Here is a 230,686-nt window from a genome sequence, read left to right as displayed (position 1 = left end):
GTTGCCCCTCGGCCGCCAAACCGCCCACCACCACCAACATCGGTGCAGCCGGCAGCGGCAAACCCGCTCGCGCCGCCAGCGTCACCAGGAAAACCAGAAACACGCCATGAGCGATCAGCAACTCGATCAGTTCACGCATCGGAGGCCTTCAAGCGCGCCCATGACCCGCTCAATGCTGCCATCACGACTGGATTTGCACGCCCTTCCAGAAAGCGTAGTGGCCCTTGATCTCAGCGGCGGCCTCGGTCGGCTCGGGGTAGAACCAGACCGCGTCCGGGTTCATCTCGCCGTTGACAAAAAGGCTCAGGTAATGCGCCTGACCCTTCCACGCGCAGCCGCTGCGGTGGTTGCTGAACGTCGTGTGCTCACGCTTCAGCGACTCGGGCGGGAAGTAATGGTTGCCTTCGATGACCACGGTCTTGTCGCTCTCGGCCACGACCACGCCATTCCACACTGCTTTCATATTGCATCTCCGTCTGAATACGAGCGGGACTATAGGCCAGGCGACAATAGGCGGGTGAAACGCTACCACTCCCACCTCGACCGCGACATTTTTGTCACCTCCGGCTCCGCCAAAGACCTCGCGCCCGGCTCCTTCGGCATCTGCGCCATCGACGGCGGCGCACAAGGCTGGTCCGTCGTGCATATCGGCCCGGACGGCGATGCCGCCGACCTTGGCGGCGAGTATTACTTCGCGACGCCGGAAGAGGCGCTGGCCTTTTTGAAGGAGCTGATCGAGATGCTCGCGACCCAGGCTTAGCCGGCCAACAGCGCCGCGCCCAAGGCCTCGGCCACTTCGATGCCGTCCACGCCGGCCGACATGATGCCGCCGGCATAACCCGCACCTTCACCGGCCGGGTACAGCCCCTTGACGTTAAGGCTTTGGTAGTCGCGGCCGCGCGTGATGCGCAGCGGCGAGGAGGTGCGCGTCTCGACACCGGTCAAAACCGCGTCGGCCATCGAGAAGCCCTTGATCTGGCGCTCAAACGCCGGCAAGGCCTCGCGGATCGCGTCGAGCGCGTAGTCGGGCAGGCTGCCACGACCCTTTTGTTGCAGATCGGTCAGCGTCACGCCGGGCTTGTAGGACGGCTCGACATTGCCAAGCGTCTTGCTGCGCTGGCGCTTGATGAAGTCGCCCACCAAGGCGCCGGGCGCCTTGTAGCCGCCCTCGCCCAACTCGTAGGCGCGGCTCTCCCAGATGCGCTGGAAGGCCATGCCGTCGAGCGGATTGACCGGACCGTCTAACTTGCCATCCTGGCGGTAATCTTGTGGGCTGATGCCGACGACGATACCGGCATTGGCGTTGCGCTCATTGCGCGAATACTGGCTCATGCCGTTGGTGACGACCCGCAGCGGCTCACTGGTCGCGGCCACCACCGTGCCGCCCGGGCACATGCAAAAGCTGTAGACCGAGCGGCCATTCTTGGCGTGATGGACCAGCTTGTAGTCGGCCGCGCCCAGAATCGGGTGACCGGCGCTGGCGCCAAAACGGGCCGCGTCGATGATGCTTTGCGGATGCTCGATGCGGTAGCCGATCGAGAAGGGCTTGGCTTCCATGAAGACACCGCGCTGATGCAGCATCGTGAAGGTGTCGCGCGCGCTATGGCCCAAGGCCAGCACCACATGGTTGCTGGCGATTTGCTCACCCGAGGCCAGCGTGACGCCGCGGATATGACCATCCTCGATCAGCACGTCCGAGACCTTTTGCTCGAAGCGGATCTCGCCGCCCAGCGCCTCGATCTCGGCGCGCATCTTGATCACCATCGACACCAAACGGAACGTACCGATATGGGGCTTGTTGACGTAGAGAATCTCTTCCGGCGCGCCGGCCTTGACGAACTCGGTCAAGACCTTGCGGGTCAGAAAGCGCGGGTCGGAGATCTGGCTCCAGAGCTTGCCGTCCGAAAACGTGCCGGCCCCGCCCTCACCGAATTGAACGTTAGATTCAGGATCCAGCTCGCCCTGACGCCACAGGCCCCAGGTGTCCTTGGTGCGCTGGCGCACCTCTTTGCCACGCTCCAGCACGATGGGCCGCAGCCCCATTTGCGCCAGAATCAGCGCGGCGAAAATGCCGCAGGGGCCGAATCCGATGACGAGCGGCCGCGGCGGCGCGCTGGCCTCGCCATAAAAACCGGCCGGCGCCTGGGCGACGAAGTGATAGTCGGTGTCCGGTGTCGCCTTGATATGGTTGTCGGCAGCAAAGCGCTGCAGCAAGTCGGCTTCAAGCGAGGCCGAGCTCAGTTCGCAATCGACCGTGTAGGTCAGGACGATGGCCGACTTCTTGCGCGCGTCGTAACTGCGTTTGAAGACGGTGAAGGCGCGCAGATCCGCATCACCCAGGCCGAGGCGCTGAACGATGGCGGGCCGCAAGGCGTCCTCGGCATGATTCAGGGGCAGGCGGAGTTCGGTAATGCGAAGCATGGTGGTCGTTCTATTGCTGGCCTAAAGAAAGCAAATCTTATAAAAAGCCGCTGCTGAAATGACAATAGGCCCGGGTAAGGGCCTATTGTCATTGCAAGATGCAACTCGCTGCGGGGCGTCGAATCCAAGCGGATGCAACGCCACCGAGCCGGGGCAATCAGCCGCCCTTGCTTGGACGCTTGCCGGGGTTCTTCTTGCTGCGGGTGTGCACACCGCGCTCAAGGCTGCACTTCTGGCCATGGCCGGCGGTGAAGGTCACGCCAACAGGGGCTGCAGGACGGGGAGTAGCACGACGAGCGGCTTCGGTGATGATTTTGTTGCCCATGAGTGGCTCCAGTACAAAGGATTGATTGAGTGCGAAAAGCAAAGCCGAACTAATGGCAAAACTCTTAGCAAAAGTTCACCAACCCCGTTTTCCACTTAGCGCCTTCTTGCAGAGGCCTTAAGTAGAGCCGTAGTCCCGATCGAGCTGCAAATTGCGACCCATCTCGACACGACTGAGTTGGAAATAATCCGGCATTTTACTTTGGAAATTAGGTCCGGCCGAGCCATGGCCACATTTTTGTGCATTTGGCGCCAAGGGGCGCTCGGAAAAAGCTACCTCAAGTGGCTTGCGGCGGCACTTCAGCGGCTGCGCTTGCCGCATTCGAGTCGCTGACCAACACTGCTGGCCTTAGTCGCCAAACGCAGTCTCAAATTGAAAACCTATCTATGGCCAGCCTTGCTGGCGCTGGCCTTGAGTGCCTGCGCCGCGTCCCCCGCTGAGCTGAAAGCGGCCCAAATGCAGCGCGAAAAGATCGCCAATGGCTTTGACTTGACCGCCGACGGCTGGCAAAACCTGGGCGTCAACGAAGAACAACAGCTGCATTACCGAAAATTGGCGGATGAGGCCAGAAAGGGCAATGCGGGCAAGGAATTGGCGCCGGACAGCTTGCTGAATCGACTGCTCAAGGCCGTGCTGGGCGAGCCGCCGGGTACGGCCAGAATGCCGGCCCCTGACTAGTTCAACTCAAAACCGCCGCGCCCAGGCCTGCAACATCAACTCGGCGCCGGCCAGATTGGTCGCGCAGGGCACATCATGCACATCGCAGGCGCGCACCAAAGCATTGATGTCGGGCTCATGCGGCTGCGGCGTCATCGGGTCGCGCAAGAAGATCACGCCGTCAACCTCGCCCACAGCCAGCCGCGCACCGATCTGCAGGTCACCGCCCAGCGGGCCGCTGAGCAAACAATCAACCTCCAGGCCCAACTCCGAGACCAAGCGGCGCCCGGTGGTGCCGGTGGCCATCAGGCTGCAGTTTTGCAGCAGCGGTAGATAGCGGGCGGCCAGGGCCACCATATCGTTCTTCTTGCCGTCGTGGGCGATCAATGCGAGCTTCATGCGCCTATCTTAAAGACCGGCAGTTACAGCCCGGCATCAAGTTGATCTCAAGCGCTGCGCACAAAGCCCGCCGAGGCACGCATCAAGTCCCGCGTGTAGTCGGCGCTGACCTGTTGGCGCACCAGATCGGCTGCGGCCAGCGTCTCGACCTCGCGCCCCAGCCGCATCACCATCAGCCGCTCGCACAGATGGGTGACGACGGCCAGGTCATGGCTGACCATCAAAAACGTCAGCCCGCGCTCGGCGCGCAAGCGCTCCAGCAGATTCAAGACCTCGGCCTGCACCGAGGCATCGAGCGCCGAGGTCGGCTCGTCCAAGAGCAAGACCTTGGGCTCCAGAATCAAGGCCCGCGCAATCGCCACCCGTTGGCGCTGACCGCCGGAGAGTTGATGCGGGTAGCGAAAGCGAAAACCATGGCCCAAACCGACCGCGTCCAGCACCGCTTCAATGCGCCGTTCGGCCTCGCCGATGGCGTGAATGGCCAAGGCCTCGGCCAACATGCTGTCGACGGTTTGGCGCGGATGCAGCGAGCCGTAAGGGTCTTGAAACACCATCTGCACCGCACGCCGAAAGGCCTTGCTGCCGGGCTCGGGCAGCTCGCCGGCACCGGTCAACTTGACCGCGCCGGCCGCCAGCGGCGCCAAGCCACAGATGGCGCGCAAGACCGTGGATTTACCCGAGCCGGATTCGCCAACCAGGCCAAAACTTTCTCCCGGCGCGATCCTGAGGTTCAACTCATGCACGGCGGTGAAAGCGCCAAAGCGGACCTGCAGGCCGCTGATTTCAAGCCCTATGCTCATGCGGAATTCCAGCTCTCTTGGCGCTGCAGCGTCGGCAGCGGATGGCGCGCGCCACCGAGCTGCGGCAAGCAGTTCAGCAGGCCTTGGGTGTAGGGATGCTTGGCAGCAGCCAAGTCACGGGCGGCAATCTCCTCGACCACGCGGCCCGCATACATGACCAGAATGCGGTCACAAAAACTGGCCACCAGGCGCAGGTCATGCGAGATGAAGATCAGCCCCATGCCGCGCCGGGCGGCGCCGGGCCGTCCCAAGCCGCCCGACTCCGCTTGGGGGACAACCTCCGCATCGCGGAGGCCCAGGGGCCGATCAGCCCTGACCAGCTTGTCGAGAATGCCCAGCACCTGCAGTTGCACCGTGACGTCGAGCGCCGAGGTCGGCTCGTCCGCGATCAGCAGCTCGGGTTCGGCGATCAACATCATCGCCATCATCACGCGCTGCCCCATGCCGCCCGACACCTCGTGCGGGTAAAGCCGTGCGACGCGCTCGGGGTCGTCGATCGCGACATCGAGCAAGGCCTGCATCACCCGCTTGTGTGCCTCGGCTGCGGCCATAGCCCGATGCGCGAGCAGGGTCTCGGCGATCTGCGCGCCTATGCGCATCACCGGGTTGAGCGAATATTTCGGGTCCTGCAAGACCATCGCAATGCGCCGGCCACGCAGGCTGCGGCGCTCGGCGGCGCTGCAGCGCAAAAGATCGATACCGTCAAAGGCTAGCCTGTCCGCACTGATCCTGGCCTCGGGCGCCGACAGACCCAAGATGGCGCGGCCGGTTTGCGACTTGCCCGAGCCCGACTCGCCGACGATGCCGAGCCGCTCGCGGCCGAGCTTGAAGGAGACACCGCGCACCGCCTCGCTGAGACTGCCGTCGCGATTCGGAAAAGCCACCCGCAGGTTTTCAACTTCCAACATATGGGCACTCATGCTCATTCACCCGTCTTTGGATCAAGTGCATCACGCAAGCCATCGCCGAGCAAATTGAAGGCCAGGCTGACGATGAAGATGGCAAGACCTGGCCCCGCTGCGACCCACCATTGGTCCAGCACATATTGCCGGCCGGCGGCAATCATCGCGCCCCACTCGGGGCTTGGCGGCTGCGCGCCCAGGCCTAAAAAGCCCAGGCCGGCGGCGGTCAGGATGATGCCGGCCATGTCCAGGGTGACGCGCACGATCACCGAGGGCAGGCACAGCGGCATGATGTGGCGCCACACAATCCGCCAGCGCGAGGCGCCCAGCAGCTGCACGGCGGCGATGTAGTCGGCATTGCGAATGGTCAGCGTCTCGGCGCGCGCGATACGGGCATAGGGCGGCCAGGAGGTGATCGCAATAGCCAGCACCGCGTTCTCGATGCCGGGGCCTAAAGCGGCGACAAAAGCCAGCGCCAGGATCAGGCGCGGAAAGGCCAGAAAGATGTCGGTCACGCGCATCAGCGCGGCGTCCACATAGCCGCCAAAATAGCCGGCCACCGTGCCTACAGCCAAGCCAATCGGCGCGGCCAGAATCGCCACCAAGGTCACCACAAACAAGGTGATGCGCGAGCCATGCAGGATGCGCGAGAGGATGTCGCGCCCCTGATCGTCGGTGCCCAGCCAATGGGCGGCGGACGGCGGCAGCAGGCGCTGCGTCAGCAGGTCGCCGACATCCGGCGCATAGGGTGCAAGCCAAGGTGCGAGAGCGGCCACCAGCACCAGAAGCAGCACAAGGCCCAAGCCCAACAAAGCCAGCCGGTTGCGGGCAAAGGCGCACCAGCCGGCGTAAAAGCGGCCAAACGCAGCCTGCCTGCGCGAGGCCGGGCGCTCGCTCATCAGATATTGATTCAGTTCGGCAAACTTGCTCATCGCGTGCGCGGGTCCAGCAGTCGGTACATCAGATCGGAGAACAAGTTCAAGGCAATAAAGATCGAACCCACCACCAGCGTGCCGCCCAGGACCGCGTTCATATCGGCGTTCTGCAGCGAGTTGGTGATGTAAAGACCCAGGCCCGGCCAGGCGAACACCGTCTCGGTCAAGACCGAGCCCTCCAGCAAACCGGCATAGGACAGCGCGATCACCGTCACCAGCGGCACGGCCGCATTGCGCAAGGCATGGCGCCAGATGATGGTCGCCTCGCTCAAGCCCTTGGCACGCGCCGCCACGATGTACTCCTGGCTCAGCTCCTTGAGCATGAAGCTGCGCGTCATGCGGCTGATGTAGGCAAGCGAGAAGTAACCCAGCAGCCCAGCGGGCAGGGCCAGATGGGAGATTGCGCTCCTGAAGGCCTGCCACTCGCCCGCCAAGGCGCTATCCACCAACACCAGGCCGGTCACGGTCGGTACGCTGTAAGCGAAGGCAATGCCGATACGCCCCGGGCCGCTGACCCAGTCGAGCTTGGCGTAGAACAAGACCAGGCCCATCAGCCCGAGCCAGAAGATCGGCACCGAGTAACCAATCAGCCCCATCACCCGCACCAGTTGATCGGCAAACTTGCCACGCCGCACCGCCGCCCACACGCCCAGCGGCACACCGACGCCGACGCCGATGATGATGCCCATGGTGGCCAACTCCAGCGTGGCCGGAAAGACCCGGATGATGTCATCCAGCACCGGCCGCGCGGTCAAGACCGAGGTACCGAAATCGCCCTGCGCGACCTTGCTCACATAACTGGCAAACTGTGCCCACAGCGGCTTGTTGAGGCCCATCGCCTCGCGCATCTGCGCCATCTGGTCCTCGGTCGCACGGTCACCCAGCACCGCCAAGACCGGGTCCACCGGCACCACGCGGCCGATGAAAAAGGTGACGGCCAAGAGACCCAGATAGGTCAGCGCCATCACCGGCAGAAATCGCAGCAAGGCCTTGAAGAATTTACTCACAGCTTGCTCACCGGGGCCATGAAGGTGGTGTCCGAAGTTGGGCCAATCCTGAAACCCTGCACCTCTTTGCGCAGCGCTGCCACCTGCGTCTGCTGGAACAGCATCACAAAGGGGCTGCTTTGGCGAAACTCGGCCTGCAGCGCCTCGTACATCTGCACACGCCGGGCGGCATCATGTTCCAGCACGGCGGCATCGGTTTTGCGCGTTAGCTCGGGGATGTCCCAGCTATTGCGCCAGCTCAGCGGCTTGAGTTTGGCGCCGTCACTGTTGTCGGGGTTACGCGTAAAAGTATCGGCATTGCTGTGCGGGTCCCAATAGTCGGTGCCCCAATCGCCGATGAAGATGTCGTGGCGGCGCTGCCGGTACTTGGTCAGCACCTGCTTGCCGTCGCCGGGAATGATCTCGATGCGGATGCCGGCGCGTCCGGCTGTCTGCTGCACCGCCTCGGCAATGCCCATCACCGGCTGAATCGTGCGGACATCCATGGTGATCTTGAAACCATCGGCCAAGCCCGCCTTGGCCAGCAGCGCGCGCGCCTTGGCCACATCGAGCTTGTAAGGCCGCTCGCCGCTGGCACCCAAGAGGCCCTGCGGCAAAAAGTTCTGATGCGGCACGCCTATGCCCTTGATCAGAGTGGCGCCTATGGCCTCGTAGTCAACCAGCCATTTGAAGGCCTCACGCACCTCCGGCTTGGCCAACAAGGGATTGCGCTGATTCAGGCCGAGGTAATAGAGCACGCCCTTGGCTTGCTGGGTCAGCTTGATGTCCTGGCGTGCCGCCAGCGGCGCCAGATCCTGCGGTGCCAGGTTGCGGGCGATGTCCACATCGCCTTTTTCCAGCAGCAGGCGCTGGGTGGCGGCCTCCTTCACATGGCGGTAGATCACCCGCGCCAGCGCGGGCCTGGGGCCGTGAAATAACTCATTACGTTCAATCACCAGGATCTCGTTGGCGCGCCAATCGCGCAGCTTCCAGGGGCCGGAGCCGGCATGGTTGAGCTTGAGCCAGGCCGCACCGAGATCGTCGTCTTTCGCTTTGGACAAGAGCAACTGCTTATCCACCACCGAGGCCACCGTGGCGGTCAGGCAGTTCAAGACAAAGCTCGGCGCAAAGGGCTTGCCAATCTTCAAACTCAGCGTAAGCGGGCCGGTCTGAACCACGCGCTCGGCCACATTGCTCTTGCTCAGACCCAACTGCGTCAGGATGAAGGCCGGCGTCTTGTCCATGCGCACCGCGCGCTGCAGGGAGAACACCACATCCTCGGCGCCCAGCGGATTGCCGGAGGCGAAACGCAAACCGGGTTTCAGCTCAAAGCCGAACTCCAGCCCATCGGGCGAGACCTGCCAAGACCGCGCCAGCATGCCGACGATGCGGCTCGGCTCGTCCAGATCAAAGCCGACCAAGCGCTCATAGGTGTTGCCCAGGATCTCGACGCCGGATATCTCGAAGGACGTGGCCGGGTCCATGCTGATGATGTCATCGAAGGCAAAGGCCTGCACCAGCGTGTCCTTGGGCGTGCCGACATGGCCGCAGCCGGCCCAGGCGCCCGTGCTCAGCAACAGGGCTTGGGTGAGCAGTCGGCGGCGATCAGGATTTGGAAAATTCATGCGGGAGAGGCTGCAGCGAAGGCACGCATTGTGCTGCAAAGAAAGCTCATGCCGCCGACCACAAAAGCAGCAGACTCACACCGACTCCTGCAGCACATTCAGCTTGGAGCCGATCAGCTCGCTCAAGGGCATGGGCTCATGCTGCAAAAAGCCCTGCGCGTAGTTGACCCCGATCTCGCGCAGGCGCTGCAAAACCGCCGGGCTGTCGACAAACTCGGCCACCGTCTGCATGCCCACCACCTGCGCCACATCGACAAAGCAGCGCACGGCGGCCTCGTCCAAGGCATCGCTGACGAGGTCGCGCACAAACTGGCCATCGATCTTCAAATAGTCCACCGGCAGATTCTTCAAATAACCGAAGGACGAAGCGCCGGAGCCAAAATCATCGAGCGCACCGCGCACGCCCAAGGCCCGCACCTGCTCGATGAACAACGCCGCATCGGTCAGGCTGGTGATCGCGGCCGTCTCGGTGATCTCGATGCATAGGCGGCGGCACACTTGCGGCCCCGCGCCGGTCAAGGCATCGACGGCCCAGCGATGAAAGGCGCGGTCGCCGATGGACTGGCCCGACAGGTTGACGCTGAGCATTTCGATCGCCGCCAGATTCGGCTCGGCCTTCATCCAGGCGATCACATGTCGCAAGACCCAGCGATCGATACGGGTCGCCAAATTGAAACGCTCGGCCGCTGGAAGAAAGGCCCCCGGCAGCACCAACGCGCCCCCCGGTTCGGTCATGCGCAACAAGACCTCGGCATGCAGGCCGGGCTTGGCCGCGGCAATTCGGCTCGCATTCTTCGCACTCGAGTCCACCGACAGATGCAAAGCCTCGATGCGCTGCGCGTAAAGCACAAACCGGTCTTCATCCAGCGCCTGCTCGATGCGCCCGGTCCACTGCATTTCGCCGTGCCGGGCGCGCATCGCCTGATCGGTATCAAACCAGGTGTGCACGCGATTTCGCCCTTGCTCCTTGGCGGCATAACAGGAAGTGTCGGCGGCCTGAAGAATCGCCGCCGCCGAGGGCCAGCGCCCGGTGATGGGCACCAGGCCAATACTGGCGCCGATCCGAAAACGCCGCTCATCATGCAGGAATCTGAACTCTTCCATGCGATCGCAAATCTGCTGCGCCACCCGATCCGCCTGCACCGGCGAGCAATGCTCGAGCAGGGCCGCAAATTCATCGCCGCCGAGCCGCGCCAAGGTGTCGCGCGTGCGCACCGCCGTTCCCAAGATGCCGGCCACTTGCTTCAGCAATTGGTCACCGACCGCATGACCGCAGGCATCATTGACCAGCTTGAACTGATCAAGGTCGATATAGAGCAGCGCATGCTGGCTGCGGTCGGACTGCGCCTGCTCGAGCACACGGCGCAGCCTGGCCTCGAATTCAGCGCGGTTGATCAAGCCCGTCAGTGAATCATGGGTGGCACGATAAGTCATCTCGCCACTCAGCCGGCGCTGCTCGGTGACATCGTGGAAAACCAGCACGACGCCAAAAATCTCGCCCTTGTCATTGCGGATCGGGGCGACCGAGTCTTGTACACCGAACTCCTGGCCGGTACGGGAGATCAGCAAGGTCTGGCCGGACTGGGCGATCTTCTTGCCCTCTTTCACGCAGGCCCGCACCGGATTCTCTGCCACGGCTCGCGTTTGCTCATCGATGATATGAAAGACCTGCTCCAGCGGTCGGCCACGCGCCTCATCGGCCGCCCAACCGGTCAGCAGCTCGGCGGCCGGGTTCAGCCATTGGACCCGGCCCGCCGCGTCGGCGGTGATGACCGCGTCTCCGATGGAGCGCAGCGTGACCAAAAGCAACTCATGCTGCTCGGCCAAGACGGCGCTCATGCGTGCGGCGATCTCCTCGGCCATTTGGCGTATCTGGGTCAAATCCCAATTCGCTCCGACCATGCGCAAAGCGCGCCCTTGCTCATCAAACGTCAGCCGCGCCGAACCACGCAGATGGTGAACGCTGGCGTCGGGCCAGATCACCCGGAATTCGGTGTCAAAAGGCTTGAGCCCTTTGATCGCCTCTTGCACTTCGCGCTCGGCACGCTCGAGGTCATCTGGATGCAGGCAAGCCGCCCAAGCCGCGTAGCTCATCGCCGCGCTGCTTGGCTGCAAGCCGTAGAGACGGTGCATCCAGGCATCCCAAACCAGCGTGCCATTGCGCAGGTCGAGCTCCCAGATGCCGATGCGCCCGCTGTCCAAGGCCATGCTCAAGCGCCCCTCGCTGGCCGCCAGTTCAGCCTGCGTGTGGATGCGCGCGCTGATGTCTTCAACCGCGCCCACATGCCCGATGAATTCACCGTTCAAGCCCAGCACCGGCCGGCTGCGGGCATGCACTTGGCGCAAGCCGGCACCCGGCGCATGCACACGGAACTCCATCTCGAAATCGCGCTGTGAGCGAGCGCAGCTCAGCCAATGCTCAAACACCCGCGCCTGGTCTTGCGGGTGGATGGTTTGGGACCAGCCCTGGCCCAGACTTTGCGCCTGGCTGAGTCCGAAAATCTCTTGCCAGCGCGGGTTGGTATAGCTGCAAGCGCCGCTGGTATTGGTATGAAAGATGCCGATCGGCGCCGCGTCGTTAAGGGTGCGGAACCAGGCATCACGCTCGGCCAGCTGCGTCGCCGCCAGCAACTCGGCTTGCACGCTGCGCCGCAGCTCCAAGGCATGCACGACCGCCTTGGCCAGCTGGGTCAACAGCTCTCGTTGAGCCTGACTCAGACGACGCGGCTGCACATCCATCACGCACAGCGTGCCGACCACCTGCCCGCCGCTCAGGCACAGGTTCGCCGCGGCGTAAAAGCGCAAACCCACCGAGCCTGCGACAGCAGGGAAATCACGAAAACGCGCGTCCAGGCTGGCGTCTTCAAGCTCGAACAGCCCTACCCCCAGAATGCTGTGCGAGCAAAACGCTTCGTCACGGGGCAACTCATCCAAGCCCTCCAAGCCCACCCCGGCCTTGAACCAGGCGCGCCGCTCATCGACCAGCGCTATGCGAGCAATCGGCGCGGCGCAAGCCAAGGCTGCCGCCTGCACCAGGGCATCGAACTCGGGTTCGGGTGGGCTGTCAAGCACTTGCAAGGCCTGCAAAGCGCTCAGTCTGTCCAACTCCTGATGGACGTGAGGGATAGTTGCTGCCGGCATGATGGATCAAGTCCCTGGGCTACATAGCGTTGACTTTCTACGGCAGATTGTGGCCGATCGTGAGGTTTTCCACACCCGTATTCGCCCCTAGGAGGCGGCTGCCGCGATGGCCCTGCCCGCCGCTGCCGGCAGCTGTTGCGCCAAGCCCTGCCCACTGAGCCAAGCGCCCTCCACCTTGCCGGCGCCCAGCCAGTCGCCACATAAACCGAGGCCCAGCGCCTGATCCCAGATGGAGCGGGCAGCCGGGCCGCCATGCGGCGCTGCCATATCGGCATAGAGCCAGCGATGCGCGCTCCACCGCTCGGCGGGCGGCGCGCCCAGGGCGGCAAAGGCCGCTTGCAGCGCCGCCGCCACCGGCTCGGCCGGCAAATGCAGCCGCGCTTCGCTCCATTCGGCCTGCGCATGCAGCAGCCAACTCTCCGCACCGCTGCGGCCCGGCTTGCTGCTGTTGCGCGCCACCCAGCGCAGCGGCCCTTGGTTGACAAAGGCGGCATCAAAACCCAGCTCCAGCGGCGCGCAATAATTCAGCATCAAGGCCCAGCTCGGGCGCATCGGCACCGCAGCCGCCTGCTGCGCCAAGGCCGGCGCGCAGTCTTGCAGCAAGGCGGCCGCCTGCGGGGCCGGCAGCGCCAGCAGCACCGCGTCAAAGTCATCGTCTAGCAGGGCGGCGCCCACCTGCAGCCGCCACGCCGACCCGACTCGCTGCAAGCGCTCAATCGGCATGCCGGTCTTGAGCGGTGTCGACAGCGCGCTGGCCAGCCAATGCGCCGGCGCGGTCATCTGCGGCATGCCGACATAGCGCTGCAGCGCCGCGTCGGCCCGGTGCAGCGTGGCGTCGCCCAACACCGCCAAGCGCGGCGCCCAGACCTTCGCCACGCCGGCATCCACCCAACGCGCCAACTCGGCGCTGAAAGCGCCGCTGCGAGCGGTGAAATATTGGGCGCCGTGATCACATTGCCAACCCTCGCCACGGCGCGTGCTCATTCGGCCGGCCGGGCCCAGGCTTTTCTCGAACACCGTGACCCGGTAGCCGGCCGCCTGCAAAGCCGTCGCGCAAGACAAGCCGGCCAGGCCGGCACCAATCACCGCGACATTTAGAAAACAGCTCATGGGATATCCGCCAGATGATTTCGGTCAGCGCGCATTGTTGCCTGCGCGGTGATAGGCATGGCCCGGCCAGCGCTATCACCCATCGCCGGGCCAAGACATCTCTCGAGGCGGCGCCGCGGCACCAGGATTTCGGCTAGTCTCGCTGCCATGAACCCGATACATCCCAAGAAGCTGCACTTAAGCAAATGGACCGCCGTGCGGCCTCAAGCCAAAGAAAAGCATTTCCTGGTGACCCGCGTCATCCATGCCGAAGCCCTGCCGGGGAGCGTTCAATCGACGCCGGCGGTGGAAGCGGTCGAGCTGGAGGCGGTGATGTCCAAGCGCAGCCAGCGCATTGATTGGCGCGAACTGCAAGACTCGGCGCAGTGGCGCCAAGGCTGGCTATGAGCGGGCCGCTGCTCGGCTCGATGCCCGAGGGCTACCGGGCGCTGGTGGTCGCCGCCGGCGGCGGGATCGGGGCGGCGTTTATTCAAAAACTGCAAAGCGACCCGCGCTGCGCACAGGTGCTGGGCTTGGGACGCAAGACGGTGCCGGCGATTGATTTCGAGCAAGAAGCCAGCATCGCCGCAGCCGCCGCCGAGCTGGCGCCGCTGGGGCCGTTTCAGCTCATCATCAACGCCGCCGGCATTCTGCACAGCCCGGAGTTCATGCCCGAAAAGCAACTCGCACATTTGAGCTACACCCAACTGCTGAGCACTTTCACCATCAACACCCTCGGGCCCGCCCTGCTGCTGCGTTACTTCAGCCCCTTGCTGGATCGCCAGCGCGGCGTGATGGCGATGCTGTCGGCCAAGGTCGGCAGCATCGAGGACAACCGGCTGGGCGGCTGGTACAGCTACCGCGCGTCCAAGGCGGCGCTGAATATGCTGATCAAGACGGCCGCCATCGAGCTGCGCCGCAGCCAGCCGCAAACGGTGCTCGTCGCGCTGCATCCGGGCACGGTCAGCTCGGCCTTGTCAGCGCCGTTCCGCGGCGCCGAGATCGGCCGGCCTGCCGCTGTGGCGGCGGCCGAGATGTTGGCGGTGCTGGATGGCCTGACGCCAGCGGACAGCGGGCATTTCCTCAGTTACTCGGGCGAGCGGCTGCCTTGGTAGGCCGCGCAAGCCTGAATACTGCTAACGCGGTTTCTTGCCAGCGCTCGGCTTTTTTGCTGCGGGCTTGGTCTTGACTGCCGGTGCTGAATCGGGTCGCGCAGCGGACGGCATATCGCCGATCAAACCCTTGGCCGGGCAGAGCTTGAAGATCGGGCATTTGCGGCATCCCACGGCGATGGCGATTGGGCAGAGGGTCATGAGGCAGTCCTAACGATTGACTTCGCGACCCGCGCGACCGGTGGCCGAGCATAGCGGCTTCACCACCAGCGCCAGCTATTTCTCACTGCGCCATCGTGACGGCGGCCATCAACAGCCAGGCCGTGTGGGGCAACCATTGTTCGTTCCAGCGCCATTGGTTGTCGGTGGGGCCGCTGGCAAAGGCGATGCCTGTGCCGGCATCGCTGTCGGGCGCGCCGGTGATGCCGTTGGAGACCCCGCCACGCAACATCACGCCGGCAGCACTTGGCGCAGCCGGCGGGTTGAGCGCACCAAAGCCGTACAACATCGAGATGCCGTAGGGGTTGCGGCCCAGCGTCCAGTCGAGCTGCGCTTGCGCGCTGCGTGCCTGTGCCGCAGTCACGCCAAAGCCGCCGGAATGACTGCCTTGTTCTAGCGGCGCGAGCGCCCTTCCGCCCAGCACCATGGCCGTGCTCAGCGAGGCCAGGCGCGCGCTTTCGCCCTGCCACCAATAACCGGTTTCGTTGCGATGAGGAATGAAGAAACCAGTCTCGACCGGTCCGGCCTCGGCGCCCGGGGCTGACTGCCGGAAGCGTTGGCGAGCATAGGCATAGGGATTGGGCACCGCTTGGTCGAGGCGCTGCTGCGCCGCCAGGGCCTTGGCTATCGCCGCGCTCGCGCCGGCTCGCTGTGCGGGGTCGGTCTCGATCGCCAGATAGTGGCTCAGGCCTATGACCGGCAAGCCGGCTTCGACCGCATGGTAGTAAGGGCGCTGCCCGACCGCGTCGCTGTAGAAATGCCCATCACCGTCCTGGCGCTTGAGCATCTGCGCGACCCGCTCGCGGGCGGCCTGCAAATATTCCGGCTCAGCGGTGGCGCGCTGCAACTCCACGGCCGCGAGCAAGGCGGTGTAGTCATCGATCAGGTTTTCTTGCCCATCGGCGGTGTAGTTGCGGCTGTCGGTTTGCAGATGCGCAAAGGCGCGGCGGGCATCGTCCAGATAGGTCTGCGCCGAGTACTCGCCCTGACGGCCGGAACTGCGGGCGAGCATGGCCGCACGCGCCAGCGCGGCAATCGCCATGCCGCCGCCGGCCCGGTAGGCGCTGCGATAGCCGCTGGTGTAGACACCCTCCTCGCCCTCGTATCCGACCACCATGCGCTCGGCACCCTCGGCACCCCATTTGTCAAAGACGGTGGTGTAGAAATAACCGGCCGGGTCCAGCACCCGGTGCAGATAGTCGGCACCCCAGAAGGCTTCATCCTGCGCTTGGCGCAGCAGGCCGGCGCGGGCATAAAGCCCGGCCGATTGATGCGCGCTGTGCGCCAGCACCCAGGCGGCCAGCGGCGCTTGCTGCGGGTTGAAATGGTTGGCATAACCGAGGTGGGACAGGTACTTGCCGGTGTCGCCGCCCGCATCATTCCAGCCGCCCCAGACATCGACAAAGCGGTCGGTTTCAAACACGCGGCGGTGGCGGTCGCCCGGATCGGTATGGCGCGACTGTTTGAAGTAGTCCAGCAAGGCGGCGGCGGTGCGCCGGAAAAGCGCCTGGTCTTCGACATGAACCGGCGCCGAGCGGGCATGGCGCCCACCGACCCAGACATCGACCTGGTAGCGCCCGGCTTGCGTCAGCTGCGAGAAGTCGACCTCGAAATGTTTTCGCCCCGGCGTCCAGGCCTCGAAGGCCGGCAGCGCCGTGAGCGGCCCCTCGGCCTGCACCTGGCCATCGCGCAGCACCCGGTAGCGGCCCGACACTGCGGGGCCCTTGGCGCTGACCATGGCCACCTTGGGCCCCAGGCGCTCCAGCGCGACTTGATTGATATGGACTTGCAAGGCTGCGCTCGGCAGGCTCACCAGACCCTCGACCTTTTCCTTCGCGATGGCCGTGTGACCCAGCAAGGCGCAAGGCAGTGCGAGCAGCACAGCGCGTCGGATTTGAAATGAGCCGGGGCTGAAAGGCAGCAACATGGAGAGGTCTCGCTGGGCAGAAATGGAAAGCGCAAGGAAGGTCCGAGAATCGGCAGGCAAGGCGACCATAGCAAGCAAATTGCATATCGTCAATACGTACAACCATTAGAAGTATTAAAATGCCTATCGACGAGTACTCGATCGCATCCCGGCCGCCGCAGACGGCGCTGGCTTATCATTTCAAGACCAAGACGAGGATCAGACCCCATGCGAACCATTGGCCGCGGCGCCACCCAGCAATCCAGCGCACCCTATAACCGACGGGTCGTGCTGGACTTTATCCGCCAACAAGGTGCGGCCTCGCGCAAAGACATCACCGATATGGTCTCGCTCAGCCCGCAGACCGTCGTCAACATCACCAATGACCTGGAGTCAATCGGCCTGATCGTTTCGCGCCGGCAAAAGGGCGAGAAGCTGCGCGGCCAGCCGCCCATGGCCTTCGAGTTGAACCCGGAAGGTGGGCACACGATTGGCATCAGCCTGGAGCCGGGTCGCGTCCTGGCGGCACGGGTCAACCTGGTTGGCGATGTGCTTGAGCGCACCGAAACCGCCGTCGACACCAGCCATCGGCAGCAATTGCTGGCCGTGATGCTGGCGCAGGTGCAACAGCTGCGCAAAGGCGCCCGAGAGCGGCTTTGGGGCATTGGCGTCTCCCTCCCCGGGCCGCTGGGCGCGACCGACATCAGCTTTCTCGGCCCCACGGCGATGGAGGGCTGGGCCGACCTGTCCATCTTGGACGAACTGCGCGAGGCGGTCCGCCTGCCCTTGTTCTACAGCGTAGACAGCGTGGCCGGCGCCTTGGGAGAAACGCTGTTCGGGGTGGCCAAGTCTTTGGACAATTTTTTCTACCTCCACCTGGGCTTGGGGCTGGGCGGCGCCCTCGTCGTCAACCGGACCGCCTACCGCGGCGCCAATGGCAATGCGACCGAAGTCGGCCATGTGCCGGTGGTGCCGGGGGGCCTATCTTGCTACTGCGGCAACTCCGGCTGCCTGGAGCGTTACGTATCCATGCACGCATTGGCCGAGGCACTGGGCATTGAAGATCCGCAGCTGCACTCGCCCGCCTTACTGGCCCGCCTGGAAGACGCTCAGGACGAGACCGTCAACGCCTGGTGTCGTCAGGCCGGCGAACGCCTGCGCGACGCGATCTGCATGATAGAAAACATGCTCGACCCACGCGCCATCATCATCGGCGGTGGCGCTCCCAAGGCGCTGGTCGAACGCCTGCTGGCCGCCGCGCAGCCGCTGCGCCGCTCGGTGCGCGGCGGCATCGCCGATCCGGCCCTGCGCCTCTTGCTATCGGAGCATCAGGCCGACAGCGCCATCCTCGGCGCTGCCGTGCTGCCAATCTACGAAATGCTGTCGCCGCGCCTTGAGACGGTGCAACAAGACAGGCGGCCCGAGGCCGATGTGGCCGAGCTGCTGGGGCACCGGGGCGGCGGCCGCTGGGGCGGATAGGGGCCCAAATAAATAAACACATCCAGTAGTTTTATTTATTGACAGGGCGATAAATGGCGACCTATAGTCGCCCCCATGGAACGCACCCCACCCTTTATTTGTGCCATCGGCGATATCGGCGTCGATCTCGTCATGGGCATGCTCGAACAATGGCCGCAGATCGGCACCGAGTTGATCCTGCCGCGCAGCGAGTTGCGCGCCGGCGGCTCGGCCGGCAATGCGGTGCTGGCCTTGCGCCACGCGGGTGTGCCGGCCCGGCTGGTGTCTGCGGTCGGCAATGACGACTTCGGCCGCTGGCTGCGCGCGCAGTTTGACGGCGTGGACGCCCGGCTCAGCGTGTGCCCCTGCGCCACGACGGTGTCGGTCGGCCTGATGCACAGCTGCAGCGAGCGCAATTTTTTCACCACCGAAGGCCATCTGGCGGCATTCACGCTGGAGCAGGCGCTGAGTCAGCTGCCCGAGGCCGTGCCCGGCAGCCTGGCGCTGCTGACCGGGGTGTTCTTGCTGCCAGGCCTGCGCGCCCACTACCTGACGCTGATGACCGAGCTGCGCGCGCGCGGCTACCAGGTGGCGCTGGACACCGGCTGGCCCAGCGAGGGCTGGACGGACGCCGTCCGCAGCGAGCTTCGGGGCTGGCTGGCCCACTGCGATCACCTCTTGCTCAACGAGTTGGAGGTCTGCAAGTTGGCCGGCGTGGACGCGGTTCCGCAGGCCATGGCCCTCGTGCAAAGCTGGCTGCGCCCCGAGGCAACCTTGGTCGTCAAGGCCGGTGCGCGCGGCGCAATGGCATGCAAGGGCGCGCAGCAGCTGAGTCAGGCCACGCAGGCCGCCGATGTGTTTGACACCATCGGCGCGGGCGACAGTTTCAATGCCGGCTATCTGGCGGCGCTGCTGCAAGGCGCCTCGCTGCAGCAAGCGCTGGCCAGTGCTTGCAGGGTCGCCACGGCCGTGCTGTCGCGCTTTCCGCGCCAGACCATCAAGCCGGGCGAATTCAGTGATCTGCTGGCGCAGCCGGCTTGAAGTTGAGCAAGAAGGTGAGCGACAAGATGAGCAATATGGCGAAACGTTACGGCATCGTGATCTACATCCTGGTCATCTGGTTCGCGATCTCCTTCGTGACCAACCTGATCGGGCCGCTGATGCCCATCCTGATTGAGGACTTCAAGCTCAGCCTGGGGATGGCCGGCTTCCTGCCCTTCTCCTTCTTTTTGGCCTATGGCCTGGTGTCCATTCCCGGCGGCATCCTGGTCGAACGCCGCGGCGCGCGCTTCACGCTGATGCTGGCCTTTGCGCTGAACCTGCTCGGCGCGTTGGCGATTGCGCTGCAGCCGGTATTCGCTGTGGTGATCGCCGGCCTCTTCGTGATCGGTCTGGGGATGGCGCTGCTACAGGTTGTCATCAACCCGCTGATGCGCACCGCCGGCGGCGAAGCCAATTTCGCCTTCTTTTCGGTGATGGGGCAGTTGGTCTTCGGCCTGGCGTCCTTCGTCAGCCCTTGGGTGTTCCAGCGCATGATGGCGCGCCCGGTGACGCAGCCGGGCACGCTGGTGTGGGTCGATTTCTATTGGGCCTTTGTGCTGGGCTTTGTGGCGTTGCTGGCGCTCAACCACCGCCTGGCCCTGCCGACCGTGGACCTGAGAGAAGACGAGCGCATGGGTGGCCTCCAGGCCTACCGCGAGCTCCTGTCGCGCGTCGATGTCTGGCTCTACTTCCTCGCCATCGTCGCCTATGTGGGCACCGAGCAGACGCTGGCCAACTGGATGTCCCAATTCCTCAATAGCCAGCATGGCCTGTCCGCCACGGCCGAAGGCGCCGATGCGGTCGGGCAGTTCTGGGGCCTGATGTCGCTGGGCTGTCTGCTGGGCCTGTTGCTGCTCAAGCTGATGGACTCACGCCGGGTGTTGATGCTGTTCGTGCTGGGGGCCATCGCCTGCGTCGCAGCGGCGCTTTATGGCAGCGCGGCCACCGCCTTGTGGGCCTTCCCGGCGGCGGGATTCTGCTTGTCGGTGATGTTCTCGGTGCTGTTCTCGCTGGCCTTGAACTCGGTGCCCCTGCACCACGGCGCTTTCTCCGGCATCTTGTGCACCGGCATCTTGGGCGGCGCGGTGCTGCCGATGCTGGTCGGGCAACTGGCCGAAGGGCTAGGCCTGCGCATGGCCATGAGCAGCGTCTTCATCTCGCTCGCCTACATCCTGAGCGTGGCTTTCTGGGCCTGCCCGCTGGTGCCTAACAAGACCGTCCGACTGACTGAATTGCTAAGCCCCCGGCGCCCCGACGCGACATCACCGGTCCAGCACTAGCGCCGAATCCCGTTTTCCCCATCGCATGCCGGGCATGGCATGCCTGATCTCGCCTATCCGACACCCCCCCAACCTTTTCTGGAGACAAAATGAAGATAAAACAACCCTCCCGTCTCGCCCTGACGGCATTGGCTGCAGCCGCCCTGAGCTGCATCGCCCAACACGCGGCCGCGGAAAACAGCAACGAGTTGCCCACCGTGATGGTGACGGCCACCCGCGTCAGCTCCGGCCTCTTGCAAACCCCGGTCGCGGTCACCGCGGTCACCCAAGAAAAGCTAACCCGCGAGGGCATCACCGATGTGCGTGGCTTGTCGGGTTCGGTGCCGAATATGCAAATCTCCACCGGGGCCGACTCCGGCGTGCAAATCAGCATTCGCGGCGTCAGCTCCAACAACTTCACCGAGATCGGCGACCCCGCCGTCGGCCTGCATGTGGGCGGCCTGTACTCACCACGCCCGCAGGGTGCGATGGCCTTGATGTTCGACCTGGAGCAGGTCGAAGTCCTGCGTGGCCCGCAAGGCACTTTGTTCGGTCGCAACTCGACCGCCGGCAGCATCAACATCATCCCCGCCAAGCCCGAGTTTGGCGAGACCTATGGCAATGCCGAGGTCGATTTCGGCAACTACAACAAGCGCCAGTTCAATCTGGTGCAAAACATCGGCATCAGCGACAAGTTCGCAATCCGCGCCACCTTGAGCAAGATCACCCGTGACGGCTGGATCAACCAAAGCCAGGATTTCACCGATGTCTACGACCCTGTGCATGGCCTGCAGCCCGACGGCATCCCCGATGTTGATCAGCGCCGCAACAGCAAGGTCGGCAAGAAGGACTACTACTACAACAAGAACGAATGGGCGGGCCGCATCACCGCACGCGCCAAGTTCAGCAATGACATCGAAGGCTCGCTGTCCTACGAGAAGTTCCAGAACTCCGGCGCCGGTGAGTTGGCGATGAAGGACTGCGACCAAGCGGCCGGCACCGCCTATGCGTGCACGGGCGGCAAGTGGGATGCCAAGGTCAATGTACCCGGCAAGATCGACATGTCGATCGACACCGTGCGCGGCGGTTTGACCTGGAACCTTAACAAAAGCTCGACGCTGGAATACAACTTCGCTTATGCGGACCAACGCCGCTCGCAGCAGACCGATGATGATGCCGGTTATCACCCGCTGGCCAGCCAGATCAACGTGCATCTGCCCGTCTCTTCGGCCGATGAGCAGTGGGGCATGTGGCCAATCGCCGACAACTCGTCGAACACGGTCGACTCGAAGTACATCTCGACCGTGCATGAGCTGCAGTTCAAACAAAAAACCGACACCTTGCAATATGTGCTGGGTGCGTTCTGGATGCATGAGAAGAACCAGATCAACTATGCGCAAGATATGTTGATGACCGCCCCTTACGGCCTGCCTGCCAGTGCTTACTACGCGCAGGCCAACCGGCCGGTCGACTCCAAGGCCTTGTTTGCGCAAGCCGACTGGAAGTTCGCCCCGACCTGGACCGCGACGCTCGGTGGGCGCTATAGCTGGGACAAGAAGACCGACATTGGCGGCCGCAACTACGGCACCTACAACACCTATGACGGCGCCTACTACAACGGACACTATGACCCAGGGCATCCGGGTGAAGCGGGCTTCCGCCCCCACAGCAGCAAAGACTTGACCAAGGACATGGGCGCATTTGCCGGTGTCGGCGCCTACGCCGGCTATGGCGAACCCGCGCATAACGACCATACCGAATCCTGGAAGAAGTTCACCTACCGACTCGGTTTGATGAAGCAGCTCACGCCCAAGGACATGGTCTACACCTCGCTGGCCACGGGCTACAAGGCGGGCGGTTTTGGCGACAAGGATGCCTTCTGCACCGAGCACAGTTGCGAAGGGCAATATGCGAACAAGACCACCTTCCTGCCCTACAAGCCAGAAACCGTCACCAACCTTGAGTTGGGCTACAAGGGCTTGATGCTGGAGAACCGCTTGAGCTTGTCGGCGACCGCGTTTTACAGCAAATACAAAGACATGCAGGTCACCGGCGAAGCCTTCATGACCAAGTTCAAACCCGATGCCCCCTGCCCGAGCGAGAACCCTGGTTGCGATATTCACAAGACTTGGCAAACCGTCAATGTTGGCGTGGTCGACATTGCAGGCCTGGAGTTGGAGGTGGATTACAAGCCTTGGGCCGGCGCCCGCCTGGGTGGCTTCTTCTCCTACCTGAGCACCAAAATGAAGGACTACCCAAGCTACAGCGACAACTGGTTGTGCGACTACCGCGGCGAGATGGGGGCGCCGGCCTGCCCGCCCACTTACTCGGGCAGCGACCCGACCTTGGACGGCCGCAATGTCTATGACATCACCGGCAACCAACTGCCTTTGGCGCCCAAGTTCAGCTTCGGTGTCAGCTTCTCGCAGGACTTCAACTTCGGCGGCGGCTACAAGCTGACGCCATGGGTGAACGTGAAGTGGCAAGACAAGATGTACTTCACGCTGCGCAACTTGGACAACGCACATATCTCGGATGCGCAAGCGGCCTTCACCAAGATCGATGCGTCGATCAAGTTGGTTTCACCCAAGCAATGGCATATCGAGGCCTATGTGCTGAATCTCGGCAACAAGGTCACCAAGAACTCCCTGATGGCCGGAGACGGTTGGGTCAAGGCCACTTGGAATGATCCGCGTATGTTCGGGGTCAGGGTCGGCGTCGAGTATTGATTGATGCCTGACTGGGAAGTGATGGCCTCAGTCATCGCTTCCCTATGCCTGCGTATTGGACACGGCGGGCTCAAGGCGCCAAATCCACCCGCAGCTGCAGCTCACGGGTGCTCTGCGTTTCGGCGCTGCGGCTGCTGGTGACGCCGCGCTCCTGGCGCTGCATCGCCGCTCCGCTGCGCGCCACGGTCAGCCATTGGCCGAGCCCCACCGAGACGGTGCTGAAAACTTGCACCTGGCTTTGGGCCTGAACGTCATTAGAAGGATTGCCGCCGCCTTGCGCCCGTAACTCCACCCGCACCGGTTGTTGGCCACCCGGCCAATGTGGCGTGACGGTGAAGCCTTGCGTCTGCTCGGTCACGCCCTGGCGCGGCACCGCCCAGCCCTTGTTGGAACTTGCGCTATTGCCCGCCGGCAGCGGCGTCGCCCCACCAGGCCCACCGGCATCAAACTGCACGCCAAAGTCCAGCCATTGCACCGGCCTTGTTTCGGTCAAATTCACCGAGGCCTGATGTCCATTGAGCACCAAGAGGCGCTGCACCTGCTGCTCATCACGGCGCTGCGTGTTGAACCCGACGCTGCCACGCGCCGACACCGAGCCGGCCGTGCCGACCACGACCGAACCATCTCGCACCGCCGACAAAGCCGCGCCGCTGATTGCGCTGTCGACCCAGCGCAGTTCGACCCAAAGGTTTTGACCCGCGACCCGCGCGTCTGCCGCACCGACGGCGCATGCCGTTAGCGTCAGAGACAAGGCGACAGCGAAGCGATAGGGATGCGTCTTCATGCCAGCAGCATAAGCGCCACAGGGCGCCGACAAGCCGAGAATTTATAGCATTAGCCGGCCATTTCAGCCCGTCAATCGACCGGCGACCCGGCCCGCATGCAGTCATCCATCAAGTAGACCGCCTCTTTGGCCGCGCAGGCCGCCGCCAAGCGCTCGGCCGCCAAAACCGGCGCGCCAATGCAGGCATAGGTCGCACGACTGCTGGTGGCTGCCGAACAAACAACGACTTGGCCGCGCGCCAGACCGCAGCCGGCACTGACCGGGCTCAAGCCGAGGATCAGGCGCTCCTCATTCAGCGCCAGCATCAACTCGCCCATATCCTGTGCCGTTTGCTGAGCCGCTTGCGCTGCCCCCTGCGGCTCGCCGAACAAGGCCAAGAGGCTATCGCCGGTGAACTGCGCGACCTCCCCTCCGTGCCCCTCTATGGCGTCAAACATCAGCGTGCTCCAGTCGCTCAGCAGCGCCTGGGTTTGCTGCGGCGAATGTGGCAGTATTTCGAGCCCGTAGAGCCGCGCCACCAGCACCACCGCATCGGCCAGGCCTTGCGCCGCGTCGGGACCGGCGGGCATCATCCGGCGCAAGGCGTCACGCTGCTCGTCACGCAGGCGTTTGGCACCCAGACTGGCGTCGACCCGCGCCTTCAGCAAACTAGGGTCAACCGGCTTATGCAGAAAATCCTCGACCCCCAACTCGATGCAGCGCGCCACCGGCGCCACGCCGCCAATCGCACTGGTCACGATGACCGCCACTTCGCGCAGCGCGGCGTCGTCGGCACGGATTTGCAGCAAGCCAAAGCCGTCGAGTTCGGGCATCGCCAGGTCCAGCAGCAAGAGGTCGAAGCGCTGTGCCTTGAGCAGTTCGAGCGCTTCACGGCCATGGCTCGCGCTGCTCACCTCATGCCCCATCAGCTCCAGCGAGCGGCACAGCAGCAGTCGATTGACCTTGTTGTCATCGGCCACCAGCACCCGAGCACCATGGCCGACGGCCCTGGCTGGCGCTTGCCACAAGGCCGCAGGCGGTTCGGCAAGGGTCGGCTCGATGCTCCCGAGCGCGAGCGTGAACCGGTAGCCGAATCCGGGCACCGTCACAATAGCAGCCGCTCCCAGCACGCGGCGCAGGCCCGAAATCTGCACCTGCAGATTGTTCTCCTCCACCACCAGGCCCGGCCACACCTCATCCAGCAACTCGTCCTTGCTGACGACGCGTTCGCGCTTGTTGACCAGGGCCTTGAGTAAATCGAAGCCGCGACTGCCCAGCCCGACGGTTTGCCCATCGACCAGCAAGCGGCGTTCGTCCAAACGCAACTCGATATGGCCGAAGCACAGGCCGGCGTTGGCGCTCGTATTCATGTTCTTGCTCATTGCCGCGCCACCGCCCGCAAGATCGGCACAATGGCGGCGACCTCGCCCACCAATTCAGCGATCGCCACCTCGATCGCGGCGGAGTCTGCCGCCAGCCCTTGCCATTCCAGCCGGGCGGCCATTTCGGTCAGGCGCAGCGCACCAAAGGTCACGCCGTTGCTTTTCAGGCTATGCGCGATCGTTTCAAACTGCGTCGCATCTCCCGTCTCGGCGGCGGCACGCAGTTGCTGCGTCAGCCGCGGCGCCTCTTCGGCAAAGGCCTCGACCAGTTGAAGCACGAAGTCGGCGCCCGCATTGGCCTGCAACGCTTCGAAAACGAGTGGAGCAATAGTTGGATTATTCATGGCTTTGCCTGCATTACACATTGCTTCGACGGGTTGTGGCGATCAGCTCGGCGACCAAGTTTTCGACGCGCAGCGGCTTGGCAAGATGCTCGTCCATGCCCGCCGCCAGGCATTGTGGGCGGTCGCCATTGAGGGCATTGGCGGTCATCGCGACGATGCGCGGGCGGCGCCCGGCCGGCCAGCGCCGGGCGATTTCGCGGGTCGCTTGCAAGCCGTCCATCTCGGGCATGCGCACATCCATCAGCACGAGGTCATAACTTTGACGCGCCACGCATTCGAGCGCCTCGCGCCCATTGCCGGCCAGATCGGCCCGGTAGCCCATTTGCTCAAGCAGGCGCAGTGCCAACTTCTGGTTCACGCCGTTGTCCTCGGCCAAGAGAATGCGCAGCGGGTGGCGGCTGGCCAGACCGGGATCCAGCAGGGTCGGTGCTGCGGGCCCGCGCTGAGGCAGCAGCGCAGGGTCAGCGGCTGCCGCCTGAATCGTGAAGAAAAACCGGCTGCCCTGGCCGGGCCCCGCACTCGCGACGTCCATGCTGCCGCCCATCAACTCCGCCAATTGCTTGCTGATGGCCAGCCCCAGGCCGGTGCCGCCGTAGCGGCTGGCAATGCTGCTGTCGGCCTGGCTGAAGCGCTGAAACAGCCGGGCACGGCCCTCGGCGCTGAGGCCGATGCCGGTATCGCGGACCTCAAATGCAAGCCGCCCCGCCTCGGGCGCCGCCACCGCCAACACCACCTCGCCCACATCGGAGAACTTGACCGCGTTGCTGAGCAAGTTCAGCAAAATCTGGCGCAGATGAGCGGCGTCGCCGACCACCGCCGCGGGCACTCCGTCCTCAAAGTGGCAACTCAAGCGCAAGCCTTTTTGGCCGGCCCGCAAGCTGACCAGATCGAGCGCCAGGCGCACGCATTCGCGCAGATCAAAAGGCTGCGCCTCCAGCTCCATCCGGCCGGCCTCTATCTTGGAAAAATCGAGCACGTCGTTGATGATGGTCAGCAGCGCCTCGGCCGAGTCGCGAATGGTTTGCGCGTTGTCGCGCTGCTCCTCCGTCAAAGGCGAGTTGAGCAACAGCCCGCTCATGCCGATCACGCCGTTCATTGGCGTGCGAATCTCATGGCTGACGGTGGCCAGAAAAGCGCTCTTGGCCGCATTGGCCGATTGCGCGGCCTCGCGCGCTTGCAGCTCGGCGGCCAGCTTTTGCTCCAGCAACTGCGCCTGGGCGCGCCCGGCGTCGGCCTGCAAATCCTCTTGCATCATCTCGGTGGCGCGGGCCAGCGCGCGCACCTCGTCGGGGCGATAGGGGGCCGCATCTGAGCGCGTGTTCAGCAGCATAAATCCGCTCAGAACTTCGCGATGCTTGATCGGCACCGCCAGGCCATCCACACCGACCAGCGCGGCCAAGGCAGCCGGCAAACGATGGGCGAGGATGCTGCGCAGGTCGGCTGCGTCCAAGCTCAGCACGCCGGGCGTCTTGCCTGCCGTCGAGGCCAAGCAGTCGATTTGATCGGCGCCGACGCGATACAGGGCCGCATGCGCACCGTCCGCAAAACCGCTGATCGCCGCCAGGTAATGCTGCATCAACTCCGCCTGCCCTTGCAGTGATGCGGCCGCCCGCGCGGCCATCCACAGCTGCTCCTCGCGATGGCGCCAATTGCTGAAGAACAGCTGTTGCACGAGGGCATCCGACCATACACGCAAGCGCGGCACGGCGCCTGCAAACAGCAGCGCCAGCGGCACTGTCACGCCGGCCGCCACACGGGGGTCGGCCAGCAGCGGCCAGCGTGCCCCCAACATGCGCAGCAGGGCCACACCGGCCAGCAGGACCGCCAACACCAGACCCCAAACCAAGGCGCGGTTGAGCGCGAAGCCGAAACCAAAAACACGATGGCGCAGCACGGCGTAGGCCAAGCCCAGCATGGATAACATGGCCAGTGCAATGCACACAAAGTCTGTGATCAACTCGCGCTGCAAGGTTCGGCCGGGCAGGGAGCCCAGGATGATGAAAATGATGGAATTCCCTAGCATCAAGGCCACGCATACCCCTATCCAGGCGGCGCGGTACTTGGCAACCCCAGTGGCCCGCCGCCAAGCCACCCACAAGAAAACGAGCGCAGCAACACTGGCCAAGTTGCTGAAACTCTTAGAAATGCGCTCGAAGATGAATTTCCACTCCTGCGGCTCAAAAGGCGTGAGCCGAAAGTGAAAGGCGATTTCATAGGCATTGACCGGCAGGGCCAAGCACAAGAGCAGAACGAAGGACCTGCGCACCCAGGGCCGGGAGAAGCGGCTTTGTTCATCGGGGTAGGCAATGGCAAAAAAGAGGTAGCACGCGGTGATGGTGAAGAGCATGACGGTTGAGCTGGCCAGCATCATCAGCGCCTGCACCGTACCGGCCGGCAAACGCCCGCCCACATCGGCAATGCTGTAGATCGCCAAGGCCAGAGCCAAGGCACGCATGGGAGGGCTGTCCGAGCGGCGCCAACTCAACACCGCCGCAATCGTCAAGGCCAGCCAGCTCTCGACCAGCCCGGTGAACTCGCGGGCCACCCCGACCGCGTTGACACGTTCAGGCTCCGGAAAGGTGCGCACCGTCAATTGGCGAAATTCCCCCTCGGATTCGATCGTGACCGGGATCAGCTCATCCACGCCCTTGGTGCGCCAACGATCGCCAATGCGGTCATAAGTCAATCTGTCTGCGACCTTGACCCCTTGCCGGGCCAGATCGGAGTCGGGGTTGATGCTGACCACCCGGGTCAACCAATGCGGCCCGTTGAGCGGCCCCTTCATCACAACACCCATGCCACCCGCTGCTTCGGGCACGACCGAACGATCCAGATAAGTCATCGCCCACAGCCGCATGCCGGCGCAAATCAGACAAATGAGGAGCAAGACCACCTTCCAGCGCAGCGCCTCGTTAGGGCCGGCAGGCGCTGGCGCCAAAGCTGTGGCCGGCGCGGCTGGCACATCGGGACTGGCAGAGTCCATTGGCATGGCGGGCTACTCCTCAAGAGTCACATGGGGCTGAGTCGCTGTCGCCAAGACTAACTCTCGGACCCAGCGCCGCCGATCATAGGGATTCAAAGCCCGGCATCTGAACCCTGGCCGCAAACCTTAAGAATTTTTAAGCGCCGTTTCAGGTGCTTTAAGGACGGCGCGCCCGCCAAGTAGGACATTGGCGGCACGGCAAACCGAGGCCGTGCACTGGGTGGGCTTGCAGCCTGCCGTTCATCGTCAACCCCTGGGAGATACGCCATGTCAACAAACCTGACCCGTCACGCCACCGCAGCCATTGCGCGGCAGTTGGCCCCGCTCGCCGCAGCCGCCCTGCTCGCCATCTCAGCCGCGCCATTGCAAGCACAGCAGCTGATTGACCCCAACGCCATGGTGGGCGGCTATAGCCAGAGCTTTCTGTCGGCTCAAATGATGCAGTGGGAGTTTTCCATCCCGGAGGCGACCAACCCCATATTGGACATGACCGGCGCACATACCGCGCAGGGCGACCAGGGCAGCTACTTCTTTCTCGCCTCCACGTTCTCGCAGGCACCCGTCGTGCGCAACGTGACGGTGCGCACCGACCAGACGCTGGTGTTCAGCCCGGTTTCCGTCCTGTTCTGGGCCGATGCTGCGGTCAACACCGAGGCGGATATGCGCACACACGCGGCTTGGGCGTTGGGCGATGTCAGCAATCTAACGGTCACGGTTGACGACGCGCCGGCCCTGCTACCCAATGGTGTCAACTCGCTGGACTCGTTTTTGCAGTCCGGCCCGCTGTTCCCGCTGAGCCTGCCGGCCAACGGCATTATCAGTACCATCTGGGGCTACCCTCCCGGCATTTTTCCGGCTGTTACCTTGGGCTATACCTTTGCCTTGGAAGGCTTGTCGGCCGGCCAGCACCAACTGCGCTTCACCTCCACCTACCTCTCCACCGGCCCCTACGCCGGCGGCGCACCGGTTTCCTACGACGTCACCTACAACATCACCGCCGTGCCTGAGCCAGGCACTTGGGCCTTGATGGGCTTGGGCCTGCTGGCCATCGGCGTGCGGGCGCTGCGCCGCCAAGCCGTCTCAACATCCTCCACCTAAGAAATCATCATGATCAAGTCTCTAACCCTGCGGCGCTGCGGCATCGCACTGTGCTTGCTGACCAGCGCCTTGAGCTGCGGCGCGCAATCCGCAACCAGCGCCGCGCCCGGCACGACAAGCTACAGCTCGGCCCAGAAGCCCCTCATAGCTCGGCTGGCTGCCGCAAAGAAGGCTTGCGAGGCAACAGGGAGCTCGCGCAACAAATCACGTTGCCAGACCCGACTCAACACCAAGGGCGGCGCCGACCAACCCGTCAAGGCGCCCTGGTATTTCTTCTCTGACGCGCGACTCAAAACGGACATCACCCAGCTTGAGAGCTCGCCCAGTGGCCTGGGCCTCTACGCCTACCGCTATGCGTGGAGCGACACCGTCTATGTCGGCGTGATGGCGCAAGAGGTCGCGGGCCTGGTGCCTGAGGCCGTGGCCGAAACCGAGGACGGCTATCTGATGGTGGACTACCGCCGGCTCGGGCTTGAGCTGCTGACGCTGGAGCAATGGGTGACGGCCCAGCGGCGCTAGGCCGTCAGCGACCCCAAGGCCGCCACGCCGACCGGCGGGGTGGCCGACCACGGCAAGACATAGACCCGCTCGGCCAAGCCGGACCGAATGCGCTGCACCTGGCGCTGCTCACCGACCAGCCGGGCCTGCAGCAGCGTATCGCGCGCGCCGGCCGCCAGCAGGCTGCGGTTGATGACCCAGGCATAAGGCGTGATACCGGCACGCTTGAGGTCATCTTGCAAGGCCGCCGCCTGCGACACCGGCGTCTGCTCGGCCAAGGTGGCGATGATGATGCGGGTGTGCTGCGGGTCTTGCAGACGCATCAAGGGCGTCAACACCCGGCCCGCCGCATTGCGGCCCTCGAACTCGCGCATCATCTGCCGGTGGTAGGCGCCGGTGGCATCCATCAGCAGCAACGAATGGCCGGTCGGCGCCGTATCCATCACGACAAAGGCGCTGCGCGCCTCGCTGACCACGCGCGAGAACGCATGGAACACCGCCACCTCCTCGGTGCAGGGCGACTGCAAATCCTCCAGCATCAGCGCCCGGCCGGCGTCGTCCAGCAGGCGCCCGCGCGCCGCCATGATCTTGGCGATGTACAGCTCGGTTTCGCGCTTGGGGTCTATGCAATCGATGCGCAGGCCGACCAAGTCGCCTTGCACGGTCGGCAGCACATGGGCGGCCGGGTCGGTGGTGGTCAGGTGAACCGCATGGCCGCGCTGCACCAGGCCGATGGCCAGCGCCGCCGCGATCGTGGTCTTGCCCACCCCGCCCTTGCCCATCACCATGACCAGGCCATGGCCGGCGGCGGCCAAGTCGTCGCAAAGCGCGCCCAGGCCGGCGGCGTCGAGTTGAGTGGGCCGCGACACAGCGGCCGCTGCCGCGTCTCCAGCGGGCGAATCACGCAACAAGCGACGCAGCGCCGGCAAACCGACGGTGTCAAAAGCGCGCAGCGGCACTTGATCGCGAGGCAGATCGAGCAAGGCGGCCGGCATCGCCGCGAGCGCCGCCTCACCTTGCGCCTCCAGCGCCAGCGCGACCAGGTCGCTCAAGTCGCTGGCCTTGAAGACGCCGTTGACCAGCAAGCGCTGGCGATTCAAGCCCAGTTCGCGCAACTCCGCCGACGTTCGGCCGGCCTCGGCCAAGGCGGCCACCTCGGCCCGCGTCACCAGCACCACCTCGGTCAAGGCCGGGTCGGTCAGGGCGGCCAAGGCCGCTTGAAAACGCTGCTCCTGCATCTTCAGCCCCGAATGCGGGCCCAGGCAGGATGCACCGCGGTCGTTGTCGGCCAGAAAGCCGCTCCAGGCCTTGGGCAGGCTCAGCAAGCGCAGCGTATGGCCGGTCGGGGCGGTGTCAAAAATGATGTGATCAAAGTCCGCCGGCGGCTCGGACAGCAGCGTTGCGAACTCATCGAAGGCGGCGATTTCGGTCGTGCAGGCGCCCGACAACTGCTCGCGTACCTTGCCGCGGTCGGTCTCGCTAACGTCAACGGCCAGCTGAGCCAGGACCCGCAAGCGGTAATCCTCGGCAGCCTGATTCGGGTCGATATTCAAGACCGACAGGCCCAAAGCGCCGGGCACCGCGACCGGCTGATTGCGCAGCGGCACGCCCAGCATCTCGTCGAGATTGGACGCCGCGTCGGTGCTGACCAGCAGCACCCGCAGCCCGCGGTCCGCCAGGGCCAGCGCCACCGCGGTGGAGCAAGAGGTCTTGCCCACACCGCCCTTGCCGGTAAAGAACAGATAGCGGGGCGGCTGTTTGAGCAGCAAGATGGGATATGAGGAGTTCATCGGCTCATCCTAATCTCCAGTCCGCCGGCCAAGCCCCAGGCATTGAGCGTCAGCTGTTCCAGATCAATGTCCGGCGCGGACCCGCCAAGGCCGCAGCGGCCACAGCAGGTTGAGCGCCAGCCCGCTGAGCACCAGAGCCGCTGCGATCAGCTTCCAGGGCGGCAGGCTCTCGCCCAGCACCAGCGCGGCCGTGCTCATGCCGAACACCGGCACCAACAAGGCCATCGGCACGACGGTGGCCGGCGCATGGCGAGCCAAGAGCCAGCCCCAGGCGGCGTAGCCAAACAAGGTATTGCCGACGGCCTGCCAGAGCACCGCGGCCCAGGTCGTCGCGTCGGCGCGGGCCAGGCCGGCCGCCATCGCCGAGGGCCCCTCAACGAGCAAGGACAGCGCCAGCAAGGGCGGCACGGCAAAGACGCTGGTCCAGACCATATAGGCCAGCATATTGACCCGGCCGGCCTGCTTGCCGACCATATTCGCGCAGGCCCAGCTGAAGGCGGCGGCGAGGATCATCACCAAGCCCAGCGGCGTGGCGCTGCCGTCGGTGTGGCTGGCAATCAGCGCAATGCCGCTGGCCGCCAGCAACAACGCTAACCATTGATAGCCCTGCACCCCTTCCTTGTTCAGCCGCATCGACAGCATCAAGGTGAAAAAGACCTGCGTCTGAATCACCAAGGAGGCCAGGCCGGGCGAGATATTGCCGCGCATGGCCAGGAACAGCAGGCCGAACTGGCCAACACCGATCAAAAGCCCATAGCTCATGAGATTGCGCCAGGGCAGATCGGGCTTCTTCAGAAAGAAAATCGCCGGCAAGACCGCAAAGGAAAAGCGCAGCGTCGCGAACAACAGCGGCGGCAAAGCGTCCAGCCCCATCCGTATGACGACGAAGTTACTGCCCCAGATCGCCACCACGGCCAAGGCGAGCAGGAAATGTTTGAACGGAAGACGTGCGCCCTGACTCATGCTGGCTCCTGATTGGCTGTCGCCGATGGTAGCGGCAGGTGCTTAATTGGCCGGCGCGCCTCTGCCCGCCACGCCAACTACCGTCCTTGCGCGGCCAGATCCGCGTCCACCGCCTTCAAGAAATTGGCCGTCGACCAGACCGGCTCTTTCAGGTAAATCGCGGGCAGATAGCCTTGGCCGTTGGCGCGCGGTCGTTTGACATAGACCTTGTTGGGGATGATCACCGTGGCCAAGCCCGAAGCCAGCGCCTGGGTGCGCACCTCCATATAGGTCGAGTCGGCGGAACTGGGTGCGCCGATCAAGCGGGTATTGGGAAAGCGCGTGAAGACATCCAGCGCGTCAAGGCAGGCGCTGGCACATTGCCCCGGCACGATCACATAAACCGGCTTGGTGAAGGCGGGCGGGTCAGAGGGCAGGTCGGCCGCCGGGTCCGAAGCAATCTGCGCCGCAGAGGCGGCCGAGCTCGCCGGCTGGCTGGCCACCTCGCTCTCGCTGGCTTCGATGAAGAACTTGTCGCCACGCGCCAAGGCCGCCTGCATGCCGGTACCGATGGTCTTGACCCAGGCGGCCGTTTCCACCTGACCCTCTTTGCTCAAGCGCTCAGCAAGTTCGCCCAGATAGGCGGTGTTGTCTTTGGACGCCCGCCACCAAATCGCCAAATCACCTTGGTAGGCCGTCATGCGACGATCGACCCGCTCTGCGCCCCATAGCGCGCCGGCAAAGTCCCGACTCCAGGTGGACGAGCCGCCCTGGTTGTGGCGCAGATCGATCACCACCGCCTCGGCATCGAGAAAGCCTTGGCGCTGCTCGCCGACCTGCTTGTTGAGCGTCAGATAGGCCGCTCGCTGGGCTTCGTCGGGATCGAAGCTCGGCATCGCGACCCAGAACAAACCCGGCCTCGGCTGGGTCAAACCGACCGCCAGCGCGTCGCCGTTGTAGCTCTCCTTGATCCACTGGCGGCTTTGTTCATTGGCGGCTTGCCAGACCAGCGTCCGGGCAAAGGGCTTGCTGCCGGGGCCGCTGTCGAACCGGCAGCGCTTGGGCAAGCGGATGAAGGGGTTGCCCTCGTCCACAAAGACCCGCCTGGCCCTGACCCACCAATGGCCGGCCTCGTCGATGCGCCCGCTGAAGGCAAACACATTGCGGGTGATCAGATCCTTGATCGCGCTGCCATCACAAGACAGCACCCGCGCACCCACGGCCGGTCCGCCCGGCTGCGCGGCGTAGACATAAAGCGCGTCGCCGCGCCAGACGCTCACAAAACCGGGCCAGCGCTCGGGCGGCGCCACGCTCTTCTCATCCAGCGTCGTGAAGACGCCGGCATGGCCGTCGTGGATGCCGACATTGAAGCGCTGCATGGCCGCGACATAGCCGGCACTATTGCCGACCTTGGCGGCCAGCGCCAAACCTTGCCGGCGAGCCTGCTCGAGGTTTTTCTGGAAGCCCGGATTGGCGGCGTCATGCGTGCCCGGGTGGTTGTCCAGCGTGATGCGGTAGGCGGCATTGATGTCCTGAATCGCGGCGCGCTGCCAGGCGGCGCCGTCTTTGGGCAGGCTGGGCTTGGCCGCTTCGACCGCGCCGGCCTGCCCGGCCAGCGACAGCGCCAAGCCGGCCAGGATCAGGGCGCGAAGAAGGGTCGAGAAACTTGGGCTTGCTGTCATTTTTGGCATGGCTTGGTGGGGATAAAAGGCTGAGGCGGGCAAGCTCGGGAATGTACGGTAGGCCGATGCCGGTCACTGAGTCCGTCAGGGCTGCTGCAGATGCGCCAGCGGCACGCCGCCGCTGGCCTTCACCTCGCCGAGCGAAAAGCTGGTGTGTACATCCTTGACGTTAGGCAGATTTAACAAAATATCGATGGTAAAGCGGCTGAAGGCATCGAGGTCGGTCGCCAGGACCTGCAGCTCGAAAGTGCCGGCGCCCGAGATGTAGTGGCAGGAGATCACCTCGGGCAGCTGCCTGATGGCATCTTCCAGCGGCTTGGTCGAGGCGCCGGTGTTGCGGTCGGCGTCCAGGCGCACAAAGGCCAACACGCCGAGGCCGATCTTGCGCCGGTCGATCTCGGCCCGGTAGCCGGTGATGAAGCCCTGCTCCTCCAGCCAGCGCACGCGCCGCCAGGTCGGCGCAGTGGACAGGCCAATGCGGGCCGACAACTCGGCGTTCGACAGCCGTGCATCGCGCTGCAACTCGGCCAGGATGGCGATGTGATAACGATCCAGCGTGTCGCCGCCCAGCACTTCGGCCTCACTGACCCCGCCCGGCGGCGCAACGCTTGCATTGGTTTTAGCGAGACCTTTTAGGCTAACTTGCCCCGAGCCAGGCTTTTGAGATGCCAATCTGCACTCCATTCAACATATTCAGCATGATTATTGCGCAAGACACCAAAATGCAACAGCAAAAAGCAAGCACCTGACGCCGCGCTTTCCCTACACTGCCCTACCCGGTAATACTGCCAATACCCGAAGGGGGCGAAGCCGCCACAAGCGGCCTGCGTCGGCCCTGCCCCAAACCAAGAGACAAGCGACCACACCATGAATGCACCCTTGCCCGATCACATCCTGCGCGCGCTAGAAAAAGTCACGCTGGACGACAAATACGCGCTCGACTCGGGTCGCGCGTTCATGAGCGGGGTGCAGGCCCTGGTACGCCTGCCGATGCTGCAGCGCACGCGCGACGCGATGGCCGGCCTCAACACCGCCGGCTTTGTATCCGGCTACCGGGGCTCGCCGCTGGGCGGCTATGACCAGGCGCTGCAGGCGGCCAAGAAGCATCTGGCCAAGCAGCACATCGTGTTCCAGCCCGGCGTCAACGAGGAACTCGGCGCCACCGCCGTCTGGGGCACACAGCAGTTGGACCTGTTCCCCGAGAAGGCCAAGTTCGACGGCGTGTTCGGCATCTGGTACGGCAAGGGCCCGGGCGTGGACCGCAGCATCGACGTCTTCAAGCATGCCAATATGGCCGGCACCTCCAAGCATGGCGGCGTGATCGCGATCGCCGCCGATGACCATATCGCCAAGAGTTCCACCGCCGCGCACCAGAGCGACCATGTGTTCAAGGCCGCAGGCTTCCCGGTCTTCTTCCCGACCAGCGTGCAGGACATCCTGGACATGGGCTTGCATGCGTTTGCGATGAGCCGCTTCTCGGGCCTGTGGTCGGGCATGAAGACGATTCAAGAAATCGTCGAATCGGCCGCCTCGGTCAGCGTTGACCCGGACCGCGTCAAGATCATCATGCCGGAGGACTTCCCGATGCCGGCCGGTGGCCTGCATATCCGCTGGCCCGACGCGCCGCTGGAGCAAGAAGCCCGCATGATGGATCACAAGTGGTACGCCGCTCTGGCCTATGTGCGCGCCAACAAGCTCAACTACAACGTGATCGCTACCCAGCAGGATCGCTTCGGCCTGATCGCCTCCGGCAAGGCCTATAACGACACCCGTCAGGCGCTGCACGACCTGGGCCTGGACGACGACACCTGCCGCCGCCTCGGTATCCGCGTCCACAAGGTCAATGTGGTTTGGCCATTAGAGGCAACGATCACGCGCGACTTTGCCGACGGCCTGCAAGAGATCCTGGTGGTGGAAGAAAAGCGCCAGGTCATCGAGTATCAGATCAAGGAACAGCTCTACAACTGGCGCCCCGATGTGCGCCCGCATGTGCTGGGCAAGTTCGATGACGACGCCGATTCTGGTGCCCTGGGCGGCGAATGGGGCATGGCCAGCCCGAGCAAGAACTGGCTCTTGCGCCCGCAGGCCGACCTGACTCCGGCCATCATCGCCCGCGCCATCGCCAAGCGCCTCAAAAAGCTCGGCGTAGACGCCGATGTGGTGGCGCGTTTGGACGCCCGCGTCGCCATCATCGACGCCAAAGAGAATGCGCTGAAGGCCGAGGAAAAAACCGCCGCCGGCGCCGACCGCACGCCCTGGTTCTGCAGCGGCTGCCCGCACAACACCTCGACCCGCGTACCCGAAGGTTCGCGCGCGGTGGGCGGCATCGGCTGCCACTATATGGTCACCTGGATGCCCGGCCGCAACACCGCCACCTTCACCCAAATGGGCGGCGAAGGCGTGCCATGGGTGGGGCAGTCGGCCTTCACCGACGAGAAGCACATCTTCTCCAATCTCGGCGATGGCACCTACTTCCACAGCGGCATCCTGGCGATCCGCCAGAGCATTGCTGCCGGCGTCAACATCACCTACAAGATCCTCTACAACGATGCGGTCGCGATGACCGGCGGCCAGCAAGTGGGCGAGCGCGCCGAAGGTCACAGCGTCTTGCAAATCATGCAGAGCGTGATCTCGGAAGGCGTAGCCAAACTCTGCATCGTGACGGATGAGCCCGCGAAGTACGACGGCGTGGCGCTGCTGCCCGGCGTGACCGTGCATCACCGCGATGAGCTGGATGCGATACAGCGCGAGTTCCGCGAGATCGTCGGCACCTCGGCCATCATCTATGACCAAACCTGCGCGACCGAAAAGCGCCGCCGCCGCAAGCGGGGCAAGTTGGTCGACCCGGCCAAGCGCGTCGTCATCAACGACCTCGTCTGCGAAGGCTGCGGCGATTGCAGCATTCAATCCAACTGCTTGAGCATCGAGCCGCTGGACACCGACTTTGGCCGCAAGCGCCAGATCAACCAGAACAGCTGCAACAAGGACTATTCCTGCGTCAAGGGCTTCTGCCCGAGCTTCGTCACCGTCGAAGGCGGGCAACTGAAGAAACCCAAGAAGGACAAGCGCCTGAGCCCGTTCGATGCGTCATTGGGCGTGCTGCCGATGCCGCTGATCCCTAACCCCGAGAAAGCCTGGGGCATCGTCGTCGCCGGCGTTGGCGGTACCGGCGTCATCACCATCGGCCAGTTGCTCGGCATGGCCGCCCACTTAGAGGGCAAGGGCGTGATCACGCAAGACGCGGCCGGTTTGGCGCAAAAGGGCGGCAGCACCTGGAGCCATATCCAGATTGCCAATAGCGAAGCCGCGATCCACTGCACCAAGGTCGGCACCGCCGAGGCCGATCTGGTGATTGCCTGCGACTCCATCGTGGCGGCCAACAAGGCCACGCTGGCGGTGATGCGCGAAGGCCGCACCTATGTCGCGCTGAACACCCATGGCTCGCCGACCGCCGCCTTGGTCAATGACGCTAACTGGTCATTCCCAGGGGCTGCCTGCGAGAGCGCCGTGGCTGCGGCCGTAGGCGCCGCCGGGATCGGCATGTTTGACGCCGAGGAAGTGGCCGTCAAACTGGTCGGCGACTCGCTCTACACCAACCCGCTGATGCTGGGTTACGCCTGGCAGCAGGGCCGTGTGCCCTTGAGCTTTGCGGCGCTGATGCGGGCGATCGAGCTGAACAATGTGCAGATCGAGAACAACAAGATCGCGTTTGAATGGGGCCGTCGCTGCGCGCAGGATCTGGCCGCCGTGCGGGCGCTGTTCGAGGCGCGCCAGGTGATCAATATCGTCAAGCGCCCCGGCCTGGACGAGATGTTCTCCAAGCGCATCGACTTCCTGGTCGACTACCAGGACCCGGCCTATGCCGAGAGCTACAAAGCCTTCGTCGACAAGGTGCGCGCGGCCGAAGACAAGCTGGGCGGCCCGAGCCACAAACTGACCGAGGCGGTGGCCCGTTATCTGTTCAAGCTGATGGCCTACAAGGACGAGTACGAAGTCGCGCGTCTGCACACCGACCCCAAGTTCCTGGCCCAGGTGGCCTTGCAGTTCGAAGGCGACTACAAGCTGGTCCACCATTTGGCGCCGCCGCTCTTGGCCAAGAAGAACGCCAAGGGCGAGCTGATCAAGCAGCAGATGGGCGGCTGGATTAGGCCTGCCTTTGGTCTGCTGGCCAAGTTCAAGGGCCTGCGCGGCGGTGCGTTCGACATCTTCGGCTACACGGCCGAGCGCAGACAAGAACGCGCCTTGATTGGCGAGTACCGCGCCAGCATCGAGGCGATCCTGGCCAAGGGCTTGACACCCGAGCGCCTGGCGCTAGCCACCGAGATCGCGCGCATCCCCGAGGAGATTCGCGGTTACGGCCATGTCAAGGAACGCCATGTGCATGCCGCGCGCGCCAAGTGGGATGGACTGATGGCGCAGTGGAAGGCCGCTGCTTGAACTGAGCCCGTCTGAATAGAAAAACCCGCAGCGCGCAAGCCCTGCGGGTTTTCTTTGGGGTGATGGTTTAGCGCCTCACTGGCTGCGTCGCCTCACGCCTCAAACGCAGCGGCGTCGACCCGCGAAAGCACCCAACAGCGCCAAGCCCGCCAAGGCCCAGGACGAAGGCTCAGGCACATTGTTGTTGTTCGCCGGAATGCGATTCAGCGTCACGTCGAAGCCAGGGCCGCCGTTGTCCCAGAAGGCCGAGTCGGAGACACCCAGATAAAGGCGGCCGCTGCTCGCTGCGGTGAATTGCATGTTGCTGCCTAAGGCGAACAGCGAACTCTCGGCGATGCCGTTTGAGACATCGAGCCTGTCATAGGCCTCGAAGCTGCCGCTGTCGTCGCCGACGATGCTGCCGACCAAGGCGCCGAACAGATTGTTCAGGCCGGTGTAATGGGCTGTGCCGAAACCATAGCCCAAAAGGGTCTGGCCGTCAGCGCCGTTGCCAGCACAAGAACCGCTCAAGCAGATCGAGCCCGTGGCCATGACTTGAACGATGTCGCCGGCCTGAACCTGCAAGCCGCTGTTGACGAAGGCCTGGGTTGAGGTTGCAGTGTTTGGCGAGCCATATGCACCACCAAACCCGCCGCCGTTCATGACGCCAACGTGGATCGGGCCGGCTTGAACCAAGCCGGCAGCGACCATACCGAGCGCCGCAATGGCCGTCACCAGAGGAAACTTTTTCATGATTTTTACTCTATTTGAAAAATATGGCCGCCAAGTCAGCCTTGGCGGTGGGGCCAACAATTGGGGCGCAGACAGGTGGAGCAAATCACATGCCACTGCATGGAAGCAACAGCTTGCCAGCGAGCCTGGCGCCTGCCGGCAGGCTGACAAAAAGCTAGGGATTGCTTTATCCAAGACTTTAGCTGCGAATTTATGTGAGAAAAATCACGAATACTCGCCCCCCCATTCCAGAGGAGGCAGTCGATTCGCCAGCGTTGGGTACGTCAGTGACGGCCAAAAATCGGGGGGGGGGGTGTAAAGAATTTCGACATGCACGAGCGCCGTCTGAATCCTCTTTTTTCCCTCCATCCAGGCTCATTGGTTTGACGCCCATGAAGCATCTGGGAATTTAACAAAGCCAAGGTCGATGTGTGGCGACTGGACAGGCTAGAAGATTCCTTCGAGCCTGGATGAAGAGGATCAAAACTCAGGGCCGCGCCATCCAAGCCGTGAGATCCCGCAGCCCATGCAAGACCCGCCAGACATCGACCGCGTCGTCACGCTCGCAGTAAAACATTCGGCACCATCTTTTTGCTTGGTTCTCTCCCAGCACGCGAAACAAGTTCGCTCGCTCGAATCAAGCAAAACTCAACCAGCTCTTGGCCATTGAAGAATCGGCCCCAAGGCGTCAAGCGTGTTCTTCAAGAGCAGCCCATATTCGGTGTCACCCTCCAGCACCAGCGCACGCTCGAAGAACAGGCGGTCGGGGTCCTCCTGGCCTTTCAGCAAACGCAGATAGCCGCTGCTGCTGGCCCGTACCCGCACACGCGGCGTTTGGCCCGCCGGCGCCACCGCAAAGCCCTTGCCTTCGACCAACCAGACGCGGCATTGCAGGCCGAGGTCTTCGACCTCGATGGCGACAACCGCCCCGGCCAGCTCGCGGCGCTGCGATTCGCGCAGCTTCGGCCACATCAGCCGCTGCAAGCTCAGCGCCAGCAGCAGGCTGGGCGGCTGCCAGGGCAGACGCCTGACCAAGCCGCGCAGAGGTCCGGGCAAAGGCGGCAAGCTAAAGCCGGACTGCTGGCCCCGGCCTTGCTGAGTATGGGCTGTCGTCATCATGTTGCCTCTTTTTTCAATCCTGCCAGGCCATACCGGCCTGCTTCAGCGCATAGCCATTGACCAGGGCGCCCGGCAGCGGCAACTCGCGCAGTGATTGCAGACCCGCCTCGCCGGCCAGGCCCTGGTTGAACACCTGCTCGTACTGCGTTACCACCTCGGTAAAGCCGCTTGAACAAGGCGATAGGCGCAGGCGCCGCAGGCCGGCAGCGCGCAGCTGCTGTGCCTGTGCCAGCACGCAATGCAGGCCCGCGGACTGGGTCTGGATGCCGTTCAGCACCAGAAAGTCCTGCCCCTCGGTCGAGCGCACCAGCAGGCCGTCGGGGTCATCCAGGCAGCGGAACTGGCATTCGTCCTTGCTCAGATGATGGTGGCGGGCGGTGAAGCAGCGCGCCGAAAATGCCAGCGGCATGCGGCCAAAGGCGAACAGCTCGGTCTCAAGCGCCTCGCCCATCGGATTGCGAACCGGCGCCTCCGCCGGGTTGATGCGAGCCAGCGCCGCCAGGTCCAGCTCCAGCGGCGGCACCCAGCGCAGCGCGCCCAGCAAGGCATGCTGCTCCAGCGCCGGGCGGCTGTAGATATTGATGTGCGGCCCCAGCACAAAGGGCTTGCCCTGCAGCAGGCGCAGCGCCGAGGCGTCGCCGGCCTCGAGCAGAAACTCATGCTGCTCGGCTTGACGGCGCAGCAAGCGCAGATCGGACTCCGACTCGATCAGCGCCTGCGCCGCCAACACCACCTCCTTGCCGGCCTGACTCAGCTCGCGCGCCAGACCCAGCCAATCGTCCAGCTTCAGCTCGCGTCGGCGCGCGCACACCACCTCGCCCAGCACCACGGTGTCGGCCGGGCCGTCGGCCAGATCGGCATAGAACTGCGTGACCGTGTTGCGTGGCCACAGATAGAGCAAGGGGCCTACGCTCAGTTTGATACGTTCTGTTTGCATCACTGTATTCAATCCATTCAACGCCATGGGCGGCTATAGGCGCCGAGCGTGACCTGCTGGCCCTCGGCATGTTCGGCCAGCGTGGCGGCCCAAGCCGGCTGCACGCTGAAACGTGAGCCCCCGTCAATACCGGTACTGCCCGCCGGCCCCGCTAGATAGCAGGCATCGATGGCCTGACGCCAGACGCCGGTGACCTGCTCGACATAGGCGGCGCTGCGCTGCCGCCCCTCGATCTTGATCGCCGCGATGCCCATCGCCATCAGCTCCGGCAGCAAGGCCATGCTGTTGAGGCTTGACGGATCTTCCAGCGCATAGTCGCGCCGGCCGCCGACGCTGAAGCGACCCTTGCACAGGGTCGGATAACCGCGCGGCTCAGCGGGGCCGAATTGATCGATCAACACCTCACCGAGGCGCGCCTGCACACCATCGGCCTTGTCGATCCAGCGCACGGCGGAAGGCGGCGAGCAAACGCCGGCATTGTTCGGTGATTGCCCGGTCACATAGGACGACAAGGCACAGCGCCCCTCCACCATCACGCACAGGCTGCCGAAGCCGAACACCTCGATTTCCACCTTGCTATTGCGCAGCACATGGCCAATATGAGAGAGCATCAACACGCGCGGCAACACCGCCCGCTGAATGCCGTAGTGCTCGCGGTAGAACTCGATCGCCTCGTAGCTGGTGGCCGAGGCCTGCACGCTGAGGTGCAAACGCATCTGCGGATGCGCGCGGCAGGCATAGGCCATCACCGCCGTGTCGGCGCAGATCAAGGCATCGGCGCCCATTTCAGCGGCGGTGTCGACGGCCCGGTACCAGCGCTCGGGCTCATCGGCACGGGCAAAGGTGTTCAGCGCCATCAGCACCTGCGCGCCCTTGGCATGCGCGTGCGCGACGCCCTCTTGCGCCTGCTCCAAGTCAAAATTCAGGCCGGCGAAGTTGCGCGCATTGGTCGCATCCTTCAAGCCCATATAGACCGCATCGGCGCCGGCATTGACGGCCAGCTGCAGCGCGCGCAGTGAGCCGGCCGGGCACACCAGATGGGGCTTGCGTGCATATGAATTCGACATATCGGCCAATCCCGGCAGCGGGGCCGGATCATCTTGTTGAACTGGGGCGCAGTCTGCACAGATGCCGGCAACGTGGATTTGCGCTACATCATGGGCAAGCGTCAGGGGCCGGAGTTTGCACGCAGGGCCGGCCTGAAGGCATCGGTAAAGCACAGGCCCTCGCTCAAGCCCCGCTCGATGAAGGCCGGCGCGGCCACATCGACCATCTTGACCGAACCGCAGAGATAGACCTCGAAGCCCCGCAGATCCGGAAAGTCATCCAGCATCGCCTGATGGACCAGGCCGGTGCGGCCCGACCAGGGAATGGCCGCATCCGGCTCGGACAAGACCGGCACGAAATGAAAGTTAGGCCGCTCGGCTTGCCACTGCCGCGCCAAGTCCAGCGCATAGAGATCGGCCTGCCGGCGCACGCCCCAGTACAGCCACATCGGCCGCGTCAGGCCGCGCGCAAAGGCATCTTCGACGATGCTTTTGATCGGCGCAAAGCCGGTCGCTCCGGCGACGAACAGAAACGGCAACTCGCCCTCGCGCAGGCTGAAGTCGCCCAGTGGGCCCTCGAAGCGCAGTTCATCGCCGACCTGCATTTGCGTGAACACCTGACCGGTGAAACGCCCACCCGGAATACGCCGCACATGCAGTTCGATGTGATCGTTATGCTGCGGCGCGTTGGCGAAGGAGAAGGCGCGGCGCTGGCCATCGGCCAACAAGATGTTGATGTACTGGCCGCCCTTGAAGGCTATCGTCGCCTGGTCCAGCAAGCCCAAGCGCAGGCGCACCAGATCCGCCGACAGATGCTCCAGCCGTTCGACGCGCGCCCGCTGGATTTGAGGACGGAGAGCCGCCGCTGAATCTGCCGCCGCGTCCAGCTCTATCTCCAGATCACCCAGCGGCTTGGCACAACACATCAAGACCTGACCCTTGGCACGCATCGCCTCGCTCAGCACCTGCGGTTGATACGGCCCCTGCTCGACGCGGCCCTGCAGCACCGTGCAGACACAAACACCACAAGCACCATTGCGGCACTCGAAAGGCAAGGCCAGCCCGGCGCGCAGCCCGGCCTCGAGAATCGTCTCGCCGCCCTGCACCGTCAGCCGCTGCTCAGCCGGATGCAGCAAGATCTGGTGTGCGGCCGGCTTACTGCCGCGCCGCTTCATTGGCAACCAGGGCAATAGCAGCAACAGCAGGCTGCCCGCCACGGCCAAGGCCCAGACCAACTTCAAGGGCCAGCTGTAAAACAAGGGCAGCATGGCCAGATAGAACCAGTCCAGCGCCAAGCTGCCCGCCGCCAGACTCAGATCGGCCGCGCCGCCCTGGCTGAGCACCGGCTGCCACAGCGACAAGGCCAAGAGCGTCAGCCCCAGGCTGGCCGCAATGCTGCGCGGCGGCAGGGTCTTGGCCTTGGGGACCCGCTGAATGTGCACGAACAGCAGCAGCAAAAGCAGCAAGGGCACGCCGATATGCATGAAGGCTAACAGCGAAAACAAACGGTCATTGACGCTGCTGGCGTAGATGAAGTTGCGCATCAGGGCGCCGCCAAAACCGGGCAAGGCGTCGAGCCATTCGAACACCGCGACGACGACGAACTGCGCCAGCCGGTCCCAGGGCAATATATAACCATTGATGCCGGACAGATAGACCAGCCAGATCAGCGCGACGCCCGAGACCCAGGAGAACCAGCGGAAGCCGCGCAGGCGATCGAAGGCGAAATTTCGCAGCATATGCAAGCACATCACCAGCACCAAGGCGTCCGAGGCATAGCGGTGCAGGCTGCGCAGGATGCCGCCGGCCCACCATTGGCCATGCGTCAAGGCCTCAACCGAGGCATGGGCGCCGGCCACGCCGGTCTCGAAGAAAGCGTAAAGATAAAGCCCGCTGCCGGCGACGATCCAGAACAGCAAGAAGCCGATCGAACCCAGGTGATAGAGCGGATTGAGGCGGTCTCCAAAGGCCCGGTTGAACAAGGCCTCGACCCGCATGAAGCAGGCTTGTAGCAGCGCTTGCAGACGCTGAATCATGGCAGCGGCCCCGCTGCGGCCTGCTGACGCAAGGCCTGAATCACCACGACGACAAACAAGAAGCCGCCGACGATCGCGACCGCGCCGCCCAAGCCCATCAGGGCCATGCCGCCGACCTCGCCCGGGCTGCGCAGCACCTGCTCGGCCCCCGCCACCTTGCGCTGCACGCCGTAGCCCCCCGACCAAACCAGGCCGATGATGTGCATCAGCTGCCCCAGCCCATAGGTCCAGGGTTGCCAGTGCGCCATCCGGCCCTGCGCGGTGCCGTAGCCCAAGCGCGGCAGAAGCAGATAAACCAGCCCCATCAAGGCCAGCGTTACGCCAACGATGCAGCCGTGGTAATGGGCGGGAATGCGCACATTGCTGCCCGAGATAAAAAGGCCAATCAGGCCACCGGCCGCGAACAAGAGCAAGGAGCTTAGCAAGGCAGCGCGCAGCGGGGCAGTGACCGGGCTGCCGGCGCGCATGGGCTTGCTGCAGAGCCCATGCCCCACCGCCAGCCCGATCGGTGCCAGCCCCAAGGCGCCGCCCAGCCGCATCGCCCAGGTCAATAAATTCCGATGTTCGACCGAGGCAATCGGATGGGCCAGATAGGCATAGGGCGTGATGAAGACCGCCAGCAGCGCCAGCGCCAACAGCAGCACCGCAATCCTTGGGCTCAGGCGCAACTCGGCGCCACAGGCGCTGGCCAGCCACAACCAGGCGACCAACATCAACAGCGTCCAGCTGAACTGCAAGGCATGGCCGCCGCCCCAGAACAAAATCTCGTAATAGGCCTTGCCGCTCAAGCCCAGCGGTACGCCGGCCCAAGAGGCCGCGAAAGCGCCGAGCGCCACTGCCGACGCGATCGCCGCTGCGTTCAGCCCGAATCGCAGGGCGCCCTCGCCGCCGAAACCCGCGCCCAGCTTGGGCGCGGTCAACAGGCTGCGCAAGACCAGCAGCACCGCCCCGGCGCCAAACAGCAAGAGGCCGGCCAAAAACAAGGGCCCATCAAGGACCGGAATGTAGTTGGCCATGATGGGCTCGGCCCGCGACAAAAACGGTGCCAGCGCCATCAACAAGGTGCCCGCGCCACACAGCGCTTGCGCGGCCCAGCCCCAGGCGAGGCCGCGCGCCGAGCCGTTCAAGCTCCACAGCAGGCCGGCCAGCGCCACGAACCAGACCAGCACCGACAGATCCACATGCACGACCAAGGCGACGCGAAAGAAGTCGCTGACCGGGAACCATTGATTCAGCCCCGGCGTGCGCGACAACACCAGCAAGACCGAGAACAGCCCCGAGCCCAGCAAGGCCAGCAGGCCCAGCCACAACCAGCCACGCGCCAAGGCCAGCTGGGCGCCCTGCGGCAGCGTCAATAGATAACTGGACGCCAGAGCGGGTGCGGGCGCTGAGTTGCCGACGGCAGGCGGAGCGAAGGCATCGGAGACCCTATTCATTGCAGCACAATGCCGCCCTTCTCGACGTCGAAGTCAATCACCAGAATGCGGCCGGGCGCCAGCGTCACGCGCGCTTCGCGCTGATAGTCGAAGTCGGTTTTTCCGGGGCCAGCCGGGCTGTCCTTCAAGCGCACCTTGAGCAGATGCTCGCCGGCCGCCACCTGAATGCGGTGATAGGCCGAGGAGGCGCCGTCCTTGGACAGGCCCGCCGGCGGGGCGATATGGCGCAGCACCGTCTTGCCGTCGAGTTCCAGTTCCACCGTCACCGGCACGCGCTCGCGCGGGCAGACCTTGGGTGTGCGCATATTCGGCGGCAGCTTGGCCAGCTCGGCGGCGCTCAAAAGCCTGCAGGGCGCGACCGGCTGGCCATGGTGCGAGAAGCTGAGTTTGATCAAGGACTGGTCCGCCGCCAAATGCCGATAAGGCGGCCAGCGAGAGAACAAACCGATCAGCAAGGCGAACAAGCCATACAGCAGCGCCTGGCCAGCCCAGTTCAGCGCCTGCTTCGAGCTCGGGCGGGTGATCATGCGGGCGACTCCTCAAAAGTGCCGGCGGCGGGCCGACCGGCGGCCGCGCTGCGCAGGCGCTGCAAGGCCGCCGACACCGCGCGCGGCTGCGCCGGGCTGGGCCAAGCCAGCAAGACCTGTTCGCGCGGCACGCTGGCGCGCAGCCTGGGTTCACGCTGCCCGCTCAGGCGCTGTTCGGTCCAGCGCTGGCCGAAGCGGAACGCGCAATCGCCCTCAAGGCAGCCGCTGATGACCACGCCGGCCGCCCCGCCGCGCAAGGCATATTCGATGAAGGACGGAGGCAACATGCCGGTGCAAATCAAATTGAGCGTCAGCACATCGGCGGCAGCTTCATGCTCGCCCCGCGGGCCGCGCTCGCAGCCGATAACGACGAATTTATGCGGGCCGGCCAAGGCGGCCAGGCCCGCCTCCAGCCGGCGGCGCAGACCGTCCAGCGGTTGCTGCGGCATGTCGATGCCGGTCAGCAAATCGACGCCGCTGCGAAACGGCGTGGCCGAGGGGCAGGCGCCGACGCAGATGCCGCAACTCGCGCACAGATCGGCGTCGACCTGCGCGAGTTGCCGGATCGGCCGGCCCGGCGTCTGCCAATCGGGGTGCGGCACCATCGTCACCGCGGCATAGGGGCAGTCGACCACGCAGCGCCGGCAACCATTGCAGTTGGCCGGGTCGACCTCGGCCGTGTGGCGCGCCGGCAAGGGGCCGCCGCGGCCCGCCAAAAAGGGCAAGGCGAACAAGCTCAGCATGACGCCGAGCAACAAGGCCCAGACCGGCGCGGCGCCGATGGCATCGGTGAGCGGGTGCAAAAAGAGCAGGAACCAGTCGAAATTCAAGGCGCCGCCCAGCTGCGTCAGATCGGCCTGCCCCTGGCTGCGCACCGGCGCCATGCCCGCCAGCATCAGCAGCCCCAGGCTGGCCCGCAAGGCCAGACCGCGCGGCGGCAACACCGCCGCCAGCGTCAGGCGCTGGATGTGGAACCAGAGCCCGAACAAGAGCAGCAGCGGCAGGCCCAAATGAATGAAGATGAAGAGCGAGAACAGCCGGTCACCGACCGCCGCCACATTGAGGAAGTTGCGCGCCAAGGGCGTGGCGAAGATCGGCAAGGCGTCCAGCCACTCGGCCGTGGCGACGGCCGAATACTGGCCGAGGCGGTCCCAGTTGAGCCAGAAACCAACGACGCCGCTGATGAACACGAACAGCAGCAGCGGCACGCCGGTCAGCCAGGAATAACGCCGAAAGCCCTGGTAGCGGCCGAGCAGCCATTCGCGCAGCAGATGCAAGAGCATCACCAGCACAAAGGCGTCCGCCGCGTAACGATGGACCCCGCGCAACCAGCCGCCCGCAGACCAGGGCAAGCGCTCCAGGCGCGCGATCGACGCGTAGGCCGCGGTGGCCGAGCTGTCCAGCATGGCGAAGAGATAGATGCCGCTCAGCAAGAGCCAGGCAAAAAACAAAAAACCCAGGCCGCCGAGCTGCCGCAAGGGGTTGGCGTTAGCCCCGAAGACTTGGTCAAAGCCACGCTCCAGGCGCTGCCAAGCCGGCAGCAGCCGCTTGCGCAAGGGTCCGGCCGCATGAATAGCGTGAGCAGCCATTCAGACCCGCGATCGGCGGCGCTGGCCGCGCCATTCATTGAAGAAGTACAAAAGAATCGCCAGCACAAAGCTCAGGCCGCCGGCAACTTCGATGGCCAGGCTGTAGTCGACCCGGTAGCGGCCGGTCTTGGGGTCGTAGACTGTGCACAGAATGCGCACCCGGTTGATCAGATCATCAAGCCCGGACTGCTGCGGCAGCGGCGCGCCGAGCAGCAATTGCTTGAGCGGCTCACCGAGTGCATCGGCCGGCACTTCGTCGCCATAGACCTGGCGTGCGATGCGGCCTTGTGCGTCGACCAGCGTCACCTGCAGCACATGGTCGAAACCGGCCGGCGTGGCCGCGTAGCTGAAGCCGAAGTCGCGCGTCAGCGCGTCAACCGAGGCGGCCGGCGCGCTCAGAAAATTCCACTGCGGCCTATCGATGCCATGCTGCAGCGCAAAAGCCTTCATCGCCTGCGGTGAGTCGGCCGGCTGGTTGAAGCCGATGCTGATCACATTGAAGCCATCAAGACCAAAGCGAGCCTCCAGCGCCTGCACCGCCTGCAGCAGCGAGCGGGAGTTGGCGGGGCAAACCTGGAAACAGCCGGTGTAGATGAAGCTGACCAGCAGCGGCTTGCCGCGCAGGCTGGACAGGCGCAGCGGCCGGCCCTCGCGGTCCAGCAGCGCATGCTCGCCCAATGTCTTGCCAAGCACCGCCTGGCTGGCCTGCAGCGCCGCCCATCCATCGAGAACAGGCGTTTGGGCCCGGGCCGGCAGCAACAAGGTCGCCAGCGACAAGAAGCAAAGAAAGCGTCTAACGGAGCAAACCATCAATACTCGCCGCCGCGAGCAGCGCACCGAGTTGCAGCAAAGAAGCGAAAAATGAGGCCATCGCCGTCGCCCGGCTTGGGGCCAGCGCCAGCGCCCTGGCCTTCAGCACAAAGTAGCCGCCGCCGCCCAGGGCACCAAGCAGATAGATCCAGCCGGCGCCAAAGAACATCGGCAGCAAGGCGGCCAAGCCCAGCGCCACCGCGCTGGCATAGACGATGCGGGCGGCCCGCGCATTGCCGACCACCACCGGCAACATCGGCACGCCGGCCGCCGTGTAATCGGCCGCGCCGGCAATCGCCAGACTCCAGAAATGCGGCGGCGTCCACAAGAACAGCGCCAGCGCCAGCAGCCAGCCATGCACCCCGACGCCAGGGTCCACCGCAGCCGCACCGGCCAGCGCCGCGAAACTGCCGGACAGGCCGCCGACGACGATATTGAGCCAGCTGCGTCGCTTCAGCCACAGCGTGTAGACCACGCCGTAGAAGAAGGCACCCAGAAAAATATAGAACGCCACCATCGCGTTCAAGACCCAGGCGGCCGAGCCGACCGCCAGCGCCAGCATCAGCGCCATCAACAGCAACCAGGCCGGCCGGCGCGGAATGGCGCCGGTGGCGAAGGGCCGCTTGCGGGTGCGCGCCATCAGGCGGTCGCCTTCTGCTTCGGCGTATTGATTGAATGCGCCGGCGCTGGCCGAGGCCAGCAAGACCGACAACGCCAGCACCGTGACTTGAATGAGGGTCAAGTCTTGCCCCTTGCCGCTCACCGCAAAACCGACCAGGGCGGTGATCGAGATGAAGCCGCCGATGCGCAGCTTGAACAGGCTCAATACTTCACGAACACGTTGCAGTGACGCGGCGGCGGGGGCTAGGGTGGTGTCCATCGCGCATCGCCTTGTTCAGCTGAGACCCCAGACCTGGGACAGATACTTCCAGTTGATGAAGTAATACAGCACGAAGGCGGTCAGGAAGACCATCGCCAGCACAAAGGTACCCGGTGCGGCGAACCCGGCCGAGCCGTAGTTCTGCACCGCCACGCCGACCGGTGTGGGCGGGATGGGCGTGAACTTGGCGCTGACCGCACCGCTGTCGAGCTTTTTGCCCCACAGCAGCGAACCCACGGTGATGTAGATATAGAGCGCGCCGCCGACCATCGCCGCCACGCCGGCGATGCCGACCAGACCCATCATCAGATAGGCCGCACCCGGCCATTCATAGGCCAGCGCCGCGCCGTTGAAGGCCATGTCCCAGTGGCGCCGCGAGACGCCCAGCGTGCCGGCCCCCATCATCACCAGGCAGAAGAAGTACATCGAGAAGCCGAACAGATAGGGCTGCAGCTTGGCCAGCCCCGGATTGATCATCTCGCGCCGGAACAGCACCGGGATCAGGAAATAGGTCAGCGCCATGAAGGACAACGTCGTGCCGACCACCACGGTGGCGTGGAAGTGACCGGGTACGTAGATGGTGTTGTGGATGATCATATTGAGCTGCTCGGTGCCCATCATCACGCCCGAGATGCCGCCCAGGAAGCCGAAGCCGATCAGCGAAATGAACATGCCCGAGAACACCGGGTTGCCCCAAGGCGCCTTGCGCAACCACTCGAACAGGCCGTTGGTGTAGCCCTTCTGCCGCTGCGCCACCTCGATCGCGCCGGGAATGGTGAGGCCGTGGATCATCGAGGCCAACACCGCAAAATACATGAAGTAGCTGGTGTTGACGACCTTCCAGGCGGTGCTGACGCCGGGGTCGGCAAGCAGGTGGTGCGCACTGGCCAGTTGCAGGAACAGGATGTAGAGCAAGAAGGCACCGCGGCTAACCCGCTCGCTCATCGGCTTGGCGCCGAAGGCAATCGCCGCCACCGCGTACCAGATCGAGATATGCGCGGCCACATTGATTTGCTGCGAGCTGTGACCAAAAGCCCACCAGATCGTCCGATAGACCAGCGGATCCACCGCCTTGACGATGCCGACCGAGAGCAAAAAGGTCGGGATCAGGATGATGGCGCCGGAGGCAATCGTGAACACCGCGATGATGGCCGCCGTGATGGCGCCGAAGGTGACCAAGGGCACCGAGCCTTGATAGGTTTTGTCACGCTTGGCGATCACCAGGGTGCCGAAGAAAATGAAGCAGGCGATCAGCGCGCCGACGGCGAACAGGATCAGGCCGAGGTAGAAATGCGGCGCCGCCATCATCGGCACATAACTCGTCATCATGACGCTGGAGCCGCCCTGCAGCACGGCGATATTGTTGGTGATGGCGCCCACCAGCATCAGTGCAAAGGCCAACCAGGCGACCTTGGGCGTCGCGATTCGACAGCGCAAGAGCGTCGATGAACAGAAGTACAGCACCGCCACCTCGAAGAAGATGATCCAGAAGATCAGCATGTCGATGCCATGCGCGGTCAGCACTTGGTAAAACGTATCGGCGGCCAGCCAATGCACGGCCGGCCAGCGCGTCAAGACGACGCCAAGGGCCAAGATGCCGCCGATCAGCAAGAACACCACCGCCACCACGGCGTTGGCAATCATCAGCTTTTCGGCCTGGCCCTCGAACTGCAAGCCCGAGCGTGGGCAGGTCCGGTAGGTCACATTGCTGGACATGGCGCCCTCCTCACTTGACGTAGATGCGACCAACCATCGTGTGATGGTTGATGCCGCAATATTCGTTGCACACCACGGAGAACTGCCCCGACTGGTTCGGCGTGACCTTCACCACATGCTCATAGCCCGGCACCACCTGGATATTGATATTGGTGGGCTGCAGCGAGAAGCCGTGGTTGTAGTCCATCGAGGTCAGGTGCAAGCGGTAGGTCTTGTCCTTCTCCAGCTCGATGATGGGCCACCAACTCCAGAGCCGCGCGATCAGGTAGACATCGCTGCCTTCGGGCGGATGGACGACGGGAATCTTCTCGTCGGTCTCGGTACGCACCGTGTATTTATCGACCATCGCCTGCGTCTTAGCCGAGAACATCTCGGGCGTGGTGCGGTAGGTCTCGGTCGACAGATTCTGTTTGCCGTAGACATGCCAGCCGACCATCATCACAAACATCACCATGCACCAGACGAAGGCGATGACGATCCAGGTGCCTTCGACCCGGTCAAGCGGATGCTTCCACCAAAGTCGTTCTGCGGGAGGGAGTATGGCGCTCATGGATGGATCCTCGGAGCAACAACAAGGCGGCGCACCGCCGGGATGGGGTGGCCGCGTCGACCCCTGGTCGGCGGCCTGGCCGGGCCAGTCCTTATTTGGCCAAGGGCACCGTCAGGATGTCGATCACACCCCACAAGGTGTAGACCAGCATCGGCACCAGCACGCCGAGAAAGAGCAGCAAGAAAGGGTTGTCGAGCAACTGCTGCATCATCGGAACGGCTTCTTGTTCCGCATCGGTATTCTTCATGGCGATTCCTCGTTGGAGTCAATGCAATCGGAAGTGGCCGGGCCATTCTGATCACGCCCTCTTGCGTATAAATTGAACCAGTTCAAGGAATTGCACGGTTATGCGCCAAACCAGGGCAGACCCCTAGTTGTGAGGGCGCCGGCGGGCGGGTGGCCCGACTTACCATTTGATTGATGCGCGACCTTGCACAGGTCCCCAAAACCCTGCCCCTGCTTATGCGGAGTCTCCAGCGTGAATTCAGTCGATCACCGCCTCAAAGCCCTGCGCCGCCTTGCCCTGCTGTGCATGATCATGGTGCTGGCCGTGACGGGCCTGAGTGCCTACATCCGCCTGAGCAAGGTCGGCCTCGGCTGTACCGATTGGCCACAGTGTTATGGGCAAAGCCTGCGGCAAGCACAACAAGGCCAGGCGCCCACGACCCAGGAGCAGACCAGCACGGCCATGGCCCGCTTGGCCCACCGCGCCACCGCCGTGACCGCCCTGCTACTGGTGATCATGATGGTGATGAGTTGCTACGGCGCGGGGGCCGGGCCGGCGCTGCGCCAGCATGGCCCAACGGCGCTCGCGCTGCTGGGGCTGACGCTGTTCCTGGCGGTGCTGGGGGTATGGAGCAGCGGCGCCCGTGTGCCGGCCGTGACGATAGGCAATCTGCTCGGCGGCTTCGGCTTGCTGGCGCTGTGCGGGCGCTTGAGCGCGGCCGGTCTGCTGGAATCCGCAGGCGGCTTTCGATATTGCTTGATCCCTGCCCTGCTGCTGTTGCTGCTGCAAGTGGTACTGGGCGGTCTGGTCAGCGCCTCCTATGCGGGCATGAGTTGCAGCGGCTGGGGAGAATGCTTGGCAAGCGCAGGCGCGATCGACTGGGCCGCGCTGAACCCCTGGCGCGAACCCTTGCTGGCGCAGTTGCAGCCCCAGGGGCCGGCCGTCAACCCGAACGGCGCCTTGGCGCAGTCGCTGCACCGCCTGCTGGCGCTGGGCTTGGCTCTGCTATTGCCGGCACTGGCGATACAGGCCTGGCGCCTTGGCCGGCCACGCCGCGCCTGCTTGCTGCTGCTCCTGCTGCTGGCTCAAACAGCGCTCGGCTTTGCCATGCTGCAAGGCTCGCTGCCCTTGAGCCTGGCCATGCTGCACAACTTGCTGGCAGCCGGCCTGCTGAGCGCGCTGCTCTTGCTTTTTTAACCGCTGCGCTAACGACTTAGACACTGGCCTGCAGCATCGCGGCCAAGTTCGGCCGGCTCAATTGCTCACGCAGACCGACCACACTGCCGATCACGATCAGCGCCGGGGCCTTGACCGCATGCAGCAGCGCCAAGGTCGGCAGGCTCTGCAAGTTGCCGCTGACGCAGCGCTGCTCGGGCAGGCTGGCTTTTTCGATCAGCGCCGCAGGCATCTCCGGCGCCATGCCATGCGCGATCAGCTGCTCGCAGATGATGGGCAAGGCCGCCAAACCCATATAGATCACCACGGTCTGGCGCGGGCGCGCCAGCATCGGCCAGTCGAGATCGACGCTGCGCTCTTCACCCTGGCCACCCTCGCCGCCCTTCAAATGCCCGGTCGCGAAGACCAGCGAGCGGGCGTGATCTCGGTGAGTCAGTGGAATGCCGGCGTAAGCCCCCGCCCCTTGCGCGGCGCTGATGCCGGGAATGGTCTCGAAGGGCACGCCGGCAGCGGCCAGCGCCTGCACCTCTTCGCCACCACGGCCGAAGATATAGGGGTCGCCGCCCTTCAGGCGCAGGACCGGCCGCCCGCTCTTGGCCAGCCGCACCATCAGCTCGATGATGCCCTCCTGGGGCAAGGCATGGTGACCGCTCTGCTTGCCGACATAGATCAACTCGGCGCCCTCCGGCAAGAGCTGCAACACCTCCTTGGAGACCAGATGGTCATACAAAACCAGACTGGCCTGGCCCAGGGCACGCGCCGCCTTGACGGTCAATAAATCAGGGTCACCGGGCCCGGCCCCGACCAGCGTGACCAAGGCCGGCTGTGCCTCACCTTGCTTGGCTGGCGAGGCTCGCCTGAGCCGGATCGGCTGCCCAAAATGCAGTGGTTCGTCCAAGATGCTCATGCGCTGCCACTCCTTAAAAGCGTCGACTTCCGATAAGAGTGATTTGAAAAGCTGCGGCCCGCCGCGTCCTTGAACCAGGTCAAGGACTTCCGAGGAGCCGAGCGAGAGGATGGCAACGCTCGCCACAGGAACCGCAGCCCCTCGCGAGCCCATGACATTGAATTCACATGGATGCAGTGCTGCTCGGACGTTGCCATTGCAGCGTCCTACCGACGGAGTGGAGCAATGAGAAAGACACCGCAACTGTCCCGGCTTGCCGTGATCACCTTAGCTGCCCTGGCCTGGGGCAATGCCGCCCTGGCCGAGGACAAGAAAAATGTGACACCGGCCGAAATGAATTACCAGGCCGGCACCTCACCGCTGGGTGATGTGCCGATGTACCAGAGCGCCAACCCGAAAGCGCCCGCGATGACGCAGGCGGAATTCGATCTGGGTCGCAAGACCTACTTCGAGCGCTGCGCCGGCTGCCACGGCGTGCTGCGCAAGGGTGCGACCGGCAAGCCGCTGACCCCCGACATCACCATCGGCAAGGGCACCGATTACCTGAAGATCTTCATTGCCTACGGCTCGGCCGCCGGCATGCCGAACTGGCTGACCTCGGGCGAAATGGATGAGAAGACCGTCGACGTGATGGCCCGCTACATCCAGCAAGACGCACCGGTGCCGCCCGAGTTCGGCATGGCGCAGATGAAGTCGACCTGGAAGGTCATCATTCCGCCGGCACAGCGCCCGACCAAGAAGATGAACGCCTTCAATATCGAGAACATCTTCTCGACCACGCTGCGTGACACCGGCGAGGTGGCGCTGATCGACGGCGACACCAAGAAGATCATCAACATCGTCAAGACCGGCTATGCGGTGCACATCTCGCGCACCTCGGCTTCCGGGCGCTATCTGTTCGTGATCGGCCGCGATGCCAAGATCAATATGATCGACCTGTGGATGCCTATCCCCGATAACGTCGCGGAAGTACGGATTGGCCTGGAAGCCCGCTCGGTGGACACCAGCAAGTACAAGGGCAAGGAAGGCGACTTCACCGACAAGCTGGCGATCGCCGGCGCCTACTGGCCGCCGCAGTACGTGATCATGAAGGGCGACACGCTGGAGCCGATGAAAATCGTCAGCACCCGCGGCATGGTGGTCGGCACGCAGGAATATCACCCCGAGCCGCGCGTGGCCTCCATCGTGGCCTCGCACTTCAAGCCCGAGTTTGTCGTCAACGTGAAGGAGACCGGCAAGACGCTGATGGTGGACTACTCCAATATCGACGCCTTGAAGGTCACCGAGATCGGCTCGGCACCGTTCTTGCACGATGGCGGCTGGGACTCCAGCAAGCGCTACTTCATGGTGGCGGCCAACCAGAGCAACAAGATCTCGGTCATCGACGCCAAGGACGGCAAGCTGGCCGCGCTGGTCGACGTGGGCAAGATCCCGCACCCGGGTCGTGGCGCCAACTTCATCCACCCCAAGTTCGGCCCGGTCTGGTCGACCGGCCATTTGGGCGATGACACGATCTCGCTGATCGGCACCGACCCCAAGGGCCACAAGGATTCGGCCTTCAAGAAGGTGGCCGAGTTGAAGGGCCAAGGCGGCGGGGCCCTGTTCATCAAGAGCCACCCGAAGAGCAATCATCTGTACTCGGACTCGCCACTGAATCCGGATCCGAAGATTTCGCAATCGGTGGTGGTCTATGACATCAAGGACCTCGACAAGGGCTACACCGTGTTGCCGATCGCCGAATGGGCAGGCATCACCGACGACGGCGCCAAACGCGTTGTTCAACCGGAGTTCAACAAGGCCGGTGATGAGGTGTGGTTCTCGGTCTGGTCGGCCAAGAACAAGCAAAGCGCGATGGTCATCGTCGATGACAAGACGCTCAAGCTGAAGGCCGTGATCAAGGACCCACGCTTGATCACACCGACCGGGCACTTCAATGTGCATAACACCCAGCACGACGTTTATTAAGCCAGCCCAAGGCCGCCCGGCTTGCAGCCGGTGCGGCCCGTCCCAACAAGGAGTTAGTGATGAAACAGTTGTTGATAGCCCTGGCCGCGCTGCTTAGCTTCGGCGCCCAGGCCGCCGAACTTGATGATGCGATGAACAAGGCCGGCTGCATGGCCTGCCACTCGAAAGACAAGAAGATCGTCGGCCCCTCCTTCAAGGACATTGCCGCCAAATACAAGGGCCAGGATGTGGTGGCCAAGCTGAGCGAGAAGGTCCGCAAGGGGGGTGCCGGCTCCTTCGGTCCGGTGCCGATGGCACCCACCGGGGCGGACAAGATCAGCGACGCCGACTTGAAGGCGGCGGTGGAGTCCATCCTCAAGAGCTGATGTGATGCGGCTTCTTCTTGCTGTGGGTCTGCTGCTGGTGGCGCTTGGCGCTCAAGCGGCCGAGAGTCCAACGCTCGGTCGCCAGTCCGAACTGGTGCGCATGGTCAGGCAGGACTGCGGCAGCTGCCACGGCATGAAGCTGACCGGCGGCCTGGGGCCCGCGCTGACGCGCGAGGCCTTGGCCGACACCCCCTTGCTAACGCTCAAAGCCACCATCTATCACGGCCGGCCGGGCACGCCTATGCCGCCCTGGCGCAGCATGATTTCCGAAAGTGAAGCCGAGTGGATCGCATCAAAACTGCTGCAGGGTTTCCCCAGCGACACCCCGAACAAGGCCGGGCCATGAAGCAAGCTTTGCTGTGCGCACTGCTGGCCACCGCCGCCCTGCTTGGCTGCGCCACACCAACGCCCACTGTCGTCGCCACGCCCCCTACAGGCAGCGGCGACCTCGGCGTGGTGGTCGAACGGGCCCAAGGCTCGCTGCAAGTCATCAACACCACGAGCCGGCAAATCCTCGGCGGCATTGCTGGGCTCGGCGACCTCTCCCACGCCTCGGTCGTCTACGGCCGCGATGGTGCGACAGCCTATGTCTTCGGCCGCGACGGTGCGCTGAGCAAGGTCAACTTGCTAACGCACAAGACCGACGCTCGCGTGCAGCAAAGCGGCAACTCGATCGGCGGCGCAATTTCGCAAGACGGCAGCCTGGTGGCGGCGCAGAACTACCAGCCCGGCGGCATCAAGGTCTTCGATGCCAAGACATTGGCCCTGGTCGCCGACATCCCGGCCGAATATGCACCGGGCAAGCTTTCGCGCGTGGTCGGCCTAGCCGATCTGCCGGGCAAGCGCTTTATCTACTCGCTGTTTGATGCGGGCGAGATCTGGATTGCCGACTTGAGCGGCCCAGGCCTTCCCAAGATCACCAAATTCAAGGACGTCGGCCGCCAGCCCTATGACGCCTTGCTGACACCCAATGGCCGCCACTACATCGCCGGCCTGTTCGGCGAAGATGGTCTGGCGATGATCGACCTCTGGGCGCCTGAACCCAAAGTAACGCGAATTTTGGGCGGCTATGGGCGCGGCCAAGAGCCGCTGCCGGTCTTCAAGATGCCGCATCTGCGCGGCTGGGCGGTCGCCGGCCGGCTCGCCTACCTGCCCGCCATCGGCCGCCATGAGGTCCTGGTGGTCGATACCGAAAACTGGGCCGAGGTCGGCCGCATCAAGGTCGCGGGCCAACCGGTCTTCGTGATCGCCAGGCCCGATGGCCGCCAGGTCTGGGTCAACTTCGCCGTGCCCGACTACAACCGCGTGCAGGTGATAGACACGCAGACCCGCCAGGTCATCAAGACGCTGGAGCCGGGCAAGGCGGTGCTGCATATGGAGTTCACACCGCGCGGCGAGGCGGTCTGGATTTCCTCGCGCGACGACAACCGCGTCTCGGTGATCGCCACCGACAGCTTCGAGACACAAACCGTCTTGAGCGCAGATGCCCCCAGCGGCATCTTCTTCAGCAGCCGCGCCAATCGGATGGGATTCTAGAAATGAGCGTCGCCGAACAACTGATCAACGACTGGCAGCAGCGCTTTCCGCTCTGCAGCGAGCCCTTCACTGAACTGGGCGCGCAGTGCGGCGTCGGTACAGACCGGGTACTGGCCGAGTTCAAGCGCATGCAAGAGAGTGGCAGCCTGGGCCGCATCGGCGGCATCTGGGGCAGCGGCGCCGGCGGTGCGGCGCTGCTCTGCGCTTTCGCGGTGCCGCCGCAACGCTTGGAGGCCGTCGCGGCCTTGGTCAGCGCGCACGCGGGCGTCAACCATAACTACGAACGTGAGCATGCTTACAACCTCTGGTTCGTGATCACCGGCGCCGACCGGGAGCAGGTGGCGGCCGGCGTGAGCAGCCTGGAGGCCGCTTGCGGTTTGCAGGCCTTGCGCCTGCCGATGCAGCGGGCCTACCGCATCAATCTGGGTTTCGATTTGCAGCGCCCTCACGCGGCCGGGTGCGCTGCTCGCTCTGCCGGCCAGGAGCAGCTGCGCGACCACAGGCATGCGGTCCAAAATGAAGACCGCGCCCTGGCCGCCTTGGTGGAAGACGGCCTGCCGCTGATCGCGCGCCCCTATGCCGCCTGGGCTCAGGCGCTGGGCTGCAGCGAGGCCCATATCTTCGCCAAGTTGCAACAATGGCTGAGCCAAGGAACCTTGCGCCGCTTTGGCGTGGTGGTGCGCCATCATGAGCTCGGCTTTGCCGCCAACGCGATGTGCGTGTTTGATGTGGCGGACGCCGACGTCGACGCTCACGCCGCCATCCTGAGCCAGCAGCCCGGCGTGACGCTGTGCTATCGCCGCGCCCGCGCTACGGGCTGGCCTTACAACCTCTATTGCATGTTGCACGGGCGCGAGCGCGGCGAGGTGCTGGCATGGTTGGAGGCGGCGCGCAAGGCGGCCGGGCTGGAGCAGGTGCCGCAAACGGTCTTGTTCAGCCGGCGGCGTTTCAAGCAATGCGGCGCGCGCTACTTTCGCAACTTCGCCGAGCTGAGCAGCAAGTCCCAGACAAGGGAGGCCATCGATGCATGAATCCAATGGCGCGAACAAACGTCTCGCCCAGATTGACCCGCTGGACGCGGCCTTGATCAACCGCTTGCAAGACGACTTGCCGCTGCTGCCGCGCCCCTTTGCCGCCATTGCCGCCGAACTGGGCTGCAGCGAGGATGTGGTCATTGACCGCCTGCAGCGCCTGCTCGCGCAAGGGACCTTGACCCGCTTTGGGCCGCTGTTCCAGATCGAGCGCGCCGGTGGCCTGTTTGTGCTGGCCGCCATGCAGGTGCCGGAACAGCGCTTCGATGCGGTGGCCATGCTGGTCAACGCGCTGCCCGAGGTCGCGCACAACTACCGGCGTGAACATGCGCTGAATATGTGGTTCGTGATCGCCGTCGAAACGCCGGAGCAGGCCGACAGCGTTTGCCAGCGGATCGAGGCGCTGACCGATTGCGTCGTGCTCGCCTTCCCCAAGGAGCGCGAATTCTTTGTCGGTCTGCGTTTGCCGGCCCAAGCCAACCTAGTCAGCGGAGCCGCCCATGGCCTTGAGTCCCATTGAGCGGCAACTGATCGCCGCCACCCAAGCCGGCCTGCCACTGCTGAAAAACCCCTTCGAGGCGCTGGGCGCGGTGTTGGGCATCAGCGAGGCCGAGGTGCTGACCGAGTTGGCGCAGATGCAGGCCAAGGGCTTGATCCGCCGCATCGGCGCCGTGCCCAACCATTACCGGCTCGGCTATCTGGCCAACGGCATGACGGTTTGGGATGTCGACGACGCGCTGGTCGACGAACTGGGCGAACGCATTGGCTCGCTCAGCTGCGTCAGCCATTGCTACCGTCGGCCGCGCCGGCTGCCCGCCTGGCGCTACAACCTGTTTGCGATGGTGCATGGCCACGCGCGCGACGAGGTCGAGCAGCATGCAGCGGAAATCCGCAGCCTGCTCGGCTCCGCCTGCCGCGCCGACGAGATTCTGTACAGCAGCGCGATACTCAAAAAGACCGGCCTGCGCCTGAAGGACTGAGAAAGAAAACCATGTTGAGAATCAGCCAATACTTGCGTGAAGTGGCCGCAGCGGAACGTAGCGGCACTTACCCAAAAGCCAAACGCCGAGTTCAAGCGCAGGGTCAAAGCCAGACCAGCACCGAGCCGAAACCAAGCGGGCCGGTCGTGATCTGGAACCTGACGCGCCGCTGCAACCTGACCTGCAAGCATTGCTATGCCTTGTCGGCCGACCATGACTATCCGGGTGAGCTGAGCTTTGCCGAGGTCTGCAGCGCGATGGACGACCTCAAGACCTACGGTGTGCCGGTGTTGATTTTGTCCGGCGGCGAGCCCCTGTTACGCCCCGATCTGTTCGAGATCGCCGCGCGCGCCCAGGCCCAAGGCTTCTACACCGCGCTCTCCACCAACGGCACCCTGATCGACGCGCCATTGGCCGAGCGCATCGCCGCACAGAAGTTTGATTATGTCGGCATCAGCATCGACGGCACCCGCGCAACGCATGACAAGTTCAGGCGCCTGGACGGTGCTTACGACGCGTCCTTGAATGCGATCCGCCTGCTGCATGCCCAGGGCGTCAAGACCGGCCTGCGCTACACCTTCACCGACCTGAATGACCAGGACTTCCCGGCGCTGCTGCAGCTGATGAAGGACGAGCAGGTCGACAAGTTCTATTTCTCCCACCTCAATTACGCCGGCCGCGGCAATATCCACCGTGGCCGCGACGCCCGTTTCGATGCCACCAGGGCGGCCTTGGACCTGCTGTTCGAGACCGCCTGGCAAGACGCTGTTGCCGGCAGCGAACGGGATTATGTGACCGGCAATAACGACGCCGATGCCGCCTACTTGCTGCGCTGGGTGCAGCGCCGCTATCCGCAATGGGCGCCCGCCTTGCGCGAGCGCCTGGTCGCCTGGGGCGGCAATGCCTCGGGTGTCGGCGTGGCCAATATCGACAATCTGGGCGAGGTGCACCCGGACACCATGTGGTGGCATTACCCGCTTGGAAACTTGCGCCAGCGCCCCTTCTCGGCGATCTGGAGCGACCGCAGTGATCCGCTGATGGACGGGCTCAAAACCAAGCCCCGCCCGGTCAAGGGACGCTGCGCGGAATGCGAGCATTTCGCGCTCTGCGGCGGCAATACGCGCGTGCGCGCCCAGCAGGTCACCGGTGACCTTTGGGCCGAAGACCCGGGCTGCTATCTCGACGATGCCGAGATCGGCCTGTCGGCCGAGGCCTCGGCCCGCCTGAGCAGGGTGGAAACCACCGCCTTCAACTATTCGACCAAGCTAACACCCAAAACAATTGCCATCCACGCCGCATGAAGCTCAAAAACTTGTCGGACCTGGCCCCAATATTGCTGGCACTGGGCCTGTTCTGGATGGCCGCAGATCAGGCGCGCGCCGAACCAACAGCCGACGCCAAGCCCGATGCACAGGCCTTGTTCTCCCAGCATTGCGCCGCCTGCCATGGCGCACAGCGCCTCGGCGGCATGGGCCCTGCCCTGTTGCCCGAAAGCCTGGCTCGACTGCGCAAGCAAGATGCCTTGAAGGTGATCCAAAAAGGCCGGCCGGCGACCCAGATGCCGGGCTTCGGCGATCAATTGAAGGCCGAAGAGATCGAAGCCTTGGGCGCCTTGATCTACCAGCCGCTCAGCCCGGCTCCGCAATGGAGCGCGGCCGAAATCCTGGCCTCGCGCAGCTTCGATGCCGCCAGCAAGACCTGGCCCTCGGCCCCGCAGTGGAAGGCCGACCCGATGAATTTGTTTGTCGTCGTCGAGGGCGGCGACCACCATATCAGCCTGCTCGACGGGGACCGCTTTGAAGTCATCCATCGCTTCAGCTCCCGCTTCGCCTTGCACGGCGGGCCCAAGTTCACGCCCGACGGCCGTTACGTCTACTTCGGTTCGCGCGACGGTTGGATCACCAAGTACGACCTCTGGAATTTGAAGATCGTGGCCGAGGTGCGCGCCGGCCTGAATATGCGCAATATCGCCGTCAGCGGCGACGGCAAGATGGTGATGGCGGCCAACTATCTGCCGCACACGCTGGCCTTGTTCGATGCCGACCTGAACCCCCTCAAACAATTTGCAGCGACCACGCTGGATGGCGCGCAAAGCTCGCGCGTTTCGGCCGTCTATGACGCCGAGCCGCGCTGCAGCTTTGTGGTCGCGCTCAAGGACATTGCAGAGATTTGGGAGATCTCCTACGACCCCAAGGCCGAGGCCATCTATGACGGCCTGGTGCATGACTACCGGTCCAGCGAAGCCATTGCCAAGCCCGGCTATCTGAATATTCGCCGGACCAAACTGGCGCAGCCGCTGGATGACTTCTTCTTCGACCCGAGCTATGCATATGTGCTGGGCGCCGGGCGGCCGGCCGAAGACGGACAAGCCAAGGCCGATCTCGGCCAGGTCGTCAACCTCGATATCCGCCGCAGCATCGCGACCCTGCCCATCCCCGGCATGCCGCATCTGGGCTCGGGCATCACATTCGACTGGCAAGGCCGGCGGGTATTGGCAAGTCCTAACCTGAAGGATGGACTGGTCACGGTGATCGATCTGCAGAGCTGGAAGAAGCTCAAGGACATCGCCACGCCCGGCCCCGGCTTCTTCATGCGCAGCCATGCCAAAAGCCGCTATGCCTGGGTCGACTCGATGATGAGTGCCAGCGCCAAGGACACCTTGACCATCATTGACAAACAAAGCCTGGAGACCGTTGCCCAAGTCAAGGAGCCGGGCAAAACCCTGGCACATATCGAATTCACCAAGGACGGCCGCTATGCATTGGCGAGCGTCTGGGAAATGGACGGCGCGATCATCGTCCTGGATGCCTCCAGCTTCAAGGAAATCAAACGGTTACCGATGAGCAAGCCGGTGGGCAAATACAACGTCTGGAACAAGATCAATCGCGAAGAAGGCACCTCGCATTGAATGCTCACAAGGCGCTCGTCGTCGGAATCCATGTCCTGAGCACCGCCGGGCGAACCATGCTGCATTTGCTGCCAGGCTAGGCGCCGGCAAGCCCTGGCCATCCGCGCTGCATCGGAATTGCAGATGGCTCTTGCATGGGTTTGCCACCCAGGGCGCAAGCAAGCAAAGATGAAATGTCGGGTCGAGCCGCCGCACAAGAAGCCCGATGCGGCCATGATCGGGGCTTCTTGACCGGCTGGGCCTTGGGTTCGGACCGGAGCGGAGCGGAGCTTGGCGGATTTGGCCGGCAGCGAGCAAACCCAAACGACCAAGGCGTGGTTTGGAGCAAGGCACAATAGTCGACAGGCCATCGGGTCTTGCCATCAGATGAGTGACCTGACCCCCATGACATGCATTGAATCGACTCAAATGAAGCTGAATAGCAGAGGCTGGCCGCGGGCCAGAAGCACCGGCCCATGACTTGCACCAGGGCTCTCGAACTATTTCTACTGCGCTTGCATTTCTTGTCGATGGAAGTCGCATCTTGAACTGGGGGTTCAACTTGAAACCGAACTCCGACGTTCCTCGGAGTTCGGCACCCGGCATTGCGCGCGGGCGCAGGCGGGTGAGCACGGCGCTGCTGCTTTCTTTGCTGATTCATACGCTGCTGTTGAGCCTCAGCTTCGGAGGTCAGGGGCTGGGGCTTCCGGGCTTGGATTTGCCCTGGCGACAAAGGCGAGCGGCGGTCGAGGATTTGCGCGTGGTGCTTGTGCCGGCACGGTCCACAGCGGCGCCCGCGCCGGCCGCGATCGAAGCACCACCAGAGTTCCAGCCGATGGCCTTGACCGAGCCAACAGCCCGGCCCGCGACCGACGGATTCGCGGCGAACGCGCCGACGACTATTGTTCTGCCGCCAGAGAAGAGCACCGCGACGCTGCACGCGCCGCCCCCCGAGTCGGCGGCCGCGCCGGTCTTGATGGCTTTGCCTCAGTCGAAGGCGGCCGCTTGGGTCGTGCCCACAGCCCCCTTGCTGCCGACAGCCCTGGTCACGGCGGGGCCCAGCGCGTCGAGCCCGGAGGCCATGCCGGCGACGCCCCAAGAAACGGTGGTTGCGGCGCCGAAGCCGATCGACCCGGAGTCGCAGGAGCGAGCCAAGCTCGATCGTGCGGAGCAGCAGGCACAAAGGCAAGCGGAGCAGTTGGCCCAAATGGCGAAGCTGACCCAGATGGAGGAAGCGCGACAAGCGGCCGCTCGTCAGGAAGCCGAACGCCAGCAGGCAATGCGGCAAGCCGCAGCACGGGACGAGGCGGCACGACAGGCTGCTGCTGCAAAACAGGAGTCTGAGCGGATTCAGGCCGCGCGTCTGGAAGCCGAGCGCCAAGAGGCGGCGCGCTTGGAGGCCGCCCGCCAGGCCTCCGCCCGCCAGCAGGCCGAGCGCCAGGAGGCTCAACGCCAAGCGGCAATGCAGCAGGAGGCGGCGGCCAGGCAGCTCGCCCAGCGTCAGGAGGTCGAGCGAGTCGAGGCCGCTCGAGTGGAGTCCGAACGGCGGGAACTGGCGAAGCAAGAAGCGGCGCAGCAAGAGACGGCGAGGCAGGCAAGGTTGCAGCAAGAGAAGGCGATGCAAGAACAGGCTCTACAAGAGCGGGCCCAGCAAGAGCGGGCACAGCAAGCGAAGGCCTTGCATGAGCGGGCGGTGCAAGAACGCGCCTTGCAAGAACGGGCCTTACAAGAGGCCGCGCGAGCGGAACAGGATGCAAAACGTGAGGCCGCTCGCCGAGCGATGGGGCGACAACTGGACGAGGAGGCTGCCAAACGCGATGCGGCCGCTCTTGCCGCACGCCAGCCGCCATCGCTGCTTCCCGCGGCGAGTAGCTTGCGCCGGGGCAGGCTCTTCGGGCGCAGCGACCCTAACGCCGAATTACTGCTGTACGCGGAAGCCTGGAGCCGAAAGATCCAGCTGAATATGACCTTCGACATGATCCGCGAAGTGGCGAAGCAGCCTCACGCGCATCCGCTGGTGACGGTGGCCGTTCGAAGCGATGGTTCCGTCGAATCGGTGACCTTCGTCCTCTCCAGCGGCGTGCCGGCGATCGACGAAGCAATACGGCGTATCGTCCAAAGCCAGGCGCCCTATCCGCCATTTCAGCCCGGCCTGGCGCGCGAATTCGATGTGATAGAAATCCGGCGCAGCTGGAACTTCGACACCGCCATTCGGCTGTACTGAGGAGAAATCCGCGCGATCCAGCCCTGTTGCAAACAATTTCGAACGGGCTCATCGGCGACCCGGGTCCGACGCTTTGGAGTTGCGGGCTAGGCGAGGCGCATGCAACTATTGCTTGAGCAGCCGCCACTCCTGAGCCTGAGCCCGGGCGGCGTCGCGTTGCTCAGTGGCTAGTGTGGGCTCAATGACTTCAAGGCTGTTGGTGGCTCGGGATTCACCGGCCGCACTGGCCAGCAGCCACCAGAAGTAGGCTTGCTGACCGTTTTTCGGCACACCCTGTCCTTGGCCATACATTTGGCCCAAATCGAACTGCGCATCGCTATCGCCTTGCTCGGCTGCTTTGGAACGCCAAAGAAATGCCTGCCGCTCATCCTTCTGTAGACCTCGACCTTTGACATACATGAAGCCCAAGTTGTTCTGAGCGCTTGCATTGCCTTGCTCTGCCGACTTGAGGTACCAGGCTACGGCGACCTTGTCATCCTGCGGCACGCCGTCGCCTTGGGCATAACTGAGCCCGAGCCTGAACTGCGACTCGGCATCGCCTTGCTCTGCAGCCTTGCGATACCAGACAGCAGCCTCTTGGCTGTCTTTGGGAACACCTATGCCGAATGAATAGCAGTCGCCCAACATGAACTGGGATTTTGCTACACCTCGCTCGGCTGCTTTACGGTACCAAACGGCAGCCAGCGCCTTGTCCTTGGCTGTGCCGAGGCCCAGCCCATGCATATAGGCCAGCAAATCCATGGCCTCTGCATCACCTTGCTCAGCCGCTTTGCAAGTCCATTCAAAGGCTAGCCTATCGTCCTGCGGCACGCCCAATCCTTGCCGATAGAGCGAGCCAAGAATTAACTGCCCATAGGAATCGCCTCGTTCCGCCGACTTGCGTAACCAAAATTCAGCCTGTTCGCCGTCCTTTGGCATCTCGCGACCGCTTGCATACAGGACGCCAAGGGTGGACTGATCAGCGACCTTGCCTTGCTCGGCCGATTTGCGAAGCCAGAAGAGGGCTTGCTGAAGATCTTTTTCAACCCCACGCCCCTGTAAATACATATTGCCAAGATAGGACTGCGATTTGGCGAAGCCTTGCTCTGCGGCTTTGTGATGCCAAATCGTGGCTAGCTGCTCATCCTTTCTTACGCCGATGCCGTCGAGGTACATCTGGGCGAGATTATGTTGAGCCGTGCTGCGGCCCTGCTCAGCCGCTTTGCGAATCCACATGAAACCCTCTTCGTGGTTGGCGGCTACACCATGACCACTGAGGCACATCAGCCCCAGGTTGTTTTGAGCCAGAACATGGCCTTGCTCAGCCGCTTTGCGATACCAAGCAGCCGCCTGATGTTCGTCTTTTGGCACGCCACGGCCATCCTCGTACATCAAACCAATGTTGTATTGCCCACCGCTGTGGCCTTGCTCGGCAGCTTTGCGATACCACGTGGCCGCTTGCTGATCGTCCTTTGTGACCCCTATGCCGTCTTCATAGGCCAAGGCCAGTTCAACTTGAGCACGGGCATGGCCTTGTTCGGCGGCCTTACGGAACCAAAGCAGAGCTTGACCTTCGTCCCTGGGCATTCCAAGGCCTTCGAGGTACATCAACGCCAAGTAGTGCTGAGCCTCTGGTAGGCCGTGAGCTGCCAATGCCGAGAACCCATTGATTGCCGTCGCGTAGTCTTGACTTCCGTGGGCCTGCACTGCGTCAGTATATGGATCGGCGTGCACCGCATTGGTTGCGAAAAACAACAAGCCAATTGCTATTGCCTTTAAATCCTGCATTCTATTTTTTCCCTTGTCTGACGGCGGAAAGGTAAGCCTGCCGCCACGTCTTCATTCTGACCCAACAGTCGCAGTGAATCGGCCGATTGAGGCCCGCAGCGAGATGGATTTGCGGGCTTGATTTCGCGACGCCTATTTGAGGCGACTTACGCTGCAACATATTCACTGACTAGATTCACCCGCCCTTGGGTTCACCAGTTGCACTACCGGCGGCAACTCAGACGCACCGTCCAGAACTACATGCTGTTGGGGCAATTCACTTCCTGCCGCAGGCTCCGAATATATTGCTCCATCATGTTGGCAAGCATGTCCTGACCTCGCCGCAGCGACAGGCCTTCATCAACGCAAGTTGGCGCCTCGCTGGAATGCCATGAACTGCATTTGCTCGACCATAGATAATGGCCGCTCGACGCTTTACCGATTCACCGCTTGATCACCAACCCTGCCGCCTCGGATGCGCCTTGATCTCACATTAGCAAACCATGTGGCCGCGTTTCACCCGGGCCTCGGCGCTTGCTCCAGCTGGCGGCTTGCGGCTCGTTCGCCGCTGCTGATGGGCCTGCTGGAACTGCTCAAACGCTTGGCGCCGCTGGGTCGCCTTGCGCTGCTTGTGGTGGTTTGCGCTTGCCCCGCCGATGGCATGGCGGCCGCAGGCAATGTCAAGGAGCTGCGCGTCATCGTGCCTTCATTGCCCACCAGTGCGGCGGCCTATGCGAACTATTTCCCTCAACTGCTGCGCTTGGCGCTCGAGAAGACCAAAGCCAGCGACGGGCCCTACAGGATCGAGTTCTTCAAAGGGCTGCTGAGTAGCCCGCGGCAGGTCTTGGAGTTGAAAAACAACAGTGGTCTGATTGATCTGATCTGGGACGGCAGCGACACGCAGCGCGAAGCCGACTTGCTGCCGATCAGGATTTCGCTGTTGCGCCAGTTGAACGACTACCGGGTGTTCTTGATTCGAGCCGAGGATCAAGAGAAGTTTCAAAACCTGCGTGGCTTGGATGAGCTGCGCCAATTCAGCGCCGGCTCCGGCGTGAACTGGCCATCGACTGCGGTGTTGCGAGCCAACGGCCTGCATGGCGAGACCAGCACCGTCTACGAAAATTTGTTTGCAATGCTGGCGGCCAAGAGATTCGATTACTTTCCGCGCGGGCTTCACGAGGCCTGGTCCGAGCAACAAGCTCATGCAGACAAGGGCCTGGCGGTCGAGTCATCGATCTTCCTGCACTATAGGGTGCCGGTCTATTTCTTTGTCAGTCGCGACCGGCCTGAGTTGGCCGATCGTATCGAGCGAGGCCTGAACATCGCGCTCAAAGACGGCAGCTTAGAGGCCTTGTTCCTGAGCATCCCCAGCTTCAGACATGGCTTGGCCGAGATCAAGGCCAATCAGCGCCGAATTTTCGAACTGAAGCTGCAATAGCACCGTTGTTGCTTCAGTGGTTCGTCGCAGCGGACTCCCGGCAATGTGGTCGGTTCGCAATCAGGTGAGACTGGCCTTGCTGGCAGATTCGACGGAATTGAAGTCGGCACAGACATCACAGTTCCCTTGCGTCAGGAGGAGTTGCGAGGGCCGAACTTTGCCCCGCTGCCTTGGGTCGGCCCAGGGTGCTGCGATGAAATGCAAAGCCAAAGCGCAAATTGCAGCGAGCAATTGCAACAGGCAACAGGCAACGGGCAGCGGGGCCTCAGCTGGGTCTTGGCAAGCTGGCACAGTCGGCCACGCCAAAACGGTCGACCCGCAGGCGATAGCGGGCGCCGAGTTTATGCGCCTGCCATTCGGCCAGCGGCAAACGGCAGGTCCAGCTTTGACCGGCCTCGTTCTGCAACTGCAATTCGTAAAAGGCTTCGGGCTTGCCGGTTCGCTCGGCGCCCAATTGGTCGGCGGGCAGTCCATTGAGTCTGGCTTCGGGCCAATGCGGAGGAGTCGGCGCCGCGCCCTCGGCCCTGGCCATCCGCATGGTGCGCCATTGTGGCCGGCTGAAGCGGCAATGCTCGGTCGGCTCGGGCCTTGCCCCGCTGGGGTCAACCAGCAAGCGGCGGCTGATATTGCGCGCCTCGGCGGGCAGTTCGTCACACCAACTCGACTCGCCTTCTTCCAGCAGCTTCTCGATCTCGATGTCCAGCCGCCAGGTCTTGCCGACCAGCACTACCCCCATGCCGGTGGGTTTGAGCAGCAGCCACCAAAGCAGCGGGCCCAAGGTCAGCAATATACAAAGGCCGGCGCCATACAGACGGCTGCGTTTAGGCTTGCTGAAGAGGCTGGTTTGGGCTGCTGGCATCGCGCACAGTTCAAGCACGGCGCATTGATTGGCCAATGAAATTGGTCCCTCCGGCGGGAATCGAACCCACATTTGCCGCTTAGGAGGCGGCCGTTCTATCCATTGAACTACGGAGAGATGCCCCGAAGTCGGGGCGGGCCGCATTCTCTCACGACTGGCGCGCACTCATTCCCAACGCCATTGCCAAATCAGGTCGAGCGAGTTTTCATCCCCCGATTGGGCTCGCAAGGTGAAGCGTTGCGCCAGGCGATAGATGGCTTGCCAGCTGCCACGTGTCGCGTTGAGGCCGCGTTCATAGCCCACAGACCAGCGATTGGAGATCTGCTTGCCCAAGCGCACCACGGTGCCCTGCGCTTGATCGCCGCTGTCGCTGAAGGACAAATCATCCAGACCCACCGACTTGATCAGCTTGGACGTGGTGCTCTCGCCGGTGCCACTCAGCAAGGCCATCGCGGCGCTGCTCAGCAGCGCGTTGTCGCGGCTGTTGAGTTCATCCGGCTCGCGGCCCAGCAGCAGCCAAGACAGCATGCTGCGCTCGTCCAATGCAGGCTCGGAGAACAGCTTCACGCGCGGGTTGCGCGCGGTGCCGGTGATGGTGACGCCGATGCGTTGTTCCTCTTGCGTCGGGCGAATTGCCAACACATCCAGACGCGGGTTGTCGACCACGCCGGCAAAGGTGATCAGGCCGCGCTCGATGGCGAGTTTTTGGCCGTAGGCCGCAAAAGTGCCGCTTTCGGCATGGATGCGGCCATGCAAGGCCGGTCCGTTGGCGGCTTGCGTGAGTTGCAGATTGCCGGCCAGCAAGGTGTCCAGGCCGAAGCCGCTGACACGCAATTTTTTACCCAGATCGATATCGATTTTTACTTTCACTTTGGCGTTGCGCCGACCTGTCCCCCCGTGTGTATGCGCAGCATCGGCGACGGCGGCCTTTTCGGCCGTTTCCGGCCGGCGCACTTCCACATCGCTGTCCAGTGACGGCGCATTGCCGCGCGAGAAGTCAAAGAAACCTTCGTGCACGCTCAGTTGGCCCGCTATGTCCAATGCGTCCGCATCCAGTTTCAGTTCGAGCTTGCCATTGACGGCCAGACGCTGGTCGACCCGGCGCAGCAAGGCAAATTTGTCGGCCCGTATTTGCAGATCGGCGCGCGGACTGTCGCCGAACAACACATCACCTTGCGCCGTCAATTCGCCGTCGCCGGCATGGGCCTTGAATTGCTCCAACCGGGCGCGCCCACCGTCGAGGCTGAGCGCAAACTCGCCTCGCTGCAGATCCACCCCCAGCAAGGGGTTGCGCAAGACCAAGCCCGAGCCGCCCGCACGGCCCTTGATCTCGGGAGCGCGCAGACGGCCACCGAAGCCGGCACTGGCAAACAGACTGCCGCCCATGCGCCAACCGGCGGGCACCCATGCTCCCCAGGTGCCAAGATTGGCGACGCGCGCCTCCAATACCCCCTCCAGCCTGGAGTCGGCCCGCGGCCAAGTCGCGGCGGGGTCGTCATTGCGAGCGGTCAAGGCGGCGCCGAGCACGCCAATATTGCTACCGGCCAGGGCTTCGGTCAGATGCCAGACACCGGGGCTGCCAATCAAGCCCAGGCGCAATTCACTGAGATCGAGCTTTTGCACGCCGCTGTCGTCGGTCACCACCAAATCACCGCCACTGCGTTGCAAGGCAATATCGACGTTGAACTTGGGGCTGGACTTGATGCGCGCGTAGCCGACCAATTGCAGATCGCCGCTCCAGCCAAAATCCGGTTGCCAACGCGCCAATAGCGGAGCCACCGACACCGGCTCGAGGTTCAAGTCGATATCGACGCTTGCTGCGCCCGGCGCTTTTGCATCGACAGCAAGGGCGCCCGGCGCCCATTTCATGCTTTGCCAACGCAGGCCTGCGCCCAGTATCTCCAATCGGCCAGGCTCCAGCTGCAGCTTCTTGAGCGCCCCTTGCGGAGCGAATTCCATTGCCAGTCTGAGGTCTTGAGCGTTCAGCCAAGGCGGCTTGTTGGCGCCACCTTTGAGCGGAGCCGATGCCTGCGGCTTGGGCGCCGGCAAATCCTGAGCCTGCGCCTGCAGCCTGATCTCGCTGGCCTGCCACTGCGCGCCATCGCGCCAAGCCAGGTTGGGCGCTGTGCTGAGACCCGCCAACAGGCTCAGGCTGAAGGGGCCGCGCAAGCTCTGCTCTGGCGCTTGACCGGGAGGTATCAAGGCCGGCGGCATCTTCCCCTCGGCCAATGCCTGCAAACTCAGTCGGTGCTTGGCCCAGGAGCCTTGCACGCTCGCGCTCGCGCTCGGCACCTTCCAGCCGCTGCCGCCGAGTTGCTCCAGCCTCGCCTTGATGTCGAGCGGCGCATCTTTGGCGCTGTCCAGCTCCCAGTCCAGGTTGGCGCTGGCCAAACTCAAGGCCGCTTGTCCGGCCATGCCGCTGAGTTGTAGCGTTCGGGCTTGCAACTCGGCATGGCTGTGCCAGGTCCAGCCCTCGGCCGATGCTGGGTTATTGGCCGGGCTCGCTTGCAGCTTGAGCTTGCCGGTCAAACTGCCTTCCAGGCGGATCGGTTTCTTTGGTTTAGCCAGGGGCTCGCCAAAGGCTGCCAGCAAAGGCTGCAAGCCGGCCAATTGCTCGAAGCGCAAGTCGAATGCGCCCAGCATCTGGCCTGCTTCGGTCAAGCCGGCTTGCAGTTGCATCTGGTTGCTGGCGCCGGCCTGCAGCGCCGCGTCGAGGCTTGGCGGCTTGCCGCCGTCGGCGTATTGATAGTGCAGATCGGCACTGAGCGGCACCCCGCCGATATTGGTCGGCAGCACTTGCAGCCGCGCCGAACCGAACGGAGCCAGTTGCTTCAAGTTGCCGGTCTTGTTGGCTTGCCTGTTTGGCAACGGCCCGGCCCGCAAATCAGCCTCGAACAGGGCTTGGATTGATTGCGGGCTCTGTTGCCAGCTGCTGCCCTCGTTGCCGCGCCAAAACCGCCGCAGGTCGGCCAATTGAGCGCTGGCCTTGGCCCGCGCTTGCCATCCCTGCGTCAGGCTACCGGCCTGCTGCAGCTTGACTTGCCCACTGGCTTGCAGCTCCGAGCCATCGGACTGCAGCCTGAAGGACTGCAGGTTCAGCTCGCTGCGCGAGGCTTGCGCCTGCGCTTGCAGGCTCAGCGCCAAGCCGGGGGCGGCGCCTGCACCGGCCGCGGCCGCGGGCAGCGCACCGCCGCTGGCCAAGCGTCCGTCGAGCTTGGCGTCTATCTTCAGCAATAACGGCGGCGGCCCATCCGCTTGGAGTTGATTGACGGCACGGCCGGTGCTGAGTTCGATCTGGCCCGCCAACTGCAGGGCCGCGACACGCGAGTCCAGGCCCGCGCTGCTCAGGCCGTCAACCGCGATCACCAATTGACTGCCGCTTTGTTTGGAACTTGCGCCGCGAGCATGGACGCGGCCGGCCGGTTGTTGCGCGCTGCCCAGCAAGAGTTCCAGGCGCTTGATGCCGAGCGTGGCGGGATCGCCGGGTTCGAAATTGAGATCCAGATCCAAGGCGCGCACCGGCAGGCGCTGTGTGTCCCAAAGGCCGGCCAACGAGTTCCTCAACTCGCTCTTGATGTTCAATGTGGCCATGGCCGCTGGCTTCGCCGGCTCAAGCAAAAGCAGCTCTGCATGACCGCTCAAACCCGTATGCGGTAGGCCGGAGGCGAGCGCGGACAGATCCAGATTGCGAGTATTCAGTTTCGCCCGTGGCAAGGGCCAGGCGGCAAAGGGCTGCATCTGTGCTTGCAGTTGCAGCTGTTGCGCGAGAGCTTGCAAGTCTGCCCTTAGCTCGAGTTTTTGCAATGGACCCTGCAGCTTGGCTTGGGCGCTCCAGGCCGGCAAATCTTGAGCGCCATTGGCCTTGGAGCGCAGATCCAGATCGGCCTGCAGATGCATATCCCCGGTGGTCTTGATGCTGGCCGCCGCGCTGAGCTGCAGCAAGTCCCAGCGCAGGTTTTCGATCTTGATTTGGTGCTGCGCGCCGCCGTCCGCACTCACGGCCAAGCTCGCTCGCAGCTCGGCCAAAGGCTTGTCACTGAGCGAGGGAACTGCCAGTTCATCGACCCCTAACGCATCAATCCGCAAGCCCAGCGGCAGGCGCAAATCGGTCGGCGCCTTGCTGACCTCGCCGCTCGGTGTCAGCTGCACATGCACCCGCTTGGCTTGCAGGTTTTGAATCCGCAGGTCGGCCCAGAGGCCGGGCGAGGCATTCCAAGCCAAGCTCAGACCTTGCCAGCGCAAGTCATCAATTTCCAATCGATCACCCGAGCCGGCCAAGGTGTAGCGCAGCTTCTTGACCGACAAGTCACCGATCAAACTGCCCTCCAGCGCTTCGATCTGCAGGCCGGGCACATGGCTCAACAGCCACGCACTGCCGGACTGCGTTGCCAGCCCCCACCAGAGCACACAGCCGGCCGTGCCCAGCAAAACCGGCAGTGCCAGCGCACTCGGCAGCAAGCCGGTGCCGCGCCGCCATAGCGCCTTCTTTTTGGGGCCGGGTGCTGTGGCTGCAGGCAATTCGCTCATGGGCTCCAACTTGTCATTCACAGTGCTATGCCGACACTGAAGTGCAGGCGCCAGACCTGCGGTTCGATCGCCCGCGCATAGTCCAGCCGCAAGGTGCCCAGCGGGCTGCGGTAGCGCAGGCCCAGGCCCGCGCTGGTGACAGGCTTGAGCTCGCTCCAGCGGGCGGCGGCTTGCCCGGCGTCAACAAAGACGGCGCCGAGCAGGTCCGGCACGCTGTCCATCAGGCCGTGGGCCAACTCAAGGCTGCCGTTCCACAGCACCCGCCCGCCCGTCGGGTTGCCAAAGACGTCAACCGGCCCGAGATCATCGATGCCATAGCCGCGCACCGACTCATCGCCGCCGGTGCGAAAGCGCAGCTTCTCGGGCAAGCCGACCCGGTCGGAGGCAAAAATCTGGCCCAGCTCGGTGCGAGCCGAGCCATAGAAACCAGCCGGCAGCGGGTAGTAGCCATAGAGCTTGAGATGCCCGAGCCCGAACCCGCCGTTTTCCCGCGTGCTGTCGGCGTAGCCGCCGCCGATTTGCAGCTGTCCGGTATAGCCCTTGGTCGGACGCAAGGTGCTGTCGACCCGCCGCCGCGTCCATTGAATATTGCCCGAGACCGTGCCTGCGTTGGTGATGGCCTGCGGCGTCTGATCGCGTGCGTGCAAAATTTCCAAAAAGTAGGTGCGATCTTGCCGAGGGGTTTCGCGATTACGACCTATGCGTGCGCGCAGATTGCTGTTGACGGTGTCATCCTTGCTCAAACGCTCAACGAAAAGTGCCATCACATTGCGTTGCATATCGGTCAAGGGGTAGGAGCTCAGCTCAATATCGGCCGAACTTCCTTGGCTACCAAGCTTGAGCTTGGTTCGTGAGCGCAGGTCCAGACCAAAGGGCTGGCGATGGGTGTAATCGGCGCCTATGCGTGGGCCGGCCGAGGTGTCATAACCCGCGCTCAGGGTGACTTGCTGGCGCGGCGCTTCCTTGACCAGCACGTAGACCGGGCTGGCAGTGGCCGGGCTGGCAGTGGCCGGGCTGGCGGTAGCCGGGCTGGCGGAGACCGGCGCGCCCGCATCCTCGGTCGCTTCAACGGCATCGTCCCTTGCGCCCGTCGACTCGGTGCTTGCGGCTTCGGGCCGGATGTCCACGCTGGCACTGTCGAACAAGGTGGTGCGAAGCAAGCGTTCCTGAAAGTCCAGCATCGTGCGCTCTGAATAGGGCTCGCCCGGTTCGAAACCAGCCAGTCGCTCCACCACGGTGGCGGGCAGATGCTTGAGACCGACGATCTGGATCTCGCCGAGCCGGAACAATGGCCCGCTATTCAGCTCCAGACTCAGTTCCACGCGATTGCTTTCGGTATCAACCAGGGCGGCCGAGTTGGCCCAGCGCGCCAGCGGATAGCCTTGTGCGCGAGCACGGCCCAACATGGCGGACTTGGCGCTGCCCCAGTCTGCTTGTCTGAAGGGCTCGTCGACCCCTAACTCCCAGTCTTGGCGCATGCGATCACGCTGCCGGCTTGTTTGGCGCAGCAGCGCCTCGCTTGGTGCGCTGGCCCCCGGCTCGGCCGGGATCGGTTCCAGCAGTTCGCCGCTGAAATTGATCTCCACTGCGCTGACCTTTGCCTGCGGGCCGGGCTCGACCTTGACCGTGATGGTGGGGTGCGTGTAGTTGGCACTCGCCGTTTCGGCACCGCTGCTTTCGACCTCGACCTGCGCGTTGAAAAAACCCTCGGTTTCGAGCAAGGCACGAGCCTGCTGAGGTGCCGCAGCACTTAGGCGGCGCAGCTCCTGCGGGTTCAGGCGCTGGTCTTCTGGCGCGGTCCGAAAGCGCGCCAGGTCCAGATGCGTCTCGAGCAAATCACGCAGCTTGCTCGGAGCCATCACGACCAGCTGGTACTCCGCCACCAGACGCCCGGAGCTCTGCGCAGCCTTGGCCTGGCGTTCGGCTGCGGCTGCGGGGTTAAGGCTGTCTCGTAACTCCCGCAGGGCGCTGCAGCCGCCCAGACTCAGCAGCCCAGTCGCCGCCAGGCTCAAAGCAATGAAACGGCGCGAAATGCGCGTCAATCGACCGTTAGCCCTCATTTGCTGAGCAAACGCATCGCGCCTTCGAGCCCGCTCAGCGAGAGCGGGAACATGCGCTGATGCATCAGCTGTTGAATCAAGGCGACGCTCTGCCGATATTGCCAAACGCCTTGCGGCTCGGGGTTGATCCATGCGTAATTGGGGAAGCCCTGGGTCAGCCTTTGCAGCCATTCGGCGCCGGCTTCTTCGTTGTTGTACTCGACGCTGCCGCCGGGCTGCAAGATCTCATAAGGACTCATCGTCGCGTCGCCGACAAAGATCAGTTTGTAGTCCTTGTTGTACTTGCGGATGATGTCCCAGGTGGCGGTCTTCTCGGCAAAGCGGCGCTGGTTGTTCTTCCACACAAAGTCATAGACGCAGTTGTGGAAGTAGAAGAACTCCAGATGTTTGAACTGCGTCTTGGCGGCCGAAAATAACTCCTCGACCCGGTGCACATGCTCGTCCATGGTGCCGCCCACATCCATCAGCAGCAGCACCTTGACCTTGTTGTGGCGCTCCGGCTGCATGCGGATGTCCAGAAAGCCGGCGTTGGCGGCGGTCTGGTGGATGGTGTCATCGAGATTGAGCTCCAGCTCCGCGCCTTCACGCGCGAATTTTCTCAAGCGCCGCAGCGCGACCTGGATATTGCGGGTGCCGAGTTCGAGCTGATCGTCATAGTCTTTGTAGGCGCGCTGCTCCCAAACCTTGACCGCACTCTTGTTCTTGCCGGCTCCGCCTATGCGTATGCCTTGGGGGTTATACCCACCGTTGCCAAAAGGGCTGGTACCGCCGGTGCCAATCCATTTATTGCCGCCCTCGTGGCGCCCTTGCTGTTCTTCGAAACGCTTTTTGAGCGTCGCCATCAACTCGTCCCAGCCCATTTTCTCGACCGCCGCCTTTTGCTCCGGCGTCAGCTCAAGCTGCAGATGCTGGCGCAGCCAGTCCAGTGGCACCTCCTTGCTGAAGTCGGTCAGCAGCTCCACGCCCTTGAAATAGGCGCCGAACGCACGGTCGAACTTGTCGAACAGCGCCTCGTTCTTGACCAGGGTGGTGCGGGCCAAATAGTAGAAATCATCGATCGAGGCGGCGCCCTCGGCGCCGATCACACCGGCCTTGAGCCCCTCCAGCAGCGACAGAAATTCCCGCACCGAGACCGGCAACTTGGCGGCTCTGAGGGTGTAGAAGAATTTGATCAGCATGAGGGGGTCAACAGCGATTCGGGCGGGGCCGGCAATTATCCATGCCGGCCGTTTTGTGCCTCGGGCTCAGCCCTTTCGGCCACGCGCAGGCTTGCCCGAGTGGCGCTTCAGCCAATCAAAGAACTCGCCGTACCAGAGCTTGCTGTTCTGTGGCTTCAGCACCCAATGGTTTTCGTCCGGAAACCACAGCAGGCGCGCGTCGACACCGCGCGCCTTGAGCGTGTTGTAGTAGGCCAGGCCCTGGGCGTCGGGCACGCGGTAGTCGAGCGCGCCGTGGATCACCAGCGTGGGCGTGTGCATATGCTGGGCAAAGTTGACCGGGCTTTGCGAGGCAATTTTTGCCGGGTCGACCCAGTAATTGGCGCCCAGCTCCTTGACATGCCAGGTGTAGCAATCGTCGGCATACATGGCCTGCCAGTCGAAGCAGCCGGCATGGCAGATATAGGCTTGATAACGCCCTGGTTCAACGTGGCCGTTCATCCACGCGACCATGAAGCCGCCGTAGCTGCCGCCGGTAGCAAAGACCCGGCTCTTGTCGGCCCAGGGTTTTTTCAGGATCCAATCGGTGCCGGCCTCGATGTCTTGCAGCTCCAGCTCGCCCCAGCGGTGCGTGATCGAGTCGAGAAAGGCATGACCGAAGCTGGATGACCCATGGTAGTTGACGGCGGCAACCACATAACCCTCGGCGGCAAAGAGCTGGTGGTTCCAGCGCCAATGCCAGCTGTCGCCCATGGCGGTGTGCGGGCCGCCGTGGATCAGATGCATGACCGGATACTTCTTCTTGGCGTCGAAGCCGGGCGGGTAAGCCAGCCACATCTGCACCTGCTCGCCTTGCGCGCCGGCGTAGAAGACTTCCTCGATCTTGGAAAATTTGTACTTGCCAAGCAAGTCTGTGTTGAAGGACTCGATGCGCTGGGCCGCTTTGTGTTCATCCAGCACCGACAAGCGCGGCGGGAAGTGAATGCTGTCGTGGTTGACGACCAGCACGCCCGACGCCGTCGCGAAGCTCGTCGCATGGCCACCTTCGAATTCGATCGCGGCCGTGGCGGCGGGCAGATCAAAACGCCAGATATGGCGCCGGCCGGCCTGCTCGGCGCAGAACAACAGCGACAAATCATCCTCGGCCCAAGCCAGCGGCGCGGCAACTTCGCGGTCCCAGTCGGCCGACACCACCGCCCATTGGCCATGGGTGTCCAGCACCGCCAGTTGCGCCGGCATCGTGTGCTTGAGGCCTTGGTGGCTGGCCAAAAATGCCAGATGTTGGCCGCCATGGCTGTAGCGCGGTGCGCCGAAATCCCAGGCCGCATCCTGCAAGAGTGTCCGGAACTCACTCGATTTGAGTGTTAGCTCGGCCAGCGCGAAGCAGTTGCCGACCTTCTTCTCGACCGCCGGGTCGAAGGCGAAGACGATGCGGCGGCCGTCGGGCGAGATGTCAAAGCATTCACTGCCCGCATCGGCGCGACTGAGCTCGAAGTCGCTGCCTTCAAACAAGTCTTGGCTCTTGCCTGTCTTGACGTCAATGACATGCAAATGCGCGACCCGGCCCATCGGAATGCTGTGGTCCCAGTAGCGGTAAAACGCTTCGCTGGTGACATAGCCGGTCTGCTTGCGCGCCTTGAAGTCCTTGTGGGCCTTGGCCTGCGCCTTGGCGCCTTTGAGTTCGGGCCAGACCCAGGAGATGAAGGCAATGCGGCGGCCATCGGGGAACCACTTGAAGGCCTCGACGCCGGTAGCGATTTGACCCAAGCGGCGCGCTTCGCCGCCATCGGGGGCGATCAGATAGAGCTGCGGCTCCTCGTCCTTGGTCCCGCCCTGCTCGCGCTTGGCGACGAAGGCGATCTGTTCGCCGCTCGGGCTCCACTGCGGTGCGCCGTCCTTGTCGCCGGCGCTGGTCAAACGGCGTGGTTCACCGCCCAAGGTGGACAGCAGATAGAGGCTGGAGCGACTCTTGTTCTCGGCCATGTCGAATTGCGACAGGCTGGCCACTGCTTGCGCGCCATCGGGCGACAGGCTGGGCGCACCGACGCGCTCGATTTGCCAGAGGGCATCAACATCAAATTTGGAAGTTTTGCTCATGGGGCATCTGAGGGAAAGAATTGACCAAGCAGGCGGCGAAACAGCAGGCGCCCGGCACCGCAGCCGAGCACGATGAAGAGCAGGCCGGTGACTTGTGGCAATCCCCAGCCGGGCGTGTTGACGAAGTCGTAACCGAAAGCCTTGCCGAGCTGCCAGCCGGCAAGTGCGCCGAGCACGAAGCCGGCCGCGTCGGCCAGGCCTTCAAGGGCGGCTCGTTTGATGGGTGTGGTCATGGTCAACGATCAGCTTGTTTCAGCGGTTATGACGCTGCATCTGCAGCAGCTTTTCGAACAGGGTCAGGTCTTGCTCGTTCTTCAGCAAGGCGCCGACCAGCGGCGGGATGCTGATTTTTTCGTCCTGACTTTGCAATGCCGAAGTCGGGATGTCTTCGGCCACCAGCAGCCTGAGCCAGTCGAGCAGCTCCGAGGTCGACGGCTTCTTCTTCAGGCCCGGCAGATTGCGCACGTCGAAGAAGGTCTTCAGCGCGGCCGCCAGCAGCTCCTTCTTGAGACCAGGGAAATGCACATCCACGATCGCTTGCATCGTGGCCGGGTCGGGGAACTTGATGTAGTGAAAGAAGCAGCGGCGCAAGAAGGCGTCGGGCAACTCCTTCTCGTTGTTCGAGGTGATGAAGACCAGCGGGCGATGCTTGGCCTTGATCAGTTGGCGAGTCTCATAGACATAGAACTCCATCCGGTCGATTTCGCGCAGCAAGTCGTTGGGAAATTCGATGTCGGCCTTGTCGATCTCGTCGATCAAGAGTGCCACCGGCTGGTCGGCCTCGAAGGCCTGCCAGAGCACGCCCTTGACGATGTAGTTCTCGATGTTCTTGACCTTCTCGGTCCCCTCGATGCCGGAGAGTTGGCTGTCGCGCAGGCGGCTGACGGCGTCGTACTCGTACAGGCCTTGCTGGGCTTTGGTGGTCGACTTGATATGCCATTGCAGCAGCGGGAGCCCCAAGGCTGCGGCCACTTCCTCGGCCAGCATGGTCTTGCCGGTGCCGGGCTCGCCCTTGACGAGCAGTGGGCGCTGCAAGGTGGCGCTGGCATTGACGGCCAGCATCAAGTCGGCGGTTGCAACGTATTGGTCCGAACCTGCAAATTTCATGGCGTAGATCAAACAAAAGATTGAGTCGAATCAGTATAGAGGCGGCCTCTATAATGCCGATCGGATTCAGAACAAGACCCCCGGGACTATGAAAAAACTGCTGCAGATCTCGCTCGCCTTGGCCGCTTCGTTTTGCGCCAGCGCCTCCGCTAATGCCCAGGCCCAGGCCGCAGGCCAGACCTCGGTACAGACCAAGGTTGCCATGTGCATTGGTTGCCACGGCATTCCCGGCTACCAGGCCAGCTTTCCCGAAGTGCACAAGGTGCCGATGATTGCTGGCCAAAATGCCAAGTACATCATCTCGGCCCTGAATGCCTATAGCAAGGGCGAGCGCAAACACCCGACGATGCGCGGCATCGCTCAGCACTTGAGCGAGCAAGACATCGCCGATGTGGCGGCCTATTACGAAAACCAAGCCGTCGTACAGGCCGTGCCCGATGCGGTAGCGCCGCCTAGCGCACAAGTCGCCGAGTTGCTGACCAAAGGTGCCTGCGCTTCCTGCCATGGCGCCAATTTCAGCAAGCCAATCGATGGCGCCTACCCAAAGTTGGCCGGCCAACATGCCGACTATTTGTATGTCGCGCTAAAGTCCTACCAGTCCGAGGGCAACCCGGTATTCGGCCGAGGCAATGCGATCATGGCCGGCCAGGTCAAGCAGTTCAGCCACAGCGAGTTGAAGGCAATGGCCAAGTATCTGGCCTCTTTGCCGGGCGAATTGCGCACCGTGCCGCAGAGCAAGTTCCGCTGAATCGGCACGTCGAAACGGCTTGCCAGCCTGATCAAGTATGCAAAGAAGTCGCCTAAATGGCGGCTTTTTTTATGCACTTCGGTAATTACTATTTGCCCAACAGGGCACATACTTGCTCGGTGACTTTTCAATGAGGCGTATGGGCTAGCGATGCTGAAAAAGATACCCACCCAGCAAGTCCAGTTGGGCATGTTCCTTCAGTCGATGGAGGGCTCTTGGCTGTCGCACCCCTTTTGGAAGACCAAGTTTGTGCTGCGGGATCAGGCCGATCTGGACGCTTTGTTGAGGAGTGGTGTGCCGGCGGTTTGGATTGATGTCAGCAAGGGCTCGGACTCAAGCTCGGATGAGCCGAGCGCGCCTGGTTCAACAAACACAGATATTGCGGAGGCCTTGCCGGTCGAAGCGCCCGAGATCCGGGTCGAGGAACCCGTTGCCGCTTTGCCGCCACCGAGCATCACCCCGGCGCGTGCCGCCCGTGTCAGCCTGGGCTCCGAGATGGAGCAGGCGACGCTGGTGATGAACCGCTCGCGCGAGCAGGTCACGGCGCTGTTCGGCGAAGCCCGCATGGGCAACGCAATCAACAGCGAACAATGCCAACCGCTGGTCGAGGAGATCGCCAATTCGGTTGCCCGCAATCCTTCGGCGCTGATCAGCTTGGCGAGACTAAAGACCAAGGATGACTACACCTATATGCACTCGGTCGCCGTCTGCGCACTGATGGTGTCCTTGAGCCGGCAACTCGGTTTGGATGAACAGACCACACGCGACGCAGGGATGGCGGGGCTCTTGCACGATATTGGCAAGATGGCCATGCCGATCGAGTTATTGAACAAGGCCGGCCAATTGACCGATGCCGAATTCACCGTGATTCGCTCGCACCCGGTGCGGGGCTATCAGTTGCTGAAGGAAAGCGAAGGCGTGCCCGCCACCGCGCTCGATGTTTGTCTGCATCATCACGAGAAGATGGACGGCACCGGCTACCCGCAAAAACTCAAGGGGGAGCAAATCAGTCTATTGGCACGTATGGGCGCGGTTTGCGATGTCTATGACGCGGTCACCTCGACTCGGCCTTACAAAGCGGCCTGGGATCCGGCCGGATCGATCCAGCGCATGGCGCAGTGGACGGGGCAGTTTGATCCGCTGGTGTTCAAGGCCTTCGTGATGTGCGTTGGCATTTACCCGGTGGGTAGCCTGGTCAAGTTGGACTCGGGGCGGCTGGCGGTCGTGGTTGATTTGAATCCCTTGCAGCTGGCGGCACCGGTGGTGAGGGTGTTCTATTCAACCCGCTCAAAGCTGCCGATTTCGGTGCAGACGCTGGATCTGGCGGACCCTGCTTCAGGTGACCGTGTCGTCGGAAGGGAGTCGCCACAGGATTGGGGCTTTACGCACCTGGACGAGATTTGGAGAAAAGGCTGAATTAGCCCTCGGCAGTATTGGTTTACCCCGAGATTGAGAGCAGCGTCGCCTGCCTAAACTCGGCTCCACACAATCAAGTCGGAGTCAGAGGATGATGAAGCGCTTTCTCGCTATTGCTTTGCTGACGCTGGCTCAAGCAGGCGGAGTCAATGCGCAAACGCTGCGCTGGGCCAGCCAGGGCGACCCGCAGACCATGGATCCGCATTCGCAGAACGAGAGCATGACCAATATGGTCAACGGCCAGGTCTACGAGCGTCTGACGCGGCGCGATCGCAAGCTGGGCATAGTGCCAGGTCTTGCCACCGAATGGACCCAGGTATCACCACTGCTCTGGCGCTTCAAGCTGCGCCCCGGCGTCAAATTTCATGATGGCCGCCCGTTCACAGCCGATGATGTGGTTTTTTCGGTGCAACGCGCGGCCGCACCGACCTCGCAAATTTCGGTCTATGCCAATGCGGTGGGTACGCCGCGCAAGATTGATGAACTGACGGTCGAATTTCAGCTCGCAAGCTATAACCCGATCTTTCTGCAGCATCTGGACCTGCTCTGGATCATGAGCAAGTCATGGGCCGAGGCCAACCGGGCGGTGCGGCCGCTGGACTTCAAAAACAAGGAAGAAAGCTTTACCAGCATGAATGCCAATGGCACCGGACCCTATGTGCTGCTAACGCGCCAACCCGGCGTCAAAACGCTCTTCAAGCGCAACCCGGCGTGGTGGGGCAAGAACGAAGGCAATGTGCAGGAAGTAGTGTTCACGCCGATCAGCAACGACGCCACAAGGCTGGCAGCCCTGGTGTCGGGCGAGATCGATTTTGTGCTTGACCCGGCGCCGCGTGATGTGCCGCGTCTGCGCAACACCAGCGGCGTCAAGGTGATAGACGGGCCAGAGAATCGCATCATCTTCATCGGCATGGATCAGGCTCGTGACAAGTTGCTTTACGCCAACGTGGCCGGCGACAAGAACCCCTTCAAGGACATTCGCGTGCGTCGTGCGCTCTATCAGGCGGTCGATGTGGAAGCGATGCGCATCAAGCTGATGAATGGACTGAGTCAGCCGACCGGCAGCCCGACGCCATCGGCTGCGGCAAGTTTCAATGATGCCGCGCTGGAGGCGCGTTATCCCTTTGACATTGGCGCCGCCCGCAAGTTGATGGCCGAGGCGGGCTATGCCGATGGCTTTGAGGTCACACTCGACTGCCCGAATAATCGCTATATCAATGACGAGGAAATCTGCCAGGCCTTGGCGGCAATGTGGGCGCAGTTGAAGGTCAAGGTACGGGTCTCGGCGATGCCACGGGTCACCTTTTTCCCCAAGCTGGAGAAACTCGACACTAGCCTATTCCTTTATGGCTGGGGCGGCGCCATCAACGATGCCGAATCCATCATGACGCCGGTGTTTCGCAATCGTGGCGACAAGGGTGTCGGGGCCTATAACTACGGCCATGTACGTAACGACAAATTCGATGCATTGGCGGCCCAGTCCTCGGTCGAGCCCGACACAACCAAGCGCGAGCAGTTGATCAAGGCCGCGCTGACCGAATACAAAGAGCAATTCCACGTGCTGCCGCTACACCGGCAAATGATCCCATGGGCGGCACGCAGCAATGTCAACGCAGTGCACCGGGCCGACAACTGGCTGGAGCTGGCGTGGGTGACGATTGGGAATTGATCGGGTGGTGGCCCCAATCAAACCATTGGGGCCGATTGCTGACCAAGGGCACTCGCCGGCCCCCCATGACGATGACAGTGGCGTAGTAGAAGCTGAGTCCGTCATTGCGCACCCAGCATTCAGCCATTGATGGAAGTGGGGCGACTAGCGCCTGACCCTCGGGCGCGACCAAGAAAAGACACCGAGAAACCAACGCGACTCTTTGAGTTTCAAAGCCGAAAAGCAAAAAGCCCGACAGATCTGTGATCTACCGGGCGAGGCTCAAGCAAGAAAGAACGGGATGGGCGTCGCATTTCTGGCTAGGTAAATTCCTCAAAAGCCAGCGACAGCGCTCTTCTGTAGAAGCCAAGTGCGGCCAGTGAAGCGGCCACCGGTGTGCACGCGTCTAAAGACTGGCCTTCGAACGATTTTGGTGGATTAAATTTTTGCTTATGCCTTTTGTTTTCAATTATTGGCAGCTCAGCTGCACCGGGATCGAACACCACTGTCGCTTCAGGAATTGAATGGTGCAGCGGAGATGCGTCGAATTCAAAGGTTCCATCTGCAAAGAATTTGAGTCCGCGGATGTGGCCACTGAAATTTGGCGCGATTTGCAATCTTGGCTCAGTCCAGCTAATCGCGATTCTTCCATGCTGGCTTTGATGACGCGCTTGACATAAGTAGCCGAGCAAATCATCGCTTTTGCGCCGAGCATCTAGTGCCCCAGCCCAAGGCTGGAAATTTGAAAAAGTTGACTTGCCCTCATCGAAAAATCGGGCCCAGAACTCCTCAATCGAATCAACAAACCTGGACCAACCAGCCTCGAACTGAATTCGATCGTGCGCCTGTTGCATTTGCTCGATAGCAACCCCTGCCTCATGCAACTTTTCCTGAGCACTTGACCAGAGTGAACGGGGTGCAGGTGCGATTGCCCCCGCTAAAAACTGGATCTGTTTTCGAGCCACGGTTTCATTTTCTCTAAATGTCTACCGGCACTAATTGGCCAGCGTTGTTGGTTGGACCAACTATGTGTCAATGCGGTTGCTCCGCAAAGCCACGACGAACCCAAGCGGCAAGATGACCAACTGCAAGCAGCAGGATAGACGGGAGCACCCAATATGCGGAAGCAAGAGCGACAAAGGCTAATCGTTTGTTGCTGAGTACCGCCTCATTCCCAGCCAAGTACTCGGCGGTGTAAGACTTCTCGAAAGCTAAATCACTCATCGCAGGGATCGAGATCTTGATGCCATCAACGAGCATCGGGCGCCACACACTGCCATCTGGCTGCGCCAACTTCTCCAAAATGCCGTCGGAAATGTATGGAAGCACTTCTTCAAGCGAAACGTCATTTTTCGTGGGTTGCATCATGTACGCAGCACCGAGAACGACCATAAGGTAGATAAATACCATTGAGCCCCAAAGCCTAGTCCATCCGTTTAATGTGTTCATGAGGGTATTTTCCCACCTACTCACAAGTCCTCATTAGTTCATGCTGCTATCGCCGGGCAAATACCCGCGAAACGAGCGCCACGGCGGACCTACGGGGCGACTAAGGCCTGTTTTCAGCCGCACCTTCGAATTCGCACTGCCAGCTAGTACTGCCATTTTCTGCGCCTTAGCAGCGGCGGCGGCAGGGTGCACGGAGCAATAGTTCGCTGGAGCAAAATGCTATCACCGGAATAAAAACAGGTTTCAAATTCAAGGCATCATCCCAGCCTTCTACCTTCGAGCGCCGGCGAGTGCGCTCGGGCCCTTTAACTATTGGGGGGGGCAATGACTATTCATCCTCTTCTTGGTCAGAACTTCGTCGACGAAGGCCTCTAAATACAAGCATAAGTACATGCACGATTCTTAGGCGCCATGATGCCTCCACAACAAGGGCTCCAAAAGATGTTCTTTCCGCTTCCACCCAAAAATCAAAGCTCTCGAACGACGCGATAATTGCCGGACTCCCTAGCGCGGGATTGGTCCAAACTAGTCTTTCGCACCGCGTCCACACGTCATGCGGATTAACTGCAAGGTGACTCCCCCTCTGACTAGTACGCGACATGTGGGCGAATGCTCCACGAGTTGAACAAAACGCGTCCAAGTCGTTCAGCCAAGTGTTGTCGACATTGGTCGGATCGAGACCTAACGGTATCGCCATAGCAGCGATATTCTTTTCGCGGACCCCATTGTTTCCATCCAAAGTTTTCACCAAAGCACTGTGGGCTTCACCAAACCTTGTTGCTAGTCGGCGAGGCGCTTTCCTTTTCCCTGAACTCAACACTGCCCCTCCCGTGAGGCCTTGCATCCCATTGAATGCAAGAAGCGCTATTGATGTCCGACCAAAAGTTCCAGTTGCCGCACTGCTGAGCGCAGCGTTGGCCAAATCACGCAAAGCCTCTTCGACGTAATACTCCAGTTCAGAATGGACCAGCGTGACAAAGGCCCGAGCAAGCTCTTGATGATCATAGGTTGGGCTGGGAGTACCTAGTGCATCATTTAAGTAGATTCTCTTTAATTCCTGAATAGATTCCACCAAGTTATTGAAAGACGCGCTAGGCATTTGGCAACACTGGCATTTGAATAGAAGCACCTACGGCTTTTTCGAGAGCACGCTGCCAACTTTGGTACCTACATCGAATTGCTGTGATCGACTTTGTCGTCACGGAGATGGCCTGACCAAAATCTAAGTCAGATTCTGAAAGGTCAATATATGCTGCTCTCAGGTCGAGAGCGCCGCTGGCAACGGCTCTTCGGACATTAGGGTCAAAAGCTGAAGCAATTTGCACATCAAGAACTGCTCTGTTTATCGGACCATCAAACCGCTTATCGTCCCACCGCCGACCAACTTCTCTAGGCGATCCAAAACACTTGATCAAAAACTCCAAGCCATCTTCAATGCGATCGACAAGCGCAACAACATTGTTTTGTTCATCACTCCAGCTAGCATTTAAATGTCTTTGCGTGTCGTCGAGAAAAGGTTTCAAATTCCCCTTGTAGCGAGGAAGTCTAGTCTGAAATGCGATGAGTCGTAATAGGAGGTCCACATCTCGCATTCGAAAGTCAGGGGCGGTTAATCCGAGTATCTTCTGCAAAACCGAGCTATCCCCCGACCTAACGCTCAGGAATTCGGTGAATGGGCCTGGTTTCATTGCCTGTCTCAACTCTTGGGGCGACAGACGAGCGCTACCTGTGTTCAATCTAATGAAGACTTCGTAAAGATAGTCTTCATCCGGCCAATTCCTGATCAGAGCGCTTCGGATTGTGTGGTTATCGAACTGAGTCCTGAATTGCCCTAACTCAGCACGGTCTACGACATCTTGATATGTTTTACCATTAAGGTCAGGCAGGACTTTCAAGCCTGAGAGGCGAAGTGGTCCGACTTTGGCCGATTCTGACCAAAGAGAATGATCGTTAGAAAAGCCCCCAGCGAACTGAGCAAGCGTAAGCAGACGCTGCTTACCGTCCAGGACGATGTAAGTGCCACGCTGCTCCTTTCTTTCAGCCAGCACGATCTGGGGAATGGGCAGTTGGAGCGCAACGGACTCAATGAATCGGGCTTTGTTACGTGAACTCCACGCGTCCCGTCGTTGAAAATTTGGCGAGAGATCGATGTTGCCTTGTTCGATCTGCTGAAGTAGCGTTCTAACTGTCCAGTCTGTTCCGTACAGGACTGCATCACGAAACCGATCCGGGTTTGGCGCTATATCTAGATCGTCATCTTGGTCGTCGGCGAAGTTGACCAAGGAGTCATCGTCATGAGATGTTTCCATATTTGCCTTGTAATTCACTAATGCTGATCATATGTTGCTCAGCGGTACGGCCGTGCTTAGGTCTTCAGTCTGTCGGCTGTATTTACTCCACCCACGGTATTTATCCTTCATCGAACTTCTGCTTGAGGCACCTTACAGTAGCGCGTCAACGGAACTGATACTTGGCGAAGGCGCACTGATTGCGCCCGTTTCAAAAGTTCCCAACCCTGAAAATTTTCCAGAGCCCACCAGGCATTTCCCCGACTGCGACAGCGACGCAGGAAGTGACCCCGTCAGTGGGCAGGAGACGAAGTGCTTGCCCTGCCTCTGCGGCCGACAGTGCCAGCGTCAGGGCTTTGCGGGGCGGCATGACCCCACGACAACGACACCGTCAATGGCCCCTGCCAATGCCCATGGCGCGATTGAAGAACATGGGCAGCGGCGACCACACGTTTGCGCGCTGGATCAATGCTTGACAGTTGATCCACAGGTGATTCAATATGCATTCGCTGCGGAGCTACACACACCCAGCGACAACCCACCGATGGAAGTGGGGGCGGCTAACGCCTGACCCTCGGGCGCTACCAAGGAAAGACGCATAGAAGCCAACGCAAGTCGTTGAATGCAAAGCAAAAAGCCCGACAGATCAATGATCTACCGGGCTTTTTATTTCAACGTTACTTGAAGGTAACGCCTACCGTATTTGGTAGGCGCGATTGGACTCGAACCAACGACCCCCACCATGTCAAGGTGGGAAAACGGTACTTTCTGGGACATCCTGGAATTGAGTTTTCATAGGAGAAATGGTCTTTTCTTGTTCCGCGAGCCCCCTTAGAATTCACCCCAGTTTTTGGTACTTTTTTGGTACTTTCATTTCTGAGGTCTTCATGGCAACTCGCATCGACACGGTCGCTTCACGCGAAAAGCTCAAGCCGAGACGTGGCCCGTATTGGCACCGCCTGAGCAAGGGCTGCTACATCGGCTTTCGCAAAATGACTTCGGGCGGCACGGGCGTTTGGCAAGCGCGGGCAAGAGACGAGAACGCGACCGTGCAGCAGCGCTACCAGCCGCTGGGGGAATTTCTTGAGCTCGCTGACCACCTTCGCTTCGACGCCGCCGCGAAGGCCGCTAACGCTTGGTTTGAGCATCTGGGACGTGGGGGCACGGCCCAAGCGGCCACCGTGTCCGACGCATGCTCGCGCTACGTGATTCATCTGAAGGCCACAAAAGCAGATCACGCCGCCACCGATGCTGAGGCCCGCTTCAACAACTATGTTCTGAACCATAAAAAGCTGGCGGCAACCGAGCTGTCCAAACTCACACCGGCACAACTGGAAGCATGGCGAAAGTCGCTTAGAGAGCTGCCGACTCGCAGCGGCGGGAACAGAGGCGGACTCCGATCAACCAGCACTTTGAACCGGGACATGACCTGCTTCCGTGCTGCCCTGAACCTTGCCTATCTTGACGGGCAGGTCACGACCGACTTTGCTTGGCGGAGCAAGCTGCGCCCGATCAAGGACGCGGATCAGCGGCGAGAGCTATACCTTGACCGGGCGCAGCGCCTCAAGTTCATCGAAACGGCCCCGGCCGATCTCGGCGCGTTTTTGCGCGGGCTGTGCCAACTGCCCCTGCGGCCCGGGGCGCTTGCCAAACTCACAGCAGGGGACTTTGATCGACGCCTCAAGGTACTCAGGATCGGCCATGACAAGGGCGGCAAGGATCGCCGAATCAAGTTGCCGGACGTGACGGCCGCATTCTTCGACACTGCGGCCAAGGACAAGCTGCCGGCGGCTCCACTGCTCGCTCGTGCCGACGGCAAGGCATGGAATAAGGATTCGTGGAAATGGCCGATCAAGACCACCGCTGCAATGGCCCAGCTGCCGGACGGCACCACGGCCTACACCTTGCGCCACAGCGTCATCAGCGACCTCGTGCATGACGGTCTCGACCTGCTCACCGTGGCACAGATCTCGGGCACCAGCGTCGCCATGATCGAACGGCATTACGGCCATTTGCGCAGCGACGTCGCAGCCGGCGCGCTATCGCGGCTGGCCCTGTGATTCCAACAAATCACAGCTGACAAGGTCACAAGCACATCGCACATCCTCCTTTGGACAAAATATGACCGGCCTCATCCCGCCCAAAAGCAACGAGAACCCAGACTATCAAGGCATACGCGGAGACATCGTCGCCCTGCTGGAAGCGGCCCGGCATGCCGCTGCGCGCAGCGTCAATGCGCTGATGACGGCCAGCTACTGGGAAGTCGGCCGACGCATCGTCGAGTTCGAGCAGGGCGGACAAGATCGCGCCGCCTATGGTCAGGCCCTGCTCAAGCGCTTGTCGGTCGATTTGACGACGCGTTTTGGGCGCGGATTTTCTGAACGCAACCTGGAACAGATGCGCCTTTTCTATCTGGCCTGGCCGCCAGAACAGATTTCGCAGACACCGTCTGCGAAATTGATCGCCCCTACGATTTCGCAGACGGCGTCTGGCGAATCGACCTTCTCTTCGATTTCCGCAATTTCCGTGACAGCGTCTCGGAATTCCGATGCACCGAAGGCTCTGTCTCCGCCCTTCCCGCTGCCTTGGTCGGCCTATGTGCGCCTGCTGTCCGTCAAAGACCCGTCTGCGCGCAGCTTCTACGAAACCGAGGCCCTGCGCTGTGGCTGGAGCGTGCGCCAGCTTGACCGACAGATCAGCAGCCAGTTCTACGAACGTATCGCCCTGTCCAGCAACAAGACCGCCATGCTGCAAAAAGCTGCGCTGGCCGAAACCGATGATGCGATCACCCCCGAGCAGGCACTCAAAGACCCCTTCGTGCTGGAGTTCCTCCAACTCAAGGATGAGTACTCCGAATCAGACCTGGAAGACGCGCTGATCCAGCATCTGGCTGACTTTTTGCTCGAACTGGGCGACGACTTCGCCTTTGTCGGACGCCAGCGCCGCTTGCGCTTAGACGACAGCTGGTTTCGCGTCGATCTGCTGTTTTTCCATCGCAGGCTGAAGTGCCTATTGATCATCGACCTCAAAATCGGCAAATTCAGCCACGCTGACGCGGGCCAGATGCATATGTACCTGAACTACGCCCGCGAGCACTGGATGAAGCCCGGTGAAAACCCGCCGGTGGGCTTGGTACTCTGCACCAGCAAAGGCAGCAACGAAGCCCACTATGCATTGGAAGGCCTGCCCAACAAGGTGATGGCCGCCGAGTACCAGACCGTGCTGCCAGATGCCAAGCTGCTGGAGGCGGAATTGGACAAGACACGGCGAGAGTTGGAGGCGAGACGGATCAATGGCTCAGCTTGATTTGATCGCGGCGCTGCAGGCGGAGAACGCTCGCCTGGTCGCGCTGCTGGAATCGCACGGGGTCGAATGGCAGTCGCCAGCGTTGCAGGTAGCGGCGGCCGAACAGCCCAAACCCGAGCCATCGCCCTCAAGCCTGTCCACCGCCGACAAAGTGGCACTGTTCCGGCGGCTATTCCGGGGACGCACCGATGTCTACCCGGCTCGCTGGGAGGGCAAGACCTCGGGCAAATCGGGCTACGCACCGGCCTGTGCCAACGAGTGGCGGGCCGTCGTCTGCGAGAAGCCGCGCATCAAGTGCGGCGATTGCGATCACCGCCTGCTGATTCCGCTGTCGGATGCCGTTATCTACGACCATTTGGCTGGTGGGCACACGGTGGGCACACGGTGGGCGTCTACCCGCTGCTGGAGGATGACAGCTGCTACTTCCTGGCCGTCGATTTTGACGAGGCCGAATGGAAAGAGGATGCCCGCGGGTTCATGCAGTCCTGCACCAAGCTGGGCGTGCCCGCAGCGCTGGAGATTTCGCGCTCGGGCCGGGGCGCGCATGCCTGGGTGTTCTTCGCCGGGCGAGTGTCAGCGCGGGACGCCCGGCGCCTGGGGACGGCCCTCATCAGCCACACCTGCGCACGCACGCGGCAGCTCAAGCTGGCGTCCTATGACCGCTTGTTCCCCAACCAGGACACGATTCCCAAAGGTGGTTTCGGCAACCTGATCGCCCTGCCGCCGCAAAAGCACCCGCGCGAGAACGGCTTCAGCGTCTTTGTTGACGCCGATCTGCGCCCGCACCCCGACCAATGGGTCTTTCTCGCGTCCGTCCAGCCCATGGCGCCGCTCGACATCGAGCCGACGCTCCTGCGCGCCACCGGCAACACCCATCCTCTGGATGTGACTTTCATCGACGATGAGGACTTGGCGACACCGTGGAAGCGCGAGGTCAGCACATCCACGAAACTGCCGGGCGTTATGCCGCAGGCCTTGACCCTGACGTTGGCCAACCTGATCTATTTTGAAAAGAGCGCGCTGCCGCAGGCGCTGGCCAATCGGCTGATCAGGCTGGCGGCTTTCCAAAACCCCGAGTTCTACAAAGCGCAGGCCATGCGGATGTCGGCGCGGGACAAGCCGCGCGTGATCGGCAATGCCGAAAACTTCCCGCAACACATCGCCTTACCGCGCGGCTGCCTCGACGCCGCCCGGGCCTTGTTGGAGGACAACGGCATCCACTGCGAGTTAAAGGACGAACGATTTGGCGGTGAGCCCATCGCTGTCAGCTTCGTCGGCAACTTGCGGCCCGATCAAGATCTGGCCGTCGCCGCCATGCTGCGTCACGACACCGGTGTGCTGTGTGCGCCCACCGCCTTTGGCAAGACAGTGACCGCCGCCGCCCTTATCGCCAGGCGCGGGGTGAACACCCTGGTGCTGGTGCATCGCACCGAGCTGCTGACGCAATGGCAGGCCCGTCTGCAAGTCTTTCTCGGCACCGACGGCGGCACAAGCAAAGCCCTGATCGGCACCATCGGCGGCGGTAAGTCCAAACCCACCGGCAGGATCGACATCGCCGTGATGCAGTCGCTGTCCCGCCAGGGCGAGGTCAATGCGCTGGTCGGGAACTACGGCCAGGTCATCGTTGACGAATGCCATCACGTGGGCGCCGCGTCGTTCGACGCCATCCTCAAGCGGACCAAAGCGAAGTTCGTGCTGGGCCTGACCGCCACACCGATTCGCCGCGACGGCCAGCAGCCCATCATCTTCATGCAATGCGGGCCGATCCGACACACGTCGGCCCGGCCGGCCAGTGCACCGCACGACTTGGAGGTGTTGCCGCACTCACGGTTTGCCCGCATTGACCTGCCGCCCACCGCAGGTATTCAAGACGTGTTCTGGCATCTCGCCCATGACCTGGCCCGGACGCAATCCATCGCCGCCGAAGTCACGGCGGCCTTCGAACAAGGCCGCAAGGTGCTGGTGCTGACCGAGCGCACGGAACACCTTGACGCCATCCTCTTGGCCTTGACTGGGCTCACACCACAGCCCTTCGTGCTGCACGGGCGGATGTCAAAGAAGCAGCGGGCCACCCTCATCGCCGAGCTTGACGCCTTGGCACCCGAGGCGCCGCGCATTCTGCTGGCCAGCGGGAAGCTCGTGGGCGAAGGCTTCGATCACCCGCCACTGGACACCCTGGTGCTGGCCATGCCGGTTTCGTGGCAGGGCACGCTGCAACAGTACGCAGGCCGCCTGCACCGGGAACACGCCAGCAAGACCGATGTGCGGATCATCGACATCGTTGACACCGGCCATCCGGCACTGCTGCGGATGTGGGACAAGCGACAGCGCGGCTATCGGGCGATGGGGTATCGAATGGGCAGTGACGCGGGCGGCGCCGGTGTTGCTATGCCGGACGACCTCGGAACATCCGCCATGTCGATTTGAGCGCAAATCAGCAAGTTGCAAATCCCGGGCTTGGTGTGCGCAGATGCTAGACGCGGGCTGCTTGGGTTTGTGCGCCATCTTTCCCCAAGGTTTCTGGAACAATTTTTAGCTCCATAGACTGTCAGAAAATATTGAAAAATTCTGACACTTCTTAATCAAGACCATGCCAACCCTCGCCCATCAAATTCTTGAGTACGCAGCCAAGTTGCCAGAAGGAACACCTTTGGTCGCCAAGGCGCTGTTGCACCTGGGTGAACGCGCGGCGGTGGATCAAGCACTGTAGAGGTTGGTCAAGCGAGCGGCTTTGCTGCGTGCTGGTCGTGATGTTTACGCCCTGCCCGTGGTGAACCGTTTTGGCACGCGGGCGCCCTCTGCCGCCAAGATGGTTGAGGGATGGCGCTTCAGCGCGGCGAGGCCATCGTGTCGCATGGCGCCGGCGCCGCCAATGCATTGGGGTTGACGACACAGGTGCCAATGCGGGCGATCTATCTCACTTCGGGACGCTGCCGCAGTCTGAAGTTGGTCTGGGTTGTCCTGTGTATGGCGACAGAGTTTTCCGCACATCTTTATGTGGGGCTGTGAGATCACACTAGCTGGATGCTGCCGTCATGTCGGAAAACACTTGTTTTACGACACCATCACACCGAATGTCCCGCATTTGTAATTTTACCTGAACAGATATAAACTGCCACCATGCCCGACAAAGAAAAACCGCTCGAATGGATCGCGAGCAGCTACAAGGATCTGTTGGCGTTGCCGCCCGACGTGCGCCGCCGTTTCGGTTACGCGTTGTCTCTGGCGCAGATGGGCGACCAGGACGACGCGGCAAAAGTGCTCAAGGGCTTCGGCGGTGCCGGCGTGCTGGAAGTCGTCGAAGACGATGCGGGTGGCACGTATCGGGCGGTCTACACGGTGAAGTTTGCGGAAGCGGTGTTCGTTCTGCACTGCTTCCAGAAGAAGAGCAAAAGCGGAATCGCCACGCCGAAACCCGACATGGACATCATCCGCGCTCGGCTAAAAGTGGCCGAGGCATTGGCACAGGAGTTACGAAATGCAAAAACGAATCATTGATGACGTCGAAGTTCAGCGCAGTTCGAGCAACGTCTTCGCGGACCTGGGACTGCCCGACGCCGAGAAGCTGAAGATCAAGACCGGACTAGTGGTCGAAATCAGGAAGGCCATGCGCGCCCTTGGCTTGACGCAACAAGCGGCTGCCAAACGCATGGGAATTCCTCAACCGAAGGTGTCGGGCATGATGCACGGCGACTTCACCAATCTGTCCGAGCGCAAGCTGATGGACTGTCTGAATCGCCTCGGTTACGACATCGAAATCAAGGTGCGGCCGGCGGCCAAGCCAGTTGGGCAGCTGACGCTCGCCACCGCCTGACAGGGGGCACCAATCACCGACGACGAATGGGACAAGCTTTTCCCGGCGAATTTCGAGACGAATTCGTTGCTGCGCGCGGTAGATGCCGTGGACGAGTTGCGCAACGAACTTAACGATGGCGAAAACGCCACGCCGCCCCAGCTTTGCACCGACCTGCTGAAGCAGCAGCTACACGCCTTTTGTGCCCAGGGCGAATTTCGGGGAGGTGAGCGCGTCGCTCGCCACTAGCGAACTCGTCAAATACCACGCAGCGGTTTCCGGCGGCATTCAACTCGTGCCCGGGGCAGAGGCGCTGTCGAAGTTGGGATCAGACTACCGATTGATGGTTGATGACGGCCTACTACTCGATGACACAGAGTCATTCGAGGTCTTAATGGCTCGCTGCAGAACTTTGCAACATAAGATCAACTCAAACCGACCCGGCCCTTGAAACGCCCTGCCCCAATAGACTCTGGCGGCCGACTGCGAGATTTTGGCCAAAATCCAGCGCTAGCCATTTGCTGGCTGCCGCCTAAAGTTGAAGAACATGCAAGCAATGGAGGTCAGTCATGCAAACTTCAACGCCGGAGCCCAGCGCCGCTTCAATCGACACCCTCGCACCGCAGTTTTTGCGCATGCATTCCGTCATCCGACTGACGGGTTTGGGTCGATCAACCATCTACCGCTTAATCGCCGACCAGCAATTCCCCTGCCCGGTTCGTCTCGGTCTGCGCGCCGTGGCTTGGCGACGGGCTGACTTGGATCGATGGAGCGAAGCTCGGCCATCGGCCAAACACTGAATGCCGGCGAGTTGGCGCACATGTAACTTGAGTTTCGAGTTGCATCGCCGTCTCGCCCTCATTTTCAGTGCGCCGACCACAGCATGGCGGCCTTCAGAATCCAACCCGTCAACATCAGCAGACCAAGAAATTTCGCCACAGCCCAAGTCGTGAACCGATATCGATGATTGAGCCATAACGCCCGGTGTAAACGATTCAAGCCCAACAAGATTGCCACGGTGCTGAAGAACGGGCCGACGAGGCCCAAAGGCACCGGCAAATGCGCCAGCACATAGACCCACGCCACAGGCCATGCAATCGCATCCAAGGCCGCCAATACCTCGCGGCCGGGCCAATATTCACTGTCAGGGCGAGGTTCCCTTGCAATTGCTACCCACATCGCTAACTTTCAAATAGAACAGATATCACCAAGGATTTAGTGCTCCATCGGCGCCCCATTCATTTATAGGCAGTGGCTGACGCAATTGCCAGCCGCGCAGCTGTTTGCCACGGAATTTAACGCGCTAACCTCGTTACACATTGACACCAAACTGCGATGGACTGCCTTGTTTTTGCGGCATCCAATCAGACATCGCAGTGGCCGCCGCCACTGACCGATGCTCAGCCGCCATTTCGAGCGGTCCAAAGGCTTTCAAGGCCCAGGGAGCAGATATGAGTCGACATAAAGACGAGAACTCCGAAGCTACCGATGCAGACGAGGAGTCTTGCCCGACGCTCGGTCCGAAGGCGGCCGAACTGCACGCCAGGCGACTCCGTTTGACGATGGCGCAGTCAGCACGGGCATCGAATATGGCCGTGCCAGGCGGCCAATTTGCCTTGACCAGCGAAGACGGCAGCATTCGCTTCTTGCTGCAAGCCTCGGCCGCAGGGCTGTACCTTGAGCGCCACCAGCAAGTCTCGCCGACCGAGCAATACGCGCTGTGCATGATCTTTGAGACCAGCGAATTGTTTGCCCGGTGGTGCGACAGCGAACCGATCCGCTTCGAGCACCCGGTCTTGTACAGCCAACTCAGGCGACAAGGCGAGGACATGTTTCATGCCATCCATTGACCACCCCAGTCTGCTGACCCTGACCCAGTCGCCGGACTATGCCGACAAGGTCTGTGAGGTGATGGCGCTGATTGAGACCGCGACGGATTCCGCTGAATGCCTCGCCCTGCTCAAACAGGCCGTCAGTCGCCTGGGAGCTGATGCGGCGGTGTTCATCAGCTTCATTCGCAACGATGCGATGTTTGCGTCCTACCGCGTGTTGCAGGCCTGTGACCCCACCTGGGGCCAGGCCTGCGCAGAAGACACCTGGTTCTCGGACGACCCCTGGCTGCTGCACGCCATGCATTGTTCGGATCCGATTCGGGCCAGCGAATTGACACAGCAAACGCCATGTCAACGCGACTGGACGCTGGCCGCGTCGGCGCATGGTTTCAAATCAGCGGTGATCGTGCCGGCGCCGTCAGCGGCGGGTCGGTCACGCGTTGCGGTGCTGTCCATCGGCTCCTTCGTGGACGGCTACTTTGAAGGGGGTGGTTACACCGTCTTCAAACTATTGGCCAGGCCCTTGGCCATGGAGTTGAGCCAATGGTGGCAACATCAGATCAAGCGCGAATTGCTCGCCAAGTCCCACCTCACGCCTGACGATCTGGCGCTGTTACGCCATGAGGAAGCCGGCCACTGCAGCAAAGTAATCGCCGCCGCCCTGAACACCGAAGCCAAAACCATCGACTGCCGGTTTCAGCGACTCAACAACAAGCTCGGCGCCCCCAATCGCCGTTTAGCACTTCGAATTGCCAAGCTGCACAACTTGATTTGATGGATGGGCTTTCGCGTTACGCCCGGTGCCCAGGAGATTACCCGAACGGGGCAATTTCATCCAGCCATGAGGTGGAACAGCACCAATTTCCCGATCAGGAAATTTGCTCCTGTTGGCTCTGCCTAAACCACCCGAACCCGCGGACACGATACTTGCCCGAGCGCCGCTGCCTCGATGCGGCGTAGCAGGCGTTCGTCTGGCTCCCAGGAGCCGCCTCTGGCGACAAAGCGCCTGGCCGCATCGATGACGGGGCTCTCCTGGCCCTGAGACAATTTTGCAGGTTCAAGCAGGTCGGCCACACGGGCGAATTGCTGGGCGCTCAGGCGCTCGACATCCAGAAAACCGTCAACGTCGATGTCGAGAATGCAGAAGGTCCAGTGAACCATGCGCAACGGCGAGCCATTCACCATGTCCACGACGATGCTGGCCTGGCGGACGCGCTGTCCAGCGAAGCCGGGAACACGGGCGACCTCTTCCCGCCGGAGCATTCGCATGAAGGCCGTGTTGGCCAGCGCGTGCGATGTGTCGCCAGTGGAAAGCAGAAACAACCTCGATGACAGGCCCATCGCGTTCGCTTTCTGAGTCAACTCAACCGGGGGTCGCAGGGCGGCTGCGCAGATCCCAGAGGCTCCCCTGCCAGTTCGAAATGCGCCCCTCCGTACGGCATATCGGGCAAACCCATAGGATGGCGTCGTCGTGGGCGCGGACAGCCTCGACCGCACCCTTCTTGCATTTGAAGCACCTCGGCGCGGGCAGGACGTTTGATGTGCCGTCGGAGGCATGAGCGACCACATCGACATGGAACTGCGCCATGGCGCGCGCGGGACCTTTGACCGGCCCAATCGCGCCGGACTTGTCGAGGAAGTGGGTGAGGTCGGTGATGTACATCGGGCGCAGGTCAGCTGTTTTTCTACTCGGCATCGGGCGATACGTCGATCGTCTTCGCGTACGCAGCAAGCAGAACCGCAGCATATCTGACCGGCACTCTGGATCGGTCACAGCTGCCTCGCACCAGGAGACCGGATGACGTCGCGTTGGCGGTGGCCGGGCAGAACCGACAATCGACGCCATGCGTAGCAAGACTTCCCCTGAAAACTTGGCGCCGTTCATTCGGCAGCTTGACGCCGGAACCCTGAGCTCGATTCTCATCGAACTGGCAGCGGATCACGCCGCCGTGCGCGAGCGACTCGTGCGGCTGCAACTGTCAAACCAGCCCAAGGCGCAAGCGACGTTTTTTCGCAAGAAGCTGGTGGCGTGGAAGCGGTCGACCAAATACTTCAACTATTCGGAGGTGGGCGAGTTCGGTCGCGACCTCCAGGCATGGCTCGAACAGCTTGAGCAAGAGCTGATGCCGCAGGATCCGGCCGAGACCTTGGCTCTTGTCGAGACGTTCATCCAAGCCGACGAGGTGTTCTTCAACCGTGCCGACGATTCCAGTGGCGTCATCGGTGACGCAGTGCGCGCGGCTTGCGTGCTGTGGCTGAAGGCCGCCTCGCGTAGCGAATGTCCCGCGAGCATCTGGCCCGACCGAATCATGACCCTGTTCGCCGCCGACCAATACGGCGCACGCGAAGACTTGCTACGCCGCGCCGACATGCTGCTGAGCGAGGGGGCGCTCCGTGGTTTGGTGTCATCCTGCGAAGCGCAGCTCGACGATGCGTTAGAGCGCCCGATTGCGGCGCCAGGGTGTGTGAGCTGGCCGGCGTCACGGGCGTCAACAGCACTGTCGCTGCTGTCCGAGGCACAGCGCGACCCGGATTTACTTGTGCGGGTGATGCTCAGGCACAGTCCGTCGCCGAACCCGATGCAGAGGTCGACGCTCGCTGAGGCATTCCTGAAATACGGCCGACCGGAAGGTGCTTTGGCGTGGCTCGAAGGTTCTTGGGCGCACCTGGAAAGCACCCGTCGGCGTCTGTACGCCCAGGCGCTGGCGGCGCTCGGGCGCACGGGCGAGGCGGCGGTGGAGCGTCAGAAAATCTTTGAGGCGAGCTTGGCGGTCTGGGACCTGCATGCCTGGCTCGACTTGCTGTCGCCGCACGAGCAGACATCAGCCATCGAGCGTGCGCGCAAGCAGGCTGCGGTGCATGCCGATCCAATCATGGTTGCGCTTTTGCTCATGGATATCGGCGACGACACGGCGGCCGAGGCGGCGCTCACGAATGATCCCGCCGCCATTCGGGGAACCGACTACGGAACATTGCTTCCCTTGGTCGAGGCCCTGGAGCGCAAGGGGCTGTGGACAGGCGCCACAGCGGTCTACCGGGCTTTGTTGGTCGCAATTCTTGACCGCGCCTACGCGCCTGCATATCGCCATGCTGCGAGGTACTGGGCTCGGCTGGCCGCATTGACGCCGCACTATTCCGGGCCGAGACTTCTTGAGTCGCCCGAAGAGTTCGAAGCCAGGATTCGGGCGCAGCACAAGCGCAAGTCAAGCTTTTGGGCACACGTCAGCGGTTTAAGGCAGGCGGACGCCGACCTTGCAGAAGACGCCGACGAGTAAGTCGACGGGTCGGGCGGTCAGCGTCGAGAGGAGGAAGAGGGGGCAAATGATTGTCAATTGAAAGGACAGCCATTGCCACTTTGCGCCATACGGGTCTGCAATGGCAGCTCGACGTGAATGTGTGCGGCTTGTTGGCCCTAAACTCAAATCTTGGATCTACCTTTCTGGATGCAGAAGGCAGTGTTCATGGCGTGAGCTTGGATAGTTCGCGCAAGGTTTTCGCCAAGGGCCTTGCGCGTTGTTGGCTGAATGCGTCGCCCGGCAAATGCCCCGATAGCGCCTGCTCGAATTCGGGGTCAGTGAAAAGGGCTGTGAACTCTGCTGCGAGATAGGCCCGCAGTTCCGGTGCTGCCACACGGCATTCATTCAACAGTTCCGGCCGTCGGTCGGCAACGGTGATGATGTCTTCCAGGTCGTGGCTACCCAGGTAGTCCGGTCGGCCATTGGCATCTTTGCCGCGGTCTTTGAAGGCCTCAAGCTTGGTTCCAACAAAAACCGGCGCGGCTATCAGCTTGATGGTGAAGCCACCGGGCAGTACGACGGGCTGCGCAGTTTGCAGCGCTAGCGGATAGCAGCGGTTGGCAAAACCCAGAATGTCTTTGACCGTGGGCATCAAATCCAGGGTGACGCTCTTGTATACCCAACGGCAAATCGGCGCGTCAGGGCGCATGTCGTTGCTGAAGCCTTGGGCGCGGACCTGGTCTTCTATGGCGTGATAGTCGTGCACGGTCAAGGCTTGAGCCACGATGTCCACGTCTTCGGTGATGCGGATGCGGTCAGGCCGCTCTTGCGTCAACAACAGCCCCGTCGCGCAGCCACCAACAAAAATCACGCTATCGCATACAGGGCCCAAGGCCTAGGCCACCAGTTCCAGAATGGCAAGATTGGGGTTGTTGAAGGCGGCCATCAGCTGAGCCTTTCTTCCAGCAGGGTGCGGGCCATCTCGCGTTCGCGCGCCTGACCTATGCGCAAAGCGTCAAAAAGCGCCAGTAGCTCATACAAAGCCGGGTCTTTGGCGGCCGCCAAAGGCAGTTTGGGATACAGCGGCAGCAGCGCGCTGCCACGCACCGGGCCCTCGGCATGTGGCCATACGGGCGGCATCTCATCACCAAACAGCACCTTAGACTTGAGTGGCTCCACGCCATAGGCCGTAGGGAAACCCATGGAAATTTCTCCACGTACGGCCGGGAAGAAAAAAGCAGCCCCATGCAGCACCATGGGCCGGAAAGCTGCCATGACCAGCGCCGGAGCGTCGTTCACCTCGGTCAGCAGGCGCGCGCCACTCAAACGCGCCATGCAAGCGTGGGCCTCAAACTGTGACATGTGCATGGCCTGCGCCAGCGCAACATAGGGTAGCCTTTGCCCGGCCAAACACACCAGCTTGAATGCCATGGCCAAGTCTTGTGGCTTAAGTGACCATTGCGCCTGTGCCAGTCGCGCCTTGATTCCTGTTGAACTCATTTTTGCTCTGATATATGCTATATGCAGTTTGCATAATTATTGCACAAAAACCAAAGAAAGTGACCATCTGCAATTTGCATGCTGCAGATGAAGGGCGCAAACCCACCCGCACCCAGCGAGGTGCGGCGTGGCATCCGAGCCGGCGTTAGCCTCATCGCGGGAGTGATGTTGGGCCTTTTTCAATAGATAGCCAGTACCGGTCCTTCAGTCGTGCAGAGCGAGCGACAACTTCGTGCCCTGAGCTGACGTTGGCCGGCAGACAGTTGGAGCATCATAGGGTTGGAAGCTTCAGATTCAATATGTGACCCCGGCCTTCGCTGCAGACTGAAATCTGGCATGGAGTGACGTGTCGCTGAGAAACAGGTCGAGCCGTGCGCTAGTTTTCGTTACTCAAGACGGCAACAAATAAAACGACGAATGAGGTTAACCAAACCCATACTGCCGGGAACCTATATAGGTCTTCAGTCAAAAACCCCCCGCTGAATACACCTAAAACATTTACCACTACAGCTACCCCAACAACAATTGCATTTGGTTGCCGATGCAAGCCTCGTTGCTTGGGAGCCATGCGGCTGACCTGAGCAATGAAGGCGAAGTTTGTCCAGGTCGCCAAATATGCCAAGGGAGCAAAGAACAGCAGTACCGGGTTGGCAAACTGAAACGCGAGTTCGACTCCGTAAATCAAGGTGTCCTTGGCGCTCATTGCTGGCAAAACAGCACTTAGGATCCAGAGCACTAGGGCTAAGCGAGCTGCCCGCAAAGTGAACAAACTGGGCTTCTGCTTTGGAGGCTTTCTCGGTCTACAAAGCGCAGCGATTGCGACTGATGACGCCCTGTAGTTTGGATCTTGCATCGGAACGGTATCTTCGAATTTCATAATCCAGTTGAAAGCTCACGTAGGGTCCTGCAAACCGAAGCGCCGAATATTGTCAGAACCCACGCATTAACAGTTAAATTTATCGACAAAAGTTGCTCTTGTTGCAAGGCAGCCGACCTCAAAAATTCTGCTCAACATCCCCAATGCCTGTGAATGGTGGCACATTTTGGGCTGTTTGGTTCGACATTTAGCCGAACAATGGGGCTACCCCAGGATCCGTGTTGGCGCCGAAGGCGAACGAGCGAACGGCTCTTATGGGCACCGTGCCGGCGCCCACTCTGCGCATCCGAATGACACGAGCTGGCCAGGGCCGTGAGGCCGCATCGTCGCCTGTAAGCCGCCGTTGACCAAAACGGTCGGCGAATCGAACGTCAGCTATGCGGCGCTTGTTCTAGCTTTCAGCTTGGCGAAGGTCCAGACATTTCGAGGGCATTGACTGCTTGGCAAGTCAGTGCCCGAAGCTGCTTGACTGAAAATTTGCTCACAGCCCCGCTGCACGAGAACCTCAGCCATCGTATTTATCCTGTCCATCCCCTCCATCCTGGCGCAGATTTGCGTCGTGGCTGAAAGCGAGCCCATGGCCAGCGCCATGGCGCGTGGCTTGGAGACTGGCTTGGACACGGTGGCCTAGCGCGTGGAGCGCGTTGTTGGCAGCGGTGGTTCGGCGCGCTTGGTGTGGAGTGAGACCACGGCCGAGGGCACGCGACAGCTGCAGGACGAGCCCGAGGTCAGCGCCTGGCGCAAGTTCGGCGTTTGGTTTTTTAGGGCTGCTGCCGATCGAATCGCAGCTGTAGCGCCCACGTTCCGTGGGCCGCAGACCCGTAGGGTGGGTCGTGCAGCGGCTCGGGCTCGGATGCCCCTTGCGACCCGACTAGACCGCTTTCTCGGGCAGCCTAAGTTCCATGAACATGCTGTGCGGGTCTTCCTTGTAGTTGGCAAAAGGCCCCGACTCTTGGAAGCCTGCACTCTTGTACAAGCGATGCGCTGGCGAAAACTCGGGATGCGTGCCGGTTTCGAGGCTGAGCAAGTCGTATCCGCGTTGTCTGGCAATCTCGATGATTTGATGGAGTACAGCACGACCAGCGCCGCGGCCGCGCAGACTTGCGGGCGTGCGCATGGACTTGATTTCGCCATGTCTGGCGCCAAGCGCCTTCAAGGCGCCACAGCCAAGCAAGAGCTCGTCGTCCCAGACCGTCAAGAAGGTGATGTCGGGCGACTGCAACTTGGAGAGGTCCAGGGCGAACACTTGCTCGGGCGGACTCAACTGGTTCATGTGAGCCAGATGCTCATTCAAGAGCGCATGAATAGCCGGGCGGGTGAGGTCGTCGATTTCGATTCGCATGATGTAGCTGAGGCTTACTGCCGTCTAAGTTCGTGATTAGGAGCGCGGCGAGATGAGCAGGCTATGGAAATCTGCAGCGCTGGCGGTGCGCTTAGAGAATGAGTGAACCGGCTTCAGTTGGAGTAGGCCGCGTTGACCTCGGCGTAGGGCGCGGCGCCGTCGAGCAAAGCGCCCGCCTCGCCACTGGCCAAGAAAGCGCTGACCAGGCGACGCGTGGTTTGCCAAAGTTGCTGCGGCAGCCATGAACCGGCCGACACGCGGCGCACGCCAAGGCGGCGCAATTCGGCGGCCGACGGCAGGCCCTGCCACGCAATCACATTGAGCAGCAGGCCACAGTCGGCAGCAATGTGAGCAATATCGTCCGGGTTCACCAGACCGAGCACGAACAGGCCGTCGGCGCCGGCCGCGCGGTACAAGGCGGCCCGCCGCAACACTTCGGCGGGCTGCCGCGCTGGCGCCACCAGGCCGCGTGCCAGCACGTCGGTGCGGGCATTGATGTACAGCCGCACACCCAGGCGCTGTGCCGCGGCGCGCGCACCGGCAATCTTTTCGCACAAGACTTCGGGCGCGGTGCTGCCATCTTCCATATTGATGCCGACGGCGCCGGCGTCGATCATCCGGGCCACCACGTCGCCCACTTCCAAGCCGTTGCTGCCATAGCCGCCCTCAATGTCGACGCTGAGGGGTAGATCGATGACACGCGCTATGCGCCGAACCGCGGCCAGATGTTCGTCCAACGGCAGTTTGTTGCCGTCTTGGTAGCCAAGCGACCAGGCGATGCCGGCGCTGGTGGTGGCAATGGCTTGCGCTCCGGATTGCGCGATCAGGCGGGCGCTGCCTGCGTCCCAGGCATTGGCTAGGTACAGCGGCTGATCCAGGCGATGCAGGGCCTGGAAGGCGGCGTCTCTTGGTGGTGTTGGCTGCATGGGCTGCTCCGTGGCGGGTGAGGTCAGAGGTGTTGACAAAAATAGCGGGTATTGCACAGGGCGCCGACGATCATGGATTTCTCCTAGGGCTGGTCGAGCTTTCCGTGCTCAGCGCAACCAGGTAACGAGCGCTGCTGCTGCCGGGGTTGTGGAACACCATCTGCGGCGCCACTTCCATGCTCAGGCAGTCGCCGGCGTCGAGGCGCCAATGCTGCTCGCCGACCGTGATTTCCATCGTGCCTTCGATGATCCAGATTTGCTGGTGGATCTCGCTCCCACGCGCGCTGCTGTCGAGCACGGTGCGCTGTCCGGCCGGGAAGACGGCTTCGACCAAATGGATCGGCGATGGTGCCGCCGACGACAAGTTCCGCCGGGTATAGCCTGAGGCGGGATCGGTCCAGGCCGTTTGTTGGCTGGCGCGGGATAGCGGGGATGGGGGGCTCCCGCCATCCTCTTGTTCCGCAAAAAGAGACGCCAGCGACACCCCCAGCGCGGCGGCCAGCTTGTCGAGCAAGGCGGCGGTCGGGCTGCTCTCGCCGCGTTCGATCAGCGAAATATTCGAGCGACTGACGTTACTGAGCTTGGCCAATGCTTCGAGCGACAAGCCTCGCTCTGTGCGCAGCGCCCGCACGCGGCTGGCAATTAAGGTGTGAATGTCCATTGAAATCCATTATGCAGGAATTTTTTCCTGAATAATGGAGGTTGTGTGCGATCGATGTTTTAGTCCAACAGTTCAGCAGCATGGTGCTGACGGATAACGGATGCTATGGATGCCTCCCTCCTCAATTGCTGAAAAGTGTGGCGCTGCGATACAGCAGCCGTCAATCAGGAAGAAACCACCCTACAAGGGTTTGCTGCAGCCATTCGCCCCCCCCGAAACGCTCAATGGCCGGTTTCGGCAGCAGCGGCCGCCGGTTTGCCAAAAGTGAACGGCAGCAGTCAGCCTTCCAGCGTCGGGAGATCACGCGCGAAGGGCGACAGCAATGGGCACCGAGTTGCCGCGGAGTCAATGCCCCCGAAATGTCCCGGCCTGCGCTAGGCCGACAGTTGAAACAAGCGCCGCATAGCTGACATTCAGTTCGCCGGCCGATTTGGCCAACAGCGGCTTACTAGCGATTTGCGGCCTCACGTAGTGGCCAACTACGGCCGTTGGCTTTCCACGAGTCGGCTCGCGCCGCGCTAGTGACAGCTTCACCATTCGAGGGCAATCACCGACGCGAACGTTAGCAGGTCGCCGCCCCAGTCTGGCTCGCGACACTTGACTTTAATTTCGGTAATTGCCAAAATACCGAACATGGACAAAGTCTTCAAGGCCATGGCCGACCCGACCCGGCGCCGCATTCTCGAGTTGTTGCGCGAACGCGAGATGACGGCCGGCGAGTTGGCCGAGCAATTCAAGCTTTCCAAACCCACGCTGTCCGGCCATTTCGCGGTGCTGCGTGAGGCCGATCTGGTGACGTCCGAAAAGAGCGGCACCACCATCACATACCGGCTCAATATTTCGGTGCTGGAGCAGGCGCTGCTGGGCTTCAGCAATGCGCTGGGCCTCGGCCTGGCTCGCGACGGCAGCAAATCTCCCCGGAGGAACAAACATGTTTGAACAACACCGTCTTCGCCTGCTGATCGCGCTGGCCCTGCCGGCGCTGATGGCAGGTGCCGGCCTATGGGCGCTGCTTCAGCTGCCCGCCGGCGCCCAGGTGCCCATTCACTTCGACGCCGCCGGCCAAGCCAATGGCTGGGTCAGCGCCCACTGGGGTCTCTTCCTGCTGCCGCTGCTGGCCGCCGGCACCTTGGGGCTGATCTTGCTGCTGCCCCGGATAGACCCGCGGGCAGACAAGCTGAGTCAGTCGCAGCGCGCCCAGCTGAATATCGCGCTGGCGGTGCAGCTGCTGCTGGCTACCGTGCAGGCGTTGATCATTGCCATCGCCCTGGGCCAGCAGCCCGATTTCGGCCGTTGGCTGCTGCTGATGGTGGGCCTCTTGTTCGCGGTGATCGGCAATATGGCCGGCAAGCTGCGCTGGAATTACACCGTGGGCATACGCACGCCCTGGACGCTGGCCAATGAACGGGTCTGGGACAAGACCCACCGCTTCGGCGGCCTGGTCTTTTTCATCGCCGGCCTGGCCTTGATGGGCGCCGCGCTGCTGGCCGTGCCTAGCTCGCTGGGCGTGCCGCTGATCGTCGCCGCCAGCCTGATCAGCACGGTGCTGTGCGTGGGCAAGTCCTGGCTGCTGTGGCGCCAGGTGGTTCAGCATGGCTGAGTCGAAGACGGTGCTGCCACGCCGCGGCGGCTGGCTGCTGTTCGCCGCCGGTCTGCCCGGTGTGGCTGCGGTCACGCTGCTGGTGCTGCCGCTGCTGCTGCAGGGCCGCCTCTTGGCACAGCCGCTCTGGTTGATCGAGTTGGCCGTCGGAGCGCAAAGCGCGCTGCTGCTCGCGTTGGCGGTATTCATCGGCTGCCGTTGCGCGCCCCGTGTTGGTCTGGGTGCCCCGCTGGTCGGCGCTCTGCTGGGGGGGCGGGATTGGCGCCCGGTCTGGCGGCGGCAATGGTTGCCCGGGCTGGTCGGTGGTGCGCTCGGCGCCGGCTTGCTGCTCGGCCTGCCTGCGCTGGCGCCGGCCTCGCTGCTGGCCCAGGCGGGTCCGCCTGACATGCCAGGCCTGGCCCGCCTGCTCTATGGCGGCATCACCGAGGAACTGCTGCTGCGCTGGGGCTTGATGAGCCTGATTGCCTGGAGCCTGTGGCGGGTGTTGCAGCGAGATCGCGGCGAGCCGCATCCCGGCTTGTTCTGGAGCGCCATCGTGCTGAGCGCGCTGCTGTTTGGCCTGGGCCATCTGCCAGCGGCCAAAGCCATACTGGGGCCGCTGACGCCTGAGGTGATCGCCTACCTGCTGCTCGGCAACGGCGTCTTCGGGCTGCTGGCCGGATGGCTGTTCTGGCGCCGCGGCCTGGAGGCTGCGATGCTTGCCCACATCCTCGCTCACGGGCTGGCCATGCTGGCTGGTACCGGGCAATGAGACTTTGAACGTAGCCAAGTTCTGTTGAGCGTCGACAGCGGCAACGAAAACGTCTTTCTTGGGCGCCGATTTGGCGGGGGGTACCGACCGGACGGCAGCTATGTGGTGGAGTCCCAAGCTACAGTCGCTGCCTTCTTTTAAACGCGCCGAGACGCATACACCGAGTCGAGTTCATGCCCTATGAACAGCTACACGTAAGGCCAATTGGCTGCCACGCAGTCAGTGCCCTTGAATTGTCCCGGCCTGCGCTAGGCCTACCTCAGCAAGCGCGAAAGCCGCACCGCGTGAAGCTAGCATCTTGGGCAGTCTCGCGCCCTACTCAGGTGTCGCCGGGTCGTTGTCGGCACCGCCATGGGCCAGTGCCTGGCGCGCCAGCTCTTCTTCGCTGAGCTGGGGTGCGTCCTGAAGCGCCGCCATTTCTTCAAGCATTTCGGGCGTAACCTCGGTATGGCCCAGCAGCAGGTCTTCGATGTTGGCGTGGGCGGCCTTCAGCTCTTCGTGATCGACAGGTGACGGATGCACCGGTGTCAGCGCAGGCAGATTGACCGCGGCTAGTTCCAGTTGTTCATCAATCAGTTTGTTGAAGCTGCCCTCTGTCGGCATGTCCTGGTGCGTCATTGCAGTCTCCTTTGGATGCCCCATGTTCCGCCATTTGGAGCTCACCTGCCAGTGCGTGTCTGTTGCGGGCCGCACGGTCGACGAGCAAACAAGGTCAATTGGGCGGTGGTGGAATGGCTCACCAACTTGCTCGGTCTGTATGGCAGTTTTCAGGTGCGGGCGAGAAATGGTAATCCCGGCCAGATACTGTCATTCGGGTGCGCATTGGGCGCGGCGGCAGGGTGCCCAAAACGGACATCGGCTGTCTCGATCTCTACGCCATCATGCTGCTTGGCAGACCTACTCCTCTCGCTCTGCTTGGCACAGCCGGGAGAAGGTCGACCAAACTCGACCTCCGGCGGCTAGAACGCTTGCCGCGGCCTGTCGGCAAAGCTGGCCAGACGCGCCTCGTCCTGGGCACGCAGGTAGTCGGTGAAGCCGCTGCGCAGGTGCGTGGCCGTCAGCGCTGCCAGCTCGATCACGGCCAGCAGGCTGGTACCGACAAGCAGCTAACTCTATGGGTGGACCAGACGCAGTCGCATACGGCAGTATTTTGCGGACGGCAGGCTCGGCAACTGTGGAGGTGGCCTTCACATTCGCTCCATCGTAAATCCTTGGTCGATCGCGAGGATGGCGACTCCATCAACCGCACCAGGAGTGCTCCATGTACCGCATACCCTTTGTCCTCATCCTGAGTTTGACCCTCGGCCTGGCTCAGGCCCAAGCCGCCCCCGACGCACCGGGTCATCGCCCCAAAGGCCCGCCGCCTGTGCCCACTGCGATCGAGTTGCAGCGCGACTTGGGCCTGGATGCCAGCCTTGCCGGTCAAGTTCATGCCTTGATGCAAGCGCATGCCCAGGCGCGGCGCCAGATGAACGAAGGCCATCGCGCCGAGCTCAAGGCGCTGCTCACCCCCGGGCAGTTCGAGCGCCTGAAGCCCCTCGGCCACGGCCCCGCAACTCACGGTGCAGGCCCCGCGCGCGCCGCCCAGCAATGAACCCGAGGAGTCGATCATGAACGTCCGATTAGTCCCGCCCCTGCTCTCTTTGGTGTCGGTTCTGACCGCCTGTGGCGGCGGAGGAATCGCTGCGCCGGAGCCCGTCAGCAGCCCACCTGTGGCATCGGTGAACACCGCGCCCAGCATCACCGCTTTGGCCAATGCCTCGGTCCAGGAGGGCATGCCGCTGAGCACCAGCTTCACCGTGGCCGACAAAGAAACGGCGCTAGCCCAACTCAAGGTGAGCGCGACCTCGTCCAACCCGGCGCTGCTCGACTCCAACACCATCGCTCTGTCCGGGTCTGGCGCGAACCTCACGCTCAAGCTGACACCCCGCGCGGGCGCGACCGGAACAAGCACCATCACGATCACCATCGTTGACGACCAGGGCGCCAGCGCCAACACGAGTTTTGTCCTGACGGTCCAGGCTGCCCCCAGCGCTGCCCCCAGCGTCAAGATCGCGAGTGGGCCTGAGGCGCCCACCACAGACCCCTACGCACGCTTCGAGTTCTCGGCCACCAATGCCACGGGGTATGAGTGCGCCTTGGATGACGGCGCCTTCGCGGCCTGCGCGAGCCCCATGCAACTGCCGCACTTGAATGCGGCTGGGCTCTACGAGCGCTTGGCGATTGGAAACCGCCAGTTCAAGGTTCGCGCCCGCAACGCGGCCGGCCAAACGGGCGCTGTGGCCACTTGGTCGTGGACCGTGACCAGCATCCTGGCCGCGAACTCGCCCGATTTCGCCGCTCAGCGGCTGATCGACAAGCAAGTGTTTCCCGTTGCGGCGGGCAAGGACGGCTGGAAGGGCATCTTCCGCATCAATTGCGAGTTCGATCACGCGGCCTACGACGACCCCATCGTGTTTCCAGGCATGAATGGGCACGCCCACTTGCACATGTTCTACGGCGCGAAGAACGTCGACGCCGACACCACGTTTGACAGCCTGTTCCGCAGCCCCGAGGCCGGCTGCTCCGGTGGGGTTTTGAACCGCTCGTCCTACTGGTTGCCTGCGCTGCTGGCCCCCACGTACGGCAGCGACGGCACGCAGGCCAAAGACGCTGCGGGCGAACTCCTTTGGCAGGTGGTGCCAGCCAAAGTGGGCGAGGGCGAACGCAGCGCCGCAGCCGCCCACGAAGTGATTTACTACTCTGCCGCGGTCAGTGACTTGAACAGCATCGAAGCGCCGCCGATCGGGCTGCGCATCGTGGCCGGTAGCGCGGCCACTTCCCCCAGCAGCCTGGCTCAGAGCCACGCCGTGGCCCGCTGGCATTGCCTGAGCTGGGGCTCGACCGATGCCAAGGGCGGCCCCTGGAGCAGCACGATTCCCGAGTGCTACGCCGACGTCAATACGCCCGAGATGATCCGGCTGGACCTCTTCTTCCCGAGCTGCTGGAACGGTGTGGATCTTGATTCCAAGAACCACCAAGACCACATGGCCTACCCGATCACGCAAGGTGGCAAGCAGGTCTGTCCGGCCACGCATCCCAAGCCGGTTGCCCGCGTGAGTTACCACTACGCATTCCCCATCTTCGCCAGCATGCTCGATCCGAAAACGCGCACGGCCAAGAACTTCCGCCTGGCTTCTGACAACTACACCGTGGGCAACAGCAACGGCGGCCTGTCACTTCACGGGGATTGGTTCAACGCCTGGCACCCCGAGGCCTTGGACTTGGTGGTGAAGGGCTGCATCAAGGGCGCACGCGATTGCCACGACGGCAACTTCGCGCTGCAAAGCAGCGACGGAAGCTGGACGGGCAGCGTCAGCCTTGGCACCCTGCTGAACGCCAAAGGCAGCGGCGTGATCCCCGCCGTCATCAAGGGCGGCATGGGGAATGGTCACGGCCATTGAACCCTTCGGCCAGGTTCAGGCAGGGTGCCCAGCGGGGCGGGGAGGCGGTCGTACCGCCACTCCCGGCTGTGTGCCCTACGCGACCCCAGATCCGCTCAGACCTTGTCAATCGTGCTGGTGTGAACTGAACGTCCGTACCGTTGGCTCGGTGATGGGCTGGACCTATCGCTGCGCTGATGGGGTGCCGGCCTTCGATGAGTTAGATCCTCAACCCGAACGGCCGCTCCCGGCCGGGACCGTGAGGCCGCAACATCGCCCGTAAGCCGACGTTGACCAAAACGGTCGGCGAACCGAACTTCAGCTTTGCGGCGCCTGTTTGAACTGTCGGCTTGGAGCAGGCCCGGACATTTCGAGGTCACTGCCCGCGTCGCAACTCGGTGCCCATAGCGGAAGTTCGCTAGCTGACCAAAATGGCATCGCAGCAATTAACTAGCCCCTCAGATTCAAGACCTTAGCCTCAAGGCCTCTGGAGCCAACGGTGACCGGCACCGTGTTGAGGGGGCATCATGCCCGTTTTGGTGTGGTGAAGATGGCTCTGCGGGCGGGCACGCGTTCGAGACGCTGGCTCGTCGATTCGTGCCGGTTTCAAACCGCTGATCGCATGCCGGCCCGTCCAAAACGGCCTCACCCCTAAACTGCCGCGCATGAATCCACTCAGCAATGCGTGGCGGCGCGGGGTCAGCACCGCCTTTGACGATCTCTGGCACATCGGCGCACCACGTCGCCTGCCTTGGTACGCCCATTGGCCGCTGATTGCGCTCACCGGCGCCGGCGTGGGCGCGGCAATTGTCTTTCTGGTCGCCCTGTTCAGTGGACATCTGCTGCGCATGGCGTGGTGGTCGCAGAACCTGGCGTGGTCGATACTGACAGGCGTCATCATCTTGCTGCTCTTGCAGACCAGCTTCATTGCGCTGAGCTGGGTGACGCCTTCAGAGCGACTGGTGCAGTGGCGTGAAGGCCAAGGGCGCTCGCGCTGGCTGGCCTACATCGGCGTGCCTGCGCTGTGCAGCGTGCTGAGCCTGATCCTGCTCGATGTCCTGATGCGCTCTGCGGCCATGGGCAGCCTGGCTCGGCCTCGACTGCCCGACTACGGGCTGCTGATCACCTTCTTGGGCTGCGGCACCCTGCTGGCCGGCCTGAGTTGGTGGCGACTGCGCGCCCAGTTGCAGGCCCACAAGGTTCGTCAGCAGATGACCGAGGCGCAGTTGCGCCTTCTGCAGGCGCAGATCGAGCCGCATTTTCTTTTCAACACCTTGGCCAATGTGCAGGGGCTGATCGACTATGAACCGGCCCTGGCCAAGCGCATGCTGGATGCCTTCACCGACTACTTGCGCGCCAGCCTGCTGCAGATGCGTGCCCAGGACGTGAGCCTGGGCGAGGAGTTCGACCTGGTGCAAAGCTATCTGACCGTGATGCAATGCCGCATGGGCGAGCGCCTGCGTTGGCGGCTGGACATCCCGGCTGAGCTGCGCGCCGCCCGCATCCCACCGCTGCTCTTGCAGCCCTTGATCGAAAACGCCATCCACCACGGCTTGGAACCGCAAATTGGAGGGGGCCAGCTCGTCCTGCGCGCTCGCTTTGAAGGCCAGGGGCTGTGCATCGAGATCGATGACGACGGCATCGGCCTGGCCGCCGCGCAGCTGCGCCCCCGCCGCGGCAACGGCGTGGCGCTGCAGAACATCCGCGAGCGGCTGCGGGCCGCCTATGGCCCTGAGGCCAGCCTGCAATTGAAGGCGGGGGCGAACGATAAAGGCACCCGCGTGTGCCTGACCTTGTCGCGTCTGCACCAACAAACGACGCCCGCCATTTGACGACACCCGAGATCGAACTGAAGCCGATGAGCACCAAGCCCATACCCCGCCCCCGTGCCTTGCTGGCCGACGACGAACCCCACCTGCTGCGCGTGCTGCAAGACCGCCTGCACGAACTCTGGCCTGAACTGGAGATCGTCGCCACGGCCGAGCATGGCCTCGCAGCGGCCCAGCAGATCGGACGACTGCAGCCGGACATCGCCTTCTTGGACATCCAGATGCCCGGGCTGACGGGCCTTGAGGTGGCCCAAGGCATTGAAGGTGCGACCCGCGTTGTTTTCGTGACGGCCTATGACGAGCATGCGTTGAGTGCCTTTGAGCACGAGGCCGTGGACTATGTGCTCAAGCCGGTGCGGCCGGAGCGACTGCAGCTGACGGTGGACCGATTGCGCCGCGCCCTGGCGATCCGCCCGGACGCGCCCATGCTTGCAGACGAGGCCCGTGGCGCGCCCGCCCCCTCTTTGCCAGAGGGGGCAGAGCTGGCCAAGTTGCTGGCTCAATTGATGCCCCGCGCCACAAGCGCACAAACGATGCTGCGCCACCTGCGTGCCAGCCATGGCAGCACCACGCACATGATCCCGGTCGAGGACATCCTCTATTTGCAGTCCGACGAAAAATACACCCTGGTTCGGACGACAGAACACGAGTACCTGATCCGCAGCTCCATCCTGGAGCTAGCCAGTCAGTTGGACCCGCAGCGTTTCTGGCAGGTGCATCGCGGCATCCTGATCAATGTGGACCACCTGCTGTCCACCCGCCGTGATGACAATGCGCGGCTCTTGCTAAGGATGCGCGGCCATGAGCGAGAGCTGCCCGTCAGCCGCGCCTATGTGCATTTGTTCAAGGCGATGTGAGCGCAGTCCGGGCAAGCGGCGAATGTCAGCCAGTGCCGCCGCCGTTGACGGCCCAGGCTTGCCATGCGGCAGCAGGCCTTTCCGTTCATCGCAGGTGCTATTGAGTTTCAATGGGAAATAGAAACCCAGTCGATTCTCTGCGCTGCCTGCAGATCGCAAGATACCCTGACGGAACTATTTAAATAAATCTCTAGCGCCAGCCACGCTTCGGCTATGTACCATTTAAATTTGTGGCAGCCCTGCGCTCATTTTGCGTCAGGCATCAAGGAAGACATATGAGCAAAAAAATCTCATGGATTTTAATGACACTATCTGCAATTCTTGTGGCCCTGTACGCTTTAGGATTACTTGCGGCGCCAAGCATAAGGCCGCCATTTATTAAAAACCTGTTTACGCACTTCCCAGCCGTCACATCAATTCATTTCATTGGCGGCGCTATTGCAATCGTCGTTGGAGCCTTTCAATTCAGTGCTTCAATCAGAGCTAAACATCTAGCGCTACATCGTCTACTCGGCCGATTTTACGTCGGAGCCATAATTTTTGGAGGTGTAGCCGGTTTTGTTTTAGCCATAAACTCTGTAGGCGGGTTTTATGTGCAAACAGGATTCGGATTAATGGCCATCTTTTGGCTGGCAACAACATTCAAGGCTTATCGAAAAATTCGCAATGGCGATGTGAAATCCCATGAAAGCTGGATGATTCGAAGTTATGCCGTCACCTTGGCCGGCGTTACCTTAAGATTTTATCTTGGTATCAGTGTGGTCTTGGGTTTTAAATTCTTTGATGCATACCCGATATTGGCTTGGATTTGCTGGGTTCCAAACTTGCTAATCGCGGAATTCTTCATAAAGCAAAAAGCCAAGAAATCCAAAGCAAGCGGCAAGTCAAGCCGGTTGGATTGTTTCAAGAAAGCCGAGGGTCAAGTCGTTAATCATTAATTTCCGGTAAACGCAGAGGTCCCAAGAAAATGGGCCTGAATTGACCAGTGGGGCAGTGTCTTGGACTTTGAGTGTGATGTCTTGAATCTGAAGGCCTTAGCTATTCCTTTGCACGCACTTTGTGGGCATCGAACTACCGCTATGGGCACACTGCTGCCGCAGATGGCGAAGGAACGAGCGGCTCCTATAGGGTTGATCGCACCTATTCGACGGGGCAAGCAGCAGCCATTCGGCTCCGGTTGACCGACGATTTCGTGAACTGCTCATCTGCTTGGCCACAGCATTTTCGAAGCGCCGAAGTCATAAGCGGTTGAGCGCCTCACACAGCACGGGAGGCAAGATCAGATTGTTCGGCGGGCAGCAGCCCTTCAGCCGCAAAGATTTCCCGCTCGGGATCAAGATGGCGGATCGCGCCGCAGTCATAAGCGATTGAGCGCCTCACGCAGCGCCACAGGCAAGATCAGATTGCTCGGCAGAGGAACTTCAGCCGTAAAGACTTCCCGCTCGGGGTCAAGACGGCGCAGAGCCTCCAGCAACTCTGACTCAAATCGGGCCTGAGTCATCGGGGCGCAGGGCAAGACGGCCAACGCTGACGTGTCCGGCAAGTTCTGACTGTGGGCCAGCGCAGCGATATCCAAGGTTTGATGACCATTGACTTCGAGCTCGGCTAGGACACGAAATTCGTCCGCAGCCGGCACCCGCAGCCGCCGCCAGCGCATGCTGCGTGGCAGCAATTCAAGCCCGGCATCGACCCAGCGCCGATAACTGGGCCATCCTCCGGCGAGCACATCGACCGACCAACCATCACGGCGCAATCGCTCGGCCCAGACCTGGCTATCCAGTCCGCGTCGGTCGCAATAGACGAGCAAGGCATCTGCCCTTGCCAAACCCGCGAGCAGTGCCAACAACTCGTTCGGCAGGCCTTGATCCCTTTTTGACTCCGGTTGAGTGGCGGCCAAAGCTGCCGGCAAACTGACCGCACCCGGAATGTGATCGGCCTCGAATTCGGCCGCACTACGCGCATCGATCACCAAACCGTAGGACGCAAAGTCCTGCACCTCCAATTGATGCGGGTGCACGAGTGCCTCGAAAGCAACAGCGGTTTCAGTCATAGCGGTTTGGACCTTCTCGACTTGCTAGAAATTGCCTCGAATCCAGCATCAGGGCTTGGCGTTTGAGGCACTAGATTTACTTCATGACGCCGCAAGAGGCGCCAAGCAAGCGCATCAGCGCTGCCGAGTCACCGCGAGGCCATGTCATGCTTCATCATCATCGTTATGCATTCACTTTAGAGCCATCGCTAGGCCTTGCCAAGCGCAGCGGCGCGGACCGTGAAGCCCCGAGATTCCTGCCCAGCGTCTTGCTGGTAATGACGCTGGCAACAGGCGCCGCGTTGATGCCGCAGCCCGCTTTCGCCGTCGATGGCTGTACTGTGCTGCTGTGCCTCGCCGCGCCCAGCTGGCGCGCGATTCCGCAATGCGTGCCGCCGATCCGGCAGCTGTTCAAGGACCTGGCCCGAGGCCGGGTGTTTCCCAGCTGCGGCATGGCGGGCCCCGGCAATGGCTCAAGCCATGCGTGGGCGCAGGCCCCGACCTTTTGCCCGCCGCAGTACACGCGTGAATTTGAAGGCCCGCGAGGCCCCATTTATCGCTGCGACTACGACGGCGCAGTCGAGGTCAAGGTCGAAGGCCAATCTTGGGCGCGCACCTGGTGGAGCATGGGCGGCGACTCCGTCACCGAGTACATGCCTGCCGCCAAAGCCAAGCTGGGCAACTGGGACAGCAAGTTCGAAGACGACTACGCGGCTTGGCTCGCCAACCCGCCTCCACCACCCTGCCCTTTCTGCTGAGGCCACCATGGACGAAATCAATTTTTCGGAACTGGCAGCCCACTGTGCACCGCGGGTACATCCAAGCACGGTGCGCGCCTTGGTGGAAGTTGAGAGCGGCTTCAACCCGCATTCGATCGGCGTGGTCGGCGGCGTGCTGGTGCGCCAACCCAGGAACTTGCGCGAAGCGCGCGTCACGGCGGCAGCATTGCAAGAACAGGGCTGGAACTTCAGCGTTGGGCTGGCGCAGATCAACCTGCGCAACTTTGAACGCTTGGGGCTAACCGTCGCCTCGGCATTCGATGCTTGCGCCAATTTGAGGGCCATGCAAGCGGTGCTGAGCGAATGCTTTGAGCGTGCCGGTCGCGGGGCGAACCAAACACCATCACAGCAGGCCTTGCGCCAGGCGCTGTCTTGCTACTACAGCGGCAATTTCGTCACCGGCTTCAGACAAGGTTATGTCCAGCGGGTGGTGACTGCGGCAAGTCGCCGCCCGCCAGCGCTGGCTCAGCCGCCGTGAATGGACGGAACACCTTTTCCCAGCCCGTCACCTTTCATTGAGGAGTACCCATCATGCAATCCATCGTCTCAACCCGGGCCGCTTCCAAGTTCGCCCCGCTGCTGATCGCCTTGCTGGCGATGTCTGAAGCCGCTTCAGCCCAAGGCTTCGACAAGATCAACACCACGGTCACCAATGTCAACACCATCTTGGTCACGATATCGATCGCCGTGGTCACGATTGCCATCATGTGGGCCGGCTTCAAGATGATTTTTCAGGGGGCGCGGCTGGCGGATGTGGCCAATGTGCTGATCGGTGGCACCCTGGTAGGCGGGGCCGCCGCCTTCGCCGCTTTTATCGTCGCGTGAGCGAGCACCGTCATGCAAGCCGAAGCGATCTACAAGGGCGCCACCCGGCCGGCGATGAAGCTGGGCATCCCGCTGGTGCCTTTGGTTATCTTGTTCGGCAGCGGCATGCTGATCATTCTGTGGGGCGGCCTGCTGCTGAGTTGGTGGATCGCACTCATCGTGGTGACGGCCCTGGGGCCCCTGCTGGGCTGGATGCGCTTCGTGACGCGGCGGGACGACCAACGTTTCAGGCAGATGTTCATTGCCGCCAAGCTCGGCTTCAAGAACCACAACCGCCGCTTCTGGCACTGCCGCAGCTATTCGCCCTACCTCTACCGGGGGACTTCCGATGTTTGGCATCACTAACCCAACAGGACAGTGGCATGCCGGCGCATCTAGCTGGCCTTGGTCAAGAACCACCGCGAGACCCCAGCATTGGGCTCGTGCGCAAGCCGAAAATCCGCTGTCGCGCTTTGTGCCGTTTTCCTCTTTGCTATCAGATCATGACGTGATGACCCGAGGCGGTGACTATCTGCGGGTCTGGCGCCTGGAAGGCATTCCCTTCGAATGCGCGGACGAACAACTGATCGCCGAGCGCCATGAAGCCAAATGCAGCCTGCTGCGCAATCTGGCCGGCGGCCAGTTCGCGATCTGGGAGCATCGACTGCACCGCTTGGTGGAAGACCAAATGTCTGAGCCAGTCGAGCCGGGCTTCGCTCGCGACTTGGCGCAGGCCTATGCCGCCTCGCTGCGCGGTCAGCGGATGATGAGCAATGAGCTGTACCTGAGCCTCGTCTATCGATCCAGAGCCTCGCGGGTCGGCCGAGCCTTCCAATCGGTGCGACGTAGCCGAGAGGACATTGCCAAGGCGCAGGCCGAGGCCTTGACCGTGATGGCAGAGAAGTCCGCGCTGGTCGCGCGCTTGCTGCGGGCCTTTCAGCCGACACTTTTGGGCGTGCACAGCCGCAAAGACCAGGCCTATTCCGAACTGGCCGAGTTCCTCTCCTTCTTGATCAACGGCGTTTGGCACCCGGTGCCCGTGCATGCGGGGCCGCTGTATCGCACGCTGCCCACCACCCGCCTGTCCTTTGGGGCCGACAAGCTGGAGCTGCGCCACGCCGACGGTTCTCACCGTTACGCGGCCTTCGTCGACATCCACGAGTACGCCGATGCGGTCGAGCCGGGTGTGTTGAACCCGCTGCTGTATGAGGCCAGCGAGTTCATCGAAACGCAGAGCTTTTCCATCCTGCCCAGGCGCGAGGCGCTGCACTCGCTGACCTTGCAGCGCGATCAACTGATCGCCAGCGACGATGTGGTCGCCAGCCAAGTCGCCGAGATGGACCTGGCGCTGAACGAGTTGGGCGACGGTCAATTCTGCATGGGCGAGTACCACTACAGCTTGCTGATCTTCGGCGACAGCGCGGCCGATGCGGGCCGGCGCGCCGCGCAAGCCATCGGCGCGGTGGGCGAAGCCTGCAGCTTGCAAATGCGGCCGGTGGATCTGGTGGCCGACGCCGCCTGGTTCGCGCAACTGCCGGCCAACTGGGCCTGGCGGCCGCGCGAGGCCAAGCTCTCGTCGCGGGCCTTTGCGGCGCTCACCAGCGGCCACAACTTTGCACGCGGCAAGCGCGACGGCAACCCCTGGGGCGAAGCGTTAGCCCTGCTGCGTACTCCTAGCGGCCAGCCTTTCTACCTCAATCTGCACGCCAGCCCCGACGGCGAAGACTCCGAAGACAAGAAGCTGCCCGGCAACGCACTGATCATCGGGTCCACCGGGGTCGGCAAGACAACGCTGGTGATGCTCTTGCTAGCCCTGACGCGCAAATGGCAGCCGGCGCCCCGCATCGTGCTGTTTGACCTTGACCGGGGCAGCGAGATCGCCCTGCGTGCCTTGGGCGGCCGCTACTTCACGCTGGAGGCCGGCAAGCCCACCGGTTGCAACCCGCTGCAACGCGAGCCCACCCCTGCACGCATACAGTTCTGGGAGCAGCTGATTCGCACCTGCATCGCGAGCCCTTCCCTGCCCTTGCTGCCGTTCGACGAGCACGCGATTGCCGAGGCCGTGCACTCAGTCGCGCGCATGCCCAAGGCGCTGAGAAGGTTTTCGACCGTACGTCAGAACCTGCCGAAGTCGGGCGATAACAGCCTTTTTGAGCGGCTTGGTCGCTGGTGCCAGGGCGGCGCACTCGGCTGGGTCTTTGACGAGGCGGATGACCGCTTGACCGATCTGCATCTGGCCACGGCAATCGGCTTCGACACCACCGATTTTCTCGACCTGCCCGAAGTGCGTACGCCGTTGATGCTCTATCTGCTCGATGTAATGGCCGAGTTGGTCAATGGCGAGCGGCTGATCTATGTGATCTCGGAGTTCTGGAAGGCGCTGGACAACGACATCTTCAGCGACTTCGCCAAGCAAAAGCAGAAAACCATCCGCAAGCAAAACGGGCTCGGCATCTTCGACACGCAAAGCCCGTCCGACGTGCTGCGCCACCCGATCGGCCGCACCATGGTCGAGCAAAGTGTCACAAAGATCTTTCTGGCTAACCCCGAAGCCTTGCGGGAAGAATATGTCGACGGCTTCGGGCTCAGCGACGCCGAATTCGACATCGTCAAGAGCCTGGGATCCAGAGGCGGGCGCAGCTTCCTGGTCAAGCAAGGCCGCAGCAACAGCGCCCTCTGCGAACTCGACCTCGCAGGCTTGGAAGATTTTGTTGCGGTCCTGTCGGGAACGACGGATAACGTGAACTTGCTCGATGGCATCCGTGCCGAAGTGGGCGACGACCCGCAGTACTGGCTGCCGCTGCTGCTGGCTGCCATCCACGAGCGCAAAGCCCGTTTGGAAAGGAGATCGTCATGAAGTTTCTCGAATACAAGCTCAGCGCCATCCTCTTGGCATCGCAATGCTTGATCAGCACGCCGGCCGAGGCGCAGTTCGTCAAGGGCAATGAGGCCATCAAAGTGACGGCGGCCGGAAAGAAGGTAGAGACGCCGCCGGTACCGGCGTCGGCTTCGGTGGACAAGGTGTGCGAAGCAGCCGGCACATGTCATGCCTCAACTTGGCGCATGGTCGAAACCGAAGCGGGTTTGGTCGAATGCACCGAGGCCTACGCACGCCCTGGCAGCTGCAGAACGTCAACCTATGGAACTCAGAAGCTGTATCGCCTATGGGTCGTAAAGCGAGGAAAAGAATGGGTGCAATGCCAGTACCCCGACCTTCAAAGCAAGTGCACGCCCATGTTCGTGCGCCCGCCGGCAAACCTGCCGTATGACGCCCTTCAATAATCAAGCGACACATTATGTTTACCTGGCTTGGCGTAAAACTTACAGCCGTCATGAGCGTCTATGTGCTGGGCGTTGTCTCAAGCTTGATGACTGCCTTGGCACCCATCGCCTTGACGGCCATGACGCTTTGGGTGCTTTTGTATGGCTGGGCAGTGCTGCGCAACGAGGTGTCGGAAACCGTTCCAAATTTTCTTTGGAAAGTCACCAAGATCGGTTTGATCCTCGCCTTTGCGCTGCAGTCCGGCTTCTACATCACCAATGTGGCCGACACCGCCAATTCTCTGGCCACCGGCGTAGCAACAACCTTTCTACCTTCGATTGCGCCCGTCGGAACGATCACATCGCCATACAGCCTGCTTGACACCTTCAACGATAAAGCGAGCAATCAAGTCGCCGACATCATGAAGGAGGCGAGCATCACCCGACTGGATCTGCTGGTCGCCGCCGCGGTGTTCTCCATCGGCTCAGTCGCCTTTCTCTGCATCACCGTCTTTGTTGTGACGCTGGCAACGGTGTTCCTGAACTTTGTCATTGCCGTCGGCCCCTTGTTCATCTTTTGCCTCGCATGGAAGCCCACGCAACGATTCTTCGACAGTTGGCTTTCCATGGCTCTAAACGCAATCGTCCTGACCTGGTTCGCATTTTTTGCGCTGGGTCTCAGCACATACATTGGGCAAGAGATGTTCAAGGCGATCAACGACGGCGGAGGCTTCCTTGGCGGTGCCTTCAACGTCCTCGGCGAAGCCACTCGCTACTGCGTGCTGATGCTCGTCATGGCCATTATCTGCTTCCAGGCACCCAGCCTGGCCTCGGCGCTGACCGGCGGCGCGGCCATACAGCAAGGCATTCAGATGATCCAGAGCGCCATGATGGTGTCGGGTCTGCGCTCAAGTGCTGGCCGGTCCGGCGCAGCGGGTTCGGGCGGAGGAACCATGCGCAGTGGCGCCGGCATTCCACACGCCGCCGGCTATGCCGTAGGCGCCGCCGGTGGATTGGCACGCCAAGGCTACGGCCAAGCGCGTGTCGCAGCCTACAAACTTGCGGCCCTGCGCGGCCGTTCCTGAGGAGTCATCATGACCAACTCTCGCACCCCCATCGCCCTTGCCGCTTTGCTGCTCACCGTCACTTCGACCGGCAGCCACGCCCAAGGTATCCCCGTCATTGACGTTGCCAATCTGGTGCAAACCGTCCAGCAAGTCGTCAACGACATCACTGCGATCCAGAACCAGATTCAGCAGATCACCCAGCTGCAAGCGCAGATCGCCAGCATGAACGGCAAGCGTCTGCTCGGTACTGTGGCCAACAATCCGCTGCTGCGCAACTATGTGCCGGCCAACGCGTATACCGCCGTCAATGCCGTCGGCAGCTCGGGTTACGGCGGACTCAACCTCACGGCCAAGGGATTGCGGGATACCGGCATGGTTTACAACTGCCTAGACCTGGTCGGCCAAGCACGCACCAACTGCCAGGCCGCGCTGGCCCAGCCCTACCAGCACAAGGGCTTGCTGCAGGATGCGATGAAGTCCGCCTCGGGCCGTCTGTCGCAGATCAATGCCTTGATGGGGCAGATAGATGCCACCGCCGACCAAAAAGCTGTGCAGGAGATTCAGGCCCGCATCGGCGCCGAGAACGCCTTGCTGGCGCATGAAATGTCGCAAGTGCAAATGCTGCAAGGCATGGCCGACAGCGAGGAGCGCATTGCCCGCTCGCGCGACCGCGAACGACAGTACGAGATGCTGAACCGGACCGGCAAGATCTCTGATTTCTTGCCTTGAGTCACGAATGCGATCCAGCGAGAGATGCGAGGTGAGTCATGGACAGCGCCATTTTGGAAAGCACAGGCTTCTCGGCTTCGGCCGAGTCAAGCCGTATCGCAACGGCCGCCAATCGGGCCTGGGAGATTGACCGCACACTGATGCTGGAGAAGTCCGAGCGACGCGGCTGGCTGGTCGGCGGCGCTGGCCTGCTGCTGGCCATGCTGGGCGTATTGGCCGCACTGGCGCAAGGGCCCTTGCGCCAAGTGGTCGGCATTCCCATCGTGGTGGACAAGACCACCGGCGAGACCACGATACAGCAGCGACTGAGCGAAGAAACCATTCCACCGCAAGAAGCCTTGGATAAACACAATCTGGCGGTGTTTGTGCGGGCCCGCGAAGGCTATAGCTGGTGGTGGCTGCAGCGTGATTTCGAACAGGTGGCCAGGATGGCGGTGCCGACGGTCTTCAGCGACTACAACCGCTTGTTCGAAGGCGAAGCCGCGCTACAGAAGAAGCTCGCCAGCAGCGAAGAATGGCGCATCAACATCATTGGCGTGCGCCTCTCTGCGGCCGGGCGGCGCGGCAATCGGGGCGAGGCCACGGTCACCTATGACAAGCTGAGCCGCCAGCCCGAGCGCAATCTGCCGGACGTGACCACGCGTCATGTGGCCAGCGTCATCTTCGAGTACCAACCCAAGGTGCTGGCCAAGGAGAAAGACCGGCTGGAGAACCCGTTCGGCTTCGTCGTCACCGCCTACCGGTCCGACCCCGAGATCAATACGCCGCCGGCCACGCTGGGTTCCGTTCCCATAAACACCGCGCAGGTCAGCACAACAAAGCCGTGAGGTTGTCATGCCTAACAAAACCAAAGGCCCGTTCGCCGCCGCATGGCTGATCGTCGGCTTGGCGGCCGCCAACAGTGCCGCGACTGCGCAGAACACCGGTGCCGACCCCCGCTTGAAAGAGCTTTGGTACGACCCGCAGGCGGTGATCACCGTGCCGGTCAAACGTGGCATCGTCACGCATCTGATGCTGGACGCGGGCGAAGCCATCACCGATGTGGGTTCGGGCCTGGGTGCCGACTGCAGCAAGCCCGAGGCCAGCTGGTGCATTGCCGCCCAAGTGGGTGGCCGCAATATCTTCGTCAAGCCCAAGACGCTGGCCAGCGGACCCAACAACCTGGCCGTGGTGACCGACAAACGCAGCCACGCATTCAGATTCGTGCTCTTGGCCGATGGCGATGTGAGACAGCCGATCTACCGACTGCTGGTCAAGGCGCCGGCCGCGCGGGACGCGAGTGTTGCGAATCGCCCGAACGCCATGTTGGTCTCACCGACACAGATCGGTATGGCGCCGCTCGAGCCGATGACCGAGCGGACAGCGGAGCGAACCACGGCGCCGCCGGACTTGGTCAACGTCAACTACGCCATCGCCGAAGGTCGCGACTCGCAAGACATCGTGCCCACGCTCGTATTCGATGATGGCCGATTCACCTATTTCCGTTTTCCCGGCAATGCCGAGCTGCCGGCGGTGTTCCACGTTCAAGGCGACGGCACAGAGTCTCTCGTCAACGCGCGCATGGCCGGCGAACTGCTGGTCGCGGACCGGGTCAGCCGGCGCTTGATGTTACGGGCAGGCTCGGCGGTGGTCGGTGTCTGGAACGAAGCCTTCGATCTGGACGGGCGCCCTCCCATCGGCGGCAGCACCGTAGCCGGGTTGCGGCGAACACTCAAAGTTGATGAGCGCGCCGATGAAGCCAGGAGCTTGCCATGAACGCCACCAGCGCCAACGCAAGCATCAACACCGTCGAGCCGATGGGCGATGAACCCAGCGACAAGAATCCACGCATACCAGACATCGCGCAAGACGCCCGCGAGAGCAGGCTGTCGTGGAAAGCCATTCTGGCGGTCGCGTTGATGCTGCTGTCCCTGATCGCGGCAACGACCTTCGCCGTCAACCGCGCTCTCTCCAGCGGCAAAAAGGATGCTGACGCAGAAGCCAAGCGGCTGACCGATAGGCCCAGTGCGGCCGCAGCCGAGCCACGCAAGCTCGACATGACTACTCCCACCAAAGTGCAGCCCAACGCGCCGGCCTCGGCATCGAGCGATCGAATGATTCCAGCCATCATCGCCAGCGCAGACGATGAATCACCGGAGCCGATCGGGGTGCGCCGCACCGGCGAGCCTACAAGTTCAGGTCCGCAGCGCATTTCACCGCAGGACGCGCCCGTAACGCTTGTTTCGAGCAGGCCTAGCGGAGGTACGGCAGCTACGGCGGCCGGTCGGACCACAGCGGTCGATAACCCCGATGACCCGCTCGCCGGTACCAAGCGCAACCTGGAAGGCTATCAACGGCAACTGCAAGGCTTGCTGGATACGCTGACAAAGAGTTCCGAGTTGGCGCTGGGCGCGCAAGAGATCCCAGCGCCGCCGACTCACCTCGGCCAAACAGCGCCGGGCCATTCCACAGCCACACCCAACACCGGCCTGTTCGGCGGCCAACTGCAAGCCTCGGCAACTCCCCGCGTGGCAGCCGCCATGCTCGCCAGCACGCCAACCCAGCGCAGCCTGACCTTGCCCAAAGGCACGGCTTTCACCTGCGCCCTCAAAACCCGCATCATCAGCGCCGCCTCGGGCCTGGTCAGCTGCCAGGTGCAGCGCAATGTCTATGGCGACGACGGCCGGGTGCTGCTGATCGAGCGCGGCTCGCACATGGACGGCGAATACCGTATCGGCGCCGTGCGGCCCGGCATGGTGCGCATCCCTGTCCTGTGGACACGCGTTCGCACACCGCTTGGCGTCACGGTCGATATCGAATCCCCCGCCACCGGACCGCTGGGCGAGTCTGGCATAGACGGCTTTGCCGACAACCGTTGGGGCGAACGCCTGGGCGCGGCGATGCTGCTGTCGCTGATCGATGACTCGGTCAAGCTGGTGATGCAAAACCATTCGAACAGCAACAGCAACCAGGGCGACACCATTCTGCTGCCCGCCACCACCGCCAACACCAGCAAGCTGGCCGAGAAGGTACTGGACAGCACGATCAACATCCCGCCCCTGATCTATCAGAACCAGGGCGCCATCGTCGCCATCTACGTCGCCCGCGATGTGGACTTCTCCTCGGTCTACGCTTTGACGGAGGTGTCCAAGTGAGTAGCCTATTACTCGACCGGGCAGGCGCCCCAGACTGCTGGTGCGGCGACGCCACCTCGGTGATCGAGTTCCTGCGCCCGCTGCGCGAGCAGCTGGACGCGCCCGGCGTGCTGGAGGTCTGTGTCAATCGGCCGGGCGAGTTGCTGGTCGAAACGTTTGAGGGCTGGCAGACAGTCGCGGTGCCGGAGCTGACGCTGGAGCGCTGCCTGTCGCTGGCCACGGCAATCGCCACCTTCTCCGACCAGCAAATCAGCCAAGAGCACCCGCTGCTATCGGCAACCCTGCCCAGCGGCGAGCGGATCCAGATCGTCATCCCGCCAGCGGTCTCGCGCGGCACCGTCTCGATCACGGTGCGCAAACCGTCGCACATGATCAAGCGCCTGGATGATTTCGAGCGTGACGGCCTGTTTGAGCGGGTCGATGCCAATCACGCAACGGTCACCCGCACGGCCGGCTGTGAGCTGCTGCCGTTTGAGCGCGAGCTCGTCGCGTTCAAGCAAGCCGGTCGCTATGCCGACTTTTTACGCCTGGCGGTGCGCAAGCACCAGACCATCGTCGTCAGCGGCAAGACCGGCTCCGGCAAGACCACCTTCATGAAGGGTCTGGTCGAAGAAGTGGCCCGGCATGAGCGCCTGATCACCATCCAGGACACCGCCGAGCTGACCCTGCCCAACCATCCCAACGTCGTTCATCTCTTCTACAGCAAGGACGCACAAGGCACGGCACGGGTCACGGCCAAGTCACTGCTGGAAGCCTGCTTGCGCATGAAGCCAGACAGGATCTTCCTGGCCGAGCTGCGCGGGGACGAGTGCTTTTACTTCGTGCGGCTTGCCGCCTCGGGCCACCCCGGCAGCATCACCAGCGTGCATGCGGGCAGTTGCGCGCTGGCGTTTGAGCAGATGTCGCTGATGATCCGCGAGAGTGGGGCCGGTGGCGGCCTGCGCATGAACGAGATCAAGTGGCTGCTGGGCGTGGTGATTGACGTGGTGGTGCAGTTCGACCGCGATGAGCGCGGGCGCTTCATCTCGGAGATCTTTTACGAGCCCCGCCGGCAACGGCTGGGGCGCTGGGACGAATCGGTGCTGGTGGCCGGCGCCTCTGGCCAGTCGAGTGAGGCCGCATCGTGAACAGCAGCGCGGCCCTGCCTACAGCGGTATCGATGTCAAGTTGGCCGGCTGAGCGCAAGCTGGCGGCCACCTTGTTTGCGCTGCTTGGCTTCGCGGCGCTGGCCTGCGCGGCGCTGTATCTGTCGGCGGTGATCTTCTTGCTGCTGAACAAGGCGAACCCGAGCCAGGCGCGCTTGCTGAGCATCACGCACTACTGGGCGCTGTATGCCGACGAGGAGTTGCTGCGCAAGAAACTCATTGCATCCATAGTGGTCTCTGGGGTGGGCGTGCTGCTGGTCTTGCCGGCAGCCTTGCTTTCGGCCACGCGCCCGCAGCGACGTCTGCATGGCGACGCCCGTTTCGCCAATCCCGGCGAGGTCGCGCGTGCCGGGCTGCTGAATCGGCAAGCCACACCTTCGCCGAGCATCCTGATTGGCCGATACCGGGGCAGCTTCCTAACCCTGCCCGGCCAGCTCTCCGTGATGCTGTCCGCGCCCACGCGCAGCGGCAAGGGTGTGGGCGTGGTCATCCCCAATCTGCTGCACTGGCCCGATTCGGCCGTCGTGTTGGACATCAAAGGCGAGAACTACGACATCACCGCCGGCTTTCGCGCCGCGCATGGCCAAGACGTGTATGCGTTCTCGCCTTTCGACGACGCGGCCCGCAGCCATCGCTGGAACCCGCTGAGCGCCGTGCGCAGCAGCCCTTTGCACCGAGTCGGCGACTTGCTGACCATCGGCCAGGTCTTCTTCCCGAACGACGGCAGCGGTACCTCGTCCGAGGCCTTCTTCAACGATCAGGCCAGAAACCTGTTTCTCGGCCTGGGCCTGTTCTTGCTGGAATCGCCCACGCTGCCGCGAACCATCGGCGAGCTTTTGCGCCAATCCTCGGGCAAGGGTCAATCGCTCAAAGGCCATTTAACGGCGCTGATCGAACAGCGCCGCAGTGACGCGGCGCCCTACTCGGATGAATGCGTGGACGCCTTGCAGCGCCTGCTGGCTAACTCCGAGAACACGCTCACCAGCATCGTCGCCACCTTCAATGCGCCGTTAACCATCTTTGCCGACGCCGTGGTGGACGCCGCCACCAGCGCCGACGACTTCCGGCTGGATGAGTTGCGGCGCCGGCGCATGAGCATCTATGTGCGCATCCCGCCGAATCGCCTGCAGAACGCCAGGCCCTTGCTGAATCTGTTCTTCTCGCAACTCGTCAGCCTGAACACCCAGCACCTGCCCGAGCAAGACCCGACCCTCACCGTCCAATGCCTGCTGGTTAACGATGAATTCACCGCGATGGGCCGGGTCGGCATCATCTCGTCGGCGGCCGCCTTCCTGGCCGGCTACAACCTGCGCTTGTTGACCGTTGTGCAGGCGATGTCCCAGCTCGATGCGGTCTACGGCGAGAAGGAAGCCCGCACCTTCGCCACCAACCACGGCTTGCAAATTCTCTATGCACCGCGCGAGCAACGCGACGCCGACGAGTACAGCGCGATGCTGGGCCACTTCACCGAGCGAGCCACCTCACGCGGGCGCAGCCGCTCTTTCAGCGAGCATGGCCACAGCAGCGTCAGCCAGAACGAAAGCGATCAGCGTCGCGCTCTGCTGCTGCCGCAAGAGTTCAAGGAGCTGGGCAGCGAGCGGCTCGTCGTGATCTTCGAGAACTGCAAGCCCATCCTGGCGGAAAAGATCCGCTACCACCGCGACGAGCTGTTCAAAACCCGCCTGCTCCCGCCGCCGAAAGTACCCCAGATTGATATGGACCTGCACTTCGCCCGCGTCCAGCAACGCTGGAGTTATGCCGAGGACGAGGTCCCGGCGGACAAAGGCTTTGACATCAATCGGCTGGCGCAAGACTTCAGCGATCTGATGCTGCCAGGCGAATCGGCCAGCGCGGCCGACATCACGGCCTGCGTCGATGACTTCTTCGCCAGGACCGTCGTGTCCATGCCGGAGCAAGCCATGGGCGGTGTGATTGAAGAAGTCGCTGAATCAGCCCAAGCCGAGCTTGCCAATCAATCCTGATCTTTGAGTCGCCAAGGAGCCCACCATGCGTACCGCCCTGCCCTTGCTCTCTTCCGTGTTGGCCGCCGTTCTTGCCGCTGTTCTTGCGCCACTGCTGCTCGGCTCCTGCAGTTCGCCACCCAAGCCACCCAGCGTTGACGAGTCCTTGAAGCGTCCGGCCAACACGGCCACGGCGATCGATTTGCAGGCCTGCAAGGGCGAGCTGCACAGCAAACGCCTGGCCTTGGATGACAAAACCCGCCTCGCCGAACTCTCGAAACAACAAGCCAACGACTTGGCGCTGAGCCTGGCCTTGTTGCAAAAGGCGGTGATGCCAAAGCCCGCGTCAACCGACCTGGCTAATGTCGTATTCACCGTGCACTTCGCGTTCGGCAGCACCGCACTGAAGATGGCCGCACCCGAAGCCGCACAGCTGATAGAGCAAGCGCGCGGCGCCGCCCTGGTCATGCTGCGGGGGCGCACCGACGGTACGGCAGATCGACCCGCCGAGAGTCGCATCGCAAGGGATCGCACGGCAGCGGTGCGCGACTACCTCGTCCAATCCGGCGTCGAAGCCACGCGCATTCGCAGCACCTGGCAGCCGACGGGTGACCACGCGGCCGACAACGACAGCAACCATGGCCAGAGCCTGAACCGCCGCGTAGAGATTGAGCTGTATCGCTGGGTGCCTCAGATGGCGGCCCTGTCCGGTCAAGTGCAACGCTGAAAGGACTTCCCATGAACACTGAAACTGGACGAGCCGCCCACAAACCCGGCGGCAGCGTTGAGCCCATCAAACGTGCCAACGCCGCCACACCGCCGATTCAGCAAGCGCCTACCGAGACGGCCGGGCAACGCTATGAACTCTACGATCCTTTTGCGGAAGTGACCTATCGGATCAAGGGCCTTGAAGCGATGAGCGCCAAGGCCGATCAACTCGGGGCCAGTCGCTTTCATGCGGTGGACGAGGACGGCAAGCGCACGCCTGTCGAAAAGGTCAATGGGCAATGGCAGAAGCAACAGCAACAGCGGCCGATTGAACAAACGGCACCGCCCAAATCGCCAAGTTCATCAAACATCGATCTGACCGCAGACCGTGCAGCACGCGCCGAGCAACTGACCGAAACACTGCAGGAGCGCTACCTGATCAAACGCCCGCCCATGAAACTGGGCGAGATCGGCATCGGCCACACCGAATACCGCTACCGAGGTGACAGCAACCGGGTCGCCTTCACCGAGTCCGCCTTCAAGCTCAGTACCGACAACAACAACCCCTCGGTCGCCCGCTCCATGGTCGACGTGGCCGAGTCCCGTAACTGGAAGTCCTTGCGGGTATCCGGCAACGAAGACTTCAAGCGCCTGATCTGGCTGGAAGCCTCGCTGCGCGGCATCAAGGCGCATGGCTACGAGCCACAGCGAGCCGACCAGGAGCTGCTGAGTCGCGAACGCGATGCCCGCATGCTCAATCGCATCGAACATCAGCCTGCCGCCAGCGGCGCGAATGCCATGAGCGTCGGCAAGGCAACAGCAAACCCAGCCAAGCAATCCGCACGCGGCGGCGGTGGCCGCAAGGCGGTGCTGGCCGCCTTAGAGGCCGTGCTGGTCGCCAAGCATGTGCCCGAAAAACAGCGACTGGCCGTGATGAGTGCCGCTGCGGACAACCTGGCGCAAAGGTTGCAGGCGGGGCAAACGCTGAAGGTCAAGGTCTTCGACAAGGCCGCGCCATCGCAGCGGCCAGTGGCCGTACCCACGCTTGTACCTGAAGCACAGCGCAGCCATGAACGGGCGGTTCCCGGCCGTTGATGGGCTGCGCGTATTGGCTGGTTGTGTATTCCGGGCCAAAAATGCCGCCCATTCCGCTTCAACTCAACCACCAATTCCGATTGAACGTGGCCACTCGTTCCGGTTCAAATTAGCCGCGGGCTCCGACTCGTACTGGACCGCCGAAGCGAGTTAAGTCAGCACAAATTAGGTGGAGTCACAGCGGCTGCGATGTGCCCAAAGCGGTCAATTGCCGTCACTGCGTGCGCACACGAAATCGTCTGACAGCCGCCATCGACAAACTTGTAGGTTGGCGGAGAACACTGCAACCCCCCGTATCGGGCGCATCCTTGAGTACGCTTGGTGTCGCTTAGCTATGTTGGAGTTCGCAGGCAAACTCCAAGCGAGCGGGCTTGACAGGGGGGGGCTTACGCGACCTCAGCTACCGCGCAGGGTCGCGTCTTCATCGTGCCTGGCACCGAACTTCTACCCAATTGGCCGACATGCCTTGGTTATAGCGCTTGGCATCGGCCTTGCAGACATCTTTGTTGGCAGCTTCCGCAGCTGCCTCCCTTGCCTTGTCGAGGCTAGGAGCACTGACGGATACCGTGAAGGTGCTCCCGTTCTTCATCCAGGATCCGGTGCACTTTCCTGTGCAGACAAAAGCCCCGCCGCCGGAGGCCTGTGACGTTGAATTTGCCGATGCGCTATCTGGCGCTTTGCCAAAAAGGCTTTTCAACAACTTCCCAGAAAACGAACTTTCGAATGCAAGATTATCTCTCTGAATCTGTTGGCTCGCCTGAACTTGAACTTTGTGTGCGGTCAACTTCTCTGAAACAAGCTTCTCCCAATTGCCCGAGCTATCGTGCCCTTTGACCAAGAAAAGTGGCAATTTCTCGGTGCCGTAAGCACTCGCCGAGAGTGCGCAGAAATTCTCATTGAGTACGAGATTGACTGAGCGAAATGACCTATCCCACCCATCTCTCCTTGAATTTGCTGCGTATACAAAACTGTCATTCCTATGTGGGCCATTGGGAAATATTCTGGCGTTGGTCGAGGCAGCATATGAGCATGAATCTCGATTGAGCGTAGTAAGCCAATATGGAATTCTATTCATTCTAGCACTCCGTCCAACAAGATACATAATTTCTGTTGGCGTCGGCAATCGCCAGTCTCGATAGTCCTTTTGAATCTTATGCAAGGCTTCATCGATAGAGAACAGCGAAGTATCGAAGGCTTTGCAAAGCTCAACGCCATTCTCAATGGCAACCTTCGCTCCAACTGGGCACCTCAGCCATGCCAAGGAGGTCGCTGGATCGACAAATTCATTTGCCCCAAACTCTGGCTTCGGGATGCTTTTCGATGCAAAACGCACAAAAATCCAACCGGCACCGCTTAAATCATACCCTTGCCTTCTGAGGCAATAGTTTCCATCGCAAATCAGATGCTTCTTTATTTTCAACGGATCGCCGTAACCGTAACTATCAAGATCGTCATAGCTCATGCCATTAGTTCGATACGGCGCAGTGAAAAATCGAGGATCCTTTGCCTCGGTATCGCTCATAGAGTATAAGAATGGCGGTACGAATGCACCTGAATTCTTTTGGCATTCAATTGGCTCATCCTCATGAAATGAAATCGACATTTCAGCCCCGGTGGGAAGCCGCCATTCCGTGGATCCTGCGAACTGGACATCACTTAAGTGTGATTGCAATTCTTTCAAATCTATCCCGATGTCTTCGGTGATTGCATTGCCTGTACAAGTTGAGCCATTCCAGCTTTGTCCAAGCATGCATCGCGTCCATTCAAGGCCTGTTCTTGGATCAATTGCTGTTCCATATTCCGTATATATGTACTTTGAAAATGGCTTGCAACTGTTACGGGAAGAATTAATATATGATTTTGCCGGTTTGCCTGAGCTTGCCGTTGAAACAAGCGGGGGGATAACTGGCTGCAGCTCGTTTTCTGTATTCACCTCTTTATCTTGATCAGATCTTTCAAGTTTTACGACAGAAACAAAGTTAGGGAATTTTTTGGCCAACATGGCATACTCATTATCCCCTTTTCTATCTCCGTTCTTAATTAGGTAGACCAATCTGATATTGTTTCTTGATATATTATCTAAAACCTCACCGGTTTTTCCGTTTACTACACAAGCAAAGGCATCGTTTTTTTGACATGTTGAGAGTGTCCAAAATTCAACAGGAAATCCGTTCTGACCTATTTTCTGGATGAATTTTTCTGAAATTGCTTGAATACTATTGTCGTAACGCGCAATGGTTGCTCGGCCCACGATTTTATCGGTGCCATTTTCTTTGCACCCCTTTTCATATACTCCAACTATTGAGTTGGCTTCGCGTAATGTCGGGATGCGCCAGGATGAGTCTTCAATTTTTTTGGTTTGATTGACCGCTTCATACCAAGTTTTATATGCCGGATCTCCGGCACACTTTTTTTCCGCCAAGTTCCATGTTTGCCCAACTGGGCACAAGTTCCAGATATAGCCATTCCGTGGGTCGGTCACCGTACCGTCGCCGTTGTCGGCAAAACCATCGAAAAATTTGCAGCTGGGGTTGTCACGGCTAGTGCTGTATTTGTTTGGGTCGCCAACGGTTTGAGCCAAAATTGACAAGCTCAAACTGATCGTCATTGCACCTAGTATCAAACGCTTCATCACAAATTTCTTTCAAATACAACATTGTTCGCCACGCAAGTAGTCGGCCAGGGCAGCCTCGACACCCGCTGGCAGCGCCAGAAGATCGACACTTTGTGCTGAGACTCTGATGGGAATGGAACCCTCGGTCCAATCAAGGGCTTCGAAGCTCAACCAGACGACTTCGCTGGCGCGCAGTCAGAGAAGTGAAATCACGAGCACCTTTAGACAACAGATAAAGACGGAACGGATAACGACGGTTAGGAAATCAACCGCCTCAGCAAGTATGGAGTCCCTGGGACGGTGGAGGCATCCGGAATTCCCCTTGCGAGGTCAGCTTCGCTCGACTGAGGCGGCTAGCGCGCCGCTCGCATAAACTCTAGAAGCTCATTCGGGGAGATTCTTGCGGGGATTGGCCAGTAACAGGTCACCCATTCTCCGGGTGGCCCATAGCGAACACGATGGACTACGCTCCGACCAGCCGGAAGTTACCAAGAAGTACGCTGATTCGGCTGGCTAACGGGGTGGTTTCGAATACCCGCAATGGGCACTGACCTGCCTCGCGGTCAGTGCCACCGAAGTGAATTGATCTGCGCGAGGCCGAGAAGCGCGAAAGAAATCCGCATAGCTCGCCAGGTGTTGTGCAAAGCGTCCCAAAGGGGTCAGGGCAAATCAATTTCTGATCAATTCGGCGTGAAATTGCTTGCGGCTTAATGAACCCGCAGCACCTCAAACTGCTGTCGGACTGCAGCGACCTGTATCGCCACCTCATCACCCTCACATTTACCCAGCATGGCTCGGCCCAACGGGGCTTCGGTGCTGATGACCTGAACGCGCTGAGCGCCGCTGACCAACTTCATGCTGCCTCCATCCGGGCCGAGAAAGAGCTGTTGCTGCTTGTCGTCGGCATCAACCAGGCAGACCAGGGCGCCGAGCTGTATACCTTTGCTGGCGTCGTAGGGGCGCGGGCGAAATTGGCGCCAACTGGCTATCGCCTGGCGGATGGCTTCGGCGCGACGAGCTTGGCCGGTGGCCAGGTAGGCGGCTTCGAGACCCAAGGTGTCGTATTTGTTTTCGGCGATGTTTTCTTCGTGAGTCGCCGTTTCATGGGCCGCCCGCGCTGCCTGTTCGGCTTGCAGCAGGTCTTCGGCAAGCCGTTCCAGCACCTGCTGCTGCAGCAAAAATTTATCCATGATGAAAGCTAAGCATCTCAGAAAGCAACTCGACCAGCGACTCGTGCGGCAGATGCCGCACCCGAATCTTTGCCCCCGGATGAGGCCACATCCGCTTGCGCGATCCACCTTGCCTGGGAGGGCAGGTTGGCGCGGGCGTCGACCCATCTCAAGATGCGCGTTGCACTGTAACTGCCGAGCAGTGCATGCTGTCCAAGATGGCAATCAATACAAGGCGGCCGCCTCTGCCAACTGCCTCGCCACCTCGGCCACCAAGCTCGCCGGCGCCACTGCCTTGACCTGATTGCCATGCCGCAAGATGTCCATCACGATCTCGGTCTCGTGAACGAAGGGGACCTTGAGCTCATAGCTGCCGTCTTCCAACCATGCGCCCTGCTGCTCCGGATGCCACTCCTCGCGGCTGACCCATTGGGCAGCCTTCTCCTGAAACACCAATGTTGCCCATTGCCGTTTCTCGCCGGCAAAGATGCCAAAGCCGCCGTCCATCTCGGCCTGAATCTGCTTGAGCGGAATTTCCTTGGCCTTGACATCCAGCGTCGTAGCCTCTTCGATCGCGTCCAGGGCGAAGCGCAAGACCTGGTTGCGCGAGTGGCACCAAGCATCCAGATACCAGGTGTTTCGGTAATGCACCAATCGCTGCGGTGACACATCGCGCTCGCTGACCGTAGCCCGGCCGCGCGTCAGATAGCGCAGATGCAGACGGTGCCGCTTCAGTAGCGCCTCCCCGACCATCTCGAAAAACTGCGTCGGCACCGGGCGCTTGGCCGGGCTGATGATCTTGATGCGTTTGAGCAGCCCCTTGGCATCGGCCTCGCCGGGTGCAAGCAGCACATGAATGCGCTCCAGCAAGGGCGCCAAGTGGCGGCTGATGACGCCGTCGGAGCCCAACTCGCTCAGCATTTGGTGTGCCATCAGCAGCGAATACAGCTCACGCTCGCTGAACCACAGACCCGGCAGCTCATGCTTTTCTTGGCCTCGGTAGCCGGCGCCAAAGCCGTAGCCACCGTCAAGGCGGCTGTACTCAATCGGCGCGCCGAGTTGGTCGCGCAAGTACTCGAGGTCGCGCTTGAGCGTGGCGTCCGACACTTCCAACTCGTCCTTCATTTCCTGAAAACTCACATGACCGCGATTGCGGATCAGCATTTCGATCTTGTAGACGCGTGCAGTTTTTGACATGGCGGATTTGAACAAAACCGATTGAGACGCTCAGGACTTGAGCCACTCGGACTGTAGCCGGCAAACATGACCGAGCTACGCACCCAAGCGTCCAACTCCATGGACTAGCTCGGTATTTGAGCTTCTGGATATTCATCATTGCTACCAAGAAGGCTGCGATGAGACTCGCCAATCGATCTCCGCCGCCATTTTTTTGTGCAGCTTTGGTATGCCTCAGGGAGAACAGACAAATGATGACGATGACAAGCTCAGATCTCGCGGCCGCCTTGGTGCAAAGCCGCAGAGACAAAGCCACCGGCGGCGGCCGCCCGAACGGGGGCCGCCCCTTCGAATTCAAGCCGCCAGCGCCGCCTGCCAGTTTGACGCAGCTGTGCCTAGCCGTCGCCGAGCACCTGGAACATGGCGGTCAGGTCTACGGACTGGCTTCTCACTGCCAAGCGCTGTGCGTGCACCCGGACGTCAGCCAGGCCTTCTGGCGCCTGAGCCAGTTGGTCAAGAGCCCCGGCGTGATGTGGCTGCTGCTGGCCGACTGGATTGACCGGCGCAGTCCGCCGCCTGAAAACAAGTGCAGCAATCAAGAAGTCTCGGCCGTCTTGCTGCCTCACCTTCAATGCCTGGATCCGGCGCTGATCGACGACGCGGGCCGGCTGTTCGATCGTTTGCTGGGCGCCTATGGCAATGACGCCTGGACGCCGGTGCGGCTGCAGCGCCTGCTGCGCTCGATTCGCCCCCGCTGACACGGCGTTAGCGCAGGGCAGAGATGGCCTCGTGGCAGCAGCTTCGAACCCGTTGCGCAATGTCGGTAAACGAGGCCAGCCACTGGGCCAGAATGCCGGAAAACCAAGCAAAAAAATCCATAAAGAAACACCCGCCGGAAATGCGATTGACCGCAACAAGCCAAGGCACAAGCATGGGCATTCACACCGCACTGGAACAAGCCGCCGAACTGATCGAGCAGGCCGACGCGCTGATCATCGCGGCGGGTGCCGGCATCGGCATCGACTCAGGCCTGCCCGACTTTCGAGGCAAAGACGGCTTCTGGCGCGCTTACCCAGCGCTGCGCCAAGCCGGGCTCGACTTCCAAAGCATCGCCTCCCCGGCAAGCTTCAGGACCGAACCCGAACTGGCCTGGGGCTTCTACGGCCACCGCTTGGCGCTCTACCGCCGCACCATCCCGCACGCAGGCTTCGCCTTGCTGAAGTCCTGGGGCGAGCAGATGCTGCAGGGCTATACCGTCTTCACCAGCAATGTCGACGGGCAGTTCCAGAAGGCAGGCTTCGCGCCGGAGTCCGTGCACGAATGTCATGGCTCCATCCACCATCTGCAATGCTTACAACCCTGTTGCGCGCAAATCTGGGCGGCCGATGACTTCCACCCGGAAGTGGACGAGGCCAGATGCCGGCTGCTGAGCGAACCACCTACCTGCCCGAAGTGTGGCGGCCTGGCGCGGCCGAACATCCTGATGTTTGGCGACTGGGGCTGGCTGGAGCAGCGCACGACGGATCAAGCCGCCAGGCAAGACACCTGGTTGGCCGGTCTTGGCTCGGCATCGCGTCCGCTGGTGATTGAGCTTGGCGCAGGCACCGCCATCCCCTCGGTGCGCCACTTCAGTCACCAGGTCATTCACGACATGGGCGGGCGGCTGATTCGTATCAACCCGGCCGAAGCGGCGGTGCCGACCGGCTTGGACGTTAGTTTGCCTTCGGGGGCGCTGGCGGGGCTGGAGGGGATTGCAGAGTTGTTGGGTACGCCATGATGCGAATTGACACGCGGCGATGGTCGTGGCCGCATGGCTGTGCTGTCCGCCTTGGAAGCCGTGCTGGTCGCCAAGCATGTGCCCGAAAAACAGCGCCTGGCCGTGATGAGCGCCGCTGCGGACAACCTGGCATAAAGGCTGCAGGCGGGGCAAACGCTGAAGGTCAGGGTCTTCGACAAGGCCGCGCCATCACAGCGGCCGGTTGGCGTACCCGCGTGAGCGCCGCAAGCGCAGCGCAGCCAGGAACGGGCGGTACCCGGCCGTTGAGGGGCAGCGTGTATTGGAAGCTTGTATATACCGGGCCAAAAGCGCCGCCCATTCCGATCCAATTTAGCCACCTATTCCGATTGAACGTGGCCACTCGTTCCGGCTCAAATTGGCCGCGGGCTCCGACTCGTACTGGGCAGCCGAAGCGAGTTCAGGCAGCACAAATTGGGTGGAGTCCCAGCGGCGCAATGTGCCCGGAGCTGTCACTTGATGCTCGGGATAGGCCCACAATTGGCGACGCAAAGCAGACACCGCAGCCGCAAGATTGCCCACCACAAAGCTGACATAGGGAGCAACTACAGCTTCAGCATCTACCGTTCGAGGTGAGGTGGGGGCATTGCCGTTGGGCCTCGCCTCTCCCGAAGGGTTAGGCCGCACTGCTGAGATGAGCATGGAGCGCATGACCAGTTGCCAGGACTGCCTTGTTCGTTTGCTCGTAGACCGGCGGCAAGAACTCTGACATGAAAACCTGAGGGTACGTTCCAGTTCTGGACCTGAAGGCAGGGATGACAAGCAGGTGTTGCTGCTCTCGTTCTCCCGTGAGGTCGGTGTTCAAAGCGGGGAACACGATGCTGTAGTGCTTTGACTGATTGGACAGGGCTGCGAGGTGCTTATAGCTTGTACTCATGGTCATCTGGGTGAGCGAGGCGCGGACGGCTTGAGCGCCCTTGAGACTTGCAAGCGCCTTCACCACAAACGCATGATTCACATAGCCACCGTCGCGTGGCGTATAGGTTCGATTGAGCGCCAGCGAGTAATAGACGGCGCTCGCGAGTATGTCTGGCAGAGCGTGGATGCTTTGGACGCAAGCAGTGACGTCAGCAGCAAGCTTGCGGATGACCACATTGAACCGTTGCCATCCCTCGTCATCCTGACCGAATAGAGTGGGCATGGGGTCCTCTGGGTCAAGAGTCTTGATGTACCGAGCTAGAGTCGCACGTGCCCTGCCGAAGTGAAAGCGAGCGTAGAACTGGCGGTCAGCAAGGGAGCGGAGGCAGGGGGCGGCCAAGTCCAACTGCGCTTTACCGTGCAGGCGTTGCACAGCTTGTCTTGTGGCTTCCATGTCCCAAGGGGGCATTTGTGCGGCCAAACGAAGCTGAGCCGAGAGCGGCGGCTTGCCGGCGCGAGTCCGCTCTAGCAATAGGTTGGGACTCAACTCGCCGCTCACTTGGTGCGCCTCATGTCGCCGAGTTCAAAGCGTGCAGTGTCGCCGCCAACTAGGGTGTAGCGCATTGCGGTGCCCTTCATCAAACCCGACTCGTAGGTAACGATCACGTCGTTGCTTTTCGATTCGTATGAGACCTTGTCAATATTGCCCAATGCCTCGACTTCGCCCTGGCGGAATTGGACTTTCATCTTCACCGGGCCAGTCATCAGCCAGGCCCCGCCCAAGCGGCTTGGATCTCCTGAAGAGCACCCCGCAAGGATGTAGGCGATGGCCAGCAGCAGTATTTGGAGGACGTTACGTATGGGCAATTTCGCGACCTTGAGTTCTAGCGTCGAAGTTGAGCCGCGAGCGACGGCTGGGGACGGAAGGCCCAAAATGAAATGGGGCCTGGAGTGACCAGCCGTTGCGAGGCGGCTCGAACGCCCGGTTAGGCCGCATCTCGCGAGCGCTCACTAGCCACGCCTTGGCGCAAACGTTCCTGTCTTCTCGTCGAAGTCGAGGCAGCGCTCAGCGCCAAAGCCCTGCCACAAATTGTCTAGAAGAGGACGCATAGCTTCATCAATGCTGATCGAGTCAATGTCTTCTATCCAGAGCTCTGCCGGGATCAGGTGCGGTCTGTCAGCGGTTGCTCGGCTAAACCTGTGGAACATCTCGCCGATGCCCAATTCAAAGCCCTTCACGTTTAGGATTGCGACGCTCAAAACTGCTGGTCCAGCGAAACCCCACGCCTTCATTGCGTTCAAGTACTGTTTTACCGTGAAGTAGAAGAACATGGACATGTCTAGCGACCAGACGACTGGCTTCTCCACGCCTGGAGAAACTACGCAAGTCGCGCCGCCCAACTGCGCACCTTCAAGTGCGCCAGTTCGAAAGATGTGGTTGTAGGCGTAGAAACCATGGTCTTGCTTCCCGCCCGGATGGATAAGGAGACCATCGAAGTTGTACGTTCGGCTGCCACCACCCCAGTCAGTACCCAGGAATTCAGTGAAAGTCTTGGAGTAGATGCTTCGCAGGTCAACTGTCCTCCGCCCGGCCAATCCTGCTACGGGAACCAAGTGAACAATCCATTGCGGGCCCTCCATCAGCGGTGCTGTTGTCTTGCGCGTAGCGATTTGCTGAAGGCGATCGGCAATGAAGTGACGTGCGCGCTCAGCAAGTGTGGCCGTTCGATCAAAAGCGCCGCGCAATTGGTCGAAGGACATGTCTGTGGTGCTTGTTCCGTTTCTCATGACGAATCGCCTGCTGCTGTTTGTTCGGATGCAGTGAGGGCCATCGAATGACGCTGGCACTCTGAGTACTATCGCGTAGCCACCAGTGGCATCAACGTGGCGCATCTTGATTCCTTGAATCCGGGGTTCGATTCCGGCATCCAGGACTTGAGCGATCCTGCGCATTGCAGCGTCCGCTGGTTCGGTGGTGATTGGTTGGATCGCACCTGCCGCTCCGGCGTGCTCTTCAATTCCGTAAACCAGGTCGCCGCCGTCGGTGTTCGCCAAGGCGGCGACGTCTTTACAGATCTCATGCTTGTCCTTTTCAGCACTCCCCGGAATCTCGCGCTTGAATTCCAAAGTTTGCGATTCAGGGCACCTGTCATCACAGAGCTTCTGGAGAAGTTGCTCATTGAGCTGCTCTAGGGGTTGGAGTAGCAATCTGGGTGCTCCTACGGGGGTTGTTGAACGCTGCGAGTGGCGCGGTCGGTGTTTGATGCGGCCTAACTGTTGTACGCCGCTCCCGAGAGCGCAACAACATCGGACTGTCGGATAAACCAGCCTGCAAGTGATGGATTTAAAAAGACAAACGGCAAATATCTGATTTGAGTTTTGCCGCTCTTGTTACTAGTTACCCCGATGCAAGTCGCCGAGCTTGAGTTGAGTGTATAGCTTAAGGTTCTCCCACTTCTTGTGTACGGTGACGAACGGGCCATCAGGGTGCCGCCGAATACCCGCTTCGGGCACTGAGCCGATCTACACCAGCACGCTCACCCTACAAAACAGTGGGAACGTCTGCCATGTCACGGCCGCAGAGAACAGCCACCGGACCTCGACACATAGACCAGAAATGACGGCTGCAGCACAATGCCCATATGGCAGAGCCCGGCCGTGCAGCATGTGTCACCGCCGTTGGAGCGCATGCGCTGCTGAACCTTGACGCTGACAGTACCGTCCGGCCCCTGGAATTCCCAGTTATCTCCGGTGGTGAGCAACGTGTAGATATTGACCGACTGACGGGTGCCCTGGGACGCCATAGCGCCGCAGGTTTTCCGGTGAAGCACACAAAACCATGCGCGTCGCGGAGAGTTGGCGAGCTTCGTCAACACCTTCAAGCTCGACTGCATTAGCCGCATGGGTCTGCGCAAAGCGCCGATGGTGCTCGTGCAACTACCCGCAGCGTTCGAGCACTTCAACGAAATCCTTCCTCACTCAAGCATGAAGTTTATGTCGCCCCTGGAGTTCCGAAGGCTGCAGAATCACCCCGCCCACCAGGTCTAATGTAGAGACTGAGCGGGTTTAGGAGCTGCGGGGGCCCGATCGCCTACCGCAACCTGTTCTATCCTGCCGACCGGTGGCAGTTCTCAGGGATTCGACTGGCCGCTGACGTTTAGGGCGCAGGCGAGAACCAAAATTGATTGATAGGCAAGGATAGGACGTGAGCAACAAGAAAGCCAAAGCGCCGATCAAGAAGAAGGCCGGCTCCGGCAGTCATTCGATGGCCGGCTACGAGTATCAGATCGACGTCTCCGTCTGGTTGGCGCTCGACCTAGTGCTGTCAAGCGAGTTCGCAAAGGAAGTTGTCCTCGAGCCGGCCACTGAGGAGGACATCGAAGCAGATCTTGCAGAAACCGAGCCTGGGCGCGTGGTGACGACCGCGAAGGTCGAACAGTACCGCTTGATTGTTCAGGCAAAGCTCCGCAGCGGCGACGCTTGGTCTGTTGCTGGGGTGAAAAGGCTGCTCGAGCACGGAACAAACCGTCCTTCTGCGGCGAGCCGGTTGGCGGATCCTCAGAATCGATACCTCCTGGTGACATCCTCCGGTGTTAATGGAGGGGCCCGAGGCCTGCAGGTTCGCAGTGCAGGGCTCTGGCCGAAGGCCGCCGATATGGTTACCTCCATCGAGGATGCGATGCCTGCTGGTTCAGCGGGACGGGTGGCGATAGTCGGAAACCAGGACTTAGAGCGGCTCGAGCGGGACATCAAAGCCTTGCTCTCGGAGAAACTGCGCGTACCGAACGCGAGGTTGGAAGAGTGCCGCCGAAAGCTGCGGGACGAAGCCCGCGCCCGCATGTGCGGTGCCGGTGGAGGCCGCTGGACGCGTGCCGAGCTCGAGGAGGTCATCCGCACTCACGACGGCTACATCGCGAGCTCCCCTGAGCTGGAGCACTACGTGAAGCCAACCAACTGGGCAGAAATCAAAGCAGCAATGATCGAGAACAACGCGGCGCTGCTCATCGGTCAGTCGGGCACAGGAAAAACGATGGCCACGCTGAAGCTCTTCGACGAGCTGCGCAAGGCAATTCCTGGTCTCACCCGGGTTCCCATCAAGTTCGGACCTGACCAGATCAGAGACGACCGGACGCCGCCGCCGGTTCTGTATGACATCGAGGACCCGTGGGGGCGCTACGACTTCGATCCCAGAAGTCGCCCGTGGAACGATCAGCTAGCTCAGCACTTCGTGCATGCCCGGCCCGACCGGCTGGTCGTTGCCACTTCGCGTTTGGACGTCGCTAGAAGCTCCGGTGCGCTCCATACGGTCAAGCGCTGGGAAGTGAGCCTTGAGGCTGAGCATTACGGGGTCCGCGAGCGGCAGCGCCTATACCAGACCCGCATCGGTGATTTGCCCCGCAACGTCCAGACGCTGGCTAAGGAGAACCAGTCGGTCGTGCTGGCTGAACTTGCAACGCCGCTCGAGATTCAGAAGTTCTTCGACGCACTGGCCACGCCGGCAGACACCAAGAAGCGCTCTGACTTCCAGCTGATCAGCGACGCGATTCAGCGTGCTCATCAGGACTCCATCGAACGTACGGTTGTGGACCAGGTTGAAGGGCGCAACGATGTCCGCGCTGCCGCTGTGCTGTGGGGTCTGCTGAAGGCGAATGACAAGCTGTCGCTTCAGCTGCTACGCCAGATCGACGGTGCGCTTGCCGACGCGAACGACGCCTTCGGAAAGGGGGCGATGCCACTGGTCAACTTCTTCGTCGCCGCGCGGAACCTTCGCCAGTCCGAGGGCACGGTGAGTTACTACCATCCGCGGGTCGAGGCAGGCATTGAACAGGCGCTTAAGCGCGCTGAGACCATGACGGTCAAGTCGCTTCGGCTTCTCATCGAGACGCTTTCCTCCCCGGGTGGGCCAGACGAGGCGTGGGGCGTTGCCGCCTCTGTCAGGTTGCTCTATGCACTGGATCGGACGCCAGAGCTGCGGCCCAAGCTCTCGGCCGAGGTGCAGGCAAAGGTTGACGCATGGTTGATCGACGCGGTCCGCAAGGGTGGCAAAGAGTTCGAACGGAACCTCAGGCTTGCTGAGTCGGTCGGATCCAGCGCCAGCAATGTTGCGGAGGTGGCGCGCTTCCTTCTACACCAGTCTGACCGGAGTTTTGGGGGGTTCATGGTTTGGGGCGAACCAGCGCACCCTGAGGCCTGGTACGAACGTATGCGGGCGGACGGGTCGGTCAGGGTGGTGGTTGAGACTTTCATCCGGGACGTTCTGCCGCATGGCCGTCATGACCTCCGCGCAAACTTCGTGACGGCCGTTGAACGACTGGCGCCGAACTTAACGCCAGCATTCCTCGACGCGGCGTCCACTGCGGTGCACTTCGGATACATCAGCTCCGCGGACGCCATTTCTACGGGCGCGCTGAGGGACCTGCAGGGGTTCGAGGCAATCGTCGATTTGGCCGTTGCGGAGCTCACCCCAAGCGAGGCGGAGCAGCTGCGGGCGGCGGAGTTCACGCTCGGTCGCAAGAACAAGGAGTTCAACGACGACTTCGCCCAGCACTACGCCGAGGATGACAGTGGCTGGACCGCTGGTGAGTTTTTGGCGGGCTATATCGACAAGGTCCGCGCAACGCTGGGTTGGCAACATCTGCTTGAGCATCGTCACCGTGACCAACTGCTTCCAAGCTGGCTGAATCGGCTTGTCGGAGATGCCCCGCCCTCGGTTGACGAGCTGAAGGGCATCTACGGAGTAATGCGACACAGGGCTGGCGAGGACGCGCTTTGGTTCGTCTTGACCAAGCACTGGGTGCCGAAGTTTGAGCAAGACCTGGTGGACCTGGTGTTGGGAGGTCATCAAGACCCCGGTGTCCGTATCGGTGCATTGACGTGCCTGGTCGAAAACGCGGTCGATCGCTTTGCTGGGGTGATTGAACAGCTCGTTCAAGCGGGCAATGAAGCGCGCTTGGTCGAAATTTGTTTGGAGCTTGGCGACTTGCGCGGCCGGCGTGATGTCTTCGCAAAACATCGCGAGGAGGGCGCAGAACCCTGGACTGCTCCATCGCTTCCGAGCCCGTTCGACGAGATCAGCGATGCTGCCTATGCGTTCGAGAAGAAGCTGGCGCCAATTCTCTCTAGCGAAGCACAGTCTTTGGTCAGTCGCATCACCACGTCCAGCGAGGAAGTGCGCGTTTTCCGGACTAAGCTGGATTCGTACGTGCCCGTCGGCTCCGCAGAAGACGCTCGGTGGCTCCTGGCTCATTCTGATGATGAGACGGCTGCAGAGCTCGCGATTGACTTCGCCATTCGGCGCGGCCTGGCTGAGGACGTTCAGGCGGGCCTGACGCACCGTTTTGCAGATGTTGTCGCCCCGGCATTGACCGCCCTGGCGACGCCACTGCCGGCTCCGCTGCCTCCAACAATTCTGGCGCTCGCCGAGAACAAGGGCAGTCGCGTCTGTCGAACCCTCGTCGATCTGCTCGACGCGAAGCCTCATCCTGACCATCGCGCTGCGCTGTTGCAGCTGTCCAAGAACGAGTGGTCCACTTCGTCGGCCTACGACGGCGAAGATGAGAACCTCCCGATCGCGCAGGCTGCTGTCAAAGTGCTCGGAATGCTCGGTACGTTGGACGCAGCTGCTGCCGATGAGTTGTACAGCCTGGCCATCGACACCCGCGACTCGGATCTGCGGTACGCCATCTTCGTGTTGCTGGTGAATGAGGCGGAGGAGCGCTTCCAAGAGGCGCTGATGGACATTGCCCTGAATCCCGGCGACAAGTGGATTCGGCAGCTTGCGGCGCATGCGTTGACGGTCGGGAGCGAGCGCATCGTGCCTTTGGTCCTGCAGCGCATCACACCGAAGGTTCTGACGGGCAAGATTCCGCTTGTGGCGTCGAGGCTGCTGGTGCTGCTGGCTTGCGCTGGCGACGCCGATGCAGTTCTCGCAGCAGCCGAAACGCTTTCGACTAGTTCTACCCGGCGCGTGCTATTGCTTCTCGCCATCTGGGTGCTCCGGGAGCATGACCAAGAGTTCGCAGAACGAATCGGACGGATGCTGCCTCCCGGCAGCGTGGGCGTGTCCTGGGCACTTGCCGGGGGCGAGGGAAAACTGCGCGACACCGCGCTGGATGACCTGGGCGACCCGGCCTGCGTTGATCAGGTGCTGCAATTTATGCAGCCGAAGAACAAGGAAAAAAGACCGAGCGCCTCAGGGTGAATCGCCTCTAGTTCAGTAGACACCTTAGAGTCCCACAGCGAGGGCCGAGAGGAAATGCGATGGTTCGAGCCGATATTGAGTGGACATCAGTGCAGCGCTGACTGCCTTTGTGCTCAATTTCTGATCAATTCGGCGTGAACTTGCTTGCGACTCAATTAACCCACAGCACCTCAAACCGCTGTCGGATTGCCGAGGCCTGTATAGCCACCTCTTCACCCTCGCATTTACCCAGCATGGCCCTGCCCAACGGGGCTTCGCTGCTGATGACCTGAACGAGCTGAGCGCCGCTGACCAACTTCATGCTGCCGCCATCCGGGCCGAGAAAGAGCTGTTGCTCCTTGTCGGCGGCATCGCCCAGGCAGACCAGCGCGCCGAGCTGTATACCTTGGCTGGCGTCGTAGGGGCGCGGGCGAAATTGGCGCCAATTGACTATTGCCTGGCGGATGGCTTCGGCGCGCCGAGCTTGGCCGGTGGCCAGGTAGGCGGCTTCGAGACCCAATGTGTCGTATTTTGTTCTCGGCGATGTTTTCTTCGTGAGTCGCCGTTTCATGGGCCGCCCGAGCTGCCTGTTCGGCTTGCAGCAGGTCTTCGGCGAGCCGCTCCAGCACCAGCTGCTGCAGCAAGAATTTATCCATGATGAAAGGCATGCAACTCGACCGAATCGAGCGGCAGTTGCAGTGCCATCCAAGGCGGGTACGCGGCGACGCGCGAGCTATTCATGCGGCAGTCGCGCCCGCATTCAAAACACGTCCTGCCATCACCGTTTGCATAGAGTTTTTGCTTTGGTACGCTTCCATTGGCTTATAAAGAAAATGTCACGCTCATCGGACTACTGCCCTCATGCGATTGATACCGGACTTTGCCGAAGTAGACGAATGGCGCCGCCTTGCCACCGCTGAGCTTTTGCTCCCGCACGAAGAGATGAATCTGAATGCCCAGCCTTTCATGTTCAATGATTTCTTGCCCACGCTTGCCCGCCGGTGAGGTTGAATTCTGGCTCTGCCAATGGAAGGTGTGATCGTCGATCCATCGATCCAGGTAGCGGTGTTCTTCTGCCTTGCCTTGCTTGTTCAAGGTGACCAGCAGCACATGCACCTTCTTGTCGTTCAGGACGACATGGCCAACATTCCAACTACCGGGATTGAAGGCCTCGTTGAACAAGGCTGGAATGTCCTCGCGGGCGATGGCCTGGCCCAGCACCATATCCAACGGATCAATCACTTCTTTCAACCGAGCCAAGGTACGCATGTCGTCGGTAGCCGGCATATCGGGGTAGTCCGGGTTATTGGCCCGCAGCACATAGCCGCCCTCGGCATCTTTGGTGACCACGCGAAGCAGGTACTGGTTGTCGCCGCCGTCTTCGTCCTGGCGCTCAATCGCCATCACGCTGCCGGTGATGGAACCGGCCTTGGTCGGGCTGAGATGCTCCAGCAGCAGGTAGTCGCCGTCCACGATCGGATGCTTGCCGCCGTTCATCGAATTGCCTGAAGCGCGGGCGATGAAATGCCGTGTTGGGTCCAGGTGGCCAAAGGCCTCAGGCAAGGCTTTGAACTCCTCGGCGTCGGTGCGCCCCGCCCTGAAATGCCCGCAGGCAATCTTCAAGTTCGGGAAGTAAGGCAACTCGATCGCGGGCTTGGCCTTGGGCACAAAGGGGATCACATTCGATGGCGGCGCATCGGCCGCTCGCCGCAGCTCGTAGCTGGCCAGGCGGTAGTCGACCAGCTCTTGAACCATGGCGCCGAAGACTTCGATCTGATCGGCCGCGACCTCAAACCGGCACCGAAAGCGGTCATCAAGCAAGTGAAAGGAAGCCGCTGCGGCTTTTTCGGCATTGCGCAGATTGCCACCCACCCAGGCATTCACTGGGTTGTCTCGCCAATAACGCTGCCACTGGACGGCGCCGCCATCCGCCAATGCTCGAATGTTGTCAGGCAGATCCGCCAACAGCGGCGGCCGGCGATGCAGCACCTGCCAAGACCTCTCGGCCAGCGCCGCAAGCGTCGGCGGTGTCTGCCAGCCGTCCAGCTCCAGCATGGCCTCCAGCAGCACCATCTTGTAGCTCAGGCTCATCGCAGTTGTCTCAAGCTCACACAAAAAGGCCTGCCGATCCTTGAGCAAGCCAGTTTCGGCGCTGTCCAGATCACCCACGGCGGCCAGCATTTCAAACCAACTGCCATGCTGGCGACGCATTTGTGCAATGCTGCTGCCCGAATGATAGAACTCGGCCAAGCTGGGGCGCCGGCCCAGGCTGGCCTTGAGCGCCTCATAGTCTTTCTGCGAGCCGGCGGCGTCCAGCGACTTGAGAAAGTCGATGATGCGCAGGTCGAAGTTGACGAAACAGCCGTCGGGCAACTCAAGCCGGCCAAGTTCGGCCTTACGGGCGAAATCGGCGAGCTGCTTGAACGACGCGCCAACACCGAACAATGCCTGCGGCTTGTGCAGAAAGCTCTGATGGTTGCCGATGAAATCAAGCACCACCAAATGGCTCTTGCCCTCCCAGCGTCGCAAGCCGCGCCCCAACTGCTGCAAGAACAGGATCTTCGACTCGGTCGGCCGCAGCATCAGCACGGTATCGATGCTCGGCATGTCAACGCCTTCATTGAACAGATCGACCGAAAAGATCACGGCCAAGCGGCCGTCGCGCAGGCGTTCCAGCGCTTCGGCGCGCCCCATGACCGAGCCCGCATACACGGCAGCGGCCGCAATACCAGCATGAGCAAACTGAGCGGCCATGAAGTCCGCATGCTTGACGGAAACGCAAAAGGCCAAGGTGCGCTGCTGGCCATGCTCGCGCCACTGCTTCAGCGCATGGCGGGCCCGGCCGAGTGTGGCCAATTTGCTGGACAAGGCTTCCGGGTCAAAACGGCCGTTGCGCCAGGGCACATCGCGGTAATCGACCGACTCATCAAGAATGCCGTGATAGTGGAACGGCGCCAGCAGCTTGGCCTGGATACCGTCGAACAGACTGCGAGTGAAAACCAGGTTGTCATCGCACAGCGACAAGATGTCCGACTGGTCGGTGCGGTCCGGCGTGGCCGTCAAGCCCAGCAAGAAGCGCGGGGCAAAGTAGGCCAGCAAGCGCCGATAAGTGGCCGCAGCGGCATGATGAAACTCATCGACGACGATGTAGTCGAAGTGCTGCGGCGCGAAGCGCTCCAGGTGCGCATTGCGGCCCAGCGTTTGCACCGACGCGCACAACACATCAACCTCCACATCGCGCGTCTGGCCCATGTAATAGCCCACCCGGGCATCGGGGCGAATGAGCAAAAAGGTCTGAGCGGCTTGCTGCAAGATTTCTTCGCGGTGGGCCACAAACAGCACGCGCCGGGCTCCGACTTGGCGGGCGTCGAATGCCGCCAGCCAGGTCTTACCCAGGCCGGTGGCGAGCACCACCAAGCCGCGCTTGAATCCGGCTTCACGCGTGGCGGCCAGTGATGCCAGGGCCTCGACCTGAACGGAAGAGGGTTCGGGTGCTTCGTCCTGCTCCAAGCTACCGGGAGCAACTGCCAAGAGCGGCTTGATGCGCCGCTTCTCGTAACTTTCAATCCAAGCGTCCGTCAGCGTCACGGTGCGCGGGTGGGCGAACAAGGCTTCAAAACCGCGCCGAGTCTCAAAAAAACCATCGTCGCTGGGGTAGCTAATTCGGTAGTTCCATTCCAAGCCATCCTGCAAGGCTTGACGGCTGATATTGCTCGACCCCACGAAGGCCGTGCCGTGCAACTCACCACTGTCGGCGGTGTGCGCAAATAGATAGGTCTTCAGATGGAAGCTGCTGCCCTGAGTGACGTAGACCCGCACCTGCGCACCCTGGGCCTGCAAGAGCAAAAGCAGTCGCAGGCTTTCGGGGTCGGTCACATCAAGGTAGTCGCTGGTCAGGACACGAAGCTGCGCGGCCACACCCACATCGGCGTCCTTGGGCGCCATGGCCAGTTCCAAGTCGGGCTTCAATAAACGCATGCCGGTGGCTCTGATGAAGGCCACAGCGATGTCGATTTCGCTGGCCCGGCTCATGGCTCGGGATAAATGCGGCAAAAAAGGGTCGTCACCGCCGGTGACAAGCTTGCGTGTTGGCTCGGTGGACTTGACCACCAACGCGTTCACCCACTGCTCGGTGCGGTCCGGCCTGCAATCTTCGGTCAACCAAGTCTCAATGGACGCCAGCTCCGGCAACTCCGTCAGCCAAGCCTTCAAGCCCGCTTCATCGACATCGGTGAAATGGCGCCCACCTTGGCTGCGCTCGCCCTTGCCATGTTTAAAGCTGAGATAGAAACTGCCGCCAGCACGCAGCGCCCGCCATAGCCGGACAAGCGCGGGCGGAATCTCCGCTTGAGGCAAATGCAGCAAACTGGCGCAGGACCAGATGCCGTCATAACGAGCTACCTCATCGACATCCGCAAATGTTTGAGTCTCGACCTCAATACCGATGTGCTGACTGGCCAAGGCCGCCAGCGCAGGCGAGGCATCAAAGGCCGCGACCAAGAATCCCTGCGCCGCGAACGCCTTGGCGTCGCGCCCAGACCCGCAGCCGGCATCAAGAATGCTGGCGCCGGGCTGCAGCCGGGCAAGGAAACGCTCGCGCAGGGCCGACATATCGACATCCACTGTGCTGGCGAAAAAGCTGTCGGCGTTGTCGTCGTAATAGTTGAGCGTTTTTGTCATTCGTCCCTGATCCATACCGGCCTGACGTCGAATCTCCACGTCAGGCCTGGCAGCGTACCAGGTCAAAGTCTCCGAAATGGCATCGAGGTCAAGAAGTTCAGATCGGTACAAATCGGCACGGCGCTATCCGCACAGACGAGCCGCTAGTTTTGGCTCGCAATCGACCAACTCACCCCGCCAAGTCCCGCTCCAATATCTTCGCCAAACTCTGCTGCCTCGCTCCCGGCCCGGCCAGCGTGGCCCTGACCTCGGCCACTGTTTGCTTGTCATCGCTTCGGCCGAGGTTTCTCGGCGCGGCCAGCGCGGCCTCAAAGGCCTCACGGGTATTGACCAGCCTGCGGCCGCTAAAGCGAGCGAAATTCAAGCTCTAACGTTCAGCGCGACCGTATCAAGTCGTCGCCGATGGAACCCTGATCGACGCCAGGCCGGAGCTCCCGATCGCTTGGTATGGCGCCTGTTTTTGTGAAATCAAAGCGCTCTATTGCCGCCGCAAGCTCCCGGTCCGAGCGGTCCGGCGATTGAGCCAAGGCCGCCGAGATGGCCTGCCAGGCCTGCGCCGCCTCGGCTCGAGTGGCCTGCACCGATGGGCCTGTTTTCACCCGCGGCCGACTGGTGCGCAGCCGCCCCTCCTCGGCCGCCTTGATGCGCCACAGGGGCTCATAGTTGCGGGTCTGGCCGCGACTGGCCTGCCGGCTTGCCTCGGCATCGATGCCCCAGCCGCGCAGCTTCTCGGCAAAGGTCTCGCGCCAGCGCTGCAGATCGGCCTTGCGCGGATTCAGGCGCAGCCCCTGTGTGGACTCGGCCCGCACGCTCAGGTGCACATGCGGATTGGCCTGATGGTTGTGCAGCACCATCACATATTTGTGATCGGGCAATTCGGCCTGCGCGAACTCGCGCACCGTGCGCAGCAGCAGTTGCGCATCGGTGCCACGCGGCATCGACAGCATGATGTTGAAGGCCTCGCGCCGCTGGCTCGTCTCACCGATCAGCGAGCCGCCAAAGCGCCAGTCCTCGGCCAAATCATGGACGGCATCCCTGCCCTGCGTCGTCTGGCCCCGATCGTCTTCGATGTCGAGCCGGCCGTTCTTGCTGATGTAACGGAAATGCGCGCTGATGGCCTGCATGCCACGCCCGCCGCCGGTCACCTTGACCATGACCTGCGGCGCGCGGCGCAGCACGGTCGCCTCGATGCGAGATCTGATTGCTGCCGCGTGCCCGCGTGCCAAGCCGGCCGCCAGCCTGGGCTGCGACGCCACCTTGACGATGCGATTGCCGGGGTAAAAAAGCCGGTCGCCCCATTGGATCAGGACGCCGTCGATTTGGGGAGTTTGAGCCATAACGTTCTCCAGTGATGCCTACGGGCGGTTCGGGGAAGCGGCCCTAGGTCCGCCTTCACGGTGGACTGGGCTTGGGCGCAGCTCGGCCAATGCAGTGGCGGCCAGGTGCAGGTGCTGACGCACCTCGCCTTCAAGCGACTGCAAGAGCTCGCTGTACTCCTGAGCAGCGCGCACCGAGCCTTGGCGCAGCAATTGGGTCAGCTGATGGATGTTGCGACTCAAATCCGACAACTCGGCGTTCGAGGCGACCAAGGCGGCCAGGTAGTCCGAGCGAGCCCCGCCTTTGCCAAGCACGGGAACCCAGGCGACCAGGCTGGCCACGAAGGCGCCGGGAGCCAGGCCGGCCGCACGCGCAGCGCTGAGGGTTGCTATGGCGTCGGGCCGGCTCATGCGCAGGGACAGGCGAGTGCGTTGCTCGGCCGGTTCCGCCGGTTCAAGTGCTGAAGGCGCGACGATCGGCAGATCGTTTTGAACCAAAGCGCCAGCCAGCAGCTCGCGCACCAAGTCCGAGGGCGAGATGCCAAGCGTATGGGCCTGCTCGAACAGCGCGGCTTTCAAGCCGCGCAAGTCAACGCTGATCCGGTCGCGTGCCGAGGGTGCCATGGAACCCGAGCCTCCTGCCTGTCTACATAACTGACTAGCCCTGCGTGTCAGACATCGGCGCCAGCGCGCCTATCCTGCACTCATCTTCGTTTTAAGGTTAGTTCTGTTTAGGTAGTCGGTCAGCGCTGGAATTCGCTGAAAATCCATCGGAGCGAGAGGCTTGGTCGAAACGAGAGGTCTGTCACTCAGAGTGACAACAGCAAGTTCGACTACTAAATCCGGGCCGGCTTTTATCAAGTAGCTAGGCTGTAGTCGTCGCTGCGGGCCTTTGCCAAGCTCAACAACCGAGCAAGGATGGATGCAGGTAGATTGCTCCCGCTCATGCGACCATGGCCTCAAGATAGGGTTGCATCACCTTGTCCACTCGGTTGATTTTGGCAAAGTGGGAAATATCGGCCGTGGTGATTTTTCGGGCTCGCCATGCATCCTTGAGGGCTTCTAGTGCCACGTCGAGTCCAATTTTTTGACGGAACTTGAAGCAGTCGGTCACCGTTTTTGCAACGGTGTAGACGCGGATCGGCACGCCATGCAAGGTCACGGTTTCGATGCCTTCGCTGTACGCCGCACCCTTCAGGCGAGCAATGCGAAGCGGTGGGTAGTCCAGCGCTGGGCTCTGCGTGCCGGCCGGCAGCGCAATCCACATCTCGTGCGGCATCTGGGTGCCAATTTGATGGAACTGCAACGCCGACAGCAGACACAACACGGCCTTCGGCACACGTTGGCTCACCTCCATGGCCGTCTGAAGCTCGGTGATTTCAGCATCCGGCAAGCTATAGAGGCCCCGGGCAACTCGCTGCAGTCTGCCTACTTGGTGAAGCTTGAGCAGCAACTGTGGCGAGTACCCCCGATCACGCAGATCCGCAGCACGGAGAACACGCTGCTGTTCGGCAAGGGCGAGGATTTGGTCGGTTTGCTTCATTGTTGATGAGTTTAATATCCGCATCACTTATTCATAACTAGTGCGTTTTTCAAACACTATCCTACTTCTCCTGCACCTCGCCACCCTTCAGCCTTCTCCACGAAGAGTCTTGTCACTCAGAGTGACAAGAATTCAGCCCACGGGAAACGAGTGAAATTCTCTGGCACGCTAACTTCAGCTCATTGAGTTAAATCGAGCTTTGTCTACAAGCCCGAGTAAAACAAGCCTTGACGCTTGCACTTCCTGTCGGCCTGTGGACGCAGCACGCCGAACGAAAACCCAGCCCGCTTGCTCGGGCACTGCGTCAACAACGATGGACACAATTTCTCCGTCCAAGCTCGCCTGCAGAATCCAGCATGGCGACGATTTTGGGGCAAATTTCGGCGCCCTTACCGTAGCTTCAGCCTGGCCGAATTCAGCGCTAGTGGCGGCGCGCGCCACGACTGACGAACTGGCATAGGCGGCCGACGCCGAGTCATTGGACTTGGTCTCGGGCTCGCAAAGCAGCGACGCTCGCAGGAGCTGCAGTCGATCGCGGGTAATCGAATGGCCGCCATTGACCCAGGCCTCGACTTGAGCCGGGGATTCGGCGTGCAGCTTGCGCAACTCATACAGCTCGTTCATGCCGCGACACCGGCCGGCGCGGTAGGCGTCGAGCAGCCATTGCGGGGCTTCAATCAATGCGGTGACGCGCGTCACATACTGGCGGCTCTTGCCCAGCCGGCGGGCAACGTCTGCTTGCGTTTCACCGCAGCGCAAACGCTCCTGTACGAACAAGGCCAGCTCCAGCGGCTTCAAGCCTTCGCGCTGCTCGTTCTCTATCACCTGGTCATAGCTGTCGGCCAGCACGTCCACAAAAGCCGGAATCTCCAGCTTGCCGGCCAGCTTGGAAGCTCTCAGCCGCCGCGCGCCGAAATTCAACATCCAGCGGCCGGCATGACTTGCGTCGGGATGCGGGCGCACTGATACCGGCTGGCGCACGCCGCGCAGGGCGATGGTGTCGGCCAGCTCTTGCAAAGCAACAAGATCAAACTCGCGCCGGGGTTGAGCCGGGTCTTCGTCGATGCTGCCAATTGGCAAGATCAGTGGTATTCCTTGCTGGAGGCCGGCAGCAACATCGGCTTCGACCTCAAGCAAAGCCAGATCATCAAGCTGCAAGGCCATGATGATCACCTGCTGATAGAACAATGCCGGAAATCTTCTCAAAGCTCGGGACTATCTCTTTCCAGGCGTCACGAGCGGCGGTCTTCTTCATTTCCCACAGCACTTCGGCATTGGCCTGCGCCTCCGCGATCGCCGAGCGCTTGGGGATGAAGGCAAAGTCGCCAGGCCCGCTGCCGATGGGTATCAACAAGGGCTTGTATTGCTGAATCAGCTGCGAGAAGTTGCTTCGCTGAAACGGCGTCGGCTCCACCAGTGTGGGCAACAGGCCGATCAGCTTCAGCTTCGGATTGAGCACGGCCTTGATCTTGCGAATGCCCACACGTTCATGGTTCAGCAGCGCCCCCACGCCGTCCAGCGCCTCCTGGTTCAACTGGATCGGCGACAGCAAAAAGTCGGCTGACGCCAGGGCGGCAATCAGGCGGATATCGGGATTGGGGTTGGTGTCGATGATGCAGAGATCGAATTGCGCGTCGAGTGCCGCGAGCGCAGCGCGGAAGTTGCGGGCGAAGGGGTTGTGCAGCGCCGGCTGACGCTCAAGACCCAGCAGCCCTGCCGCGCTTGGCACCAGCACAAAGGGCTTCTCCGGCAGCGAGATCGCGCTGGAAGTCATCAGCACATCGGCGCCGACATTTGCCAACTCGGCACGGCCGGAGCGGCGCAAGGGTTTGCTGAAATTTCCCTGATGGTCCAGATCAATAGCCAACACGCGCTGACCTTGCTGGGCAAAGTAATGGGCCAGCAAGGTCGCCACGGCGGACTTGCCGACGCCGCCTTTCTGGTTGGCGAGTACGAGAGTTTTCATGAAGTTCTCCAGCGCCGGAGCGCAACGCTTGGGGTAGAAGGCTTGATGGCTATGCTGATCAAGCGGTGACGATCAGAAACAGTTGCACGGTCGCTGGGCCTCGATGGCCAAAGACCGGGTTGGGGCGAGTCGGCGGCGCCGGCGAGCCCGCGTTTTTGAAGCACGAAGCTTCTCTCCGATGGTCACGCCGTAAGCGGTCAAAGGCAGCGCTGGAAATCGCCCGAAATCCAGCGCGTGCCTTCTGACTTGCGCCCTCAACTCTTGAGCTTGCGCATCTCCTCGGCCAGTACCCACAGCGCGCGGTTCAAGCTGCCTCAGCAACAGATGTGACAACTCGCCTGGCGTAGCCGTTGCCGTTGCCGTTGCCGCGCAGCGTCCGTCAGGATTTAAGGGCCGGCGCCTGATGCAACCGACGTACCGCCAAGCAAATTTCAGACAGCAACTGGCGCGCACGGGAAACAACGATCAGTTTGCCAAGCGGGCTTGTTCATGCGCAGCTTGAAAGAACAAAGTCCGAGCTCTCCTGGCTTGGTTGCGATGCGCTGATCGCCCTGGTCAGTCAAAGGCCAGTCAATCTCACTCCTCGTGGGCATGGCTCAGTCACCATTTGCGGCGGCCATAACAGGTGTTATGATTTACCCACCACTCATCCCTTGCGGCGTCATTCAGTTGGCTCCCGCTTGGGACGGAAAAGCCGCTCAAGTTGGGCGGCTTTTTCACATCTAAAAACGGCCATGGTGACAAGTTCAAAGGTCCCAATTAAAACAGCCGTCTACATTGATGGCTACAACCTGTACTACGGCAGGTTGCGAGGCACGCCGTTCAAGTGGCTCGATGTGGTGCAAGTCTTCCAGGATCTGCTCGCGGAGCGCGACCAAAATGAAAGCCTGGAGAAGGTCAGTCTCTTCACGGCTCATGCGCTGGCTACATTTGCCACGCATGGCAGCGCGTCGGTCTTGGCGCAAGCTGACTACCACCGCGCCCTGAAAACCAAGTACGGTGATCGTTTTGAAACGATTTACGGCAAGCACTCATTCGACAGGGATGGCACGCTGCTTCCTACTTTTGTAGAAGACCAGCCCTACGACCGCACACTGCGTAGCCGTGTCTGGAAGCTCGAAGAGAAAAAGACGGACGTGAACCTTGCCATCAGCATGTACCGTGATGCGTGCAAAGGCCTCTACGACCGCATCATCTTGGTGTCCAACGACAGCGACGCTGAACCGGCGCTTCAGGCGATCCGAGAGGACTTTCCCCATATCGTTGTAGGCGTCGTGCTGCCAATCCGGCCGCCAACCGCCGGCGCCGAAGTTCACCGACGCGCCAGCGGCTCACTATCCAATTTGGCACACTGGGTCATCAACAATCTCAGTGACAGTCGACTTCAGGCCTCGCAGCTTCCCGGCGTCGTGCCGACCAAGAAAAAGCCGATACGCAAGCCAGTGCATTGGTGAGCAGCCCAAGCTGGCTGGACTTGCCCGCGAAATTTACAGCACAAGCGGTCATCGGTCTGATGGCTATGCCGATCAAGCGCGGATGGTCAGAAACAATTCACTCGGTCGCTGGGCCTCGATGGCCAAAGACCGGGTTTGGGCGAGTCGGCAGCGCCGGCGAGCCCGCGTTTTTGAAGCACGAAGCTTCTCGCCGATGGTCGCGCCGAAAATCGCCAAAGGCAGCGCTGGAAATCGCCTGAAATCCAGCGCATGCCGACTGACTTGCGCCCTCAGCTCTTGAGCTTGCGCATCTCCTCGGCCAGCACCCACAGCGCGCGGTTCAAGCTGACAGTGCGGTCTATGCTGCCGACCGGCCGGGTCTGGGTGCGACGGCCCTGCACCGTACGGCCAGCCTGACCGCCCTGCATCACATTGCTTTGAATCCGGTTCATGGCCAGCCAAAGACTGGGGCCCTGGTCCTCAAAACGCCGAGCCTCGGTCAATTGCTCGGCCGTGACAGGTGCCGGCGCTTGGCCTTCATCTCGCTCGCCATAACGCAAAGCCAGGGCGGCGGTGGCGAAAGCGCGCTCTTCGGCCGGCTCCAGCGTCAGCGCCTTCATGCCTTCGGTCGAAGCATCCACCGCTTCGAAGTCGTCCAGCACGCGAAACGCGCCTTCGATCACCTCACCCTGAATATTGCCTTTGTGCGGGATGCGAATATCGTTCGAGACGGTGCCGACGATCAGGCCGTTGCAGCAGACATAACGGAACATTCCAGCGAGCATTTGGTAGGAGCTGGCGCCGTCGTGGCTGTTGATCATGATGATCTCATTCGCTTCGGGCTTGGCCTGGAGTTGTCCGGCGGTATGGCCCTGGTAGCGCATGCGGATCATGTGCTTGGTGAACTCGGTCTTGCCTTCAATGCGGCTCTGGCTCTGCGCAACCATGAAGGGCTCGAAGCCCTCGCGGCGCAGGCCGCGCAGTACCTCGATGGTCGGAATATAGGTGTAGCGCTCGGAGCGGCTGTCGTGCTTGCCGGTGGCGAAGATCGACGGTGCGGCCCGGCGCATCTGATCCTCGGCCAAGGGGGTGTCGCTGCGCATCACAAAGGTATTGCGGGCAAAGCGGGTGGCGAGTGTGGCTTGGGTGTGCATGATGGTTCCTTGATTGGGTTGATCAGCGGGCGGAACGCAGCAGCGCCCCGCCCGTGCTTGGGGTTCAAGCGTTAGCCGCCTGATGGCTGTCGGCCTCGCTGCGAGCCTTGCGGCTGCGGGTTGCGCTCTTGGCGCCGTTGGAAGGCATCGGCAGGTCCTCGGCCGGCACTGCTTCGCCGCCTTCTTGCTTGGCGCGCCGGGCTTCGGAGGCTGCGCGGCTGTCGAGGTAGTCGATTTCCTCGCAGCTGAAGTTCAGGGCGTAGACCTCGCTGCCCTCGTTGTCCTGGTAGTTGTTATTGCGCAGGCGGCCGACGATGTTGACGTGGCTACCCTTGCCCAGGTACTCGGCGGCGTTCTCGGCTTGCTTGCCCCAGAGCGTCCACAGAATGGCGGTGGCTTCTTCTTCGCGCCCTTCCCCGCTGCCGCGCCGGGCGTTGCTGATGGCGGTCAGCGTGGCCTTGGCAATCTTGCCTTCGCGACCATTGACGAATTCCAGCTTCACCGAGCCGGCCAGATGCGCATTGCGCTGCTCCACACGAACGAAAGCCATGATGGGCTCCTTGCTCAAGAATTCAGCCGGCCACCGTTTTGGTGAGCCTGATAACTGATCCTCTTGCTCGGACTCCTCGTTCCCGCCCGGGGGCGGGCGGAGGGTGGGCGGTATTGGTTTTTCTTGCTTTACGCAGCCTTAGCGGTGAGCCAGCTTCCCGGCCCACCGTATTGAGATCCCCCCACAAGTCCCCCTCACAAGGGACGGGGGTGCGTGGGGGGATCGCGGTGGGCGGCATGCTGGCGTTGATGGCTGCCCAATCTTTCGGGCGCGCAGCTCAGCAAGCGATGTGACAGCTCGCCTGGCGCAGTGCTTGCCGCGCAGCGCCCGTCAGGACTTGAGGTCCGGTGCCTGATGCGGCCGGCGTGCCACCAAGCTGACTTCAGACAGCGACTGGCGCGCCGGTCGAGCCGGACCGATCACTTCAAATTTGCCTGCGGCCCGGCTTCGGGCGTGGCGAATGCCAGGGGTGGCGATCTGGCCGGTGCGCAGCAAGTGCGGTGCAACCGCGCGCGCGGAGTGCCGGTCAGTTCGTCAAGCGGGCTTGTTCAGGCGCAGCTTGAAGAAACAAAGCCCGCGATCCGCTGGCATGGGCGTGGGCCGCTTCGGTGAGCGCTGGCGACGCCAGCCTGACTTGGGTGCTCGAATCTTCTGCATGGCGATGCAGGCGCAGCCTTGATCGCTGCAACAGCGAGCGAACAGGCAAGGGCTCAAGGCCGCAGTCCGGCGCCGTCAAGCTCGCGCCGCGTGTTTGATGCCGGCGAGCGTACGGGGAGGATGGCCGCCCGACAAGGCGAGGCGGGAGCCTTGGCCAGCGACTCGACGTAAAGCGCATCAACCCGGCCCCTATGCAGCGGAGGACAGGCCCAACATCGGTACAGGAGGCGCCAGCACCGGATATAAAAAAAATACTTTGCCCGGCGATTGCTCCAGCGAAGCTGAAATCCTCAAATTTCGGGACTAGGTTTTTGGTACTTTTTTGGTACCGACGAAAAAAAAGCACCTAGCGTTTCCGCTAAGTGCTTGATTTTCCTACCAATTTTGGTAGGCGCGATTGGACTCGAACCAACGACCCCCACCATGTCAAGGTGGTGCTCTAACCAGCTGAGCTACGCGCCTCAAGAGCTTCGCAGTATAGCCCGCTTTTCGGGGCTGTGCAAGACTATTTGCAAATCAAGTTCATTTTCTTCTGGCCGAACGCACGCCGCTCACCGTCGCCACATGACGCAAGACCTGGGCCAAACGCCCTGAATCCGCCACTTCGACGGTGAAATTGGTCCAGGTGGTGTCGCTGCGCGCCGCCCTCACCGAGCTCTTGAGCGCCTGCGTGTTGACGGCCACCACATTCATCTTCTCCTTGGAAAAGACCTCCAGCACGTCGCGCAGCAAACCCTGTCGCTCACTCGACTCGACGATCACATCGACCGGATATTGCGCAGCACCACGCCCCTTGGCGTCGAGCACGCCGGGGCGCCCGCCCCACTCCACCTCGATCACTCGCTCGCCTGCCAAGGCCGCCATCTGCCTGAAGTTGCTGCAGTCAGCGCGATGAATTGCCACGCCCTTGCCGCGCGTCACGTAACCGCCAATCGCATCGGGCGGCGCAGGCCGACAGCAGCGCGCCAAATTGGTCAAAAGAGAATCAACCCCCACCACCAGCACACCACCGCGCGGCGCCGTGGCGCCGGCCTTGCTGCGCCGCTGCGCCAGCAACTCGTCGCCATCGGGTTCGGGCACCGGCGGGCGCAGCAGCAACTCGATATTGCGCAGCGAATATTCGTCCTTGCCCACCACCTCGAACAAGGCATCGGCGCCCTTGAAGCCAAGCCTGGCTGCCAGGTCTTCGAGTTTGACCGCCGTCTTGCCTTCGCGCTGCAACAACTTCTCGACCGCCTCGCGGCCGCGTGCGACGGTCTGGCGCTGCGCCATCGCATTGAACCAGGCCCGCGCCTTGGTGCGCGAGCGCGAGCTTTGCAAATAGCCCAGTTCGACATTGAGCCAATCCAGCGAAGGGCCGCCCTCCTTGACGGCCGTCACCTCAACCGTCTGCCCACTCTTCAGCGCGGTGTTCAGCGGCACCATCGCGCCGTCGACCTTGGCGCCACGGCAGCGATGACCGAGATCGGTGTGCACGGCGTAGGCGAAATCCACCGGCGTCGCGCCGGCAGTCAATTCGACAATCGAGGCCTGCGGCGTGAACACATAGATGCGGTCATCGAACACCGCATGGGCCTCGCCCTCGACGAAATCGCGCTCCCAGGCCAGCAGTTGGCGCAAGACCGCCTTGCGAGCTTGGGCCACCTGCTCCTCAAAGTCGCCCGCCGCGCTGACACCTGCATAGCCGCGCGCGCCGGCCTCCTTGTAGGCCCAGTGCGCCGCTACACCATGCTCGGCATGCTCATGCATGGCGGCCGTCCGAATCTGCACCTCCATCGCGCGCCCGTCGGCGCCCAGCACCACCGTGTGCAGCGATTGATAACCATTCGGCTTGGGGCGGGCGATGTAGTCATCAAACTCGCCATCCACCGGCGTGTACAACTCATGCAAGCGGCTCAATACCGCATAACAGTCCGCCACAGCGGGCACCACCACGCGCAAGGCGCGCAAGTCGAACACCCGCTCCAGCTCCAGCCGCTTGCCCTGCATCTTCTTGTGAATGCTGTAGAGATGCTTGGGCCGGCCCTGCACCTGAGCCGCTATACCATGGGCCAGCAAATCGGCTTGCAGCGACGAGCGCGCCGCTTCAACGCTTTGCTCGCGGCCAACCCGCGTTTCATCCAGCGCCCGCGCGATGTCCCGGTAGGCCTGCGGCTGCAGGAAGCGAAAGGACAAATCCTCCAGCTCCCATTTGATCTGCCAAATGCCCAGGCGATTGGCGAGCGGCGCAAACACCTGCTGCGACTCGGCCGCCAAGTCCGTCGGGCAAGCCAGCTTTGACAAGGCGAAAAAACGCAGGGTCTGCAGGCGGGAAGCCAGGCGCAAGAGCACCACTCGCAGGTCACGCGAGAAGGCCAACAACATCTTGCGAACCCGCTCGGTCTGCTCGGCTCGCGCCGCCGCTTCGACCTGCGCCTCGCGGGCGGCGCGCTGGATCTGCACCAAGCGGCGCGTGTGCATCACCAGGCTGGCATAGGATTCGCCAAAAGCCTTGGTGACGAGTTCCTCGGGCTTGTTCAAAAAATCGGCCGCATAGACCAGATAAGAGGCCGCCTGCATGGCCGGCGCAGCGCCAATGCCGGCCAGAATCGCGGCCACACCGTCCGCATGCACCAGCGCGTCTTCGCCGGTATCCAGCGGCTGCCCGGCCAACAAGGGCTCGGCAAAGGCACGCGCTCGCGCCACCGCGTCCAAGGGAACGATGCTAGTCGCCGCCCCGCCCACCGGCGCGAACTCAAGCGCCGGCGCCACCTCCAGCAAACTGACAATAGCGGCCGACTGCTCCTGCCCGGCCATCAATCCCGTTTTCATACAGCTCCAAGAAACTCCCGCACGACCGCGATCTGATCGTCCTGCACCAAGGTCGGCGCATGGCCGACGCCGGCAAATTCATGCAGCCGCGCTCGCGGCCCACGCTGCGTCATCGCCTGCGCGGTCTCGCTCGAGAGCAGGTCGGAGTCGGCGCCGCGCAGCAGCAAGGTCGGGCAAGACAAGCTGTCATAGACCTGCCACAACGCGGCCGTTCCGACCTGCGCGGCCTCGCGCGAGACCTGCGCAAACGGCAGCGCCAGCTTGGGGTCGTAATGCAGGCTGACGCCTTGTTCGGTGCACTTGAACATCGGCGCCGACAGCGCCGCCCATTGCTCAGCGCTGTGCGGGCCAAAGCCTGGCGAAATGCTGGCCAGGTAGGCCGAGCCCTGCTCGACCGAGTCGAACTCCATGTTCTGACCCAGATAAGCGCCGATGCGCTGCAAGGCCTCGAAGCCGAGCTCGGGGCCCACATCATTCAACACCATGCGGCGCACCAGGCCGGCCGGCCTTGCGGGCAAGCCCGCCAAACCCATGCCGATCAGGCCGCCCATCGAGGTGCCAACCCAGTCCACTTGCTCCACATCCAGTCGCGCCAGCAGGGTCACCATATCGGCGACGTAACTGGGGATCTGGTAGCCAGCCGGGTTGGATAGCCAGTCGGAGCGCCCGCGCCCGGCCACATCCGGGCAGATCACGCGGTAGCGCTCGCTCATGCGCCGAGCCAGCGTATCGAAATCGCGCCCTTGACGCGTCAAGCCGTGGACGCAAACGAGCACCGGCGCCTGCGCGGGCTGATCAATGCCGGTGCAAGCCCATTCCCAATAAGCCATCCGGCGCAGGCCCGACGCCCCCAGGCATTGCACATACTTCAATCGCGGTTCAATCATGTTCCAAGCCTCTCTTTGGCTCATCCTAGCAAGCCCGAGCGGATCGCGAACAGAGCTCAAGCCGAAACAGCGCCAGCTCGGCAAATTAACGCGCCGTCATCAGCACCGAACCGCTGACCGTCACGCTGACCGTAGCTTTGCCGGCTTCGACCGGCAAGGCCTCGTCGGCAGACGCGGCCATACCCTTGAAGCGCATCTGCGGCGCAGCCATGGGCATATTGCCCGGCTCCGAACTGCTGACCGAAACCTCGCCAATCGAGTAGCCGTTATAGCCGAACTGCTTGGCGTAGTCGGCCGCGCGCGCCTTGTAGCGCGCAATCGCCTGCACCACCACCTCGGCCTCAACCTTTTCACGCTGATCTTTTGACAGGCTATAGCCGACCCGGGCAATGCTCATGCTGCTGATGCGGCCGGTCAACTGTGCGATCGCGGCCGCGTCCTTGCCCTCCACCAGCAACTCGGCCGTGCCCTGCCAACCGTTGATGCCGCCCTTGGGGGCATAGCGCGGGTACAGAGAAAAATTGCCGGTCTGCACCTCCACCTGACCCGGTTTGGCGATCTTGCGGGCTTCGGCCAAGGCGGTGTCGAGCGCCTGTTTCAATTGCGCCTGCACCGAGGCCGCGTCGCCGCCCTCCTTGGTGGTCGAGAAAGCGATACCGAGAACATCACGTGTTACTTCCACGCTGGCCCCGGCCGTTAAATTCAGCCTGTCTCGGGGCATGGTATCGGCAGCACAGACCGCACCGGCAATGGACAGCAAGCTAAGACAAATGACTGTTTTCATGACACTCCAAATTTGATTGACACTCCACAAGCGTCCGCCAGCGAAAAGCGGTTGACCGGGCGCGCAGCATTGCACGAAATCAGCCACGGTCAGGCCAAAGATGTTAATGAACTGTAACGACCCGTCTGGGCGGCAATCAAAGTCTGCAAAAGACGCTGACAATAACCCTGTTACAACCCCGGACACATGGCCATGACCAGCACGCCCCCCACAAGGCCCAACCGAATCTTGGTGGTCGACGACGACGCCCGGATCCGCGATCTGCTGCGCCGCTACCTGACCCAGGAAGGCTTTGAAGTATTGCTGGCCGAAGACGGCCGCGCGCTCAACAAGCATTTGAGCCGCGAGACCGTCGATCTGATCGTGCTCGACCTGATGCTGCCGGGCGAAGACGGCCTGACCATCTGCCGCCGCCTGCGTGCCGGCAATGACCTCACGCCCATCATCATGCTGACGGCCAAGGTCGAAGACGTCGACCGCATCGTCGGTCTCGAGGTCGGCGCCGATGACTATTTGTCCAAGCCTTTCAACCCGCGCGAATTGCTGGCCCGCATCAATGCGGTGCTGCGCCGCCGACCGGTGATGGAGGCCCCGGGCGCGCCGACCAAGGAGCCGATGACGGTCAACTTCGGTCCGTTTGAGTTCGATCTCGCGCTGCGCCGTCTATCGCGCGGCGGCGAGGCGCTGCCCTTGACGACCGGCGAGTTCTCGATGCTGAAGGCGCTGGTGCGCCACCCGCGCCAGCCGCTGACCCGCGACAAGCTGGCGCAACTCGCGCGCGGCCGCGACTTCGAGCCCTTCGACCGCAGCCTCGATGTGCAAATCTCGCGCCTGCGCAAGCTGCTGGAGACCGACCCGGCCCAGCCGCGCTACATCCAGACCGTCTGGGGCGTTGGTTATGTGTTTGTGCCGGACGAAAGCTAATGCCTTGGTGGGTCAGACCGCCCGAGCGCAGCGAGTAGCTCTGACCCCAACCGTTTGAGCGGGTTCTCCGCCAAAGCCCAGTCTAATAAAGCCGTGCCACGCCCCCACCTCGCCCTCAACCTGTTCTGGCGCACCTTTGCGCTTTTGGCCCTGCTGCTGGCCGGCGGCGTGCTGGCATGGCAGCAAACCTTCAAGGTGCTGGAGGCCGAGCCGCGCGCGCTCGAATCCGCGCAGCAACTGGCCGGTCTGGTCAACCTCAGCCGCGTCGCGCTGTCCGATTCCGACAGCATCAACCGCGTCGCCGTCCTGAGTTCATTGGCCCGCAGCGAGACGGTGCAAGTGCGCGTCGCCGAAGCCCATGACCGCTGGCAACCCTATGACGCGACAGGCTTCGCCAAACAACTGGCGGCCGAGTTGCGCGGTCGCCTCGGGCCCGACACGGTGGTCGCCCGCAGCGTCAACGGGGCGCCCGGCCTCTGGGTGAGATTCAGCATCGGCGATGACGCCTACTGGCTGCAAACCAGCGCGCGCCCTCTCAGCATCACCAGCTCGGGGAATAGTTGGTGGTTGTTGATCGCCTTGATCGCGACCGTGCTCGGCTCAGCGGCGATCACCCGCCTGATAAATCAACCGCTGCGCGATTTAAGCCTCGCCGCTCACCGCATCCGCGAAGGCGAGTACGACTCGGTGCTGGACGAGAGCACCCGTACCAGCGAGATCCGCGACGTCAATATGGGCTTCAACCGGATGGCGCGCGAGTTGGCCAAGATGGAGGAAGACCGCACCGTCATGCTGGCCGGCATCTCGCACGATTTGCGCACCCCTTTGGCCCGCTTGCGTCTTGAAGCCGAGATGAGCGTGCCCGACGAGCAGGCACGCCAATTCATGGCGCAAGACATCGATCAGCTTGACGCCATCATTCACAAATTCATGGACTACGCCAGGCCGTCCGAGCTGCAGCTGCAGCCGCTGCTGCTGGGTGAATTGGTCGACCGGGCCGCGCAGGGCTTTCGTGATCCGGAGCAGATTCGGATTCATAGCTCGGTCGCTGCGGACCTCAAGGTCTGGGCCGACGACACCGAGCTGGGCCGGGTGTTGTTGAATCTGTTTGAGAACGCGCGTCGTTATGGTCGCACGCCCGAGGCCGCGGCCAGCGTCGAAGTGACGGCAGGCTTGAGCGGAACCTGGGTGTGTTTGCTGGTGCGCGACTTTGGCCCCGGCGTGCCGTTGGACAAGCTCGCCAAACTGACCACGCCCTTCTTTCGCGGTGACGCTGCTCGCACCGCCGCCAATGGTGCCGGCCTGGGGCTGGCGATTGTCGAAAAATCGGTGCAACGCCTGGGTGGGCAACTGGAGATCGGCAACGCCGATGGCGGCGGATTGTTTGCGCTGATCAAGTTGCAAAAGGCGAGCTAGCCGAGTCGGCAGCGCCCATTCGCATCCCGAGCCCGATCCAGTCACTTCAGCCGTTTTCCCCAAGAAGACTTATGCGATCCGATTTTGTCTTTGGCGCTTGGCGATTTGTCCTGCTTATGCTGCTCATGCCGCTCGCAGTGACCCTGCTGTGCCAGCCCGGCCTGGCCGCCGCTGCCGCTTGGACGGCCAGCACCGCACAGGGCCAAACGGTGCGCATCATGCAAGACAGCTTCCGGATGCGCGACGGCTATCTGCTTGAACGAATCTACCCCGACGGCAGCATCGATCCCGCTTTCGGTCAGCAGGGCGTGACCGCGTTTCGACTCGGACCCGACAACGAGGGGCCGGCTACCTTGCGGCTCGATGGCATCGGCAGGCTCTGGGTGGCAGGCGCGGCGCTGGGCCCGGACGGGCGCGGTCAGGCCGTCGTCATGCGCTTCACGCCACAAGGCCTGCTCGACCCGACTTACGCCAAGCAAGGGCGCTCGGCCACCGCACCGGCGGCCATGCAGGCGCGCGCCCTTGACCTCTTGCCCGCGCCGGATGGCTCAACCTGGGTCAACGGCTTGATCATCAACGCCGAGGGCCAGGAGCGCAGCGGCCTATGGCGGCTGAATTCCGACGGGCAGGTCGACACCCGCTTTGCGGACGGCGGCTTATGGGTCGATCAAGGCGTCGGCGAGACCGAAGCGCTAGCCTTTGAGCAAGCACCGGACGGCAGCCTCGCCTTGGGCTTGCGGCGCGGCCAAGGTGATGCGGCCACGCTCGAAATCTGGTCACTGACGGCGGGGCAAAGCCTTCCGCAGTTGGCGCAACGTGTTGGCGGCGGCGGCCAAGCAGCGGCCAGGCTTGTGTGGCGCGAGGGCCGATGGCAATGGCTTGATGCCAAGGGGCAGGTCTTGCCCATATCGGCCGAGTTCGCCCCGCTGCGATCGGCCTCGGCCTCAGCCGCCGACGCCCAGGCGCCCGCATCGGCACTGGCCCCAGACAAGCCCCCGCCCCTTGCAGAGGGAGTTTCGGCGGCGGCCGGGGCGGCGGCGGACGACAGTGGGTGGTGGTGGCCAGGGGCTGCCCTGCTGGTCGGTTTGGCGTTCTTTTGGTTTGCCCGCCGGCGACGCCAACGCAGGCGGGCTTGAAAGTCAAGCGGGGAAGCGACTGCTGCGCGCGGACGTTAATTGATGCAAGATAGGCACGGTGGGGTGTGCCGGTTCCCGCGCCAGGTCGGGCCGTCATGTCTCCCCTCACAGGTCCATCCATCCCCTTAGGAAAAATCATGATGAAGCGACACCTCCCCGCTTTGACTGCAACCCTGCTGCTCGCCGGTATCGGCATGCAAGCGCAGGGCCAGAGTGCCAACGCAATCGAACACCGCAAGGTCGATTTCATTGTTCACTCCGATCGCAACGACGTGTCGCCGCCCCTGCGCGATATGGAAGTCATTGCGCCATCCACCGTCCGCAAGGGCCGGCCGGTACGCGAGCACCGCATTCCGATCGAGGAATTGGCCGAGCTCGACGAAGATCCGCTGATCAGCCGCATGACCGGGCGCGGCGCCAAGAGTGGCGCGAGCAATACGGCAGCGGCGCTGGCCTTGACGAGCAACACCGGCATGGATGGCGCCGGCAATGGCGCTTACGGCATGACGGTCAATTCGGCACCGCCGGACACGACCGGTGCGGTCGGTGCGACCCAATTCGTCCAATGGGTGAATACCGCGTTCGTCATCTTTGACAAAGCGAGCAAGGCCAAGACCTACGGCCCGGCCGACGGCAAGACCTTGTGGGCCGGTTTCGGCGGGGCTTGCGAGACCTATAACGATGGCGACCCGGTGGTCCAGTACGACAAGACGGCCGGCCGCTGGGTGGTGTCGCAGTTTGCGGTGCCGGGCGGTGCCGCCGGCTACTGGCAATGTGTGGCGGTGTCGCAGACCAGCGATGCCACCGGGGCTTGGAGCCGTTACGCCTTCAAGTACGACCAGTTCAATGACTTCCCGAAAATGGCAGTCTGGCCCGACGCGTACTACGTCAGCTTCAATATGTTCACCAGCACCTTCCAGGGCTCGCGTGTTTGCGCGATGGACCGCGCCAAGATGCTGGCCGGGCAGCCTGCAACGCAGCAGTGCATCCAGTTGGCCGCCACCTATGGCTCGACGCTGCCGGCCGATGCCGATGGCCCGATGCCGGCCGCCGGCACGCCCAACTTCGTGGTCGCCAAGGCCACCAATGCGCTGAATCTGTGGAAGTTCAAGGTCGATTGGGCGACGCCGGCCAACACCGTGCTGTCCGGCCCGACCAAGATTGCGGTGGCGTCCTACACCAGCGCCTGCAGCGGGGGCAATTGCATCACCCAGCCGGGCACCAGCAACAAGCTGGACTCGCTGGCCGACCGCCTGAACTTCCGGGCGGCCTACCGCGCCGACCGGGATTCGATGGTGATCAGCCACGCGGTCAGTGCCGGCACCAAGCGCGCCAGCGTGGCGGCCTTGCGTTGGTATGAGCTGCGCTCGCTCAATGCGGTGGCCCCGACCTTGTTCCAGCAGGGCACTTTTGGCGGCACCGACGGCATTCATCGCTGGATGAGCTCGATCGCGCAGGACAAGGCCGGCAATATCGCGCTCAGCTACAGCGCCTCCAGCAGCTCGGCCAATGTCTATCCCTCAATGCGTTTGGCCAGCCGCGCCGCAAGCGATGCGCTCGGCAGCTTGAAAGACGAGACCGTGCTGAAGGCCGGCAGCGGCTCTCAGACCGGCACCCTGACGCGCTGGGGTGACTACTCGCAGATCTCGCTGGATAGCGACGACTGCACGCTCTGGGCCACCAACGAGTACATGAAGACCTCGGGTTCCTTCAACTGGAACACCTGGATCGCCTCGTTCAAGTTGCCCGGCTGCCTGTAAAGCCTCTGGCCGGATTCCAACCGGAGTCCGGCTCAGCGGACCTGCTTCAACTCAAACCCGCCCGGCCCTGGGGTCGCGGCGGGTTTGTCGCATTCAAGGCCGGTGCAATCGCCCGTATTGCCGCTTTGTCCCGCTCAAGCCTGGGCCAGCAAGCACACCGCCTGCGCTTCGATGGCCAAGCCCTCGCCCACCGGCCCCATCTTCTCGGCCGTCTTGGCCTTGACATTGATTTGCGCGATGTCCAGCCCTAACACCTCGGCCAAACGGGCTCGCATGGCCGGGATATGCTGCGCCATCTTGGGCGCTTGCGCCTTGATGGTGCTGTCGATATTGACGATGACCCAGCCCTCGCTGCGCACGCGTCGGTAGGCCTCGGCCAGCAAGACCATCGAATCCGCGCCCTTGAATTCGGCCGACGTGTCGGGGAAGAGCTTGCCGATATCGCCCAAGGCGGCCGCGCCCAAGAGTGCATCGGTGATCGCATGCGCCAGCGCGTCGGCGTCCGAGTGGCCGAGCAGGCCGTGGCTGTGGGGGATGGTGATGCCGCCGAGCACCAGCGGCCGAGCCAGCACCAGGGCATGGGTGCCCCAGCCTTCGCCAATTCGGATCGAGATCGGGATGGGGGAAGTTTGAGTTTGGATCATGGTGTCCGATACGTTTGTAACAAGCGCAACTCAAAATCGCGGCGAGCTTAGCCTGAAATTCGGCCAAGCTTGCGCTACTGCCACGCTCGCGACCTTGACGAGCCGCTGACCATGCCCGAAACATTCCCCCAAGCTCCCGCGCGCGCCCTCAAGGCCAGGCCTGCGCACCTCGTTCCAATTGCTCATTGTTGCGCTGCTGTGGGGCGCTCTGCCCAGCCAGGCCCAGCAGGAAACGTCCGCGCCCATCAAACGGCCGCAGATCGCCCTGGTGCTGTCGGGCGGCGGCGCGTGCGGATTGGCCCATATCGGCGTGCTGAAGGGGCTACAAACGCTGCGCGTGCCGGTCGACATGGTGGAGGGCACCAGCATGGGTGCGGTGGTCGGCGGCGCATACGCCTCGGGCCAAAGCGTCGAAGAGCTGGAGGCTTTTGTGCGCGCAGCCGACTGAGACGCGATTTTGTCGGACCGCTCGCCGCGCAGCGAGCTGAGCTTTCAGCGCCGCAAGGATGAACGCCTTGTGGCATCGAGGATTGACTTAGGCGTTGGCCTCAAGGGCGTGACGCTACCGCCCGCCGCAGCCGTCAACAGCGCGCTCGAGTTCACCTTGGCTCGTCTTGCACAGGGAGCCAAGAGCGGGCAAGGCCTGCAGCAATTGCAGCTTCCCTTCAAGGCGCTGGCCACCGACTTGCTCGACGGCCAGCTCGTCACCCTGAGCGATCAGCCCTTGTTCCTGGCCATGCGGGCCTCGATGGCGGTACCCGGATTGTTCTCGCCGGTGCGCGTCGACGGCCGCCTAGTGGTGGGTGGCGGACTGTTCGCGCTGATCAAGCCCCTAAAGGAGAGTTAGCCCTACTATATTCCGCTCAAATGGCTTGCTAGCATGCGGCTCCAATAAGCGGGCCTCACACCCACAGAGGCTCTACTCCGGGCTACTCGCCTTTTTGCTCGTTTTGCTGTGCCGCAGCCACCTATGCGTCAAAAAACCACTCTCGCCTGCGTACTCTTGCTGGCCGCTCTGACCGGCTTTACTCGGCCCAGTCTGGCCCAGGTCGGCGGCCCTACCGAGGCAAAACGGCCGCGCATTGCCTTGGTCCTGTCGGGCGGCGGCGCGCGCGGCCTGGCCCATATCGGCGTATTGCGCACGCTGCAAGACCTGCGCGTGCCGGTGGATATGGTGGTCGGCACCAGCATGGGGGCGGTGGTGGGCGGGGCCTACGCCTCGGGCAAAAGCATTGAAGAGTTGGAGTCCTTTGTGCGCAGCGCCGACTGGGACGCCATTTTGTCGGACCGCGCGCCGCGTCAGCAATTGAGCTTTCGGCGCCGCGAGGATGACCGCCTGCTGGCATCGCGGATCGACTTCGGACTCAATACCAAGGGCATCTTGTTGCCGCCAGCGGCGGCAGCGAACAGCGCGCTCGAGTTCACGCTGGACAGCCTGGCCCAAGGCAATGGTTCGGAAAGAAGCATCAGGAATTTGCCCCTGCCGTTTCGCGCGGTCGCCACCGACCTGGTCAATGGCCGCATGGTGACGCTGAGCGACACCCCGCTGTTCCTGACCATGCGGGCCTCGATGGCGGTGCCGGGCCTGTTTTCGCCGGTGCGCGTGAACGGGCGCATGGTGGTGGACGGCGGCCTGGTGCGCAACCTCGGCGTTGACGTGGCGCGCGAGATGGGTGCCGACATCATCATCGCCGTGAACGTCGGCTCGCCCTTGCTGGACGAGCAGGAAATCCTCAGCGCGCTCAGCGTCACCGACCAGATGGTGAAGATCTTGACGACTCAAAACGTCGAGCGTTCCTTGAGCGAAATGAAGAGCTCCGATGTCCTGATAACGCCTGAAATGACTGGTATCGGCTTGATCGACTTCAATCGCCGCGAGGAGGTCATGATGCAGGGCAGCCAGGCTTCGATGGCGGCCAAAAGCGCCCTGCTGCCGCTGGCCTTGAGTGCGACCGATTACGCCGAACATGAGCGACTGCGGCGCGCGACTGCCATGGCCGCCAGCGTCGACGATGCACTGCCGCTGGGCAAGCTGACCATCCTCGGCACCAACTTCACCAATCCGCAGGCCTTGGCAGCCGAGACCGGCCTGCAGCTGGGCCAAAAAATCAGCAGAGCGCAGATAGACCAAGGCAGCGCCGCCTTGCAAGGGCGCGGTGACTTTGACCGGATTGACACCCAAGTCGTCGATGTCGATGGCCGACGCGACGTCAACTTGACCGTCAGCGAAGCCGCCTGGAGCCGCAGCCGTTTGCGCCTGGGTTTCGAAGTTGAAAGCGACTTCGACAGTACCAATGTCTATGCCTTGACCCTGCTACACACGCTGAGTTGGATCAACTCCTGGGGCGCCGAGCTGCGCACCTTGGCCCGCATCGGCACGACCCAGCAATTAGATATGGGCTTCCATCAACCACTGGGGGCCGGTTCGGCCTGGTACGTGGAGCCACAGTTCACTTATCAAGGCATCAAGACCTATATGCCGCTGTTCGGCTCAAACCTGCACGCCACGAAACGCTGGTCCGGCGTCTTGCTCGGTCGACGTTTGGGCAATTGGGGTGATGTGCAACTGGGCGTCGGGGAACAAACTGCCGACCTGAAGGTCAATTTCCCGCCCGGATTCGAAGACACGGCAGCGGGATTGAATAGAAGAGTGACGGAAACAACCCAGGATGCGCGCTTCAGGATTGACACCTTGGACGCACCGGCCTTCCCCGGCCGAGGCTATTTATTCGATCTTCACACGCAACGTTTGACCAGCGGAGAGGACAGCGGTGAGATGCCTTATGAATTGAAGGCGATGGCCGCCTTTCAGCTCGGCACTTGGGCCGGCCATCTCTACGGTGAATACGCACAGGCATCGACTCACGGCAGCGCAGCCGATGCCCTGGGCGGCTTCCTGCGCTTGTCGGGCAGCGCGCCACGCGGGCTGCAGTCGCAAGAGCCCAACGTCAGCTCGCAGGCCCTGGTCCGCTGGGTGATGGCCAAACAGTTTGGCCAGATGCCCTTGGGTCTTGGCGGCGCCCTGCGGGCCGGCTTTTCGCTCGAATCGGGCAGCTCGGCCAGCGGCGGCAAGGGCTTGGGCGGCGCGGACTGGAAGAAGGCCGCCAGCATATTTGCGTCCGTCGACACTCGCCTCGGGCCTTTCTATCTGGCCCTCGGCAGCACCCAAGGGGGTGCCAGCACGGTCTATTTTTTCCTTGGCCCGGTGTGGTGAGCGCGGCTTGAGCCGATTGGGCCGATTGGGCCGATTGGGCCAATTTGGCGCCGGCTGGGTCGAGTCGTGGCGGGCTGAGGATATTCAAACCTACGCTTGAGGGCTGCTTTCGGGCACCACTCTCCACCTAAGTATCGAGTTATGCCGCCTGAGGGCGCAAATTCTGCTACTCCGGACAGGACGCTGGTACAGCGGCTTCAGCTGCGGAACACTGCATGTCATTGCAGCCCAGCACCGACCAGCGGTCCACCGGAGAACCCTCTTGCAGATCAAAAATCAGCTCATTTTGGCCCTATTTGCCGCCGCTGCGGCTTGCAGCGGCGGCGCCTCGGCCCAGTCCTATCTCGGGGCCAACCTCAGCGTCGCGGTCACCACCGACTCAAGCTGCGACAAGAGCAGCAGCAACAGCAACAACAACAATTTCCGCGACTGCTCCTTCAAAACCCGCTTGGGCGGAAAGTTCTACGGCGGCCACTTGTTCGACAAGGTCGGTGTCGAAATCATGACCTTCGGCTTGGGCAGCACCAGCACCAATCTCAGCAAGGGCGAGTCGCGCTTCGACGGTGTCGGTGGCGAGGCCCTCTACGCGGTGTTGCCGCTGCGCATGGAGCGCGTCATGCTCAAGGGCAAGCTCGGCGTCGCCCATGTGCGCGGCGGCCTAGTGCGCTTCGAGAAGGACAAAACCGAGTACAAGTCCAGCGCCCAAGTCCTGGTCGGCGCCACGGCGAGCGTCTTGCTCGGCACGCACTGGGCCTTGAACGCCGATTGGGACCGTATTCCGGCCAAGTTCGTCGACGGCAAGTCGGTCGTCAACATGCTGTCACTGGGTGCCAGCTACTCGTTCTGAAAATTCCTGTTTTCTGCCGTCGGCCCGCCCTCGAACCGGGTCGACCTGGCAGGCGAGAACTCCATCCGGGCGAGCCGCCCAAACCATCGGTGCGACCGCACAAGGGTCAAGCCATTTTTGAAAGTCAAACCATGAACTTCAGCTTCAACTACCTTGCCAGCCTGCTCTTGGCCGGCGCCAGCGCCCTCACCCTGAGCGCTTGCGGCAGCGGTGGCGACACCCCGCCCGAACCACCGCCCGAGCCCAAGACCGCACAGATCAACAGTGCCAATTACGGCGAAGCCGTCGGCGTCGCATTCGCAGGCTTCCAGCGCAGTCAACCGCTGATTGAATCCAGCCTCTTGCCGCTCACGATCGGTTTTACGGAAACCCTCTCGGGCAGCTACCCCTGCAAGGACGGCGGCAGCCTGACGCTGCTCGCCGCCGACAAGGTGCGAACTTTTACCGCCGTGGACTGCAAGGACGATGCCGCCTGGATCGTTTCGGGCACCTTGACGGAGACGATCAGCGGTGCGAACAATTCAACGCGCAGCTACAAGCTCAAAGACGTCAATATTCAAACGGGCACCAGCAATCAGTCGGTGGCGGTGGTCAACGGCGCTGCCGAAGCTGTACTGAAGGCGGACGGCAGCACACCCGAGAGCTTTCAAATCGATTTGAGCGTGGCTCTCAATGGCCGCACCGACACGCTCGGCATGAGCCTGGACGCTGCCGGCAAACTGCAACTCGTCATTGATAGCACCCGCTTCCCGCAGAAACTGCTGTTTTCCGCCGACACCCAAGCAAAGAGCTTCACCATCAGCAGCAAGGGTGACGGCTCATCGATGTCGGTGACACCGAGTGCGGACGGAAAGACTTTTCTCATTGAGCTGCGCGCCAGCGCCGGCGGCACGCCGACTTTCAGCAAGACCGCCAGCGCGGAAGAGTTTGCAGCCTGGTTGGTGAAATCGCTGTAATTTGCAAGCGCAATACCAAGCCAGATTCCACCCGCGCTAGCCGCGCCGGTGGAATTTCCCCCTTGGCCGCCTCAGCCCTTGGCCAGCAGGCACACCGCCTGCGCTTCGATGGCCAAGCCCTCCCCCACCGGCCCCATCTTCTCCGCCGTCTTGGCCTTGACATTGATTTGCGCGATGTCCAGCCCTAACACCTCGGCCAAACGGGCTCGCATGGCCGGGATATGCGGCGCCATCTTGGGCGCTTGCGCCTTGATGGTGCTGTCGATATTGACGATCAGCCAGCCCTCGCTGCGCACGCGTCGGTAGGCCTCGGCCAGCAAGACCATCGAATCCGCGCCCTTGAATTCGGCCGCCGTGTCGGGGAAGAGTTTGCCGATATCGCCCAAGGCGGCCGCGCCCAGCAAGGCATCGGTGATCGCATGCGCCAAGGCGTCGGCGTCCGAGTGACCTAGCAGACCGTGGCTGTGCGGGACGGTGATACCGCCCAGCACCAGCGGGCGGCCCAGCACCAGGGCATGGGTGTCCCAGCCTTCGCCAATGCGGATCGAGATCGGGACTTGGGGCGCTTGAGTTTGGGTCATGGTGTCCGAAAAATTGTGCCGGTGATTGCAGATCAAAATTTGCCGTCAGCTTAGCGCATGCACCAAACACAACAAAGCTGCGATACGCTCGCGGCCTTGCTGACCCGCTGCCCCGCTGACCATGCCTGAATCCTTCAAGCCCGATTGCTCGCCGTCGCCCTCGCTATCGCCCTCGCCCTCGCCCATCAGGCCTCGCCGGCGAACTTCTTGCCTGCTGCTACTCGGCGCGCTGCTGCTGAACGCCTTGCCAGTCCATGCGCAACAAGAGGCGCAAGCCCCGCTTGTTGAAACGCTCAAACGCCCGCGCATCGCCTTGGTCCTGTCGGGCGGCGGTGCGCGGGGATTGGCTCATATCGGCGTGCTGCGGGCGCTGCAAGAACTGCGCGTGCCGATCGACATGGTGGTCGGCACCAGCATGGGCGCGGTGGTGGGCGGGGCGTTCGCCTCGGGTCAGAGCGTCGAGGAGCTTGAGGCCTTTGTGCGCGCAGCCGACTGGGACGCTATTCTTTCTGACCGCTCACCGCGCCGTGAACTGAGCTTTCAGCGCCGCGAGGATGATCGCTTGGTCGCCTCAAGGATTGACTTCGGCGTCAATCTCAAGGGCGTAACGCTGCCGCCCGCCGCCGCCGGCAACAGTGCCCTGGAATTCACACTGACACGTTTGGCCCAAGGCGCCAAAAGCGAGCAAGGCCTGCAGCAATTGCCGCTGCCCTTTCGAGCCCTTGCCACCGATCTGCTGGACGGCCAGTTGGTCACCCTGAGCGACCAGTCCTTGTTCCTCGCCATGCGGGCCTCGATGGCGGTGCCGGGCCTGTTTTCACCGGTACGCGTCGACGGTCGCCTGGTGGTCGACGGCGGGCTGGTGCGCAACCTCGGCGTGGACGTGGCGCGCACCATGGGCGCGGAAGTGATCATCGCCGTCAATGTGGGCTCACCACTGCTGAGCGAGCAAGAACTGCTGAGCGCTTTGAGCGTGACGGATCAAATGGTCAAGCTGCTGACGACTCAAAACGTCGAGCGCTCGCTGGCCGAGTTGCGCCCCCAAGATGTGCTGATCACGCCCGCCATGGACAAGATCGGCCTGACCGATTTCAGCCGCCGCGAGCAGGCTTTGCAGAGCGGGCAACAGGCCTTGATGGCGGCATCTCCGCGACTGCAAGCCCTGGCCCTGAGCGAGCTTGACTACCGCCGCCATGAGGATCTGCGCCGACGACCGGGGTTGGCTCCAAGCACCGTCGCCGACGCTTTGCCCCTGGGCCGACTGATGATTGACGGCACCGGCGTCACCAACCCGGCTGCCCTGAAGGCCATCGCCTCTGAGCAAGGCCTGCAGCCAGGCCGGCCGGTCACGCATGCCCAAATCAATGAAGCCAGTGCCGCGCTGCAAGGCCGCGGCGACTTTGACCGCATCGACACCCAAGTGATCGATGACGCGGGCGTGCGCGACGTACACATGACGGTCAGCGAGGCCGCGTGGGCGCGCAGCCGCTTGCGTCTGGGCTTTGAAGTGGAGAGCGACTTTGGCCGCAACAATGCCTACGCCTTGACACTGCTGCACAGCCTGGCTTGGATCAATGCCTGGGGTGCCGAGTTGCGCACGCTGGCACGCTTGGGCAGCGAGCGCGAGCTGGGCCTGGCCTTCAACCAGCCGCTCGGCCCCGGCTCGGCCTGGTATCTGGAGCCGCAGTTCAACTACCGCGCCTACAACACCTATATGCCGCTGTTCTTCTCCGACCTGGCCTATCGCCGCAGCCGCGCGGGCTTGATGGCGGGCCGGCGCTTGGGCAACTGGGGCGACCTGCAACTGGGCTACAGCCACAGCAGCGAATCCTATAGAACCAGCGGCATCGGCGTCGCCTTCGGTTTCCCGGACAACAGCGAAGCCAGCAAGGAATCGGGCCCGGAGGCACGCTTCAGAATAGACACGCTGGACGCCCCGGCCTTCCCCGGCCGTGGCTATTTTCTCGACCTGCATGGCCGGCGCTTGCAGCGCGGCGATCAAGCCGGCGAGATGCCGTTTGAGGCCAGGGCCATGGCGGCCTTCCAGGTCAATAGCTGGGCCGGTCATCTGTATGCCGAATATGCCGAGGCCGCCGCCAAAAAGACCGCCACCGTGCCACGGCCACGCGGCAAGGTGGACAACCCGCTGGGCGGCTTCTTACGCCTCTCGGGCAGCCGCCCCCCACTGCCCAACGGTGCCAGTTCGCTGGCCTTTACGCGCCTGGTGATGGCCAAGCAATTTGCGCAGATGCCGGTCGGCTTGGGCGGCGCGGTGCGGGCCGGCTTCTCCTTGGAAGCCGGCAAGTCCATCAGCCTAGGGCGGCCACTGGGGGACGCCAAGCTGCGCACGGCGGCGAGTGGATTCTTGGCCGTGGACACAAGACTGGGGCCTTTTTACCTCGCCTACGGCGGCACGCGCGATGGCGACAGCACGGTCTACTTCTTCCTTGGGCCGCAGTGGTGATGGCGGCGAAGTTGCAGATTCCGAACCCTGCGGTAGCAAAATCCAGCACCTGAGATGGCGCATTTGGCAAAGCCTGCGCTGCAAGCCGACACTGAGGCGCGGCCAGGCGCGGCCCGCCAACAGCGGATCTCAAACATCATGCAGACTTCAAACCTCTTCCCTCGAATCACCGCCATCTTGGCGGCACTAACTCTATGCGCCTGCGGCGGCGGTGGCGTCGGCAATGAAGGCAGTGACGGCAATTTGCCCGACGCGCAAGACTACAACCGCGTCAACAACTACAACTACGCCTATGTCTACGCATTGGGCGAAGGTGCCTACCGACGTTTCGGCGAGGTCAATGTTTTGCGCGATCTTGCGCTTCAGACCATTTTGTCGAAGGGAAGCGCAGCAGGCGGCTACCCCTGCCTCTTGGGCGGCTCACTGCGCATGGACGTCTCGAACCAGCGGCATGACTTCAGCTTCAACAACTGTGACCTCGGCACCTTTTTCATCGCGTCCGGTCAACTCACGCTCATCATCAATGACAAGAAGCCCTTGCCCGGCCAGCCCCCGATTGAGTTCGACGTCACGATCAAGACCCTCAACTACCGATCCGAGAGCACCGGGCAACTGATGCAAGTGCTGGATGCAAGCATGGGCGAGCGCTTCTTGGCCGACGGCAAGACCTTCGATGTGCCCTACCTATTCTGGGTCAGCCAGAACAACAAGCGGCAACGCTACGCAGGCAGCGTGACCAAACTGCCGGGCACTGTGTCTGGCAAGCCGGGCTGGATTGCGATTCATACCGACGTTGCCGCTGACGGCACAGTCAACTACGCAAAGACACTCGATGTGCGCACCGAACTGAGCGACACGCGTTTGATCATCACCGGCAGGGGCGACAAGTCCTCGGTCACCGGCACCAAGTTGGCGCCGAACGGCCAGAGCATCAAGCTCGAAGTGCGCGCCTATGGCTCCGACACGCCGACGCTTGAAAAAATCATCTCCGCCAGTGACCTGCTGGAGCTGATCTGGCGTGCGCTCTGATGCGCTGATGGGCCTTTTATACACAGGCAAGTAGCAAGTTATGCCCCCTGATGGCGCAATTTTCGCTACCTTCGCAATGATGCTGGCAAGGACGGACTAACTGCGGAAAACTGCAGCGCGTCCACCCACAAACCCAAGCCAACAGGGCCCTATCGGGCTCAAAAACCGGAGCGACCAGCGATGAAATCAAACCTGAAATCCATTTCCTGCCTGCTGTGCCTGAGCGTCAGCGCTTTGATCTTGAGCGCCTGCGGCAGCAGCGACCCTGAGCCGGTACCGCCGGTCAAGACCGCCCAAATCAATAGCGCCAATTACAGCGATGTCTTGGGGATTGCGGCGGGCAGCTCGGACCAAAGCGAGGGTTTGATGCGGGCCGGTCTTGCCCCCATTGCCGTCGGCTTCACCCGTACTCAGCCGGGCAGCATTGCCTGTGTAGATGGCGGCAGCCTGGATCTGGCTATTGCAGACAAGCTGCGCACCTACACGGCCGTGAACTGCAAGACCGGACCGGTATTCATTGCCTCGGGCACCTTGACCGAAAGCGTTGACAGCCCCGACGGCCTGAGCCGCAGCATCAAGATCAAGGATCTGAACCTGCGCACCAGCGACACCGACCTGAGCATGCAAAAAGTCAATGGCGACTTCAAGGTCGTCGTCAAGGCAGACGGTTCGCCGGTGAGCGCGGTGATCGACCTGAGCGTGGCCCGCAACGCCCGCACCGACACCTTCGCCCTGACGCTGGACGCGAGTGGCAATCTATTGATCGTCATCGACACCGCGCGCTTCCCGCAAAAGCTCGTGATTACCGGCGACGCCAAGACCAATAGCCTCAAGATCAGCAGCCGGGGCGATGGTTCCTCACTGACGGTGATCGAAAGCGTGGACGGCAAGTCCTTCAACCTGGAACTGCGTGAGCCTGGCAACAACACCCCGACCTTGATCAAGACGATCAGCGCGACCGAGCTTGAGGCGCTGGTGAAGAAGTCGCTGTAGATAGCCCCCCGGCGAGTTTGGTAAACAAGGCCCTCGCAGCGCTATCGGCGCTGCGAGGGCCTTGTCAATTTTCCCGCGCTTAGGCCCGGCGTCAAATCGGTGCCCTTGCACAGGGCCGGCCAAGCACCAAGACAATGGAGTTTCAGCCCTCTCCAACTTCATTCTGAATTGGGATAGGTCACTTGGATTTAGGTCTCGGTGTTTGAAAAAATGCTGCTGATGACGAGTCAAATTCGGCGGCCAAGCTGGCGCAAGGGTAAAACCTCAGCAAAGCTGAGATACGCTCGCGGCCTTGCTGACCCGCTGACCATGCCTGCATCCTTCACTCTTGATTACTCGTCGTCGCGCCCATCCAACCGGGCTGGACGGCGAATTTGCTGCCTGCTGATCCTCGCTGGACTCTTGCTGAGCGCCCTGCCTGGCTATGCGCAAGAAGAAACCTCCACCCCTGTTGTTGAAGCGCTCAAACGCCCCAAGATCGGCCTGGTATTGTCCGGCGGCGGCGTGCGCGGCATGGCTCATATCGGCGTGCTGCGTGTGCTGCAGGAACTGCATGTACCGGTCGATCTGGTGGTGGGCACCAGCATGGGTGCGGTGGTTGGCGGCGCCTTCGCCTCCGGGCGCAACATCGATGAGTTGGAGGATTTTGTGCGTTCCACCGATTGGCCGGCTATTTTGGCCGACCGCCCCGCCCGCCAGGCCTTGAGCTTTCGCCGCCGCGAGGAAGACCTGATCCTGCCCTCGCGCATCGAGCTGGGCCTGCACCGCAGCACCGGCGTCAGCCTGCCGCCATCGGCCGCCGGCAATAGCGCCTTGGAGTTCGCGCTCGAGCGCTTGATCCGCCCCGAACAGGCCGAAGCACCCGTCAGCCAACTGAGCCTGCCGTTCCGCGCCTTGGCCACCGATCTGCTCAGCGGCGACATGCTGGAGATGATTGACACGCCGCTGTTCCTGGCCATGCGCGCCTCGATGGCGGTGCCGGGTGTGTTTACGCCGGTACGCATCAATGGCCGGGCGGTGGTGGACGGGGGTCTGGTGCGCAATCTGGGCGTCGATATCGCGCGCAAGATGGGCGCCGACATCATCATCGCGGTCAATGTGGGTTCGCCGTTATTAGAAGAGCACGAAATTAACAGCGCGGTCGGTGTGGCCAACCAAATGCTGCAGATTTTGACCAACCAGAACGTCGCCAACTCGCTGAAGGACTTGCGGCCGGACGATGTCTTGATCGACCCAGATTTGGGCAATATCGCCTTCATGGACTTTGGCCGCCATCAAGAAGCCATCGCCTCCGGCCAGAGGGCTGCCTTTGCCACGCATGAGCGTCTGCGAGCCTTGGCGTTGCCTGCCGAGGACTATGCCGCCCTTGAACTGAATCGACTCAATGGCGGTGATCTTGCGGGCAATGTGAGTCGCCTGCCTCTGTCCAGCCTGGAGATTCGCGGCACCCAGCGTAGCAACCCGGTGGCGCTGAAGGCCGAGATCGACCTGCCCCTTGGAGCGCCGGTCAGCCTCGGCGACATTCAAAAAGCCAGCGCCCAGCTCTACGGGCGCGGCGACTTCGAGCGCATCGATACCCAGATCAGCGACGAAAAGGGCCAGCGACAAGTCACCCTGAATGTCAGCGAAGCCGATTGGGCCAACAGCCGGCTGCGTATCGGCCTGCAGCTGTACAGCGACTTTGATGATGCCAATCGCTTTTCGATCTCCGTCATGCATGTCTGGACCTGGCTGAACCGTTGGGGCGCGGAGCTGCGTAGCAACGCCAGCATCGGCGACAAACGCTGGCTGGGCACCGAGCTGTTTCAACCCTTGGGTGCCGGCTCGCCCTGGTTTTTGACTGCCGCTACGCATTACCAGGGCGGCAGCAGCGATCAATTCAGCAACCAGGGGCTGCGCACCTCGCGCTACAGCGCGAACTTTGCCGCTGCCTCGATGGCGCTGGGCCGGCAGATTTCCAACTGGGGTGACGTTCGCATCGGCGCGGGCAGATCTCGCATCAACACTCGGGTGACCATTCCAGAGAATCCGGCGCAAGCGCCTCAGCAGGGCAGCTTCAACACGCGCTTCTTTCAAATGCGGGCCGACACGCTGGACTCTGTAGCCTTCCCGACCCGCGGCTTCTTGTTTGAGCTCGGCTTGACCGAAGCCAAGAACCGCGACAACAACTCGGTAGGGGAAGTTGATCTGCGCAGCCTGGCTGCCTTTCGAATGGGCCGATGGGCCGGCCATGTCTACGGTGAAGTCACCGGTTCTTCACTCGGTACGACCGGAGATTTGGGCGGATTTCTGCGCATATCGGGCTCGCCAGCCGGCTCCTTGAGCGGTCGCGCCGTGGCGATGTCCCGATTGGTGATGGCAAGGCAGATTGCGCAAATGCCGGTCGGTTTGGGCGGCGCCATCCGGGCCGGTTTCTCGCTCGAGTCCGGCGCCATCCTGCGGGCCAGCGAGAGCAGCCTGTTTGCCTTCGCGCTGCCCGAATCCAAGCTCGCCGCCAGCGGTTTCCTGTCCATGGACACCCGCTTCGGCCCCTTCTATCTGGCCGCAGGCAGCACCTACCAGGGGCGCTCGTCGCTGTACCTGTTCCTTGGGCCGATTTGGTAGCGCCTATTCGGTCGTCCGGCGCATCGCGGTGAACTGCGCAAACTCCCAGGAACGCAGCCCCAACAGCAGCGTGAAGCCATCACGCTCGCTGGCCTGCAGGCGCTGATCGTCCTGATGCAGGCGCGCCAATTCGGCCGCCAACTGCCGAATCTTTTGCACCAACTCCTGCGCGCTCGGGTTGGACAAGCGGCCATGCACGCACAGCAAGGCCTCGCCCGGAGCGTCAAAGCGTCCGCCGAAGTAATCATCCACCACATGCTTGCGGAAGAACTGTTGCACCGGCCCGTCCGCCAGCCAGCGAAACGCAATCGACACTCGCATCCGGTAGCGGTTCAGCGCCTTCAGCTCGATCAGCTCCAGTCGGTCCAGCTTGACCAGATAGCCGATGCACTCGGTCTCGCTGATCGCGTAGACCTCGATGATCTGCTCCATCGTCCAGTGGCCCAGGCAACAAATCGCCACGAGCAGCAACTTCGGGTCGCGGATCAGCGAGCGCTCCTGCTCTAGCGTCAAGGTGTCGGCATGCGGCGCGCAATCGGCCGCCTGACGCAACACGTCTTCCATCGCTACACCGACCGCTTTGCAGATCTGCTCAAGCCGGCTGAGGCTCATATCGCCCTGCGAAAAAACCCGTTTGACGCTGGATTCGCTCATCCCCAAACGCAGCGCCAACTGCTTGTAGGTCATGTCGGCGGCGCGCATTTCGCTGCGCAGCACTTGAATCAAAATTTCCGGACTGCTCATGCGCCCTCCCAGGCTTGGCTTGTTTGGTAGCGGATGTTAATACCAAATAGACCACCAACCTAGACAAGGTTCAACTTCCTGGCATTTCGAATCGAGCTGAGGAACACTTCCGTCTGTCACGAGGCAAGGCCAGGCCAGCGCAAGCGGTTTGCTCATTGGCTCCATGGCTCCATCAACCGTTCCAGAATTCTCATGAAGCAGTCCAACAAAACCCTCTCGGCCCTCTCCATCTCCCTGGCCACGGCCTCGGCCCTCTTGCTTTCAGCCTGCGGCGACGGCAGCGAAGATAGTCCGGTAGAAAGCAAAGGCCCGCTGGTTCAAGCCGGCAAATTCGAAGCAAAGATGACGGGTGCCTGGCGCGTGCTCGGCGAAGGTCGCCTGATCGAAGTCGATGCGCAGTCCATCACCAGCTACCAGGAGACCCCATCCTTTTGCTATCGCGAACGCATCAGCGTCAGCGCGGCCGCATTGGAGGGTGCCAGCTACCAGCACAGCGCATCCCCCTCACGCACCGCAGCGGATATCTACCTGGACCCAAGGCAGCCCTCCAGCAATAGTCTGGAGCGCCTCGCCAAGATCCCCGACAACTGCAAGAATGCCCCGCCCAGCGACGCGGCCAGCAGCTTCAAGGCGATGCAAGAGATGTTCGATCTCGACTACGCCTTCTTCAAGGAGCGCGGCATTGACTGGTCGGCCCGCATGAAGCTGCTCGCTCCCAAGGCGGCGGCGGCCAAAGACGACGCGGCCTTGCAGCAGGTCTTGCTGCAAGCCATCGATGGCTTCAATGACTTCCACCTCACTCTGATGCATTTCGACCCCAAGGGCGAGCCCGACTTCTACGCCGACAGCGCGGCCTCGCCGACGGTGAAGATGCTCAAGCAGGCATTCGCGGCGCAGAGCGAGGCCGCTGATTTCTACCAATTCGAAGCGGCCTGGCATGCCACACGCCAGCAAACGGTGGCGCCGCAACTCAGCGCCGGCAGCAACGGCCGCGTCTTGAACGGCGCGATGGTCTGGGGCAAGTTGGCCGGCAATATCGGCTATATCGAACTGGCGCGCCTGTCCGAGTTCGCCGAGGGCGCCAACGCAAGCAAAGACATCCAGTTGATCCGCGCCGAGATGGACCGCGCGCTGCTGGCTCTGGCCGACACCAAGACCGTCATTGTCGACATCGCCGTCAACGATGGTGGTTATGACCATGTCAGCGCCGAAGTGGCCGGCAGCTTTGCCGACCGCCGCCGGCCCGCTTTCAGCGTCGAGCAGCAGCGCCCGCAAGGTCGCGCAACGCAACAATGGTTTGTCGAGCCGCGCGGCGCCAAGCAGTATCTGAAGCCGGTCTATCTGCTGACGAGCGACCGCACGGTCAGCGCCGGCGACACGCTGACGCTGTTCATGCGCGAGTTGCCCAATGTCACCCATGTCGGGCAGGCCACCAGCGGCTCGATGTCCAACAAGCTGGTGAAGTCGCTGCCGGGCAACTTCCTGACCTCCTTGTCGAATGAGAAGTACCGCGACCCGCGCGGCGAGTTGTTCGAGGGCCGCGGCATTCCGCCCAAGCTCAAGCTGCAGGTGTTTGACCCGACGGTCGCGGGTTCACTGTCGACGGGCCACGCCGAGGCCTTGGCCAAGTTGATCGCGATGATCCCGCAGTAAATGAGCGGGCTCTAAGCTAGCCGGCTCTGCAATAGCCGCTCGGCCAGCGCAAAGTCCTCGGGCCAGGTCACCTTGAAGTTCTCGATCGAACATTCGACCAGCAAGGGGCTGTGGCCCAAGGCTTCGACCGCGCTGGCCTCGTCGGTGATGGACTCGCCGGCATGAGCCAAGGCCGGCATCAAGAGCCCGAGGCGAAACATCTGCGGCGTTTGCGCCGCCCATTTTTCGGCCCGCGAGATCGTCGCAGCCACCCGCCCCTGGTTTGATGCCTTCAAGGTATCGGCCAAGGGCTGGGCCAGCAAACCACCCACTTCATCGGACTCGCAAGCGCTGATCAGGCGCTCGACCCATGCGGGGCGCAGCAAGCAGCGCGCCGCGTCATGCACCAGCACCCAGTCATGCGGCTGGGCGCCGCGCGCCAGCAGTTCCGCCAAGCCATTGGCGACGGTCTCGGCCCGACTGGCGCCGCCGAAGCGTGCCACCCAGCAGGTATCGCCCTTGAATTCCGGCAGCGCCGCTTCGAACAAATCATCGTCCGGCGCCAGCACCACCAGCGTGGCTGCAAGAGCCGGCACGCGCGCCAATGCGCTCAAGGTATGCGCGATCATCGGGCGCCCGGCCAGCGCCACATATTGCTTGGGGCCCTCGGCACCCGAGCGGCTGCCAATGCCTGCGGCCGGCACCAAGGCATAACAGCGTGGCTGCACGCCCACCGTGTAGTTGTTCTGGCTCATCATCACGGCATTCTAAAATGCGCAGCTCCATGCAGATCCAAGACCTCCGCCAGCGCCTGCGCGCCCTCGGCGCCAAACCCGAACATGAACAGCGCGTCTTGCGCGACTGGGTGCAGGTGCGCGCGCGCGAAAGCGGCCGGCGCCGGCCCGGCAACTACCTGCCGCTGGCGCTGCGCGAGGCCCTTCCCGGCATCGAGGCCGAGTTGGCGGGCCTGACCCGCTTGATCTCCAGCCACCCCGGCGAGGACGGCTCGGCGCGCCTGCTGGTGGGCCTGAGAGACGGCCAAACGGTCGAGTCCGTGCTCTTGCCACGCGACGGCCTGTGCGTGTCATCCCAGGTCGGCTGTGCGGTCGGCTGCGTGTTTTGCATGACCGGCCGGGACGGCCTGATTCGCCAGGTTTCCAGCGCCGAGATCGTTGCGCAAGTGACCTTGGCGCGCACGCTGCGGCCGGTCAAGAAAGTCGTCTTCATGGGCATGGGCGAGCCCGCGCACAACCTCGACAACGTCATCGAAGCAATCGATCTGCTCGGCAGCGAGGGCAATATCGGCCACAAGAACCTGGTCTTCTCCAGCGTCGGCGACCCGCGCATCTTCACTCGCTTGGTCGAGGGGCCGGTCAAGCCAGCCCTGGCCCTGTCGCTGCATACCAGCAAGGCGGAGCTGCGCGAGCGCTTGCTGCCGCGCGCGCCGCGCCTGACGCCGGAAGAACTGGTCGAACTCGGTGAACACTACGCGCGGACCACCGGCTATCCGATTCAATATCAATGGACGCTGCTGGACGGCATCAATGACAGCGACGAGGAGTTGGACGGCATCGTGCGCCTGCTCAGCGGCAAGTACGCGCTCTTGAACATGATCCCCTACAACCAGATTCCTGACCTCGAATTCAAACGACCGAGCTGGGAAAAGGCGGCCGCCATTGCCCGCCATTTGCACCGCCGCGGCATTCTGACCAAACTGCGAGATTCCGCGGGGCAAGATGTGGACGGCGGCTGCGGGCAGTTGCGGGCGCGGGCGCAAACCGACAGCGTGCCCGTCAAGTTCCACCCCCAGCGACCCCATATTTGATACGGCGCTGGAGCCTTGCCTACAATCACCGCAGCCCCACTCCGGGGCTGTTCCTATTTGTAGCCCATGCAGTTGCCTTTGATCTCCCCCGGTAAGAAATTCACGCAAGCCAGGCCAACCGGCTCGGCCGACGCGCTGCTGCTGGCCCGCTTCGCCGTGCAGCAGATGGCGGCCGGGCGCATCACGGCGATCTTCACGGCCGAGCCGGGCGACACGCAGCGGCTCGAGGACGAGTTGAAGTTCTTCGCGCCGCAGCTGCGCGTCGGCGTCTTCCCGGACTGGGAGACACTGCCCTACGACACCTTCAGCCCGCACCAGGACCTGATCTCGGAGCGTCTGGCGACGCTGTGGCAGCTGCTGCAAAGCCGTGGCAAGCCGGCCGATCAGCGCGAGTTGGATGTGGTCCTTTTGCCCGCCGCGACCGCCTTGACGCGCTTGGCGCCGCCAAGCTTTTTCGCCGCCACCACCTTCAACTTCAAGCAAAAGCAGCGCCTCGACGAGGCTGCCTTGAAGTCGCAGCTGACGCTGGCCGGCTACTCGCATGTCTCGCAGGTGGTGTCGCCGGGCGAATACGCGGTGCGCGGCGGCCTGATCGATTTGTTCCCGATGGGTTCGCTGGTGCCTTACCGGGTCGACCTGTTCGGCGATGAGGTCGACTCGATCCGAACCTTCGATCCCGACAGTCAGCGCAGCCTCTACCCGGTGCCCGAGGTGCGGTTGCTGCCGGGCCGCGAGTTCCCGATGGACGAGACGGCCCGGAAGGCCTTTCGCTCGCGCTGGCGCGAGAAGATGGACGGCGACCCGACCCGCTCGCGCCTCTACAAAGACATCGACCAGGGCATTGCCACCGGCGGTATCGAGTATTACCTGCCGATCTTCTTTGAGCAGACCGCCAGCATCTTCGAGTTCCTCGGCGAGCAATGCGCGCTGGCGCTGCACGGCGAGGTCGACGAGGCGCTGACGCGTTTTTGGACCGACACCCGCGAACGCCATCGCTTCTTGCAGCATGACCCCGAGCGGCCCATCCTGGCGCCGGAAGAGATCTTCCTGAAGGTCGAGGATTTTTTTGCACTGACCCATGTGCATCCGGTGTTGGCGATCCGAGGCCAGGAGCCGGTCGATTACGCCAGGCCGCTGCCCGACGTCAGCGTCGAGCGCGGTGCGCAGGAGCCGCTGGCACGTTTGGCCGCGCATCTGAAAAGCACGCCGCACCGGGTCTTGCTGCTGGCCGAAAGCGAGGGCCGGCGCGAGAGCCTGCTGGAGCTGCTGCGCGACAACAAGATAGACCCGCCTTCGGTTGCCAATCTGGCCGAATTCGAACTTAGCCCGGAGAAGTTCGCGATCACGGCCGCACCCTTGGCGGCCGGCTTCTTCTGGCACGAGCCCGAGGCTGGCATACAGCTTCAGCTCTTCACCGAAACGGAACTGTTTGCGACCACGCCGACCACGCGCCGGCGCCGCAAGCAGGAGCAGGTTTCCGACGTCAACGCGCTGATCAAGGATCTGTCCGAGCTCAAGGTCGGCGACCCGGTGGTACACAACAACCATGGCATCGGGCGCTACCAGGGCCTGATCAATATCGATATTGGTGACGGCCCATCAGAGTTCCTGCACCTGATCTATGCCGATGAGGCGACGCTTTATGTACCGGTCTCGCAGCTGCACCTGATCAGCCGCTACACCGGCGTGTCGGCCGAGGAAGCACCGCTGCACCGCCTGGGCTCCGGCCAATGGGAAAAAGCCAAGCGCAAGGCGGCGGAGCAGGTGCGCGACACCGCCGCCGAGCTGCTCAATCTCTACGCCCGCCGCGCCGCCCGCGAAGGCCACGCGTTCAGATACTCGGGCCCGGACTACGAGGCCTTTGCGGCCAGCTTCGGTTTCGAGGAAACACCCGATCAGCGCGCCGCCATCCACGCGGTGATCCAGGACATGATCTCGCCCAAACCGATGGACCGGCTGGTCTGCGGCGATGTCGGCTTCGGCAAGACCGAGGTGGCGCTGCGCGCGGCCTTTGTCGCCGTGATGGGCGGCAAACAGGTGGCGATTTTGGCGCCGACCACGCTGCTGGCCGAGCAGCATTACCAGAACATCGCCGACCGTTTCGGCAAATGGCCGGTGCGCGTGGCCGAGATGAGCCGCTTCCGCTCCGCCAAGGAGATCAAGGCGGCGATGGCCGGCCTGGAAGACGGCACCATCGACATCGTCATCGGCACCCACAAGCTGCTCAGCCCCGACGTAAAGTTTGCGCGTTTAGGCCTGCTGGTGATCGACGAGGAACACCGTTTCGGCGTGCGCCACAAGGAGCAGATGAAAGCGATGCGGGCCGAGGTCGATGTGCTGACGCTGACCGCGACGCCGATTCCACGCACCTTGGGCATGGCGCTCGAAGGTCTGCGCGACTTGAGCGTTATCGCGACGGCACCGCAGCGCCGCCTGGCGATCAAGACCTTTGTGCGGGCCGAGAGCAGCGGCGTGATCCGCGAGGCGGTTCTGCGCGAGTTGAAGCGCGGCGGTCAGGTCTACTTCCTGCATAACGAGGTCGAGACGATTGAGAACCGGCGCCAGAAACTGGCCGAACTCTTGCCCGAGGCGCGCATCATCATTGCCCATGGCCAGATGCCCGAGCGCGAGCTGGAGCGGGTGATGCGCGAGTTCGTCGGCGGCAAACACAATGTGCTGCTGTGTTCGACCATTATCGAAACCGGCATCGACGTGCCGAGCGCCAACACCATCATCATGGCCCGCGCCGACAAGTTCGGCCTGGCGCAGCTACATCAGTTGCGTGGCCGGGTTGGCCGGTCCCACCATCAGGCCTATGCTTATCTGATGGTGCCTGACATCGAAGGCCTGACCAAACAAGCGGCGCAGCGGCTGGACGCGATCCAGGCGATGGAGGAGTTGGGTTCGGGCTTCTATCTGGCCATGCATGACCTGGAGATTCGCGGTGCCGGCCAGATGCTGGGCGAGAACCAGAGCGGCAATATGATGGAAATCGGCTTTCAGCTCTATAACGAGATGCTGGCCGAGGCGGTGCGCTCGCTCAAGTCAGGCAAGGAACCCGACCTGCTCAGCCCGCTGGGCGCCGTCACCGAGATCAATCTGCATTCACCGGCCTTGTTGCCCGACGCCTATTGCGGCGATGTCCATCAGCGCCTGTCGCTCTACAAGCGCCTCGCCTCGGCCGAAAAGAGCGAGCAGATCGACAAGTTGCTGGAAGAAGTCACCGACCGTTTCGGCAAGCTGCCCAGCCAGGGCCAGACCTTGTTCGACACGCACCGACTGCGCGTGCTGGCCAAGCCTTATGGCGTCAGCAAGATTGACGCCGCGCCCTTGGGCATGAATATCAACTTCCGCCCCAACCCGCCGATCGACGCGATGAGGGTGATCGAGCTGGTACAGAAGAACCGCAACATCAAGCTGGTCGGCAACGACAAGCTGCGCATCGACAAGGCGCTCAGCGACCCCAAGGACCGGGCACAGGCGATCCGCGAGGTGCTGCGGCTGCTCGGCACTCCGATCAAACAAGACTGATAGAACTTCAAGATGACGACGACGAATTTAGTGGTGCAAGGCTTCACCCCGCCACTGGCTCTGGCCGACTTCAAGCTCGCCGCCTTCGACATGGACTCGACGCTGATCAACATCGAGTGCATCGACGAGATTGCCGACGCCGCCGGCCGCAAGGCCGAGGTGGCAGCCATCACCGAGGCGGCGATGCGGGGCGAGATCACCGACTTCAAAGACAGCCTGCGGCGGCGCCTGGCGCTGCTCAAGGGCGTGCCGGTGACGGCGCTGGACGAAGTCTTGAAAGAACGCCTGCAATTCAATCCCGGCGCGCGCGAGCTGTGCGCGGCGCTCAAAGCCGCCGGTGTGAAGCTGCTGCTGGTGTCGGGCGGCTTCACGTTTTTTACCCGCTATGTCGCAGCCGAGCTGGGCATGGATTTCGTGCGCAGCAATGAGCTCGAAGTCAAAGACGGCCTGCTCACCGGCGGCCTCATCCTGCAGGACTGGGGCGATATTTGCGACGGCGAAGAAAAGCGCCGCATGATGCTGCAATGCGCGGCCGAAATCGGCTGCGCGCCTGCGCAATGCATCGCGGTCGGTGACGGCGCCAACGACCTCTTGATGATGGGCGCGGCCGGCCTGTCGGTCGCCTATCACGCCAAGCCCCGGGTGCGCGAACAGGCGATGGTGTCTATCAATGACGGCGGCTTGGCCCGCTTGCTCGAACTGCTGCGCTGACCCGGGCCAGGCTTGCGCCCCCCTCAGTCGTGATAGGCGACGTAGAGCTGCGACCACAGCGGGCTTGCGCGCAGCTTCTCCAGCGCCCGACTCCAGCGCTGCACCTCCGCATCGGGTGTATCGAGCGAGAACGCGATATAGCCCGGACTAGCGCCAGCCTCCACCGGCGTGCGCCGGAAATCCGCCGCGTTCAAACCGGCCGACGCCAGCAGACCCCGGAAGTTTTCTTCCGATGAGGCCATCAGCGCCGCCCGCCCCGCCTTCAGCATGCGCAGGCAGGTTTCATAGGACACCCCTCGCTCAAATCGGCTGAAGCCCTGGCGGGCCAGCAACTCTTCGTAGCCGGTGCCATTGGCCACGCAAACCGCCAAGCTGCGGGCCTGCTCGATGCCGAGCAGAGGGTTCGCACTCTGGCTGGATTCATAGAACCAATCGCGGTCGATCAGCAAGGGGCCGACCCACTTGAAGCTACTCTCGCGCCCCGGTGTCCTGATGACATTGAACAAGGCCCGGTGCGACCCCTCTTGCACCAGCTTCATGCCGCGCGCAAACGGTACGACGGTGATCGCATCCGGGTAGCCCAGATCGGCCATCAAAGCACGCACCACTTCAACATGAAAGGCCCGCTTGCCCCCATGGGGCTTGCCTTGCAAGGCCTCGCCCCGCACCTGCACCTGGTCGCCGATGCTGTGGGTATAGAACTGCAAGGCCTGAGCCCGGCAAAGCCCAGGCAGCAAGGCCCAGGCAAGGATGAAAAAGGCCAGCCTCCAAATGCCCCGACTCACCAGCATTCAAACACCCCTCGAAGACAGGATTCCATCCGGCCGCAGCTTAACCGAACCCGCTTGGCGCAAGCTGCGGCGCCCTGAGCATTCCGCGCAGCATTCCACGCGGCGCCGACGATCAAGCCGCGTGCAAGGCCGTGCCACTGAGCACGACCCCATCGGCATCGGCATAAAGCCAGTCGCCGGGCCGCACCTGCACGCCTTGCAGTTGCAATGAAACGCCGGCCAGCCCCTGGCCCTTGCGGTCGGTCGGCATGGGCACATGACCCAGCGCCAGGATGCCCACCTGCGCCTGCGCCAGCTCGCCCAGGTCGCGCACCGCACCGTTGATCAACAGCCCGGCCCAACCATGGTGGGCGGCGGCAAAAGCCAGTTGCCCGCCCAGCAAGGCGCGGCGCATCGAAGCCGCGCCGTCGACCACCAAAACACGGCCCTGGCCGGGGCTTTCAACGGCCGCCTTGACCAGGCTGTTGTCCTCAAAGCATTTGACCGTGCTGACCGGGCCAGCAAACCGGCTCAAGCCGCCATAACTGCGAAACACGCCGGGCAGCCAGCGGAAATCGCCCGCTTCATCCGCCTTGTGGGCATCACAATAATCACAGGTCGAAAAGGCCAAGCTCACGGCTACTCTCCGTCACTTGACAAGGGATCGGCCAAGACCTTGATGCGCACACCGTGCATGGACACCACCTGGCCGGCGCGGATTTTGGCGGTCTTGCGCAGCTCGTCCTGCCCATTCACCTGCACATTGCCCTCGCTGATCAGTACGCGGGCGCGGCCGCCGCTCTCGACCAAGCCATTGGCCTTGAGCAGCTTGTCCAGCTCGATGTACTCGCCGCGCAGTTCGAATTCAATTTGGGAGATCTTCATGAGCTGATTGTCTCAGGCTGGCAAGCCTGCGCTGGTGCACTGCGCTGCACCCGCATTTCAAGCCGTGGACAAGCCCTGCGTGACATGGACAGGCTGCATCAGCTGGCCTCCTGCATTGGCAATAGCCTCGATCTGAATCACCGGCGCCGCGCCGCGCACGCCGCCAAAGATGGTCGCGAAGGCGGTGTCGGCGGCGTCGCGGCCGGTGCCGATGCGGATCAAGGCCATCGGGATCGCCACGCCCGAGGGGTCGAACAAATACCAGCGCTGCCCCAGATAGACCTCCACATAGGCATGAAAGTCCTGCGCGCGCAGGCTCAGGTCCAGCCCATAGTCGATGCCGGTCGCAAAGCGGGCCGGCATATTCAGCGCGCGGCACAGCGCAATCATCAAATGTGCGAAATCGCGGCACACGCCGACCTGCTCGACCAGGGTGTCGACGGCGGTGGTGGTGCCGGTGGACGAATTGGCCAGAAAGCTCGTGCGCCCGCGCACCCAGTCGCGAATCGCCAGCACCCGACCATAGCCCTTGGGCAGATGACCAAACTCCTGCACGGCCAAACGGTGCAGCCGATCGGACTGGCAATAGCGGCTGGGGTAGACATAGTGCAAGACGGCCGCCGGCAGATCCGCCACGGCGACCTCGCCGAGCAGCTCCGGCGCGGTCTGCACATGATCCAGATCCACCGTGGCCTGGTAGTTCAGGCTGAGCTTGCCGGCCCCGGCGCGCAGACGCAAATAGCGGTTCTGGGTCGAGGGGTCCAGATGACTCTGGCTGGGCAGGCCCTGGCTATTGCCGAGCAACTCGCTGACCAGCAACTGCTGCGGCGTCTGTGCGGCCTGCAGATTGAAAATGAAATCACAGCCCGGCGGCTCGATCTCGTAGCTCAATTCAAGCTGGAACCGGAGTCTGAGCATGGCGTGGCTTCCCCAAAGCATGGTGGCGGGGCCAGCGCGGGCTCAAAAGGCATTCCCGCCCAGGTTTATGCGCCTGGCTTGACTGCGGGGCGCCCATTATGCGGTGCGCGCGGCGCTGCACCTGCCCGAGCTATCCCTCGCAGTCTCGCCGCACACAACAGGTGCCGAAAAGCCCGCACCAGGCAGGTGCCCCGGATGAGACCATGGCGGTGCACCCATGCCCGTTATTGAAGCGGCAGCGCGGCCGCAAGCGCCGGCCGGCGCATGGCCCGGATATTGCTCATAGATGAGCAAAGGAGAGCATGAATGATGAAATCCAGCTTCGACGAAATGCACTTCAATGGCGCATCGGACCCCACAGGCCCAAGGGCGCGCAGCCATTACCAGACCTTTGAGCGCTGGCTGGCGGGTCAGCCCGAACAGATCATGCGTTTGCGGCGCGAAGAAGCTGAGCTGATCTTCCGACGCGTCGGCATCACCTTCGCCGTCTATGGCGACAAGGACGGCGGCGAAGGCACCGAGCGCTTGATCCCCTTCGATGTGATCCCGCGCGTCATTCCCGCTGATGAGTGGAATGAAATGGAAGCCGGGCTGCGCCAGCGCGTCACCGCCTTAAACCGCTTCATTCACGATGTCTATCACGGCCAGGACATCATCCGGGCCGGCATCGTGCCTTCGGGCCCCATCCTCAATAACGCGCAGTTCCGCCCCGAGATGATGGGCGTCGAGGTGCCTCTCAACATCTATTCGCAGATCGCCGGCATCGACATCGTGCGCGCCGCCAACCCCGACGGCAGCGGCAGTTACTACGTGCTTGAGGACAATCTGCGCGTGCCCAGCGGCGTCAGCTATATGCTGGAAAACCGCAAGATGATGATGCGGCTGTTCCCCGATCTGTTCTCGCAGCACCGCATTGCCCCGGTCGCCCACTACCCCGATCTGCTGCTGGAGACGCTGCGCAGTGTCGGGCCGCACAGCATGAACGCCAAGAGTGAGCCGACCGTGGTGGTACTGACGCCGGGCATGTACAACTCGGCCTATTTCGAGCATGCCTTCCTGGCCCAGCAAATGGGCGTGGAGCTGGTCGAGGGCAAGGATCTGTTCGTCAAGGACGCGATCGTCTATATGCGCACCACGCGTGGCCCGAAAAGGGTGGACGTGATCTATCGGCGCCTGGACGATGACTTCCTCGACCCGCAGGTATTCCGCAAGGATTCGACATTAGGTTGCCCCGGTTTGGTCGAGGCCTACAAAGCCGGCAACGTCAACCTGGCGAACGGCATCGGCACGGGGATTGCCGACGACAAGTCCATCTACCCCTATGTGCCCAAGATGATCGAGTTCTATCTGGGTGAGAAGCCGATTTTGAACAATGTGCCGACGCATGTCTGCCGCGAGCCGGAAGACCTGAAATATGTGCTCGCCAACCTGGCCGACTTGGTGGTCAAGGAGGTGCATGGTGCGGGCGGCTACGGCATGTTGGTCGGGCCTGCGGCGACCCAGCAGGAGATCGTGGACTTCCGCGCCTGCCTGCTGGCCAACCCGAGCAATTACATCGCGCAGCCGACGCTGAGCCTGTCGACCTGCCCGACCTTTGTCGAGGCCGGCATCGCGCCGCGCCATATCGATCTGCGGCCTTTTGTGTTGTCCGGCGAGAAGGTGCAAATCGTGCCCGGTGGCCTGACACGCGTCGCGCTGAAGGAAGGCTCGCTGGTCGTCAATAGCAGCCAAGGCGGTGGCACCAAGGACACCTGGGTGTTGGAAGATTAATCGGTTCTGAAGGAATACTAACAATGCTGTCAAGAACCGCAGACCACCTATTCTGGCTCTCTCGCTACATGGAGCGGGCCGAAAACACCGCCCGCATGCTGGACGTCAATTACCAGACCTCGCTGCTGCCGCAATCGGCCGAAGCGGCGCTGCAGGGCTGGCGCAGCCTGCTGTCGATCTCCGAGTTGACCGGGGCCTACCAGGCGCGCTGGGGCGAGATCGACGCCGAGCGGGTCAAGCATTTCATGGTCAGCGACGAGCGCAACCCCTCGTCCATCCTGAGCTGCCTGCGCGAGGCGCGCGAGAACGCTCGCGCGGTGCGCGGCACCTTGACGACCGAGGTCTGGGAGACCACCAACCAGACCTGGCTGGAGTTCAAACGGATGATCGCCGACGGCTTGCTGTCGCGCGACCCGGCTGCTTTGTGCGAATGGGTCAAGTTTCGCTCGCATCTGTCGCGCGGCGTGACCGTCGGCACGATGTTGCAGGACGAAGCCTTCAACTTCCTGCGCATCGGCTCCTTTCTGGAGCGGGCCGACAACACCGCCCGCCTGCTGGACGTCAAGTTCCACGCACTCGAAGCTGCGGCCGAGCCGTCCGGCCCTGGGGCGCGCGACTTCTACCATTGGTCGGCCGTGCTCCGCTCGGTCTCGGCGTTTGAGGTCTACCGCAAGGTCTACAGCAATGTGATCACGCCGGACAAGGTGGCCGAGCTGCTGATTCTGCGGCCCGATATGCCGCGCTCGCTGGCGCATTGCATGGCGCGCCTGCTCAGCAACTTGAAACGCGTCGCCAACAAACAATCGGACGAGACGCTGCGCCTGGCCGGGCGCATCCATGCCGACCTGGAGTTCGCCAGCATCGATGAAATTCTGCAACCCGGCTTGCATGTTTTCCTGAGTCAGTTTCTGGACCGCGTCGGCAAGCTGGGCCTTGGCATCAGCCGCGACTTCTTGAACCCGTCGGTCTAAGCCCACAGGCACCCACATATGGCCATCCGAGTCGCATTGCACCACTGCACCAGCTACCGCTACGACCGCGCCGTGGCACTGTCCCCGCATGAGGTGAGGCTGCGGCCGGCGCCGCATGCGCGCACGCCCATCCTGTCCTACTCGCTGACGGTCTCGCCCGAAGAGCATTTCATCAATTGGCAGCAAGACCCTTACGGCAACTACATCGGCCGCTTTGTCTTCCCCGAGAAGGCCGAAGAACTCAGCTTCACCGTCGATCTGGTCGCCGACATGACGGTGATCAACCCCTTTGACTTCTTCGTCGAAAAATACGCCGAGCGCTTCCCCTTTGCCTACCCGGCCCAGTTGGCGGCGGAGCTTGGGCCTTATCTGCAGGTCGACCCGCCGGGGCCGATGCTCAAAGATTGGATCGCGGCGGTGCGCAGCGAAATGCTCAGTAGCTCCTTGCCGACCAATGACTTTCTGGTCTATCTGAACCAGCGCGTGCAGGTCCGCATCGGCTATTTGCTGCGCATGGAGCCGGGCATTCAAAGCCCCGAGGAGACGCTGCAAAAAGCCTCGGGTTCCTGCCGCGACAGCGCCTGGCTGCTGGTGCAGATCCTGCGCGCCTTGGGCCTGGCCGCGCGTTTTGTGTCCGGCTATCTGATCCAGCTCAAGCCCGACCAGGCCTCGCTCGACGGCCCCAATGGAGCCGCGGTCGACTTCACCGATCTGCATGCCTGGACCGAGGTCTACATCCCCGGCGCCGGCTGGATAGGCTTGGACCCAACCTCGGGCATGCTGGCCAGCGAGGGCCATATCCCGCTCGCCTGCACCGCCCTGCCCTCGTCGGCCGCACCGGTCAGCGGCTTCACCGACAAGGCCGAGGTCAGCTTCGTGCATGAGATGACGGTGACCCGCATCCATGAAGACCCGCGCGTCACCAAGCCCTATTCCGACACCGACTGGCAGGCCATAGACCGGCTGGGCCAGCAGGTCGACGCCGATCTGAAGCGCAATGATGTGCGCCTCACGCAAGGCGGCGAGCCGACTTTTGTGTCGATCGACGATATGGACGGCGCGCAATGGAACACCGAGGCCCATGGCGAGCACAAGCGCGAGCTGGCCGGCCAGCTGATGCTGCGGCTGAAGAACCATTTTGCCCCCGGCGGCATGCTGCATTACGGCCAGGGCAAGTGGTATCCGGGCGAACCGCTGCCGCGCTGGGCGCTGAACATCTATTGGCGGGTCGACGGCCAGCCGATGTGGCGCGATGCCTCGTTGTTCTCGGAAGAAGGCAGCAATGACGGCTATGGCAACGCTGAAGCCGAGCGCTTCATGGCCGCGCTGCTGGAGGGGCTGCATTTGCCCGCCGCCAGCAGCATTCCCGCCTATGAAGACGTCCGCCAGCAGGCGCAGATCGAGGAGGGTCTGCCGAGCAATTTGAACCCACTGTTCGCCGATTTGAGCGACTCCGAACAGCGCCGCCGTCTGGCCCGTCTTCTGGACAAGGGCTTGGGTGAAATAGCCGGCTATGTGCTGCCCTTGGCGCCAACACCGTTCGAACCCGGCGTCAGCCTGAGCACGAGCTGGCGCAGCACGGCCTGGCCGCTCAAACGCGAGCATCTGTATCTGATCGACGGCGATTCACCGCTGGGCCTGCGCCTGCCGCTGAACTCGCTGCCCTGGGTCTTGCCGGAAGAACAAGAGACCGAATTCGATCTCGACCCCTTTGCCGAGCGCAGCGCGCTGCTGGAGGCCAAGGCGACGCTGGACCTCAAGCTGGCCCATGCTGACCGCCAAACTCAGCGGGGCCCGCGCGCCGCGCTGGCAGCGGCCAAGAGGCTGGCGCGTGCCACGCTGGGCCGGGCCGACAGCCCGGTGCCGGCACCGGAACAAGCGCGACCCGGCCAGCACCAGGCCACACCGGCGCCGCGCGACGTGATTCACACCGCCTTATGCGTGCAGGTGCGCAACGGCCGCCTTTATGTCTTCATGCCGCCGGTCAAACGCATCGAGGACTATCTGGCGCTGGTGCAGATCGTCGAAGCAACGGCCGCCAAGCTGCAACTGAAGCTCTGGATCGAAGGCTATGGCCCGCCGCGCGACCCCCGCATCAAGCTGCTCAGCGTGACGCCGGACCCGGGCGTGATCGAGGTCAATGTGCACCCGTCCGCAAGCTGGAACGAGCTGGTCTACACGATGAGCACGCTTTATCAGGAGGCCAGGCTGACTCGTTTGGGCACCGAGAAGTTCATGGTCGACGGCCGCCACACCGGCACCGGCGGCGGCAACCATGCCACGCTGGGCGGCGCCACCGCCGAAGACAGCCCGCTGCTGCGCCGCCCCGATCTGCTCAAGAGCCTGATCAGCTATTGGCAGAACCACCCGGCCCTGTCCTATCTGTTCTCGGGCACCTTCATCGGCCCGACCAGCCAGGCGCCGCGCGTGGACGAAGCGCGTGATGACAATCTGTACGAGCTTGCGATCGCCTTCCAGCAGATGGACCGGATCTTGCCGACCCTGGCACCCGGCGACAAGCCCTGGATGGTTGACCGCCTCTTGCGTAACCTGTTAGTCGATTTGACCGGCAACACGCATCGCTCGGAGTTCTCGATCGACAAACTCTACTCGCCCGACGGCCCGACCGGGCGCCTGGGCCTGGTCGAGTTCCGCGCCTTCGAGATGCCGCCGCATGAGCGCATGAGCCTCTTGCAGATGTTGCTGCTGCGCGCCTTGGTGGCGCGGTTCTGGCAGCAGCCTTATCAGGCCAAGCTGGTGCATTGGGGCACGGCACTGCATGACCGCTGGATGTTGCCGCATTTCGTCGCACAAGACATCCGCGATGTCGCACGCGATCTGCGCGCGGCCGGCTATGCCTTTGAGGACCATTGGTTCGAGCCCTTCATCGAGTTCCGCTTCCCGCGCTTTGGCACCGTCGTTTACGAGGGCGTGGAGATGGAGCTGAGGCAGGCGATCGAGCCCTGGAATGTCTTGGGCGAAGAAATGGCCGCCGGCGGCACGGCCCGTTATGTGGATTCCTCGGTCGAGCGCATGCAGTTGCTGGTTCGCGGCCTGACCGACGGGCGGCATGTGATTGCCTGCAATGGCCGCATGCTGCCGTTGCACCCGACCGGGGTGCCGGGCGAATATGTGGCGGCGGTGCGTTTCCGCGCATGGAGCCCCTGGTCGGCGCTGCATCCGACGATTGGCGTGCAAGCACCCTTGACCTTTGATCTGGTCGACAGCTGGAGCGGCCGTGCGATCGGTGGCTGCACCTATCACGTCGTCCACCCGGGCGGGCGCAGCGAGGAACATTCGCCGGTCAACGCCAACGCGGCCGAAGCGCGGCGCTTCGCGCGCTTTTGGCCGCATGGCCACACGCCGGGGCCGATGACGCTGTTCAAGGAGCCGCTCAACCCGAGCTTTCCGATGACGCTGGATCTGCGCTGGCAGCCCTTATGAGCGCCCCCATACCAGTCGCTTCGCGCCAGGCCCCCCGAGGGGGAGAAGAAACACTTGGGGCGGCCCGGCGTTTGTTTCTTGTGACCGCGGCCGGCCAAGCACAGAGATAATCGCAGCCCTGTAGTCCACGCGAACCCTTTTCGCTTCACCGTGCCTTCTCGACTTCTCTCAGGCTACCCGGCCGCCACCGATCGCTTTGACGAAATGCTGGGCGCCGATGGCCAGCCGCGCCCGCATTGGCGCGCGCTGCTGACGGCGCTGGCCCGCGAGGCGCCCGGCCTGATGCGCGAGCGCGACGAGGCGGTGCAGCGCCAGGTGCGCGAGAACGGCGTCACCTACAACGTCTACGCCGACACCCGCGGCGCCGGCAGGCCCTGGGATTTGAATGTGCTGCCGCTGATCCTGCCGCACAACGAATGGGCCGAGATCGAGGCCGCCGTGACGCAGCGCGCCACGCTCCTGAATCAGATCTTGCTGGACGTCTACGGCCCGCAACTGCTGCTGCAGCAGGGCCAACTGCCACCGGCGCTGATCCATGGTCATGCCGGTTTCTTGCGCCCTTGTCACGGCATGCGCCACCGCGACGGCATCGCGCTGCACTTCTATGCGGTGGACCTGGCGCGCGCCCCGAGTGGGCGCTGGTGGGTGGTGGCGGACCGCACACAAGCGCCGTCCGGCAGCGGCTATGCGCTGGAGAACCGCGCGGTGATCGGCCGCACCTTCCCCGATCTGATGCGCGACCTGAATGTCCGCCCTTTGACCGGCTTTTTCGACAAGATGCGCGACAGCCTCAGCTACTGGGGCCACCAATGCGCGAACAGCGGCAGCACGCCGCTACGCGCCGGCGAGCCACCGCTGATCGTCTTGCTGACACCCGGCCCCTACAACGAAACCTATTACGAGCAAGCTTATATGGCCCGCCACCTGGGCCTGCCGCTGGTGGAAGGGTCGGACCTGACCGTGCGCAATGGCATGGTCTGGCACAAGACCTTGTCGGGCATGAAGCGGGTGCATGTGATCATGCGCCGGGTCGACGATGACTATTGCGACCCGCTGGAGCTGCGCGCCGATTCCAGCCTCGGCATCCCCGGCCTGATCGAGGCGGCAAGGCTGGGCAATGTCTTGATCGCCAACAGCCTGGGCTCCAACCTGCTGGAATCGGGCGCCTTGCTGGGCTTTTTGCCGGCGCTGTCCCAGCGCGTGCTGGGCGCGCCGCTGAAGATGCCTTCGGTGGCCACCTGGTGGTGCGGCGAGCCGGCCGCCTTGGCGCAGGTGATTGCCAAGCTGGACCGACTGGTGATCAAGCCTGCCTTCCCGCAAAGCCGCCAATTCACCGTCTTTGGCCAAGACCTGAAGGGCGTCGAGCGGGCCGCCTTCATCGCCAAGCTGCGCGCCCACCCGGCCGACTATGTGGCGCAGGAGCTGGTGCATTTGTCGCAGGCGCCGGTCTGGCGCGCCGACATCGCCAAGCAACGCCCTGGCGCGCATGGGGGCCTGGGTGCCAGCGCAATGGGCTTGCGCGTCTATGCCTGCGCCACGCCGACCGGCTATGTGGTGATGCCGGGCGGGCTCACGCGCGTGGCCACCGGCCCCGATGTGCGCGTGATCACGCTGCAGCGCGGAGGCGGCAGCAAAGACACCTGGGTGCAGGCGCGCGAGCTGCCCTTGGTCGATGCGCACCGGCCGCTGTCGCGCACCACCACCGTGGCCGATCTGGTGCGCGACGACACCCATGTGTCGAGCCGCGCGGCCGAGAACCTGTTCTGGTTCGGTCGCAATGCCGAGCGTTGCGACAATATCGCGCGGCTGCTGCGCGTCAGCCTGAACTTCTTGTTCAATCTGCGCCCCGCCGCGCAAGGCGCCGAATGGCCCACCGTCAAGGCGCTGTGCGCGCAACATCATTTGCTGGACGGCAAGCACCCGCCCAAGGACAGCACCGACCGAGCCCAGCTCAGCGCCTCACTGAGCGACGCGCAGGTCGAGCAGGCCTTGCTCTTGGCCGTGGTGTCGCCCGAGGTGCCCGGCCTGGCGCGCCAGCAGCAGCAGCTCTACCGCAGCGCCAGCCAGTTACGTGAGCGGCTGTCGATCGACAACTGGCGCGCCCTCAACCGCATGCTGCAGCAAGCGCCCGCCGACCCCAAGCGCCTGTCGCAGGCCGATGCGATGACCTTGCTCGACGATGCAGCGGCCGCCTCGATGACGATGGCCGGCTTTGCGCTGGACGGTATGAACCGCGATCTGGGCTGGCGCTTTTTATCGCTGGGCCGGCGGCTGGAGCGTTTGCAGTATCAATGCGAGGTCTTGCAAAGCGCCTTGAGCATGGACGCCGATGGCTCGCTGGACTGGCTCTTGGAGTTGGCCGACAGCATCGTCACCTACCGCTCACGTTACCGGGCCCAGCCCGAATGGCTGCCGGTGCTGGACCTCTTGTTGCTGGACGCCAGCAACCCGCGCAGCGTGCTGTTCCAGCTCGACGGCATCGTCAAGGGCATGGCCAAGATGGCCCTGGGCACAGGGGCTTGCGGTGAAGTTGAAATGCAAGCGGCCAGGGATGAGTTGCTGGCGCTGGCGCCGGCCACCGAGCTCTACCGGGGCAATGCGCGCTTGACACAGTTGCTGCTGCGCATCAGGCGCGCCAGCGAGACCATGTCCGAGCGGATCAGCGTTCAATTCTTCAGCTACACCGGCGAGAAGGCGGCCAAGCCATGAGCGCCGCCGGCATCAAATACAGGGTCGAGCATGAGACCGAGTACAGCTATCAAAGCCCCGTCACGTTGTCGCAGCAATACCTGCATCTGACCCCGCGCAGCTTTGCCCTGCAGGCCACCGAGTCGCATCGCATCCGGGTGGAGCCGGCTGAGCATGAGGCCAGCGAGGGCCGTGATTATTTCGGCAACCCGACAAGCCGCCTGACGCTGATGGCGCCGCACAAGACCCTGAACGTGCATGCGGACTCGGTCGTCACCTTAAGCCAACGGCCCGCCATGGCACAGCTGCAGGGCTCCAAACCCTGGGAGTCGGTGCGCGAGCAGGTGCAGCGCGCGCAGACGGCCGACGCCCTGGAAGCAACGCGTTACCTCTACGCCTCGCCGCATGTCGAGTTGAGCAGCGCGCTGGAGCTGTATGCGCGCCCCAGCTTTCGCCCGGGCAGGCCGCTGCTGGAGGCTGCGCTGGACCTGACGCAGCGCATCTTTGCCGATTTCAAGTTCGATGCCGAGGCGACCGAGATCTCGACGCCGCTGGAGCAGGTCTTGAGCGGCCGCCGCGGCGTCTGCCAGGATTTTGCCCAGCTGATGATTGGCTGTCTGCGCAGCCTGGGCCTGCCGGCACGCTATTTGAGCGGCTACATCCTCACCCACCCCAAGCCTGGCCAGCCGCGCCTGATCGGTGCCGACGCCTCGCATGCCTGGGTGTCGGTGTTTTGCCCGCTGCATGGCTGGATCGACTTTGACCCCACCAACCGCTGCCTGGTGCAGGGCGAGCACATCACGCTGGGCTGGGGCCGCGACTTCAGCGACGTGACGCCGATGCGCGGCATCGTGCTGGGCGGCGGCGCGCAGCAGTTACAAGTCAAGGTGACGGTCACGCCGTTGGCTTGAAGAAAACAGGTTTTTGCCAAGTCTTGATGGGGCGGAATCGCTGGGTTTGGAGCGACTGTTTTGTGCACGTACCGGGCATTGGGCCCACTGAAACCACCACACAGTTTCTGTGGACGCCCAGGTGAAGAGGCAACTTCGCGGCTAATCCATGAACCGGGCAGGGCGCGGCTTGCGGCTCAAACTTTGGATCGGGCCGTGACCGAGGTTTGATTGATGGTCAATCGGCCGGTAAGTTCAGCGCTTGCGCACCCAGCCAACCAGGCTCGCCGCGCCAATCGCAAGCAGCAAGGCCAAGGCGGCGCCGTAGAACACGCCACTCGGCTGCCCTCTGTCCATCAAGGCGCCGAAGATCGGCGCGGCCACCGCAAAGCCCAGATCCAGGCCCGAGTAGACGGTGCCGTAAACCCGGCCGGTGGCGCCCGGCGGGGCGGCGCGCTTGATCAACATATCGCGCGAGGGCCCGGCCAGGCCGGTGCCAAAGCCCGCCACGGCCACCACCATGGCGGCCAGCAACGGCGCGATCAAACCGGTCGCGGCCAAGGCCAGGAGCGCGGCCGCACCGGCCAAGCCGATGGTGATATTGCGCTCCAGCGAGGCCGACTTGGCGACCCAAAAACCGCCTATCACCATGCCGATGGCGCCGCTGAGCATATAGCCGGTGACGACAAAGGCGGTCGCCTTCAGCGGCAGGCCGTAGAGCTCGGCCAGCGCCGGGCTGGCAAAACTTTGAATCGCGGTCAGCGCGGCGGTGCCGAAGAAGAAAAACGAGAAGCACAACCAGACCGAGGGCAGGCGCAAAAACGCCATCGGATGCTCGTCTTTGACCGCAGCGGCGCCGGGCTTGTCATGCGACCAAGCCCCTTGGCTGTCGTCGATCGCATCGCGCTTCAACCACAGCAAGGCCAGCACCAGCAGCGCCAGCAGGCCTGTGCCGAGATAGGCGTAGCGCCAGCTGCCGCTGAGCTCGCTGATGCCGATAGCAAACACCGGCGCCAGCGCCCAGCCCAGATTGCCGGTGATGCCATGCACCGAGAAGGCATGACCCAAGCGCGGCTGCGAAACGCGCTTGTTCAAAATCGTGAAGTCGGCGGGGTGAAATGGCGCGTTGCCCAGGCCCGCCAGTGCAGCGGCCAGCATCAAGCCGCCAAAGCCGCCCGCCATCGCCGCCGCCAGCGAGGCCAGCACAAAGCAGCTCAGCGCCGCGAACAAGACCGGCCTTGCGCCGGTGCGATCAACCAAGAAGCCGGCCATGGCCTGACCCAAGCCGGAGATGATGAAAAACGTTGTCACCAGCAAACCGAGCTGCGAATAGCTCAGGCCGAAGTCCTGCATAAAGGCCGGGAACAAAGGCGGCAGCAGCATATGAAAGAAATGCGAAGTGCCATGCGCCAGGCCGATCAGGCCAATGGTGGAAAAGTCGCGGCGGGCCTGCTCGGAGGCTTGAATTGGAAGCGTTGCTGAGTTCATGCCGAGACTTTAGGCGGGGTGGCGCAGGCCAAGTTACGATAGAGCGACAAGTTCTATTGAATTTCAGCCAGAAGAAACATGCCCACCCAAAAAACCGCCGCCAAGGCAAGGGTGCGACGCACCAGCCTGCCACCGCTGGACCCATTGCGTTATGCACCGAGCGCCCAGCGACCGGTGCGCGCCAAAGCTAGAGTGTTGGAACATGACGTGGACATCCAAGCGCACCAACATGCCTGGGGTCAACTGGCGTTCTCGATCAGCGGCGCGGTGCGGGTCAACACCGCGCACGCCACCTATCTGGTACCGCCGGCCCGCGCGGTCTGGATTGCGCCCACCATCGTGCATGCGGTGACGGCCGTGGAACGCGCCGATCTGCGCACGGTCTACCTGCATCAGGCACCCAGCGATGGCCCGGTGTGGCAGGGCTGCCGGGTCATCGAGGTGACGCCGCTGCTGCGTGAGTTGGTGATGCAACTGGCGATCTCGCCCGACGCTGCCGAGGACCCGCGCCGCGAACAATGCATTGCCAGCCTGGTGCTGGACGAGCTGCGGCGCGCCAAAAGCCTTCGCCTGGGCGTTGATTTGCCGCAGGACAAGCGCTTGCGGCGCCTGTGCGAGGCGATGCTGGACGAGCCCGGGCGCCACGCCGATCTGGACGGCTGGGCGGCCGAAGTCGGGGCCAGTGCGCGCACGGTCTCCAGACTTTTCCGCGATGAGCTGGGCAGCAGTTATGCGCAGTGGCGCTCGCAGGTCTTGCTGGCGCGCGCGCTGACGCTGGCGGCCCGCAAGATGCCGATGAGCTTGATCGCCCATGAGCTGGGCTATGCCAGCGCCAGCGCTTTCACCGCGATGGTGACTCGCACCGTGGGCATGCCGCCCAGCCGATTCTTTGCCCTGGCCTGAGCGCTTTGCCGTCACCCCTAAAATCCCCCCCATGGAACAAGTTCTCTTCGACTACACCCGCCAAGGCGGCGCCGGCCTCAGTTGCACCGCCCAAGCCTGGGCCAAGACGCCCGCGCCGCTGAACCCCAGCCAAAAGCAGGCACTCAAAGCCCGCGCGGCCGAGCTGCTGAAGGCCAAGAATGCGGTGCTGGTCGCGCATTTCTATGTTGACGGCGACCTGCAAGACCTGGCGCTGGAAACCGGCGGCTGCGTGTCCGATTCGCTCGAGATGGCCCGCTTCGGCCGTGACCATGAAGCCTCGACGCTGGTGGTCGCCGGCGTGCGCTTCATGGGCGAAAGCGCCAAGATTCTGAGCCCCGAAAAGCGCGTGCTGATGCCCGATCTGGACGCCACCTGCTCGCTCGACCTGGGCTGCCCGGCCGATCAGTTCGCCGCTTTTTGCGACGCGCATCCGGACCGCACCGTGGTCGTCTACGCCAACACCAGCGCGGCCGTCAAGGCACGCGCCGACTGGATGGTGACCAGCTCCTGCGCGCTGGAGATCGTGTCCGCCTTGAAGGCCGAGGGCAAGAAAATCCTCTGGGCGCCGGACCGCCATCTGGGCCGCTATATCGAGGAGCAGACCGGCGCCGACATGCTGATGTGGGCCGGTGACTGCATCGTCCACAACGAGTTCAAGGGCTTGGAGTTGCAACTGCTGCGCGAGCAGCATCCGGAAGCAAAGATTCTGGTCCACCCCGAGTCGCCGCAAAGCGTGGTGGCGCTGGCCGATGTGGTGGGCTCGACCTCGGCACTGATCAAGGCGGTCGTCGAGGGGGAGGCGCAGGAATACATCGTCGCCACCGACAACGGCATCCTGCACCGGATGCGCCAGTTGGCCCCGACCAAGACGCTGATCGAAGCGCCGACGGCAGGCAGCAGCGCCACCTGCAAGAGCTGCGCCCATTGCCCCTGGATGGCGATGAACGGGCTGCAAGGTCTGGTCGACTGCCTGGAGCGCGGCCTTCCTGAAATAGAAATTGACGAAGCCACCCGCGTCAAGGCGCTGGGCTGCATCGAGCGCATGCTGGACTTCACGGCCAAGTCCAAAGCGGCGGCGGCAGGCCTGGTGCCCGGCATCGGCGCGGCTTGAAACGATGACAAATAGGCGGCCGGATCAGGGCATTTCAGCGGCCCGCTGAGAGCGAAAAGCGTTTATCGTGTGGGAATCTCTGACGGAGGCTTAGCCAAATGACCCAAGACTTCAGCTCGATCTACAACCACCACGAACGCGAGGTGCTGGGTGCCGTGATGGCCCTGGCGCCGCAGTTCCCCGCAGTTGCCGCCGACAGCGACCTGCTCTGCGACGTCGCCTGCGTGGCGCTGAACCGTCTGCCACCGCGCTATATCCGCCACGCGGTCGACTTCTTGTTCTACCTGACCGAGCATGAACGGCGCGAGATCGACTCCGCCATCGACGAGTCGGTCGGCTATGCGTTCAACTTCGTGCAGGCCAGGTTGGCGCTGCGCGCCAAAGCCTAAAGCTTGCGCAGCCCCCGCTCGGCCATCAACACCGTCGGAAAGCTGACCGGCAGCGTCAGCGGATAGTCGCGGCTGTAATGCAGGCCGCGGCTCTCATGCCGCAACAAGGCCGAGCGCACGATCAGCTCGGCGCAGTCGACCAGATTGCGCAACTCCAGCAGGTCGCGACTGACGCGGAAATTGGCGTAATAGTCATCGATCTCGCCGCGCAGCAAGGCGATCCGGTGCAGCGCCCGCTCCAGCCGCTTGGTGGTGCGCACGATGCCGACATAGTTCCACATCAAGAGCCGTAGCTCATCCCAGTTATGTGCGATGACGACCTGCTCGTCGGCGTCTTCGACCTGGCTTTCGTCCCAGCCCGGCAAGGGCGCGGGCTCGCTCGCGGGCTGGGCCAGAATGTGATCGGCACAGGTCTGACCCAAGACCACGCATTCCAAGAGCGAATTGCTGGCCAGCCGGTTGGCGCCGTGCAGGCCGGTGTAGGCGGTCTCGCCCACCGCATAGACGCCGGGCAAGTCGCTGCGCCCGAGCAGATCGGTGACCACACCGCCGCAGGTGAAATGCACCGCCGGCACGACCGGGATCGGCTGCTTGGCGATGTCGATGCCGAGGCTCAGGCAGCGCGCATGGACGGTCGGGAAATGCTCTTTCAGGAAAGCCTCGCCCAAGTGCGTCGCGTCCAGCCAGACATGGTCGACGCCATGCTTTTTCATCTCGAAATCGATCGCGCGGGCGACGATGTCGCGCGGCGCCAACTCCATCCGGTCATCATGCGCGGCCATGAAACGGCCGCCGCCGACATGTTCGGGCAGCTTGAGATAGCCGCCCTCACCGCGCAGCGCCTCGGTGATCAAAAAGCTGCGCTCCTGCGGGTGGTACAGGCAAGTCGGGTGGAACTGGATGAACTCCATATTCGCGACCCGACAGCCGGCCCGCCAGGCCATCGCGATGCCGTCGCCGGTGGAGGTGTCCGGGTTGGTGGTGTAACGGTAGACCTTGCCGGCGCCGCCGGTGGCCAGCACGACCGCACGCGCCGGCAGCGCTTCGACGCGCTGGGTATCGATGTCCAGCGCATAGATGCCGTAGCAGCGCGGCTCTTCCTCGCGCTGCACATGGCGCGAGGTGATCAGGTCCAGCGCCATCCAGCGCTGGCGCAGCGTGATGTTGGGGTGGCGTTTGGCGGCGGCCAGTAATTGGTCGTGAATGGCCTTGCCGGTGGCATCGGCCGCGTGCGCGATGCGGCGCACCGCATGGCCGCCCTCGCGCGTCAGGTGCAGGCCCAGCGGGCCGTCGTCATCGGGAGTGAAAGGCACGCCCTGGTTGACCAGCCATTCGACTGCGGCGGCGCTGCGCTCGGCGATGAAGCGGGCGGTGCCGGCATCGACCAGGCCGGCGCCGGCGTCTTGGGTGTCCCGCACATGGGACTCGATGCTGTCATCGCTGCCCAGCACACCGACGATGCCGCCTTGCGCCCAAGCGGTGGCCCCCTCGGTTAATTCACGCTTGGCCAACACCACCACCGGCGTCGTATCGGCCAGATGCAGTGCCACCGTCAAACCGGCCAAGCCGGCTCCCACGATCACGACTGGGGCGACAGGCATCTTTGACTTGGCAGCAGCGGCAGCATTCATTCGTGGGCTTCCGGCGCCGCTTCGAGGGCGCCATGCAGGGGCAGGAGGCTGGATTCTAAAGACAGGCGTTATTTCAAGATCAGATCGACCCGGCTTGCCGTGTCAAACGGGCGGCAACTCCGAGGTAAATGATCCGGCTGAGCCGGTCTGAGTTCAATGGTTTGGCGGGGTTGCATGGTGGCGTGAGCACCGCAGCAACAGCACACCGGGATGTCAGCCGCCTTTGAACGCCGCCTCAATAGTCTCCCGCAGTTCATAGTCCTCGAATGGCTTTGCCAGGTAGCCTGCGGGCTTTGCGAGTTCGGCCCTGGCACTATTGGCATCGCCAGAAAAGGCACTCAGAAATACAGAGGCCACATCAAATTGGGCGCGAATGACCTGGGCCGCTTCAATACCGTCTATGGCGCTGGCCAGATGCACATCCATCAGCACCAAATCGGGCCGCAATTGCCCCGCCATCTTGATGGCTTGCTCGCCGGTATGCGCCGGGCCAAGCGGCTCGTAACCCAAATCGCACAGTTGCATGGCAATGTCCCGCGCGATAAGGCGTTCGTCTTCAACCACCAGAATTCGGCGCTTGATCATGGCGGCATCACCAATGCTGCGGGCGCTTGCACGGTAAAAACGACATTGAACCGAACGCCCTGACCGGCTACCGAGTCTATGACCAAGATGCCTCCGAACTGATCGCTCAGGTCGTGGACCAGTTGCAGGCCGAGCGAGGTTTTTCGCTTCTCCTCAAAATCAGCGGCCAGACCCACGCCGCTGTCTCTCACGCACAAGCACCAGCGGTCATCAGAGGGCTTGCCCTGCTCATGGGCAGGCTGCAACTCCACGCGCACCTCACCTGCACGGCCCTCAGGAAAGCCATGCTTCAGGCAATTGGAGATCAACTCATTAAGCAGCAGTCCCGCCGCCGTGGCCTGATCCATGCCAACATTGACCGAACCCAGGTTCAAAGCAAGCCGCACCAAGTCGCCGTGCAACTCTTGGCTCTTGAACGCCTGGGTGGCCACTTGGCCCAGATAAACCCCCAAATCCACCGATGCAAAGGTGCCCGAGCGGTACAGGGTCTCATGCAACTGCGCCATGGTGCGGATACGACCTCGCATGGATCCGAGCACCTCCTTGGTATCGGCAACTGCGCTGCGTCCAGCCTCCAGGCGCAGCAAGCTGGTGATGACCTGCAGGTTGTTTTTGACGCGGTGGTGAACCTCCTTCAACAGGGCTTCCTTCTCACGGAGCGACGCTTGCAGCGCTACTTCATTGTGCTTTTGCTCGGTGATGTCCCAGTTGCTTCCCACCATACGCAGCGCCAGGCCATCGGCATCGCGTTGAACCATCGCGACGGCGCGGATGTTTCTGACAGTTCCGTCGGGACGCCGGATGCGGAACTCGGTGTCAAACTCCCCTTCCCCCCGTATGGCGCGCTGGACTTCTTCATCGCTGCGGGCTTGATCCTCCGGATGAACGCTGCTGTGCCACGCTTCGTAAAAGTTGGCAAACTGAGTTGGCGCGATGCCGTAAAGCGCATACATGGCGTCATCCCAGACAATTTTGTTGCCGACAATGTCGTAGTCCCAAATACCTACTCCGCTGGCCCGCGTAGCCAGCGCCAAGCGGTCGGCAATTTGTCTTTTCGCCTCATCCGCTGACTTCGTTTCGGTAACATCCTGACAGGTGCCGAGGGCTCGCACCGGCAGTCCCTGAGGGTCGCACTCGATGCGCCAACGCTCTTGCACGTATTTGGTGACGCCGGTGGCGCTCACAATCCGATGTTCGATTGAGTTAGCGCCCTTGTGTCCGAGTGATTTGAGGAAAGCAGCATCTACCGCTGCCCGGTCATGCGGATGAACGAACTCTAAAAATGCCGGATGCGAGGCCTGAAATGTCTTGGCGTCAAGATCAAAAATCTTGTAGGTCTGCGCCGACCAAATCACGTCCAGACTGGTCAGGTCAGTTTCCCAACTGCCGATGTTTGCAACAGCCTTCGCGTCAAGCAAGCGGGTTTCGCTTGCCTGCAACGCATGCTCCGTCAGCTTACGTTCGGTGATGTCCAACACCAGCGCGACAAATCCAATTACCTTGTCATTCATCCGGTGAGGAAAGTACCGGACCCAGAGCCAAGCAACCGCTCCATTGGGCTTGATCAGTTTTCGTTCAAACGATTGTTCTATGCCCTCAAGAGCCAAGCGTATATGCGGCTCATTCTTCTTGAACAATTCATCGCCTTGAAGGTTTTGAATCGTCCTTCCGCGCATTTCATCTTGGGTCTTTCCAAACCATGCCTGGTATGCAGGATTGGCAAATCGGCACCGAAGATGCTCGTCCCAGTAGCCGGCCATTCCCGGCTGGCTGGCGGCTATGACTTGAATGATGGTTTCGACACTCAACTCGGCAGCCGCGCCAGCCACAGCCTGTTCGCCCATCACGGAACTGCCGGCGGGATCGACCGGCAAGGCAGGTTTGAAATCATTGGGCTGCTGGCTAACCGTTGCCGGCCTTCCGTCTTGAGTGCTCATCAAGAGATCCTCAGAAATTTCGACAACACCTGTTGCCCCAATCGCTGCAAGCGCCGGCCACGATGCATGGGGGTGGAGACATCCAAATAGCTGTAGTCATTATGATGCCGGGCCGCTTACTCGACAGTATTTGGGTGGCTTGATGTGTCGATTTGGTACGGAGAGTTGCAAGGATGCACGGCGGACTGAATGCCCGGCATGGACGCAACCATGGCTTCCAAATTCGGCCGATGATCAGGCCTGTTGGGCAGGCTGACTGATGGACTTAACAGCCCTCCACTCCCTTTTGAAGTTGCTGAGTAGCATAAAGAGACCGAGGCGCGTGCGCAGCGGCAAGCGGCATGGGCTTCACTGTCAGCCCACAAATCAATCCGCTACCCCACATCCCCCCGCTCCCACTCCGGCGGCGCCCACAGATGCTTGAAGGCCAGCCACCAGGACCCCTTCTCGCGCAGCTCCCGCCGCATGTCCTTCAGCATCGCCGCCCATTCATGCACATTCAGCCAGATCAAATTGTTGGTCGGCACCGGGTGCTCCAGGCCGTAGTCGACCGCCTCCTGCTCCGGCACAAAGCTGCCGAACAGGCGGTCGAAAATGATCAGCGTGCCGCCGAAGTTGCGGTCTATGTAAACGGGGTTGCGGCCATGATGCGCGCGGTGGTGCGAGGGCGTGTTGAACAGCCATTCGAACCAGGCCGGCAGCTTGCCTATCCATTGCGTGTGCACAAAGAACTGATAGCCCAGATTCAAGGACAGCGCGAACAAGACCCAATGCGGCTCGAAACCCAGCCAGACCATAGGCGTGTAGAACAACCAATTGCCGGCGATCGCATAGAACCAGCTCTGCCGCAGCGCGGTGGTGAAGTTCATATGCTCGGAGCCGTGATGCACAACATGCGCGCACCAGAACCAGCGGATGCGGTGGCTGGCGCGGTGAAAGCCGTAGTACAGCAGTTCCACACCCATGAAGAGCGCAAAAAAGGTCCACGGCGTGATCTCTATGGTCCAGAGGCGGTATTGATAAACCCACTGCATCGCCGGGATCACCAGCACGATCACCAGAACCAAATCGACAAACAAATAGCTGCCACCACTGTTCATGCTCATGAAGGTGTCGCGCCAGGAGTAGATGCCGGGCTGTTTGCGAAAACGCCAACTCTCGATGGCAATGCAAAGCATGAACAGCGGCGATAGCAACAACAGGGTCAGGTCGCGCGGATCAAGATGCTGACGGAAAAGGTCGAGTGCGGTGTCCATTTTTTGAGGCGTCCTTTGATCTACGGCGACCGCGGCAATGATCCAATGTTTTGCACCACCTGGCCTGAGTTTCGGAGCCAAGTTTGCCGGCCTGCAGCGCTTCTCTACATATGCTGAGTCCGGTACTCGCTCGGCGACTTCTGCGTGCGACGCCGGAACGCGCGGCTGAAATTGGCCGCGTCCTGATAGCCCAGGCGCTCGGCAACTTCGGCCACCGTCATCCGGTTATTGCTCAAGAGCGTGCAGGCCCGGTCCAGCCACAGGCCGTCGTGCAGCTCGCTGAACAACACGCCCTCCTGCTTGAGACGCCGGTCAACGGTGCGCTCAGACACGTCCAATTGAGCCGCCAGGCCCTTCAAAGTGACCGGCCACTGCTCGGCCTGATTGATGATTTTGCACACCACCTTGACCCATGAGGGCTCGGTTTCGGCGCTGGGCAATTGCTTGTTCAACTGCTTTTCCACGCCGGCGACGATGTCCGGCGAGGGCATGGGCAGGGGCAAAGCCAGCAAGGCCGCGTCCATGCTGACGATGACACCCGGCGGCGCGTCCGGGGAAAAATGAAATCGCGTGGGGCTCAAGGCGAGATAGCGCTCGATGTGCTCCGGCACCCGCATCGCTAGGCGGACGTCATAGGGGCGCATACGCTCGCCGAGCAATAACCTCATGGTGGTGTGCGTCGCCACGGCCAGCACTTCCTGATAGAACCAGACTCTGTCCTGGCTCATTGACCCGACCGGCGCGAACTCGGCGCGCCCCATATTTTCGCTGCGCCGGTAGGCCATGCTGAACGCCGCCGTCAGATGGAATTGCTGGCGAATGGCCAAACTCCAGACCGCGTGGATATCGGGGCTGCCTATCAAGCCGTAGCCAAGCAAACCATGCGAAGTTGGGGTCAGGCGCAGGCCAAATTCAAATGCCAGATCCTTGCGCTGACTGAGCTCAGCGGCCGCCACATAGATCCGCTCGGCTTCGGCCAAGGTGATGCGCAAATTGCGTTGCTTGCGGTTGAACTCGGCCTGATCCAGCCCGGCGCGCTCCAGCACGGATTCGCGGCCTATCCCCCAGGACTCCAACAGAGTCAGCATTTGCAAGGCGTAACGAGAGGGCGCGGTGGGCGTGCGTTGGTTCATCTTTATTGGCTTCAAGACAAGGCCGGCGCCGGCTTTTGGGGGCGCCGGCCTTGTCTCGGTGTTTATCCTAGTTTGTCGTCATTTGACTGACGAATGGCAGATTGTGACAAGAGAGAAAAATATCGCTGGCTCAATAATCGGCACAGCCTGTTCCACACCCAAAAGGACAGCGTTAAATCGACCCGCTGTTCGCATCCAGATGTCGGCGATTGTGAATTGCCCGGCACGCACCGAAGAAGGAAATATCTGATGAAAAACCCTCGCTCGACTTGGGCTGCGACCGTGTTTTCCTTGGGGCTCGCCGCCTGCGGTGGAGGCAGCTCCACTCCCAGCCCGGCACCAGCCCCTGCACCTGCGCCTGCCCCGGCACCCGCGCCGACCCCGGTGCCGGGCACCGTCGTGACTGCCGCGCAAATGAATTCCGAAGACCTCAACACGATCTTCTTCAGGGCCAGGGAAGGAGACACCATCACGCTGCCGGCCGGCAAATACCTGTTCAACCGGACCCTCAAACTCAGCGTCAACAAGGTCACCATCCTGGGCGCCGGCAATGGCAGCGATCCGGCCAGCAACACGATTTTGTCCTTCAAGGGCGCGGCCGAAACCAACGGGCTTGAGGCGCGCTTCGTCAAGGGCGTAACCCTGCGCAAATTCGGCGTCGAGGACGCGGTCGGCGACGCCATCATGGTCTCCGACTCCAGCGATGTGTTGATGGACACGGTGCGCGCCGAGTGGATGACCGACCCGGTCAAGACCTCGCGCATGGCTTACGGCCTCTACCCGGTGGCCTGCGACAACGTGCAGATCATCAACAGCAAGGCGATCGGCACGCGCGATGCCGGCGTCTATGTCGGGCAATCGAAAAACATCCGCGTGGTCGGCAACGAGGTCTATTACAACGTCGCCGGCATCGAGATCGAAAACTCGCGCAATGCGATCGTGGAAAACAACGACGTGCACGACAACACCGGCGGCATCCTGGTGTTCGCCTTGCCGGGCACCTACCGCTTTGCGACCAACGACGGCACCATCGTGCGCAATAACAAGGTTCACGACAACAACCAGCCCACGGCCGCCAACGCCACCGGCTTTGTCACCGCGGTGCCGCCCGGCACCGGCGTGATGGTGCTGGCTTCGCAAAACTCCGAGGTCAGCGGCAACACGATCACCAAGCACAAGACGGCGGCGATTCTTGCAATCAGCTTCCAGGCCACCCAGATCGCCTTCGACCCCAAGGTCTACGACCCCTATCTGCGCGGCTTCTACGCCCACGACAACAGAATAGACGACTTCGGCAGCGCGCCCGCCGGCGCCTTCGCCGACCCGACCGGATTAGGGGCGGTGGTGGACGGCATGTTCGCTTCGCTGAAGAGCAATAGCTTGCCGCAGCGCTTGCCGGCGGTGATCTGGGACGGCATTGTCGACCCCGCCACCGGCAGCACCGGCAGCCAGGGCCAGGGCGGCATGTACAAGGGCAACAATCAGATTTGCTCGAAGACTAACGTCATTGACACGCTGACCGTGGCCGGCATGATTTCCTACGAAAACCTCGACCTGGACCTGATGGCCTTGCTGCAAGGCTTGTCGGCCGGCCCGAACTTTCCCTTCCCTGCGCGGATGAATTGCAGCATCAGCATGCCGGCAGTGACCGGCCTGCCTTGAGTTCGAAGAAGGCCACAAACGCCCAACGCTCACAGGAAACCGGCCAGCGCAGCGCCAAACAGGAAACATAGTCATGAACATCAAGCACATCAAATCAAACCCGCTCGCCTGTATCGCCAGCGTCGGCCTAAGCCTTGGCCTGCTGACCCTGCTGGCCAGCTGCGGCGGCAGCGATAACAACGCGGCCGTGGAGCCGACCCCGCCGCCGGTCGTCCCCACAGTGCCAGCCACGCCCGAGGTGAAAATATTCGACCAGAGCACCGCGCCCGACAAACTCTCGGACTGGCACTTGGTGCTCAGCGACGGCAAGAAGATGAGCCTGAACAAGGGCGTATTGCCTTATGACTTGAACACGGCCTTGTTTTCGGACTACGCGTTCAAGCTGCGCAGCATCTATGTGCCGGCCGGCAAGCAGATAACTTACAAAACAGACGGATCCATCGAGTTCCCGATCGGCTCGGCGATCACCAAGACCTTCTACTACCCGAAGGCCACCGGCACCGATGCGACCTATAGCGCTGTGGCCAGGCAGAACCAAACGGCGCAAGGCGACTCGATTGATCTGGCCAACAACCTGCTGGTCGAAACGCGGATCCTGGTGCTGCAACCGAACGGAACTTGGTCGGGCCTGCCCTATGTGTGGGATGCCGATCAAAAGGACGCCAAGCTGAAGATCGGCGGCGCCGACGTCAAGCTCGAGTTGGTGGGGGCGTCGGGCGCGAACGAGAAGTTCGTCTACGGCGTGCCGAATGCGCAGAGTTGCCAGCAATGCCACTCGACCCAGTCGGCCGGCGGCCAAGGCATCCTGCCGATCGGCCCCAAGCCGCGCAACCTCAACAAGAACTATGCCTACAGCGCCACGCTGACCAAGAACCAGCTGGTTTACTGGGACGAGTTGAAGCTGCTGTCGGGCTTCAGCGGCATTGCCACTGCACCCGTCAACGCCGACTGGCGCGATACAACTCAAACCATTGAAGCCCGCGCCAAGGCCTATCTGGACGTCAACTGCGCGCATTGCCACAGCAGCCGTGGCGCGGCCTTCCAGACCGGCCTGATGCTGGACATTGCGACCGTCGGCAGCAGCAGCCCGTCGACCTCGCAATGGGGTGTGTGCAAAAAGCCTTTGGCCTACGGCGGGCCCGGCGGCGCCTATAAATACGGTATCGAGCCCGGTCAGGCCGACGTTTCCTTGCTCGCCTACCGCATGAGCCATACCTCGACCGGCGACGTGATGCCGGTGATTGGCCGCCATGTCAACCATACCGAGGGCAACACCGTGGTGCGCGACTGGATCAATCAGCTGACCCTACCGGCCTGCCATTGAAGGCCACCGAACGCCATCGAATGCCACCGCCGCAACCGCTTTTAAGGCACTGCCTCTAAAACTGAAAAAAACGTGGGATTCAGGCCAAAAGTCCAGGATTACCCGCTCAAACGGATCGCTTTCAAGCCCGAAGATAGGCTGACCCCATCAGCAGCGAAGACGCCAAACCGTTCAAAAAAAGAACCGCCCGGCGCAGCTGCCAGACATCAGGAGACATAGACATGGCCAGACCCAGCAAAATCAATTCCGGACCCCGACACCACGCCCTGGCAGCCTTGATTGCGAGCGGCTTGAGTTTGCTCTTGCCGGCGAATCAAGCCCAAGCCGCCGGCTACCGCTTTGGCACCCAAAGTGCTGCCGGTGAAGGCACGGCCAACGCGAATGGGGCCGAAGGCGCGGATGCCAGCACCATTTTTGCCAACCCGGCGGCAATCACGCGACTGTCCGGTTGGCAGTTCTCCGGTGTGCTGGACTTTGTAAAGCCGAATGTCCGTTTCACCGATCAAGGCTCAACCATCGCCCTGCCCGGCTCGGGCTTCCAGCCGGTGCCTATCTCCAAGGCCGGTGAGTCGCAGTCGCCCACCAATAGCGTGGTCGTGCCCCATTTCTACGGCAGCTACAAATACTCCGACAGCATGGCTTTTGGTGTCGGCGCCTTTGTGCCCTACGGCGCCAAGCTGGATTACGAGCCGAGCTGGGGCGGCCGCTACAACCTGAATTCGGTCGAGCTGAAGTCCTTCGCCATCAATCCCAATATCGCCTGGAAGCCCAGCCAGTCCTTGTCCTTGGCCTTCGGTATTACCGCCCAATACATGGAAGGGGACTTGAAGCGTGCCACGCCCTATGGCTCGGCGTATGCAGCCGGCTTGCTGGCCGCTGCGGGCCAAGCCGCCGCCGGCGGTGCGCCGGGCCTCGCCTTGCAACTGCGCCAGCAGGCCGCCAAGGTCTTCGGTGATTCGGCTTATGACGGTTCGGTTCATGTGAGCGGCAACGATTGGGGCTTCGGCACCAACCTCGCCTTGTTGTGGGAGATCGACGAGCAAACCCGTGTCGGCGCGTCATGGCGCAGCAGCATCTCGCACAAGCTCAAAGGTACAGGCGACTGGACCCAGCCGAGCAATCTGCCGCCCGAAGTGCTGGCCGCCATCACCGGCAAGCCGGGTGACGGCCACAGCAAGCTTGACCACAATGATTCGGGCGCCTCGCTGAACGTGAAGACGCATGACTCGCTGTCCATGAATGCGTTCCGCCAACTCGACAGCCGCTTCGCCGTGATGGCCGATGCCACCTGGTACCGCTATTCGACGCTGGAGACGCTGCGGATCAACTTTGACAGCACGGCCGCACCGTCGATCACTGCCGAGCATTGGAAGGACGCCTGGCGCGTCTCCCTCGGCGGCAATTGGAAAGTTGCGCCCGCCCTGCTGCTGCGTGCCGGCGTGTCGTTTGACAAGAGCCCGGTTGACACCGTCTACCGCAGCCCCGCCCTGCCCGACTCCGATCGCACCTGGTATGCGCTGGGCGCCAATTTCGCGATCAACAAACAGGCCAGCGTGGATCTGTCATTCGGCTATGTCAAGCTCAAGGACGCGCCGATGAGCGCCACCGACGATGCCGAAGGCGTTGTGCCTTGCAGCTGCGCCTACTCCACCGTGCGCGGCAATTACGAAAGCTCGGCCAAGACCGTCGGCGTGCAGCTGAACTATCAGTTCTGAGCCCGCCAACGCAGACGAACAACGTAGACGAATAACGCAGACAAGAGACCATCATGGACAGACGCAGTTTTTTACGCAAGTCGGTGCTGCAAACCGGCGCCCTGATCACCGCCACTTCTGCCCTCACGGGCCTGAGCGGCTGCGGTGGCGGCGGTGACAGTGGCGGCGAGGCCATCGTGCCGCTGCCACCGACCTTCCCCGGCACAAATCAGCCCTTGCCGGCCACCCCGGCGGCCACCGGTGCCTTCAAGTTCCCGCAAAGCGTGGCCTCGGGCGACCCCAAGAGCGATGGCGCCTTGCTGTGGACGCGCGTGGTGCCCGCAGCCGCCGATGACATCCTGAGCGCCAGCACGGCCGTCAATTTCAGCGTGCGCCTTCGCATCAGCAGCGCCGACAATTCAAGCTTGCTGGGCAGCAACACGGCGCTGAGCGGCAATATCGACGCCGAAGCCGATGTGCCGGTGTTCGGCTTCTACGACAACAGCGTGCGCCACCGCATCAGCGGGCTGAAAGCCGCCACCACCTACTACTACCAGTTCACCGCCGGCGACACGCGCTCCAAGGTCGGCCGCTTCAAGACCGCGCCTGCGGCGGACGCCGACATCGACAGCGCCAAGTTCGCCTTCATGGCCTGTCAGGACTGGAGCGTCAACCATTGGGCCGGCCTCACCAGCCTGGCCAAGGAGGACATCGACTTCGTCGTCCACCTGGGCGACTACATCTACGAGGCCGTCGGCGCGGATTACCAGGCCGGCGGGGTTGAGCCCGCACACACCGCCTTGGTCCTGCCCAATGGCGGAGCCTTGCCCGGCGGCGGCAAATACGCCGCCAGCCTGGCCGACTACCGCTATCTGTACAAGCGCTACCGCAGTGATGCGCGCCTGCAAGCGGTGCACGAGCGCTTCGCCTTTGTCGCCGTCTGGGATGACCATGAGTTCTCGGACGATTGCTGGCAAGACCGCACGACCTATGACAACGGCAGCTTCAACCCCGCCACCGGCGCGGCCGACAACACCGTGCAGACCTCGCGCCGCCTCTCGGCCAGCCAGGCCTGGTTCGAGTTCATGCCGGCCGACATCAGCTTCACGCTCGACGCCGGTTACGGCATCAGCAATATCCGCATCTACCGTGATCTGAAATTCGGCAAGCTGATGCATTTGGTGATGACGGACCAGCGCCTCTACCGCGCCGACCACCTGATCCCCGAAGCCGCACCGAGCCCGCTGGACGGCAAGCCGCTGGGCCAGATCGGTGCGCGCTATATGGTGCCCGAAACCACGCTGGCCGGCATCGAGGCGCAAAAGATCGCCGCGGCGACAAGCTTGGGCCTGCCCGATCCGATGACGCTGGTGACCGTGCTCGGCACCGCGCAGCGCCAATGGTGGATGGAGACGATGAAGAACTCCACCTCGCTGTGGAAGATCTGGGGCAATGAAACCTCGCTGATGAAGATGATCGTCGACGGCGCCAAGTTACCGACAGCGCCCGCCGCGCTGAAGACCCGCTTCATACTGAATGCCGACCAATGGGACGGCTACAACGGCGAGCGCAAGCAGCTGATGGCGCATCTGGCCAGCAACAAGGTCAGCAATGTGGTGGCCGTCACCGGCGACATCCACGCCTTCTTTGCCGGCACGGTGATGGACGACTTCAATGCGGCCAGCCCGAAGCCGGTGATGGTGGACCTGGTCACCGCCGGCATCTCCAGCAATTCCTTCTTCAGCTACTTTGTCGGTGCGGCCAACTCGCCCGCGTTTGCGGCCGTCAAGCCGCTGGTGCTGGTCAACGAGGTGGCTTGCGAGGACATCGCGATCCAGATGTTGTCGGCCGCGATTGCGATGGCCTCCGGCGTCACCGACCTCAGCAATACCGCCGCCATCCAGGCCGCGGTGATGGCGGCGATCGGCGCCGGCCTGATCCCGTTGGCGGCGGTGCAGCCGACCCCGGGCCTCAGCGCCAGCCCCATCAACACCTTTGACGAAACCTTGAACGGCCATATGGGTGACACCATCGCGGCAACCAACGCGCGCTTGTCGGGCGAAGGCAAGTCGGTGCCTTGCAAGACGCTGTATCTGCTGATCGCCGACAGCCTGGCCAAGGCGCTGGGCATCCCGATCGGCTTTGTGCCGGCGGCCGAAGTCGTCAAGCGCATGAACCCGTTTGCCAACAGCACGACCGGCGTGCCGCCGAGTGCCAACAACCCTTGGCTGAGCTATGTCGACTCCAACGCGCAGGGCTATGCGGTCGTCAACGTCAGCAAGACCGAGTTGGTGTGCGACTTCAAGAAGCTAACGCCCTTGGTCGGCGGCGCCGCGCCGAGCACGCCCGTCGCGTCGGTCAAGCGTGTGCGGGTGCCGGTCGGCAAGGCGCAGGTGCTGGTCGACTGATGGTGCAGTTAGCCGGTCCGCCGGCCGAGGTGGTGAGCTCCGGCGCACCCGCGACCGGCCGTTATGCCGGTCGCATTGCGCGGATTGACTGGCGGGCCTTGAGTGGCCCGTTCCAACGCTCATGGCTCTGGCGGCGCCTGCATCACAAGCGCTGGCAATATGTGGGTCTTGGCAATGACGAGCTCTTCATTGGCTTGGCCATCGTCGACCTCGGTTGGACCTGCACCGCCTTTGCCTATGTGTTTGATCGACGCAGCAAGAGCTTGTTGGCCAACTGGCGACAAGACGGACTGCCAAGTCTGCAATGCAAAGTATCGGATCGGCCGCTGAACGGCTGCAAGGCATGGTTCCGTGGGCCGGGCGCAAGCCTGAGCCTGCAGCATCAACAGGCCACGGACAGCCTGAGCCTGAGCGTGCAAACCGGCGAGATGCAACTGCAAGCCGATCTGAGCTTGGCCGAGGCGGCGCCGATATTGCTGGCCATTGGCCCGATCGAGCATGGCGCCGCCCATGCGACGCAAAAGACCCCGGCGCTGAGCGTCAAGGGTCAGCTGCACGTCAAGGGTCAAACTTACTCCTTGGATCAAGCCGTCGCCAGCGTTGACAGCTCCAACGGCCTATTGGCCCGCAACACCGATTGGCGCTGGGCCTGCGCGCACAGCCCGGAGATGGGTTTCAATCTGCAAAGCGGCTATTTCGGCTCGAACGAAAACGCGCTCTGGCTGCATGGGGCCTTGATTCCCTTGGGCGCGGCACGTTTCGAGTTCGACCCCAAGCGGCCGCTTGAGCCTTGGCGCATCAGCACTGCCGACGGCCTGCTCGATTTGAGCTTCAGCCCCGAGGGAGCCAGGCAGGAAGACCGCAATCTGATCATCGCGGCCAGCCACTACATTCAGCCGATCGGCACGTTCAGCGGCATGGTGCGGGCTTCACTGGATGCGCCCGCCCATCAGGTCAAGGGCCTGCTCGGCGTCACCGAGGATCACCAATCGCGTTGGTGACCCCTTGTCGCCGCGTCAGCGGTAAAACGCCTCGACCTTGCCCTTGATCTTCATCATCAAGGGGTTGCCCTTGCGGTCGCGGGTCTTGGCGGCGCGCACCATCACCCAACCTTCGCTGATCGAGTATTCCTCAACGTCGGAGCGTTCCTTGCCATTCAAGCGGATGCCGATTTCATGCTGGAACACGGCCGCATTGAAATGCGGGCTGCGCTCATCTACCGACAGGCGGTCGGGGATGGCGGGCTTCTCGGCGGCTGGGGCTGCGGTGGTTTCTGGCTTGGCTTCGGTCATGATTTCTTTTGCTACTGATTTCAATGGCGCCCCAAAAGTGAATTGAAGAGGCGGACAGGCTCGATTCTCGCGGATTTAATTCACTCGCTCTTGCACAAGCGCCCCGCCGCGCGTTCTCTGCGTGAAGCCGCCGCCCAGCGAGCAGGCCATGGTCGAACCCCGCGAGCCGGTTCCGGGCAATCGCAAGGGCCAAAGCCAACACGCAAATCCGACCAAAACCCGACTTCATCCTTACGACAGGATCGCCGACCTTGAAGACACTGAGCGACATCGATAGACAGATCGATGCCCTTTGTTCACAAGCCTCAAGGAGACCCGCATCATGGTGCAACGCTGCTCATTCAAGACTCTCGCTTGTCGCTTCGCCACCAGCGCCAGCACAGCACCTTTTGTCAGCCTGCATGAAAGGCGCTCCACCAGATCCGCAGTCGGCGCGGCGCATGGAGCTCGCCGCACAAGAGCTGTTCAACTTCGGCCGGCTGCGCGAGCCCGAAGAAGCGATGTCCCACATGCAAGCCGTCAAGGGCGCACAGGTGCAGGCGGTGTTCGAGCAGTTGCTGCAGCCGGGCCGCTCAAGTCCGGCCGTGGCCCTGGCGGGCAGCGTGCCGCAGCGCGCTCGGGCCTGCGCCGAGGCACTTTTTTCCTGATCCCGAGCTGGCCGGCTTGGACTAGATTTCCGCGTCCTGCGCGATCACATCCCAGTTGCCATACAAACTCAAACCGGCCGTCCGGGCCAGGGCAATCGAGGCCGCGTTGTCGAGTTGGCAGCGATATTGGGTTTGATACCCGGCCTGAGCCGCATGGCGACAAATGGCACGCACCACTCGCCACGCCTGACCCTGGCCGCGAAACGCCGGCAAGGTCAACACACCGATGTCCGCAATTTGCGCGCCATCCCAGGGATACATGCTGGCCGCGCACATCAGCTTGCATTTCGCATCAAAGGCGCCAAACACCGCCCAGTGATCCAACTCGACCCAAGCATCATCCAAATCCTGCTCGGAAGCCTGCGACTGGAATTCGGCGAACTCCTTTTCATCGGCAGCACTCAATGCACGGATGTGGGCGGCCTGCGGCTCGGACAACAAGGCCGCCAGTGAATCATCACTGAAATGAAACACATGATCCGCACCGTGCAGGGCAATACCCGCCTCATCCAACATCAGTCGTACGCTTTCCGGCGTCAAGTCCCCGGCTTGTGGCAACAGGCCGATCTGCTGCGCCACCGCCGGCTTCAATGCCACCATCAACTTGCCCCCTGCGCGCTCCAGCAAAACCAACCGGCGCGCCTCCTCCAATGCCGGATTGATGTGCACGCTCAGGCGTTCACTGTCGAAAACCGTTGTCTCGGCAAGGAATTGGCTTTGCCAAAAAGACTCGATAACAGGAGAGAACATAGGCGTGACCGGCGCTGAATGAAGGGAAACCGAAGAGGATTGAGTCAATCATTTAATCCCTGCCCGATTATCGAGGCCCACAAGCCACGGCGAGCCAAGCGACGGCCCCGTCATGGGGCCGTCATGGGGCCGTCTAAAGAGCGAGCCTCAGTGCACAACCCGCCCGAAGTGAAACTCGCCGTCCAGCATGTCGACCGGGATCACATCCTTGGGGCCGAACTTGCCCTGCAGGATCAGCTTGGACAGCGGGTTCTCGACCCTTTGCTGGATCGCGCGCTTGAGCGGCCGCGCACCGAACACCGGATCAAAGCCGACCTTGGCCAACTCGGCCAAAGCCTCGTCGCTGACGTCCAGCTTCATCTCCAGCTTGTCCAGCCGCGACTCCAGAATCTTCAGCTGGATCTTGGCAATCGAAGCAATGTGCTTGGCGTCGAGCGCGTGGAAGATCACCGTCTCGTCGATGCGGTTCAAGAACTCCGGCCTGAAATGCGCCTTCACCTCGCCCCAGACGGCCTCCCGGATCACCTCGGCCGGCTCGCCGACCAAGCCCATGATCTGCTGAGACCCGAGGTTACTGGTCATCACGATCACCGTGTTCTTGAAGTCCACCGTGCGGCCCTGCCCGTCGGTCAGGCGGCCATCGTCCAAGACCTGCAGCAGAACATTGAAGACATCCGGGTGCGCTTTCTCGACCTCGTCCAGCAGCAGCACGCTATAGGGCTTGCGCCGCACCGCCTCGGTCAAATAGCCGCCTTCGTCATAGCCGACATAGCCGGGCGGCGCGCCGATCAGGCGTGACACCGAATGCTTCTCCATGAACTCGCTCATGTCCATGCGGATCAGGTGCTCTTCGCTGTCGAACAAAAAGCCCGCCAGCGCCTTGCACAACTCGGTCTTGCCCACGCCGGTGGGGCCGAGGAACAAGAAGGAGCCGAGCGGCCGGTTCGGGTCGCTCAGACCCGCGCGTGAGCGGCGGATCGCATCGGCCACCGCCGTGATCGCCTCGTCCTGGCCGACCACGCGCTGATGCAGCTTGCCCTCCATCTGCAGCAACTTGTCGCGTTCGCCCTGCAAGAGCTTGGAGACCGGAATGCCGGTCGCGCGCGCCACCACCTCGGCGATTTCTTCGGCGCCGACCATGGTGCGCAAGAGGCTGGGGCGAGCGCCCGCTTCACCGGCCTTGCCTGACTTGCCCGCCTCCTTGGCCTGCGCATCCTTGAGCTTGGTTTCCAGCTCGGGCAGGCGGCCATATTGCAGCTCGGCCACCTTATTGAAGTCGCCCTTGCGCTTCCATTCCTCGATCTGCTGGCGGATCTGGTCGATCTCTTCCTTCACATGGGCCGAGCCCTGCGCCTGGGCCTTTTCGGCCAGCCAGATTTCTTCCAGATCGTTGTACTCGCGTTGCAGCTTGAGCAGCTCTTCCTCGATCAAGTCAAAGCGCTTGATCGAGCCTTCGTCCTTCTCGCGCCGCACCGCCTCGCGCTCGATCTTGAGCTGGATCATGCGTCTATCGAGCTTATCCATCACCTCGGGCTTGGAGTCGATTTCGATCTTGATCTTGGCCGCCGCCTCGTCAATCAGGTCGATCGCCTTGTCGGGCAGGAAGCGGTCGGTGATGTAGCGGTGGCTCAACTCGGCCGCGGCGATGATGGCCGGGTCGGTGATCTCCACGCCATGGTGAACCTCGTACTTTTCCTGCAGGCCGCGCAGGATCGCAATCGTCGCCTCGACACTGGGCTCATCGACCAACACCTTCTGGAAGCGCCGCTCCAGCGCCGCGTCCTTCTCCACATATTTGCGGTACTCGTCCAGCGTGGTCGCACCGATGCAATGCAGCTCGCCGCGCGCCAAGGCGGGTTTCAGCATATTGCCGGCATCGATCGCACCCTCGGCCTTGCCCGCACCGACCATGGTGTGGATTTCGTCGATAAAGAGAATCGTCTGGCCTTCGTCCTGCGCCACTTCCTTCAAGACCGACTTCAGGCGTTCCTCGAAATCTCCACGGTACTTGGCGCCGGCCAAAAGCAGCGCCATGTCCAGCACCAGGATGCGTTTGTTTTTGAGTGAGTCGGGCACCTCGCCATTGACGATGCGCTGCGCCAGGCCTTCAACAATGGCCGTCTTGCCCACACCGGGCTCGCCGATCAGAACCGGGTTGTTCTTGGTGCGGCGCTGCAGCACCTGGATAGACCGGCGGATCTCATCGTCGCGCCCGATCACCGGGTCGAGCTTGCCGCTGCGCGCCCGTTCGGTCAAATCCAGCGTGTATTTTTTCAAGGACTCGCGATTGCCTTCGGCCTCCTGGCTGTCGACCTTTTGGCCACCACGCACCGCCTCGATGGCGGTCTCCAAGGCCTTGCGGCTCAGGCCATGGCCACGCGCAATGCCGGCCAGATCGGTCTTGGCATCGCTGAGCGCCAACAAGAACATCTCGCTGGCAATGAAATGGTCGCCGCGCTTGGAGGCCTCTTTTTCTGCCGCCTGCAAGAGCGACACCAGATCGCGCCCGGCGCCGACCTGCTGCCCCTCGCCCTGCACCTGCGGCAGGCCGGCAACTATGGAATCCAGTGCCGTTTTCAAGGCGGCGGTCTTGACGCCTGCCCGTTCCAGCAGCGCCTTGGGGCCGTCTTCTTGCGCCAGCATCGCAATCAAGAGATGGGCCGGCTCGATATAGGGGTTGCTGCGCGTGACGGCCGAACTCTGCGCCTCGGCCAGAGCTTCTTGGAAACGCGTGGTGAATTTATCGGGGCGCATGAATCAATCCTCCGTTAAGGGTTAGCAGGCAGATGAGGTAGGGCTTGACTGAATTCAAGAGCGGCCATCAAGCAGGACTTGCATTGACAATGCTTCTCAAATTCAACCGGCGCTTCGTATCTATGAGCTTGAACCTTTATGCGGTCTCGGTACCGGTTTTTCAACGTTATCTGAAGCAATTGAGTTCAATGCTTGATTTAGCTCAATCGCAAATCGAGGCCGGGGCGATTTCGGAACCCGACCTGCTCGCCACGCGCCTGGCACCCGATATGCTGCCGCTGCGCAGTCAGGTCGAGGTAGCCGGCGGTTTTGTGCTGCGCGCCTTGGCGCCGCTGCTCGGGCGCGAGTTGCCGGCCTTTGGCGAATACCCGGCCGGTTTGGCCGGGCTGCAAGAGCTGATTCGCGCCCGCCAGGCCTGGCTGGCCGAGTTGACACCCGAGATGTTCTTGGGTGCCGAGGCCAAACAAATCAGAGGCGACGCGGGGCACGCGACCATTACGCTGCCGGCCGTCGATTTTCTCGCCCAATTCGCGCTACCTAACTTCTTCTTTCACCTGAGCTGTGCCTACGCCATCTTGCGCCAGCAGGGAGTCACATTGAGCAAAGAAGACTTTGACGGCTTGCATCGCTGGCGTTAAGTTCAGGCATTCAAGCAATCAGCCTAGCGACAAGCACGCCAAGCCGCGCCGGCGTAGCATCGCACACAGCTTTATGGAGATCGCGCCCATGCCTAGCCTGCTCGCCAGTTTGGTTTTTTGCCTCCCAATCGGGGCTGCGCTCGCCCAAGCACAGCCGCCTAACTTGCCGAGCCAACCCTATGACGCTGAAATGGCGAATGCCGTCGGTGCGGACGAATACGGCATGCGAAAGTATGTGCTCGTGGTCCTGAAAACCGGGCCAAAGCCTATGCCCGCCGGGGCGGAACGCAGCGCGATGTTCAAAGGGCATTTTGCCAATATCAATCGCTTGGCCGCCGAGGGCAAGCTGGCCCTGGCAGGGCCTTTTGACGGTGTGGACGGCTGGCGCGGCCTGTTCATCCTGGCCGTGCCCGATATCGAAGAGGCCCGGCAGCTCACCGCCACCGACCCCGTCATCAGCAGCGGCGAGATGATCGCCGAGTACCACAAATACTACGGATCAGCGGCGCTGATGCTGGTCAACGATGGCCACAAAAAGGTAGCGAAGAAGAGCTTCTGATGCAGAGCCTGCGCGCCTAGTTCTGAGCGGTCTGCTCAAGCGCCGGGCTCAAGCCTTCCAGCCATTTCGCAAACTCCGCATCCAGGCTGCTGCCCCAGCCGCGCAGCAAGGCCTGGTAGCGCGGGTAGTCGCCGCTGCGGGTGAAGGCCAGCATCTGCTCAAGCCGAACTCGCTGCCGCTCCAGCATGAACCTGGCGGCCAAGTAACCCCAGGCATAGACGCGCTCATCGCCGCCGTTGTTCATATAGCCGGTGTCGAACAATTGGCTCAAGGCAAAGGCCTTGCTGCCCGCCGCCTTCATTGCTTTGGGATGATCTGCGCCGCGCGCAATGTACTCGGCCACACCCTCGGTCCACCAGATCAGATAGGGCGTCTGCGGCGCCGGCTTGGGGCAATTTTCCGGTGCGTCATGCGAGTCGTGCAGATTGGCGCAAAAGTCGCCGTAAAGGTTGAAGCGCCCGTCCAGATAGTGGACATATTCATGGCCGAGATTGCGCACGCTGCCGTCCTTTTTCTGGTTGGCGACGAACTCGGCGCGGTTGCCGACGCGCTCCGGCAGGCCCTCCAGATACATGCCGCCGTTATTCGTCGGCATGTCGAAATGCTGGCCGGCATAACGCACGAACTCATCGCCGGAGGCATAAATATTGGCGCGCAGGGAGTTGTTCAAATCATGTTTGACCGGCCGGCCCTCGGTGCCGAACAGGCGGTGAAAGCGGATCTCGATCGCGGCCAATTCACCGCATATCTGGGCCTCTTGCTGGGGACTCAAGGCCTGCGAGCGCAACTCGAGCGTGGCGCTGCAGCGATGGGCCCGACTCAAGACCTGCTCGACGCTGACCAAGTTTGCGGCCGCGCTGGGTGCCGAGTGATCTTCTGCGTGGCCAGGGCCGCAGCCCAGAAAAAAGCCCCATACGAGCGCCGCCTGGGCGGTCAAACTGCCGGGCGTCTTTTGGCTTGCTATCAAAACTTTTCTCCAATACGGTCAAGCGCTCCGAACGCCGCAGCTCGCAGCATTCACGCCCAATGCATAAATATATCAAAGATATATGCTTGAGCTACCTCGCCCGTATCGGTATCAACCCTGCAGTTGCTGCATCAAGCGCCAACCGGCTGCCGCACAAGCCAGGCCGCCGAGGGTGTGCAGCGCGCCATGCCACAAGGCCAGCCCGACCTCGCCGCGCTGCAGCAAGCCCAATGATTCGACCGAGAAGGCCGAGAAAGTCGTGAGCCCGCCGAGAAATCCGGTGACCAGCAGCAGCTTGAGCAGATCGTTAGGGTTGCGGCCGAACCAGGCCATCGCCATCCCGATCAACAGGCCACCGACCAGATTGACGACCAAGGTGCCGAGCGGAAAGCCGGGATAGCTGGCGTTCAGCCACAAGCCGGTGCCCCAGCGGGCCAAAGCGCCGATGGCCGCACCAGCGGCGACGGCCGCAGCCTGCAGACCCAAGGCCGCGCTCATACGCCGGCGTTGTTGGAGGCCAGACCCCAGCGCGCCAGCGCCGCATCATCGCTATCGCGCGCGTCGACCCAATGCGCGCCCTCGGGCGTGGTTTCCTTCTTCCAGAACGGGGCTTGCGTCTTCAGGTAGTCCATCAAGAATTCGCAAGCCTGAAAGGCCTGACCCCGATGTGCGGACGCCGCCAGCACCAGCACGATCTGGTCGCAGGCGGCCAAGGCGCCGACGCGGTGAATCACGCGGGCGGCGCGAAGGTCAAAGCGTGCGAAGGCAGCATCAATCATCGCCTCGATCGCCGCCTCGGTCATGCCGGGATAATGCTCCAACTCCATCGCGCTGACGCTCTGGCCGTGACTGGCATCACGCACGGTGCCTACAAAGGCAACCACCGCTCCGATGCCACCATCTTGAGCACGCAGCGCCAAGGTTTCGGCGCCGAGATCAAAGTCTTCGGTCTGGATGCTGACGCGGGGGGAATTTTTTCTCATGCCGGAATTGTGCCTGCGGCAGCAGGTAAATATCACCCGCAGGTGGGAGTAAAAAAGGCCCCGAGCTGTCGCATACTGCTGCGCAAGCGCAACCACCGGGAGAACGATATGGGACTGATGGACTTCATCAAGAAACAGTTCATAGACATTATTCAGTGGACCGAGGACTCCGACGGTACGCTGGCCTGGCGCTTCCCCATGGCCGAGATGGAAATCCAGCATGGCGCCTCGCTGACCGTGCGTGAATCGCAGATCGCCGTCTTCGTCAATGAGGGCAAGGTCGCCGATGTATTCGGCCCCGGCATGTACAAATTGACGACCCAAACCTTGCCGGTGCTGACCTATCTGAAGAACTGGGACAAGTTGTTCGAGTCGCCGTTCAAAAGCGATGTCTATTTCTTCAGCAGCCGCCAGCAGATCGATCAGCGCTGGGGCACGCAGCAGCCGGTGACGATTCGGGACAAGGACTTTGGCGCCGTGCGCCTGCGCGCCTTCGGCAACTTCGCCTACCGAATCGCCGACGCCAAGCAGTTCCACACCCAAATCTCGGGCACGCGCGAGCGCTACTCGGTGTCGGACCTGGACGGCCAACTGCGCGGCATGATGCTGCAACATATCAGCGACGCGGTCGCGCAGGCCGGCATTCCCTTCCTCGATTTGGCGGCCAACCAGATCGAGTTTGCCAAGCAATTGCAAACCGTCACCGCGCCCGAGTTCGAGAAGATCGGCCTCAAGCTGGAGAGCGTGACGCTGCAAAACGTCTCGCTGCCCGAGGAGTTGCAGAAGGTGCTGGATCAGAAAATCGGCATGGGCATGATCGGCCAGAACATGGGCCAGTTCATGCAGTACCAGACCGCGCAGGCGATCCCCAAGTTTGCCGAAGGTGCGGCCGGTGGTGGTGGCAGCGGCGTGGCCGGCGACGCGATGGGCCTGGGGGCAGGTCTTGCCATGGGTCAGGTGATGGCCCAGCAATTGCAAGCCGGCCTGGCGGGCCATGCCGCTGCGGCGCCCATCACGGGGCCTCAAAGCGCCGAGGACATCATGGCCTTGCTGGAAAAGCTCGGCGACCTCAAGACCAAGGGCATCCTGACCGACGAGGAATTCGCCGCCAAGAAGGCCGAACTGCTGAAGAAACTGGGTTGAGCCGCCGTTGACTCAAACCGGCTCACCCGACTCAAGCCAGCGCCGCTGGAGCGCGGCCTGCCCGAACTGCGGTGCGACCGTCGAGTTCGCGTCGGCGGCCTCGGCCAGCGCCGTCTGCAGCTTCTGCCGCAGCTGCCTGCTGCGCGAGGGCTCGGCGCTGCGCAAGATCGGCGTCAGCGCCGACTTGCTGAACGACTACTCGGCGCTGCAACTCGGTGCGAGCGGGCGCTTCAGCAGCGAGCCCTTCAGCATCGTCGGGCGTCTGCAAATCGGCTACAGCGGCGGCAGCTGGAATGAATGGCATGCACTGTTCGATTCGGGTAAAAGTGGCTGGCTGAGCGAGGATAACGGCCAGTTCGTGCTGAGCTTTGATGCCCCGCTGAGCGAGGCCGTGCCGCAGTCGCATGAGCTGGTTTTGGGGGACTTGATCGTCTTGGCCGGCCAGAGCTGGCGTGTCGCCGCACTCACCCTCGCCCGAGTCTTGGCCGCGCAAGGGGAACTGCCGCGCCCGCCCGACTTGCAAGGCGAGCATTGGGTCGCCGAGCTGCGCAACGCGCAGGACGAGGTCGGCACGCTGGACTATGGGCAGACCAGCGGCGCGCAATGGTCGCTGGGCCGCGCGGTGCGCCTTGAAGAGTTGGCCATGCAGGGCCTGCGGGAAGACAAAGACACCGGCCTCGCCTCGCGCGCCATCGAATGCCCGAGTTGCGGCGCCGCGCTGACGCCGCAG

Annotated in this window: 195 protein-coding genes, 2 tRNA genes, 3 pseudogenes and 1 riboswitch (2 of these 201 cut by a window edge); of the genes and pseudogenes, 100 read left to right on the top strand and 100 right to left on the bottom strand. The window is 62.4% G+C overall.

From position 1 onward, the window contains the following. Window positions 1-139: the start of a DedA family protein/thiosulfate sulfurtransferase GlpE gene (locus tag LNV07_RS03145; protein WP_263569693.1), read on the bottom strand. It extends 797 nt beyond the left edge of the window; the window shows 139 of its 936 coding nt (coding positions 1-139); its start codon is at window positions 137-139; its stop codon lies off the left edge, out of view. A 42-nt stretch (window positions 140-181) separates the two neighbouring features. Then, on the bottom strand, window positions 182-463 hold the full coding sequence (locus tag LNV07_RS03140; protein ID WP_263569692.1) for a DUF427 domain-containing protein: 282 nt from the start codon (window positions 461-463) through the stop codon (window positions 182-184). Between the two features lie 54 nt (window positions 464-517). Between LNV07_RS03140 and LNV07_RS03135 the strand changes: the two genes are divergently transcribed. Next, entirely contained in the window at window positions 518-760 is a 243-nt protein-coding gene (locus tag LNV07_RS03135) for a hypothetical protein (protein ID WP_263569691.1), read from the top strand. Here the strand turns inward: LNV07_RS03135 and LNV07_RS03130 are convergent. Both LNV07_RS03130 and LNV07_RS03125 read right to left on the bottom strand, forming a co-directional pair. Next, window positions 757-2,421 (bottom strand): NAD(P)/FAD-dependent oxidoreductase, encoded by a 1,665-nt coding sequence (locus tag LNV07_RS03130; RefSeq protein WP_263569690.1) that lies wholly within the window; start codon window positions 2,419-2,421, stop codon window positions 757-759. The two genes, LNV07_RS03135 and LNV07_RS03130, sit on opposite strands and share 4 nt — an antisense overlap. Before the next feature lie 157 nt (window positions 2,422-2,578). Beyond that, window positions 2,579-2,746: a hypothetical protein gene (locus LNV07_RS03125; RefSeq protein ID WP_263533648.1), complete on the bottom strand. Its 168-nt coding sequence runs from the start codon at window positions 2,744-2,746 to the stop codon at window positions 2,579-2,581. Between the two features lie 372 nt (window positions 2,747-3,118). On the opposite strand from LNV07_RS03125, the gene LNV07_RS03120 reads away from it, so the two are divergent. Further along, window positions 3,119-3,424 carry a hypothetical protein gene (locus LNV07_RS03120; RefSeq protein ID WP_263569689.1) on the top strand — a complete coding sequence of 102 codons (306 nt, stop codon included), beginning with the start codon at window positions 3,119-3,121 and terminating at the stop codon, window positions 3,422-3,424. Window positions 3,425-3,430: 6 nt separating this feature from the next. Here LNV07_RS03120 and LNV07_RS03115 read toward each other — a convergent pair whose 3' ends face one another. From LNV07_RS03115 to LNV07_RS03080, 8 genes are all read right to left on the bottom strand, one after another. Next, a complete protein-coding gene (locus LNV07_RS03115; protein WP_263569688.1) occupies window positions 3,431-3,802 on the bottom strand; it encodes a methylglyoxal synthase in 372 nt (123 codons plus the stop codon). 47 nt (window positions 3,803-3,849) lie between these two features. Continuing rightward, window positions 3,850-4,602: an ABC transporter ATP-binding protein gene (locus LNV07_RS03110; protein WP_263569687.1), complete on the bottom strand. Its 753-nt coding sequence runs from the start codon at window positions 4,600-4,602 to the stop codon at window positions 3,850-3,852. After that, on the bottom strand, window positions 4,599-5,522 hold the full coding sequence (locus LNV07_RS03105) for an ABC transporter ATP-binding protein (protein ID WP_263569763.1): 924 nt from the start codon (window positions 5,520-5,522) through the stop codon (window positions 4,599-4,601). The genes LNV07_RS03110 and LNV07_RS03105 overlap by 4 nt, the downstream gene beginning before the upstream one ends. A gap of 2 nt (window positions 5,523-5,524) precedes the next feature. After that, window positions 5,525-6,436, bottom strand: coding sequence for a nickel transporter permease (nikC, locus tag LNV07_RS03100; RefSeq protein WP_263569686.1), 912 nt, complete (start codon window positions 6,434-6,436; stop codon window positions 5,525-5,527). Continuing rightward, window positions 6,433-7,446 (bottom strand): ABC transporter permease, encoded by a 1,014-nt coding sequence (locus LNV07_RS03095; RefSeq protein ID WP_263569685.1) that lies wholly within the window; start codon window positions 7,444-7,446, stop codon window positions 6,433-6,435. The genes nikC and LNV07_RS03095 overlap by 4 nt, the downstream gene beginning before the upstream one ends. Next, the gene (locus tag LNV07_RS03090; protein ID WP_263569684.1) at window positions 7,443-9,050 is read right to left on the bottom strand and encodes an ABC transporter substrate-binding protein; all 1,608 of its coding nucleotides are present in this window, start codon (window positions 9,048-9,050) and stop codon (window positions 7,443-7,445) included. The genes LNV07_RS03095 and LNV07_RS03090 overlap by 4 nt, the downstream gene beginning before the upstream one ends. 75 nt (window positions 9,051-9,125) lie before the next feature. Further along, window positions 9,126-12,191: an EAL domain-containing protein gene (locus LNV07_RS03085; protein ID WP_263569683.1), complete on the bottom strand. Its 3,066-nt coding sequence runs from the start codon at window positions 12,189-12,191 to the stop codon at window positions 9,126-9,128. Window positions 12,192-12,278: 87 nt separating this feature from the next. Beyond that, on the bottom strand, window positions 12,279-13,301 hold the full coding sequence (locus LNV07_RS03080) for an NAD(P)/FAD-dependent oxidoreductase (protein WP_263569682.1): 1,023 nt from the start codon (window positions 13,299-13,301) through the stop codon (window positions 12,279-12,281). Window positions 13,302-13,448: 147 nt separating this feature from the next. Here LNV07_RS03080 and LNV07_RS03075 point away from each other — a divergent pair, with 147 nt between their 5' ends. Further along, entirely contained in the window at window positions 13,449-13,688 is a 240-nt protein-coding gene (locus LNV07_RS03075) for a TIGR02450 family Trp-rich protein (protein ID WP_263569681.1), read from the top strand. Further along, complete coding sequence (locus LNV07_RS03070; protein ID WP_263569680.1) at window positions 13,685-14,395, top strand: SDR family NAD(P)-dependent oxidoreductase; 711 nt, start codon at window positions 13,685-13,687, stop codon at window positions 14,393-14,395. The genes LNV07_RS03075 and LNV07_RS03070 overlap by 4 nt, the downstream gene beginning before the upstream one ends. Before the next feature lie 280 nt (window positions 14,396-14,675). Here LNV07_RS03070 and LNV07_RS03065 read toward each other — a convergent pair whose 3' ends face one another. After that, a complete protein-coding gene (locus LNV07_RS03065) occupies window positions 14,676-16,538 on the bottom strand; it encodes a glycoside hydrolase family 9 protein (protein WP_263569679.1) in 1,863 nt (620 codons plus the stop codon). Between the two features lie 207 nt (window positions 16,539-16,745). Here LNV07_RS03065 and LNV07_RS03060 point away from each other — a divergent pair, with 207 nt between their 5' ends. The 4 genes from LNV07_RS03060 to LNV07_RS03045 all read left to right on the top strand — a co-directional run bounded on the left by LNV07_RS03060 (window position 16,746) and on the right by LNV07_RS03045 (window position 23,004). Continuing rightward, a complete protein-coding gene (locus LNV07_RS03060; RefSeq protein WP_263569678.1) occupies window positions 16,746-17,996 on the top strand; it encodes an ROK family transcriptional regulator in 1,251 nt (416 codons plus the stop codon). A gap of 75 nt (window positions 17,997-18,071) precedes the next feature. Next, entirely contained in the window at window positions 18,072-19,016 is a 945-nt protein-coding gene (locus tag LNV07_RS03055) for a carbohydrate kinase family protein (RefSeq protein WP_263569677.1), read from the top strand. Continuing rightward, window positions 19,013-20,296, top strand: coding sequence for an MFS transporter (locus LNV07_RS03050; RefSeq protein WP_263569676.1), 1,284 nt, complete (start codon window positions 19,013-19,015; stop codon window positions 20,294-20,296). The genes LNV07_RS03055 and LNV07_RS03050 overlap by 4 nt, the downstream gene beginning before the upstream one ends. Window positions 20,297-20,385: 89 nt before the next feature. Next, the gene (locus LNV07_RS03045) at window positions 20,386-23,004 is read left to right on the top strand and encodes a TonB-dependent receptor (RefSeq protein ID WP_263569675.1); all 2,619 of its coding nucleotides are present in this window, start codon (window positions 20,386-20,388) and stop codon (window positions 23,002-23,004) included. A 70-nt stretch (window positions 23,005-23,074) separates the two neighbouring features. Here LNV07_RS03045 and LNV07_RS03040 read toward each other — a convergent pair whose 3' ends face one another. From LNV07_RS03040 to LNV07_RS03025, 4 genes are all read right to left on the bottom strand, one after another. Beyond that, window positions 23,075-23,788, bottom strand: coding sequence for a hypothetical protein (locus LNV07_RS03040; RefSeq protein ID WP_263569674.1), 714 nt, complete (start codon window positions 23,786-23,788; stop codon window positions 23,075-23,077). A gap of 71 nt (window positions 23,789-23,859) precedes the next feature. Beyond that, complete coding sequence (locus tag LNV07_RS03035; RefSeq protein ID WP_263569673.1) at window positions 23,860-25,137, bottom strand: response regulator; 1,278 nt, start codon at window positions 25,135-25,137, stop codon at window positions 23,860-23,862. A gap of 8 nt (window positions 25,138-25,145) precedes the next feature. Continuing rightward, window positions 25,146-25,493 (bottom strand): Hpt domain-containing protein, encoded by a 348-nt coding sequence (locus LNV07_RS03030; RefSeq protein WP_263569672.1) that lies wholly within the window; start codon window positions 25,491-25,493, stop codon window positions 25,146-25,148. A 13-nt stretch (window positions 25,494-25,506) separates the two neighbouring features. Further along, on the bottom strand, window positions 25,507-28,482 hold the full coding sequence (locus LNV07_RS03025) for an ATP-binding protein (RefSeq protein ID WP_263569671.1): 2,976 nt from the start codon (window positions 28,480-28,482) through the stop codon (window positions 25,507-25,509). A 261-nt stretch (window positions 28,483-28,743) separates the two neighbouring features. Between LNV07_RS03025 and LNV07_RS03020 the strand changes: the two genes are divergently transcribed. Both LNV07_RS03020 and LNV07_RS03015 read left to right on the top strand, forming a co-directional pair. Then, the gene (locus tag LNV07_RS03020) at window positions 28,744-29,574 is read left to right on the top strand and encodes a PEP-CTERM sorting domain-containing protein (protein WP_263569670.1); all 831 of its coding nucleotides are present in this window, start codon (window positions 28,744-28,746) and stop codon (window positions 29,572-29,574) included. 9 nt (window positions 29,575-29,583) lie between these two features. Further along, window positions 29,584-30,093, top strand: a complete 510-nt coding sequence (locus tag LNV07_RS03015; RefSeq protein WP_263569669.1) for a tail fiber domain-containing protein — start codon at window positions 29,584-29,586, stop codon at window positions 30,091-30,093. Here the strand turns inward: LNV07_RS03015 and arsA are convergent. From arsA to LNV07_RS02995, 4 genes are all read right to left on the bottom strand, one after another. Then, window positions 30,090-31,862 (bottom strand): arsenical pump-driving ATPase, encoded by a 1,773-nt coding sequence (arsA, locus tag LNV07_RS03010; RefSeq protein WP_318013668.1) that lies wholly within the window; start codon window positions 31,860-31,862, stop codon window positions 30,090-30,092. The genes LNV07_RS03015 and arsA overlap by 4 nt on opposite strands. Before the next feature lie 63 nt (window positions 31,863-31,925). Then, window positions 31,926-32,825 carry an EamA family transporter gene (locus LNV07_RS03005; protein WP_263569668.1) on the bottom strand — a complete coding sequence of 300 codons (900 nt, stop codon included), beginning with the start codon at window positions 32,823-32,825 and terminating at the stop codon, window positions 31,926-31,928. A gap of 77 nt (window positions 32,826-32,902) precedes the next feature. After that, window positions 32,903-34,486, bottom strand: a complete 1,584-nt coding sequence (locus LNV07_RS03000) for a S41 family peptidase (RefSeq protein WP_263569667.1) — start codon at window positions 34,484-34,486, stop codon at window positions 32,903-32,905. Between the two features lie 84 nt (window positions 34,487-34,570). Continuing rightward, window positions 34,571-35,158, bottom strand: coding sequence for an Lrp/AsnC family transcriptional regulator (locus tag LNV07_RS02995; protein ID WP_397545516.1), 588 nt, complete (start codon window positions 35,156-35,158; stop codon window positions 34,571-34,573). Between the two features lie 195 nt (window positions 35,159-35,353). Between LNV07_RS02995 and LNV07_RS02990 the strand changes: the two genes are divergently transcribed. Further along, the gene (locus tag LNV07_RS02990) at window positions 35,354-38,923 is read left to right on the top strand and encodes an indolepyruvate ferredoxin oxidoreductase family protein (RefSeq protein WP_263569666.1); all 3,570 of its coding nucleotides are present in this window, start codon (window positions 35,354-35,356) and stop codon (window positions 38,921-38,923) included. Window positions 38,924-39,022: 99 nt separating this feature from the next. Here the strand turns inward: LNV07_RS02990 and LNV07_RS02985 are convergent, their stop codons facing one another. The 13 genes from LNV07_RS02985 to LNV07_RS02925 all read right to left on the bottom strand — a co-directional run bounded on the left by LNV07_RS02985 (window position 39,023) and on the right by LNV07_RS02925 (window position 52,527). Then, the gene (locus LNV07_RS02985) at window positions 39,023-39,655 is read right to left on the bottom strand and encodes a PEP-CTERM sorting domain-containing protein (protein ID WP_263569665.1); all 633 of its coding nucleotides are present in this window, start codon (window positions 39,653-39,655) and stop codon (window positions 39,023-39,025) included. A 627-nt stretch (window positions 39,656-40,282) separates the two neighbouring features. Beyond that, entirely contained in the window at window positions 40,283-40,750 is a 468-nt protein-coding gene (gene ubiT / locus LNV07_RS02980; protein ID WP_318013667.1) for a ubiquinone anaerobic biosynthesis accessory factor UbiT, read from the bottom strand. A gap of 16 nt (window positions 40,751-40,766) precedes the next feature. Next, window positions 40,767-41,690, bottom strand: coding sequence for a U32 family peptidase (locus tag LNV07_RS02975; RefSeq protein ID WP_263569664.1), 924 nt, complete (start codon window positions 41,688-41,690; stop codon window positions 40,767-40,769). Window positions 41,691-41,707: 17 nt separating this feature from the next. Further along, window positions 41,708-42,757: a ubiquinone anaerobic biosynthesis protein UbiU gene (ubiU, locus tag LNV07_RS02970; protein ID WP_263569663.1), complete on the bottom strand. Its 1,050-nt coding sequence runs from the start codon at window positions 42,755-42,757 to the stop codon at window positions 41,708-41,710. A gap of 101 nt (window positions 42,758-42,858) precedes the next feature. After that, window positions 42,859-44,772: a cytochrome b N-terminal domain-containing protein gene (locus LNV07_RS02965; protein ID WP_263569662.1), complete on the bottom strand. Its 1,914-nt coding sequence runs from the start codon at window positions 44,770-44,772 to the stop codon at window positions 42,859-42,861. Next, entirely contained in the window at window positions 44,769-46,208 is a 1,440-nt protein-coding gene (locus tag LNV07_RS02960; RefSeq protein ID WP_263569661.1) for a cbb3-type cytochrome c oxidase subunit I, read from the bottom strand. Before LNV07_RS02960 ends, LNV07_RS02965 begins: the two co-directional genes overlap by 4 nt. Then, a complete protein-coding gene (locus LNV07_RS02955; protein WP_263569660.1) occupies window positions 46,205-46,735 on the bottom strand; it encodes a hypothetical protein in 531 nt (176 codons plus the stop codon). Before LNV07_RS02955 ends, LNV07_RS02960 begins: the two co-directional genes overlap by 4 nt. Further along, window positions 46,732-48,324, bottom strand: coding sequence for a cytochrome b N-terminal domain-containing protein (locus tag LNV07_RS02950; RefSeq protein ID WP_263569659.1), 1,593 nt, complete (start codon window positions 48,322-48,324; stop codon window positions 46,732-46,734). Before LNV07_RS02950 ends, LNV07_RS02955 begins: the two co-directional genes overlap by 4 nt. Next, window positions 48,325-49,134 carry an SCO family protein gene (locus tag LNV07_RS02945; protein WP_263569658.1) on the bottom strand — a complete coding sequence of 270 codons (810 nt, stop codon included), beginning with the start codon at window positions 49,132-49,134 and terminating at the stop codon, window positions 48,325-48,327. Next, window positions 49,118-50,014, bottom strand: a complete 897-nt coding sequence (gene cyoE / locus LNV07_RS02940) for a heme o synthase (protein ID WP_263569657.1) — start codon at window positions 50,012-50,014, stop codon at window positions 49,118-49,120. Before cyoE ends, LNV07_RS02945 begins: the two co-directional genes overlap by 17 nt. Window positions 50,015-50,029: 15 nt before the next feature. Then, window positions 50,030-51,730 (bottom strand): cbb3-type cytochrome c oxidase subunit I, encoded by a 1,701-nt coding sequence (locus LNV07_RS02935; protein ID WP_263569656.1) that lies wholly within the window; start codon window positions 51,728-51,730, stop codon window positions 50,030-50,032. Window positions 51,731-51,740: 10 nt separating this feature from the next. Next, window positions 51,741-52,280, bottom strand: a complete 540-nt coding sequence (locus tag LNV07_RS02930) for a cupredoxin domain-containing protein (RefSeq protein WP_263569655.1) — start codon at window positions 52,278-52,280, stop codon at window positions 51,741-51,743. A gap of 91 nt (window positions 52,281-52,371) precedes the next feature. Continuing rightward, window positions 52,372-52,527, bottom strand: a complete 156-nt coding sequence (locus LNV07_RS02925; protein ID WP_263569654.1) for a hypothetical protein — start codon at window positions 52,525-52,527, stop codon at window positions 52,372-52,374. Between the two features lie 231 nt (window positions 52,528-52,758). Between LNV07_RS02925 and LNV07_RS02920 the strand changes: the two genes are divergently transcribed. Further along, the gene (locus LNV07_RS02920; protein WP_263569653.1) at window positions 52,759-53,703 is read left to right on the top strand and encodes a COX15/CtaA family protein; all 945 of its coding nucleotides are present in this window, start codon (window positions 52,759-52,761) and stop codon (window positions 53,701-53,703) included. A gap of 16 nt (window positions 53,704-53,719) precedes the next feature. On the opposite strand, the gene cobA is transcribed toward LNV07_RS02920, so the two are convergent. Then, a complete protein-coding gene (gene cobA, locus LNV07_RS02915; protein WP_263569652.1) occupies window positions 53,720-54,589 on the bottom strand; it encodes a uroporphyrinogen-III C-methyltransferase in 870 nt (289 codons plus the stop codon). A gap of 225 nt (window positions 54,590-54,814) precedes the next feature. On the opposite strand from cobA, the gene LNV07_RS02910 reads away from it, so the two are divergent. From LNV07_RS02910 to LNV07_RS02865, 10 genes are all read left to right on the top strand, one after another. Further along, window positions 54,815-56,554, top strand: a complete 1,740-nt coding sequence (locus LNV07_RS02910; protein ID WP_318013666.1) for a cytochrome D1 domain-containing protein — start codon at window positions 54,815-54,817, stop codon at window positions 56,552-56,554. Between the two features lie 59 nt (window positions 56,555-56,613). Further along, window positions 56,614-56,919 (top strand): c-type cytochrome, encoded by a 306-nt coding sequence (locus tag LNV07_RS02905; protein ID WP_263569651.1) that lies wholly within the window; start codon window positions 56,614-56,616, stop codon window positions 56,917-56,919. Window positions 56,920-56,923: 4 nt separating this feature from the next. Beyond that, on the top strand, window positions 56,924-57,265 hold the full coding sequence (locus LNV07_RS02900; protein ID WP_263569650.1) for a c-type cytochrome: 342 nt from the start codon (window positions 56,924-56,926) through the stop codon (window positions 57,263-57,265). Further along, window positions 57,262-58,455 carry a cytochrome D1 domain-containing protein gene (locus LNV07_RS02895; RefSeq protein WP_263569649.1) on the top strand — a complete coding sequence of 398 codons (1,194 nt, stop codon included), beginning with the start codon at window positions 57,262-57,264 and terminating at the stop codon, window positions 58,453-58,455. Before LNV07_RS02900 ends, LNV07_RS02895 begins: the two co-directional genes overlap by 4 nt. A 2-nt stretch (window positions 58,456-58,457) precedes the next feature. Continuing rightward, a complete protein-coding gene (gene ahbB, locus LNV07_RS02890) occupies window positions 58,458-59,486 on the top strand; it encodes a siroheme decarboxylase subunit beta (protein WP_263569648.1) in 1,029 nt (342 codons plus the stop codon). Next, entirely contained in the window at window positions 59,479-60,006 is a 528-nt protein-coding gene (locus LNV07_RS02885; protein ID WP_263569647.1) for an Lrp/AsnC family transcriptional regulator, read from the top strand. The genes ahbB (LNV07_RS02890) and LNV07_RS02885 overlap by 8 nt, the downstream gene beginning before the upstream one ends. Continuing rightward, on the top strand, window positions 59,987-60,466 hold the full coding sequence (ahbB, locus tag LNV07_RS02880) for a siroheme decarboxylase subunit beta (RefSeq protein WP_263569646.1): 480 nt from the start codon (window positions 59,987-59,989) through the stop codon (window positions 60,464-60,466). Before LNV07_RS02885 ends, ahbB (LNV07_RS02880) begins: the two co-directional genes overlap by 20 nt. A gap of 11 nt (window positions 60,467-60,477) precedes the next feature. Further along, window positions 60,478-61,767 (top strand): heme d1 biosynthesis radical SAM protein NirJ, encoded by a 1,290-nt coding sequence (nirJ, locus tag LNV07_RS02875; RefSeq protein ID WP_263569645.1) that lies wholly within the window; start codon window positions 60,478-60,480, stop codon window positions 61,765-61,767. Continuing rightward, complete coding sequence (locus LNV07_RS02870; protein ID WP_397545515.1) at window positions 61,764-63,374, top strand: cytochrome D1 domain-containing protein; 1,611 nt, start codon at window positions 61,764-61,766, stop codon at window positions 63,372-63,374. Before nirJ ends, LNV07_RS02870 begins: the two co-directional genes overlap by 4 nt. Window positions 63,375-63,915: 541 nt before the next feature. Beyond that, window positions 63,916-65,577 (top strand): TonB C-terminal domain-containing protein, encoded by a 1,662-nt coding sequence (locus LNV07_RS02865; protein WP_263569644.1) that lies wholly within the window; start codon window positions 63,916-63,918, stop codon window positions 65,575-65,577. Window positions 65,578-65,682: 105 nt separating this feature from the next. On the opposite strand, the gene LNV07_RS02860 is transcribed toward LNV07_RS02865, so the two are convergent. Beyond that, a complete protein-coding gene (locus LNV07_RS02860; RefSeq protein WP_263569643.1) occupies window positions 65,683-67,344 on the bottom strand; it encodes an SEL1-like repeat protein in 1,662 nt (553 codons plus the stop codon). Window positions 67,345-67,798: 454 nt separating this feature from the next. Between LNV07_RS02860 and LNV07_RS02855 the strand changes: the two genes are divergently transcribed. Then, a complete protein-coding gene (locus tag LNV07_RS02855; protein ID WP_263569642.1) occupies window positions 67,799-68,761 on the top strand; it encodes a transporter substrate-binding domain-containing protein in 963 nt (320 codons plus the stop codon). A gap of 265 nt (window positions 68,762-69,026) precedes the next feature. Here the strand turns inward: LNV07_RS02855 and LNV07_RS02850 are convergent, their stop codons facing one another. The 8 genes from LNV07_RS02850 to LNV07_RS02815 form a co-directional block, all read right to left on the bottom strand. After that, entirely contained in the window at window positions 69,027-69,620 is a 594-nt protein-coding gene (locus LNV07_RS02850) for a hypothetical protein (protein ID WP_263569641.1), read from the bottom strand. 42 nt (window positions 69,621-69,662) lie between these two features. Beyond that, a tRNA-Arg gene (locus LNV07_RS02845) sits at window positions 69,663-69,737 on the bottom strand. 48 nt (window positions 69,738-69,785) lie between these two features. Then, entirely contained in the window at window positions 69,786-74,147 is a 4,362-nt protein-coding gene (locus tag LNV07_RS02840) for a translocation/assembly module TamB domain-containing protein (protein WP_263569640.1), read from the bottom strand. Window positions 74,148-74,164: 17 nt separating this feature from the next. Then, on the bottom strand, window positions 74,165-76,207 hold the full coding sequence (locus LNV07_RS02835) for an autotransporter assembly complex protein TamA (RefSeq protein ID WP_263569639.1): 2,043 nt from the start codon (window positions 76,205-76,207) through the stop codon (window positions 74,165-74,167). After that, on the bottom strand, window positions 76,204-77,385 hold the full coding sequence (locus tag LNV07_RS02830) for a vWA domain-containing protein (RefSeq protein ID WP_263569638.1): 1,182 nt from the start codon (window positions 77,383-77,385) through the stop codon (window positions 76,204-76,206). Before LNV07_RS02830 ends, LNV07_RS02835 begins: the two co-directional genes overlap by 4 nt. A gap of 66 nt (window positions 77,386-77,451) precedes the next feature. Next, window positions 77,452-79,461 carry a S9 family peptidase gene (locus tag LNV07_RS02825; protein ID WP_263569637.1) on the bottom strand — a complete coding sequence of 670 codons (2,010 nt, stop codon included), beginning with the start codon at window positions 79,459-79,461 and terminating at the stop codon, window positions 77,452-77,454. Then, complete coding sequence (locus tag LNV07_RS02820) at window positions 79,458-79,694, bottom strand: hypothetical protein (protein ID WP_263569636.1); 237 nt, start codon at window positions 79,692-79,694, stop codon at window positions 79,458-79,460. The genes LNV07_RS02825 and LNV07_RS02820 overlap by 4 nt, the downstream gene beginning before the upstream one ends. A 19-nt stretch (window positions 79,695-79,713) precedes the next feature. Next, on the bottom strand, window positions 79,714-80,568 hold the full coding sequence (locus tag LNV07_RS02815) for an AAA family ATPase (RefSeq protein WP_263569635.1): 855 nt from the start codon (window positions 80,566-80,568) through the stop codon (window positions 79,714-79,716). Window positions 80,569-80,656: 88 nt separating this feature from the next. Between LNV07_RS02815 and LNV07_RS02810 the strand changes: the two genes are divergently transcribed. The 3 genes from LNV07_RS02810 to LNV07_RS02800 all read left to right on the top strand — a co-directional run bounded on the left by LNV07_RS02810 (window position 80,657) and on the right by LNV07_RS02800 (window position 84,401). Then, window positions 80,657-81,316, top strand: coding sequence for a c-type cytochrome (locus LNV07_RS02810; protein WP_263569634.1), 660 nt, complete (start codon window positions 80,657-80,659; stop codon window positions 81,314-81,316). A 150-nt stretch (window positions 81,317-81,466) separates the two neighbouring features. Next, the gene (locus LNV07_RS02805) at window positions 81,467-82,732 is read left to right on the top strand and encodes an HD-GYP domain-containing protein (RefSeq protein ID WP_263569633.1); all 1,266 of its coding nucleotides are present in this window, start codon (window positions 81,467-81,469) and stop codon (window positions 82,730-82,732) included. 91 nt (window positions 82,733-82,823) lie between these two features. Then, window positions 82,824-84,401 (top strand): ABC transporter substrate-binding protein, encoded by a 1,578-nt coding sequence (locus LNV07_RS02800; RefSeq protein WP_397545514.1) that lies wholly within the window; start codon window positions 82,824-82,826, stop codon window positions 84,399-84,401. A gap of 299 nt (window positions 84,402-84,700) precedes the next feature. On the opposite strand, the gene LNV07_RS02795 is transcribed toward LNV07_RS02800, so the two are convergent. The 4 genes from LNV07_RS02795 to LNV07_RS02780 all read right to left on the bottom strand — a co-directional run bounded on the left by LNV07_RS02795 (window position 84,701) and on the right by LNV07_RS02780 (window position 88,138). Next, window positions 84,701-85,345, bottom strand: a complete 645-nt coding sequence (locus tag LNV07_RS02795) for a hypothetical protein (protein WP_263569631.1) — start codon at window positions 85,343-85,345, stop codon at window positions 84,701-84,703. A 67-nt stretch (window positions 85,346-85,412) separates the two neighbouring features. Further along, complete coding sequence (locus LNV07_RS02790) at window positions 85,413-85,829, bottom strand: hypothetical protein (RefSeq protein WP_263569630.1); 417 nt, start codon at window positions 85,827-85,829, stop codon at window positions 85,413-85,415. A 328-nt stretch (window positions 85,830-86,157) separates the two neighbouring features. After that, window positions 86,158-86,928, bottom strand: a complete 771-nt coding sequence (locus LNV07_RS02785; protein ID WP_263569629.1) for a HEPN domain-containing protein — start codon at window positions 86,926-86,928, stop codon at window positions 86,158-86,160. Further along, on the bottom strand, window positions 86,921-88,138 hold the full coding sequence (locus LNV07_RS02780) for a DUF262 domain-containing protein (protein WP_263569628.1): 1,218 nt from the start codon (window positions 88,136-88,138) through the stop codon (window positions 86,921-86,923). Before LNV07_RS02780 ends, LNV07_RS02785 begins: the two co-directional genes overlap by 8 nt. Before the next feature lie 866 nt (window positions 88,139-89,004). Here LNV07_RS02780 and LNV07_RS02775 point away from each other — a divergent pair. The 8 genes and pseudogenes from LNV07_RS02775 to LNV07_RS02745 all read left to right on the top strand — a co-directional run bounded on the left by LNV07_RS02775 (window position 89,005) and on the right by LNV07_RS02745 (window position 96,016). After that, window positions 89,005-90,177, top strand: coding sequence for a tyrosine-type recombinase/integrase (locus tag LNV07_RS02775; protein ID WP_263569627.1), 1,173 nt, complete (start codon window positions 89,005-89,007; stop codon window positions 90,175-90,177). Window positions 90,178-90,238: 61 nt separating this feature from the next. Then, a complete protein-coding gene (locus tag LNV07_RS02770) occupies window positions 90,239-91,423 on the top strand; it encodes a PDDEXK nuclease domain-containing protein (RefSeq protein WP_263569626.1) in 1,185 nt (394 codons plus the stop codon). Next, a pseudogene (locus LNV07_RS25495) lies at window positions 91,347-91,745 on the top strand (TOTE conflict system archaeo-eukaryotic primase domain-containing protein); the annotation flags it as partial. The gene LNV07_RS02770 and the pseudogene LNV07_RS25495, both read left to right, overlap by 77 nt. A 62-nt stretch (window positions 91,746-91,807) precedes the next feature. Beyond that, window positions 91,808-93,850 carry a TOTE conflict system archaeo-eukaryotic primase domain-containing protein gene (locus tag LNV07_RS02765; RefSeq protein WP_318013665.1) on the top strand — a complete coding sequence of 681 codons (2,043 nt, stop codon included), beginning with the start codon at window positions 91,808-91,810 and terminating at the stop codon, window positions 93,848-93,850. 393 nt (window positions 93,851-94,243) lie between these two features. Then, entirely contained in the window at window positions 94,244-94,432 is a 189-nt protein-coding gene (locus tag LNV07_RS25625) for a DUF6088 family protein (RefSeq protein ID WP_263569625.1), read from the top strand. A gap of 111 nt (window positions 94,433-94,543) precedes the next feature. Next, a complete protein-coding gene (locus LNV07_RS02755) occupies window positions 94,544-94,921 on the top strand; it encodes a type II toxin-antitoxin system RelE/ParE family toxin (protein ID WP_263569624.1) in 378 nt (125 codons plus the stop codon). Further along, window positions 94,902-95,237 (top strand): helix-turn-helix domain-containing protein, encoded by a 336-nt coding sequence (locus tag LNV07_RS02750; protein ID WP_263569623.1) that lies wholly within the window; start codon window positions 94,902-94,904, stop codon window positions 95,235-95,237. The genes LNV07_RS02755 and LNV07_RS02750 overlap by 20 nt, the downstream gene beginning before the upstream one ends. 548 nt (window positions 95,238-95,785) lie before the next feature. Next, the gene (locus LNV07_RS02745) at window positions 95,786-96,016 is read left to right on the top strand and encodes a helix-turn-helix transcriptional regulator (RefSeq protein WP_263569622.1); all 231 of its coding nucleotides are present in this window, start codon (window positions 95,786-95,788) and stop codon (window positions 96,014-96,016) included. Between the two features lie 64 nt (window positions 96,017-96,080). Here LNV07_RS02745 and LNV07_RS02740 read toward each other — a convergent pair whose 3' ends face one another. After that, window positions 96,081-96,395, bottom strand: a complete 315-nt coding sequence (locus tag LNV07_RS02740) for a hypothetical protein (RefSeq protein ID WP_263569621.1) — start codon at window positions 96,393-96,395, stop codon at window positions 96,081-96,083. 272 nt (window positions 96,396-96,667) lie between these two features. On the opposite strand from LNV07_RS02740, the gene LNV07_RS02735 reads away from it, so the two are divergent. Continuing rightward, window positions 96,668-97,066, top strand: a complete 399-nt coding sequence (locus LNV07_RS02735) for a hypothetical protein (RefSeq protein ID WP_263569620.1) — start codon at window positions 96,668-96,670, stop codon at window positions 97,064-97,066. Next, window positions 97,053-97,823: a helix-turn-helix transcriptional regulator gene (locus LNV07_RS02730; protein ID WP_263569619.1), complete on the top strand. Its 771-nt coding sequence runs from the start codon at window positions 97,053-97,055 to the stop codon at window positions 97,821-97,823. The genes LNV07_RS02735 and LNV07_RS02730 overlap by 14 nt, the downstream gene beginning before the upstream one ends. A gap of 122 nt (window positions 97,824-97,945) precedes the next feature. Here the strand turns inward: LNV07_RS02730 and LNV07_RS02725 are convergent, their stop codons facing one another. Beyond that, on the bottom strand, window positions 97,946-98,410 hold the full coding sequence (locus tag LNV07_RS02725) for a hypothetical protein (RefSeq protein WP_263569618.1): 465 nt from the start codon (window positions 98,408-98,410) through the stop codon (window positions 97,946-97,948). A gap of 1 nt (window position 98,411) precedes the next feature. Then, window positions 98,412-98,711 (bottom strand): hypothetical protein, encoded by a 300-nt coding sequence (locus LNV07_RS02720; RefSeq protein ID WP_263569617.1) that lies wholly within the window; start codon window positions 98,709-98,711, stop codon window positions 98,412-98,414. A 181-nt stretch (window positions 98,712-98,892) separates the two neighbouring features. On the opposite strand from LNV07_RS02720, the gene LNV07_RS02715 reads away from it, so the two are divergent. After that, the gene (locus LNV07_RS02715; protein ID WP_263569616.1) at window positions 98,893-100,323 is read left to right on the top strand and encodes a DUF6880 family protein; all 1,431 of its coding nucleotides are present in this window, start codon (window positions 98,893-98,895) and stop codon (window positions 100,321-100,323) included. Between the two features lie 184 nt (window positions 100,324-100,507). On the opposite strand, the gene LNV07_RS02710 is transcribed toward LNV07_RS02715, so the two are convergent. The 6 genes from LNV07_RS02710 to LNV07_RS02685 form a co-directional block, all read right to left on the bottom strand. Continuing rightward, window positions 100,508-101,155 (bottom strand): hypothetical protein, encoded by a 648-nt coding sequence (locus tag LNV07_RS02710; RefSeq protein WP_263569615.1) that lies wholly within the window; start codon window positions 101,153-101,155, stop codon window positions 100,508-100,510. A gap of 74 nt (window positions 101,156-101,229) precedes the next feature. Beyond that, on the bottom strand, window positions 101,230-101,784 hold the full coding sequence (locus LNV07_RS02705) for a hypothetical protein (protein ID WP_263569614.1): 555 nt from the start codon (window positions 101,782-101,784) through the stop codon (window positions 101,230-101,232). Between the two features lie 376 nt (window positions 101,785-102,160). Then, complete coding sequence (locus tag LNV07_RS02700; RefSeq protein WP_263569613.1) at window positions 102,161-102,487, bottom strand: hypothetical protein; 327 nt, start codon at window positions 102,485-102,487, stop codon at window positions 102,161-102,163. 1,045 nt (window positions 102,488-103,532) lie between these two features. After that, the gene (locus tag LNV07_RS02695) at window positions 103,533-104,003 is read right to left on the bottom strand and encodes a GNAT family N-acetyltransferase (protein ID WP_263569612.1); all 471 of its coding nucleotides are present in this window, start codon (window positions 104,001-104,003) and stop codon (window positions 103,533-103,535) included. 113 nt (window positions 104,004-104,116) lie between these two features. Beyond that, a complete protein-coding gene (locus LNV07_RS02690; RefSeq protein WP_263569611.1) occupies window positions 104,117-104,929 on the bottom strand; it encodes an isocitrate lyase/PEP mutase family protein in 813 nt (270 codons plus the stop codon). Window positions 104,930-104,999: 70 nt separating this feature from the next. Next, a complete protein-coding gene (locus tag LNV07_RS02685) occupies window positions 105,000-105,590 on the bottom strand; it encodes a helix-turn-helix domain-containing protein (RefSeq protein WP_263569610.1) in 591 nt (196 codons plus the stop codon). 633 nt (window positions 105,591-106,223) lie between these two features. Between LNV07_RS02685 and LNV07_RS02680 the strand changes: the two genes are divergently transcribed. From LNV07_RS02680 to LNV07_RS02670, 3 genes are read left to right on the top strand one after another with little or no spacing between them, the layout of a single operon-like run. After that, on the top strand, window positions 106,224-106,529 hold the full coding sequence (locus tag LNV07_RS02680; protein ID WP_263569609.1) for an autorepressor SdpR family transcription factor: 306 nt from the start codon (window positions 106,224-106,226) through the stop codon (window positions 106,527-106,529). Continuing rightward, complete coding sequence (locus LNV07_RS02675; RefSeq protein ID WP_263569608.1) at window positions 106,522-107,190, top strand: SdpI family protein; 669 nt, start codon at window positions 106,522-106,524, stop codon at window positions 107,188-107,190. The genes LNV07_RS02680 and LNV07_RS02675 overlap by 8 nt, the downstream gene beginning before the upstream one ends. Then, complete coding sequence (locus LNV07_RS02670; RefSeq protein ID WP_263569607.1) at window positions 107,183-107,941, top strand: CPBP family intramembrane glutamic endopeptidase; 759 nt, start codon at window positions 107,183-107,185, stop codon at window positions 107,939-107,941. The genes LNV07_RS02675 and LNV07_RS02670 overlap by 8 nt, the downstream gene beginning before the upstream one ends. Window positions 107,942-108,256: 315 nt before the next feature. Here LNV07_RS02670 and LNV07_RS02665 read toward each other — a convergent pair whose 3' ends face one another. Further along, window positions 108,257-108,559 (bottom strand): hypothetical protein, encoded by a 303-nt coding sequence (locus tag LNV07_RS02665; protein ID WP_263569606.1) that lies wholly within the window; start codon window positions 108,557-108,559, stop codon window positions 108,257-108,259. A gap of 643 nt (window positions 108,560-109,202) precedes the next feature. On the opposite strand from LNV07_RS02665, the gene LNV07_RS02660 reads away from it, so the two are divergent. The 5 genes from LNV07_RS02660 to LNV07_RS02640 all read left to right on the top strand — a co-directional run bounded on the left by LNV07_RS02660 (window position 109,203) and on the right by LNV07_RS02640 (window position 114,987). Next, window positions 109,203-109,535 (top strand): hypothetical protein, encoded by a 333-nt coding sequence (locus LNV07_RS02660; protein ID WP_263569605.1) that lies wholly within the window; start codon window positions 109,203-109,205, stop codon window positions 109,533-109,535. 16 nt (window positions 109,536-109,551) lie between these two features. Beyond that, window positions 109,552-111,384: a DUF1996 domain-containing protein gene (locus LNV07_RS02655; protein ID WP_263569604.1), complete on the top strand. Its 1,833-nt coding sequence runs from the start codon at window positions 109,552-109,554 to the stop codon at window positions 111,382-111,384. A 644-nt stretch (window positions 111,385-112,028) separates the two neighbouring features. Next, window positions 112,029-113,195, top strand: coding sequence for a sensor histidine kinase (locus LNV07_RS02650; protein WP_263569603.1), 1,167 nt, complete (start codon window positions 112,029-112,031; stop codon window positions 113,193-113,195). Between the two features lie 26 nt (window positions 113,196-113,221). Beyond that, on the top strand, window positions 113,222-114,049 hold the full coding sequence (locus tag LNV07_RS02645; protein WP_263569757.1) for a LytR/AlgR family response regulator transcription factor: 828 nt from the start codon (window positions 113,222-113,224) through the stop codon (window positions 114,047-114,049). A gap of 275 nt (window positions 114,050-114,324) precedes the next feature. Beyond that, window positions 114,325-114,987: a DUF2306 domain-containing protein gene (locus tag LNV07_RS02640; RefSeq protein WP_263569602.1), complete on the top strand. Its 663-nt coding sequence runs from the start codon at window positions 114,325-114,327 to the stop codon at window positions 114,985-114,987. Between the two features lie 419 nt (window positions 114,988-115,406). Here LNV07_RS02640 and LNV07_RS02635 read toward each other — a convergent pair whose 3' ends face one another. Next, a complete protein-coding gene (locus LNV07_RS02635; RefSeq protein WP_263569601.1) occupies window positions 115,407-116,099 on the bottom strand; it encodes a rhodanese-like domain-containing protein in 693 nt (230 codons plus the stop codon). Window positions 116,100-116,245: 146 nt separating this feature from the next. Here LNV07_RS02635 and LNV07_RS02630 point away from each other — a divergent pair, with 146 nt between their 5' ends. The 15 genes from LNV07_RS02630 to LNV07_RS02560 all read left to right on the top strand — a co-directional run bounded on the left by LNV07_RS02630 (window position 116,246) and on the right by LNV07_RS02560 (window position 130,761). Beyond that, window positions 116,246-116,836: a hypothetical protein gene (locus LNV07_RS02630; RefSeq protein ID WP_263569600.1), complete on the top strand. Its 591-nt coding sequence runs from the start codon at window positions 116,246-116,248 to the stop codon at window positions 116,834-116,836. Window positions 116,837-116,843: 7 nt separating this feature from the next. Then, window positions 116,844-117,335: a lytic transglycosylase domain-containing protein gene (locus LNV07_RS02625; protein ID WP_263569599.1), complete on the top strand. Its 492-nt coding sequence runs from the start codon at window positions 116,844-116,846 to the stop codon at window positions 117,333-117,335. A gap of 53 nt (window positions 117,336-117,388) precedes the next feature. Continuing rightward, on the top strand, window positions 117,389-117,682 hold the full coding sequence (locus tag LNV07_RS02620; protein WP_263569598.1) for a TrbC/VirB2 family protein: 294 nt from the start codon (window positions 117,389-117,391) through the stop codon (window positions 117,680-117,682). A 12-nt stretch (window positions 117,683-117,694) separates the two neighbouring features. Beyond that, the gene (locus LNV07_RS02615) at window positions 117,695-118,027 is read left to right on the top strand and encodes a VirB3 family type IV secretion system protein (RefSeq protein WP_263569597.1); all 333 of its coding nucleotides are present in this window, start codon (window positions 117,695-117,697) and stop codon (window positions 118,025-118,027) included. A gap of 97 nt (window positions 118,028-118,124) precedes the next feature. Next, window positions 118,125-120,518: a VirB4 family type IV secretion/conjugal transfer ATPase gene (locus tag LNV07_RS02610; protein WP_263569756.1), complete on the top strand. Its 2,394-nt coding sequence runs from the start codon at window positions 118,125-118,127 to the stop codon at window positions 120,516-120,518. Beyond that, window positions 120,515-120,943, top strand: a complete 429-nt coding sequence (locus tag LNV07_RS02605) for a hypothetical protein (protein ID WP_263569596.1) — start codon at window positions 120,515-120,517, stop codon at window positions 120,941-120,943. The genes LNV07_RS02610 and LNV07_RS02605 overlap by 4 nt, the downstream gene beginning before the upstream one ends. A 14-nt stretch (window positions 120,944-120,957) precedes the next feature. Beyond that, complete coding sequence (locus tag LNV07_RS02600; protein ID WP_263569595.1) at window positions 120,958-122,007, top strand: TrbL/VirB6 family protein; 1,050 nt, start codon at window positions 120,958-120,960, stop codon at window positions 122,005-122,007. A gap of 9 nt (window positions 122,008-122,016) precedes the next feature. Next, a complete protein-coding gene (locus LNV07_RS02595) occupies window positions 122,017-122,718 on the top strand; it encodes a TrbJ/VirB5 family protein (protein ID WP_263569594.1) in 702 nt (233 codons plus the stop codon). Window positions 122,719-122,756: 38 nt separating this feature from the next. Further along, window positions 122,757-123,545: a VirB8 family type IV secretion system protein gene (locus tag LNV07_RS02590; protein WP_263569593.1), complete on the top strand. Its 789-nt coding sequence runs from the start codon at window positions 122,757-122,759 to the stop codon at window positions 123,543-123,545. A gap of 7 nt (window positions 123,546-123,552) precedes the next feature. Further along, window positions 123,553-124,473 carry a TrbG/VirB9 family P-type conjugative transfer protein gene (locus tag LNV07_RS02585; protein ID WP_263569592.1) on the top strand — a complete coding sequence of 307 codons (921 nt, stop codon included), beginning with the start codon at window positions 123,553-123,555 and terminating at the stop codon, window positions 124,471-124,473. Then, window positions 124,470-125,852 (top strand): type IV secretion system protein VirB10, encoded by a 1,383-nt coding sequence (virB10, locus tag LNV07_RS02580; RefSeq protein ID WP_263569591.1) that lies wholly within the window; start codon window positions 124,470-124,472, stop codon window positions 125,850-125,852. The genes LNV07_RS02585 and virB10 overlap by 4 nt, the downstream gene beginning before the upstream one ends. Further along, entirely contained in the window at window positions 125,849-126,979 is a 1,131-nt protein-coding gene (virB11, locus tag LNV07_RS02575) for a P-type DNA transfer ATPase VirB11 (protein WP_263569590.1), read from the top strand. Before virB10 ends, virB11 begins: the two co-directional genes overlap by 4 nt. Window positions 126,980-127,011: 32 nt before the next feature. After that, window positions 127,012-128,979: a type IV secretory system conjugative DNA transfer family protein gene (locus tag LNV07_RS02570; RefSeq protein ID WP_263569589.1), complete on the top strand. Its 1,968-nt coding sequence runs from the start codon at window positions 127,012-127,014 to the stop codon at window positions 128,977-128,979. A gap of 25 nt (window positions 128,980-129,004) precedes the next feature. Then, window positions 129,005-129,685 carry an OmpA family protein gene (locus LNV07_RS02565; RefSeq protein WP_263569588.1) on the top strand — a complete coding sequence of 227 codons (681 nt, stop codon included), beginning with the start codon at window positions 129,005-129,007 and terminating at the stop codon, window positions 129,683-129,685. Window positions 129,686-129,696: 11 nt separating this feature from the next. After that, window positions 129,697-130,761, top strand: coding sequence for an LPD7 domain-containing protein (locus LNV07_RS02560; RefSeq protein ID WP_263569587.1), 1,065 nt, complete (start codon window positions 129,697-129,699; stop codon window positions 130,759-130,761). 421 nt (window positions 130,762-131,182) lie between these two features. On the opposite strand, the gene LNV07_RS02555 is transcribed toward LNV07_RS02560, so the two are convergent. The 3 genes from LNV07_RS02555 to LNV07_RS02545 all read right to left on the bottom strand — a co-directional run bounded on the left by LNV07_RS02555 (window position 131,183) and on the right by LNV07_RS02545 (window position 135,741). After that, a complete protein-coding gene (locus LNV07_RS02555; RefSeq protein ID WP_263569586.1) occupies window positions 131,183-133,393 on the bottom strand; it encodes a DUF1566 domain-containing protein in 2,211 nt (736 codons plus the stop codon). Window positions 133,394-134,082: 689 nt separating this feature from the next. Next, on the bottom strand, window positions 134,083-134,565 hold the full coding sequence (locus LNV07_RS02550; RefSeq protein WP_263569585.1) for a GreA/GreB family elongation factor: 483 nt from the start codon (window positions 134,563-134,565) through the stop codon (window positions 134,083-134,085). A 55-nt stretch (window positions 134,566-134,620) separates the two neighbouring features. Next, a riboswitch (SAM-I-IV-variant riboswitch) is annotated at window positions 134,621-134,727 on the bottom strand. Between the two features lie 42 nt (window positions 134,728-134,769). Then, window positions 134,770-135,741 carry a helix-turn-helix transcriptional regulator gene (locus LNV07_RS02545; RefSeq protein WP_263569584.1) on the bottom strand — a complete coding sequence of 324 codons (972 nt, stop codon included), beginning with the start codon at window positions 135,739-135,741 and terminating at the stop codon, window positions 134,770-134,772. Window positions 135,742-135,980: 239 nt separating this feature from the next. On the opposite strand from LNV07_RS02545, the gene LNV07_RS02540 reads away from it, so the two are divergent. Together LNV07_RS02540 and LNV07_RS02535 are read left to right on the top strand one after the other, a co-directional pair. Continuing rightward, the gene (locus LNV07_RS02540) at window positions 135,981-136,478 is read left to right on the top strand and encodes a hypothetical protein (protein WP_263569583.1); all 498 of its coding nucleotides are present in this window, start codon (window positions 135,981-135,983) and stop codon (window positions 136,476-136,478) included. A 173-nt stretch (window positions 136,479-136,651) separates the two neighbouring features. Then, window positions 136,652-137,497, top strand: a complete 846-nt coding sequence (locus LNV07_RS02535; RefSeq protein ID WP_263569582.1) for an SIR2 family NAD-dependent protein deacylase — start codon at window positions 136,652-136,654, stop codon at window positions 137,495-137,497. A gap of 634 nt (window positions 137,498-138,131) precedes the next feature. Here LNV07_RS02535 and LNV07_RS02530 read toward each other — a convergent pair. The 4 genes from LNV07_RS02530 to LNV07_RS02515 all read right to left on the bottom strand — a co-directional run bounded on the left by LNV07_RS02530 (window position 138,132) and on the right by LNV07_RS02515 (window position 141,255). After that, window positions 138,132-138,656 carry a hypothetical protein gene (locus LNV07_RS02530; protein ID WP_263569581.1) on the bottom strand — a complete coding sequence of 175 codons (525 nt, stop codon included), beginning with the start codon at window positions 138,654-138,656 and terminating at the stop codon, window positions 138,132-138,134. Between the two features lie 272 nt (window positions 138,657-138,928). Next, window positions 138,929-139,240 (bottom strand): hypothetical protein, encoded by a 312-nt coding sequence (locus LNV07_RS02525; protein ID WP_263569580.1) that lies wholly within the window; start codon window positions 139,238-139,240, stop codon window positions 138,929-138,931. Window positions 139,241-139,384: 144 nt separating this feature from the next. Further along, window positions 139,385-140,581: an AlbA family DNA-binding domain-containing protein gene (locus LNV07_RS02520; RefSeq protein WP_263569579.1), complete on the bottom strand. Its 1,197-nt coding sequence runs from the start codon at window positions 140,579-140,581 to the stop codon at window positions 139,385-139,387. Window positions 140,582-140,943: 362 nt separating this feature from the next. Further along, window positions 140,944-141,255: a type 2 periplasmic-binding domain-containing protein gene (locus tag LNV07_RS02515; RefSeq protein ID WP_263569764.1), complete on the bottom strand. Its 312-nt coding sequence runs from the start codon at window positions 141,253-141,255 to the stop codon at window positions 140,944-140,946. Between LNV07_RS02515 and LNV07_RS02510 the strand changes: the two are divergent. Together LNV07_RS02510 and LNV07_RS02505 are read left to right on the top strand one after the other, a co-directional pair. Beyond that, window positions 141,224-141,421: pseudogene (locus LNV07_RS02510) on the top strand (IS3 family transposase); the annotation flags it as partial. The gene LNV07_RS02515 and the pseudogene LNV07_RS02510 overlap by 32 nt on opposite strands. A gap of 157 nt (window positions 141,422-141,578) precedes the next feature. Next, window positions 141,579-145,574, top strand: coding sequence for a hypothetical protein (locus tag LNV07_RS02505; protein WP_263569578.1), 3,996 nt, complete (start codon window positions 141,579-141,581; stop codon window positions 145,572-145,574). A 151-nt stretch (window positions 145,575-145,725) separates the two neighbouring features. Here the strand turns inward: LNV07_RS02505 and LNV07_RS02500 are convergent. The 8 genes and pseudogenes from LNV07_RS02500 to LNV07_RS02465 all read right to left on the bottom strand — a co-directional run bounded on the left by LNV07_RS02500 (window position 145,726) and on the right by LNV07_RS02465 (window position 155,058). Further along, a pseudogene (locus tag LNV07_RS02500) lies at window positions 145,726-146,209 on the bottom strand (GreA/GreB family elongation factor). 166 nt (window positions 146,210-146,375) lie between these two features. Then, complete coding sequence (locus LNV07_RS02495) at window positions 146,376-150,233, bottom strand: DUF3427 domain-containing protein (RefSeq protein ID WP_263569577.1); 3,858 nt, start codon at window positions 150,231-150,233, stop codon at window positions 146,376-146,378. Between the two features lie 169 nt (window positions 150,234-150,402). After that, window positions 150,403-150,597 (bottom strand): hypothetical protein, encoded by a 195-nt coding sequence (locus tag LNV07_RS02490; protein ID WP_263569576.1) that lies wholly within the window; start codon window positions 150,595-150,597, stop codon window positions 150,403-150,405. 10 nt (window positions 150,598-150,607) lie between these two features. Then, on the bottom strand, window positions 150,608-151,570 hold the full coding sequence (locus tag LNV07_RS02485) for a relaxase/mobilization nuclease domain-containing protein (protein ID WP_263569575.1): 963 nt from the start codon (window positions 151,568-151,570) through the stop codon (window positions 150,608-150,610). Between the two features lie 18 nt (window positions 151,571-151,588). After that, window positions 151,589-152,173 carry a hypothetical protein gene (locus tag LNV07_RS02480; protein ID WP_263569574.1) on the bottom strand — a complete coding sequence of 195 codons (585 nt, stop codon included), beginning with the start codon at window positions 152,171-152,173 and terminating at the stop codon, window positions 151,589-151,591. 319 nt (window positions 152,174-152,492) lie between these two features. Next, window positions 152,493-153,092: a type IV toxin-antitoxin system AbiEi family antitoxin domain-containing protein gene (locus LNV07_RS02475; RefSeq protein WP_263569573.1), complete on the bottom strand. Its 600-nt coding sequence runs from the start codon at window positions 153,090-153,092 to the stop codon at window positions 152,493-152,495. A 174-nt stretch (window positions 153,093-153,266) separates the two neighbouring features. Then, window positions 153,267-154,298 carry a ParB/RepB/Spo0J family partition protein gene (locus tag LNV07_RS02470; protein ID WP_263569572.1) on the bottom strand — a complete coding sequence of 344 codons (1,032 nt, stop codon included), beginning with the start codon at window positions 154,296-154,298 and terminating at the stop codon, window positions 153,267-153,269. Beyond that, the gene (locus LNV07_RS02465; protein WP_263569571.1) at window positions 154,240-155,058 is read right to left on the bottom strand and encodes a ParA family protein; all 819 of its coding nucleotides are present in this window, start codon (window positions 155,056-155,058) and stop codon (window positions 154,240-154,242) included. Before LNV07_RS02465 ends, LNV07_RS02470 begins: the two co-directional genes overlap by 59 nt. Before the next feature lie 680 nt (window positions 155,059-155,738). On the opposite strand from LNV07_RS02465, the gene LNV07_RS02460 reads away from it, so the two are divergent. After that, complete coding sequence (locus LNV07_RS02460; RefSeq protein WP_263569570.1) at window positions 155,739-156,512, top strand: NYN domain-containing protein; 774 nt, start codon at window positions 155,739-155,741, stop codon at window positions 156,510-156,512. A 269-nt stretch (window positions 156,513-156,781) separates the two neighbouring features. Here LNV07_RS02460 and LNV07_RS02455 read toward each other — a convergent pair whose 3' ends face one another. From LNV07_RS02455 to LNV07_RS02430, 6 genes are all read right to left on the bottom strand, one after another. Continuing rightward, complete coding sequence (locus LNV07_RS02455) at window positions 156,782-157,645, bottom strand: DUF932 domain-containing protein (protein ID WP_263569569.1); 864 nt, start codon at window positions 157,643-157,645, stop codon at window positions 156,782-156,784. A 64-nt stretch (window positions 157,646-157,709) separates the two neighbouring features. After that, the gene (locus LNV07_RS02450; protein ID WP_263569568.1) at window positions 157,710-158,195 is read right to left on the bottom strand and encodes a single-stranded DNA-binding protein; all 486 of its coding nucleotides are present in this window, start codon (window positions 158,193-158,195) and stop codon (window positions 157,710-157,712) included. A 1,042-nt stretch (window positions 158,196-159,237) separates the two neighbouring features. Next, window positions 159,238-159,314, bottom strand: a tRNA-Val gene (locus LNV07_RS02445). Between the two features lie 60 nt (window positions 159,315-159,374). Then, on the bottom strand, window positions 159,375-161,663 hold the full coding sequence (locus tag LNV07_RS02440; RefSeq protein ID WP_263569567.1) for a RelA/SpoT family protein: 2,289 nt from the start codon (window positions 161,661-161,663) through the stop codon (window positions 159,375-159,377). Next, window positions 161,660-162,550, bottom strand: coding sequence for an alpha/beta fold hydrolase (locus tag LNV07_RS02435; protein WP_263569566.1), 891 nt, complete (start codon window positions 162,548-162,550; stop codon window positions 161,660-161,662). The genes LNV07_RS02440 and LNV07_RS02435 overlap by 4 nt, the downstream gene beginning before the upstream one ends. A gap of 85 nt (window positions 162,551-162,635) precedes the next feature. Further along, window positions 162,636-163,334 carry an SIMPL domain-containing protein gene (locus LNV07_RS02430; protein ID WP_263569565.1) on the bottom strand — a complete coding sequence of 233 codons (699 nt, stop codon included), beginning with the start codon at window positions 163,332-163,334 and terminating at the stop codon, window positions 162,636-162,638. Between the two features lie 192 nt (window positions 163,335-163,526). Here LNV07_RS02430 and ompR point away from each other — a divergent pair, with 192 nt between their 5' ends. From ompR to LNV07_RS02410, 4 genes are all read left to right on the top strand, one after another. After that, window positions 163,527-164,258 carry an osmolarity response regulator transcription factor OmpR gene (gene ompR, locus LNV07_RS02425; protein ID WP_263569564.1) on the top strand — a complete coding sequence of 244 codons (732 nt, stop codon included), beginning with the start codon at window positions 163,527-163,529 and terminating at the stop codon, window positions 164,256-164,258. Window positions 164,259-164,351: 93 nt separating this feature from the next. After that, window positions 164,352-165,674, top strand: a complete 1,323-nt coding sequence (locus tag LNV07_RS02420) for an ATP-binding protein (RefSeq protein ID WP_263569563.1) — start codon at window positions 164,352-164,354, stop codon at window positions 165,672-165,674. A gap of 125 nt (window positions 165,675-165,799) precedes the next feature. Then, window positions 165,800-166,810, top strand: a complete 1,011-nt coding sequence (locus LNV07_RS02415) for a delta-60 repeat domain-containing protein (RefSeq protein ID WP_263569562.1) — start codon at window positions 165,800-165,802, stop codon at window positions 166,808-166,810. A gap of 140 nt (window positions 166,811-166,950) precedes the next feature. Next, on the top strand, window positions 166,951-168,570 hold the full coding sequence (locus LNV07_RS02410) for a hypothetical protein (RefSeq protein WP_263569561.1): 1,620 nt from the start codon (window positions 166,951-166,953) through the stop codon (window positions 168,568-168,570). Window positions 168,571-168,704: 134 nt separating this feature from the next. Here LNV07_RS02410 and ispF (LNV07_RS02405) read toward each other — a convergent pair whose 3' ends face one another. Next, the gene (gene ispF / locus LNV07_RS02405) at window positions 168,705-169,214 is read right to left on the bottom strand and encodes a 2-C-methyl-D-erythritol 2,4-cyclodiphosphate synthase (RefSeq protein WP_263569560.1); all 510 of its coding nucleotides are present in this window, start codon (window positions 169,212-169,214) and stop codon (window positions 168,705-168,707) included. A 178-nt stretch (window positions 169,215-169,392) separates the two neighbouring features. Here ispF (LNV07_RS02405) and LNV07_RS02400 point away from each other — a divergent pair, with 178 nt between their 5' ends. From LNV07_RS02400 to LNV07_RS02380, 5 genes are all read left to right on the top strand, one after another. Beyond that, entirely contained in the window at window positions 169,393-169,662 is a 270-nt protein-coding gene (locus LNV07_RS02400) for a patatin-like phospholipase family protein (protein ID WP_263569559.1), read from the top strand. A 69-nt stretch (window positions 169,663-169,731) separates the two neighbouring features. After that, window positions 169,732-170,061, top strand: coding sequence for a patatin-like phospholipase family protein (locus tag LNV07_RS02395; RefSeq protein ID WP_263569558.1), 330 nt, complete (start codon window positions 169,732-169,734; stop codon window positions 170,059-170,061). 123 nt (window positions 170,062-170,184) lie between these two features. Further along, on the top strand, window positions 170,185-172,428 hold the full coding sequence (locus LNV07_RS02390; RefSeq protein WP_263569557.1) for a patatin-like phospholipase family protein: 2,244 nt from the start codon (window positions 170,185-170,187) through the stop codon (window positions 172,426-172,428). A 262-nt stretch (window positions 172,429-172,690) separates the two neighbouring features. Next, window positions 172,691-173,275, top strand: a complete 585-nt coding sequence (locus LNV07_RS02385; protein ID WP_263569556.1) for an outer membrane beta-barrel protein — start codon at window positions 172,691-172,693, stop codon at window positions 173,273-173,275. Window positions 173,276-173,406: 131 nt separating this feature from the next. Then, window positions 173,407-174,231 carry a hypothetical protein gene (locus LNV07_RS02380; RefSeq protein ID WP_263569555.1) on the top strand — a complete coding sequence of 275 codons (825 nt, stop codon included), beginning with the start codon at window positions 173,407-173,409 and terminating at the stop codon, window positions 174,229-174,231. 71 nt (window positions 174,232-174,302) lie between these two features. On the opposite strand, the gene ispF (LNV07_RS02375) is transcribed toward LNV07_RS02380, so the two are convergent. After that, the gene (gene ispF, locus LNV07_RS02375; RefSeq protein WP_263569554.1) at window positions 174,303-174,812 is read right to left on the bottom strand and encodes a 2-C-methyl-D-erythritol 2,4-cyclodiphosphate synthase; all 510 of its coding nucleotides are present in this window, start codon (window positions 174,810-174,812) and stop codon (window positions 174,303-174,305) included. A gap of 121 nt (window positions 174,813-174,933) precedes the next feature. Here ispF (LNV07_RS02375) and LNV07_RS02370 point away from each other — a divergent pair, with 121 nt between their 5' ends. The 4 genes from LNV07_RS02370 (at window position 174,934) to LNV07_RS02355 (ending at window position 181,902) form a co-directional block, all read left to right on the top strand. Next, entirely contained in the window at window positions 174,934-177,276 is a 2,343-nt protein-coding gene (locus LNV07_RS02370) for a patatin-like phospholipase family protein (protein WP_263569553.1), read from the top strand. 138 nt (window positions 177,277-177,414) lie between these two features. Then, a complete protein-coding gene (locus LNV07_RS02365; protein WP_263569552.1) occupies window positions 177,415-178,305 on the top strand; it encodes a hypothetical protein in 891 nt (296 codons plus the stop codon). A 180-nt stretch (window positions 178,306-178,485) separates the two neighbouring features. Further along, on the top strand, window positions 178,486-179,298 hold the full coding sequence (locus tag LNV07_RS02360; RefSeq protein ID WP_263569551.1) for a hypothetical protein: 813 nt from the start codon (window positions 178,486-178,488) through the stop codon (window positions 179,296-179,298). A gap of 309 nt (window positions 179,299-179,607) precedes the next feature. Continuing rightward, window positions 179,608-181,902 carry a patatin-like phospholipase family protein gene (locus LNV07_RS02355; protein ID WP_263569550.1) on the top strand — a complete coding sequence of 765 codons (2,295 nt, stop codon included), beginning with the start codon at window positions 179,608-179,610 and terminating at the stop codon, window positions 181,900-181,902. A 3-nt stretch (window positions 181,903-181,905) separates the two neighbouring features. On the opposite strand, the gene LNV07_RS02350 is transcribed toward LNV07_RS02355, so the two are convergent. After that, window positions 181,906-182,646, bottom strand: a complete 741-nt coding sequence (locus tag LNV07_RS02350; RefSeq protein ID WP_263569549.1) for a helix-turn-helix domain-containing protein — start codon at window positions 182,644-182,646, stop codon at window positions 181,906-181,908. 192 nt (window positions 182,647-182,838) lie between these two features. Here LNV07_RS02350 and LNV07_RS02345 point away from each other — a divergent pair, with 192 nt between their 5' ends. Next, on the top strand, window positions 182,839-184,299 hold the full coding sequence (locus tag LNV07_RS02345; protein ID WP_263569548.1) for a S41 family peptidase: 1,461 nt from the start codon (window positions 182,839-182,841) through the stop codon (window positions 184,297-184,299). A gap of 11 nt (window positions 184,300-184,310) precedes the next feature. Here LNV07_RS02345 and ispD read toward each other — a convergent pair whose 3' ends face one another. Then, complete coding sequence (gene ispD, locus LNV07_RS02340; RefSeq protein ID WP_263569547.1) at window positions 184,311-185,036, bottom strand: 2-C-methyl-D-erythritol 4-phosphate cytidylyltransferase; 726 nt, start codon at window positions 185,034-185,036, stop codon at window positions 184,311-184,313. Between the two features lie 26 nt (window positions 185,037-185,062). Between ispD and LNV07_RS02335 the strand changes: the two genes are divergently transcribed. From LNV07_RS02335 to serB, 3 genes are all read left to right on the top strand, one after another. Continuing rightward, on the top strand, window positions 185,063-186,103 hold the full coding sequence (locus LNV07_RS02335; RefSeq protein WP_263569546.1) for an RNA methyltransferase: 1,041 nt from the start codon (window positions 185,063-185,065) through the stop codon (window positions 186,101-186,103). 66 nt (window positions 186,104-186,169) lie between these two features. Continuing rightward, on the top strand, window positions 186,170-189,634 hold the full coding sequence (gene mfd / locus LNV07_RS02330) for a transcription-repair coupling factor (RefSeq protein ID WP_263569545.1): 3,465 nt from the start codon (window positions 186,170-186,172) through the stop codon (window positions 189,632-189,634). 12 nt (window positions 189,635-189,646) lie between these two features. After that, window positions 189,647-190,345: a phosphoserine phosphatase SerB gene (gene serB, locus LNV07_RS02325; RefSeq protein WP_263569544.1), complete on the top strand. Its 699-nt coding sequence runs from the start codon at window positions 189,647-189,649 to the stop codon at window positions 190,343-190,345. Between the two features lie 23 nt (window positions 190,346-190,368). Here serB and LNV07_RS02320 read toward each other — a convergent pair whose 3' ends face one another. From LNV07_RS02320 to LNV07_RS02305, 4 genes are all read right to left on the bottom strand, one after another. Then, complete coding sequence (locus LNV07_RS02320; protein ID WP_263569543.1) at window positions 190,369-191,130, bottom strand: substrate-binding periplasmic protein; 762 nt, start codon at window positions 191,128-191,130, stop codon at window positions 190,369-190,371. A 118-nt stretch (window positions 191,131-191,248) separates the two neighbouring features. After that, window positions 191,249-191,752 carry a ribonuclease E activity regulator RraA gene (gene rraA, locus LNV07_RS02315; RefSeq protein ID WP_263569542.1) on the bottom strand — a complete coding sequence of 168 codons (504 nt, stop codon included), beginning with the start codon at window positions 191,750-191,752 and terminating at the stop codon, window positions 191,249-191,251. 2 nt (window positions 191,753-191,754) lie between these two features. Next, on the bottom strand, window positions 191,755-191,994 hold the full coding sequence (locus tag LNV07_RS02310) for an RNA-binding S4 domain-containing protein (RefSeq protein ID WP_263569755.1): 240 nt from the start codon (window positions 191,992-191,994) through the stop codon (window positions 191,755-191,757). Window positions 191,995-192,057: 63 nt separating this feature from the next. Further along, the gene (locus tag LNV07_RS02305) at window positions 192,058-192,918 is read right to left on the bottom strand and encodes a transglutaminase-like domain-containing protein (protein WP_263569541.1); all 861 of its coding nucleotides are present in this window, start codon (window positions 192,916-192,918) and stop codon (window positions 192,058-192,060) included. A 309-nt stretch (window positions 192,919-193,227) separates the two neighbouring features. Between LNV07_RS02305 and LNV07_RS02300 the strand changes: the two genes are divergently transcribed. The 5 genes from LNV07_RS02300 (at window position 193,228) to LNV07_RS02280 (ending at window position 202,702) form a co-directional block, all read left to right on the top strand. Further along, complete coding sequence (locus LNV07_RS02300) at window positions 193,228-194,688, top strand: circularly permuted type 2 ATP-grasp protein (protein ID WP_263569754.1); 1,461 nt, start codon at window positions 193,228-193,230, stop codon at window positions 194,686-194,688. 23 nt (window positions 194,689-194,711) lie between these two features. Continuing rightward, window positions 194,712-195,659, top strand: a complete 948-nt coding sequence (locus LNV07_RS02295; RefSeq protein WP_263569540.1) for an alpha-E domain-containing protein — start codon at window positions 194,712-194,714, stop codon at window positions 195,657-195,659. An 18-nt stretch (window positions 195,660-195,677) separates the two neighbouring features. Continuing rightward, window positions 195,678-199,103 (top strand): transglutaminase family protein, encoded by a 3,426-nt coding sequence (locus LNV07_RS02290; protein ID WP_263569539.1) that lies wholly within the window; start codon window positions 195,678-195,680, stop codon window positions 199,101-199,103. Window positions 199,104-199,253: 150 nt separating this feature from the next. Beyond that, a complete protein-coding gene (locus LNV07_RS02285) occupies window positions 199,254-201,812 on the top strand; it encodes a circularly permuted type 2 ATP-grasp protein (protein WP_263569538.1) in 2,559 nt (852 codons plus the stop codon). Then, window positions 201,809-202,702 (top strand): transglutaminase family protein, encoded by an 894-nt coding sequence (locus LNV07_RS02280; RefSeq protein ID WP_263569537.1) that lies wholly within the window; start codon window positions 201,809-201,811, stop codon window positions 202,700-202,702. The genes LNV07_RS02285 and LNV07_RS02280 overlap by 4 nt, the downstream gene beginning before the upstream one ends. A 234-nt stretch (window positions 202,703-202,936) precedes the next feature. Here LNV07_RS02280 and LNV07_RS02275 read toward each other — a convergent pair whose 3' ends face one another. Further along, a complete protein-coding gene (locus LNV07_RS02275) occupies window positions 202,937-204,169 on the bottom strand; it encodes an MFS transporter (protein ID WP_263569536.1) in 1,233 nt (410 codons plus the stop codon). Between the two features lie 78 nt (window positions 204,170-204,247). On the opposite strand from LNV07_RS02275, the gene LNV07_RS02270 reads away from it, so the two are divergent. The 3 genes from LNV07_RS02270 to LNV07_RS02260 all read left to right on the top strand — a co-directional run bounded on the left by LNV07_RS02270 (window position 204,248) and on the right by LNV07_RS02260 (window position 206,593). Next, entirely contained in the window at window positions 204,248-205,072 is an 825-nt protein-coding gene (locus LNV07_RS02270) for an AraC family transcriptional regulator (RefSeq protein WP_263569535.1), read from the top strand. 31 nt (window positions 205,073-205,103) lie between these two features. Continuing rightward, the gene (gene nadA, locus LNV07_RS02265) at window positions 205,104-206,204 is read left to right on the top strand and encodes a quinolinate synthase NadA (RefSeq protein ID WP_263569534.1); all 1,101 of its coding nucleotides are present in this window, start codon (window positions 205,104-205,106) and stop codon (window positions 206,202-206,204) included. 98 nt (window positions 206,205-206,302) lie between these two features. After that, window positions 206,303-206,593 carry a late competence development ComFB family protein gene (locus tag LNV07_RS02260; protein WP_263569533.1) on the top strand — a complete coding sequence of 97 codons (291 nt, stop codon included), beginning with the start codon at window positions 206,303-206,305 and terminating at the stop codon, window positions 206,591-206,593. Here LNV07_RS02260 and nadB read toward each other — a convergent pair. From nadB to LNV07_RS02235, 5 genes are all read right to left on the bottom strand, one after another. Beyond that, window positions 206,590-208,194, bottom strand: a complete 1,605-nt coding sequence (nadB, locus tag LNV07_RS02255; protein WP_263569532.1) for an L-aspartate oxidase — start codon at window positions 208,192-208,194, stop codon at window positions 206,590-206,592. The genes LNV07_RS02260 and nadB overlap by 4 nt on opposite strands. A gap of 243 nt (window positions 208,195-208,437) precedes the next feature. After that, the gene (locus tag LNV07_RS02250; RefSeq protein WP_263569531.1) at window positions 208,438-208,809 is read right to left on the bottom strand and encodes a response regulator; all 372 of its coding nucleotides are present in this window, start codon (window positions 208,807-208,809) and stop codon (window positions 208,438-208,440) included. Further along, entirely contained in the window at window positions 208,806-210,746 is a 1,941-nt protein-coding gene (locus LNV07_RS02245; protein ID WP_263569530.1) for a PAS domain-containing protein, read from the bottom strand. Before LNV07_RS02245 ends, LNV07_RS02250 begins: the two co-directional genes overlap by 4 nt. A gap of 374 nt (window positions 210,747-211,120) precedes the next feature. Further along, window positions 211,121-212,002, bottom strand: a complete 882-nt coding sequence (locus LNV07_RS02240) for a sterol desaturase family protein (RefSeq protein ID WP_263569529.1) — start codon at window positions 212,000-212,002, stop codon at window positions 211,121-211,123. 104 nt (window positions 212,003-212,106) lie between these two features. Beyond that, complete coding sequence (locus LNV07_RS02235) at window positions 212,107-213,135, bottom strand: AraC family transcriptional regulator (protein WP_263569528.1); 1,029 nt, start codon at window positions 213,133-213,135, stop codon at window positions 212,107-212,109. Window positions 213,136-213,384: 249 nt separating this feature from the next. Between LNV07_RS02235 and LNV07_RS02230 the strand changes: the two genes are divergently transcribed. The 5 genes from LNV07_RS02230 to LNV07_RS02210 all read left to right on the top strand — a co-directional run bounded on the left by LNV07_RS02230 (window position 213,385) and on the right by LNV07_RS02210 (window position 221,224). Then, window positions 213,385-214,797 carry a parallel beta-helix domain-containing protein gene (locus LNV07_RS02230; protein ID WP_263569527.1) on the top strand — a complete coding sequence of 471 codons (1,413 nt, stop codon included), beginning with the start codon at window positions 213,385-213,387 and terminating at the stop codon, window positions 214,795-214,797. A 73-nt stretch (window positions 214,798-214,870) separates the two neighbouring features. Beyond that, window positions 214,871-216,121, top strand: a complete 1,251-nt coding sequence (locus LNV07_RS02225) for an SO2930 family diheme c-type cytochrome (protein ID WP_263569526.1) — start codon at window positions 214,871-214,873, stop codon at window positions 216,119-216,121. A gap of 221 nt (window positions 216,122-216,342) precedes the next feature. Beyond that, entirely contained in the window at window positions 216,343-217,836 is a 1,494-nt protein-coding gene (locus tag LNV07_RS02220; protein WP_263569525.1) for an OmpP1/FadL family transporter, read from the top strand. Window positions 217,837-217,889: 53 nt separating this feature from the next. After that, window positions 217,890-220,223, top strand: a complete 2,334-nt coding sequence (locus tag LNV07_RS02215) for an alkaline phosphatase D family protein (protein WP_263569524.1) — start codon at window positions 217,890-217,892, stop codon at window positions 220,221-220,223. Beyond that, on the top strand, window positions 220,223-221,224 hold the full coding sequence (locus LNV07_RS02210; protein ID WP_263569523.1) for a DUF2804 domain-containing protein: 1,002 nt from the start codon (window positions 220,223-220,225) through the stop codon (window positions 221,222-221,224). The genes LNV07_RS02215 and LNV07_RS02210 overlap by 1 nt, the downstream gene beginning before the upstream one ends. Window positions 221,225-221,239: 15 nt before the next feature. On the opposite strand, the gene LNV07_RS02205 is transcribed toward LNV07_RS02210, so the two are convergent. After that, the gene (locus tag LNV07_RS02205) at window positions 221,240-221,515 is read right to left on the bottom strand and encodes a DUF3297 family protein (RefSeq protein WP_263569522.1); all 276 of its coding nucleotides are present in this window, start codon (window positions 221,513-221,515) and stop codon (window positions 221,240-221,242) included. A gap of 401 nt (window positions 221,516-221,916) precedes the next feature. Here LNV07_RS02205 and LNV07_RS02200 point away from each other — a divergent pair, with 401 nt between their 5' ends. Further along, entirely contained in the window at window positions 221,917-222,162 is a 246-nt protein-coding gene (locus tag LNV07_RS02200) for a hypothetical protein (RefSeq protein WP_263569521.1), read from the top strand. 21 nt (window positions 222,163-222,183) lie between these two features. On the opposite strand, the gene LNV07_RS02195 is transcribed toward LNV07_RS02200, so the two are convergent. After that, a complete protein-coding gene (locus tag LNV07_RS02195) occupies window positions 222,184-222,912 on the bottom strand; it encodes a GNAT family N-acetyltransferase (protein WP_263569520.1) in 729 nt (242 codons plus the stop codon). A 147-nt stretch (window positions 222,913-223,059) separates the two neighbouring features. After that, a complete protein-coding gene (clpB, locus tag LNV07_RS02190; RefSeq protein WP_263569519.1) occupies window positions 223,060-225,666 on the bottom strand; it encodes an ATP-dependent chaperone ClpB in 2,607 nt (868 codons plus the stop codon). A 122-nt stretch (window positions 225,667-225,788) separates the two neighbouring features. Between clpB and LNV07_RS02185 the strand changes: the two genes are divergently transcribed. After that, window positions 225,789-226,304: a DUF1993 domain-containing protein gene (locus LNV07_RS02185; protein WP_263569518.1), complete on the top strand. Its 516-nt coding sequence runs from the start codon at window positions 225,789-225,791 to the stop codon at window positions 226,302-226,304. Between the two features lie 190 nt (window positions 226,305-226,494). Continuing rightward, window positions 226,495-226,863: a YciI family protein gene (locus LNV07_RS02180; protein WP_263569517.1), complete on the top strand. Its 369-nt coding sequence runs from the start codon at window positions 226,495-226,497 to the stop codon at window positions 226,861-226,863. Window positions 226,864-226,879: 16 nt separating this feature from the next. On the opposite strand, the gene LNV07_RS02175 is transcribed toward LNV07_RS02180, so the two are convergent. From LNV07_RS02175 to LNV07_RS02165, 3 genes are all read right to left on the bottom strand, one after another. Beyond that, entirely contained in the window at window positions 226,880-227,830 is a 951-nt protein-coding gene (locus LNV07_RS02175) for a collagenase (protein ID WP_263569516.1), read from the bottom strand. A gap of 111 nt (window positions 227,831-227,941) precedes the next feature. Then, window positions 227,942-228,328 carry a fluoride efflux transporter CrcB gene (gene crcB, locus LNV07_RS02170; protein ID WP_263569515.1) on the bottom strand — a complete coding sequence of 129 codons (387 nt, stop codon included), beginning with the start codon at window positions 228,326-228,328 and terminating at the stop codon, window positions 227,942-227,944. Beyond that, entirely contained in the window at window positions 228,325-228,813 is a 489-nt protein-coding gene (locus LNV07_RS02165) for a molybdenum cofactor biosynthesis protein MoaE (RefSeq protein ID WP_263569514.1), read from the bottom strand. The genes crcB and LNV07_RS02165 overlap by 4 nt, the downstream gene beginning before the upstream one ends. A gap of 108 nt (window positions 228,814-228,921) precedes the next feature. Here LNV07_RS02165 and LNV07_RS02160 point away from each other — a divergent pair, with 108 nt between their 5' ends. Both LNV07_RS02160 and LNV07_RS02155 read left to right on the top strand, forming a co-directional pair. Beyond that, the gene (locus LNV07_RS02160) at window positions 228,922-229,956 is read left to right on the top strand and encodes an SPFH domain-containing protein (RefSeq protein ID WP_263569513.1); all 1,035 of its coding nucleotides are present in this window, start codon (window positions 228,922-228,924) and stop codon (window positions 229,954-229,956) included. Window positions 229,957-229,963: 7 nt separating this feature from the next. After that, window positions 229,964-230,686, top strand: the 5' portion of a protein-coding gene (locus LNV07_RS02155; RefSeq protein WP_263569512.1) for a DUF4178 domain-containing protein. Its footprint extends 888 nt past the window's final position; 723 of the gene's 1,611 nt are visible here — the first part of the coding sequence; the start codon lies at window positions 229,964-229,966; its stop codon lies off the right edge, out of view.

Source organism: Roseateles oligotrophus, assembly GCF_025717515.1.
Classification (GTDB): domain Bacteria; phylum Pseudomonadota; class Gammaproteobacteria; order Burkholderiales; family Burkholderiaceae_C; genus Paucibacter_A; species Paucibacter_A oligotrophus.
This window is presented reverse-complemented; position numbering and strand designations above follow the sequence as displayed.

Bases quoted from the DNA above. Each gene is read 5' to 3' on its own strand.
- LNV07_RS02910 (WP_318013666.1), top strand. From the start codon at position 54,815: ATGAGAAAGACACCGCAACTGTCCCGGCTTGCCGTGATCACCTTAGCT.
- LNV07_RS02195 (WP_263569520.1), bottom strand. From the start codon at position 222,912: ATGTTCTCTCCTGTTATCGAGTCTTTTTGGCAAAGCCAATTCCTTGCC.
- LNV07_RS02780 (WP_263569628.1), bottom strand. From the start codon at position 88,138: ATGGAAACATCTCATGACGATGACTCCTTGGTCAACTTCGCCGACGAC.
- LNV07_RS02590 (WP_263569593.1), top strand. From the start codon at position 122,757: ATGGACAGCGCCATTTTGGAAAGCACAGGCTTCTCGGCTTCGGCCGAG.
- LNV07_RS02750 (WP_263569623.1), top strand. From the start codon at position 94,902: ATGCAAAAACGAATCATTGATGACGTCGAAGTTCAGCGCAGTTCGAGC.
- cyoE (WP_263569657.1), bottom strand. From the start codon at position 50,014: ATGGACACCACCCTAGCCCCCGCCGCCGCGTCACTGCAACGTGTTCGT.
- LNV07_RS02270 (WP_263569535.1), top strand. From the start codon at position 204,248: ATGCCCACCCAAAAAACCGCCGCCAAGGCAAGGGTGCGACGCACCAGC.
- LNV07_RS03005 (WP_263569668.1), bottom strand. From the start codon at position 32,825: ATGAGTCAGGGCGCACGTCTTCCGTTCAAACATTTCCTGCTCGCCTTG.
- ispD (WP_263569547.1), bottom strand. From the start codon at position 185,036: ATGATGAGCCAGAACAACTACACGGTGGGCGTGCAGCCACGCTGTTAT.
- LNV07_RS02645 (WP_263569757.1), top strand. From the start codon at position 113,222: ATGAGCACCAAGCCCATACCCCGCCCCCGTGCCTTGCTGGCCGACGAC.
- LNV07_RS02705 (WP_263569614.1), bottom strand. From the start codon at position 101,784: ATGAGTTCAACAGGAATCAAGGCGCGACTGGCACAGGCGCAATGGTCA.
- LNV07_RS02280 (WP_263569537.1), top strand. From the start codon at position 201,809: ATGAGCGCCGCCGGCATCAAATACAGGGTCGAGCATGAGACCGAGTAC.
- clpB (WP_263569519.1), bottom strand. From the start codon at position 225,666: ATGCGCCCCGATAAATTCACCACGCGTTTCCAAGAAGCTCTGGCCGAG.
- LNV07_RS02930 (WP_263569655.1), bottom strand. From the start codon at position 52,280: ATGAGCGCCATACTCCCTCCCGCAGAACGACTTTGGTGGAAGCATCCG.
- LNV07_RS02380 (WP_263569555.1), top strand. From the start codon at position 173,407: ATGAACTTCAGCTTCAACTACCTTGCCAGCCTGCTCTTGGCCGGCGCC.
- LNV07_RS02810 (WP_263569634.1), top strand. From the start codon at position 80,657: ATGAAAAAACTGCTGCAGATCTCGCTCGCCTTGGCCGCTTCGTTTTGC.
- LNV07_RS02660 (WP_263569605.1), top strand. From the start codon at position 109,203: ATGTACCGCATACCCTTTGTCCTCATCCTGAGTTTGACCCTCGGCCTG.
- LNV07_RS03025 (WP_263569671.1), bottom strand. From the start codon at position 28,482: ATGCCAATGGACTCTGCCAGTCCCGATGTGCCAGCCGCGCCGGCCACA.
- LNV07_RS02435 (WP_263569566.1), bottom strand. From the start codon at position 162,550: ATGATTGAACCGCGATTGAAGTATGTGCAATGCCTGGGGGCGTCGGGC.
- LNV07_RS02860 (WP_263569643.1), bottom strand. From the start codon at position 67,344: ATGCAGGATTTAAAGGCAATAGCAATTGGCTTGTTGTTTTTCGCAACC.
- ispF (WP_263569560.1), bottom strand. From the start codon at position 169,214: ATGATCCAAACTCAAACTTCCCCCATCCCGATCTCGATCCGAATTGGC.
- LNV07_RS02235 (WP_263569528.1), bottom strand. From the start codon at position 213,135: ATGAACCAACGCACGCCCACCGCGCCCTCTCGTTACGCCTTGCAAATG.
- LNV07_RS02620 (WP_263569598.1), top strand. From the start codon at position 117,389: ATGCAATCCATCGTCTCAACCCGGGCCGCTTCCAAGTTCGCCCCGCTG.
- LNV07_RS03000 (WP_263569667.1), bottom strand. From the start codon at position 34,486: ATGACAGCAAGCCCAAGTTTCTCGACCCTTCTTCGCGCCCTGATCCTG.
- LNV07_RS02475 (WP_263569573.1), bottom strand. From the start codon at position 153,092: ATGAAGCAAACCGACCAAATCCTCGCCCTTGCCGAACAGCAGCGTGTT.
- LNV07_RS02805 (WP_263569633.1), top strand. From the start codon at position 81,467: ATGCTGAAAAAGATACCCACCCAGCAAGTCCAGTTGGGCATGTTCCTT.
- LNV07_RS02715 (WP_263569616.1), top strand. From the start codon at position 98,893: ATGCGTAGCAAGACTTCCCCTGAAAACTTGGCGCCGTTCATTCGGCAG.
- LNV07_RS02530 (WP_263569581.1), bottom strand. From the start codon at position 138,656: ATGCCCACTCTATTCGGTCAGGATGACGAGGGATGGCAACGGTTCAAT.
- LNV07_RS02245 (WP_263569530.1), bottom strand. From the start codon at position 210,746: ATGAGCACTCAAGACGGAAGGCCGGCAACGGTTAGCCAGCAGCCCAAT.
- LNV07_RS02570 (WP_263569589.1), top strand. From the start codon at position 127,012: ATGTCAAGTTGGCCGGCTGAGCGCAAGCTGGCGGCCACCTTGTTTGCG.
- LNV07_RS03105 (WP_263569763.1), bottom strand. From the start codon at position 5,522: ATGAGTGCCCATATGTTGGAAGTTGAAAACCTGCGGGTGGCTTTTCCG.
- nirJ (WP_263569645.1), top strand. From the start codon at position 60,478: ATGTTGAGAATCAGCCAATACTTGCGTGAAGTGGCCGCAGCGGAACGT.
- LNV07_RS02495 (WP_263569577.1), bottom strand. From the start codon at position 150,233: ATGACAAAAACGCTCAACTATTACGACGACAACGCCGACAGCTTTTTC.
- cobA (WP_263569652.1), bottom strand. From the start codon at position 54,589: ATGAGCATCTTGGACGAACCACTGCATTTTGGGCAGCCGATCCGGCTC.
- LNV07_RS02290 (WP_263569539.1), top strand. From the start codon at position 195,678: ATGGCCATCCGAGTCGCATTGCACCACTGCACCAGCTACCGCTACGAC.
- LNV07_RS02960 (WP_263569661.1), bottom strand. From the start codon at position 46,208: ATGAATAGGGTCTCCGATGCCTTCGCTCCGCCTGCCGTCGGCAACTCA.
- LNV07_RS02390 (WP_263569557.1), top strand. From the start codon at position 170,185: ATGCGTCAAAAAACCACTCTCGCCTGCGTACTCTTGCTGGCCGCTCTG.
- LNV07_RS02350 (WP_263569549.1), bottom strand. From the start codon at position 182,646: ATGAGCAGTCCGGAAATTTTGATTCAAGTGCTGCGCAGCGAAATGCGC.
- LNV07_RS02585 (WP_263569592.1), top strand. From the start codon at position 123,553: ATGCCTAACAAAACCAAAGGCCCGTTCGCCGCCGCATGGCTGATCGTC.
- LNV07_RS02555 (WP_263569586.1), bottom strand. From the start codon at position 133,393: ATGAAGCGTTTGATACTAGGTGCAATGACGATCAGTTTGAGCTTGTCA.
- LNV07_RS02165 (WP_263569514.1), bottom strand. From the start codon at position 228,813: ATGAGAAAAAATTCCCCCCGCGTCAGCATCCAGACCGAAGACTTTGAT.
- LNV07_RS02975 (WP_263569664.1), bottom strand. From the start codon at position 41,690: ATGCAAACAGAACGTATCAAACTGAGCGTAGGCCCCTTGCTCTATCTG.
- LNV07_RS02345 (WP_263569548.1), top strand. From the start codon at position 182,839: ATGAAGCAGTCCAACAAAACCCTCTCGGCCCTCTCCATCTCCCTGGCC.
- LNV07_RS02635 (WP_263569601.1), bottom strand. From the start codon at position 116,099: ATGACTGAAACCGCTGTTGCTTTCGAGGCACTCGTGCACCCGCATCAA.
- LNV07_RS02820 (WP_263569636.1), bottom strand. From the start codon at position 79,694: ATGACCACACCCATCAAACGAGCCGCCCTTGAAGGCCTGGCCGACGCG.
- LNV07_RS02785 (WP_263569629.1), bottom strand. From the start codon at position 86,928: ATGCCTAGCGCGTCTTTCAATAACTTGGTGGAATCTATTCAGGAATTA.
- LNV07_RS02895 (WP_263569649.1), top strand. From the start codon at position 57,262: ATGAAGCAAGCTTTGCTGTGCGCACTGCTGGCCACCGCCGCCCTGCTT.
- nikC (WP_263569686.1), bottom strand. From the start codon at position 6,436: ATGAGCAAGTTTGCCGAACTGAATCAATATCTGATGAGCGAGCGCCCG.
- LNV07_RS02250 (WP_263569531.1), bottom strand. From the start codon at position 208,809: ATGATCAAGCGCCGAATTCTGGTGGTTGAAGACGAACGCCTTATCGCG.
- LNV07_RS02185 (WP_263569518.1), top strand. From the start codon at position 225,789: ATGAGCTTGAACCTTTATGCGGTCTCGGTACCGGTTTTTCAACGTTAT.
- LNV07_RS02300 (WP_263569754.1), top strand. From the start codon at position 193,228: ATGAAATCCAGCTTCGACGAAATGCACTTCAATGGCGCATCGGACCCC.
- LNV07_RS02455 (WP_263569569.1), bottom strand. From the start codon at position 157,645: ATGCACACCCAAGCCACACTCGCCACCCGCTTTGCCCGCAATACCTTT.
- LNV07_RS02770 (WP_263569626.1), top strand. From the start codon at position 90,239: ATGACCGGCCTCATCCCGCCCAAAAGCAACGAGAACCCAGACTATCAA.
- LNV07_RS02180 (WP_263569517.1), top strand. From the start codon at position 226,495: ATGGCGAATGCCGTCGGTGCGGACGAATACGGCATGCGAAAGTATGTG.
- LNV07_RS02825 (WP_263569637.1), bottom strand. From the start codon at position 79,461: ATGAGCAAAACTTCCAAATTTGATGTTGATGCCCTCTGGCAAATCGAG.
- LNV07_RS02410 (WP_263569561.1), top strand. From the start codon at position 166,951: ATGAAGCGACACCTCCCCGCTTTGACTGCAACCCTGCTGCTCGCCGGT.
- LNV07_RS03110 (WP_263569687.1), bottom strand. From the start codon at position 4,602: ATGAGCATAGGGCTTGAAATCAGCGGCCTGCAGGTCCGCTTTGGCGCT.
- LNV07_RS02240 (WP_263569529.1), bottom strand. From the start codon at position 212,002: ATGGACACCGCACTCGACCTTTTCCGTCAGCATCTTGATCCGCGCGAC.
- LNV07_RS02885 (WP_263569647.1), top strand. From the start codon at position 59,479: ATGCATGAATCCAATGGCGCGAACAAACGTCTCGCCCAGATTGACCCG.
- LNV07_RS02850 (WP_263569641.1), bottom strand. From the start codon at position 69,620: ATGCCAGCAGCCCAAACCAGCCTCTTCAGCAAGCCTAAACGCAGCCGT.
- ispF (WP_263569554.1), bottom strand. From the start codon at position 174,812: ATGACCCAAACTCAAGCGCCCCAAGTCCCGATCTCGATCCGCATTGGC.
- LNV07_RS03115 (WP_263569688.1), bottom strand. From the start codon at position 3,802: ATGAAGCTCGCATTGATCGCCCACGACGGCAAGAAGAACGATATGGTG.
- LNV07_RS02615 (WP_263569597.1), top strand. From the start codon at position 117,695: ATGCAAGCCGAAGCGATCTACAAGGGCGCCACCCGGCCGGCGATGAAG.
- LNV07_RS02565 (WP_263569588.1), top strand. From the start codon at position 129,005: ATGCGTACCGCCCTGCCCTTGCTCTCTTCCGTGTTGGCCGCCGTTCTT.
- LNV07_RS03090 (WP_263569684.1), bottom strand. From the start codon at position 9,050: ATGAATTTTCCAAATCCTGATCGCCGCCGACTGCTCACCCAAGCCCTG.
- LNV07_RS03060 (WP_263569678.1), top strand. From the start codon at position 16,746: ATGCGAACCATTGGCCGCGGCGCCACCCAGCAATCCAGCGCACCCTAT.
- LNV07_RS02935 (WP_263569656.1), bottom strand. From the start codon at position 51,730: ATGTCCAGCAATGTGACCTACCGGACCTGCCCACGCTCGGGCTTGCAG.
- LNV07_RS02305 (WP_263569541.1), bottom strand. From the start codon at position 192,918: ATGCTCAGACTCCGGTTCCAGCTTGAATTGAGCTACGAGATCGAGCCG.
- LNV07_RS02775 (WP_263569627.1), top strand. From the start codon at position 89,005: ATGGCAACTCGCATCGACACGGTCGCTTCACGCGAAAAGCTCAAGCCG.
- LNV07_RS02625 (WP_263569599.1), top strand. From the start codon at position 116,844: ATGGACGAAATCAATTTTTCGGAACTGGCAGCCCACTGTGCACCGCGG.
- nadB (WP_263569532.1), bottom strand. From the start codon at position 208,194: ATGCCTGTCGCCCCAGTCGTGATCGTGGGAGCCGGCTTGGCCGGTTTG.
- LNV07_RS02540 (WP_263569583.1), top strand. From the start codon at position 135,981: ATGACAAGCTCAGATCTCGCGGCCGCCTTGGTGCAAAGCCGCAGAGAC.
- LNV07_RS02550 (WP_263569585.1), bottom strand. From the start codon at position 134,565: ATGGATAAATTTTTGCTGCAGCAGCAGGTGCTGGAACGGCTTGCCGAA.
- LNV07_RS03020 (WP_263569670.1), top strand. From the start codon at position 28,744: ATGTCAACAAACCTGACCCGTCACGCCACCGCAGCCATTGCGCGGCAG.
- LNV07_RS02430 (WP_263569565.1), bottom strand. From the start codon at position 163,334: ATGAAAACAGTCATTTGTCTTAGCTTGCTGTCCATTGCCGGTGCGGTC.
- LNV07_RS02720 (WP_263569617.1), bottom strand. From the start codon at position 98,711: ATGTACATCACCGACCTCACCCACTTCCTCGACAAGTCCGGCGCGATT.
- LNV07_RS02835 (WP_263569639.1), bottom strand. From the start codon at position 76,207: ATGAGGGCTAACGGTCGATTGACGCGCATTTCGCGCCGTTTCATTGCT.
- LNV07_RS02950 (WP_263569659.1), bottom strand. From the start codon at position 48,324: ATGGCTGCTCACGCTATTCATGCGGCCGGACCCTTGCGCAAGCGGCTG.
- LNV07_RS03030 (WP_263569672.1), bottom strand. From the start codon at position 25,493: ATGAATAATCCAACTATTGCTCCACTCGTTTTCGAAGCGTTGCAGGCC.
- arsA (WP_318013668.1), bottom strand. From the start codon at position 31,862: ATGAACTCCTCATATCCCATCTTGCTGCTCAAACAGCCGCCCCGCTAT.
- LNV07_RS02275 (WP_263569536.1), bottom strand. From the start codon at position 204,169: ATGAACTCAGCAACGCTTCCAATTCAAGCCTCCGAGCAGGCCCGCCGC.
- LNV07_RS02220 (WP_263569525.1), top strand. From the start codon at position 216,343: ATGGCCAGACCCAGCAAAATCAATTCCGGACCCCGACACCACGCCCTG.
- LNV07_RS02670 (WP_263569607.1), top strand. From the start codon at position 107,183: ATGGCTGAGTCGAAGACGGTGCTGCCACGCCGCGGCGGCTGGCTGCTG.
- LNV07_RS02650 (WP_263569603.1), top strand. From the start codon at position 112,029: ATGAATCCACTCAGCAATGCGTGGCGGCGCGGGGTCAGCACCGCCTTT.
- LNV07_RS02600 (WP_263569595.1), top strand. From the start codon at position 120,958: ATGTTTACCTGGCTTGGCGTAAAACTTACAGCCGTCATGAGCGTCTAT.
- ubiT (WP_318013667.1), bottom strand. From the start codon at position 40,750: ATGACGACAGCCCATACTCAGCAAGGCCGGGGCCAGCAGTCCGGCTTT.
- LNV07_RS02965 (WP_263569662.1), bottom strand. From the start codon at position 44,772: ATGATTCAGCGTCTGCAAGCGCTGCTACAAGCCTGCTTCATGCGGGTC.
- LNV07_RS02450 (WP_263569568.1), bottom strand. From the start codon at position 158,195: ATGGCTTTCGTTCGTGTGGAGCAGCGCAATGCGCATCTGGCCGGCTCG.
- LNV07_RS02955 (WP_263569660.1), bottom strand. From the start codon at position 46,735: ATGATCACCCGCCCGAGCTCGAAGCAGGCGCTGAACTGGGCTGGCCAG.
- LNV07_RS02700 (WP_263569613.1), bottom strand. From the start codon at position 102,487: ATGAGCGCCAAGGACACCTTGATTTACGGAGTCGAACTCGCGTTTCAG.
- LNV07_RS02840 (WP_263569640.1), bottom strand. From the start codon at position 74,147: ATGAGCGAATTGCCTGCAGCCACAGCACCCGGCCCCAAAAAGAAGGCG.
- LNV07_RS02990 (WP_263569666.1), top strand. From the start codon at position 35,354: ATGAATGCACCCTTGCCCGATCACATCCTGCGCGCGCTAGAAAAAGTC.
- LNV07_RS03080 (WP_263569682.1), bottom strand. From the start codon at position 13,301: ATGAGCTGTTTTCTAAATGTCGCGGTGATTGGTGCCGGCCTGGCCGGC.
- LNV07_RS03040 (WP_263569674.1), bottom strand. From the start codon at position 23,788: ATGAAGACGCATCCCTATCGCTTCGCTGTCGCCTTGTCTCTGACGCTA.
- LNV07_RS03085 (WP_263569683.1), bottom strand. From the start codon at position 12,191: ATGCCGGCAGCAACTATCCCTCACGTCCATCAGGAGTTGGACAGACTG.
- virB10 (WP_263569591.1), top strand. From the start codon at position 124,470: ATGAACGCCACCAGCGCCAACGCAAGCATCAACACCGTCGAGCCGATG.
- ubiU (WP_263569663.1), bottom strand. From the start codon at position 42,757: ATGTCGAATTCATATGCACGCAAGCCCCATCTGGTGTGCCCGGCCGGC.
- LNV07_RS02745 (WP_263569622.1), top strand. From the start codon at position 95,786: ATGCAAACTTCAACGCCGGAGCCCAGCGCCGCTTCAATCGACACCCTC.
- LNV07_RS02595 (WP_263569594.1), top strand. From the start codon at position 122,017: ATGACCAACTCTCGCACCCCCATCGCCCTTGCCGCTTTGCTGCTCACC.
- LNV07_RS02815 (WP_263569635.1), bottom strand. From the start codon at position 80,568: ATGAAATTTGCAGGTTCGGACCAATACGTTGCAACCGCCGACTTGATG.
- LNV07_RS02205 (WP_263569522.1), bottom strand. From the start codon at position 221,515: ATGACCGAAGCCAAGCCAGAAACCACCGCAGCCCCAGCCGCCGAGAAG.
- nadA (WP_263569534.1), top strand. From the start codon at position 205,104: ATGGAACAAGTTCTCTTCGACTACACCCGCCAAGGCGGCGCCGGCCTC.
- LNV07_RS02905 (WP_263569651.1), top strand. From the start codon at position 56,614: ATGAAACAGTTGTTGATAGCCCTGGCCGCGCTGCTTAGCTTCGGCGCC.
- LNV07_RS02440 (WP_263569567.1), bottom strand. From the start codon at position 161,663: ATGAAAACGGGATTGATGGCCGGGCAGGAGCAGTCGGCCGCTATTGTC.
- LNV07_RS02655 (WP_263569604.1), top strand. From the start codon at position 109,552: ATGAACGTCCGATTAGTCCCGCCCCTGCTCTCTTTGGTGTCGGTTCTG.
- LNV07_RS02730 (WP_263569619.1), top strand. From the start codon at position 97,053: ATGCCATCCATTGACCACCCCAGTCTGCTGACCCTGACCCAGTCGCCG.
- LNV07_RS02215 (WP_263569524.1), top strand. From the start codon at position 217,890: ATGGACAGACGCAGTTTTTTACGCAAGTCGGTGCTGCAAACCGGCGCC.
- LNV07_RS02640 (WP_263569602.1), top strand. From the start codon at position 114,325: ATGAGCAAAAAAATCTCATGGATTTTAATGACACTATCTGCAATTCTT.
- LNV07_RS02200 (WP_263569521.1), top strand. From the start codon at position 221,917: ATGAAAGGCGCTCCACCAGATCCGCAGTCGGCGCGGCGCATGGAGCTC.
- LNV07_RS02295 (WP_263569540.1), top strand. From the start codon at position 194,712: ATGCTGTCAAGAACCGCAGACCACCTATTCTGGCTCTCTCGCTACATG.
- LNV07_RS02900 (WP_263569650.1), top strand. From the start codon at position 56,924: ATGCGGCTTCTTCTTGCTGTGGGTCTGCTGCTGGTGGCGCTTGGCGCT.
- LNV07_RS02605 (WP_263569596.1), top strand. From the start codon at position 120,515: ATGAAGTTTCTCGAATACAAGCTCAGCGCCATCCTCTTGGCATCGCAA.
- LNV07_RS02985 (WP_263569665.1), bottom strand. From the start codon at position 39,655: ATGAAAAAGTTTCCTCTGGTGACGGCCATTGCGGCGCTCGGTATGGTC.
- LNV07_RS02230 (WP_263569527.1), top strand. From the start codon at position 213,385: ATGAAAAACCCTCGCTCGACTTGGGCTGCGACCGTGTTTTCCTTGGGG.
- LNV07_RS03130 (WP_263569690.1), bottom strand. From the start codon at position 2,421: ATGCTTCGCATTACCGAACTCCGCCTGCCCCTGAATCATGCCGAGGAC.
- LNV07_RS02370 (WP_263569553.1), top strand. From the start codon at position 174,934: ATGCCTGAATCCTTCAAGCCCGATTGCTCGCCGTCGCCCTCGCTATCG.
- ahbB (WP_263569648.1), top strand. From the start codon at position 58,458: ATGAGCGTCGCCGAACAACTGATCAACGACTGGCAGCAGCGCTTTCCG.
- LNV07_RS02870 (WP_397545515.1), top strand. From the start codon at position 61,764: ATGAAGCTCAAAAACTTGTCGGACCTGGCCCCAATATTGCTGGCACTG.
- LNV07_RS03055 (WP_263569677.1), top strand. From the start codon at position 18,072: ATGGAACGCACCCCACCCTTTATTTGTGCCATCGGCGATATCGGCGTC.
- LNV07_RS02755 (WP_263569624.1), top strand. From the start codon at position 94,544: ATGCCCGACAAAGAAAAACCGCTCGAATGGATCGCGAGCAGCTACAAG.
- LNV07_RS02790 (WP_263569630.1), bottom strand. From the start codon at position 85,829: ATGAACACATTAAACGGATGGACTAGGCTTTGGGGCTCAATGGTATTT.
- crcB (WP_263569515.1), bottom strand. From the start codon at position 228,328: ATGAGCGCGGCCTTGGGTCTGCAGGCTGCGGCCGTCGCCGCTGGTGCG.
- LNV07_RS02225 (WP_263569526.1), top strand. From the start codon at position 214,871: ATGAACATCAAGCACATCAAATCAAACCCGCTCGCCTGTATCGCCAGC.
- LNV07_RS03075 (WP_263569681.1), top strand. From the start codon at position 13,449: ATGAACCCGATACATCCCAAGAAGCTGCACTTAAGCAAATGGACCGCC.
- LNV07_RS02830 (WP_263569638.1), bottom strand. From the start codon at position 77,385: ATGCTGATCAAATTCTTCTACACCCTCAGAGCCGCCAAGTTGCCGGTC.
- LNV07_RS02680 (WP_263569609.1), top strand. From the start codon at position 106,224: ATGGACAAAGTCTTCAAGGCCATGGCCGACCCGACCCGGCGCCGCATT.
- LNV07_RS02945 (WP_263569658.1), bottom strand. From the start codon at position 49,134: ATGGTTTGCTCCGTTAGACGCTTTCTTTGCTTCTTGTCGCTGGCGACC.
- LNV07_RS25625 (WP_263569625.1), top strand. From the start codon at position 94,244: ATGGCGCTTCAGCGCGGCGAGGCCATCGTGTCGCATGGCGCCGGCGCC.
- LNV07_RS02630 (WP_263569600.1), top strand. From the start codon at position 116,246: ATGCTTCATCATCATCGTTATGCATTCACTTTAGAGCCATCGCTAGGC.
- LNV07_RS02740 (WP_263569621.1), bottom strand. From the start codon at position 96,395: ATGTGGGTAGCAATTGCAAGGGAACCTCGCCCTGACAGTGAATATTGG.
- LNV07_RS02260 (WP_263569533.1), top strand. From the start codon at position 206,303: ATGACCCAAGACTTCAGCTCGATCTACAACCACCACGAACGCGAGGTG.
- LNV07_RS03070 (WP_263569680.1), top strand. From the start codon at position 13,685: ATGAGCGGGCCGCTGCTCGGCTCGATGCCCGAGGGCTACCGGGCGCTG.
- ahbB (WP_263569646.1), top strand. From the start codon at position 59,987: ATGGCCTTGAGTCCCATTGAGCGGCAACTGATCGCCGCCACCCAAGCC.
- LNV07_RS02925 (WP_263569654.1), bottom strand. From the start codon at position 52,527: ATGAAGAATACCGATGCGGAACAAGAAGCCGTTCCGATGATGCAGCAG.
- LNV07_RS03035 (WP_263569673.1), bottom strand. From the start codon at position 25,137: ATGAATACGAGCGCCAACGCCGGCCTGTGCTTCGGCCATATCGAGTTG.
- LNV07_RS02855 (WP_263569642.1), top strand. From the start codon at position 67,799: ATGCGCCTTGATCTCACATTAGCAAACCATGTGGCCGCGTTTCACCCG.
- LNV07_RS02160 (WP_263569513.1), top strand. From the start codon at position 228,922: ATGGGACTGATGGACTTCATCAAGAAACAGTTCATAGACATTATTCAG.
- LNV07_RS02735 (WP_263569620.1), top strand. From the start codon at position 96,668: ATGAGTCGACATAAAGACGAGAACTCCGAAGCTACCGATGCAGACGAG.
- LNV07_RS02415 (WP_263569562.1), top strand. From the start codon at position 165,800: ATGCCGCTCGCAGTGACCCTGCTGTGCCAGCCCGGCCTGGCCGCCGCT.
- LNV07_RS02465 (WP_263569571.1), bottom strand. From the start codon at position 155,058: ATGAAAACTCTCGTACTCGCCAACCAGAAAGGCGGCGTCGGCAAGTCC.
- LNV07_RS02210 (WP_263569523.1), top strand. From the start codon at position 220,223: ATGGTGCAGTTAGCCGGTCCGCCGGCCGAGGTGGTGAGCTCCGGCGCA.
- LNV07_RS02535 (WP_263569582.1), top strand. From the start codon at position 136,652: ATGGGCATTCACACCGCACTGGAACAAGCCGCCGAACTGATCGAGCAG.
- LNV07_RS02480 (WP_263569574.1), bottom strand. From the start codon at position 152,173: ATGGCACCCTCGGCACGCGACCGGATCAGCGTTGACTTGCGCGGCTTG.
- serB (WP_263569544.1), top strand. From the start codon at position 189,647: ATGACGACGACGAATTTAGTGGTGCAAGGCTTCACCCCGCCACTGGCT.
- LNV07_RS02690 (WP_263569611.1), bottom strand. From the start codon at position 104,929: ATGCAGCCAACACCACCAAGAGACGCCGCCTTCCAGGCCCTGCATCGC.
- LNV07_RS02665 (WP_263569606.1), bottom strand. From the start codon at position 108,559: ATGACGCACCAGGACATGCCGACAGAGGGCAGCTTCAACAAACTGATT.
- LNV07_RS02545 (WP_263569584.1), bottom strand. From the start codon at position 135,741: ATGTCAAAAACTGCACGCGTCTACAAGATCGAAATGCTGATCCGCAAT.
- LNV07_RS02485 (WP_263569575.1), bottom strand. From the start codon at position 151,570: ATGGCTCAAACTCCCCAAATCGACGGCGTCCTGATCCAATGGGGCGAC.
- LNV07_RS03045 (WP_263569675.1), top strand. From the start codon at position 20,386: ATGAAGATAAAACAACCCTCCCGTCTCGCCCTGACGGCATTGGCTGCA.
- LNV07_RS02685 (WP_263569610.1), bottom strand. From the start codon at position 105,590: ATGGACATTCACACCTTAATTGCCAGCCGCGTGCGGGCGCTGCGCACA.
- LNV07_RS02335 (WP_263569546.1), top strand. From the start codon at position 185,063: ATGCAGATCCAAGACCTCCGCCAGCGCCTGCGCGCCCTCGGCGCCAAA.
- mfd (WP_263569545.1), top strand. From the start codon at position 186,170: ATGCAGTTGCCTTTGATCTCCCCCGGTAAGAAATTCACGCAAGCCAGG.
- LNV07_RS02560 (WP_263569587.1), top strand. From the start codon at position 129,697: ATGAACACTGAAACTGGACGAGCCGCCCACAAACCCGGCGGCAGCGTT.
- LNV07_RS03125 (WP_263533648.1), bottom strand. From the start codon at position 2,746: ATGGGCAACAAAATCATCACCGAAGCCGCTCGTCGTGCTACTCCCCGT.
- LNV07_RS03015 (WP_263569669.1), top strand. From the start codon at position 29,584: ATGATCAAGTCTCTAACCCTGCGGCGCTGCGGCATCGCACTGTGCTTG.
- LNV07_RS02800 (WP_397545514.1), top strand. From the start codon at position 82,824: ATGATGAAGCGCTTTCTCGCTATTGCTTTGCTGACGCTGGCTCAAGCA.
- ompR (WP_263569564.1), top strand. From the start codon at position 163,527: ATGACCAGCACGCCCCCCACAAGGCCCAACCGAATCTTGGTGGTCGAC.
- LNV07_RS02360 (WP_263569551.1), top strand. From the start codon at position 178,486: ATGAAATCAAACCTGAAATCCATTTCCTGCCTGCTGTGCCTGAGCGTC.
- LNV07_RS02355 (WP_263569550.1), top strand. From the start codon at position 179,608: ATGCCTGCATCCTTCACTCTTGATTACTCGTCGTCGCGCCCATCCAAC.
- LNV07_RS02675 (WP_263569608.1), top strand. From the start codon at position 106,522: ATGTTTGAACAACACCGTCTTCGCCTGCTGATCGCGCTGGCCCTGCCG.
- LNV07_RS02695 (WP_263569612.1), bottom strand. From the start codon at position 104,003: ATGCGAATCGAAATCGACGACCTCACCCGCCCGGCTATTCATGCGCTC.
- LNV07_RS03140 (WP_263569692.1), bottom strand. From the start codon at position 463: ATGAAAGCAGTGTGGAATGGCGTGGTCGTGGCCGAGAGCGACAAGACC.
- LNV07_RS03065 (WP_263569679.1), bottom strand. From the start codon at position 16,538: ATGTTGCTGCCTTTCAGCCCCGGCTCATTTCAAATCCGACGCGCTGTG.
- LNV07_RS02365 (WP_263569552.1), top strand. From the start codon at position 177,415: ATGCAGACTTCAAACCTCTTCCCTCGAATCACCGCCATCTTGGCGGCA.